At 59.5% G+C, this 229,540-nt stretch carries 199 protein-coding genes, 4 tRNA genes and 3 pseudogenes (2 of these 206 cut by a window edge); 99 read left to right on the top strand and 107 right to left on the bottom strand.

The window, feature by feature from the left end; all coding sequences use genetic code 11:
* The 6 genes in view from glgX to glgA are tightly spaced (at most 23 nt apart) and all read right to left on the bottom strand, a layout consistent with a single transcriptional unit that may run on beyond the window.
* A protein-coding gene (gene glgX / locus RTH74_RS10560) for a glycogen debranching protein GlgX (protein ID WP_316914607.1) crosses the window boundary here: on the bottom strand, nt 1–1,633 show its 5' portion. The gene continues 482 nt to the left of window position 1, outside the view; 1,633 of the gene's 2,115 nt are visible here — the first part of the coding sequence; its start codon is at nt 1,631–1,633; its stop codon lies beyond the left edge, outside the window.
* 10 nt (nt 1,634–1,643) lie between these two features.
* Nucleotides 1,644–1,895 carry a DUF2934 domain-containing protein gene (locus RTH74_RS10555; RefSeq protein ID WP_079783734.1) on the bottom strand — a complete coding sequence of 84 codons (252 nt, stop codon included), beginning with the start codon at nt 1,893–1,895 and terminating at the stop codon, nt 1,644–1,646.
* A 16-nt stretch (nt 1,896–1,911) separates the two neighbouring features.
* Nucleotides 1,912–4,656 (bottom strand): malto-oligosyltrehalose synthase, encoded by a 2,745-nt coding sequence (locus tag RTH74_RS10550; protein WP_316914606.1) that lies wholly within the window; start codon nt 4,654–4,656, stop codon nt 1,912–1,914.
* Nucleotides 4,649–6,703 (bottom strand): 4-alpha-glucanotransferase, encoded by a 2,055-nt coding sequence (gene malQ, locus RTH74_RS10545; protein WP_316914605.1) that lies wholly within the window; start codon nt 6,701–6,703, stop codon nt 4,649–4,651. The genes RTH74_RS10550 and malQ overlap by 8 nt, the downstream gene beginning before the upstream one ends.
* Nucleotides 6,700–8,430, bottom strand: a complete 1,731-nt coding sequence (gene treZ / locus RTH74_RS10540) for a malto-oligosyltrehalose trehalohydrolase (protein ID WP_316914820.1) — start codon at nt 8,428–8,430, stop codon at nt 6,700–6,702. The genes malQ and treZ overlap by 4 nt, the downstream gene beginning before the upstream one ends.
* A 23-nt stretch (nt 8,431–8,453) precedes the next feature.
* On the bottom strand, nt 8,454–9,989 hold the full coding sequence (glgA, locus tag RTH74_RS10535) for a glycogen synthase GlgA (RefSeq protein ID WP_316914604.1): 1,536 nt from the start codon (nt 9,987–9,989) through the stop codon (nt 8,454–8,456).
* 224 nt (nt 9,990–10,213) lie between these two features.
* Between glgA and RTH74_RS10530 the strand changes: the two genes are divergently transcribed.
* Nucleotides 10,214–10,696 (top strand): CinA family protein, encoded by a 483-nt coding sequence (locus tag RTH74_RS10530; protein WP_179544860.1) that lies wholly within the window; start codon nt 10,214–10,216, stop codon nt 10,694–10,696.
* A gap of 47 nt (nt 10,697–10,743) precedes the next feature.
* Here RTH74_RS10530 and RTH74_RS10525 read toward each other — a convergent pair whose 3' ends face one another.
* Entirely contained in the window at nt 10,744–11,268 is a 525-nt protein-coding gene (locus RTH74_RS10525) for a DUF4142 domain-containing protein (RefSeq protein WP_316914603.1), read from the bottom strand.
* 234 nt (nt 11,269–11,502) lie between these two features.
* Between RTH74_RS10525 and katE the strand changes: the two genes are divergently transcribed.
* Nucleotides 11,503–13,641, top strand: coding sequence for a catalase HPII (katE, locus tag RTH74_RS10520; protein WP_316914602.1), 2,139 nt, complete (start codon nt 11,503–11,505; stop codon nt 13,639–13,641).
* A gap of 13 nt (nt 13,642–13,654) precedes the next feature.
* Here katE and RTH74_RS10515 read toward each other — a convergent pair whose 3' ends face one another.
* The 8 genes from RTH74_RS10515 to coxB form a co-directional block, all read right to left on the bottom strand.
* Nucleotides 13,655–13,828, bottom strand: coding sequence for a hypothetical protein (locus RTH74_RS10515; protein ID WP_316914601.1), 174 nt, complete (start codon nt 13,826–13,828; stop codon nt 13,655–13,657).
* Entirely contained in the window at nt 13,825–14,154 is a 330-nt protein-coding gene (locus tag RTH74_RS10510) for a four-helix bundle copper-binding protein (protein WP_316914600.1), read from the bottom strand. Before RTH74_RS10510 ends, RTH74_RS10515 begins: the two co-directional genes overlap by 4 nt.
* A 122-nt stretch (nt 14,155–14,276) precedes the next feature.
* Nucleotides 14,277–14,501, bottom strand: a complete 225-nt coding sequence (locus RTH74_RS10505; protein ID WP_316914599.1) for a PLD nuclease N-terminal domain-containing protein — start codon at nt 14,499–14,501, stop codon at nt 14,277–14,279.
* Nucleotides 14,502–14,630: 129 nt separating this feature from the next.
* Nucleotides 14,631–15,095 (bottom strand): hypothetical protein, encoded by a 465-nt coding sequence (locus RTH74_RS10500; RefSeq protein WP_316914598.1) that lies wholly within the window; start codon nt 15,093–15,095, stop codon nt 14,631–14,633.
* Nucleotides 15,096–15,101: 6 nt separating this feature from the next.
* Nucleotides 15,102–15,419, bottom strand: coding sequence for a hypothetical protein (locus RTH74_RS10495; protein ID WP_316914597.1), 318 nt, complete (start codon nt 15,417–15,419; stop codon nt 15,102–15,104).
* Nucleotides 15,420–15,829: 410 nt separating this feature from the next.
* The gene (locus RTH74_RS10490; protein WP_316914596.1) at nt 15,830–16,183 is read right to left on the bottom strand and encodes a hypothetical protein; all 354 of its coding nucleotides are present in this window, start codon (nt 16,181–16,183) and stop codon (nt 15,830–15,832) included.
* Nucleotides 16,183–18,714, bottom strand: coding sequence for a cytochrome c oxidase subunit I (ctaD, locus tag RTH74_RS10485; RefSeq protein WP_316914595.1), 2,532 nt, complete (start codon nt 18,712–18,714; stop codon nt 16,183–16,185). Before ctaD ends, RTH74_RS10490 begins: the two co-directional genes overlap by 1 nt.
* Nucleotides 18,711–19,601 (bottom strand): cytochrome c oxidase subunit II, encoded by an 891-nt coding sequence (coxB, locus tag RTH74_RS10480; protein WP_316914819.1) that lies wholly within the window; start codon nt 19,599–19,601, stop codon nt 18,711–18,713. The genes ctaD and coxB overlap by 4 nt, the downstream gene beginning before the upstream one ends.
* 135 nt (nt 19,602–19,736) lie before the next feature.
* Here coxB and RTH74_RS10475 point away from each other — a divergent pair, with 135 nt between their 5' ends.
* Nucleotides 19,737–20,195 carry a DUF2231 domain-containing protein gene (locus RTH74_RS10475; protein WP_106732306.1) on the top strand — a complete coding sequence of 153 codons (459 nt, stop codon included), beginning with the start codon at nt 19,737–19,739 and terminating at the stop codon, nt 20,193–20,195.
* Nucleotides 20,196–20,274: 79 nt separating this feature from the next.
* Here RTH74_RS10475 and RTH74_RS10470 read toward each other — a convergent pair whose 3' ends face one another.
* On the bottom strand, nt 20,275–20,688 hold the full coding sequence (locus RTH74_RS10470) for a CopD family protein (RefSeq protein WP_099524133.1): 414 nt from the start codon (nt 20,686–20,688) through the stop codon (nt 20,275–20,277).
* Nucleotides 20,689–21,239: 551 nt separating this feature from the next.
* On the opposite strand from RTH74_RS10470, the gene RTH74_RS10465 reads away from it, so the two are divergent.
* The 8 genes from RTH74_RS10465 (at nt 21,240) to RTH74_RS10430 (ending at nt 32,667) form a co-directional block, all read left to right on the top strand.
* Nucleotides 21,240–21,704 (top strand): ferritin-like domain-containing protein, encoded by a 465-nt coding sequence (locus tag RTH74_RS10465; RefSeq protein WP_099524131.1) that lies wholly within the window; start codon nt 21,240–21,242, stop codon nt 21,702–21,704.
* Nucleotides 21,705–21,786: 82 nt separating this feature from the next.
* Entirely contained in the window at nt 21,787–22,221 is a 435-nt protein-coding gene (locus RTH74_RS10460; RefSeq protein WP_179544870.1) for a DUF2383 domain-containing protein, read from the top strand.
* A gap of 173 nt (nt 22,222–22,394) precedes the next feature.
* Nucleotides 22,395–23,306 (top strand): GNAT family N-acetyltransferase, encoded by a 912-nt coding sequence (locus RTH74_RS10455; RefSeq protein WP_316914594.1) that lies wholly within the window; start codon nt 22,395–22,397, stop codon nt 23,304–23,306.
* 414 nt (nt 23,307–23,720) lie between these two features.
* On the top strand, nt 23,721–27,107 hold the full coding sequence (locus tag RTH74_RS10450) for a P-loop NTPase fold protein (RefSeq protein ID WP_316914593.1): 3,387 nt from the start codon (nt 23,721–23,723) through the stop codon (nt 27,105–27,107).
* Between the two features lie 590 nt (nt 27,108–27,697).
* The gene (locus tag RTH74_RS10445) at nt 27,698–28,330 is read left to right on the top strand and encodes a hypothetical protein (protein ID WP_045736087.1); all 633 of its coding nucleotides are present in this window, start codon (nt 27,698–27,700) and stop codon (nt 28,328–28,330) included.
* Complete coding sequence (locus RTH74_RS10440; RefSeq protein ID WP_013715598.1) at nt 28,323–30,209, top strand: DDE-type integrase/transposase/recombinase; 1,887 nt, start codon at nt 28,323–28,325, stop codon at nt 30,207–30,209. The genes RTH74_RS10445 and RTH74_RS10440 overlap by 8 nt, the downstream gene beginning before the upstream one ends.
* 11 nt (nt 30,210–30,220) lie before the next feature.
* Nucleotides 30,221–31,207, top strand: a complete 987-nt coding sequence (locus RTH74_RS10435) for an ATP-binding protein (protein ID WP_316914592.1) — start codon at nt 30,221–30,223, stop codon at nt 31,205–31,207.
* A gap of 2 nt (nt 31,208–31,209) precedes the next feature.
* Nucleotides 31,210–32,667 carry a TniQ family protein gene (locus RTH74_RS10430; RefSeq protein ID WP_013715599.1) on the top strand — a complete coding sequence of 486 codons (1,458 nt, stop codon included), beginning with the start codon at nt 31,210–31,212 and terminating at the stop codon, nt 32,665–32,667.
* On the opposite strand, the gene RTH74_RS10425 is transcribed toward RTH74_RS10430, so the two are convergent.
* Together RTH74_RS10425 and RTH74_RS10420 are read right to left on the bottom strand one after the other, a co-directional pair.
* The gene (locus RTH74_RS10425) at nt 32,653–33,807 is read right to left on the bottom strand and encodes a hypothetical protein (protein WP_137006966.1); all 1,155 of its coding nucleotides are present in this window, start codon (nt 33,805–33,807) and stop codon (nt 32,653–32,655) included. The genes RTH74_RS10430 and RTH74_RS10425 overlap by 15 nt on opposite strands.
* Before the next feature lie 390 nt (nt 33,808–34,197).
* Entirely contained in the window at nt 34,198–35,235 is a 1,038-nt protein-coding gene (locus RTH74_RS10420) for a DNA-binding protein (RefSeq protein WP_268177575.1), read from the bottom strand.
* A 182-nt stretch (nt 35,236–35,417) separates the two neighbouring features.
* On the opposite strand from RTH74_RS10420, the gene RTH74_RS10415 reads away from it, so the two are divergent.
* Nucleotides 35,418–36,377: a site-specific integrase gene (locus RTH74_RS10415; RefSeq protein WP_316914591.1), complete on the top strand. Its 960-nt coding sequence runs from the start codon at nt 35,418–35,420 to the stop codon at nt 36,375–36,377.
* Between the two features lie 28 nt (nt 36,378–36,405).
* Here RTH74_RS10415 and RTH74_RS10410 read toward each other — a convergent pair whose 3' ends face one another.
* Nucleotides 36,406–37,302 (bottom strand): hypothetical protein, encoded by an 897-nt coding sequence (locus RTH74_RS10410; RefSeq protein ID WP_316914590.1) that lies wholly within the window; start codon nt 37,300–37,302, stop codon nt 36,406–36,408.
* 88 nt (nt 37,303–37,390) lie between these two features.
* Here RTH74_RS10410 and RTH74_RS10405 point away from each other — a divergent pair, with 88 nt between their 5' ends.
* Nucleotides 37,391–37,939: a 3'-5' exonuclease gene (locus tag RTH74_RS10405; RefSeq protein ID WP_046163592.1), complete on the top strand. Its 549-nt coding sequence runs from the start codon at nt 37,391–37,393 to the stop codon at nt 37,937–37,939.
* On the opposite strand, the gene RTH74_RS10400 is transcribed toward RTH74_RS10405, so the two are convergent.
* The 4 genes from RTH74_RS10400 to RTH74_RS10385 all read right to left on the bottom strand — a co-directional run bounded on the left by RTH74_RS10400 (nt 37,936) and on the right by RTH74_RS10385 (nt 42,785).
* Entirely contained in the window at nt 37,936–38,427 is a 492-nt protein-coding gene (locus tag RTH74_RS10400) for a Mov34/MPN/PAD-1 family protein (protein ID WP_316914589.1), read from the bottom strand. The genes RTH74_RS10405 and RTH74_RS10400 overlap by 4 nt on opposite strands.
* On the bottom strand, nt 38,424–39,899 hold the full coding sequence (locus tag RTH74_RS10395; RefSeq protein WP_413586550.1) for a HesA/MoeB/ThiF family protein: 1,476 nt from the start codon (nt 39,897–39,899) through the stop codon (nt 38,424–38,426). Before RTH74_RS10395 ends, RTH74_RS10400 begins: the two co-directional genes overlap by 4 nt.
* A gap of 292 nt (nt 39,900–40,191) precedes the next feature.
* Nucleotides 40,192–41,445: a nucleotidyltransferase gene (locus RTH74_RS10390; RefSeq protein ID WP_316914587.1), complete on the bottom strand. Its 1,254-nt coding sequence runs from the start codon at nt 41,443–41,445 to the stop codon at nt 40,192–40,194.
* Nucleotides 41,445–42,785 (bottom strand): SAVED domain-containing protein, encoded by a 1,341-nt coding sequence (locus tag RTH74_RS10385; protein WP_420713154.1) that lies wholly within the window; start codon nt 42,783–42,785, stop codon nt 41,445–41,447. Before RTH74_RS10385 ends, RTH74_RS10390 begins: the two co-directional genes overlap by 1 nt.
* A gap of 180 nt (nt 42,786–42,965) precedes the next feature.
* Here RTH74_RS10385 and RTH74_RS10380 point away from each other — a divergent pair, with 180 nt between their 5' ends.
* Genes RTH74_RS10380 through RTH74_RS10365 form a run of 4 tightly spaced genes read left to right on the top strand, consistent with a single transcriptional unit; the run spans nt 42,966 to nt 48,459 of the window.
* Entirely contained in the window at nt 42,966–44,255 is a 1,290-nt protein-coding gene (locus RTH74_RS10380) for a site-specific integrase (protein ID WP_025297805.1), read from the top strand.
* On the top strand, nt 44,248–45,978 hold the full coding sequence (locus RTH74_RS10375) for a site-specific integrase (RefSeq protein ID WP_034066273.1): 1,731 nt from the start codon (nt 44,248–44,250) through the stop codon (nt 45,976–45,978). Before RTH74_RS10380 ends, RTH74_RS10375 begins: the two co-directional genes overlap by 8 nt.
* Nucleotides 45,975–48,014: a hypothetical protein gene (locus RTH74_RS10370; protein ID WP_034066275.1), complete on the top strand. Its 2,040-nt coding sequence runs from the start codon at nt 45,975–45,977 to the stop codon at nt 48,012–48,014. The genes RTH74_RS10375 and RTH74_RS10370 overlap by 4 nt, the downstream gene beginning before the upstream one ends.
* The gene (locus RTH74_RS10365) at nt 47,995–48,459 is read left to right on the top strand and encodes a hypothetical protein (protein ID WP_075116600.1); all 465 of its coding nucleotides are present in this window, start codon (nt 47,995–47,997) and stop codon (nt 48,457–48,459) included. Before RTH74_RS10370 ends, RTH74_RS10365 begins: the two co-directional genes overlap by 20 nt.
* A 67-nt stretch (nt 48,460–48,526) precedes the next feature.
* Here the strand turns inward: RTH74_RS10365 and RTH74_RS10360 are convergent, their stop codons facing one another.
* Nucleotides 48,527–51,217 (bottom strand): AAA family ATPase, encoded by a 2,691-nt coding sequence (locus RTH74_RS10360; protein WP_034066276.1) that lies wholly within the window; start codon nt 51,215–51,217, stop codon nt 48,527–48,529.
* 589 nt (nt 51,218–51,806) lie between these two features.
* Here RTH74_RS10360 and RTH74_RS10355 point away from each other — a divergent pair.
* Together RTH74_RS10355 and chrA are read left to right on the top strand one after the other, a co-directional pair.
* Complete coding sequence (locus RTH74_RS10355) at nt 51,807–52,754, top strand: chromate resistance protein ChrB domain-containing protein (protein WP_124187307.1); 948 nt, start codon at nt 51,807–51,809, stop codon at nt 52,752–52,754.
* Nucleotides 52,747–54,108, top strand: coding sequence for a chromate efflux transporter (gene chrA / locus RTH74_RS10350; RefSeq protein ID WP_124187306.1), 1,362 nt, complete (start codon nt 52,747–52,749; stop codon nt 54,106–54,108). The genes RTH74_RS10355 and chrA overlap by 8 nt, the downstream gene beginning before the upstream one ends.
* 63 nt (nt 54,109–54,171) lie before the next feature.
* Here the strand turns inward: chrA and RTH74_RS10345 are convergent, their stop codons facing one another.
* The 4 genes from RTH74_RS10345 to RTH74_RS10330 all read right to left on the bottom strand — a co-directional run bounded on the left by RTH74_RS10345 (nt 54,172) and on the right by RTH74_RS10330 (nt 55,910).
* Nucleotides 54,172–54,306: a YHYH domain-containing protein gene (locus RTH74_RS10345; protein WP_124187305.1), complete on the bottom strand. Its 135-nt coding sequence runs from the start codon at nt 54,304–54,306 to the stop codon at nt 54,172–54,174.
* A gap of 104 nt (nt 54,307–54,410) precedes the next feature.
* Nucleotides 54,411–55,118: a TraX family protein gene (locus RTH74_RS10340; RefSeq protein ID WP_105446795.1), complete on the bottom strand. Its 708-nt coding sequence runs from the start codon at nt 55,116–55,118 to the stop codon at nt 54,411–54,413.
* On the bottom strand, nt 55,115–55,555 hold the full coding sequence (locus RTH74_RS10335; RefSeq protein WP_105446796.1) for a YqaA family protein: 441 nt from the start codon (nt 55,553–55,555) through the stop codon (nt 55,115–55,117). The genes RTH74_RS10340 and RTH74_RS10335 overlap by 4 nt, the downstream gene beginning before the upstream one ends.
* Nucleotides 55,556–55,622: 67 nt before the next feature.
* Nucleotides 55,623–55,910: a metal-sensing transcriptional repressor gene (locus RTH74_RS10330; protein ID WP_105446797.1), complete on the bottom strand. Its 288-nt coding sequence runs from the start codon at nt 55,908–55,910 to the stop codon at nt 55,623–55,625.
* Between the two features lie 127 nt (nt 55,911–56,037).
* Between RTH74_RS10330 and RTH74_RS10325 the strand changes: the two genes are divergently transcribed.
* The 4 genes from RTH74_RS10325 to RTH74_RS10310 all read left to right on the top strand — a co-directional run bounded on the left by RTH74_RS10325 (nt 56,038) and on the right by RTH74_RS10310 (nt 59,090).
* Nucleotides 56,038–56,367: a hypothetical protein gene (locus tag RTH74_RS10325; RefSeq protein WP_226033785.1), complete on the top strand. Its 330-nt coding sequence runs from the start codon at nt 56,038–56,040 to the stop codon at nt 56,365–56,367.
* Nucleotides 56,368–56,415: 48 nt separating this feature from the next.
* A complete protein-coding gene (locus tag RTH74_RS10320) occupies nt 56,416–57,153 on the top strand; it encodes a HupE/UreJ family protein (protein WP_105446799.1) in 738 nt (245 codons plus the stop codon).
* A gap of 12 nt (nt 57,154–57,165) precedes the next feature.
* Nucleotides 57,166–57,876, top strand: a complete 711-nt coding sequence (locus RTH74_RS10315) for a transmembrane anchor protein (RefSeq protein WP_105446800.1) — start codon at nt 57,166–57,168, stop codon at nt 57,874–57,876.
* 194 nt (nt 57,877–58,070) lie between these two features.
* Nucleotides 58,071–59,090, top strand: a complete 1,020-nt coding sequence (locus tag RTH74_RS10310) for an amidohydrolase family protein (protein WP_105446801.1) — start codon at nt 58,071–58,073, stop codon at nt 59,088–59,090.
* Between the two features lie 18 nt (nt 59,091–59,108).
* On the opposite strand, the gene RTH74_RS10305 is transcribed toward RTH74_RS10310, so the two are convergent.
* From RTH74_RS10305 to RTH74_RS10275, 7 genes are all read right to left on the bottom strand, one after another.
* Nucleotides 59,109–60,413: an MFS transporter gene (locus RTH74_RS10305; RefSeq protein ID WP_124187304.1), complete on the bottom strand. Its 1,305-nt coding sequence runs from the start codon at nt 60,411–60,413 to the stop codon at nt 59,109–59,111.
* 353 nt (nt 60,414–60,766) lie between these two features.
* Nucleotides 60,767–61,720 (bottom strand): zinc ABC transporter substrate-binding protein ZnuA, encoded by a 954-nt coding sequence (znuA, locus tag RTH74_RS10300; protein WP_124187303.1) that lies wholly within the window; start codon nt 61,718–61,720, stop codon nt 60,767–60,769.
* Between the two features lie 772 nt (nt 61,721–62,492).
* The gene (locus RTH74_RS10295) at nt 62,493–62,627 is read right to left on the bottom strand and encodes a YHYH domain-containing protein (RefSeq protein WP_316914585.1); all 135 of its coding nucleotides are present in this window, start codon (nt 62,625–62,627) and stop codon (nt 62,493–62,495) included.
* Nucleotides 62,628–62,726: 99 nt separating this feature from the next.
* Nucleotides 62,727–63,428: a TraX family protein gene (locus RTH74_RS10290; protein ID WP_316914584.1), complete on the bottom strand. Its 702-nt coding sequence runs from the start codon at nt 63,426–63,428 to the stop codon at nt 62,727–62,729.
* On the bottom strand, nt 63,428–63,868 hold the full coding sequence (locus RTH74_RS10285) for a YqaA family protein (protein ID WP_090432342.1): 441 nt from the start codon (nt 63,866–63,868) through the stop codon (nt 63,428–63,430). Before RTH74_RS10285 ends, RTH74_RS10290 begins: the two co-directional genes overlap by 1 nt.
* Nucleotides 63,869–64,990: a nickel/cobalt efflux transporter gene (locus RTH74_RS10280; protein ID WP_316914583.1), complete on the bottom strand. Its 1,122-nt coding sequence runs from the start codon at nt 64,988–64,990 to the stop codon at nt 63,869–63,871.
* An 8-nt stretch (nt 64,991–64,998) separates the two neighbouring features.
* A complete protein-coding gene (locus RTH74_RS10275) occupies nt 64,999–65,292 on the bottom strand; it encodes a metal-sensing transcriptional repressor (protein WP_003246772.1) in 294 nt (97 codons plus the stop codon).
* A 495-nt stretch (nt 65,293–65,787) separates the two neighbouring features.
* On the opposite strand from RTH74_RS10275, the gene RTH74_RS10270 reads away from it, so the two are divergent.
* A complete protein-coding gene (locus tag RTH74_RS10270) occupies nt 65,788–66,525 on the top strand; it encodes a HupE/UreJ family protein (RefSeq protein WP_316914582.1) in 738 nt (245 codons plus the stop codon).
* 11 nt (nt 66,526–66,536) lie between these two features.
* Nucleotides 66,537–67,217: a transmembrane anchor protein gene (locus RTH74_RS10265; RefSeq protein WP_316914581.1), complete on the top strand. Its 681-nt coding sequence runs from the start codon at nt 66,537–66,539 to the stop codon at nt 67,215–67,217.
* Nucleotides 67,218–67,692: 475 nt separating this feature from the next.
* On the opposite strand, the pseudogene RTH74_RS10260 reads toward RTH74_RS10265, so the two are convergent.
* A pseudogene (locus RTH74_RS10260) lies at nt 67,693–68,851 on the bottom strand (IS3 family transposase).
* Nucleotides 68,852–69,008: 157 nt separating this feature from the next.
* Between RTH74_RS10260 and RTH74_RS10250 the strand changes: the two are divergent.
* On the top strand, nt 69,009–69,251 hold the full coding sequence (locus tag RTH74_RS10250; RefSeq protein ID WP_041769455.1) for a BPSL0761 family protein: 243 nt from the start codon (nt 69,009–69,011) through the stop codon (nt 69,249–69,251).
* 136 nt (nt 69,252–69,387) lie between these two features.
* Here the strand turns inward: RTH74_RS10250 and RTH74_RS10245 are convergent, their stop codons facing one another.
* Both RTH74_RS10245 and RTH74_RS10240 read right to left on the bottom strand, forming a co-directional pair.
* A complete protein-coding gene (locus RTH74_RS10245) occupies nt 69,388–69,621 on the bottom strand; it encodes an AbrB/MazE/SpoVT family DNA-binding domain-containing protein (RefSeq protein WP_195882345.1) in 234 nt (77 codons plus the stop codon).
* Between the two features lie 10 nt (nt 69,622–69,631).
* The gene (locus RTH74_RS10240) at nt 69,632–69,922 is read right to left on the bottom strand and encodes a helix-turn-helix domain-containing protein (protein WP_013715607.1); all 291 of its coding nucleotides are present in this window, start codon (nt 69,920–69,922) and stop codon (nt 69,632–69,634) included.
* Nucleotides 69,923–70,004: 82 nt separating this feature from the next.
* Here RTH74_RS10240 and RTH74_RS10235 point away from each other — a divergent pair, with 82 nt between their 5' ends.
* Nucleotides 70,005–70,442, top strand: coding sequence for a hypothetical protein (locus tag RTH74_RS10235; protein WP_174237170.1), 438 nt, complete (start codon nt 70,005–70,007; stop codon nt 70,440–70,442).
* A gap of 58 nt (nt 70,443–70,500) precedes the next feature.
* Entirely contained in the window at nt 70,501–71,097 is a 597-nt protein-coding gene (locus RTH74_RS10230; RefSeq protein WP_080558749.1) for a DUF6088 family protein, read from the top strand.
* A 59-nt stretch (nt 71,098–71,156) separates the two neighbouring features.
* Here RTH74_RS10230 and RTH74_RS10225 read toward each other — a convergent pair whose 3' ends face one another.
* Together RTH74_RS10225 and RTH74_RS10220 are read right to left on the bottom strand one after the other, a co-directional pair.
* Nucleotides 71,157–72,533 carry a heavy metal sensor histidine kinase gene (locus RTH74_RS10225; protein WP_316914578.1) on the bottom strand — a complete coding sequence of 459 codons (1,377 nt, stop codon included), beginning with the start codon at nt 72,531–72,533 and terminating at the stop codon, nt 71,157–71,159.
* A 2-nt stretch (nt 72,534–72,535) separates the two neighbouring features.
* On the bottom strand, nt 72,536–73,213 hold the full coding sequence (locus RTH74_RS10220; protein WP_004374688.1) for a heavy metal response regulator transcription factor: 678 nt from the start codon (nt 73,211–73,213) through the stop codon (nt 72,536–72,538).
* A 206-nt stretch (nt 73,214–73,419) separates the two neighbouring features.
* Here RTH74_RS10220 and RTH74_RS10215 point away from each other — a divergent pair, with 206 nt between their 5' ends.
* From RTH74_RS10215 to RTH74_RS10180, 8 genes are all read left to right on the top strand, one after another.
* The gene (locus RTH74_RS10215; protein WP_316914577.1) at nt 73,420–73,779 is read left to right on the top strand and encodes a co-regulatory protein PtrA N-terminal domain-containing protein; all 360 of its coding nucleotides are present in this window, start codon (nt 73,420–73,422) and stop codon (nt 73,777–73,779) included.
* A 166-nt stretch (nt 73,780–73,945) separates the two neighbouring features.
* Nucleotides 73,946–74,503: a cupredoxin domain-containing protein gene (locus RTH74_RS10210; protein ID WP_043242880.1), complete on the top strand. Its 558-nt coding sequence runs from the start codon at nt 73,946–73,948 to the stop codon at nt 74,501–74,503.
* Nucleotides 74,504–74,650: 147 nt separating this feature from the next.
* Nucleotides 74,651–75,184, top strand: a complete 534-nt coding sequence (locus RTH74_RS10205; protein ID WP_003246762.1) for a cupredoxin domain-containing protein — start codon at nt 74,651–74,653, stop codon at nt 75,182–75,184.
* A 79-nt stretch (nt 75,185–75,263) separates the two neighbouring features.
* The gene (locus tag RTH74_RS10200) at nt 75,264–75,512 is read left to right on the top strand and encodes a DUF2933 domain-containing protein (protein WP_003246761.1); all 249 of its coding nucleotides are present in this window, start codon (nt 75,264–75,266) and stop codon (nt 75,510–75,512) included.
* 5 nt (nt 75,513–75,517) lie between these two features.
* The gene (locus RTH74_RS10195; RefSeq protein ID WP_197432172.1) at nt 75,518–77,881 is read left to right on the top strand and encodes a heavy metal translocating P-type ATPase; all 2,364 of its coding nucleotides are present in this window, start codon (nt 75,518–75,520) and stop codon (nt 77,879–77,881) included.
* Nucleotides 77,882–78,054: 173 nt separating this feature from the next.
* Entirely contained in the window at nt 78,055–79,782 is a 1,728-nt protein-coding gene (locus tag RTH74_RS10190) for an ATP-dependent nuclease (RefSeq protein ID WP_013715609.1), read from the top strand.
* On the top strand, nt 79,772–81,199 hold the full coding sequence (locus RTH74_RS10185) for a UvrD-helicase domain-containing protein (RefSeq protein WP_033725463.1): 1,428 nt from the start codon (nt 79,772–79,774) through the stop codon (nt 81,197–81,199). Before RTH74_RS10190 ends, RTH74_RS10185 begins: the two co-directional genes overlap by 11 nt.
* 97 nt (nt 81,200–81,296) lie before the next feature.
* Nucleotides 81,297–81,497, top strand: coding sequence for a heavy-metal-associated domain-containing protein (locus tag RTH74_RS10180; protein WP_003246756.1), 201 nt, complete (start codon nt 81,297–81,299; stop codon nt 81,495–81,497).
* 19 nt (nt 81,498–81,516) lie between these two features.
* On the opposite strand, the gene RTH74_RS10175 is transcribed toward RTH74_RS10180, so the two are convergent.
* Genes RTH74_RS10175 through RTH74_RS10160 form a run of 4 tightly spaced genes read right to left on the bottom strand, consistent with a single transcriptional unit; the run spans nt 81,517 to nt 83,814 of the window.
* Nucleotides 81,517–81,831, bottom strand: a complete 315-nt coding sequence (locus RTH74_RS10175; protein WP_316914576.1) for a hypothetical protein — start codon at nt 81,829–81,831, stop codon at nt 81,517–81,519.
* Between the two features lie 50 nt (nt 81,832–81,881).
* Complete coding sequence (locus RTH74_RS10170; protein WP_061239410.1) at nt 81,882–82,676, bottom strand: DNA-binding domain-containing protein; 795 nt, start codon at nt 82,674–82,676, stop codon at nt 81,882–81,884.
* Nucleotides 82,673–83,509: a DUF692 domain-containing protein gene (locus tag RTH74_RS10165; RefSeq protein WP_004374664.1), complete on the bottom strand. Its 837-nt coding sequence runs from the start codon at nt 83,507–83,509 to the stop codon at nt 82,673–82,675. Before RTH74_RS10165 ends, RTH74_RS10170 begins: the two co-directional genes overlap by 4 nt.
* Before the next feature lie 44 nt (nt 83,510–83,553).
* A complete protein-coding gene (locus RTH74_RS10160; RefSeq protein WP_003246752.1) occupies nt 83,554–83,814 on the bottom strand; it encodes a membrane protein in 261 nt (86 codons plus the stop codon).
* 283 nt (nt 83,815–84,097) lie between these two features.
* On the opposite strand from RTH74_RS10160, the gene RTH74_RS10155 reads away from it, so the two are divergent.
* From RTH74_RS10155 to RTH74_RS10130, 6 genes are all read left to right on the top strand, one after another.
* Complete coding sequence (locus RTH74_RS10155; RefSeq protein ID WP_003246751.1) at nt 84,098–84,304, top strand: co-regulatory protein PtrA N-terminal domain-containing protein; 207 nt, start codon at nt 84,098–84,100, stop codon at nt 84,302–84,304.
* Between the two features lie 188 nt (nt 84,305–84,492).
* Nucleotides 84,493–86,283, top strand: a complete 1,791-nt coding sequence (locus tag RTH74_RS10150; RefSeq protein WP_061239412.1) for a copper resistance system multicopper oxidase — start codon at nt 84,493–84,495, stop codon at nt 86,281–86,283.
* A 12-nt stretch (nt 86,284–86,295) separates the two neighbouring features.
* The gene (locus RTH74_RS10145; RefSeq protein ID WP_059392058.1) at nt 86,296–86,610 is read left to right on the top strand and encodes a hypothetical protein; all 315 of its coding nucleotides are present in this window, start codon (nt 86,296–86,298) and stop codon (nt 86,608–86,610) included.
* Nucleotides 86,600–87,691 carry a copper resistance protein B gene (locus tag RTH74_RS10140; RefSeq protein ID WP_059392059.1) on the top strand — a complete coding sequence of 364 codons (1,092 nt, stop codon included), beginning with the start codon at nt 86,600–86,602 and terminating at the stop codon, nt 87,689–87,691. The genes RTH74_RS10145 and RTH74_RS10140 overlap by 11 nt, the downstream gene beginning before the upstream one ends.
* A 9-nt stretch (nt 87,692–87,700) precedes the next feature.
* Nucleotides 87,701–88,543, top strand: a complete 843-nt coding sequence (locus RTH74_RS10135) for a c-type cytochrome (protein ID WP_059392060.1) — start codon at nt 87,701–87,703, stop codon at nt 88,541–88,543.
* A complete protein-coding gene (locus RTH74_RS10130) occupies nt 88,533–88,976 on the top strand; it encodes a DUF411 domain-containing protein (protein ID WP_059392061.1) in 444 nt (147 codons plus the stop codon). The genes RTH74_RS10135 and RTH74_RS10130 overlap by 11 nt, the downstream gene beginning before the upstream one ends.
* 171 nt (nt 88,977–89,147) lie before the next feature.
* Here RTH74_RS10130 and RTH74_RS10125 read toward each other — a convergent pair whose 3' ends face one another.
* The 7 genes from RTH74_RS10125 to RTH74_RS10095 all read right to left on the bottom strand — a co-directional run bounded on the left by RTH74_RS10125 (nt 89,148) and on the right by RTH74_RS10095 (nt 97,388).
* On the bottom strand, nt 89,148–90,473 hold the full coding sequence (locus RTH74_RS10125; protein ID WP_059392062.1) for an OprD family porin: 1,326 nt from the start codon (nt 90,471–90,473) through the stop codon (nt 89,148–89,150).
* A 157-nt stretch (nt 90,474–90,630) separates the two neighbouring features.
* Complete coding sequence (locus tag RTH74_RS10120; RefSeq protein ID WP_017675718.1) at nt 90,631–90,963, bottom strand: DUF2790 domain-containing protein; 333 nt, start codon at nt 90,961–90,963, stop codon at nt 90,631–90,633.
* A gap of 341 nt (nt 90,964–91,304) precedes the next feature.
* Nucleotides 91,305–92,594, bottom strand: a complete 1,290-nt coding sequence (locus RTH74_RS10115; protein WP_059392063.1) for an OprD family porin — start codon at nt 92,592–92,594, stop codon at nt 91,305–91,307.
* Between the two features lie 216 nt (nt 92,595–92,810).
* Nucleotides 92,811–93,710 (bottom strand): LysR family transcriptional regulator, encoded by a 900-nt coding sequence (locus tag RTH74_RS10110; protein WP_017679356.1) that lies wholly within the window; start codon nt 93,708–93,710, stop codon nt 92,811–92,813.
* A gap of 214 nt (nt 93,711–93,924) precedes the next feature.
* A complete protein-coding gene (locus RTH74_RS10105; RefSeq protein WP_059392064.1) occupies nt 93,925–95,184 on the bottom strand; it encodes an OprD family porin in 1,260 nt (419 codons plus the stop codon).
* A gap of 129 nt (nt 95,185–95,313) precedes the next feature.
* Nucleotides 95,314–96,717, bottom strand: coding sequence for a heavy metal sensor histidine kinase (locus RTH74_RS10100; RefSeq protein WP_045733424.1), 1,404 nt, complete (start codon nt 96,715–96,717; stop codon nt 95,314–95,316).
* Nucleotides 96,714–97,388, bottom strand: coding sequence for a heavy metal response regulator transcription factor (locus RTH74_RS10095; RefSeq protein WP_061239415.1), 675 nt, complete (start codon nt 97,386–97,388; stop codon nt 96,714–96,716). The genes RTH74_RS10100 and RTH74_RS10095 overlap by 4 nt, the downstream gene beginning before the upstream one ends.
* A 571-nt stretch (nt 97,389–97,959) precedes the next feature.
* Here RTH74_RS10095 and RTH74_RS10090 point away from each other — a divergent pair.
* The 4 genes from RTH74_RS10090 to RTH74_RS10075 all read left to right on the top strand — a co-directional run bounded on the left by RTH74_RS10090 (nt 97,960) and on the right by RTH74_RS10075 (nt 104,461).
* The gene (locus RTH74_RS10090) at nt 97,960–99,228 is read left to right on the top strand and encodes a TolC family protein (protein WP_045733423.1); all 1,269 of its coding nucleotides are present in this window, start codon (nt 97,960–97,962) and stop codon (nt 99,226–99,228) included.
* Nucleotides 99,229–99,381: 153 nt separating this feature from the next.
* Complete coding sequence (locus RTH74_RS10085) at nt 99,382–100,971, top strand: efflux RND transporter periplasmic adaptor subunit (protein ID WP_045733422.1); 1,590 nt, start codon at nt 99,382–99,384, stop codon at nt 100,969–100,971.
* A gap of 14 nt (nt 100,972–100,985) precedes the next feature.
* The gene (locus tag RTH74_RS10080; protein WP_045733421.1) at nt 100,986–101,327 is read left to right on the top strand and encodes a P-II family nitrogen regulator; all 342 of its coding nucleotides are present in this window, start codon (nt 100,986–100,988) and stop codon (nt 101,325–101,327) included.
* Between the two features lie 11 nt (nt 101,328–101,338).
* Nucleotides 101,339–104,461, top strand: coding sequence for an efflux RND transporter permease subunit (locus RTH74_RS10075; protein WP_045733420.1), 3,123 nt, complete (start codon nt 101,339–101,341; stop codon nt 104,459–104,461).
* Nucleotides 104,462–104,568: 107 nt separating this feature from the next.
* On the opposite strand, the gene RTH74_RS10070 is transcribed toward RTH74_RS10075, so the two are convergent.
* The 6 genes and pseudogenes from RTH74_RS10070 to RTH74_RS10045 all read right to left on the bottom strand — a co-directional run bounded on the left by RTH74_RS10070 (nt 104,569) and on the right by RTH74_RS10045 (nt 111,503).
* Entirely contained in the window at nt 104,569–105,537 is a 969-nt protein-coding gene (locus RTH74_RS10070) for an arsenic resistance protein (RefSeq protein ID WP_059392065.1), read from the bottom strand.
* Nucleotides 105,538–105,999: 462 nt separating this feature from the next.
* Nucleotides 106,000–106,278 (bottom strand): hypothetical protein, encoded by a 279-nt coding sequence (locus RTH74_RS10065; RefSeq protein WP_224490798.1) that lies wholly within the window; start codon nt 106,276–106,278, stop codon nt 106,000–106,002.
* 147 nt (nt 106,279–106,425) lie between these two features.
* On the bottom strand, nt 106,426–107,751 hold the full coding sequence (locus RTH74_RS10060; RefSeq protein WP_026088463.1) for an OprD family porin: 1,326 nt from the start codon (nt 107,749–107,751) through the stop codon (nt 106,426–106,428).
* A 605-nt stretch (nt 107,752–108,356) separates the two neighbouring features.
* Nucleotides 108,357–108,833, bottom strand: a complete 477-nt coding sequence (locus RTH74_RS10055; protein WP_059392066.1) for a hypothetical protein — start codon at nt 108,831–108,833, stop codon at nt 108,357–108,359.
* Nucleotides 108,834–108,859: 26 nt separating this feature from the next.
* Nucleotides 108,860–109,204 (bottom strand): annotated as a pseudogene (locus tag RTH74_RS10050) (DUF3703 domain-containing protein).
* 16 nt (nt 109,205–109,220) lie between these two features.
* Nucleotides 109,221–111,503, bottom strand: a complete 2,283-nt coding sequence (locus RTH74_RS10045) for a heavy metal translocating P-type ATPase (protein ID WP_017675703.1) — start codon at nt 111,501–111,503, stop codon at nt 109,221–109,223.
* 235 nt (nt 111,504–111,738) lie between these two features.
* On the opposite strand from RTH74_RS10045, the gene cadR reads away from it, so the two are divergent.
* Nucleotides 111,739–112,191, top strand: coding sequence for a Cd(II)/Pb(II)-responsive transcriptional regulator (cadR, locus tag RTH74_RS10040; protein ID WP_017675702.1), 453 nt, complete (start codon nt 111,739–111,741; stop codon nt 112,189–112,191).
* Between the two features lie 342 nt (nt 112,192–112,533).
* On the opposite strand, the gene RTH74_RS10035 is transcribed toward cadR, so the two are convergent.
* The 3 genes from RTH74_RS10035 to RTH74_RS10025 are packed head-to-tail and all read right to left on the bottom strand — an operon-like array spanning nt 112,534 to nt 118,399.
* A complete protein-coding gene (locus tag RTH74_RS10035; RefSeq protein ID WP_059392067.1) occupies nt 112,534–115,683 on the bottom strand; it encodes an efflux RND transporter permease subunit in 3,150 nt (1,049 codons plus the stop codon).
* The gene (locus RTH74_RS10030; RefSeq protein WP_061239417.1) at nt 115,680–117,140 is read right to left on the bottom strand and encodes an efflux RND transporter periplasmic adaptor subunit; all 1,461 of its coding nucleotides are present in this window, start codon (nt 117,138–117,140) and stop codon (nt 115,680–115,682) included. The genes RTH74_RS10035 and RTH74_RS10030 overlap by 4 nt, the downstream gene beginning before the upstream one ends.
* Complete coding sequence (locus RTH74_RS10025) at nt 117,137–118,399, bottom strand: TolC family protein (protein ID WP_003139513.1); 1,263 nt, start codon at nt 118,397–118,399, stop codon at nt 117,137–117,139. Before RTH74_RS10025 ends, RTH74_RS10030 begins: the two co-directional genes overlap by 4 nt.
* Before the next feature lie 1,733 nt (nt 118,400–120,132).
* On the opposite strand from RTH74_RS10025, the gene RTH74_RS10020 reads away from it, so the two are divergent.
* Genes RTH74_RS10020 through RTH74_RS10005 form a run of 4 tightly spaced genes read left to right on the top strand, consistent with a single transcriptional unit; the run spans nt 120,133 to nt 132,841 of the window.
* A complete protein-coding gene (locus RTH74_RS10020) occupies nt 120,133–128,247 on the top strand; it encodes an Ig-like domain-containing protein (protein ID WP_316914575.1) in 8,115 nt (2,704 codons plus the stop codon).
* The gene (locus tag RTH74_RS10015; protein WP_420713153.1) at nt 128,244–129,521 is read left to right on the top strand and encodes a TolC family protein; all 1,278 of its coding nucleotides are present in this window, start codon (nt 128,244–128,246) and stop codon (nt 129,519–129,521) included. Before RTH74_RS10020 ends, RTH74_RS10015 begins: the two co-directional genes overlap by 4 nt.
* Nucleotides 129,511–131,673 carry a type I secretion system permease/ATPase gene (locus RTH74_RS10010; RefSeq protein WP_316914573.1) on the top strand — a complete coding sequence of 721 codons (2,163 nt, stop codon included), beginning with the start codon at nt 129,511–129,513 and terminating at the stop codon, nt 131,671–131,673. Before RTH74_RS10015 ends, RTH74_RS10010 begins: the two co-directional genes overlap by 11 nt.
* The gene (locus RTH74_RS10005) at nt 131,663–132,841 is read left to right on the top strand and encodes an HlyD family efflux transporter periplasmic adaptor subunit (RefSeq protein WP_316914572.1); all 1,179 of its coding nucleotides are present in this window, start codon (nt 131,663–131,665) and stop codon (nt 132,839–132,841) included. The genes RTH74_RS10010 and RTH74_RS10005 overlap by 11 nt, the downstream gene beginning before the upstream one ends.
* 122 nt (nt 132,842–132,963) lie before the next feature.
* On the opposite strand, the gene RTH74_RS10000 is transcribed toward RTH74_RS10005, so the two are convergent.
* Nucleotides 132,964–133,278 (bottom strand): hypothetical protein, encoded by a 315-nt coding sequence (locus tag RTH74_RS10000; protein ID WP_316914571.1) that lies wholly within the window; start codon nt 133,276–133,278, stop codon nt 132,964–132,966.
* A gap of 213 nt (nt 133,279–133,491) precedes the next feature.
* Complete coding sequence (locus RTH74_RS09995) at nt 133,492–133,953, bottom strand: EexN family lipoprotein (protein ID WP_316914570.1); 462 nt, start codon at nt 133,951–133,953, stop codon at nt 133,492–133,494.
* 160 nt (nt 133,954–134,113) lie between these two features.
* Here RTH74_RS09995 and imuA point away from each other — a divergent pair, with 160 nt between their 5' ends.
* The 4 genes from imuA (at nt 134,114) to RTH74_RS09975 (ending at nt 140,814) form a co-directional block, all read left to right on the top strand.
* Nucleotides 134,114–134,731, top strand: coding sequence for a translesion DNA synthesis-associated protein ImuA (gene imuA / locus RTH74_RS09990; protein ID WP_316914569.1), 618 nt, complete (start codon nt 134,114–134,116; stop codon nt 134,729–134,731).
* 7 nt (nt 134,732–134,738) lie between these two features.
* Nucleotides 134,739–136,148, top strand: coding sequence for a DNA polymerase Y family protein (locus tag RTH74_RS09985; RefSeq protein WP_316914568.1), 1,410 nt, complete (start codon nt 134,739–134,741; stop codon nt 136,146–136,148).
* The gene (locus RTH74_RS09980) at nt 136,145–139,213 is read left to right on the top strand and encodes an error-prone DNA polymerase (RefSeq protein ID WP_316914567.1); all 3,069 of its coding nucleotides are present in this window, start codon (nt 136,145–136,147) and stop codon (nt 139,211–139,213) included. The genes RTH74_RS09985 and RTH74_RS09980 overlap by 4 nt, the downstream gene beginning before the upstream one ends.
* Before the next feature lie 347 nt (nt 139,214–139,560).
* The gene (locus RTH74_RS09975; RefSeq protein ID WP_316914566.1) at nt 139,561–140,814 is read left to right on the top strand and encodes an OprD family porin; all 1,254 of its coding nucleotides are present in this window, start codon (nt 139,561–139,563) and stop codon (nt 140,812–140,814) included.
* A gap of 33 nt (nt 140,815–140,847) precedes the next feature.
* On the opposite strand, the gene RTH74_RS09970 is transcribed toward RTH74_RS09975, so the two are convergent.
* Nucleotides 140,848–142,347 (bottom strand): PLP-dependent aminotransferase family protein, encoded by a 1,500-nt coding sequence (locus RTH74_RS09970; protein ID WP_316914565.1) that lies wholly within the window; start codon nt 142,345–142,347, stop codon nt 140,848–140,850.
* A 124-nt stretch (nt 142,348–142,471) separates the two neighbouring features.
* Between RTH74_RS09970 and RTH74_RS09965 the strand changes: the two genes are divergently transcribed.
* Entirely contained in the window at nt 142,472–143,677 is a 1,206-nt protein-coding gene (locus RTH74_RS09965) for an FAD-dependent oxidoreductase (protein ID WP_316914564.1), read from the top strand.
* Nucleotides 143,678–143,723: 46 nt separating this feature from the next.
* On the opposite strand, the gene RTH74_RS09960 is transcribed toward RTH74_RS09965, so the two are convergent.
* The 4 genes from RTH74_RS09960 to RTH74_RS09945 form a co-directional block, all read right to left on the bottom strand.
* Nucleotides 143,724–144,587 (bottom strand): helix-turn-helix transcriptional regulator, encoded by an 864-nt coding sequence (locus RTH74_RS09960; RefSeq protein ID WP_125879138.1) that lies wholly within the window; start codon nt 144,585–144,587, stop codon nt 143,724–143,726.
* Nucleotides 144,588–144,792: 205 nt separating this feature from the next.
* Nucleotides 144,793–145,296, bottom strand: a complete 504-nt coding sequence (locus RTH74_RS09955; RefSeq protein ID WP_316914563.1) for a hypothetical protein — start codon at nt 145,294–145,296, stop codon at nt 144,793–144,795.
* 164 nt (nt 145,297–145,460) lie between these two features.
* Nucleotides 145,461–146,354, bottom strand: a complete 894-nt coding sequence (locus RTH74_RS09950) for a chemotaxis protein CheV (protein WP_099524109.1) — start codon at nt 146,352–146,354, stop codon at nt 145,461–145,463.
* A gap of 60 nt (nt 146,355–146,414) precedes the next feature.
* Nucleotides 146,415–147,437, bottom strand: a complete 1,023-nt coding sequence (locus tag RTH74_RS09945; RefSeq protein ID WP_125879140.1) for a zinc-dependent alcohol dehydrogenase family protein — start codon at nt 147,435–147,437, stop codon at nt 146,415–146,417.
* Between the two features lie 218 nt (nt 147,438–147,655).
* Here RTH74_RS09945 and RTH74_RS09940 point away from each other — a divergent pair, with 218 nt between their 5' ends.
* From RTH74_RS09940 to RTH74_RS09920, 5 genes are all read left to right on the top strand, one after another.
* The gene (locus RTH74_RS09940; RefSeq protein ID WP_099524103.1) at nt 147,656–148,570 is read left to right on the top strand and encodes a LysR family transcriptional regulator; all 915 of its coding nucleotides are present in this window, start codon (nt 147,656–147,658) and stop codon (nt 148,568–148,570) included.
* 186 nt (nt 148,571–148,756) lie between these two features.
* The gene (mexE, locus tag RTH74_RS09935) at nt 148,757–149,995 is read left to right on the top strand and encodes a multidrug efflux RND transporter periplasmic adaptor subunit MexE (RefSeq protein WP_316914562.1); all 1,239 of its coding nucleotides are present in this window, start codon (nt 148,757–148,759) and stop codon (nt 149,993–149,995) included.
* Nucleotides 149,996–150,024: 29 nt separating this feature from the next.
* Nucleotides 150,025–153,204, top strand: a complete 3,180-nt coding sequence (locus tag RTH74_RS09930; RefSeq protein ID WP_316914561.1) for an efflux RND transporter permease subunit — start codon at nt 150,025–150,027, stop codon at nt 153,202–153,204.
* Nucleotides 153,201–154,589, top strand: coding sequence for a TolC family protein (locus RTH74_RS09925; protein WP_316914560.1), 1,389 nt, complete (start codon nt 153,201–153,203; stop codon nt 154,587–154,589). Before RTH74_RS09930 ends, RTH74_RS09925 begins: the two co-directional genes overlap by 4 nt.
* Nucleotides 154,590–155,035: 446 nt before the next feature.
* Nucleotides 155,036–156,361: a sigma-54 dependent transcriptional regulator gene (locus RTH74_RS09920; RefSeq protein WP_316914559.1), complete on the top strand. Its 1,326-nt coding sequence runs from the start codon at nt 155,036–155,038 to the stop codon at nt 156,359–156,361.
* A gap of 9 nt (nt 156,362–156,370) precedes the next feature.
* On the opposite strand, the gene RTH74_RS09915 is transcribed toward RTH74_RS09920, so the two are convergent.
* The 7 genes from RTH74_RS09915 to RTH74_RS09885 form a co-directional block, all read right to left on the bottom strand.
* The gene (locus RTH74_RS09915; RefSeq protein ID WP_179546219.1) at nt 156,371–157,585 is read right to left on the bottom strand and encodes a hypothetical protein; all 1,215 of its coding nucleotides are present in this window, start codon (nt 157,583–157,585) and stop codon (nt 156,371–156,373) included.
* A gap of 67 nt (nt 157,586–157,652) precedes the next feature.
* Entirely contained in the window at nt 157,653–158,381 is a 729-nt protein-coding gene (locus tag RTH74_RS09910) for a hypothetical protein (protein WP_316914558.1), read from the bottom strand.
* Nucleotides 158,382–158,413: 32 nt separating this feature from the next.
* Nucleotides 158,414–159,109 carry a C39 family peptidase gene (locus RTH74_RS09905; protein WP_316914557.1) on the bottom strand — a complete coding sequence of 232 codons (696 nt, stop codon included), beginning with the start codon at nt 159,107–159,109 and terminating at the stop codon, nt 158,414–158,416.
* A gap of 59 nt (nt 159,110–159,168) precedes the next feature.
* Nucleotides 159,169–159,981 (bottom strand): hypothetical protein, encoded by an 813-nt coding sequence (locus tag RTH74_RS09900; protein WP_074937860.1) that lies wholly within the window; start codon nt 159,979–159,981, stop codon nt 159,169–159,171.
* A gap of 47 nt (nt 159,982–160,028) precedes the next feature.
* The gene (locus RTH74_RS09895; RefSeq protein WP_179527713.1) at nt 160,029–160,601 is read right to left on the bottom strand and encodes an adhesin; all 573 of its coding nucleotides are present in this window, start codon (nt 160,599–160,601) and stop codon (nt 160,029–160,031) included.
* Nucleotide 160,602: 1 nt separating this feature from the next.
* On the bottom strand, nt 160,603–161,010 hold the full coding sequence (locus RTH74_RS09890; RefSeq protein WP_316914556.1) for a hypothetical protein: 408 nt from the start codon (nt 161,008–161,010) through the stop codon (nt 160,603–160,605).
* 366 nt (nt 161,011–161,376) lie between these two features.
* Nucleotides 161,377–163,224 carry a diguanylate cyclase gene (locus RTH74_RS09885; RefSeq protein ID WP_316914555.1) on the bottom strand — a complete coding sequence of 616 codons (1,848 nt, stop codon included), beginning with the start codon at nt 163,222–163,224 and terminating at the stop codon, nt 161,377–161,379.
* A 222-nt stretch (nt 163,225–163,446) separates the two neighbouring features.
* Here RTH74_RS09885 and RTH74_RS09880 point away from each other — a divergent pair, with 222 nt between their 5' ends.
* On the top strand, nt 163,447–163,800 hold the full coding sequence (locus RTH74_RS09880) for an MmcQ/YjbR family DNA-binding protein (protein WP_316914554.1): 354 nt from the start codon (nt 163,447–163,449) through the stop codon (nt 163,798–163,800).
* On the opposite strand, the gene RTH74_RS09875 is transcribed toward RTH74_RS09880, so the two are convergent.
* Entirely contained in the window at nt 163,786–164,508 is a 723-nt protein-coding gene (locus RTH74_RS09875) for a cold shock and DUF1294 domain-containing protein (RefSeq protein ID WP_316914553.1), read from the bottom strand. The genes RTH74_RS09880 and RTH74_RS09875 overlap by 15 nt on opposite strands.
* On the bottom strand, nt 164,505–165,335 hold the full coding sequence (locus tag RTH74_RS09870) for an undecaprenyl-diphosphate phosphatase (RefSeq protein WP_316914552.1): 831 nt from the start codon (nt 165,333–165,335) through the stop codon (nt 164,505–164,507). The genes RTH74_RS09875 and RTH74_RS09870 overlap by 4 nt, the downstream gene beginning before the upstream one ends.
* Before the next feature lie 249 nt (nt 165,336–165,584).
* Between RTH74_RS09870 and RTH74_RS09865 the strand changes: the two genes are divergently transcribed.
* From RTH74_RS09865 to RTH74_RS09850, 4 genes are read left to right on the top strand one after another with little or no spacing between them, the layout of a single operon-like run.
* Nucleotides 165,585–167,219, top strand: a complete 1,635-nt coding sequence (locus RTH74_RS09865) for a methyl-accepting chemotaxis protein (RefSeq protein WP_316914551.1) — start codon at nt 165,585–165,587, stop codon at nt 167,217–167,219.
* Between the two features lie 7 nt (nt 167,220–167,226).
* A complete protein-coding gene (locus RTH74_RS09860) occupies nt 167,227–167,841 on the top strand; it encodes a hypothetical protein (RefSeq protein WP_125835090.1) in 615 nt (204 codons plus the stop codon).
* Nucleotides 167,842–167,891: 50 nt separating this feature from the next.
* Nucleotides 167,892–168,461: a nicotinamide riboside transporter PnuC gene (gene pnuC / locus RTH74_RS09855; RefSeq protein WP_316914550.1), complete on the top strand. Its 570-nt coding sequence runs from the start codon at nt 167,892–167,894 to the stop codon at nt 168,459–168,461.
* Nucleotides 168,458–169,009 (top strand): AAA family ATPase, encoded by a 552-nt coding sequence (locus tag RTH74_RS09850; RefSeq protein WP_316914549.1) that lies wholly within the window; start codon nt 168,458–168,460, stop codon nt 169,007–169,009. Before pnuC ends, RTH74_RS09850 begins: the two co-directional genes overlap by 4 nt.
* On the opposite strand, the gene RTH74_RS09845 is transcribed toward RTH74_RS09850, so the two are convergent.
* Both RTH74_RS09845 and RTH74_RS09840 read right to left on the bottom strand, forming a co-directional pair.
* Nucleotides 168,977–169,444 carry a DUF3429 domain-containing protein gene (locus RTH74_RS09845; RefSeq protein ID WP_106732483.1) on the bottom strand — a complete coding sequence of 156 codons (468 nt, stop codon included), beginning with the start codon at nt 169,442–169,444 and terminating at the stop codon, nt 168,977–168,979. The genes RTH74_RS09850 and RTH74_RS09845 overlap by 33 nt on opposite strands.
* Before the next feature lie 69 nt (nt 169,445–169,513).
* Entirely contained in the window at nt 169,514–170,725 is a 1,212-nt protein-coding gene (locus tag RTH74_RS09840) for a sigma 54-interacting transcriptional regulator (protein WP_316914548.1), read from the bottom strand.
* 227 nt (nt 170,726–170,952) lie between these two features.
* Between RTH74_RS09840 and RTH74_RS09835 the strand changes: the two genes are divergently transcribed.
* The 4 genes from RTH74_RS09835 (at nt 170,953) to RTH74_RS09820 (ending at nt 174,830) form a co-directional block, all read left to right on the top strand.
* Nucleotides 170,953–172,827: a di-heme-cytochrome C peroxidase gene (locus RTH74_RS09835; RefSeq protein WP_316914547.1), complete on the top strand. Its 1,875-nt coding sequence runs from the start codon at nt 170,953–170,955 to the stop codon at nt 172,825–172,827.
* 33 nt (nt 172,828–172,860) lie between these two features.
* Nucleotides 172,861–174,054, top strand: coding sequence for a catalase family protein (locus RTH74_RS09830; RefSeq protein ID WP_106732260.1), 1,194 nt, complete (start codon nt 172,861–172,863; stop codon nt 174,052–174,054).
* Nucleotides 174,055–174,235: 181 nt separating this feature from the next.
* Entirely contained in the window at nt 174,236–174,502 is a 267-nt protein-coding gene (locus tag RTH74_RS09825) for a hypothetical protein (protein ID WP_099524068.1), read from the top strand.
* Between the two features lie 100 nt (nt 174,503–174,602).
* Nucleotides 174,603–174,830 (top strand): DUF1272 domain-containing protein, encoded by a 228-nt coding sequence (locus RTH74_RS09820; protein ID WP_316914546.1) that lies wholly within the window; start codon nt 174,603–174,605, stop codon nt 174,828–174,830.
* A gap of 50 nt (nt 174,831–174,880) precedes the next feature.
* Here the strand turns inward: RTH74_RS09820 and nfuA are convergent, their stop codons facing one another.
* The 3 genes from nfuA to RTH74_RS09805 form a co-directional block, all read right to left on the bottom strand.
* A complete protein-coding gene (nfuA, locus tag RTH74_RS09815; RefSeq protein ID WP_099524064.1) occupies nt 174,881–175,465 on the bottom strand; it encodes a Fe-S biogenesis protein NfuA in 585 nt (194 codons plus the stop codon).
* A gap of 70 nt (nt 175,466–175,535) precedes the next feature.
* The gene (locus tag RTH74_RS09810) at nt 175,536–176,555 is read right to left on the bottom strand and encodes an acyltransferase (protein ID WP_316914545.1); all 1,020 of its coding nucleotides are present in this window, start codon (nt 176,553–176,555) and stop codon (nt 175,536–175,538) included.
* Nucleotides 176,556–176,735: 180 nt separating this feature from the next.
* Entirely contained in the window at nt 176,736–179,012 is a 2,277-nt protein-coding gene (locus tag RTH74_RS09805; protein WP_316914544.1) for a fatty acid cis/trans isomerase, read from the bottom strand.
* Between the two features lie 152 nt (nt 179,013–179,164).
* Here RTH74_RS09805 and metH point away from each other — a divergent pair, with 152 nt between their 5' ends.
* Nucleotides 179,165–182,875 carry a methionine synthase gene (gene metH / locus RTH74_RS09800; RefSeq protein ID WP_316914543.1) on the top strand — a complete coding sequence of 1,237 codons (3,711 nt, stop codon included), beginning with the start codon at nt 179,165–179,167 and terminating at the stop codon, nt 182,873–182,875.
* Nucleotides 182,876–183,027: 152 nt separating this feature from the next.
* Entirely contained in the window at nt 183,028–183,363 is a 336-nt protein-coding gene (osmE, locus tag RTH74_RS09795; RefSeq protein WP_099524055.1) for an osmotically-inducible lipoprotein OsmE, read from the top strand.
* Between the two features lie 232 nt (nt 183,364–183,595).
* Here osmE and RTH74_RS09790 read toward each other — a convergent pair whose 3' ends face one another.
* Entirely contained in the window at nt 183,596–183,889 is a 294-nt protein-coding gene (locus RTH74_RS09790; protein ID WP_074914993.1) for a DUF1883 domain-containing protein, read from the bottom strand.
* A gap of 139 nt (nt 183,890–184,028) precedes the next feature.
* Between RTH74_RS09790 and RTH74_RS09785 the strand changes: the two genes are divergently transcribed.
* The 4 genes and pseudogenes from RTH74_RS09785 to RTH74_RS24215 all read left to right on the top strand — a co-directional run bounded on the left by RTH74_RS09785 (nt 184,029) and on the right by RTH74_RS24215 (nt 188,129).
* Nucleotides 184,029–185,054 (top strand): DUF5924 family protein, encoded by a 1,026-nt coding sequence (locus RTH74_RS09785; RefSeq protein ID WP_316914542.1) that lies wholly within the window; start codon nt 184,029–184,031, stop codon nt 185,052–185,054.
* A 15-nt stretch (nt 185,055–185,069) separates the two neighbouring features.
* Nucleotides 185,070–186,119 (top strand): RNA methyltransferase, encoded by a 1,050-nt coding sequence (locus RTH74_RS09780; RefSeq protein ID WP_316914541.1) that lies wholly within the window; start codon nt 185,070–185,072, stop codon nt 186,117–186,119.
* Between the two features lie 126 nt (nt 186,120–186,245).
* Nucleotides 186,246–187,271 (top strand): annotated as a pseudogene (locus RTH74_RS24220) (cache domain-containing protein); the annotation flags it as partial.
* 30 nt (nt 187,272–187,301) lie between these two features.
* Complete coding sequence (locus RTH74_RS24215) at nt 187,302–188,129, top strand: methyl-accepting chemotaxis protein (protein ID WP_370605062.1); 828 nt, start codon at nt 187,302–187,304, stop codon at nt 188,127–188,129.
* 182 nt (nt 188,130–188,311) lie between these two features.
* Here RTH74_RS24215 and RTH74_RS09770 read toward each other — a convergent pair whose 3' ends face one another.
* From RTH74_RS09770 to RTH74_RS09755, 4 genes are read right to left on the bottom strand one after another with little or no spacing between them, the layout of a single operon-like run.
* The gene (locus RTH74_RS09770; protein WP_316914539.1) at nt 188,312–189,388 is read right to left on the bottom strand and encodes a polyamine ABC transporter substrate-binding protein; all 1,077 of its coding nucleotides are present in this window, start codon (nt 189,386–189,388) and stop codon (nt 188,312–188,314) included.
* Nucleotides 189,389–189,437: 49 nt separating this feature from the next.
* Complete coding sequence (locus RTH74_RS09765; protein ID WP_316914538.1) at nt 189,438–189,779, bottom strand: cupin domain-containing protein; 342 nt, start codon at nt 189,777–189,779, stop codon at nt 189,438–189,440.
* A gap of 34 nt (nt 189,780–189,813) precedes the next feature.
* Nucleotides 189,814–191,220 carry an FAD-binding oxidoreductase gene (locus RTH74_RS09760; protein WP_316914537.1) on the bottom strand — a complete coding sequence of 469 codons (1,407 nt, stop codon included), beginning with the start codon at nt 191,218–191,220 and terminating at the stop codon, nt 189,814–189,816.
* A gap of 45 nt (nt 191,221–191,265) precedes the next feature.
* Nucleotides 191,266–192,087 (bottom strand): nuclear transport factor 2 family protein, encoded by an 822-nt coding sequence (locus RTH74_RS09755; RefSeq protein ID WP_316914536.1) that lies wholly within the window; start codon nt 192,085–192,087, stop codon nt 191,266–191,268.
* A 118-nt stretch (nt 192,088–192,205) separates the two neighbouring features.
* On the opposite strand from RTH74_RS09755, the gene RTH74_RS09750 reads away from it, so the two are divergent.
* The gene (locus RTH74_RS09750; RefSeq protein WP_099524039.1) at nt 192,206–192,433 is read left to right on the top strand and encodes a DUF2970 domain-containing protein; all 228 of its coding nucleotides are present in this window, start codon (nt 192,206–192,208) and stop codon (nt 192,431–192,433) included.
* On the opposite strand, the gene RTH74_RS09745 is transcribed toward RTH74_RS09750, so the two are convergent.
* Nucleotides 192,434–193,447, bottom strand: a complete 1,014-nt coding sequence (locus tag RTH74_RS09745; protein WP_420713152.1) for an ABC transporter substrate-binding protein — start codon at nt 193,445–193,447, stop codon at nt 192,434–192,436.
* 479 nt (nt 193,448–193,926) lie between these two features.
* On the opposite strand from RTH74_RS09745, the gene RTH74_RS09740 reads away from it, so the two are divergent.
* The 3 genes from RTH74_RS09740 to RTH74_RS09730 all read left to right on the top strand — a co-directional run bounded on the left by RTH74_RS09740 (nt 193,927) and on the right by RTH74_RS09730 (nt 196,611).
* The gene (locus RTH74_RS09740) at nt 193,927–195,585 is read left to right on the top strand and encodes a nitrite/sulfite reductase (protein WP_316914535.1); all 1,659 of its coding nucleotides are present in this window, start codon (nt 193,927–193,929) and stop codon (nt 195,583–195,585) included.
* Nucleotides 195,569–196,066 (top strand): DUF934 domain-containing protein, encoded by a 498-nt coding sequence (locus RTH74_RS09735; RefSeq protein ID WP_125835074.1) that lies wholly within the window; start codon nt 195,569–195,571, stop codon nt 196,064–196,066. The genes RTH74_RS09740 and RTH74_RS09735 overlap by 17 nt, the downstream gene beginning before the upstream one ends.
* 143 nt (nt 196,067–196,209) lie before the next feature.
* Nucleotides 196,210–196,611 (top strand): transcriptional regulator, encoded by a 402-nt coding sequence (locus RTH74_RS09730; protein WP_125835073.1) that lies wholly within the window; start codon nt 196,210–196,212, stop codon nt 196,609–196,611.
* An 86-nt stretch (nt 196,612–196,697) separates the two neighbouring features.
* Here RTH74_RS09730 and RTH74_RS09725 read toward each other — a convergent pair whose 3' ends face one another.
* The gene (locus RTH74_RS09725) at nt 196,698–198,380 is read right to left on the bottom strand and encodes a DEAD/DEAH box helicase (RefSeq protein WP_125835072.1); all 1,683 of its coding nucleotides are present in this window, start codon (nt 198,378–198,380) and stop codon (nt 196,698–196,700) included.
* 496 nt (nt 198,381–198,876) lie between these two features.
* The gene (locus RTH74_RS09720; RefSeq protein WP_280085531.1) at nt 198,877–199,656 is read right to left on the bottom strand and encodes a spermidine synthase; all 780 of its coding nucleotides are present in this window, start codon (nt 199,654–199,656) and stop codon (nt 198,877–198,879) included.
* Between the two features lie 134 nt (nt 199,657–199,790).
* Between RTH74_RS09720 and RTH74_RS09715 the strand changes: the two genes are divergently transcribed.
* The 8 genes from RTH74_RS09715 to RTH74_RS09680 all read left to right on the top strand — a co-directional run bounded on the left by RTH74_RS09715 (nt 199,791) and on the right by RTH74_RS09680 (nt 208,146).
* A complete protein-coding gene (locus RTH74_RS09715; RefSeq protein WP_316914534.1) occupies nt 199,791–201,119 on the top strand; it encodes an NAD(P)-binding domain-containing protein in 1,329 nt (442 codons plus the stop codon).
* A complete protein-coding gene (locus RTH74_RS09710) occupies nt 201,116–202,054 on the top strand; it encodes a bile acid:sodium symporter family protein (RefSeq protein WP_420713151.1) in 939 nt (312 codons plus the stop codon). Before RTH74_RS09715 ends, RTH74_RS09710 begins: the two co-directional genes overlap by 4 nt.
* Entirely contained in the window at nt 202,054–202,836 is a 783-nt protein-coding gene (locus tag RTH74_RS09705; RefSeq protein WP_316914532.1) for an SDR family NAD(P)-dependent oxidoreductase, read from the top strand. Before RTH74_RS09710 ends, RTH74_RS09705 begins: the two co-directional genes overlap by 1 nt.
* Nucleotides 202,836–203,576: a sulfite exporter TauE/SafE family protein gene (locus RTH74_RS09700; protein ID WP_316914531.1), complete on the top strand. Its 741-nt coding sequence runs from the start codon at nt 202,836–202,838 to the stop codon at nt 203,574–203,576. The genes RTH74_RS09705 and RTH74_RS09700 overlap by 1 nt, the downstream gene beginning before the upstream one ends.
* A complete protein-coding gene (locus tag RTH74_RS09695; RefSeq protein WP_316914530.1) occupies nt 203,573–205,366 on the top strand; it encodes an amidohydrolase family protein in 1,794 nt (597 codons plus the stop codon). The genes RTH74_RS09700 and RTH74_RS09695 overlap by 4 nt, the downstream gene beginning before the upstream one ends.
* A gap of 74 nt (nt 205,367–205,440) precedes the next feature.
* Nucleotides 205,441–206,787 (top strand): class II 3-deoxy-7-phosphoheptulonate synthase, encoded by a 1,347-nt coding sequence (locus RTH74_RS09690; RefSeq protein ID WP_316914528.1) that lies wholly within the window; start codon nt 205,441–205,443, stop codon nt 206,785–206,787.
* A gap of 162 nt (nt 206,788–206,949) precedes the next feature.
* Nucleotides 206,950–207,705, top strand: coding sequence for a M48 family metalloprotease (locus RTH74_RS09685; protein ID WP_316914527.1), 756 nt, complete (start codon nt 206,950–206,952; stop codon nt 207,703–207,705).
* 51 nt (nt 207,706–207,756) lie between these two features.
* The gene (locus RTH74_RS09680) at nt 207,757–208,146 is read left to right on the top strand and encodes a lysozyme inhibitor LprI family protein (RefSeq protein WP_316914526.1); all 390 of its coding nucleotides are present in this window, start codon (nt 207,757–207,759) and stop codon (nt 208,144–208,146) included.
* Here RTH74_RS09680 and RTH74_RS09675 read toward each other — a convergent pair.
* The 4 genes from RTH74_RS09675 to RTH74_RS09660 are packed head-to-tail and all read right to left on the bottom strand — an operon-like array spanning nt 208,143 to nt 211,008.
* A complete protein-coding gene (locus tag RTH74_RS09675) occupies nt 208,143–209,336 on the bottom strand; it encodes a DNA glycosylase AlkZ-like family protein (protein ID WP_316914525.1) in 1,194 nt (397 codons plus the stop codon). The genes RTH74_RS09680 and RTH74_RS09675 overlap by 4 nt on opposite strands.
* Nucleotides 209,337–209,350: 14 nt before the next feature.
* Complete coding sequence (locus RTH74_RS09670) at nt 209,351–209,797, bottom strand: DUF3291 domain-containing protein (RefSeq protein WP_316914524.1); 447 nt, start codon at nt 209,795–209,797, stop codon at nt 209,351–209,353.
* A gap of 17 nt (nt 209,798–209,814) precedes the next feature.
* Nucleotides 209,815–210,759, bottom strand: coding sequence for a DMT family transporter (locus tag RTH74_RS09665; RefSeq protein WP_316914523.1), 945 nt, complete (start codon nt 210,757–210,759; stop codon nt 209,815–209,817).
* Between the two features lie 24 nt (nt 210,760–210,783).
* Complete coding sequence (locus RTH74_RS09660; protein WP_099524006.1) at nt 210,784–211,008, bottom strand: DUF1127 domain-containing protein; 225 nt, start codon at nt 211,006–211,008, stop codon at nt 210,784–210,786.
* A 97-nt stretch (nt 211,009–211,105) separates the two neighbouring features.
* Between RTH74_RS09660 and RTH74_RS09655 the strand changes: the two genes are divergently transcribed.
* A complete protein-coding gene (locus RTH74_RS09655; RefSeq protein ID WP_316914522.1) occupies nt 211,106–211,960 on the top strand; it encodes a LysR family transcriptional regulator in 855 nt (284 codons plus the stop codon).
* On the opposite strand, the gene RTH74_RS09650 is transcribed toward RTH74_RS09655, so the two are convergent.
* Nucleotides 211,955–212,722: a sulfite exporter TauE/SafE family protein gene (locus RTH74_RS09650; protein ID WP_316914521.1), complete on the bottom strand. Its 768-nt coding sequence runs from the start codon at nt 212,720–212,722 to the stop codon at nt 211,955–211,957. The two genes, RTH74_RS09655 and RTH74_RS09650, sit on opposite strands and share 6 nt — an antisense overlap.
* A 100-nt stretch (nt 212,723–212,822) precedes the next feature.
* On the opposite strand from RTH74_RS09650, the gene RTH74_RS09645 reads away from it, so the two are divergent.
* On the top strand, nt 212,823–213,785 hold the full coding sequence (locus RTH74_RS09645) for a LysR family transcriptional regulator (RefSeq protein ID WP_316914520.1): 963 nt from the start codon (nt 212,823–212,825) through the stop codon (nt 213,783–213,785).
* A 94-nt stretch (nt 213,786–213,879) separates the two neighbouring features.
* On the opposite strand, the gene efp is transcribed toward RTH74_RS09645, so the two are convergent.
* The 3 genes from efp to RTH74_RS09630 form a co-directional block, all read right to left on the bottom strand.
* Nucleotides 213,880–214,452, bottom strand: a complete 573-nt coding sequence (gene efp, locus RTH74_RS09640) for an elongation factor P (RefSeq protein ID WP_003460252.1) — start codon at nt 214,450–214,452, stop codon at nt 213,880–213,882.
* A 34-nt stretch (nt 214,453–214,486) separates the two neighbouring features.
* The gene (earP, locus tag RTH74_RS09635) at nt 214,487–215,629 is read right to left on the bottom strand and encodes an elongation factor P maturation arginine rhamnosyltransferase EarP (protein ID WP_316914519.1); all 1,143 of its coding nucleotides are present in this window, start codon (nt 215,627–215,629) and stop codon (nt 214,487–214,489) included.
* A gap of 108 nt (nt 215,630–215,737) precedes the next feature.
* Entirely contained in the window at nt 215,738–215,944 is a 207-nt protein-coding gene (locus RTH74_RS09630; RefSeq protein WP_099523996.1) for a hypothetical protein, read from the bottom strand.
* Between the two features lie 254 nt (nt 215,945–216,198).
* Between RTH74_RS09630 and RTH74_RS09625 the strand changes: the two genes are divergently transcribed.
* Nucleotides 216,199–217,524 carry a HipA domain-containing protein gene (locus RTH74_RS09625; protein ID WP_316914518.1) on the top strand — a complete coding sequence of 442 codons (1,326 nt, stop codon included), beginning with the start codon at nt 216,199–216,201 and terminating at the stop codon, nt 217,522–217,524.
* A complete protein-coding gene (locus RTH74_RS09620; RefSeq protein ID WP_316914517.1) occupies nt 217,525–217,791 on the top strand; it encodes a helix-turn-helix domain-containing protein in 267 nt (88 codons plus the stop codon).
* 360 nt (nt 217,792–218,151) lie between these two features.
* Here RTH74_RS09620 and RTH74_RS09615 read toward each other — a convergent pair.
* From RTH74_RS09615 to RTH74_RS09585, 7 genes are all read right to left on the bottom strand, one after another.
* A tRNA-Leu gene (locus RTH74_RS09615) sits at nt 218,152–218,238 on the bottom strand.
* Nucleotides 218,239–218,360: 122 nt separating this feature from the next.
* Nucleotides 218,361–218,434, bottom strand: a tRNA-Cys gene (locus RTH74_RS09610).
* Nucleotides 218,435–218,472: 38 nt separating this feature from the next.
* Nucleotides 218,473–218,548 (bottom strand) — tRNA-Gly (locus RTH74_RS09605).
* A gap of 67 nt (nt 218,549–218,615) precedes the next feature.
* Nucleotides 218,616–219,176 carry a CDP-diacylglycerol--glycerol-3-phosphate 3-phosphatidyltransferase gene (gene pgsA / locus RTH74_RS09600; protein ID WP_099523990.1) on the bottom strand — a complete coding sequence of 187 codons (561 nt, stop codon included), beginning with the start codon at nt 219,174–219,176 and terminating at the stop codon, nt 218,616–218,618.
* Between the two features lie 33 nt (nt 219,177–219,209).
* Nucleotides 219,210–221,033, bottom strand: coding sequence for an excinuclease ABC subunit UvrC (uvrC, locus tag RTH74_RS09595; protein WP_179576633.1), 1,824 nt, complete (start codon nt 221,031–221,033; stop codon nt 219,210–219,212).
* 2 nt (nt 221,034–221,035) lie between these two features.
* Nucleotides 221,036–221,680, bottom strand: coding sequence for a UvrY/SirA/GacA family response regulator transcription factor (gene uvrY / locus RTH74_RS09590; RefSeq protein WP_099523985.1), 645 nt, complete (start codon nt 221,678–221,680; stop codon nt 221,036–221,038).
* Nucleotides 221,681–221,843: 163 nt separating this feature from the next.
* Nucleotides 221,844–221,931 (bottom strand) — tRNA-Ser (locus RTH74_RS09585).
* 164 nt (nt 221,932–222,095) lie between these two features.
* Here RTH74_RS09585 and RTH74_RS09580 point away from each other — a divergent pair.
* From RTH74_RS09580 to RTH74_RS09550, 7 genes are all read left to right on the top strand, one after another.
* A complete protein-coding gene (locus RTH74_RS09580; protein ID WP_106732229.1) occupies nt 222,096–222,764 on the top strand; it encodes a Bax inhibitor-1/YccA family protein in 669 nt (222 codons plus the stop codon).
* 124 nt (nt 222,765–222,888) lie between these two features.
* A complete protein-coding gene (gene tusD / locus RTH74_RS09575) occupies nt 222,889–223,281 on the top strand; it encodes a sulfurtransferase complex subunit TusD (protein ID WP_316914516.1) in 393 nt (130 codons plus the stop codon).
* Entirely contained in the window at nt 223,282–223,641 is a 360-nt protein-coding gene (gene tusC / locus RTH74_RS09570; protein WP_316914515.1) for a sulfurtransferase complex subunit TusC, read from the top strand.
* On the top strand, nt 223,641–223,940 hold the full coding sequence (tusB, locus tag RTH74_RS09565; RefSeq protein ID WP_316914514.1) for a sulfurtransferase complex subunit TusB: 300 nt from the start codon (nt 223,641–223,643) through the stop codon (nt 223,938–223,940). Before tusC ends, tusB begins: the two co-directional genes overlap by 1 nt.
* Nucleotides 223,937–224,272, top strand: a complete 336-nt coding sequence (locus RTH74_RS09560; protein ID WP_273257730.1) for a TusE/DsrC/DsvC family sulfur relay protein — start codon at nt 223,937–223,939, stop codon at nt 224,270–224,272. The genes tusB and RTH74_RS09560 overlap by 4 nt, the downstream gene beginning before the upstream one ends.
* Complete coding sequence (locus RTH74_RS09555; protein ID WP_316914513.1) at nt 224,269–225,264, top strand: glycosyl transferase family protein; 996 nt, start codon at nt 224,269–224,271, stop codon at nt 225,262–225,264. The genes RTH74_RS09560 and RTH74_RS09555 overlap by 4 nt, the downstream gene beginning before the upstream one ends.
* Before the next feature lie 73 nt (nt 225,265–225,337).
* Nucleotides 225,338–226,336 carry a glutathione S-transferase family protein gene (locus RTH74_RS09550; RefSeq protein ID WP_316914512.1) on the top strand — a complete coding sequence of 333 codons (999 nt, stop codon included), beginning with the start codon at nt 225,338–225,340 and terminating at the stop codon, nt 226,334–226,336.
* Nucleotides 226,337–226,390: 54 nt separating this feature from the next.
* Here the strand turns inward: RTH74_RS09550 and cysG are convergent, their stop codons facing one another.
* The 3 genes from cysG to crcB all read right to left on the bottom strand — a co-directional run.
* Complete coding sequence (gene cysG / locus RTH74_RS09545; RefSeq protein ID WP_316914511.1) at nt 226,391–227,779, bottom strand: siroheme synthase CysG; 1,389 nt, start codon at nt 227,777–227,779, stop codon at nt 226,391–226,393.
* A gap of 145 nt (nt 227,780–227,924) precedes the next feature.
* On the bottom strand, nt 227,925–229,205 hold the full coding sequence (gene serS / locus RTH74_RS09540) for a serine--tRNA ligase (protein WP_296234504.1): 1,281 nt from the start codon (nt 229,203–229,205) through the stop codon (nt 227,925–227,927).
* 80 nt (nt 229,206–229,285) lie between these two features.
* On the bottom strand, nt 229,286–229,540 hold the 3' portion of the coding sequence (gene crcB, locus RTH74_RS09535) for a fluoride efflux transporter CrcB (protein ID WP_316914510.1). 126 nt of this gene lie beyond the right edge of the window; only the last 255 of its 381 coding nucleotides appear in the window; its start codon lies beyond the right edge, outside the window; it ends in the stop codon at nt 229,286–229,288.

Below are 229,540 nucleotides of genomic sequence, written 5' to 3'. Positions count from 1 at the left end.
AGTAGGCGTTGTTGTTGCCGTGCTGGGTGCGGCCGAACTCATCGCCGGCCAGCAGCATCGGTGTGCCCTGGGCGAACAGCAGGGTGGCCAGCAGGTTGCGCATCTGCTGCACGCGCAGGCTGCGAATCGATGGGTCGTCGGTGGCGCCCTCGCTGCCGTGGTTCCAGGAGAGGTTGCGGTCTGTGCCGTCCTGGTTGTTCTCGTCGTTGGCCTCGTTGTGCTTGTGGTCGTAGGACACCACGTCGCGCAGGGTGAAGCCGTCATGCGCGGTGATGAAATTGACCGAGGCGAAGGGCCGGCGCCCGCGCTGGTTGTACAGATCGCCGGAGGCGGTGAGGCGCCTTGCCAGTTCACCGAGCTCGCCGCGGTCGCCCTTCCAGTAGGCGCGCACGTTGTCGCGGAATTTGTCGTTCCATTCGGCCCAACCCGGCGCAAAACCACCGACTTGATAGCCGCCGGGGCCGCAGTCCCAGGGCTCGGCAATCAGCTTGACCTTGCTCAGTACCGGGTCCTGACGGCAGGCGACGAGAAAGCTGTGGCGCTCGTTGAAACCGTCGGCATAGCGCCCAAGAATGGTTGCGAGGTCGAAGCGAAAGCCATCCACGCGCATTTCGGTCGCCCAGTAGCGCAGCGAGTCGGTGACCATCTGCAGCACGCAGGGGTGGCTCAGGTCCAGCGTGTTGCCGGTACCGGAGTCGTTGATGTAGTAGCGGCGTTCGTCCGGCAGCAGGCGGTAATAGCTGGCATTGTCGATGCCGCGCATGGACAGCGTCGGGCCGCGCTCATTGCCTTCGGCGGTGTGGTTGTAGACCACATCGAGAATCAGCTCCAGGCCGGCCTTGTGCAGGTGCGCGACCATTTCCTTGAATTCACTGATGCGGCCGCTGGAGAGATAGGCCGGGTGCGGGGCGAAGAAACCGATGCTGTTGTAGCCCCAGTAGTTGTTCATGCCCTTTTCCAGCAGATGCTGGTCGTTGACGAAGGCATGCACCGGCAGCAGCTCGACGCTGGACACGCCCAGCTCGCGGATATGCCGCAGCAGTTCGGGGTTGGTCAGCCCGGCGCAGGTACCGCGCTGCGGCTCGGGCACCGCCGGATGACGCATGCTGATGCCGCGCAGATGCGTTTCGTAGATCACCGTGCGATCCCAGGGCGTGCGCAGGCTGGGTTGCTCGCCCCAGGTGAAGGCCGGGTCGATGACCTTGCACTTGGGCACGAACGGCGCGCTGTCGCGCTCATCGAAGCTCAGGTCTCCGGCCGGGTCGCCGATGGTGTAACCGAACAGCGCTTCAGACCACTGCAGCTTGCCCACCAGTTGTTTGGCGTAAGGGTCGATCAGCAGTTTGTTGGGGTTGAAGCGGTGCCCGGCTTCGGGCTCGTAGGGACCGTATACGCGGTAGCCGTAAACCTGGCCGGGACGGGCGTCAGGCAGGTAGCCGTGCCAGATTTCGTCGGTGTACTCCGGCAGTTCGATGCGTTCGATCTCCGTCTCACCGCGCTCGTCGAACAGGCACAGTTCGACCCGCGTGGCGTGCGCCGAGAACAGGGCGAAGTTGACCCCGAGGCCATCCCAACTGGCGCCCAGCGGGAACGGCGTGCCTTCGGTAACGCGTGAGCGCTGGTGATTGGACATGATGGCGACCTCAGGCTTTCGGCGTCTTGGGTGTGCGCGGGGCACGGGGTTTCTTCAGCAGCGCGGGCTGTTCGGCCTCGCTCAGCGGCACAGTCTTGGGTTTGCTGACACGCCGGGGCTTGGCCGTGGGTTGGGCTTGCGCCTCGGCTTCGGCCAACTTGCTGGCCATTTTCCAGTGCCGCTCATGCTGGCCATGGGGGCGGCCTTCGGACTCCCAGATCTGAAAGGCAAACTCGCGTATGCGCTGCTCATCGACATTCATGGCGTAACTCCTGTGATCAAGGGGTAAGGCGAAGCAGATTGACCGGCAGCTCGGCCAGCGCGTCGGCAAGTGGCACCGCTTCGTGCGCTGCGACCTTGCAAGGAGTGAGCAGGCCGGTGACATGGCAGTGGTTGAATTCGCCCGGTAACACCACGGCGGTGTCGTCCCAACGCTGTGCGGGCACATGCGGCAGGTCGTGCTCTGCGAGCAGGCCGGCGGCCAGGCGCGGCACGATCACCAGCAGGTGCTCGTCACCGTGACTACGCAGGAAGGCGAGCACCTGGGCGGCGTGTCTGCCCGTGACAGCCAGGGGCTGGTAACTGCCCTGGCCGAACAGCGACGGATGCGTCGCACGAATCGCCAGCACCTGCTGGATCAGCCATTGCTTGATGCGCCCGTCCTGCCAGCTGGCCAGCATTGCCGTTGGCTCATCATTGGCCTGTAATGCGTTTTGTCGCGCGGCGAAGTCCACCGGGCGACGGTTATCCGGGTCGACCAGGCTGAAATCCCAGAACTCGCAGCCCTGGTACAGATCGGGCACGCCAGGCGTGGTCATGCGCAACAGGCATTGCACCAGGCTGTTCAGGGCGCCGGCAGGAGCTATTGCCGCAACGCTATCAGCCAGCTCGGTGCGCAAGGCCAATCCGGCTGGCTCGCACAACAGGCGCCGCAGGAAATCGGCACAGGCAGCTTCGTGTTCGTCGTTCGGCGCACTCCAGGCGCTGTTGAGCTTGGCCTCACGCAGTGCCTTGCGCTGCCAACCGAGCAGGCGCTGCAGGTAGGCGTCCAGGCCGACGTCATCGTCCGCTTGCAGCCCCAGCGGCCAACTGCCGATCAGTGCCTGGTAGAGAATCGCCTCTTCGCCACCATCCGGCGCCTGCTGCTGATGACGGCTACGCAGCGGTTGCGCAAGGCGCTGCCAGCGTTTGACGCGTTCGGCGTACCAGGCGGCGTGTTCGCTGAGCACTGCCAGACGCGCACGGCAGTCTTCGCCGCGCTTGTGGTCATGGGTGGCGGTCGCCAGCAAGTTCAGCGGGTGGTGGTCTGCACGTTCGACGCAGGCCTGGTGAAAATGCTCGACGCTGGCGCTGAAGTGCTCGGCATCGAAGCCCACGTCATAGCGCGACAACAGCATGCCGGCGCGATACAGCGCGGTGTCTTCGACGGCCTTGGCAGCCACTGGCGAGGTCAGTTGCTGGAAGCGCGTCAGCGCCTGAGCGCGCAAACGCCGCGCACGGCCGGGCGGCAGTGCACGAAGGAAGGCGCCGCCGAGCCAGTCGTCGAGATGTGGCAGCAAGGGCCAGTCGGCCTCGGCCAGGGTTTGCCGCGCGCCGTCCAATGCCTGCTGAAAGAAGCGCCGATCCTGCTGTGAACGGCCGCAGGCCTGGGCGTAAGTGCGATACACCGGGAAGTGCACGATCAGCTCACGCAGCGCTCGGCGAATGGCGCCGAGGGTCAGGTCGCGGGTGGCGATGTCATGTCGGGCGACGTGCAGCAGGCGCTGGGCGACTTCCTCCAGATCACCGGCCAGCGAGCCCTCCAGCACCAGACGTCGCGCCTGCAGGATTTCTTCCTCGAACGCTGCCGGCCTGCCGCTAAGCGTTTGCCACAGCTGGCTGAGCGGCAGTTCGCCATGCGGGTCGTGCTGCAGCAGCGACAGCTGGTTCATGAACTCGTAGCCGGTAGTACCGTCCACCGGCCACTCCTGCGGCAGCTGTTCGCCAGCGCCGAGAATCTTCTCCACGAAGATAGGGAAGGGCGCATCGCCGCGCAGTTGCCGGACGCGCCGGCGCAGCCGGCTGCAATAGGCACGCGGGTTGGCCAGGCCGTCGATGTGATCGATGCGCAGGCCGTCGATCAGGCCGCGCTCGATAAGCTCGAAGACCTTGGCGTGCGTCTGCTCGAATACCTGGCGATGCTCGACGCGCAACGCACCCAGTTCATTGATATCGAAAAACCGTCGCCAGTTGATGTCGTCCGCTGCGGTACGCCAGCTGGCGACGCGGTAATGCTGACGTTCGAGCAGTGCGTGCAGACGCTGCTGCGCCGCTTCGTCATGGCCTTGAAAGCTGGTCAGCAGGGGCGCCACCTGGAGCGCCTTAGAGGTCAGTTCGATGCACAACTGATCGGCCTGTGCACGGCTGGCGTCATCATTGCCCAGGCGGGCGAAACGCTGACCCAATTCGCGCAGGGCTTCATCCTCGCTGCGGCGCAGGATGCTGGCGTAGCTGGCTGGCGTCAGCGGCAGGCGATGCTCGAAGTGCTGGGCGTGAAAGCGCCCGCGCTTGGCGTCGAACACCAGTTCAAGCGTGCCGTCACGCAGCGCCTCGCCGTAGTCGCTGCGCAGAAAAGGCACCAGTAACTGGCCGCTGAGCAAAGGGTCGTGGGATTGCCACTGGATATCGAAAAACTCGGCGTAAGGGCTGCCTTGCCCCCATTCCAGCACGTCCAGCCACCAGGGGTTACCGTCGCCACCGACGGCCATGTGGTTGGGCACGATATCCAGGATCAACCCCATGTCATGGGCACGCAGGGTGTCCACCAACTGCACCAGCGCGGCTTCGCCGCCCAGTTCGGGGTTTATCCGGCTCGGGTCGATCACGTCGTAGCCGTGTTGCGAGCCGGGGCGGGCGGTGAGAATCGGCGAGGCATACAGGTGGCTGATACCCAGCTGCGCCAGGTAGGGCACCTGAGCTGCCGCGTCGCGCAGGGTGAAATCCTTGTGCAGCTGCAGGCGCTGCGTGGCGCGTAATTCAGTCATTGCCAGCCTCCCGGCGTGCGCCATCGAGGCTGGCCAGACGCTCACTGGTGGCTGGCTGTTCCAGCAGTTCGTTGACCTTTAGCGGGTAGCGGCGCCGCCAGTTTGGGTGGACATCGCCCGGGCCGGGCAGGTTGGGCTGCTGCTCCAGGCCGCAGGCGTCCTCCAGCGGCAACAGGGTCAGTGGCGCCGGCGTGCGGCCGATATGCTCGATACAGGCTTGCAGGCAGGCATCGTCATCGCTGCCGGGCGCCATACCCTGACGTTCGAACAGCTGGCGCAGCGCCACGCGCTCACCGGCACGCCCGGCGTGGTCGCCCTCCAGCAGCTCGGCGTCGCGTTGGCCGGCGCGCACCCGCCATTCCAGATCGCGGCCGGCGAGCCAGCCCTTGATCGTCGGCAGGTCATGGGTGGTGGTGGTCGCCAGGGCATTGCCGGGCCAGCGCTCGGCCGGGACGAAACCCAGGTCGTCCTGCTCGAACAGCAGCACGCGGGTGCCGAGGATATTGCGCGCGGCGAGCTTGTCGCGCAGGCCCTCGGGCACAGTGCCGAGGTCTTCGCCGATCACCAGGGCACGATGACGGTGCGATTCCAGGGCCAGCAGGCGCAGCAGGTCATCAAGCGGGTAGCGCAGGTAGGCGCCGTGCTGCGACTCCGCGCCCTGGGGGATCACCCACAGCCGCTGCAGCCCCATTACATGGTCGATACGAATGCCGCCGGCATGCGCCAGGTTGGCCTGGAGCATTTCGATATAGGCGCGAAAGCCGTGCTGGCGCAGACCCTGCGGTGAGAAAGCGGCAACGCCCCAGCTTTGCCCCTGACGATTGAGCACGTCTGGTGGCGCCCCCACAGTGACCCGTGGCAGCAGTTCGTCCTGGCGCGACCAGGCCTGGCTGCCGGCGCAATCGGCGCCCACCGCCAGGTCGGCAATCAGACCGATGCCCATGCCGGCGCCGCTGGCTGTCGCCTGCGCGGTTTCCAGACCATGGGCGATCAGCCATTGGCAGAAGGCGTGAAAGCGCAGTTCATCGGCATGTTCGATGGCAAAACGGGTCACGGCGCCTTGATGCGGGCTGCGCAGGGCCTCCGGCCAGGTGCGCCAGTCACCGCTGGCGCCTTCGCGCAGGCGCTGCGCATGGATGGCCTCGAAGCAGCAATGCTGCTGCAGCGCATCGCCGCCGGCTGTGCGAAAGGCGTCGAAGCGTTGCTGTAACTGGCCGGGGCGTTGGCAGAAATCCGCATACAACTGGCGCAACAGGCGCTGCCGAGTGGCGGCCACGGCCGGCCAGTCGATCAACTGCAGCGCCTCCAGACGCGTCATTTCACTGTGCAGCCCGGCAGCCTGAATGGCGCGCTTGACCCGTTCCTCGCCGAGCAAGGTGACGGGCGCGGCATACAGGGTATTGAAGAACAGCCGGCTGGACGGTGAGTAGGGGCCGTAGCTGCGCAAGTCGGCGCTGAACTGGGCGTGCACCGGGCTCAGGCCGATGGCATCGGCGCCGTGATTGGCGGCATGCCGGGCCAGATCCGCCACAGCCAAGGTATCGCCCAGGCCGCCGTCGCCGGCGCGGCGCAGGCCGTAGATTTGTGCGGTCAGGCCCCAGATGCGCGTCTTGCCACACAGTTCTTGCACCGACATGCAGGCGGCAGGCGCGACGGCGAGCGTATGCTGGGTATCGCGAATCTGCAGCTGGTAATAACCAGGCTGCTGTTGCCTTGGCAAATGGCCGTCGTGGTCGAGCCGACCCTCGCTGACATTGCCGTGCTCATCGGTCAGCCGATAGGGGCTCTCGGCCGGGTAGAGGGTCAAAGCCAGCGGGTGATGCTGGTCCTGAAGCATCAGAGCCGAATCTTCCGGTACATGCTGGCGGTGCACCAATGAGGTCAGGCTTTCGCGTATTTGTTCGGGACTTTGCGCCGGATAACCGAGCGCCTCCAGCAGGTTGCGCTGCGCTTCTGCCGATACGCGCTGTGGCTGGCCGTAGGCATCGACCCAGTCAATGCTAAGATCCGCGGCCTGCGCCAGTTCGGCCAATAGTTGATCACTCATCGGGCCGGCTCCAGGGTGACCAGGGCACTGCGCGGCGGCAATTGCGCCTGGCGCAGGTCGGCATCATCGATACGCAGGGTGTACAGGCGCTCGCCATGCATGGCCTCTGCAGGCAGGGACACGGCGCCAGTACCCAGGTTGATGGCAATGCCCAGTGCCGGCCCATTGCCGAGCCGCCAGCGCGCCAGTACGGCGCCGTCACCCAGCACTTGCGCACCGAGGCTGCGAGCCTCCTGCAAGCCGCCCAGCAAACGACTGTGGCGCACTTGTAAAAGACCGCGATAGAAAGCCAGCCACTCGCGCTGCTGGGGTTCCAGCGCCGGTGCCAAGTCCGGCTGCGAGCGCTGGAAGCTGGCCTCGGCATTGGGGTCGGCGATGGCCTCGCGGTCGTGTGCCGAATTGAATTGGGAGAAATCCGCGAACTCGTTGCGCCGACCCTCGCGCACGGCGTTGGCCAGTTCGTCGTGGTAATCGGTGAAGAACAGAAAAGGCCGTTTGCAGCCCCATTCCTCACCCATGAACAGCAGTGGCACCATCGGGCACAGCAGCAGAAGCACGGTGGCGGCCTGCAGCGCGTCAACGTCGGCGAGCAGCGTCAGACGTTCGCCGAAAGCGCGGTTGCCCACCTGATCATGGTTCTGCAGAAACAGCACGAAGGCGTGCGGCGGCAGGTCGGCGCTGGGTTCGCCGCGTGGTTGGCCATGGCGGTTGGCCTGCCCTTGGTAAACGAAGCCCTGCTCCAGGCAGGTGGCCAACTTGCGCGTCGGCGCCTGGGCGTAATCGGCGTAGTAGCTTTCGTTCTCGAAGGTGAGCAGGGCGTGCAGGGTGTTATGGCCATCGTCGTTCCACTGCGCATCGAAGCCATCACGCAGCAGGTGCGCGGCGTTATGCTCGTTCTCCAGCACCAGATGCACATAACGTTGCTGCGGCAGCGCCGAGCGCACGCGCGCTGCCAGCTCCTTGAGAAAGTCGTCGTCCTCGATGGCGTGCACGGCGTCCAGACGCAAACCGTCGACGCGATAGTCCAGCAACCACATCAGGACGTTTTCGCAGAAGAAGTCGCGCACCTGTGGGCGGCTGAAATCAATGGCCGCGCCCCAGGGCGTGATGCGTTCTTCATGGAAGAACTGCCGTGCGTACACGCCCAGATAATTGCCGTCCGGGCCGAAGTGGTTGTAGACCACATCGACGAATACCATCAGGCCGTAGGCATGGGCGCTGTCGATCAGTTGCTTGAGTTCATCGGGCGTGCCGTAGGCGTTGGCCGGGGCAAACGGCAGCACGCCGTCATAGCCCCAGTTGCGCGTGCCGGAAAAGGCATTGAGCGGCATCAGCTGCAAGGCGGTGATGCCCAGATCGGCCAGGTGCGGCAGGTGCTCGACGACCTGCTGGAAACCACCGAACAGGCCGACATGCAGCTCGTACAGCACCGTCTCGTGCCAGGGCCGGCCATTCCAGTCGCGGTGATGCCAGATATAGGCCGAGTGATCGACGACCTGGCTGAAACCATGCACGTCCTCGAGCTGGCGGCGCGAGGCCGGGTCCGGCACGGGCCACTGTCCGTCGATACGGTAGCGATAGGCGGTGTCGGCCGGGCATTCGATCAGCGCCACGAACCAACCATCGTCCTGCGCCTGCATGGGCTGCAGCCCGCCATCTCGCAGTTCTAGCTCCACCTGTTGGCAACTGGGCGCCCACAGGGCGAAGCGCACGCGGCCGTCGGCCATTGGCCGGGTACCATGGCTGAACATCAGCGCGGCGCCCGTTGAGCACTGGTCTGGCTCAGCAGACGTTGAAAAAGGCGGTCATATGGCTGCACCGACTGGCGCCAGTAGAGCGGGGCGCTCATGGCCTGGCAGCGCATGGCTTCCAGCAGCTCGGGATGGTCGAAGACCTGCAGCGCGCGGTCGATGGCCTGGCGATAGGCATCGGCCTGAGGCGCGTCGAAGAGAAAGCCGCTGACGCCATCCTCGATGGTGTCGGCCAGGCCGCCGGTGCAGCGGGCAATGGGCAGCGAGGCGTAGCGCTGGGCGTACATCTGGCTGAGACCACAGGGCTCGAAACGCGAAGGCATGAGCAGAAAGTCGCTGCCAGCGTACAGACGCCGCGCATCGCTTTCGTCAAAACCGATATGCACGCCGATACGCCCCGGATGGCGTCGTCCCAGCTCCGCCATGGCGGCTTCCAGTGCCGGCTCACCCTGGCCGATCACGCCGATACGGCCACCGCGCGCGACGATGTGTTCGGCCACTTCCAGGGTCAGATCTATGCCTTTCTGATGCACCAGGCGCGATACCACGGCGAACAGCGGCCCGTCGTCATCGAGCCCCAGCCATTGCTGGACATACTCGGCGTTGGCTCGCTTGCCCGCCCAGTCGCCAGCGCTGAAACCTTCCAGCAAGTGTGGGTCGCTCTCGGGGTGCCAGCTTTCGTCGATGCCGTTGGCGATGCCGCTAAGCTGGTTGTTCTGCACCTTGGCCCGCAGCAGGCCATCGAGACCACAGCCCTGTTCCGCCGAAGTGATTTCGCGGGCGTAGCGGCGGCTCACGGTGGTGACATGCTGCGAGTAAGCAATGCCAGCCTTGAGGAATGACAGCTGGCCATAGAATTCCAGGCCTTCAACGCCGCAGGCCGTACTGGGTATTGCCAGTTCACTGGCGCAACGCATGTCACACAGGCCCTGATAAGCGAGGTTGTGAATGGTCAGCAAAGCGGGTGTATTGGCCTGGCGCCAGGCCATGTAGGCCGGCGCCATCGCTGCAGGCCAGTCGTTGGCATGGACCAACTCCGGGCGCCACTGGATGCCGGCATCGCCGGTGGCGATCTCTGCGGCGGCCAGGCCGAGGCGGGCGAAACGGATGTGGTTGTCGGCCCAGTCGCGGCCATGCCCATCGACGTAAGGCGAGCCATCGCGTTCGTACAGCGCATGGTTGAGCAGTACATAGACGATAAGTCCATCGGCCAGGTCCATACGGCCGATCTGGCAAGGAGGCAACGCCGACAGGCCTGGCAACTGCCCGACGATACGGATCGGTCGGCCGCTTTCCACCACTTGCCGGTAGCCGGGGATCAGCAGGCGAATATCGTGTTGCGGCGACAGCGCACGGGGCAATGCAGCGGAAACATCGCCGAGCCCGCCGCACTTGATCAGATCAGCGAACTCCGAGGTGACGAACAGTACGCGCTTGCGCTGCGGATGCTCGCTGTGCATCTGCAAGGGAGGCTTGGCTGCGGCGCTAAGGGTGGGCGTGGCTTGGATGTGTGCGGAGGCTGCAGCGCTTGCCATGTCTCTCTCCATCGAGTTGTACCTGAGGACGACTCGCCTTGTGGGCGAGGGCCGTGGAGGAGTGCAATGAACGGTGCGCGATCTCCCCCTTACCCTTGAGCTGACGGGGCGATACGAACAAAGGTTCGACCTTTTTTTGCAGAGCGAGCGCCCTGTAAACAGGTTGAACTTTGCCGATCCTGGCCGCTTCACAGAGCAACCTGGCAGCTAACAGGAGCAGGCAGATGCAAAGCGTCGAACAGGTTGTGAAATTTCTCGGCAAGTACAAGCTGCGTTTGGCCACTGCTGAATCCTGCACAGCGGGGCTTATCAGCTCACTGGTGGCCGATGTGCCTGGCAGCGGCCAGGTACTTGATTGCGCGTTCGTCACCTATTCGCCGCAGGCCAAGCAGCGTTGCCTGGGCGTCAATGCCGACACCATCGAGCGTTTCGGTCTCACCAGCGAAGAGGTAGCGCAGGAGATGGCGCTGGGCGCATTGCTACGCAGCGATGCCGATATCGTCCTGGCCAATACCGGCCTGGCGCAGGCAGAGGGAGAAATGGACGGCGTGCAATGCATCGCCTGTGCTATTCGCCTCGAACAGCACCAGGGCATCGTCAGTGAAACGCTGAAGTTCAGCGGAGGTCGCAACCAGGTGCGTGAGCAAACGGCGCGCTATGCCCTGTTACAGTTGCCTTATTACTACGAACGTCTGCGTCAAGGCTGATTGGCCTGGCGAGGCCGGGCTGCACCAGCAGCCCGGCAGGCAAGTGATCACTCTTGCGGTAACTGGCCGTTCAATTGCTCAGCTCGCTGCAAATGCTGCTCCAGCTTGGGCAGCGTCTCACGAGCAAACATAGCGAGCTCCTGGTCATCGACATTTACCGCACGGCGGAACAGCTCGATGGTTTCGCGGTGAGCGACCACCTGATTGTTCATGTAGGCCTTGTCGAAGCTTTCCTCGCTGCGCAGTTTGAGCACCAGAGCCTTGGCCTGGTTGATCAGTTCGGCATCGTCGGAGACTTCCAGGTCCTTGCTCTTGGCCAGTTCGGCCAACTGCTGATTCGCCCGACGGTGGTCATCGATCATCATCTGCGCAAAGCCCTTGACCGCCTCGTTCTGCGATTTTTCCAGGGCCAGTTTGGACGTTTCGATCTCTGCGATGCCTTTCGCCGATGCCTCTTCGACGAATTCCTCGCTGCTGATCGATTCCGACTTGTTGGCAGCCTGCAGGCTGGTGACGGCGCAGATGGCGAAGGCGGCAGCGGCCAGTAAGGCCAGTGGTTTCAACGGGTGCATATTCGATCCTCCTGGGATGTGCGTTCACAGGGGTAGAAGGTGCAGGTCGCGACGAAGTTCAGGACAAATTCGCCGCGCTAGGCCAAGCGCAACGGCCCGCCATCACTGGCCTCGCGGAAAAATTCAAGTCGAACGGAACTGCCGCACTGCGCCTCAAAAAGTACCCGGAGCGACTTCCCGTCGCTTGCGTGGCCACCATGCATGACATGGCCACTGAATAACCAGGAGTAGCCAATGAGCAAGCAACCGAACAGCGCCGATAACAGCCAGATGGCTGGCAGCGACACGCTCGACCGCAGCAACAGCAACACCAAGCTCGAACAACTCGAACGTTTCCGCGAGGACGCGACAGGGCAGGCGCTGACCACCAACACCGGGACGCGCATCGCCGACAATCAGAACAGCCTGCGCGGCGGTGAACGCGGGCCGACGCTGATGGAAGATTTCATCATGCGCGAGAAGATCACCCACTTCGACCACGAGCGCATTCCCGAGCGTGTGGTGCATGCACGCGGGGCTGGGGCACATGGCTATTTCGAGGTAACCGATCCGATCAGCGACCTGAGTTGCGCCGCGTTCCTCGGCGAAGCCGGCAAACGCACCCCGGTGTTCGTGCGGTTTTCCACCGTGCAGGGGCCGCGCGGCTCGGCCGATACGGTGCGCGACGTGCGCGGCTTTGCGGTGAAGTTCTACACCGAGGAGGGCAACTTCGATCTGGTGGGCAACAACATGCCGGTGTTCTTCATTCAGGATGCGATCAAGTTTCCCGACTTCGTCCATGCGGTCAAACCCGAGCCGCACAACGAGATCCCGACCGGCGCGTCGGCCCACGACACCTTCTGGGACTTCGTCTCGCTAACCCCGGAGTCGGCGCACATGGTGCTCTGGACCATGTCCGATCGCGCCATTCCCATCGCCTATCGCTCGATGCAGGGCTTTGGCGTGCACAGCTTTCGCCTGGTCAATGCCGAGGGCCAGAGCAAGCTGGTGAAGTTTCATTGGAGACCCAAGGCCGGGGTCTGTTCGCTGGTATGGGACGAGGCGCAGAAACTCGCGGGCAAGGACCCGGACTTTCACCGTCGTGGCCTGTGGGAGGACATCGAGCGCGGCCTCTACCCGGAATGGGAACTGGGCCTGCAAGTGATGGACGAGGAGGACGCGCTGAGCTTTGGCTTCGACCTGCTCGACCCGACCAAACTGGTACCCGAAGAGCTGGTGCCGGTGCGCGTGGTCGGGCGCATGGTGCTCAATCGCAACCCGGACAACTTCTTCGCCGAAACCGAACAGGCGGCGTTTCACATTGGACACGTGGTGCCTGGCATCGACTTCAGCAACGATCCGCTGTTGCAGGGCCGGCTGTTCTCGTACACCGATACGCAGCTGCTACGTCTGGGCGGACCCAACTTCAACGAAATCCCGATCAATCGGCCGCTATGCCCGTTCCACAACAATCAGCGTGACGCACCGCACCGCCAGCAGATCAATCGCGGCCGCGCTTCCTACGAGCCCAACTCGATCGACGGCAACTGGCCGCGTGAAACTCCACCAGCGCCCAGCGGGGGTGGCTACAGCTCCTATCCCGAGCCACTGCAAGGGCACAAGGTACGGGTGCGCTCGCCCAGCTTTGGCGATCACTTCTCTCAGGCAACGCTGTTCTGGCGCAGCATGAGTGAGACTGAGCAGCAGCACATCGTCGACGCCTACAGCTTCGAGCTGTCGAAGGTCGAACGTCTGTACATTCGCGAGCGTCAGGTGAAAGACATTCTCGCCCACATTGATCCGCTGCTGGCGTTGCGCGTAGCAGAGAACCTGGGAATCGATCTGGACAGTACCTCGACGCCAAAAATGGATGACAAGGCTGAGGTCTCTCCCGCACTGAGTCAGATGAATCTGCTTCCGGGGGACATTCTCGGACGCCGTGTGGCTATCCTGCTTACCCCGGGCTGCAAGGCTGACGAGGTCGGCAGTCTGAAGAAGATGCTCGAAGCAGCCGGTGCCGTGGCCAAGCTCCTGGCGCCTTCTGCAGCGGCGCTGAAAGATTCTGACGGCCAACCGATGCAGCCCGATGGCAGCTTCGCGTCGGAGCCGTCGATTACCGTCGATGCGGTGTTCGTGCCAGGAGGTGAGTACGTGCTCAAGACCCTGCAGGACGATGGCGTTGCCAAGCACTACCTGCTGGAAGCCTACAAGCACCTCAAACCCCTGGCGCTCAGCGGTGATGCTGCTCAGCTTACGGCGCTGCTGGGCTTGGAGGAGGATGACGGCATGCTCTGCGGCGATAGCTTCGATCCGCTGTACATGCGCTTCGAAACAGCGCTGAAGCAGCATCGCATCTGGGCGCGGGAGATGCGCGCCAAGAGCATTCCAGCCTGAACCGACGCCCGGCCTAGCGCGGATTCTCGTCGCTTGGTCGGGGTTTTCTCTTACGCTGCGTCTTGGTCGATGGGCGCAGCGGCACTGGCGCATCGAGCTGCGAGCCGGGGTCTTCGTTACCGGGATCGTCCAGTAACGCCTCGTTGGAACGCGCCACTGGCGTTCTCGTGGTTTTGTCCGATTTCATGCTGGCTCCAGTAACGGCTCTTCTGCACACACCTGGCAGGTTCGCGCGCACTCCTGACATTGCGTGCTGACGTGCTGCACACATTCCTCGGCGCAGGCCAGGCAGGCAATCCTGCATAGCTGGCTGGCCACCGCGACGTAGGGGCTATTGCGCAGCATCAGCGTTGCCGTCACGCGGCACAGGTCGGCGCAATCACGGCATAGCTCTACGCAGCGATAATGCTCGGCATTGCCCTCGCTCAGGCAGAGCGAGGCACAGTGCTCGCAGGCGTTGGCACAACTGCTGTAAGCGGTAATGTGATCGAGATAGTTATACGCTTCTGACATGTTTATGCCTCGCTGTATAAGTGGTGTAGAAATAATCATAAACGCCAACAAATAGTTGTTTTACTTTGCCGGCACTCGCACGCCGAGTAACTTCCTATGGGCATTAAAAAATATTATATCGATCACTTGCTGTGCTCTGGAGAAGTTGGGCCTTCACCATGACCACGTGGACCGGCAATACCCCAGACAATTAGCCCAAGAACTGGGAATATCCAGATAAGCAGAGCCCAAAGTGTTTTGGTTCCGACGCTCTTGTCGCTGCGAAACACACTGATTACCGCCCACAGATGTACCAGGACGAGAATTGCAGCTATGGAAATGGAAAAGTAAATGACTGAATCCGGCATGACATGTCTCCTTCAACAAGGTCCATACATGTCGACAGCCACTCCGATAATTCGCTCAGGAAATCGGAATGCGGAAACAGTGAGGGCAGGATAAAGGCCGGAAATACCAGCCGAGGGCGTCAAGTGCAGCTAGAAAGAGTGATTTGGCTTGATCACTTCGATCATCATGTTTTTAGGGCTGTGCGTGCCGCTGTCGTGCAGCGAATCACGGTGTATGTCTCTGCAGGTCAGAATCGAGCGGGTAAACTCGAACTCTGCGTCAGGCTGCGCAGCAGCGGCAGTGTCCTTGTCACAGTCTTCGCAGTGTGGGGCGTTCAGGGCTTCGCTGTGAACCTGATAGCAGTTTGAGTCGATCTCCTGCAAAGAACGCTGCATCATCTGCGTTTCGGGTTGAGGCTGGGACAGCATCACCGCCAATGCGGACGGTTGAAAAGGCTGCCAGATCAGTAACACTACCAGGCATGTGGAGCCAGCCATGTAAGGCCACTCGTACATCAACTGATGCCGATAGGGCATATGCCGTCTGATTCGTCCCAGCAGATCTTCCGGCTTGTTTAGAGCCGTCCTCGAATCGTTGTATCTGGGCACGAGCATATCTCCTCATTTCTTTTCGAGCTTTCTCATGGCCCATAAGCGAGAGGCGCGTGTACGGAAAAGCGGCTCGCGCGAGTAGGTAGGTAATTGTGTGGCGCTGCAGTGCTTGACTGCCTCATTGACTGAATCCGCATCTTCATCCAGAGCCATGTCGAAATGAATCAGGCGAATAACTTCTTGCGTCGAACAGCTTCCATCAAGAACTCGGACTAGCTGACGCTCTGCATTGGCAACGGTAAGCACAACGCTGCCGTCCGGCCTGGGTGTCATCTCAACCTGGTAACTGGATAACGCCGATCTGATGTTTTCCAAATCATGTTTCATGAGTTTCTCCTTAATAGCACTCATCAAACATAACGGCGTATTTGATGCATACCAACAGTTGGGACGATTGGTATTAAAAAAAATCAAAATGACATCATCTACCAAAGTTATACAGGTTTGCAGTGGGGAAGTTGATTGTCGGTGCCTATCCATGCCTCGATTATCGCATTCAAGACTTTATTGTTTGAACACAGCACCTTGCCTCCAGCAATAAGTGAACTGCTTCGCAGCGACAGAAAAATACGCTGAAGCAAATCCGTCCCACGCTTTTCAGCGAGCGCCGACCGCTGGCAAAAAACCTGGATAGAAGTTGTACAAGAGGTTGGTGCGCCTGAAGTCTGCGCTCCACCGAATACCGCTCGTCATTGCGGCAGCGGCAGTACCAGATGGAAGGAGGAGGGCGAGGGGAATCAGAGGCATGGCGGCAGGCTCAAGGTAGGCAGGGCGACGAAGACGGTGGCGATAGCGCCGATCAGGTTCACGCCTGCCGCGAGGCGAGCCACGAAGCGTGCAGACTGACCTTCACGCTCGTTTCTGGCGGCGCGCTGAAACAGCCAGGCCAAACCCAGCAGGGCCGCCATGGTGAACAGGCTGAACAGAGTGAGCAGACCGTTCAGCCAGGTCCATTGCCCCTGAGCAGGATCAGGCGGAGCCAGGGCGCAACCAACCGATAATCCGCCATAGAGCGCGACGAACCAGATACTCCAGAGCACCAGCCCGAGGGGAATGTGGATCGGGTTGTAGGGGGAGCGTAACGGCTGCATCACACACCTCCGAAGGTGGGCGGGAACAGCACCACGCTGCAGTAGGTGATCCACATCACGGCCAGACTGTATTGCCAGAATTGCTCGACCACCAAAGGCTCGTAGGGCGTGCGCTTGCATACATAGCCGTAATGCACACGCAGGGCCTGCAAGGCGCTGAGAATGGTCGCCAGCGCCCCGTGCGCGAGGCTGTAGACGAGCATCACTACGATCACTGCATCATGCGCGGTGGCGCGCGGTGCCAGGTCTCCAGCCAGGATCGCCCAGAGCAGCAGCCCAGCGTGCAACGCGCCGAGCAGCGCGGTGCCGACAAAACAGGTGATCAACGCAGCAGGTTCACCCTGGCCCTGACGCAGACGGCGCAATACCGGGCGCTGCCAAAGCACGGCGACGCTCAGCAATACGGCGCTGGCCAGCAGCAAGCGCTGATCGATTACCGGGTCGTCCGGCACCAGCCAGTTCGGCGATACCGTCCATAGATAGAACCAGCCGAACAGCAGCGCCAGATACAAGGCACCGTTGGCCAGCAGGGTCACGCCCATGCCCCACAAGCCAGGGCCATCACAGGTGCGTGAGTGCAGCGGCGGCTCGCCAGGCTGTACCCGCGCGTCCGGCGCCGCCAGCGGGTGCGCGCCGTTCTCCCAGCTCCAGCGCAGCAGCACCAGCACGGCAACGATGCTGGCCACCAGCGCGACCCAGTAGAACTTGCTCAGCAGCCCCAGGCAGGTGAAGGCGATGAACAGCGAAGCGACGAAAGGCCACCAGCTATTGCCAGGCAGGTGGATGATCTCGCGCACCTTGCCGGTCAGCGGCTCTACGCCCCAGGTTTCACGCCGGCCGTGGTCGATCACGGTCAAGGCGAACTCGCCACGGTCGATACGTTCTTCCAGATCAGGCAGCTCCCACATCGGGTGGCGCGTACGCACCGGTGGCAGGCTGACGAAGTTGTAGGGGCTGGGCGGCAGATGCGTACTCCACTCCAGGGTGTCTGCGTTCCAGGGATTCTTCGTGGCCTTCTGGCCGAAACGAAAGTGCAGGACGATATCCAGCAGCACCGTGGCGATGCCGATGGCCATGATGAAGCTGCCGATCGAGGAAATCAGGTTGGGCAGGTCCCAGCCCAGACCGGACTGATAGGTGTAGATCCGCCGCGGCATGCCCATCAGGCCGGTCCAGTGCATGATCAGGAAGGTCAGGTTGAAGCCGATGAACACCAGCCAGAAGCCCCACTTGCCAAGGCGTACCGACGGCATGCGCCCGGAAAAGTGCGGCAGCCAGTAATAGATGCCGGCCAGTAGCGGGAAGAACATGCCACCCACCAGCACGTAGTGCATGTGCGCCACCACGAAGTGGGTGTCGTGCACCTGCCAGTCGAATGGCACCAGGGCCAGCATCACACCGGTCAGCCCGCCGCAGACGAATATCACCAGAAAACCCACCAGCCACAGCATCGGCACGTGGTACAGCGGCCTCCCGACCCACAGCGTGGCGATCCAGGCGAACACCTGGATGCCGGTCGGGATCGCCACCAGCATGCTCGCGGCGGAAAAGAACGCCTGCGCCAGTTGTGGGATGCCCACGGTGAACATGTGGTGCACCCAAAGGCCGAAGCTGATGAAGCCGGTGGTGAGGATCGCCAGCACCACCCAGCGGTAGCCCACCAGCGGGCGTTGGCAGAACACCGGCAGCAGGGTCGAAACGATACCGGCCGCCGGCAGGAAGATGATGTACACCTCGGGATGGCCGAACAGCCAGAACAGGTGCTGCCAGAGAATCGGGTCACCGCCGCGCGCCACTTCGAAGAACGGCAGGCCAACCGCGCGCTCCAGTTCCAGCAGAATGCTGCCGAGGATCAACGGCGGAAAACCGACCACGATCATCATGGCCATCACCAGGATGTACCAGGCATAGATCGGCATCTTGTTCAGTGACATGCCTTCGGCGCGGGTGCGCAGGATCGACACGACCAGCTCGACACCGGCCGACACCGCCGAGATTTCCACGAAGGTGATGCCGATCAGCCAGAAATCCGAGTTCGGCCCGGGCGTATGCACCGCGCTGGACAGCGGCGTGTACATGAACCAGCCAGCCTTTGGCGCGATGCCCAGCAGCAGACTGGCACAGAGAATCAGCCCACCGAACAGGTAGCACCAGTAGCCCAGCGCCGACAGCCGTGGGAACACCAGGTCACGCGCGCCGAGCATCTTCGGAATCAGGTAGACCGCCAGACCTTCCATCATCGGTACGGCGAAGAGAAACATCATCACCGTGCCATGCATGGTGAAGACCTGGTTGTAAACGTCCGGCTCGAGAAAGTCGTAGCCCGGTATGGCCAGCTGCGTGCGCACCAGCATCGCCAGCAGGCCACCGAACAGGAAGAACCCGAGCCCGGTGAGCATGAAACGAATGCCGACGGTGGTGTGATTGACGATGGTCAGCGACTTCCAGCCGCGCGGGTTGCCCCATACGTCGTTGAACTGATCGTGCAGTTGTTCCTGGGCGGCAACCTGTTCGTTGCTTGGCGTACTCACGGGCGCAGGGTCTCCAGCCAGTCGGCGATGGCGCTGAGGTGGTCGGGGTCGAGATCGTCATGCAGCGGCATGGCGTTACCGGGTTTGAGCCGCTGGTGCTCGTGCAGCCAGCGCAACAGTGAGCCTGGTTCATTGCTCAGCACGCCGGCGCCGAGCATCGATCGCGCACCGACATCGCTGAGATCCGGCGCGCGATTCCCTTCGCTCACGCCTGCCACGCGATGACACTGACCGCAACGCGCGGCGAACACCTCACCAGCCGGACCGGGCAGGGCGCTGACCTGTTGTTCGCGGCGCGCCTGCAGCCAGTTGGCGAAGTCTTCTTCGTCGTGAGCCTGCACATCGAGAATCATGTGGGTGTGCTGCGTGCCGCAGAACTCTGAGCACTGGCCACGAAAGGTGCCGGCCTGATCGGCCTGCAGGCGGATGCGGTTGTCCCTGCCGGGGATCATGTCGATCTTGCCGCCCAGGCGCGGTACCCAGAAGGAATGAATGACATCGGCACTAGTGACGTCGAGGTCCACCGGCCTGCCGACCGGCAGGTGCAGCTGATTGGCGGTGACCACCCCACTGTCCGGGTAGCGTACCTCCCACCACCATTGATGGCCGATCACCTCGATGCGCATCGGCTGTTCACCGGCCAAGGGCAAAGGCAGCATGCGGTGGCCAATGGGAATGCCGAACAGCAGCAAGAGCAGCACGCTCAGGGTTGGTAACAGCAGTCCGCCGCCGACCAGCCAGCGCAACGTCAGCTGGCGTGCACGGGCGGCATCCATTTGCGGCCGTTCGCGGCGCATGGCGTGCACCCACAGCGCGGTCACCACGATCAGCACCAGGGTGGCGAAGGCGCACATCGCCCACCACAGGATCGCCACCTCGCGCGCCATCGGCCCGGCCGGGTCGAGCGCCGATTGCGGCCCCTCGCAGGCAACGAGAAACGGAACTGCTAGCGTCAGCGTGGTCAACTTGAAACAGGGCGTCAGCCAATGGCGCTTACGTTTGACCTGCTCAAGGAGGCCGGGATGGCCGAAATAAAGGAAGTTATCGTCAGTCGCGCCGCCATCGCCGGACATCCGCTGCACCCGATGATGATCCACTTTCCCGTGGCCGCGCTGCTGGGTCTGGTGGCGACCGACATCGCCTATCTGCTGTTGGCCGATCCGTTCTGGGCGCGCGCAAGTCTCTGGCTGGCTGGCGTCGGCGCCTTCGGTGGCTGGGTGGCGAGCATGGCGGGGTTGGTCGATCTGCTTACGGTTGGCAGCATCCGGCGCAAGATCACCGCCTGGTGCCACGCCATCATCGCCGTGATGATGCTGTCGCTGGCATCGCTCAACTGGTTGTTGCGTTACGCCGGGCCGGAGCAGGGCATGGAACGCTGGGCACTGTATCTGTCGCTGCTGACCGCCGCGCTGATCGCTCTGGCGGCTTACCTGGGCGGGCGCCTGGTGTACGAACACGGCGTGGGCGTCGATACACGCTGAGCGAATCGGCTTCGGCTTGCCAGCTACTGGACGGTAGAGAGAGCGGGGCAGGCCGGGCATATTCTCGGGTACTCCGTGATCAGAAAGGTTTGGCCAACACCAGCCACAGCGTGGCGCCGATCAGGGCGCTCAGCAGTAGGCCAATCAGCAGGCAGTTGCGCCGCAGTGCAGGTTCGGCGGCACGTTCGATGCGCAGAATCAGTACGCCGCACAGGGCGTGACAGAGCACCATCCCGGCGACAGTGGTGAGCTTGAGGATCAACCAGGGGTCAAAAATCGCTTCACGTAGAAACAACGCGGTGCCCGAGCCGATGGCCAGCAAGGCAGCTGGCGTGGCGAGCAGGTTGAAGACAGTGCGTGTGAGGTGGGCATGGTCGCGATAGAACAGTTCATCGCTGCTGCGGGTGCCGGCTGCGATCATCGCAGGCAGGTACAGCAGCGCGCCGCACCAGCAGATCAGCGCCATGAAATGCAGCAGTTTGAGCAGTGGCATCGATGCTCTCCCATGCGTCCGTTCGTTGTGAGCACGTGGCCCTGGAGGGCAGGCCACGACGTTGTGACTGCCTGATGGTGTTTGAGTTCGGCCACTCTCCAGAGCGAGCCGGGATCGTCTCCGGTAAAAAGAAGGAACCGCCGCAAGGAGAAGGAGGAGACGCTGCGGCGGCCCTGGGGAAGCAAGATGCTCGTTCGATTTGGCGCAATCGCGCCGGTCAGGTCACGAAACGGCCCCTGACAGAACTCCCCTGAAGTAGACAGAGTTGCACTGGTGGCATGCGTTCAAGCTTTTTGCCGGGCCTGTGATGATCAGCACAGCCATCGAAACGCAAAAAATTGAAACCCAGCGCTAAGGGTTCATGACCGCGAAGACGCCCTCGGCATGCGGGTCGAGGTATCAACAGATGCGTGCATACCTGAAGCCGGCTCAACTTGCCGCTTGGAATATTCCCTGAACGATCAGCGCAGCCTGCACGTCGGAATCCATGTAGGCCCCAAGACGGGACATACCACCAAGCAATGGCCGTTTAGCCGGCCCGGAGACGACACATGGATCTCACCGACGACCGTAAAGACCTGGTACGCACCCTCAACAAGCTGATCGAAACCAGCAAGGACGGCGAGGCCGGCTTCAAGGTCTGCGCCGAAGACGTCAAACGCCCCGACATGAAGCAACTGTTCTCGCAGCGCTCGCGGCAATGCGCCGAAGCGGCGGAAGAGCTGCAACGAACCGTCCTGGAACTGGGTGGCGAACCCGAGGATAGCACCAGCGTGAGTGCAGACCTGCACCGCCGTTGGGTCGACCTGAAATCACTGGTCACCGGCAAGGATGAAGAGGCCATTCTCAACGAAGCCGAACGCGGCGAAGACGTGGCCAAGGAGCGTTACAGCGAAGCGCTGACCAAGAATCTGCCACCGCAAATCCGCAGCCTGGTCGAGCGTCAGTACCAGGGCGTGCTGCGCAATCACGATGAAGTGCGCGCGCTGCGCAACGTCGAACGCGCAAGAAGCTGATTGCTCCAGCTTGCCGGGCGTGCGCATTGCGCGCACCCGGCGTCAGTTCTTTGCATTCGAGCACGCAGGGGAGGAGTAGTGCATGCCGACGTTGGACAAGACCATCGCCCAGCTCAACCACCTTCTGCTGACGTGCCACGACGCCAGCTTGAGCTATCGACGTCTTGCAGGCAGCACGAGTAAATCCGAACAGCAGCGGCTATTCGCTGAGCGCGAACAGCAATGCTTGGTCTTGATGGACTGCCTGCGCAATCAGATCGTTACCTATGGCGGCCGACCGACACAGCATCCCAGCCTGTTCGGCGTACTTCGCCATGCGTGGAACAGTTTGAGCGCCTCGCTGTTGCCTGAGCGCGGCCGCGCCCGTTTACGCGCGGCACTGCACACCGAAAAACAAATTCGCCATGGTTTCGAGCAAGTGCTCGCGGAGCAGCTGTCACCACAGTTCCGTCAGCAGCTGCAGGAGCACAGCAGCCGCAGTGTGGAATTCGAAAGAGTCATACGCACGCAGTTGTAGCGGCAACTGCAGGAGAGGGCGGCTCAGCCCGTTGTTCAGGCTGTCGAAGAGAAAAGTGCGCAGACGGTTCGGCGTTACTCGCGTTATGGCTTAAAGTAACCGGTCGCCGAAAGAACCGTCATGGCCATAGCCATGAAGGGCTTTCATTCTTTACATATAAGTGTGTGGTGAAGATGAACAAGCCTTTCATTTCGCTGTGCCCTGAAATTACTCGGGCACACGCGCTGACGCTGATGGAGTGGTTGCAGGATGAGCGCGTAACCTGCTATCTGAGCGACTCGCGTCATGTTTCCCGTTCCATCGCGGAAGTCATCGATCGGACGCAGTTGCCGATCCTGACCCATCTGTTCAACCGGGGCGGCCGTTTCTTCATGGCCTATGACCGACATGACGAACCGGTGGGCTTTGTCCGTCTGGTCAAGACCGGCCGGGAGTGCGAGATCGTCCTGGTCATCGGAGACAGTAACAAATGGGGCCGAAACCTCGGCGCCCGTACGATCCGCGAAGGCATGAAACTGGCTTTTCTCGACATGCGCGCCGAGAAGCTCATCGCCAAGATCCACCCGGACAACGTGCGCTCGCTGAAAGCTTTTGTGCGCAGCGGTTTTATGCTCGAGAACGAAACGCCGACATTGAAATCGTTTTCCATGACGGCGGGATGTTATCGCCAGTTCCTACGCGAAAGTGCCGGTACCGACGTTACAGGAATCCAAATCACTGAAATCGACAAGGCCAGGCTCGAGAACCTGATCGCACTCGAGGAGGGGCCGGCCATTGTCGAGCTCGAACATGAACTCGAGCGTGCTGTTGTCGTCAAGCCAGAGGAAGTGGCACACAATGTCGTCACGATGAACTCCAGGGCCTTGCTGCAACTGGACGACGAAGAGATCGAAGTGGCCTTGGTCTATCCCGAAGACGCCGACAGCCGCGCCGGCAAATATTCGGTGTGTTCCGATATCGGCGCGGCCATTCTCGGCTACCAGGAGGGAGACGCCATCGACTGGCGGATTTCCGATCGGACTCTCCGGATCGAGATCAGTAAAGTGCTTTATCAACCGGAAGCTGCGGGCGATTACCATCTGTAATCGCTCCTTTGACTCATCGTTACTTCATCAGGCGCCTCGTTATGAGGCCGGGAAGTGTCTACCGGAGCGGGGGTAGCCCAAGCTGGTTCAGACTTTTGGGTCTGATCGCTCTTCCTGTCTACGTGCATCAGGTGTGCACTTGCGCCGGTCTCTACCTGCATGGGTGTTGTTGGCCGCAAAACCATACAGTCAAAGGCGCTCTCTGAGTCGCTGTAGACTTGTTTTATGGCAGCTTGCCATCTATGTAATATGTCACTATTTTGTGGTTCTTGGCAGACTCATCGCTACATATGGTGTTATTCAGAGCTGGCGTCATCAGTGATGAAATTGCTTGATTAGGGGCAATCGGGCGCCAGCAACATTCTCCGCACACGGGGATGACATGACGCGCCGGGATGGCATAAAAGGACTTCTATGCGGCCGATCAATTTCCATACTGAACACCCTGCAACTCAGGACGTTTTCCCCGGCGGTAGCCATGACAAGGTGGCGAACGCAATCCACGGTCATTTGCTGGGTGACGGCCCTTCAAAGGTTGTGGGTCTAGATGGTGAGTTTGGCTCCGGTAAGAGCTCCATTCTGAGTATGTTGAAGACAAAGCTGGTGACTGCTGACTCTGATTTCAGGGTCTGGTTCTTCGACTGCGAGCAGAACTACCAAGGATCTACGAAGAGCAATTTCATCGAGCTTTTCACCGATGAGGTACTTAAAGAAGTACCTCATTTCAGCAGGGATGCGGAGGCCCTGAAGGCCTCTCGCGATCGAGCTCTCGGGCGCTTGTTCGAGTACAACAAACGAACAACAAGTCGGATCAGTGCCTGGGCGTTGGCACTGGTCGCCAGCCTGTTTTTCGCTGCGACCTCATTCCGGGAGCTTTTTGCACTTTCGCGCAGCACTCATGCGGCCATCACAGGGACTTCGCCCGAAGCCGCAGCGCTTACCAACACCTTGCAAGACCCGTTTTGGTGGCTAATTGCGGTGCACCTTTTTTCCCTTTTGAGCCCTGTCCTGATCCTTGGCGCTGCAAAATTTTTCCATAGGAAGGTGCGGGTCGGCGCCCAAAAATGGAGCCTTCTGAGCCTATTTAAAGGCTCTAGTGACGATCATATTGAGGAGAAGATTGAGGTTGGCAAAGAGGTGACGCCCCTTGATCTCAAAAAGACGCTTCTCGAACAGCTAAAAGTGGTTGAAAGCAAGCGTTTTGTCATCATCTTGGACAACCTTGATCGCCTGCCAAAGGACAGCCTACGGTCAGTTTGGAGCGACCTGGAGATCTTTATTGAGGTTGCAACCAAGGCTGCGAATCTGACGGTGATCGTTCCGTTTTGCTCAAACAAGGTGGCGGATTACCTGAAGGCAGACGGTGATCGTCGGTACGATGCTAGGGACTTCATAGCGAAAAAATTTCCGGTGGTTTTCCGTTCTCCACCTGTCATAACCTCGGGATGGAAAGATGGCTTCCGTCAGTTGTGGAGCCATAGCTTCCCGGATGTTGACGGGAACGTCATCGAGCAGTGCGCACAACTGCTGCAGCGCCACAGCCCCATGGTCAACAACCTGGTCACGCCCCGGCTGCAAAAGAAGTTCATCAACGACATCGCCACGACAGCATTGGTGGTGGGAGAGGAGATCAGCCTCCTTGCTATCGCCAGTCATCTTCTGCTCTGCAAATATGCCGACCTTTCGTTGGTGGAGGTACTGCGCACGGATGGTTTCTCGGAAACTTATCAGAAAGAAATTGGCGAGGAACAAACTGGGCTGGTCAAGGAGACTAAAACCTTGCTGAGTGCCACCCTTGGCGATTCCATGGATACCGGGTGGCAGATCCAGTTCTTGCAGATTCATTATCTGACTACGGGTGATATCGCGATCGCCGAGCTTTTGGACACGCCATTGGCAGAAGCCTTTGCCAACGAGGATCAGGAGGAGTTGGGCAGGCTTACTTCACTGTTCGGCTTCTCTGACGCTATGAAGCGACTCCTATCCCAGCGTCCACCGCTGGCTTCTCTGCTGCCAACCATTTCCGAGGCACATCAGGAACGAGAAGGAGACTGGATTGAGCCTCTCTTGGAACTGCTCAATAGCGCGCACCTGGAGTTGTTCGGCGAATCTAAGGTAGGGTCTGAGGGATTCTACAAAGCAGTAGGTTATTGCATAGGCCATGGGTTGAAGGGGCAGTTGCTGAGTGCTCATGGCGGCCAGCTGAAAGCCAGCCTGCTGAAAACACTGAACTCTGCGTTCGATCCTGAGCAGCTGAAACCGGCCTGGAGCTTCATGGAGGAATACGACCATTATTTACAAGCGTTAGGGCTGGAGTTTGAAGAAGTCGTAGTTAAACGTTCCGAATACGTTATGCACTTGCTGCCTGATATTGCCCATCTCAAAGTGATCAAGGCCAGTGGGTTTACCTTTGCGAGCGCGGGTCTGGCAGATGCACACGCGCAACTGGTCAGCTGTGATGATCACCAGATAGGTATATCTGTTTTGCCGGCCGATCACGTCGTGCCTGCGCTCGAATGGTTGTACGGCGAACGTAATTTTGGAGGCGGTATTGCCGGTGGTATCTCGGCTGATGACGTGGCCATCTTGGCGCAATTCACAGGTGCTGCCGGCGAAGTTGATAGCGCGGTGCTGGGACTTGGGTTGGCCGCGAAAGTCGACCACGTCATCAACACCGCGATTACAACGTTGCTGGGGAATAGTGTCAGTCCGCTGATCAAGGCGGTGGCGGCGGTGACATACATTCGGCAAAACGACGCTGATTCACTCGCCAAACTCGATAATCTGGATGGTGTTTTCGAGTCGTCAGCCTTCCGGGCTCTGGCGAACGCCTCGCTTACCACAGCCGCTTTGTTCCAACTGGTTGACGACCCCCAAGTGGGTGAATCGGTTGCTACCTACCTGGCTTACCTGATTCAAGAGCAGCGTATTGGGGCCCTGAGCTGCGACAAGGTTACTGCCAAATTTAGTGTGATTACCAAGGCGCTTTCGAAGGCTGGCCTTGCTGAAGCCGATGTCGCGGCTTGGCTCAAACCTTGGGACGCTCGTATTGCCGAAGTCTCCAAGGATGCTCTGAAAGCGGATGTCCGATTGATCACTGTCGTCATGGAAGCGGATGAAAATGTGCTACCGAAAACGCGTGCGGGTCTACTTGAGCAGCTCGCGAGTGAGAAGAGGAATCGTGATGAGTGGGTACAGATCATCTCGGCAGGGACCAAACAACACCAGGCAATCCTGAATGGGATAGTGAGTAATGACGTACCCATTCAGTCGATGGCGGCTGTCAGCGATGCTTTGATCAACGTGCTTACCTCTCTCGCGAACGGTACCGTGACTTCGCCGTGGGGAGCGGCCCAGTACGACATGATGGATTCGCTGCTCAAGTTGCTTGATGCCCAGCAGCGTGACGTCATCGGTATCCGATTGAGAACGATGCTCTTTGCGGAGTCAGTGGAACCTGACGATTTCGCAGTCCCGCTTTCGAAATATGGCCATCTGATTCCGGATGCTCAACCGTCTAATCCGCAAGAGGTTCAACGAATCGTCCTGTACCTGGCATACCTGAGCCGCAACCCCGACAGTCTTCCAGACTTGGCCAAATTCTTCGATGCAAAGGCGGAGCAGATCGCGGCGTTCAGGTACTCGACAGAACTTAGGAATACGATGGGGGAGGCTGTTGCCAAGCTGTCTGAAATCACCCCTGTCCTCTACAAAAAGTTTGCTCAAACCAAAGGCTTCAAGCGCTTGATCCAGTCGCTCAAGAGGACCGCGCGTGATCCGGAACCTGAGCAAGACGCGTGACGGACTGTCCCGGTTTAGAACCGGGCATTGGAGATGGCGGAGCAGCATGAACTTCTAGACACGATGAATGCTGTGTCGCTGGGCAAACGTCCCATGCCTGCGGAGCAGATATCTGGGTCATCACGATACTTGGGCAATATCCTCTTCGAGCTCCCGAACAGCCTTTTGATCCACAAGACGAATCGATTCGGACCCGCCCGGCGGCGTAGGCTTGAGATAGCGAAAAGCGAAGTGAATCTCCAAAGGGGGGGGGGGAGAAATCCCGTAATTTGGATCATTAGTGCGCAGAGATTTGGGAATTCACTTCAGGGTACTAGTAGACTTGCGACTCCGTAATAGTGAAAACAAATTAATTTGAAACTTTTCCCCCAGTCGCTAAAAGCGACTTTGACTGAATAGCCTTTGGCGATTTTCAATTCAATTAATTATTACCAATCTGCTTCTTATCTCCAAAGATTCTGAGTTGCGCAGAATTTCCCACCATAATTCTTGAGAATTTGAAACTTTAACGCTCGCTCTGCAAATATGAAACTTTTGTAAGCTGCTAATTTGCCAGGGAATTATAGTGCACAAGCTGAGAGGCCATACAAATGGCAGCCTTTATTACATTGGAAGCAAGGGGTAGGCCGGCGGGCGCGCCTGAGTTTCTGGCATACAGCCCTAAGCAGAATACCCAGGTAAGGCTTTACTGTCGACCGAGCTTCTGGCGCTGGGCTGGGCTAGAGTTTAATCCCTTTGCCACAGAAGTGCTTGTAAATCAGGCTACTTTAAATTTGGAGAGCAAAAAAGTATCAGTTGCAATTCAGTACGAAATGCATGGCGTTTTACATTTTATCTTTTCCAGGCGTGAAGTCACCGAAAATACTGAAGCTGAGATAATCGAGTATTGCGATAGCTGCGATATCAAAGCTGAATTCTTAGGGGCTAAATGCCTGAGTGAAGAGCAGACGTACGCAGAAAATTTGCTTTGCATGTTGTCGTATATTAACAAATATAGAGAGATCTTCACTGAGAAGAATCTTGAATTTGCATTTCATTCGATTGATCGAAGCAAGGGAGCAATAAGCAACTCAGTTAATGACTTGCAGGCTAGATATGGCGAAGGCGCAGCGGCGCTGCTGTTTGAGCTTGTCAGGCGGGGCAGGGTAGGGCTATTTGATGTTCGATGCAAAAGAATCAGTGGATTAACTCAGCTAGATGTCATCCGGGTGAGACATGAATGACTCCACTCGCTTTTCTCGCCGTGAGTTCCTTGCTGCTGGGAATTCATGTGATGCGTGGAGGTGTATAGATGTTGATCTTATTGCCGAGGATATAAGAGAGGCAACAGATAACAGAATTAAAGCAATTAGAGCTTATCTAAAGAATGGAGCCACCCTGCGCGAGATAGAAGATGCGTATGGTCTTTCGCGAGCAACACTGTACAGATCCATTAATAGATGTCTTGCATTGGATACGGATGGAGTGGTTATTGGCTTCAAAGGAGCCATACCATATAGGCGCATTGGCGAGAAAAAATATAATCGTGAGAAAGATCTAGGCTATTCGAATGATGGAGTGACTCAAGGAGATGCCGGGGCATTTAGCAAACTAATAGCTGATCATCCTGAAATAAAGTCCTGGCTGGAAAAAATCGCTCGAAATTATAAGCCAAGGAGCCAAGGTGGCGTTAGCTTCGACGTTATACATAATGCATTCTTAGTGCATTGCACATCATTGTCGATCAGTAATGATCAATATCCATTCAACCGAAAGACACTCGCCCGCTCAGCCTTGAGAGAACATCTAAGGTCGAAGAGCAAAGAGTTGAAGGCGCTAGATGAAAAAGAAAGGAATGCCTCTGACATAAATTACAATGTGCCTCCTACCGATATTCTGCAGCAGGTAGAGACTGACGGCCACATGCTCGACATCCGATTGGTCATTGAAGAATTAGACAGTTTCGGACAGCCAATCAGATACGAAATCTTAAGAGTTTGGCTAATACTACTCATTGATGTCTTTTCGCGCTGTGTACTGGGATACTCCATTGCTTTAGGCCATACGTACGACCAGATTGATCTTTTAAAAGCTATATTCAACAGCTTAACACCTCATCAAAAGCAGCCCCTGATCACGCCAAATGTTCATTATTCGACCGCAGGAGGGTTCCCAAGTGAGCACGGCTACGCTTGGGAAACTTGGTCAACTCTCAAGCTTGATAATGCTTGGGCCCATAAGGCCACGAATGTTGTCCGAGTTCTTCATGATCGAGTAGGGTGTGTTGCTGAGTTTGGCCGCCCTCATACACCTAATGATCGAGCCATTATTGAGCGATTCTTTTTGTTTGTTGTGCAGCATTATTCGCATAGGATTATTGGCACGACCGGCAGTGATAGTCGAGATAAAATAATTGAACGCTTATCTCCCAAGTCGAAGAACCCGCTGAAGCTACTGCTTACACTAGAAGAGCTAAAAAGTACCATTGATATTTTGATCTCTGACTACAATGGTCGGCCCCACTCGTCGTTGCAAGGTCATTCACCACTGGGGGTGTTCTGTCTTTGTGGCGCTCAGAACTCTCTTCCACCCAACACATTGCCTGACGCTCTCAGGGATCCGACCTTATTTTCAATGGCTCGGGAATCGGTGGTCGTTCGAACCTCATCAAAATACGGTGGTGCTTACGTTAACTTTGCATATCTAAAGTATAAAAACCCTGACGTCCTTAGAAGTGACTCCGTTGGCAGGCACATGTTTGTAGAGTATTCACGTGAAGACGTTTCATTTCTTCGGCTATTAGATGAAGACGGCACCTTTGTGGGAGTTCTAAGAGCCCCCCACCCTTGGTACTTACAACCGCACAGTCTCAAAGTTCGAAGCGAGTTATGGAAGGCTACGAAGCAGGGGCAATTTCAATTTGCACGTAATGAAACACCAACTGAGGCTTTTCGGCGTTTAAAATTGGCTACTGGTGACACTTCGCGAAGAGTCGCCACCACCTTATACAAGGAAACGGGGCGTGTTAGTGAAGATCCATCTTCAGTTAAGGGCCGTGACGGTGATACGCCAGAGAGACTTAATCATCAGCGTGTCAAGTTGACCAAGGTCTTCACGCTCTGAGAGGATGGAGTATGGATATCAAAGATATACGGCCAATCCGAATTGAAGAACATCCAGTAAGTAGTAAGACTTATTTAATTCCTACTTATTCCATCGGTGAAACCTATGCGATGGTACTGAAAGCCATTAAGCGACTCGACTCAGGGTTGGTTATTTATGGGCGCGTCCGCTACGGTAAAACGCGAGCAATGCTGTACTGCAGGCAATGTTTAAGTATTGATTTTCCAAGTATTCCAGTGGCTATATTCTTCGCTGAGCGCGATCTGTCGCCCAGTAAGGGCGGCTTCTATACCTCTTTGCTGGAGGTCGTTGGGCATGCCAAATGGGAAGATCATTGCAGCATTAGCATCAAAAAATCCAGATTAAAGAATTTTATTATTGATGCAGCGTTTAATGATCCCCGTAGGGTTTTTATTTTATTCATTGATGAAGCATCAAGATTGCTGTCGATTCACTATGACTGGATCAAAGATCTATACAATGCCCTAATGGAGAAAAGTGTTACGTTGTTGCCTATCTTGGTGGGGCAGAGTCAGTTGCTAGGCCATAAAGAAACTTTGCTAAAAGCTGGTGAAGAGGGGGAGGCCATAGTTAATCGGTTCCTTCTGTATGAACACTCATTTCGGGGAATTCGTGACAAAGAGGATTTCGTAGAGTGCCTTGGCTATTATGATAGCGCCGTCTTTCCGGAAGGAAGTAATTGGCCCTATACGCGCTTCTTCTTCCCTGAAGCGTTTGCCGCCGGACTTCGACTGCAAGATTATGGAGATATGCTCTGGGATGCATTCAAAGAGTCCTACAAGGGGCTAGGGATCAAGGCTGACATGGAGATTCCGATGAAGTATTTTACGAAAACCATTGAAATCCTCCTGACTGAATACTGCGAGAGTGATAGCGCGAGTTTCTCGCTTTCTCCGGCGGTCTGTATGTCGCTCATTGAAGAGTCCTGGTTCGCGGTTGCCACCCGCAACTCTAAAATAGCAAATACGTTAGCCTAGACATGATCATTACTCTGCGTGACGAGCTGTTGCGTTCTAAACAGAGATACAGCGGGATAAGGCCGCGATATATTCCATACGAGTCAGTTTATTCAATTCTTTCCAGGTTTGGATTGTTCAACGTTGTTGCTGGCGGGGCTCTGATTGAAATCATCAAACAACATTGTAACCCTCAAATATCCGGCAATAGACATTGCAGGCATTTAGCTTATGTTGAGTCTTTGGGAGTGACTGGCCTACAAGGCTTATTTGGCCTGAGCCTGACGCAGGCCAAGTCTTTATTTCTTTCGCCAACTTTTATTGACCCTGAAAGACATGTGGCTTCTGAGCTTCGATATTGCCCCATTTGTTTGTCGCAAGGCCGGCATTACACGCTATTTCAATATCAGCTCATTGAGGCATGCCCAGTACACTCTGTTGACTTGCTTAATCATTGCCCGCACTGCGCTGCACTTGTGAGTTACAAGTTTAATGCTGCCTTATTCAAGCATCCCTATGGCTGTTGGCGCTGCGGTCGCCAGCTTGGATGTGGGCGTGATCCTCAATCGTTACGGTTCATCAGCGCTCATGGTATGCAGCGCTTGCGGCAGTTCCATAGGATGCTGGGTGGCGAGAACAAGCACCTTGTGTTCGATATCGTCGGCCCAGCAGATCTTCATTGCGATAATGTATTGCAGCTGTCGCATTCCGTTCAGCAGTTTACGCGAGTGGAGGCAGACCTATTTTCTAATCTGCAAGTAATGGCCTGTGATCATTCATTCCAATCTGCGCTGCGCCAGTACCCTACATTCTCGCGCTTCTCTAGGGCAAATCAAGAGGAAGTAGGGGTGGAGAGTGAAATCCTAATCAATGAGTTGGTTAGTATTTCGAAGTCGATTTTCAGAAATATCAAGAAAAACCATTTGGCTGAAATTCGTTTAACTGACAAATCTTTAGAGCTATTGTGGCGTGACGTTCAGGGGGTTTTACTGCCTGCTAACTATTATACTGTGCTCGCTTACATTGATTGGTTATGCTATTGGCGCCAGGCTAAAGTGCCATGTGAATTACTGCGTTCGGCGCATAGCAGCAGGGTGAAAATGGCTGCATGGATAGCGGAGAAGAAAAGGCATAGCCTGTTCCGGCAGACAAGTCCTGAAGCCGAGCGCTGGTTGCTTCGACAAATGCTGGGCTGTGAAGTTGTCACTCTACTCAAACGGCAGATGGAGCAGAGACAGTTGTTGACCCAAGGCGTAGATGCGCCGGACTGCACCGATGTTCCATATCGACGAATTTTGCACCCCGTATGTTGGGCTGTAGTTTTCAGTGAACAGAGTGGTCGTCCACCGAGCATGACATTTATATCGGCTCATTCATGGAATACGGATCGTAATGAAAGTCACTCAGGATTACCATCTGCCGAGGCAAGGTCTCTTCATGGCCAGAGTTTGCAAAAGGTTTTCCGTCTAATCAACGCTTGAACTTTTATTCTTGATGACCGTATCCCAATCAACTTGCTCGTCATTCACCGGTGGTCCTTCGTCCGCTGAGCTTCGCTGTAGTGATATTTTTCGGACGGCTGCATCCCAGTCATCATCTTCATCCTCCTCTTCAGTCGAATTCTGACCAGCAAACAGGTCCTTGGTGAACCTTTTTAACGCCTTGGTAAATGCCGCTTCCTCTTGGGGCAAGAGGTCGGGTGTTGATGGCCCTTCGGGGACGTAGTAATGCTCAAATCCATATAAACCGCCCGCATATCGATAATGGCGCTCCAGGATTATCTCAACCTCATTTTCGGTTAGGGCACGCCAGTGCGCCCCATCCCTGCGATTCATAAGCCAGTGGGATTGTAAATCCATCAAGTCAGCATTTTCGCAAAGGAGGGTAAAGGTGCTTACAGCTGTCATATGATCCAGCTTCACTTTGCCGTTGGCGCGGTGATACATCCACTCTAGAGGTCTGCGATTTATTTGAATGCTATCAAAGCTCAACTGGACAAGCTCGGATGGGCTAAAGTCATATCCCCAGGTCAGTAAGATTAAGGCAAGGTCGCGCTCGGCTTGAGGGCTTTGCGCCAAATGGCGCCGGAAGACGTTTAGAACTCTTGCAGACTCTTGTGCCGATTTATAAGTGAACACTTTGTTGCGCGTCACCCATCGGAACTGTCGGTAAAAAGGGAGCAACTCGTGCAGTAGTTTGTGAGCATCTATTGCTTTGTATCGATGGTGTTGCCACCGGATGACGGATAAAACCATCGAGGCTACTTGCTGACAACTAAGCTCATCAGCATTTAGTAACCCTGACCCAAGCAATTTATTCTCCAGGTTCGCTGATAGTAAACGCCCTGGCATCGCCGGGCATGGATAAAGCGCGACGTGGCTGAGAAAGAAGTCTTTGTAGATAAAGGCTAAAGGGATTGGCCTATCGATCGTGATTTCGTAGGTTGCTTGCAACCAAAGATCAAAGTGCTTCAGGTCGCGTCGGATTTTCACCGACTTTCGGTAAGGAAAGTCCAAAGCGAAATGTTCCGCATCACTTGCCCTTGGTATATCTTCGGCTGGCTGGCTCATTATTGGATCGCTCGCTGTTGTGAAAGCGGCATGACCTCGCAGCGCACGCATGCTCGTATCTGAGTTTAGCTCTGACTGCGTCGATTGTAGGTGCGATCCTCGGCTGCACCTGGCCCACGGCCCAGACCGGTATGCGCGTCCATTATTGCTGTCTTACGGTCACAGAACACCCTCAGCCTCAGCGGCACCACACGCATGCCCCATGGCTGCCAACTCGGCTTTGATTCGGCGATGGCCATAGATCCCATTCAACTCATGGTGGATGGTGCGGTTCCCCTTGCTCAGACGCCGATTCGCCATCTCTCTCGCCAAAGGTGGACGCTGCCAGGCATAAAGAACTACCTCACCGCCGGCGTGCTGAAATTCCCTTGCCTGGCCCGCGAGCATCTCTCGCAATTTGTCTTTCGTTGGCATTCATGTCCTGTTACGGGCCAATAGTTGTCACTTAGCCGAGGACTGATTAGGGCAGTCGCCTGTACTAACTCTTTTAAACGCCGGCTCTTGGACTGGCGGTGGCAAATGTCCAAGCGCCTTCAATTGGGCAGTAGCTTTGGCTAGCTGTTGCTCCAGGGTCTGTACTTGCTCTGTTTGCACCGTGCGGGCCTCATCGAGTTGAGCCACCTCTCCCTGCAGGGCCTGACATCGCTGCTCCAGCGTTTCATTCGTACGCCCCATACTGGTTAGAGCGCTCTGAGTGCTCACCAAAGCCTGATCCCTCTGCGAGAGGAGCTGCTCCAGTGCATGCTGATCCTTCTGATGCTGCCGCGCCTCGGTGACCATTCGTGCATTGTCACGGTTCAGCTGAGTCAACTCGTCCTGCTTGATCATCAGCGTTTGTTGCAGCTGGCGTACCTCGGCCTGAAGCTGGCTGATCTGAGCGTCGTGGCGGCGCTGCTCCTGTTCTCGCTGTTCCTTGCTGGCTTGGCGGTAATGCTCCATGCCGTCACGAGCGTGCTGATGCATGTCCTCAAGCGACTGAATGCGCTCATCGCGCTCTTTGACGCGCACCTCCAGATCCCGAAGGGATTGAACCATTCGAGCGTTGTCGATTTCGATAACTTGCCGCTGTTGCTGTTCTCGAAGAGCCAGCTCCTGAGCTGCTTGTAGCTGCTGCGCCAGGCTCGAACTCTGTGATTCGAGGTCTCGCATTCGGGCCTCGAATACGGCCGACTGCTGCTGTACCGCCGAGCGTTCGCGCCTCAGCGTTTCGTGGGCTTCGACCACGGACTGCTGCGCCTCTTGTTTCAGTTGGTCCAGCAACTGTCCCATCAAATTTGTCAGCGGTCCACTCAGCGAATCCCCCGACAAGGTCGGCTCGCTCTCGGCCTCGAGCTCCTTCAGATAGCGGTGGATCGTGCTCTTGGAGCCGGTGTTACCCAGTTCGATGCGAACCGCATCGATGCTGGGGTAAATGCCGCGAGCTAGGAGGTCATTCCTGGCTTTCTGCACGACAGCTTTGTTGACGCCACCGCGGGCCATAAGTGGGCCTCCTGACAATTTCGTTCTGTGGTATGTACTATGTAGATACATGGCACTTTATCAAGAATTTTATTTTTGTTCTGCTTCTATTCTAGAATTGGGTAATCACGAATTATCCAAGGTGAAGCGGCTTTTTCGTCGTTTGCCAGTCGCTCACCGGTACACCAGGGGGATAGGCCCAGATGAGCCAGGACATCGAGCGGTACCTGCAGGCCGGCACTCGCGCCAACACGCGGCGCAGCTACCAGCAAGCGCTCGAGCACTTCGAGGTGACCTGGGGCGGCTTTCTGCCGGCGACCAGCGATGCCATCGTGCGTTACCTGGTCGATCACGCCGCCACGCTGTCCAGCAACACGCTCAAGCTGCGTCTGGCAGCGTTGGCGCAGTGGCATGTCAGCCAAGGTTTCCCCGATCCAACCAAGACCCCGCTGGTCCGCCAGATCCTCAAGGGCATTCGGACGCTGCACCCACGGCAGGAGAAGCAGGCCGAACCCTTGCAGCTCCTCCAACTTGAGCAGTGCGTGTTGTGGTTGGAGCGGACTGGCGATCAGGCCCGTGCCGAGGACGACTGGCCGCGGATGCTGCGCTGTTGGCGTGACCGCGCGTTGATCCTGATCGGCTTCTGGCGGGCGTTCCGCAGTGATGAGTTGTGCCGCCTACGAGTCGAGCACATCCAGGTAAGGCCTGGGGAGGGCATGCAACTGTTCCTACCCTGGAGCAAAGGTGACCGGGACAACCAAGGCCAGACCTTTAGCGCGCCGGCGCTGGCCAGGCTGTGCCCGGTACAGGCCTACGTCGACTGGATCAGCCTGGCGGGCATTGCGCGCGGGCCGGTCTTCCGTGGAGTTGATCGCTGGGGGCACTTAGGTGAGCAGGGTTTGCACCCAAATAGCGTTGTCCCACTCATGCGCGCCGTCCTGCAGGCGGCAGGGCTGCCTGCGGAGCTGTACAGTAGCCACTCGCTGCGCCGCGGTTTTGCCACCTGGGCTACCCGCAGCGGCTGGGATCTCAAAGCACTGATGCAGTACGTTGGCTGGAGCGATGGTCAATCCGCATTGCGCTATGTCGAGAGCACAGGAGTGTTCCCTGGGCAGCTGAGTGCGCTACAACATATCTCAAACTGGCCCGAGGGACTGCCATAAGACCGCCTTCGGCGGCCCCGATCCGCACCTAGCCGCGCACTGGGAACACCAGCTCGTCATGTGCGGTGCAAATGAGTCGATGGTCCAGCACATGGAAAAATGCAGGGTTCTTGGCATCCTGGGCACCCACAAAGAAGAGATAACTGCGGGATGCCTGCTTATCTTTTTTGGCTTTCATGTTCTCTTGGCGGGCTATTTCCAGCTCATTTTTCAGTCGCCCGCGGGCAGCTGCTGACCACTCTCTCCAAAGGACGACCGCCTGGTAAGGCGTTAGTTTTTTCTCTTCCCATTCGCCCGCGTTGAGTGAAATGGTCAAGTGTTCGGGCGATTCAGCGGCTGGCGTCCAGGCCAGCTCTCCATAGAAAACGCGCGCATTAGGACATGGCTCCAACCCTTTCGACCGAAGTTTCTTGAAGGCGGTTTGATAGGTCGCTGGGGCAATACCCGGGATAGCTAAAGAAAGATGCCTATCGAAGGGGAAGCGCAAAAAAGCACGGCAGATAGGACGAATACTGTTTGCTGCGCGTCGTCCCTCTCGGCGCACCAGGCCAGTGGCTCCATCCGACCGCCTGACGCTCTGTGTCTGAGACTCGGTGTGAGGAAGCGCAGGATCGACGATTGTACGGTCGTCAATTAGCTGCAGCCGGGCGGGCGATAAACCTGGCGAGGTCTCCAACTCCTGCTGAACACTGCCGCGCTTGCCCTGCGCTATAACTTTGGTTTCGCCCTCCACCTCACAACCTGAGACGTGAGGGTCACGCAGTTGAAAGTGAGCCCGAACCAAGTTCTCCGGGCGGTAGGAGCGCGGGAAGGCCTGAGTTTGGCAGCCAGGGCATTGGTAGCCATAGGTATCCACTGCCGCCAGCAGTTTAAGGTCTTCGGCCTCAACAATTTCCTGGGTAATACGATCACGAGCGTTGTCCATGACGCTGACGTCTCCATGGGGGTGGGTGTTCGGCTTATGCAGCTCACCGCATACTGTCCGAATGGGTCGGACTAAATAAAGGGGTGAAATGGTGAGCGATGAGCTTTATGTTTCCGTCGACGTAGAAACTTCCGGGCCGGTACCGGGCATCTATAGCCTGCTTTCCATCGGCGCTTGCGTCGTCTCAGAACCCGCTCAGTCAATCTATCTCGAGCTCCAGCCAGACGGCCTACAGCACGATCCGGAGGCTGTCGCCGTAACTGGCCTTGACCTCACCAAGCTCGAAAACGAAGGGCTAGCCCCACAGACGGCGATGCTCAAGCTAGAACAATGGTTGAACCAGCTATGTTCGGCAGATCAGAAAGTCGTTTTTGTGGGGCTGAATGCCCCGTTCGACTGGTCGTTCATCAACTACTACTTCCATAAGTATTCTGGGGCGAACCCCTTTGGGTTCACCGCACTCGACATGAAGGCGTATTACATGGGGGTTACCGGATGCCGCTGGAAGGAAACTAAATCCTCGCAAATGACAGCTCGGCTCAACCCCCAAAGCGCACCCAACCATAACGCGTTGGACGATGCACGATTTCAAGCGGAGCTCTTTGCGCTAATGCTGGCAGAAGGGTGTAACCGCTAACCTGGCCAGCTACCCCATGCAGCTTCAACATAACGCCCCTCCCTGAAGGACCAAGCCTTTATGCCTTCAGGGCTGCTGGAGTTGCCCACGATGATTGCCAGCGGATGCGGCAGATCTTGCGTGTAGCGCGCTGCAAACCTGGAAAAACTCCCGACATCAGTGGGGGAGATCATAGGAATGCTTTGCGGGTGAGTATGCCAGTACCCCACCAGTCGGAGCCCGGCAGCATTGGCTCGTTCAATTTCATCTCGGCAGCGATGGGCATTCAACTCCAGCCAAGCTCTTCCAGCCCGATCATCTCGATGGGGGGGAGTCGCCAAGGCAAGTACCAGTCCGGCAGCGCTTGCGGGGTCGACAAATAGCTGTCCCCCACGCTCCACATCGAAGCGCCTCTGCCGATAGCGCTCCAACAGATTCGCAACGTCCTGCGATACCAACAGATGCGTGTCCACCCCGGGCCAGCTCCATTGCCAGGCGATTGCCGTCATCGAGCTGTCTCCAACTGCTCCGGCCAATCACGCTCCAACTGAGCCTGCTGCATGCCAGCAGGTAGTTCAGGACCAAGATACTGTCCTCCCAGCGTCGCCACGTCGTGGGGGCCATTGATGCTGCTGACCCAGATCGGGGCTCCGGTGTCGCCGCTCAATGCTCGTAATGCGGCCTGAGAGACCATTGAAGCAATGTTCACCATTCCCAGAGAACCACCTGGGATGAAACTCTCTCCGCAGGCGGGAAGGGCGACAACGCCACCTTCCGGCCACTCGGTGAACTTGTGCCTAAATTCACCGTTTTCTGTGAATAGGCCTCGAGCATCAAATGCACCCGATGGTGCAAGGAGCACATGCCCCACCTGCGTATGAGGTTCGCTCCAGGCCTGGAGTAGCCCCCAGGATGTGCCATTCGACTTGGAGCTCCACAGAGCCACCTCTGACTGCCAATCCGCAGTGGTGACTACGACCAGATCCGCTTTATCAAATACCTCGGGATTCTGGTACATCACCACTTCAGCGAAGTCAGCGAACGCAGCGACCTCCGTGGTAGGTAGGTCTTTGCGAATTCGCTCCTGAAGCGCTTCGGCCTTGGCCAGGCCTAGGTCATCGGCCCCGAGTACATGCCTGCCGAGATTCGCCGACACCAAGTAATCCGGGTCAATGAGTGTCAGATGCCCAACACCCGAGCGCGCCAACTGTAGAGCAACCGTGCTACCCAACGAGCCCACTCCAACACAAACTACACGAGCCGCTTCCAGATTCTGCGCCACACCGCTGAGGTCACGGGACAGAATCTCTGTCCGATCCAGCACATCCAGGGTCGTTGCTCGGATCAGCACTGGGGGATGGCTGACTGCTACTGCTGGCCGGCGCCGAGCTGAACGCAGGTAGAACTTTGATCCTCGATCCAACTGCGGGCCGTACGCGCGAACGTTAAGGCAGTAGATCGGAGCACCGGCATCTCCCGGAAGCTCCAAAGCGATCCAGCGGTTAGGTAGCGAGCCACGCTCATTGAACCAAGCCAGCAGCTGCATGCTGTCGCCAGGAGCAAGGTGTGGAATGAGCCATGTGAGCAGTAACTCCGGGGCCGGAATGCGCAGGTCCGGATAACTCTGAAGCTTTGCGTAGAAGCCTGGGGTCTCGGGAGCACGCATCCTGGGGGATCTGCCAATCGTGCGTCTGCAGTGCCTTTTCAGCGATGACAGATCTGTTGCGAGCCAGACTGTTTCCTGGCCGGACGGCAACGCTTGTCGAGGATCGCTTAGGGCAAACAGCTTCGAGGCAGCTTGGGGGCGATCCAGAAGAATAAGGTTCTGTAGAGACAGCCCCTGCTGCCTCGACCAGTAGGATGTGATTTCGCGCCGAAACTCGGCATCCCGGGCAGCCACGCATGACCCCATTTGGGACAAGCTCACGATCTTGCGTAACCGAGCTAGGCTATCCGACACCACGTATTCAGGGGTGCCCATCACTGGGCGCTCCTGGAAGCCATGCAGACAGAGCCCGACTTCCATGGCGTGGGGCCATATAAGCCATGGCGAAGGTTCGACAGTAAGCCTTAATCCGCCGCGGGGGAAACTCCTCGGAAAGCTGATACGTAGCCGCCGCTCCGTGCCCGTATAGTCGACGGGCAAAGGAAAGTAATAACTCGCAGCTTCGTCTGCTCGTGTGGTTGCAGGCTGAAGCAGTGCAAGTGCGGCATCTTCGCCAAGAGCGCTTTGCAGCGCGGTTATGCCCCGCTGCAGAGGAGTCTCCATCTGATCAACCAAGACGCCCAACTGGCTTCACATCCTCTTGTGAGTTCGCTGTTCCGCTGACACCGCCAAACAATGCGCCCATCGACGCGGAGTTTCGGGTGGTTCCGTCCGGGCGGCCTGGCATCGTCCAGTTGGACGGAATCTCGCCATTCACTGCCGAGATGAAGGCAGGGCCGATGCCAAAGTTTTCCTGAACTGCCTTGGCAAAGGCCTCTGCGGACTCGAAGCTCTCAAGCCCCATTGACACGGATACGCTGGCATTCGAGTGCCAGTCTTGGAACGCCCGGCGGTAGCGATGTCCTTCACTCGGTCTATTCCATTTCTCCGCGAAGTTTTCACCGTTGTCGGCGGGGTTGCAGACCAAGCATTCGTTCCCGCGGTGTTTGACGTGATCCGGCATCCTCCGGACGATTTCGAGGATCGCGTCCAGCGGCCTTAGCGGTCTCGACTGAGACTCTTTCGCCACGTCCAGGTAGGCATGAGTGGCGAGTGTAGTGATGACTGCTGAAATAGGCCGGAAGCTCTCATTCTTGGTCCGAATGGCCCACTCATCCCGATGCCGCTTCAGCAGCTTGATCGTCGCCCGAAGTGGGTCTTGATCGAGGTACTCCTCATATTGAGGCAACGGATCCTGAGTGGCGGCATCAAAGGCACGCTGACTTTTCGCGACAGCCAGGTGCTCCTCGAAGGAGATCGTCTGGGTAGAAGCGACCTGCAGCCAGTTCGAGTAGGGGATGGGGCTGCTCGCCTTCCATCCTGTCTCCCGATCTGGCACTTCCAGCTTACCTTCGCCATTGCCCTGAGAGTTCCCATTGATGGCACGCGCTGGCGTGACATCAATATGGAAGCCGGGGTTTTCGTCGGCATAGACGATCCGGATGCCGCGACGCAGCGGTTTGATTTCTTCCTGAACGCGGCTGCCGGCTCTGAATCGCTCTTCGATAGCCTCCAGAATTGCTTGAGCGCCCGCCCCCTGGGCATGGGGAAGCCAAATGATGGCGTCCGCATCGATGGTGTCCAGATCCTCGGGAGCACCAGAAACGGGTTTGATCGTCGTCTTCAGGCGCATGGAGCCCTGAGGAAAAATATGTGCTCCTGCCAGTAGCGGATCGCTGGATGCATTAAGGATCTTCTGCAGCTGGGAGTATCGATCGCTGATCTTCTCGTACTGTGCTTCCGACAGCGAGATCTCCCGTGCTGCGCGGAGCAGAAAGTGTTCCCAGCTCCCGCGCTTGGTCTGTTCATTGCTCATGGACATCAGCGGACCTCCTGGGCCTGGTGGCCCAACTGTAGTGTTGGCGTGAACCTGTTTTGGTTGTCTTTGTCTCGATCAAAAATCAGGTAAGGGTGCCTGTGTTGCGTGGTAAGCAAGGCACCGAATTCAATTGCCAACGCGGCTGGGATAGCCGCAAACACATGAATTGTGTCCGCCGTCGCGGCCTCAAGTCGGCTCAAGTGCATTTGTAGGGCGTCGCGAAAAGCGTGAATCACGCGACGGTTCTGAACCATCGCGTAACTCGGTTCTGGAATGCTTAACTCTGCGATACGTGCGCCAGGCAATGCCTCTTCGACGTCGCGAAGCGGGACCTGAGCGGAAATAGACAGCACCAGTGCAAGCGGGCCATCCCCATCCGCTGGGGGAGTGAACAAAAACTCCGGCGGTTCAGCTGACTGGTCAGGCCAGCGCAGCTGATGCTCGCGGTGGAATGAAAAGAGCAGGCGCTTGGAGCGATCGCCCAAGGATTGTCCCAGCATCATCAGCGCCGGAATATCTGCCAATCCCACCACGGCCAGGGTCGGGGCATCACCATAGGCTCCACCACGACGCCTTAGCTGCTGCTCTAACTCGTGCTGAACGCTGTCCTGGATGCTCTGCCAGTAGTGGGCATCCCTGCCACGATGACTCGGGGCAGGAAAAGTGATCTTGATGGCATGATCGAATGCAGTTAGTCCCTCTGCGGACATTGCACCCAGCAGATCACGAACAGGGATGTCGTTGATCGTCGCGAAATGCTGACTTTGCACTATCAGCGGAATGGCTCTGCCGCCGTCAGGCGTGGTTGCGGCCAGCCGGATTCGCTCCAAATACGCCTGGTGCAGGCCGCTCAGATCGCTTTCTGGGTAGCCATCAGCATCGCGATCGATCTTTTCATGGCAGCCAGGGCAGAGCAGCATGAGGTTAGCGGTATCGTTGGTGAGCGACTCGGCCTTAGTTTCATCATGATCATCGCGCCCCCTTGGCCCCTTCGGGCTGGCTGGCAGGATGTGGGCTACCTCGCCCCATTTCATTGGCTTTCCTGCACGATAATCGTACGTGAGGTCAGTACCGCAGAGCTCGCAATGTCCAGCTGATTGGATCCAGACGATGCGTTTCGTCTCAATATCGGTATCGTAACGCCCGTTGGCAGGCTTAGACTTTTCTTGTTTTTCCACTTGCCCTCCTTGGACACCTGGATCACGGATGCGTACTGGCTCTTTAAGAGCAAATGAGGTCATCACGCCAGAATTCAAGGGGCTGAAGCGAAGCAGCTCAAATGATGTTGCTTCGCAAAAGAACTGCAGCCTGCGAGCAGTTTGCGCGCACGAATGAGCCTGCATCTGCAGCGCTAGGACGGTCCATAAATTAACCAGTGAGTATTCGGATTGGTTCCGAAGCTGATTTGAATGCCTATCCACCCGCTGAGCCACAGAGGACTAATAAGAGTAAGTTGTATAGTGCGGACGCCTAAGCTATTGAGTTCTATCTATGGACATTGTTAAGCGTCCCAGGGGCGTTGAATGGCGACGCTAGAGCGCATTCATTTCGTGCCCCATTACCTCGTGCGCAGAGAGAACGCCGTCGCATACTCCCCCAGTAGCAGCCGGCCATCCATTGAGGGCTTGCCCCAAATCTTTTGGGCAGACTATGCACCTTGGAGGGAGGCAAACCTGTGGGCAGTGGAGCGAGCAACGACTGGTGACGCTTCTCTTAAGACCGTTGCCAGTAACATGAATGGCCTTCTCAATTACGCTAAATTTCTTGAATCTCGTGATTTGCAGTGGTTCGAGTTTCCCGCTCGCAAAGCTGACCGCTGCCTGGTGCTATACCGAGGGGCGTTGATCAAGATGCGCGATGCCGGCCAGATCAGCCCATCCACGGCGTCTGAGTACATGCGCAATTGCATCATGTTCTATCGGTGGGTAAGGCATAGGGAGCTTCTTTCTCCACACGTCCAGCTGTGGCGGGAAAAGCCCTACGTCGTTAAATACTTCGACCGGGTGGGGTTCGAGCGAACGATCAGCGGAACCACCACCGACCTCAGCATCCCGAACCGTAAGCGCCCAGGCCAAACGCTTGAAGATGGGCTGTTGCCAGTCTCGGAGACCGATCGCGATGCAATTCTGGATTTCGCCGCAGAGAACGCCACGCCCGAGCTCTACCTCATGTTGGCCCTTGGATTTTTTACCGGGATGCGGCTCGGCAGCATCTGTGATCTCAAGATTCAGTCTCTGGAGCGCGCCGCCCCCGACCCTTCCGCTGAAGGGCTTCTACGCCTTGCAGTTGGTCCAGGCGCAGCTCCGCCAGTGCACACGAAATTCGGTGTGACTGGCCAGGTCTGGATACCCGAAGCGTTGCGTGATGAATTGCTGGAATATGCCAAAGGCTGGCGGAGGATGGAACGAGAGGCGAAAGCCTCGCCCGAGAATCGTGACTTGCTGTTCTTGACCCGCTTTGGTAACGCCTATGGCAGGCGCGGCACCGATCAGTCATCTGCTGTGAATGTTGAGATGTCCGAGTTTCGAAAACGGGGCGTCAAAGCAGAACTACAGGTGCTCCGTAAATTCCGCTTCCATCAGTCGCGCTGCACCTTCGGTACCGAATTGGCACGTCTGGCGCTATCGGCTTGTGCCGATGTCGCTATTGTAATTGCGACGGTCAGCGACGCGTTGCTCCACGGGCCTAACTCTGAAGCCACCACCTTCAAATACATCCGATTCGTACAGGCACTGCCGATCAAACAAGCCCTCTCAAATAGCTTCATGGCGGCATTTAGCGGGATCGGCGCTGGGGCGCGGTACGATGGATAGTTCCGAATTCGACCTCACTTTCCCGATGCTTGAGTATGGGGCCACTGAAACGCCCTGGGACCTCCGGCCACTGCTGTTTCGCGGAGGTGCAGCAGCAAAGGTGAAGCATGTGGGCCGCCAGATCGCGCAGAGCGAACTCGGCAGTCCCTTGCCGGAACGTTTCGAGCTGGTGACGCGGCTGCATGAGCACATGACTGACGACCTTGCTGGTGGCGGAAGTCGCTTCTCGGTGCAGAACAAGATCAGTGCATTACGTCGATTCTTTGCCTGGATCGATTCAGAAAACGTGAATCTCAGTCTCGAGACGGCGGCCGACACGTTCATTCGTTGGACCGATCACTTGCTCCAGCGTCATCGAGTCGAACGTAATTTCAGCGAAGGGTCCCTGTACGATCTCACCAGGCTCACGGCGACGATGCTGGACCGAGCATTGGACCGCCAAGCAAGCCTGAGCAAGAGCACACGTATTCGCAAGCCGCGCGGCAAAGGCAAGGTACATACGAGCAAAGCGGACAAGCAGAGTCTGCAAAACACCTTCGCATTCGGACACCTTCTAGCTGACGTATGCGAGGCATTGACCTGGAGGGGGACAATGGCCCCCCTCCCAGTGTGTATTTCGTTACGCACCGGCCAAGTGCTGGAACTATGGTCGGGATTGCAGAGCCCCGAGAAAGTAGCGGCCCGCCGTACCAGGCCGCAAAACCAAGCGCAAATCGAAGCATCCCTGGCGGCGCGTGCCGCCCACGATGCAGATCGGACACTGCGGACCCGTTTCCCCATCGTCAATTTACGGATCGAGAGTGAATTGCTGATGTTCATCGCCCAGACCGGTATGAACCTCCAGCAAGCACATACCCTGCGGGTTGAGCAGTTTCATTACACCAGCCACTTAGACGGCTACCAGGTACGTACCTACAAAAAACGACGGGAAGGAGAAGTGCTATTCGAGATTTTTGCCAGTTATCGAGAGTGGTTCGAGCGCTATCTCGAATGGCGTTCCGAATGGTTTCCCAATGAGCCGGATGGTTTGCTCTTTCCGCTTATACGTAGCGGGGGACGAATCCTAGAAGAGGCGACGCAGTTCACGAACGTTACGCGCATCTGCCGCGAGCTTGGCATACCGATAGTGAGACCGCGAAAACTGCGCGGGACGCGCATCAACTGGTTGCTTCGGGAGTCCCAGAATCCCCAACAGGTTGCGGAGTTGGCCCAGCATACGGTGCAAACGCTGATACGCGTATATGCCGACCCCCATCCGCAGATCGCTATGGTGGAAATTACGCGCTTCCATCAGCAAACCGATCCGTCCCTTTCACCTCCTGCTCCTGGTAGATGTGTATCGGCCACACCTGAACCAGTGGGCACGATGCCGAAGAATGGTCCGCGACCCGACTGCATCAATGCTGCCGGTTGCCTGTTCTGTACCCAGCACCGGGATATCGAAAGTGAGGATCATGTGTGGTCTCTCGGTAGCTTGCGCCACCTCAAATCGCTTGAACTGGCACGCTACCGCCCACCCAGTTCGGGTAAGCACCTGACGACAGAGCATCCGGCCCTGCTAGTGATCGATCGGCTGACGGCCAAACTGCGCTTCTTCGAAGAAAGTAGCGAGGTCCGCAGGCTTTGGGTCGAAGAAGCCAGAGCGCGCATAAGTGAAGGTGACTACCACCCGGCCTGGGATGGCTTCATCCAATTGGCAGAACTGCGACAAAGATCAGCATGACGAAAAATATTCTTTCCGAACTTGGCCTCGGCATCGACTCGCCCCTAGCGATTCCTGATGCGCCGAACTACCGTCCGCCGTGCTGGCCACCGCAGCGTGATTGGCCGGTCATCATAGATGCCGCTGGCCAGGTGGTGAGCCGTTGGGGCGATGCCATTTGGCGGCTCGACGCGTGGGCGGGAAAACGGCTCACTCTCAATTTCGGCGATGGCCCAGCTAAGAAATATGTCGCCGCGATCGATCCTGCGAACGCCGATTTATTGCGGACCGTAATCGGCTGGTGGCTATACGGCCCCAATGGAGCCCGTGGATACCGAGGCCTGAAAACGCGCTTCGACCAGATGCGTCGGCTGTTCGTCTTGTGCACTCAAGAAGGCATTCTCGCATCCGAACTGAGTCATTTTCCGCGCGTTGCCGACCTTCTCCCGGAGGTGCTCCAGGCTTCCCGGTCCGGTGAGTTTTTGGCATTGCTGCACGAACTGTACGAGCGGCGGGATGCGCTGGGGTTCACCTTGTTGGATCGCGCAGGGTTGGCACGCCTCGCAGCGGCCATGCCCGACCACCAGAAGCTCCAGACCCCCTATATCCCGCCCCGCATTTGGCACTATCAAATCACACGCTTGCGTGAATGCCTGGATGACTTTTTGGCGCATCGAGGCCAAGTCGAGGAGTGCTTCCGCTTCTGTCTGGCTGCCTATCGGCACAACTCTGCCAGTCTCCAAGGACAACGCAGGCCACAATCGTTCTATCCGTTTCAGTGGCCGTCGGATGGATCAAACGGAAAGTGGACTGGGCGGCAGTACTACGGCCCATTCATCGACACAGCGCATCGGTTTGGCATGGTGGAACTATTTCGTCGCTGGCTGGGAGTGAGCGACGACGAAATTCGCATTCAAACTCTGAGTCGCTACCTCAACCTCGTGAGCCGATCTGGACTGTGCTATCTGCTGAATTTCAGCCTCATGCGAGTCGAAGAGGCTTGGAACCTGCGCGCCGATTGCTTGCACATAGAACGTGATCCGCAGTTTGGCGACATCCATGTATTGCGCGGACGAACGACCAAGACGATGTCGGATTCTGAGGCACTTTGGGTGACGTCCCCGTCAGCTCAGGTGGCAGTTGAAGCCATGCGTGTGGTCGCAGACCTCCGCGCAGAATGCGATTCTCCCCCCGGCGAGGCCTCGGTGCCGGATGATCCGGCCAAGCGCTATCTGCTTGATTATTGCCTTGAACCGTGGGGAACGAAGTTCACCAAGATCAACCGCACGATTCGGCCATCGATTCCGAGCTATGCCCATGTGCTTCAGTGGTTCGACAAGCTGTTCGACCCTGAGCAATTGCGCATTACGCCGGAAGATTTCGCATTGGCTCGGTTGGTGACGCCGACGCTGACCGACGAGTTTGCGGTCGGCAAAATCTGGCCATTGGCCTGGCATCAACTCCGACGAACCGGCGCAGTGAATATGCAGGCATCCGGGCTGGTCAGCGACGCTTCATTGCAGTTTCAGCTAAAGCACGTCGCCAGAGCGATGAGTCTCTACTACGGGCAAAACCATTCCAGGGTACGGCTGGAAGAGAAGGCCCACACCTACTACGTCCGCACCATGTACGAAACTTTGGGTAGGCAGCTGCAACAGCTGACGAGCAACCGATTCGTCAGCCCCCACGGCGAGAAGCGAAAATCTGAGATTGTCCGCCTGATCTCAGCCTCTGATGCTAAGAAAGCGATCAATCTGGCTAAGAAGGGGACAGTCACTCATCGACCGATTTTGCTGGGCATCTGCACGAGCCGTACCCCCTGTCCCTATGGGGGCATCGACAATATCGCTCGCTGCGGAGGGGGCGATTCCCCCGGAGAAACCAAACCATGTGCGGACGTTCTCTATGACCCCGAGCAACTCGACGAAGTCGAAGTGTTGGAGGCAGTATTGGATGAGCGCCTGGCCGCTGCCGAGGTAGATAGTCCGCTAAGGTCTTCGTTGGAAGCCCAGAAACGTAGTGTGGAGAATTATCGCCATGTCATCCGGCAAACCTGAATCCGCTGACCCGGCTAAGCGAATGGGTGCCGGCGAGCAGTATCGCGCAGCGTTCGAGCGGCTGAAGAGCAACAAGCCCGAACGACTGCCGAAGGGGACGCCCGTAAGTCAGAACAACGTTGCCAAGGAAGCCGGCAGCGACCCCTCTGCACTGAAAAAAGCTCGTTTCCCCCTACTGATCGCTGAGATCCAAAAGTACGTGGAAGGACACGCTGAGCAACGTCCGCCATCAGTGCGCCAAGTCAGCTTATTAGCCCGCAGAAAAAATCGTGGACTTCGAGAACGGATCGAGGAAATCACGCAGCAGCGTGACCACCTAGCCAGCCTACTCGGTGAGGCCGACGCCACCATTCTTGAGCTGTACGACCGTATTGCGGACTTGGAGCGCCAACTGCCGGCCTCCAATGTGCTTCCTCTTAATCCGCGAGGCCACAAAAAACTTTGAAACGGAGAGCTCGCAATATTCGAAAGAAACACAGCCATGCCCGACCAGCCCGGCATGAAACGTCGGGCTAGCCGCCGAAGAGCTTCTTGCGTTGCGCGGTTCGCTCCCGGCGTAGATTCTCGTAGGCAGTTCGGCGTTTAGTCGCGTTTTTGATTAATTCCAGGACCTGGGCGATATCGCCGAGCAACTCCTCGCGCGCGGGAAGCGGTAGTTGGCGCTCGCCTGGGGTGTCGTGGGCCTCGGTAGCTTCGCAGGCCCGCGCATACACTGCCAGCAACTGCTCCCACTCCTCTGCGGGGTGGCCAATGACAGCACCAAATGCTTCTACGCTCACCACATCACTGAACGGCTGGACGGTATTGTTCAAAAAAACCTCGCGGATGGCGCGCTCGACAGTGCCTCGGAGGCTTGAGTATCCCGATGCAATTTGCCGCTCAAGCTCATCATCCGGGTCGCTGCCGACCGGAACGTTCAGCGCTTTCGCACGACTTTCGAGATCGGCCAGGCGGGCCTTGGTGTCCATCGTCGCCCACGTCAGCCCCTCGCTCACTAGTCCCGGCGACTCGTCCCAACCGATGGTCTTGTAGCTGGCCGAGCGATCAGCACGCTGAAGCGCCATCGCGAGCTCGGTCAGGAACACCGCATCATGGGTGAACACCAGCACTTGGCGGGTCTCAGCCAGCGCTACCAAACGCCGAGCTATGGCCCGACGATATACGTGATCCAGCGACGTAGACGGATCGTCGAAAATAACGGTCGAAGTATGTGGCAGGGATTCGAGCTCGGCGAGGAACATAGCCATCCCCAACGCGCGCTGCTCGCCCTCTGACAGCACCTTGGAGGCTTTCGCCGTGATTTCCTGCAGGCGCAGTGTGACCTTGGTCACCCCCAGCTCTGTGCGCCCGCTCAGGTCGGGTTGCACCCGTCGCTTATAGCCCAGGGCTTTCAACTCAGCATTCATGGAAGCGGCCAGAGCCTCGGTCACATGCGTCGCCGCCAGGGACGTCAGTTTGCGTGACACGGCCGCTGGGTTGAGGGCGGCATGGCAGCGGCTCAATGTGGCATGGGCCTGACTGTCCTGAACAAAGCGCTCCACCGCGCCAAGCTGGTTGGCGAGGCGTTGTCGGGCTTCTAGCTCTGCCAGTTCTTGGGTCAGCGCCAAGCGTACAGCGGGATCGGCAGAGGTCCGCAGGGTATTGGCGTCGACTCGGAGCGAAGCAGCTTTGGCGGCGAAGAGACTATCGAGGTTTGCTTCGATAGGAAGCGGTTCTGACTCGGGGGACCAGTTTCCAGTTTGCAGGGCTTGGCTAACCCAAGTATGCCGGGCGGTCCAGACCGATGCCGCTGCGGTGATGGCAGCGTGTAGGTCGGGCAGTCGCTCCTCCACGTCAGCCCGTGTTGGCACATCCAGAACGTTTAGATCGACAGCCTGCACCTTCCCTAGAGCGTTCATGCGCGCAAGCGTGGCGGCTTGCGCATCCGCCGTGGCGCTGTCGGCGACAAATGCCGCGAAACGCCGCATGCGCTCCGAGGCATCCGTTGAATAAGGTTGCTGGCAGAGTACGCAGTAAGCGTCCGGTTCCAGGTGCGGGAAGGGATGTTCAGGGTATGCCGTCTGCTGAGAGAAAGCCTCAGCGGCTCGGTACATCGTTTGCCAGAGTTCAGCTCCTGTGCCTTCCAGCAGCGTGGCGGTGGGTGAGGACGTTACCGGCAACTCCATGGCGTTCAGTGTGTCTCGATCCTGAAGACGCGCTTGCGCCAGTTGCATGGCGAGATGCGCGGTTTTTTCCGTTGTAATCAGTTCCTTTGCCCGTGCTATGGCACGATCATTCACCCAGCGCTGGACTTCCTCGGCTCGACGCTGCGCCTGGTCCAAGCGTGTCGCCAAACGTTCCAAGGCCAGCGCCTGCGGCACAGGATCGCTTTCCAGTAATGTCCGCTTCAGAAACTCCAGTCGCCGGAGTTCATCGTCACCGACCGTCCCTAATCGAGCAAGCACGGCGCGGTCCGAGTCCCCACCTAATTTGGCGATGTAGCGGCCGACTTCGGTGTCACCCTTCAGCGGTTCGAATTGCCGGGTATCCAGAGCCAAGGCATTGCGTTCGGTCCCAATCCGTGCCTGTAAATCACGCTGAAGTAGGACCAGGCGCGTCAGATGAGTGAGTCCGTAGGGCTGAAATGCAGGGGTCCCTTCCGCGTCGATGTAGTCATTGGCACAGGCCGCGTCGTAGACCGAGACCGAACTCAAATGCAAATGGGCCGGCCCGTTCTGGACCCAACGTGCGGTTTCCGGAGTGCCATCCACCAAAATGGCGAAATCTGCTGATGGCGGTCTAGCTGGGGTTGCCGCCCCAAAAGCGTCGGGCAGGACCTCCACCCGATGCCGAGCGTTGCAGGCATTCTTGAAGACGCGGGCGTAGCCGGATTTGCCGGCGCCGTTATGACCAAAGAAAATGGTCATGCCCTCCGGTGCGAGGTCAAAGGCACGACCGGACGGGAAGCCGTTTACCTGGTCTAGCCCCGAGACACCCACCAACCGCACGGTTGCGCCACTTCCGGCGCCTGGTACGTCGTCCAGCGTGAATGGCCGTGCTCCCCCCGTGGTTGCGTCTTCCCGTTCTTGCTCGCGAACCATTCGCAGAATGGTCTCGATGTCATCTTGGGTTAGTTCGGCCCGGGCAAATATCCGGCGCAGTGCTTCCTGCTGCCAGGGTCTGAGTCCGCCGGCCCACCCAATAATCTCGTCCAACAATGGCATATCCGTCTCCTTTCCAGATCCGCCGATTAAAGGCCGCGCCCAGTTGGATGGCAAGTGGCCAGCGCCTTCGAGGTGCTTCGCCGTGTTCCGTTTGCCTGCCTTCCTGACCGCCACCCTAGTGGCTTGTCCGGTCGTGACGCTACACGGGCAGAATTTCTGCATGCTGGCCAGTATCAAGCCGCTCTAAAGTCCGCTACCGGAAAGCGCTGTTTAGCGGTGAGAGACGGGGAAAGTGCGGAAGCTACTACCGACGCAAGCGATGTGGTGAGCAGTCCTCAGGTATGTGCGAAATTGCACTCCTCTTGACCACCAATTTGGGTTGGCGTTGACCACGGATTGCGTTCAACTTGACCAGGGCGTGTCACTGTCACGACCGTCAGAGAACGGCCAGAAGGCGACGTTGACTACACGCTCATTAGGAGTGGTAGTAGATACCGCCTAGCTCAGTGCCCTAGATTGCTCAGATAACCAATCCTGACCCCATACGTTCTTTAGTCCCCGCCTGCTTGGAAATCAACGCAGGGGGCTTCTCAGCTATCGCAACAAAGTTTAATGTAGATATAACATCAATTTATGTTTCACTCTCTACATGAAAAATCACTGGCTAGCGCTCGTTATCGGACTTCCTACGGCAAACGCCACAGCTCGTATGCGGGCGTGGCGTGCGCTGAAGGCCAGCGGCGCCGCCGTCCTTCGCGACGGCGTATACCTTCTGCCGAACAATGAAGAGTGCCTAGAAGCCTTGTCTGCTGTTGAGCGCGATATTCTCTCTATCAACGGCACGGCCTTTCTGCTTCCTATCGATGATCCGCAGGGCTCTCGGTTTGTTGAGCTGTTCGACCGTAACGAGGATTACGCCAAGTTGCGAATCGAGATCGAGGCGTGCCAAGCGCAACTCACACCGGACAACGCCCTTGCCAGTACCAAGCAGGTACGCAAGCTGCGTAAGGCGTTTGCTCAGATTACCGCCATCGACTTCTTTCCCACGGCGGTTCGACAGCACACCGACGCTGCGCTGCAAGCGCTGGAACTCGCCATTAGCCGAGCGCTGTCGCAGGACGAACCGAGCAGCCATGACCATCCCATCGAGCAGCTTGAGCGACACAGCTATCAAGGACGAGTTTGGGCGACCCGCAGGAGACCCTGGGTAGATCGCCTGGCCAGCGCCTGGCTGATACGGCGCTTCATCGACCCGAAAGCCACGATCCTCTGGTTGGAGTCCCCAGGTGATTGCCCGCCTGATGCGCTAGGTTTCGACTTCGATGGTGCGGCCTTCAGTCATGTCGGGCCGCTCGTCACATTCGAGACCCTGCAAGCCAGCTTTGCCCTGAATGAGCCGGGCCTGGATCGCGTTTCAGCCTTGGTGCACTACCTGGATGTAGGGGGCTCGCAGCCGCCCGAGGCCTCGGGGATCGAGCGAGTATTGGCTGGACTGCGGGAAACCATTACCAACGACGACCACTTGCTGACAGCAGCTTGCGCCATCTTCGATGGGCTACTGGCGGCCTTCGAGAAAGAAGAGAAAGGCGATGAGTGAAGTCACCACGAGCAGTACCCAGGATCCGGAACGCGTCGAATCCGTCAGTCTGATTCAGGCTGTGCTGTTCTGGCTCAAGATTGGCTTCATCAGCTTCGGGGGGCCCGCCGGGCAGATTTCGATTCTGCACCAGGAGTTGGTCGAGCGCCGACGCTGGATATCCGAACGCCGGTTCCTGCATGCCCTCAACTACTGCATGCTCCTACCTGGGCCAGAGGCGCAGCAGCTGGCGACTTACATAGGTTGGCTGCTGCATCGAACCTGGGGTGGGGTGATCGCCGGCGTACTATTCGTGCTGCCCTCGCTGTTCATCCTGATCGGGCTGTCGTGGGTATACATCGCCTATGGTGACGTTCCATTGGTGGCCGGGATCTTCTATGGCATCAAGCCAGCGGTAACCGCCATCGTCGTGCAAGCAGCCCATCGGATCGGTTCCCGGGCGCTGCAGAACAATTGGCTGTGGGCTATTGCCGCGGCTTCCTTCGTCGCCATCTTCGCGCTCAACGTACCGTTCCCATTGATTGTGCTGGGTGCGGCGATCCTCGGCTTCGTAGGCGGCAAACTGGCCCCGGAGAAGTTTCGCGTAGGTGGCGGACACGCTGCCGGTAAGAAGAGCTTTGGCCCGGCGTTGATCGACGATGACACCCCCACGCCCGAGCACGCACGTTTTCGATGGTCGCGTCTGGCAATGTTACTGGTGGCAGGTGCGGCGCTCTGGGTGCTGCCGATGGGGTTGCTGATCATCTCCTTCGGCTGGGACGGCACCCTGACCCAAATGGGCTGGTTCTTCACCAAGGCCGCGCTGCTCACGTTCGGGGGTGCCTACGCGGTATTGCCCTACGTGTACCAGGGCGCTATCGGCCACTACGGCTGGCTGACGCCTACACAGATGATCGACGGCCTGGCCCTTGGGGAAAGTACGCCTGGCCCACTGATCATGGTGGTGGCGTTCGTTGCTTTCGTGGGGGCATACGTTCAGCAGGTCTTTGGGGCGGATCAGGCTTTTCTCGCCGGAGCGGTGGCCGCGACACTGGTCACCTGGTTTACCTTCCTGCCGTCATTCCTGTTCATCCTTGCCGGCGGCCCTCTAGTGGAATCCACCCACAATGAGCTTAAGTTCACTGCGCCGCTGACCGGTATCACGGCCGCTGTCGTGGGGGTGATCCTCAACCTTGCCTTGTTCTTCGGCTACCACGTCCTCTGGCCTCAGGGCTTCGGTGGGCAATTCGACTGGCCTTCTGCGTTGATTGCGCTGGGCGCCGCTGTCGCTCTGTTCCGCTACAAGCGCAGCGTCATTCAAGTACTGATCGGATGTGCCCTGACAGGGCTACTGACGTATTGGCTGCTCTATTAAGAAAGAAGTTAATCGTTTAAAGAGCCAAGCCGCCAATCATTGGCGGTTTGGCCTGTACCTAACTCAATGGCAGTGGTAGTCGCCAGTCTTATGGTTACGATGGCATCCCTTTGAGTCAGTACCACCGCTGTGGGCGAGTGCCGTTACAGAGGTCAGGGCAATTAGGGCGGCGATAAGTGCAGCAGAAAGCTTTTTCATCTGGAACTCCTATTCCTTGATGCTCTCACTCACAGCATCAGGCCATGAAGTCGCAGTATGGCAAAAGGCCTTCATAGCGCAAGACGCGCCAGGAACAATAGTTTTTACACCACTGACCGAAGGCCTGAGAGCATGAGCAAATGAGCGGGATAGAAGAAGTATCCCCACCGCCTCACCGGCCAGATACGCCACATGATGGGCGCACGCAGTAGCCATAAACCGATCAGAGGGGCCGTGAACTCCGCGACAATACTGGCCTCCGCAGATTCGAGCCCCCAGCCTTCAGCCCAGCGATTACGGCTGTTGGCCAAGACACAGAGCACTGCTGGAAGAAGCCAGGCTGGGCCCGGGCGCTGTATGGCCACAACCAATGCGGCAGGAAGCAGTACTCCAAAAGAGCCATACATGAGCCGGTCATGCAGCATGAATGCGACAGCTAGGCTCACAACACCGATAAGCAAGCCGTCTCGTCCTTGATGATGGACGCTCCAAGCTATCAACAAGCCCAGCATGAGCGTAGGCATGATGTTCATCGAACTGCTTTCGGTGGAAAGCATGTGATAAGGCAGCTCAGATACAACCGAGAAAACCCCCAGCCATATCAGGTATCGAGCATTACCTGTGGTGTACAACTGCCCTGGGCGTGAACGGGATACGTTGGCAGCAATACCCAGGCAGAACAGCGGAAAGGCCAGCCGGCCAATAAAAAACAACCACCCTTCTGCTTGTGGCCACAGGTAGCGTAGGTGGTCGATGACCATCGTCAGCATGGCCAGCCACTTAATGAGATCTAGGCCTGCGTCACGCCTCATCCCGCGATACCCAGAGTCAGTGCTGCAAGTACCATGTAGCGAGTAGCTTTGGCGACCAAGACGATCAACAGGAAGCTCCAGAGTGGCTCGCGCATTACCCCAGCGATCATGGTTAGCGGATCACCAATGACTGGCACCCAGCTCAACAGTAACGACCAGCGCCCGTATCGGTGATAGGCACGTTGTGCACGGCCTAGCTTTTCTTCACTGAGCGGAAACCAACGTCTACTCCGGTATCGCTCGATATAGCGACCGAGTACCCAGTTGACTGCTGAGCCTAGGACGTTGCCGGCAGTGGCCACCAGCAACAGTGCAGTAATGGAGTAATCGCTTGTCAGCAGCAGGCCAACCAGCACCGCCTCTGACTGCAGAGGCAGAAGGGTCGCAGCGCCGAAGGCTGCGATGAACAGGCCGAGGTAGGCCGGCAAGTCCCACACATAGACTCCCTAGGTGACTAAGCCAGTCCTGCCATGATCGAGAAGATGTGAGTCGCCATGGTGGGCTCTACAGGTACTTGGTTATCTGCTTGAACTCTTCCAGTGGTGCGCGTTCACCGCTGTTTAAGGCGCCGACGGTGTGCTCCAGGCAGTGATCAATGTGATCCTGAATCAGAGTGCGCTTGGCCTGGCAGACCGCTTTTTCAACCGCATACAGCTGTTGGGCGATGTCCACACAGGCGCGACCGTCTTCGATCATGGTGACGATGCTGCGCATGTGTCCTTCAGCGCGCTTCAACCTTTTGATGATGTCCTTATGACTTTGGTGCTGGTGTCCGTGTTCGTGCTTGCTCATCGATGAGGTCCGTGCAACCATACTGGCCGCGGCATCCTATCCCCCAGGGGGGATGCGGTCAAATCAACCGTTTCGCCTTGTCGCGCTCTGGTAGCTCGGAATGCTAAGTAGGACCGTCACAACCCGTGTGGTATTTGCACTGCTCCTGACCATGTTCATGGGATGGGTAGGGCATGCCTCGGCTTTGTTGATGCCTGCCAACCAGCAGACGGTGATAAGCGACGGGCATCCTCACTCCCACGACGAGCCGGAGATAATCGCCTGCCAGGCATGCTCCGACCATTTTCATGCGCCTTTTACCGCAGACCATGTGCATGAAACGCCTCATCTGAATGCGCTGCTCGACCTGGCTTCCTTGCCAGATCGTCGCATTCTCGACGTGCCACAGATTTCCGTCCGCCCTACCGGCCCGGTGTTTCTCATCGAACGCCCACCCCGCTCCAGGTTCGTGCTCTGAAACCAGCCGCTTTGCGGCTCCAGATCATTAGTTCCAGGAATACATCTCATGCATTCGTTCCCGCTGAGCGGTGCAGGCGCATTCTTCGCACGCCTGCGCCGACCGCTCTACTTGCCTCTGCTCGCCATCATTTTGTTGCTGGTGTCGGTTCCAGAAGCGCTCGCACATGGTGTCCCCGAAGGTGACAAAGGCTTCATCCAGGAGAGCACCGGTGTCCTGTTGATGCCCTTCATCTACATGGGCGCCAAACACATGATTACCGGCTATGACCACCTGCTGTTTCTGTTCGGGGTGATCTTCTTCCTCTACCGCATGAAGGACGTCGGGCTGTACGTCACTCTCTTTGCGGCGGGCCATTCGGTCACGTTGCTGTTTGGGGTATTGAGCGACATCAGCATCAGTTCCTATGTGATTGACGCCATCATCGGTTTCTCCGTGGTCTACAAGGCTCTCGACAACCTCGGAGCCTTCCAGCGCTGGTTCGGTTACCAGCCCGACACACGCGCTGCCACGCTGATCTTTGGCCTCCTACATGGCTTCGGTCTTGCGACCAAGATCCAGGAGTTCGAGATATCCCCGGACGGCCTGATAACCAATCTGATTGCTTTCAACGTCGGTGTCGAAATAGGCCAGCTCCTGGCCCTCGGAGGCATCCTCATCCTGATGGGCTACTGGCGACGTACCGCCAGTTTCTGGCGCCACGCATACAGCGCCAACGTCGCCATGATGAGCGCAGGCTTCCTGCTAATGGGCTACCAGCTCACCGGTCTTATCGTCTCCCAGTAAGGAATTCTCAGCATGTTCAATACCAAACTCCCGACGCTCAACGAACTCCCATCCTCGGCCCAACTGCTGCGCTCCACCGTGATCGCCCTGATCGCTGCTGGCGTGCTGCTCGTGACTGTTGTGATGCCATCGGAGTACGCAATCGATCCCACCGGTGTAGGCGGTGCCCTTGGGCTGACCCAGATGGGTGAGATCAAACTGCAACTCGCTGAAGAAGCGGCTGCTGACGAGGCGGCTGCCCAGGCGATCGCTACGCCGTCGGCCCCAGCGGTGGCTGCTGCACCGACTCCACCAGTTGCAGCTCCTGCTCCGATGCCAGCCCCCGCCCCCGCAGTAGCTCCCCAGGTTCAAGCCCCGGCGCAAACTCAGCCGGCTGCGCCGGAACCACAGGTGGCAGGTCAGCAACATGAAATGAGCATCACGCTGGAACCGAGCCAAGGCGCTGAAGTGAAGCTGGAAATGAAGGAAGGTGCCAAGGTGAACTATCTGTGGACTGCCAACGGCAGCGTCGTGAACTACGACACCCACGGTGACCCCTACAACGCTCCGCGCGACTTCTACCACGGCTATGGCAAAGGCCGTGCTACCCCAGAGGATTCTGGCGTTCTGGAAGCGGCATTCGACGGCAAGCATGGTTGGTTCTGGCGTAACCGCACCAACAAGCCAGTCACTGTCACCCTGCGTACGCAGGGCGACTACATCAGCATCAAGCGTGTGATCTGAAGCGAGGCGCCCCTTTCCCATTATCGGGAAAGGGGCGCTGTCATACCCCTGAATCCTTCCCGCCGCCCCGGTGCGGGCGATACGGGAAAGTCATGCCTGCGTAAATCTGCACCTGCAGAAACCGACTTTCACTTATTAGCCACTCGACCCGCCGCTGGAGATTGAGCATAAACGCCATCTCCAAGGGGAAACCTATGCCTGTAAAAACCATTCTTCCGAGCCTGATTGCCGGCCTTCTGGCGATCAATGCTCAAGCCGACAACTTCCGCTATAGCGACACGCACCTGCATTACGTCGACTTCTTCCAGAGCACGGCAGGGACAGCGTCACTGCTCAAGGAAATGACGGCTGCCAGGATTGATCACGCCATGCTTACTGGTATCTCGGTCGCCAAGGAGTGGGATGAAAACGAGCCCACTCGACCCCGCTACTACGCAGGTGACGATGCCAGAGCCTACTGGTACAGCGCGACCGACACATTGATTGCCCACGCGTACAAACAGTTGCCCGAGGATGAGCGAAGGCGCTTTCACCCATTCATCTCCGGATTCAATCCGAACGACATGAATGCCGATGTTCAAGTGCGACGTTTATTGGAGCTCGATCCTGGCCTATGGCAAGGAATCGGAGAGGTCTTTACCCGTCACGACTACCTGACAGCCTTGGTCTACGGCAAGGCACCGCGGGCAAACAGCAAGGCGCTTGCGAGAGTCTATCGGGTCGCTGCCGAATTCGACCTGCCGGTTCTGATGCACTCCAACATCACCTCCAAGCGAGAACGCTATCCGCTCTACCTGGAAGAGTTTGAAGCGGCATTACGCGACAACCCGGACGTGCGCTTCATCTGGGCCCATGCAGGAACGAGCATGGAAATCCATCGCACACAGGGCAAGATGGACTTCCTTCTTCCAGCCCTGGCGCAGTTGCTTGCCCGGTACCCGAACCTCTACATCGATCTGTCCTGGACGGTGCTGACCCCTTATCTGCTGGATGAGCAAGGTGACCCAGATCCAGCCTGGATACAGCTGGTTAGCCGCTACCCGACTCGCTTCATGCTGGGCTCCGATGTCGTGGGTACTTTTGGCAGCCTGAAAAAGTACATGTTCAGCTTCGCCCCCTTCCTGAATGCACTCCCACACCAGGTGGCACACCAGGTCGCTCTGTCGAACTTCCTCGCTATCTTGCCGGCAGAGCGACGCAGGTCGATTCAGTGAGCCCCGATCACACCGTCCTCAGTCCTTTGGCCAGCGTTGGTGCTCATCGTCGATGACGAAGGTATGAGCATGGGTTTTGCCACTGGCAACATGGGGATGGCTTTCCGGCAGATCCTCATGGCGATGTTCAACCACATCACGGTCATGCTCTGGCTGCCAGATTCGCAGGCTGACAAGGAGAGCGGCCAGAGCCAGCAGGCTCAGTCCAACGAAGGATGCGGTCATTCCCCAATTCGCCCCGACCCACCCGGCCAGCGGATAAGTGATCAACCAGCAGGCGTGGGACAGGGCGAACTGTGCAGCAAACAGCGCCGGCCGATCCTGAGTACTCGATGAGCGCCTCAACACCCGACCGGATGGGGTCTGAGCCAGTGAGTAGCCTGCGCCGAGCAGCAGCCATAGCACCAAGAGGCTCGGGTAACTGGGCAGGAGTATCCCCAGGAAGAGGCCTGCAACCAGAATACCGCCGCCGGCCAGCATGACCTTGCGATCATCAAGCCGATCCAGCAAGCGCGGCAGAATCAGGGCCACCAGCATGGAGCCAGCCCCAAAGGCCATCAGGGCTGTGGCTGTCGAACTTTGCGGCAAGCCAAATCGGGATTGCACGAGTACCACGGTATTGACGATGACCATGGCGCTGGCTGCAGCAATAGCCAGATTGAGTGCCAGAAGCCCGCGCAGGCGCGGTGTCGCCAGAAATATCCGCATCCCCCTGGTGGTGCGCTCGTAGATACTCCTCTTGGGCCCGGCAAGCACAGCCGGCAAGGTAACGCTTGCAACCATTGCTGCCGAAATCAGGAAGCCTACGACGGTTCCGCCGAACAGGCTGTGGAAGCTGACCACGGTGAGTAGCAGCGCCGCCGCCATGGGGCTGATGACACTCTCCAGGTCATAGGCCAGCCGCGAAAGAGAGAGCGCCCGCGTGTACTCTCGTTCGTCAGGAAGGATGTCTGGAATGGTCGCCTGGAACGTTGGCGTAAAGGCCGCGGACGCAGACTGCAGAACGAAGATGAGCACGTAGACCTGCCAGATCTCCGTGACGAACGGCAGCACGACTGCCACAGATGCTCGAATCAGATCCAGGGTGATCAACATGCCCTTTCTTGGCAGGCGCTCGGCAAAGGCTGCCGCAACGGGAGCCACGCCAATGTATGCGAGCATCTTGATGGCCAGCGCTGTACCCAATACGGCACCGGCCTGCGCCCCGGCAAGATCGAAGGCCAACAATCCGAGAGCAACAGTCGCCAGGCCTGTACCGACTAACGCGATTACCTGGGCAAAGAACAAATGCCGGTAAGTGCGATTGGCCAAAACGGAAAGCATGTGAACCTCCAATACCAAGTCACCGCAGGGCAGAACTGATGTTCAGCGGCGCGGCATAGGTTCCGGGTAGACGAAATAGCCCTTCGGATGACCAGAGGTGCAGAGTTACTGATCTTCGCCATGGCCGGCGCCCAGAAGAGAGCGCTGGCCAAATCCTATCCCCCCCAGGGGGATATGGTCAACGAAGGGAGGAGGAATGTGATTCGCTTCAGGCTCACGCCAAAGCAATGATGAAACGAAGCTCCATACCCTGGTGCGGTATCAGCACCAGGACATGGACGGGATGTGAAAGGTTATCGATAGAGCAGGACGATCATGCTTCGTTACCGCGGCTGCCCATGCTCACCCGGTTGTTACAGCTGCTCAAGGCACTCCGCCAGATCACTGCCAAGCGATGACAGTAAGCGCTCATACCCAACTGCACTCACTTCGATGTCATAGCCAAGCGCATCCAGCACCGCCATTCGCACCGGCAAGCCTTCACTCAAGGTTTGGGCCAGACGAAGCTGTACTGGCGGTTCACTAAACACGCAACTGGGGCCAGCAGAAACCAAGCGGTTACGCATATTGGCCACCTTCCTGGCGCCGGGGGGCACATCAGCGCTGACTGCAAACACTCCCGCGTGCTTCAGAGCGTAGGCTTCTTCGAAATAGTCGAACGCCTCATGAAAGACAAAGAACGGCTTGCCTGCGAGCGGCTTGAGCCGGGCTTTCAACTGACCATCCTGATTCGAAAGACGCTCGTTGAATGCAGCGAGGTTGGCGTCATATCGACGTGCATTGCTTGGGTCAGAAGCCGATAAATCGTCTGCCATGCGCTTGGCAATCAGTCGTGCGTTGTCAGGTGCCAGCCAGAGGTGGGCATCCAGAGTTCCAGGTCGGTGGAGCTCATCATGCGCGCCCTCCGCATCCCCATCAGCCTGTGACTCATTTGCATGCTCGTCTGCGTGGTCGTCGTGCCGATGTTCGTCGCCAAAGCGACGCAGGTGAAGACCATCGATGTGCTGTACCGCCAAGCTGGGTGCATTTCGCCCTTCCAGAACCTTTGGCATAAACGTCTCGAGATCAGGGCCAATCCAATAGAACAAATCGGCCTCCCGCACCTTGCGGATGTCGGAAGGCCGCAGGGTGAAATGATGGGGAGATGCGCCTGGCGGGAGTAGTACCTCAGGCGTGCCAACGCCATCCTGTACCGCTGCTGCAATGAGTTGTAAGGGCTTGATGCTGGCTACGATACGTACCTCTGCTAGTGCAGAGGTTGTGGTTAGGTATGCAATTGTGGAGAAGATGAAAAAGAGGCAGCGCATGGGTAACCCGCAGGGGAGATTATGTTACTACATAACATAACAGTGGCATTAAGTATCAGGAAGATTTGCCCATGACCGCCCGACGAACAGTGAATTCAGTATCAAAATGACTAGAGGCTTTTCACTCCGCCCCTGAAACAGGGCTCCCTTTCCATCTCACGATCCTTCTTGCAAACGTCCGCTTTTGGCCGGTTTCTGCCTGTTGCGTCTCTGCTGCCCACTGGCCAAGTCGGATGCACGCGGTGGTCAGTACCAATGCAATTGACTGGTCAAATGGGTGCAATTGCGCAGGTATGGACTTCAAGCCCCAATTTCCTGGAAAAGAGGTTCTTTCTATGGACATCCGACATCAGAGATTGAGTAGCGGAATGTCTGAGCTGAAGTCATGTCCATGGCTGTTCTTCTTTCCTTTAGATCGATGAGACGTTCGCGAGCTGGCTGAGTGGCAGGCTGCAGATCGCTGCTTCGAGCTACTTGATGTGCACCGAGATATCGTTCGCAACGCTGACGGAGCACAGATCGCAGGCGAAAGACCCCGACAGCTTTTCTCTTGGAAGGATCAGGTGCCACGGGATCGACCAGTGATTCTTTACTGTGCTCGTGGGCATGAATCAGCCAGCGGTGTACCGCATACCCTATGGGCAATGGCGCTGGATGTGCGGTATCTCGTCGACGGCTTTGCAGGGCGGTGTGAAGCCAAGCAGCCGGTATGCGATTTGGTCTAGCCATCTGGTACTGGCCGCCTCATGAGAGGCGACCAGCGCTGCCTAAATCAATGGCAGTGGTACTCGCCTGTGGAGTGGTTGGTATGGCAGCCCTTGGAGTCGGTACCGCCACTATGGGCAATGGCAGCGGCGGAGGACAGGGCAATCACGGTGGCGATCAGGGCGGCAGAAAGCTTCTTCATGTTCAAACTCCGTTTCGATTGGCTCTTATATGTGATCTAGGTCACGCTCCGGATTATGGCAAAAGGCCTGCATTGAGCAAGGGAATTTTGATCGATCGGTCAGAGAGCCACACGAAGCAACGCCAGCACCGCTAGATGGCCGGGGTAGAAGTAGTAACCCCAGCGCCCCACTGGCCATATGTGTTGGGTGATTTTCTGCCGCAATAGCCACAGGCCAACCATCGGAGCCGCAAAGGTCGTGGCCATGGCCCACCAGGTGCCAAAGGGACCAGCTCCGATCCAACCGTCACGGCTATTGGCCAACACGCTGAAGACTGCAGGTATGAGCCAGATAATCCAGGGGCGCTGCACTGCCAGCACCATGGTCGCCGGCAGTAGGACACCAAACGCGCCGTACATCAGCCGATCATGCAGCGCTATCGAAACGGTCAGCGTGAATAGCCCCAGCACCAAGCCTGTACGATCGCTGTGATGGACGCTCCAAGCAACTATGAGCCCCAACATCAGTGTCGGCATCACATTCAGCGTATTGCTCATCTCGGACAGCGCCCGATACGGCATCTCGGATATGAGGCTGAAGGCCAGAAGCCAACTCAAGTAGCGAAAGTTATTTTCGCTGTACAGATCTCCTGGGCGGGAACGCGACACGTTGGCGGCGATGCCAAGGCAGAACAGCGGGAAGGCGAAGCGTCCAACCACGAACAGCCAGGTTGTCGCTTCAGGCCATAGATAGCGCAGGTGGTCTATCACCATCGTCAGCATGGCGAGCCATTTGACGAGATCCAGGCTGGTCGAGCGCATTACCCCATGATCCCGAGGGTCACCACGGTGAGCACCAGGTATCGAGCAGCCTTGGCCAGCAGCACGATCAAAAAGAAGCTCCAGAAGGGTTCGCGCATGACGCCGGCAATCAGGGTCAGCGGGTCGCCAATGATCGGTACCCAGCTCAGCAGCAGTGACCAACGGCCGTAGCGGTGGTAGGCCCGCTGCGCGCGGGCCAGCTTGTTGTCACTGACCGGGAACCAGCGTTTGTGCCGGTAACGCTCGATGTAAAGACCAAGCAGCCAGTTGACCGCTGAACCCAGAACATTTCCTGCCGTAGCCACTACCAACAACATGACCACCGAGTAGTTGCCACTTATCAGCAGGCCGGTAAGCACCGCCTCGGACTGCGCAGGGATCAACGTTGCGGCACTGAAGGCCGCGAGAAATAGGCCCAGGTAGCCTGATAGCTCCCACATCTACGCGGTCAGACCGATCCAGCCATGAACACCGACGTAGATACCGACCCCAATAATGAGCATGCTCGAGAGGTAGGGCGCGCGACGCGCGACCGCTCCCAGCCATGGCCACCGGTTGGAGGCCTGGCGAGCGCCCACCGCAGCAGCTGCGCCGACGGATACCAGCGTCAACGCCAGGCCGACACTAAAGCACAGCACTAGAACAGCCCCGAGTGCGACTTCCTTCACCTGCAGGCATAGCAACAGCACCGTAATCGCGGCAGGACAGGGAATCAGTCCTCCGGTCAGGCCGAACAGGATGATCTGGCCAGTGGTGACGTTGCGGTTATTGAAGCGGTTGCGGATGTCGTTGGCGTGGGCTCGCTCATGGGCATCCTGGTATCCCTCCAGCGACAGCTCCAGGCCCTGCAGATCGGAATGGTCGTGGCCGTGGTCGTGCTCATGGAAATCGAGGTCATAGTCGTGCGAATGGCCCGCGTGGCCAAGGCTCAGACGCGCGGTGAACTGATGAGGCTCTGGAATTTCCGCGACCGATTCCAGGTATTCGCCGCGATGCACAAAGCGGAACAGCTGAGCTGTCCCATCAGGACGCGTCGTCGACAGATTCACGTCTTCTGCTGGCCAAGAGTGACCAGTCAGAGTGCGCAGACGCCAGCGCGGGGGAACCCCTTCCTCGAAGATCGAGAGTTCGATTCGCCCGTGCCCGGTATCGATTCGGCGAAGCTCGTCATGGTGGTGATCATGCGCATGATCACCTTCTTCGAAACGCCACATCTGTTCGCCACGCCAGGTTCGCCACAGCATCCAGAGCGCGATGGTGATGATGATCGCGGCGGACGCGAGCTGGAAATAAGGTTCCGTCGTCTCGGCATTCAGGTTCTGGCCCAGATACATGCCGCCCATGGCCACCAGCCAGACAACTGCGGTGTGCGAAATGGTTGCCGCCAGCCCCAGCAAGACCGCCTGCTTCACGGTGCCGCGGATGGCTACGATGAAGGCCGCCATCATGGTCTTCGAGTGGCCTGGCTCCAGGCCATGCAATGCCCCTAGGAGGATGGCGCTGGGGAAGTACAGCCAGGCGTGAGACGCACCCTGCTGCAGCAATTCGGCAAAACTCGACATGGGGATACCTACAGGTACTTCGTGATCTGCTTGAAGTCTTCAAGGGAGGTGCGCTCGCCAGTAGCGAGGGCGTCCATCGTGTGCTCCAGGCAGTGATCGATGTGATCTTGAATCAGGGTGCGCTTGGCCTGGCATACAGCCTTCTCCACGGCATGCAGCTGCTGCGCGATATCCACGCACTCACGGCCATCCTCGATCATGGTGATGATGCTGCGCAGATGGCCCTCGGCGCGCTTCAGGCGCTTCATGACATCGCTGTGGCTTTGGTGTCGGTGGCCATGGCTGTGTTCGTGATCGCTCATGCCTTGAGTCCTATGCCTCGATGATTTACGCTCGCATCCTATCCCCCTGGGGGGGATGCGGTCAAACGACCCTTTTAGCCCTTTGCAAGCTGCAAGACATAGGAAAATGGCTCGCCGTAGTGCCTCGAAGAAACCCGTTATCGCATTGATACTGGCCTTGCTGTTGGCCTGGGTAGGGCATTCGCTGGCCGCCATCAAAGCACCGCTGATACCGGGGGATTACTCTGGCGCTGTGTCCCATGGTCATTCCCATGACGTGGACGCGTCGGCGTTCCCGAGCCACAAACATGCGGCTGACCATAGCCATGAGATCCCTTATCTCGGGTCGGCGCTGACACTGCTGTCACGCCCCGAGCGGGAAACCCCTCCCAGCTCGTTGCGGGCAACTGTCCCTGAAGTGCCGATCTACCTACTCGAACGGCCACCACGCTCTGGGTTCGTGCTCTGAAACCGGCCGCCTCGCGGCCCCAGACCACTACAACCTAGGAAATCGTTATGAATTCGCTTCCTCTAAGCAGGGCAACGGCGCTGATCGCACGCCTGCGTCGACCGCTTTTTCTGCCCCTGCTTGCCATCGCTCTACTGATGGCAGTCATGCCTGAGGCGCTGGCCCACGGTGTGCCCGAAGGAGACAAGGGCTTCATCCAGGAAAGTACCGGCGTGATGTTGGTGCCCTTCATCTACATGGGTGCCAAACACATGATCACCGGCTACGACCATCTGCTGTTCCTGTTCGGCGTGATCTTCTTTCTCTACCGTCTGAAGGACGTAGGGCTGTACGTCACGCTGTTCGCAGTTGGCCATTCGATCACTCTGCTCTTTGGAGTGCTCAGCAACATCAGCATCAGCTCGTATGTGATCGACGCGATCATCGGCTTTTCGGTCGTGTACAAGGCCCTGGATAACCTCGGCGCCTTCCAGCGCTGGTTTGGGTACCAGCCCGATACCCGCACAGCAACGCTGATCTTCGGCCTGCTTCATGGTTTCGGTCTGGCCACCAAGATCCAGGAGTTCGAGATTTCTCCTGATGGCCTGATCGCCAACCTGATTGCCTTCAACGTAGGTGTCGAGATCGGCCAGCTACTGGCCCTCGGCGGCATTCTCATTCTGATGGGCTATTGGCGACGTACTGCCAGCTTCTGGCGCCATGCCTACACCGCCAACGTTGCCATGATGAGTGCCGGCTTCTTGCTCATGGGCTACCAGATCACCGGCCTGATTGTCTCTCAGTAAGGAATTCTCCAATGTTCAATACCAAGCTTCCGACCCTCAATGAACTCCCCTCGACAGCACGGCTACTGCGCTCCACGGTCATCGCGGCAATCATTGCCTGCGTGCTTCTGGTTACCGTGGTGATGCCTTCGGAGTATGCGATCGACCCCACTGGCGCGGGCCGAGCACTGGGACTCACTCAGATGGGTGAGGTGAAGATCCAGCTGGCTGAGGAGGCTAGAGCCGATGAGGCCGCAGCTCAGGCGCCCACTCCGCAGCCAACTGAAGCTATCGCCGCAGTACCCGCAGCCCCGACAACTACCCCGGCCGCTCCTGCCGAGGTCATTCCCGCTCCGGAGCAATCGACTGCACCTGAGCCAGTACCTGGTCTTCAGCATGAAATGAGCATCACCCTGAGCCCGAATCAAGGCGCCGAGGTGAAACTGGAAATGAAGCAAGGTGCCAAGGTGAAGTACCTCTGGACTGCCAACGGCGGCGTCGTTAACTACGACACCCATGGCGATCCTTACAACGCACCGCGCGACTTCTACCACGGCTATGGGAAGGGACGCTCGACCCCAGAAGATTCAGGTGTACTGGAGGCCGCATTCGATGGCAAGCACGGTTGGTTCTGGCGTAATCGCACTAGCGAGCCAGTGACCGTCACCCTGCGCACCCAGGGCGACTACATCAGCATCAAGCGGGTCATCTGACCCCTTACCAGGCAGCCCCGATGGGGCTGCCACTAGGCCCTGCGCCGGCGGATGTCGCGAAACAGAGGGGGTGGACGGCCTCAATCGCCCGTAGGAGTGCGTTACAGGACGCTGCTGGCCGGCCATATGTGAGTTTGCAGGCGCGTTGCGGCAGCATTGGTCATGCAAACGCTGCATCCTGATGTCTTTGAAGGCTTGCGTGGTAGGACCCTCTGGCAGAAAACAGCCATTCACCTCGCTTCTTCTAGCCCGGATAGCTACGATTGTATTGGTTGGGGCCATGCGCCAGTGCAAGGAATTTATCGGCTTCGCGATGAAGCATCCTGGGTTGCTTAGGCTGCTCTAGGATGGGGTTTATAGGTTTTTATAGTCAATTATAGAGCGATTATAGAATTCGTTCTGGACGTCTGATTTGCGCTGTCCGCTTACGGCGGTAGCAGTCAACTGGTCTGCCCCGGAACTGGTGGACAGGTAGTTAAGAGCTACTGCTCGCATTTCGCCGCTCAAATTCCATCGGACTGAGATAGCCCAACGTCGAGTGGCGCCGGCGGTGATTGTAAAAGCGGATGTAGTCGAACAGGTCGGTTTTTTTGCCTCCTGGTAGCTGGCGTAGCGCGTCAGGTACACCCGCTCGGCCTTCAGCGAACGGAAAAAGCTCTCCATCGCGGCGTTATCCCAGCAGTTCCCCGGACGTGAATGGCTGGGCACGATGCGATGGCGCCGAAGCAAGGCCTGGTAGTCGTACGCGCAGTATTGGCTGCCACGATCCGAGTGCAGCAGCACCTCTTCTTTCGGCTGTCGGCGTGCCACGGCCATCTCCAGCGCGGCGTGCACCAAGGCCTGCTGCATCCGGTGGTGCATCGCCCAACCGACGACGGCGCGTGAATAGAGATCGAGCACGACGGCCAGATACAGCCAGCCTTGGGCCGTTCGCACGTAGGTCATGTCCGAGACCCAGTGCCGATTGGCGCGATCCGAGGCGAACTGGCGATCCAGGTGGTTCGGGGCAATCGGCAGAGCATGACGACTGCTGGAAACCAGCCGCCAGCGCTTGCGCGAGCGAACGCGCAGACCGGCTTCGCGCATCAGTCGAGCAACCCGGTGTCGACCACACGCATGCCCCATGGCCGCCAACTCGGCCTTGATGCGGCGATGGCCATAGATCCCATTCACCTCATGGTGGATGGTGCGGATCTCCTTGCTCAGACGCCGATTCGCCATCTCTCTCGCCGAAGGTGGCCGTTGCTGCCAGGCATAGAAGCCGCTGCGGGATACCCGCAGCAGCCGGCACATCGGCGCTACGGGATAGCGACCGGCCAACGCCTCGATGGCGCGGAACTTCACTTCGTGGGCTGCGAGAAGATGGCGAGCGCCTTTTTTAAAACATCGCGCTCCATGGTGACCTGAGCCAGTTGCTGGCGTAGCCGACGCAGCTCCGCACTCTCACCGCGCTGCTTGCCATTGCCCGGAAAGGCATCGTCACCTTGCTGTTCGTACTGGCGCTTCCATTTGCCCAGCAGGCTTTCAGCGATACTGAGCGTCTCAGCGACATGACGAAGCGGTGTACCGGCAAGCACCTGGTCTACCGCCTCGCGTTTGAAGGATTCGGGAAAACGTCGTCTGGTCTGGGTCATGAATACTCCTTGCGGTGGGCATTACCCACCTTAAGTCAGTGTCCACTCAGCCCGGGACAGACCACACCTCTGGCACCACAGGCGTGAGTTTGAAGATGCTCAGGTTAACTTCGGCGAGTTCTTGCTCCTGTATGCTGCCAGAGGAGTCCTGGTATTCATGGAGACGGAAATGACAATGCCGAATGAGCGCTCTCGCGCTGTGATAAAGACGCGAGATTTTCTCGTTGAACTGTCCCGAGATAGCAGCCTGCCTGAAAAGGTACGGCGAGATGCCAAGTTCCTTTTGCGGCACTTCCCTACGCAGGACGATGTGTTCCTGGCGGGGCGAATAGAAGAGCAGTCGGAGACCTTGCCACTGGGCGCAATGGGGCCAGTTTTCAGCTCCTCAATTACAGACTAGGTTCTCATCCCGCAGAAATGATAAAGGCGGCCTCAGGGGCCGCCTCGAACCAAGTTTCATCACCGGTACAGCGCCCGGGAGAGGAAGCTCTTGGGCTGCACACACAGAATAGCTGCAGGGGGATTGCGAAACCAGATTATTTTGAAGAGGGCTTTGGAGCGGAGGCTTCCCAGGTGCTCACCAGCTCATCAACCCTATCAGGGATCTGTGGCGATTTACTGAGCACAAGACAGCGGGCGGTACCGACATACTCTTCAATGAGGTAAAGGCTGTCCCCGACGTCGCCCCCCAGCTCTTGGAGCACCTCGTCGGGAATGCGAATAGCTCCGTCACCATCCCAGTCTTCGATTACCACCTGCATCGATTTCATCTGCACATACCTACTCAGGTGACAGGCTGCTCTGAAGACTCATGATTTCTCGCTGGATCTTTTTCAGCAGCTCATCTGGCTTCAGTCCAGGCGTCTGCCGTTGGTACGCCAGAACCAGCAGCGTCAAAGGATGAATGCCGACAACCTCGGCAATCTGCTCAACCTTTTCAATCGATGGCTTCCACTTGCCGCGCTCGATTGCACTGATATAGCTCTGGCTGGGGCCCAGCCCTTCCTGGGGGAGATCCTTCAAATTTCTCAGATTCTTGATCACCAGACCAAGCGCTTCATTGAGTTCCATTTGCTGTCTCGCAAAAGGAACGATGAAGCCTTTTTAGCGTCTCTTGGGCTATGCTATATATAGCTTAAAAAGGGGTGTGCTGATGTTTCTCACGTACAAGCGCGCTGAAATCGCGTATCCGCCGTTGTTTGGAGATGACTTCCAAATGTGGCGATTCGTCGAGCTCGAGGAGCATCGCCCTTGGTTTTACGTGGTGATCAATCGCCGCCGGAAGACCACCTCATGGCGGACGATGCTTCTGATTCCGACTGAAGAAGAGCTGGAGCACATGCTAGAAAAGCGCGCCGAGGGGACGCTAGTCGAGGCAGTCCAGGTTGTGCTGCCCGCAAGGATAAATGGGTCCAATGATTGGACAATGGAGAGGCTGACCGAGCTGGTAAGGGTCTATGATCCAGACGAACGAGTCTTGGGCTACGACTTCAAAACGGCATCAGGCCAGACCTACTCGCACAGGGACTGCCAGTACTCACAGGACGGAGCCAAGCGCCAGGTCTATTGTTCGATGATCTGTCCCGCATAAGATGGGCGCAGGCTCTCTCGGTTCTCGGTAGGGGCCACTCACTGCATTTGGCCGGCCAATGAAGGCTCTTCCCGAGAAAATCCTAGACATTATTCAACAACTTCCAGAAGGCGAAGTTCTGACACCTGGCAGATTCGTGCATCAGGGACCTCGCCATGCTGTGCAGCGAGGGCTCTCTCGCCTGGTCGAAGGTGGAAAGCTGTTTCGTGTTGCTCGGGGCTTTTATATTGCTGCAGTCGAAACTCGGTTCGGCGCGCGCAAACTGGCACCGGAGATGATCATCCGCTCATTGGCAAATGTGCAGAGTGAGCTGATAGTCGCCACTGGGGCTAGCGTCTCCAACAAATGGGGGCTGACAACACAGGTTCCTGTTCGGTATGTCTTCCTAACCACCGGACGTTCTAGGGTGCTTCAGGTTGGCAAGACCACCGTATCGATTCGGCATGCGCCTCGATGGCTGATGGCTCTTGGCGCTACTGGAGCGGGGGATGCCATTCGAGCATTGGATTGGCTGGGCAAGGCAAGCGTAGGTGATGCCGTTTCAAAGCTTCATAAACTACTACCCGAGAGCGAATGGCGGGCTCTAGTGTCAGCTCACCGCTCATTGCCTGCCTGGATGGCGAAAGCCATCTGCGCTCGGTCGAATTGCACCTGAGCTCGCTCTGTCAAGTTGGGCTAGCTGTCTGCTGTAGTCTACTTACCGGCAGACCGACATCAGCTGGGATGGGGGAGTTCAATGTGAAAGCCCGTGAGGCCAGCCGCTGAAGTACACCAAATGCGGCCTTTGTGAGCCTCGATTATGGAGCGGGTGATGGCAAGACCGAGCCCGGCATTGCTCGGGCTTCCCTCCCGCCGAGCGGGGTCAACCCGGTAAAAGCGGTCGAAGAGCTTCTCTAGATGCTCTGAGCTGATTGTGTCCCCTGGGTTCTCAATGCTGAAGGTTGTGGAGCCCGCTGTCTCGCGGATCAAAACCGAAATTGTATGTCCCGCCGGCGTGTAGCGCAGTGCATTGGACAGCAAGTTGGAGAGTGCACGATCAAGCATCAGCCGATCTCCCAGCACTTGGCCTGTGCCTGTGAGCGATAGTTCAATGCCATGTTCTTCGGCCAGAAGGTGGTAGTAGTCAAACAGCTTGAAGACTACGTCAGCCAGTTCGATCCTGGCCTGCTCGGGGATGATCAGGCCATTATCAGCCTTGGCCAGGAACAGCATGTCATCAATCATCCGAGACATGCGCTTCAAGTCCTCCAGGTTGGAGTAGAGATTCTCTTCATAGGCATTGATATCGCGTTTCTTGCTCAGCACGACCTCGGTGTGGGTCATCAGGTTGCTAACGGGCGTGCGTAGCTCGTGGGCAATGTCGGCCGAAAAATTGGAGAGCCTAACGAAGGCATCCTCTAGCCGAGCCAACATCGCATTGAAGGATAGAACCAGTTGCTGAAGTTCCCGCGGCACTGGTTCGAGAGGGATTCGTTCCTGTAACGAGCGAGCGGACATCCCGGAGGCCACATGAGTGACTTGCCGCAGAGGCCTAAGGCCGCTGCGAGCAACCACCCAGCCGAGCGCGGCACTGAACAGGGCACTGATGACCAATCCAATCCAGAACCATCGTTGCAGCGTGTCGAAAAAGTGTGTGTGATTGGTGACGTCAAGAATCAGCAAAGCTGTGAGCGGCTCAGCCTGATCGGCTACCGAGATTTGCGCCGTCATGCCGCGGTACATGTGTTGGCCGTTCTGCCACTCCCACATGCTCTGCTCATTTTCACGTCTGAAACGCTCAGGTACTTCGACTGCTCTGGGGTCGGAAAACAGTACAGAACCGTCACTGGCCAGGATAGTGGCGGCCAGATCCTGATGGGCTCCCAGCAAAGCTCGCAACTGCGGTAATTCTTCCGAAAGGCTCGCTTCACCGCGAGCATTGTTGAGGATATGTTTGGCGGATTCGAGTTTCTCCACCAGGGCCTGCCGATCCAGCATCTTGAAGTGGTGCTGGCTGAGCATATTGAAACTCAGCCCTGCTACCGTCAGGACTGCAATTACCGCGGACATGAACATCAGGCTCATGCGTGCGGTCAGCGAAAGGTGCTTCATATTCACTCCGGAGCATCCATCATGTATCCCATGCCGCGGGCGGTATGAATCAGCTTGAGATCGAAATCGTCATCGATTTTTGCGCGTAGCCGGCGTACCGCAACCTCAATGACATTGGTGTCGCTGTCGAAATTCATGTCCCAAACCTGAGAGGCAATCAGCGACTTCGGGAGCACCTCGCCGCGCCGGCGCAGTAGCAGTTCCAGCAGTGAAAACTCCTTCGCGGTCAGGTCAATTCTTTTCCCGCCACGGATCGCACGCCGCTTCATCAGATCGACTTCCAGATCGGCAATTTTCATGGTGGTCTGCGTCGGCGAACCATTACCTCTGCGCAACAGCGTTCTGACCCTGGCCAGAAGCTCTGAGAAAGCAAATGGCTTGATCAGGTAGTCGTCCGCACCCAGCTCCAACCCTTTTACGCGGTCTTCCACACCATCGCGTGCCGTCAAGAACAGTACGGGGACGTCTTTTCCTGCTGCGCGCAACATGCGCAGCACTTCCCAACCGTCCAGCCCAGGCATCATTACATCCAGAATTAGCAGGTCATAGGCTTCGCTAAGTGCATGCTGAAGGGCATCTGTACCGGTCATAACCCGGTCGACATTGAACCCAGCCTCGGTGAGACCTTGCTGGAGGTACGTACCGGTTTTGGGTTCGTCTTCAGCTACCAGTAGTTTCATGTGTGCAGACTCCAAAAGTCGGGTGGCCTGAGTTTGCAGGCAAACCGCGGCCCCAACCAGAAGCTTACGAAAATGTAATTCTGACTTCAGCTCACTGACAGGGTGGCTTGTCTAGGGTGCAAGCATGAGTACTAGGTTGTGCTCTCGGCCCTCGACAGACCAAAAGCAGAGGTGCCGGCCATAGTTTGCACTGATGGAGACTGCCCATGAAATCGCTGAAACCTTTGCTTCTGGTTGGTTCGCTACTGCTGTCTTCCATGGCTTGGGCCGAAGGGGGCAGCGACCGTGTATTCGAGCGCATCCAGCAGATGCGCGACAAAGCAGAAGCCGTGCTGATCCAGGCGGAGAAGGCCCCGGCCGGCGAGCGGCATGTGCACATGAAGGAGCATATGAACATGCTCGAAGACATCATGAGCCAGCTGCACAACGAACATCCCGCGCCAAACATGTCTGCCGAAGAGCATCTGGCCTGGATGGAAAAGCATGACAAGCTGGTAGACGACGTGCTGGCTCAAATGAGCCGCGAGCACAAGCTAATGATGGCCGACAAAGAGTGCCATCGATAAGGATTTTCCCATCTTCCAGGCCTTCCGTGATTGCTCCTTTGGCCTAGCGGCGCCTTTATGGCGCCGTGCTTTTTCCCAGCTGACGCAATTGTAGTTTTGGGGTCAGCGGCCTGGCAGCAAGCGGGGAATAGCATGAGATTTCCAGCACCCATCTCGAGGTCTCACCATGAAACGCTTACCCCTTAAACTGCTGATCAGCACTCTGTTCATCAGCACCACCTTTCCGGCATTTGCCGAGGTCGGCGGCAGTAGCAATGGCATTGGGCAGCAGGCCCAGGCGACGCCAGCGACTCGTACCATCTTGGTAAAGATGGACGACATCAACTACAGCCAGAAAACGATCGATGTGAAGCCAGGTGAAACCGTGCGCTTCGTTCTGAAGAACGAGGGCGCGTTGATGCACGAGTTCAACATCGGGCAGGCAGCGTCCCAGCTGGAGCACCAGCGCAAGATGGCGTCCTTGTTCAAGGACGGCACACTGACCCCGACCGGCATGGCCGAGCGCATTGTCTGGCATGAGCGTTATGGCACGGGAGACTCCAACCCTCCAGGCTATCCGGAAGTCATCAAAGCCAAGCATGACGACCCGAACGCGGTTCTCGTCGAGCCCGGCACAACCAAAGAGTTCGTGTGGACCTTCCCTAAGGCGGGCAGTTTGAGCTTCGCCTGTACATTGCCTGGGCATTACCAGGCGGGGATGGTCGGTGAGTTTGCTCTGCGTTAGTCCGGCATCGGTGCTACCCGTTGGCCGCGAGCTGGGTAGCACCGATCTGACGAACCTTACTGCGATGTAGTTTTCACGTCAGCGTACCGCCAGCTGCACCTCATTAGCATCGGGACTCATCCCTCCTCAACACCTCAGAGGCACACCATGAAACTCAGACCCGCTTTCATAATCACCACCCTTGGCTTGCTGCTCAGTGCTGCCAATGCGCTGGCCAGCCCGGGCCACAAGAAAGACAGTATTGGGCAACCGGGAGACGGTCAGGCAGTAGATCGCACCATCGAAGTCCGGATGGGGGACATCTTCTTCGAACCCAAAGCAATGGAGATCAAAGCAGGCGAGACAGTTCGCTTCGTCCTGAAAAATGACGGTGCACTGCTACACGAATTCAATCTTGGCAAAGCGGCATCCCATGCCGCGCACCAGAAAGAGATGGCCGCGATGTTTCAGAACGGCACGCTGTCCCCTACAGGTGCACATGACATGAGCAATATGGGCCATGCCATGGGCGGCATGAAGATGGTCGGTATGGAACACGATGACCCCAACAGTGTTCTTGTCGAACCTGGAGCACGCGAAGAGTTGATCTGGACCTTCTCCGCCGCCACCGAACTGGAGTTCGCCTGCAATATTCCAGGACATTATCAGTCGGGAATGGTCGGTAAGGTGACCGTACGCTGACGTTTATTGATACTCGCCAACTCCGTCCAGTCTGAGACACCTATTCTGATCCGGCCGCCATTGAAACGAGGCTATTGTCGTGGACCATACCCATCACACCAGTACCACTGAGCCGCCTTTTTGGAAGAGCAAGATTGGCATTGCGCTGATCATGCTGGCCGTAATAGGCATCTTCTATGTAGCGCGTGAGCATTACGGTCATCTTTCGCAGGCCCTGCCGTACCTCATCCTGCTGCTATGCCCGCTGATGCATCTGTTTGGCCACAATCACGGCGGGCACTCCCACTCCAGCAGCACCGCTGTTTCCAAGGACGAAGAAAGGACATAGATCGCATGCAAAAGACCTCCTGCCATCATGACCAGGATCATTCACATAACTCGCACGCCCACTCCGAGAGCCAGCGCGACCCGGTGTGTGGCATGGAGGTCAAACCTGATGGCCCTTATCGCGAGAGCTTTGAAGGGAAGGCCTATCATTTCTGCAGTGCGAAGTGCCTAGAGAAATTCCAAGCAGATCCTCATCAGTACATGAGCCATCAGTCTCATGGGGAGCATCACCAGCACGCGACTCCAGCACACACATCGACACCTGTAGGTGCTGAATACACCTGCCCGATGCATCCAGAAATCCGTCAACCGGCTCCCGGAAACTGCCCGATCTGCGGGATGACGCTGGAACCTGTCATCCCGGAGCTGGAAGAGGAGGAAAATCCAGAGCTGAAGGACTTCTCGCTGCGGTTCTGGTGGACCCTACCGTTGACCGTCATCGTGACCGTATTGGCGATGGCCGGCCATTCCTTGCAACTGTTTCATGGCACGACCCAGAACTGGGTCGAGCTGGCTCTGGCGACGCCCGTGACGCTATGGGGTGGCTGGGTATTCTTCACCCGCGGCATTGACTCCATCCGCCACCGCAGCCCCAACATGTGGACCCTGATCGGTTTGGGAACGGCCGCTGCCTACCTCTACAGCGTGGCCGCTACCTTGGTTCCGCAGTGGTTTCCGGCGGCTTTTGCCCAGGACGGACGTATCGGCGTCTATTTTGAAGCAGCCGCGGTGATTATCTCACTCACGCTGTTGGGCCAAATGCTCGAACTCAAGGCCCGCTCGCAGACTTCGGCAGCCATCAAGTCACTGCTGAGGCTGGCACCAAAGACTGCGCGTCGCATCAAGCCCGATGGCCAGGAAGAAGATATTCCGCTGACACATGTCCATCAGGGCGACCACCTACGTGTCCGGCCGGGAGAGAAAGTCCCGGTGGACGGTACGGTTCTAGAGGGGGAGAGCGCCGTCGACGAGTCGATGCTTACCGGAGAACCGTTACCCGTGACCAAGCGGGTAGGGGATGCCCTTATCGGTGCCACCCTGAACACCCACGGCAGCCTGGTGATGGAGGCGCAGAAGGTCGGTGCCGAGACCATGCTGTCGCAGATCGTTCAGATGGTGGCCAGAGCCCAACGTTCCAAGGCCCCCATGCAGCGTATGGCTGATGCGGTGGCAGGGTATTTCGTGGTCGGGGTGATCCTGATCGCGATTCTGACCTTCTTCGGCTGGGGGCTATTAGGGCCGGAATCAGGCTGGGTATTTGGCCTGATCAATGCGGTGGCGGTGCTAATCATTGCGTGTCCCTGCGCTCTGGGTCTGGCAACCCCGATGTCCGTCATGGTTGCGACTGGCAAGGCCGCTAGCAGCGGTGTGTTGTTCCGCGATGCCAGCGCCATCGAAAATCTATGCAAGATCGACATGCTCATCGTCGACAAGACTGGAACCCTGACTGAGGGGCGTCCCGTATTTCATAGTGCGGAAGGGACAGGCGGTTACGACTCCAATGAAGTGCTGCGCCTGGCTGCTAGTCTCGACCAGGGTAGTGAGCACCCGCTGGCTCATGCCATCGTCGATCATGCGCGCGGTCAGGGCATTGCACTGGTCAAACCGGACACTTTCGAATCTGGCTCGGGTATTGGTGTGCGCGGCCAGGTCGATGACCATCAGCTGCAGCTCGGCAACACCGCACTGATGGACGAGGCGGGCGTCGATATTACCCCGCTGCGCAATCGCGCCGAGCAACTGCGTCTGGAAGGCATCAGCATCATCTATTTGGCCGTTGATGGTCGCCTGGCGGGACTCCTGGCCGTTTCCGATCCGATCAAGCCTACTTCTCAACAGGCTGTCTCCAAGCTTCAAAGCGAAGACGTAAAGGTCATCATGGCCACTGGTGATGGCCTCACCACAGCAAGAGCCGTGGCGAAGCAGCTCGGAATCGAGGAAGTGCATGGTGAGGTCAAACCGCAGGATAAGGAGAAACTGGTCGCCGATTTGCAGGGCTATGGCCGTCGTGTCGCCATGGCGGGTGACGGCATCAACGATGCGCCCGCCCTGGCCAGGTCTGACGTAGGTATCGCCATGGGCACCGGTACCGATGTGGCGATGAACAGCGCCCAAGTGACGCTGGTCAAGGGAGATCTGATGGGCATCCTGCGAGCGCGCACCCTGTCAGTGGCAACCGTGAAAAACATGAGGCAGAACCTCGCCTTTGCGTTCCTCTACAACGCGATGGGAATCCCGCTAGCAGCGGGGCTGCTGTACCCGCTGACGGGGCATCTTCTGTCGCCCTTGATTGCTGCGCTGGCGATGAGTGTCAGCTCGGCGTCGGTGGTCTTCAATGCTCTGAGGTTGAAATCAACGGACATCGGATAGGCTTCCATACCACCGACCAGGTGATTATTCAGAAGCGCATCTGACCGGAAAATGCCGTACGGTAGTTTCCGGTCCGACCTATCTGTCGCAACACATAGTGACGAGGTGACGTTCGATGGACTGTTGCCGCTGCGGGTAGGAGACTGGTCGTCGTTAACCCATGAGGACTCTCCGTGGCCCGCATTCGCAGACTGATTATCAGCAACTTCCGATCTATCCAGGCGCTCGACTGGGTGCCGGCCCCAGGAATTAACTGCCTCATAGGTCCTGGCGATAGTGGAAAGTCCAGCATTCTAGATGCGATTGACCTTTGCGTCGGTGCCCGCCGGGGCGGCACGTTCGGCGACATGGACTTCTTCGCTCTGAACGTCGAAACACCCATCACCATCAGTGTGACGCTTGGCGATTTGCCGGTATCGCTGATGGATATCGATGTTTACGGCGAGTTCTTGCGTGGATTCAATCCAGGAACGGGAGAAGTCGAAGACGAACCGCGAGCGGGGCTGGAGACCGTTATCACCTTGCTCCTGCAAGTTGGTGCCGATTTGGAACCTACCTGGACACTTTTTTCTGAGCGTGCGGAGCAGCAGCAACTCGAACGCACTCTTCCCTGGAAGGAACGAGCGGCACTAGCACCCGCCCGTATCGGCAGCTTTGCGAGTTCGAACTTGTCGTGGAGTCGTGGCTCAGTGCTCAATCGACTTACCGATGAGCGCGCCGAGCTTGGTGCTGAACTGGCGCGCGCCGCTAGGCAAGCAAGAGCGAACTTTGGCAATCAAGCAGCCGAACATCTGACCCAGACGCTTGAGGTCGTGCAACGCACAGCACAGCATCTTGGCGTTTCGGTCGGGGCTATGCCTCAGGCGCTCCTTGACGCACATTCTGTGTCGATTGGCGAGGGGGCGATCGCGCTGCACAGTGAAACAGGTATTCCGCTGCGCTCCCTTGGCACGGGCTCGTCACGCTTGCTAGTGGCAGGGCTTCAAAGGGCTGCGGCCAGCGCCGCGCCAATTGCCCTGGTTGATGAGGTGGAATACGGGCTTGAACCTCATCGGCTCATGCGATTCCTGGACTCGCTGGGTGCAAAGGACGCTGCCGCTCCGTTGCAAGTGTTCATGACGACGCACTCGCCGGTCGCGCTGCGCGAGCTGTCCGGCAGCCAGTTATTCGTTGTTCGGTCAGCACCTCAGCGCCACAGTGTTATGCCAGCTGGGGAAGCCAACGAGGTACAAAGTACCCTTCGGAAGGACCCCGAAGCATTCCTCGCCAAATCCATCATCGTTTGCGAGGGGGCCAGCGAGGTTGGCTTCGCGCGTGGCCTTGACCAATGGTGGGTCAGTCTTGGCGCTACCTCATTCCTGGCCCATGGCGGCGCGTATGTGGACGCCGGCGGGGGAAGCCCCGATAACAGTCTTATCCGGGGAACAGCACTTCTGAACTTGGGTTACCGCGTGATGGTTTTTGTAGATGCCGACAAGCCTTCGACCGCGGGGCTCGCTGAAGCATTCTTGGCCGCCGGCGGGCAAATTCTTACATGGCGACCAGGCCTCACGTTGGAGGACGAGATCTTCCGCCATCTCAGTGAGCAAGCACTCGATGCACTTCTGGCGAAAGCCGAAACAATAGTGGGTGCAGAGCTGATGAACGCACACATTCAGACGAAGTCCCAAGGCCGCGTGACGCTGAACGATATCCGAGCCAAGCGACTCGTGGATGGGTACTCACCTGAGAGACGAGAGCTGCTGGGAACCGCATCCCGTATCCGCAACAGCGGCTGGTTCAAGTCGCTGACAACCTATCAGGAGGTTGCAAGGGACATCGTCGGTCCGTCTTTACAGAACGCCGAACCGGGCTTCATGGCAGTCACGAATCAGCTCTGGACGTTTACAAGTGCCCCCTGAGATTGATCTTTTCGCTATCGAGCGTGGCTCCATAACGGCCCCCGCAGGTTGTGGAAAAACGCAATTGATTGCCGAGACGCTCATCGCGCATACGCAGAGCAAACCCATCCTCGTCTTGACACATACGAACGCCGGCGTTGCGGCCTTACGGGCGCGCCTGAGACGAGCCGGTGTTCCTAACTCCGCATATCGAGTCTCCACCATTGACGGATTCTCGATGCGCCTGATCGCTAAGTTCCCAGCGCGAAGCGGCCATAACCCGCAGATCCTACAGCTGCATCAACCCAATACTGACTACCCGGCAATTCGGGAGGCCGCCATGCAGTTGTTGCAGGCCGGTCACCTCGCTCAGCCCCTTCGCGCCACCTATGCACGGTTGCTTGTCGACGAGTACCAAGACTGCAACGTCGTCCAGCACGCCATCGTGTCTGGTTTGGCCCAGGTGCTTCCGACCTGCGTGCTCGGTGACCCGATGCAAGCCATATTCAGCTTCCGTGGCAATCGACTGGTGCATTGGGCGAATGAGGTGCAACCCCTGTTTCCCGCAGCGGGAGAGTTGAGGATACCGTGGCGCTGGCGGCTGGCTGGAGCTGAGAACCTCGGGCAGTGGCTGCTCGCCATAAGGCAACAACTTCAAGCTGGTCAGCCGGTGGATCTGCGCACGGCTCCAGCAGAAGTGCGTTGGGTGCAGCTAAACGCCGGAACCGAAGTTCAGCAGCGACTGGTGGCCGCGAGAACCGAAGCTCCCAACGCTCAGGGTAGCGTCCTCATCATCGGGGACTCCATCAACGTGCAAGGTCGCCATCAGCTCACGAGCCAGACACCCGGTGCCATGGCCGTAGAAGCCGTCGACCTGAGAGATCTCGTCAACTTCGCCAGGAACTTTGACTTGCAGGGTGCCAATGCTCTGGCACAACTTGTGGAGTTTGCTTCCAGCGTAATGACGGGGGTAGGTGCAGCAAACCTGCGAACGCGCGTGGAGTCGCTGCGTGCAGGAAGGGCCCGAACGCCTCCGACCGCGGCCGAGGCTGCGGCGATCGATTTCGTAGCAGCGCCAACATTGGGGCAAGCGCTCCGTGTGATCGATACGCTCGCTGAGCAGCACGGGGCACGTGTATACCGACCGGAGGTTCTGTACTGCTGCCGGTCTGCAATGCAAGCGGTGGTGGGAGGTGCTGCCGACTTTCTGAGTGCAGCCATTCAAGCGCGAGAGCGCAATAGACACCTTGCCCGACCGATCGCAAGACGCTCTGTAGGCAGCACATTACTTCTCAAGGGGCTGGAGGCGGATGTCTCGGTTGTCCTGCATCCTGAGCTTATGACCCCCCAGAATCTATACGTCGCACTGACGAGGGGCGCAAGGCATGTCGTGGTGTGTTCACCAACCCCCATCCTTACGCCCGTGGTAAACGGCTGATCCTTTTGTAGCGCTTACGGGCTTGACCTTGCCATCGTGTCAAGGTCGATGCTGTCCGTGCGGTAACTTGAGCCGCGGACGAAATGAGGTGAAAGACATGTTTAGTCTGAGTGTTGCGGGGATGGGCTGTGGCAGTTGCGTGAGCAAAATCACGAAGGCCATTCAAGCTCTGGATCAGGATGCACGAGTAGAAGTGGATCGAGCGGCCGGCAAGGTCACCGTTGAGAGCACAGAAAGTGCCGAATCGATCCGCGAACTCATCCAGGAGCTTGGCTATTCGGCCCAGGTCAGCGCTTGAGCGCTGACCTGCTATCCCACTAAATCTCCAGTTCTGAGAGCTCTTTTAGCCCTGGGATACTGGTGACCTCGTTGGTCATACCTTCTGAACCATCTCGGCCGCGAAGCCAGTTTGAGTGATCGCCTGGCTCGCGCATTTCCAGCGTGTCATAGGAGTACCGCTTGCGCTTGAACAGGCTTTTCAATGCAGCGAACTCGTGGCTTTTTTCGTCTTCTATGCCGACGACTTCTCCTGCAAGCCGCTTCCAGTGACCAACGCCGTCGGCCAGCATTGCCTGATAGGTCTCCGGGTCAAGCAAGGCTTGCTGTTTGAAATGAATGATGCGGTGAGTCATAGAAGCGCTCGGAGTGGCCAAAGAGAGAGCGCTAGCCTAAAGGTTCCGGGTCATTCGTGTAATAGCTGGCCGCGCTTTAGCAAACCGTCGTTGACCCACAACTTCAACCAGGTCGCGGCTTGCAAGGGAGCTTGCTCGCCATGCGTGGCGCTCAACGACTCGCAGAGTTCAGCGAACGATCCGCCCTCGATGAGAAACTGCAATGCCGAAGCCTCCGCTGGCTCCAGGCTCCGGTACTGGCAGACGAGTTCATGACGCCAAACAAGACAGGCTAGGTTCGTTGGCAGGCGGGTAACATCAGGCAGCAAGCTGCCGGACTTGGCGGCTTTCCACAACTCCAGCGTGTTGTACTGCAGCTGCAACCACCGGGCAGATGCAGTCAGGGAAACCCTGAGTGAAATCCAGTCTTCAGCCGAAAAATCACTCATGGTCTCCAGCGAAAGCGCTTCGACATCCTGAGCGTCGAAGGCCAGTGTAAAGGCCCATTCCAGTTCCGCGAGTTCGCGCATCGGCGATAGTTGGGGTTCTTCGACGTAGCTGCTAATGAACTCGGGCAGCTTCTCGCCCAGCCAGCGAATGCTGAAATGTCGTGGTGGCCAGGCGGCCAAGTAGGCCAGTGCGAGCTGCTCGAATGATTCGTTGCCGATCCAGTGAAGCAGGGCAGGGAAGTCTTCTCGCAAGACCGCAAGCAGGCGCGAACGGTAAGCGTTGTGGTAGATCTGCAGGCCTTCGAGAGCACTCAGCGCTGTGCTACCTCGGATCTGCTCCAAAAGCTCGTTGGAGGGCAGGCCACTGTCACCTGTCAGGTAAGTTTCAAATGCAGTCTGTAGGGCGATCAGGCTCAAGGGGTGGCCCCCGATATCACAGATTTGGCGATAGCACGGGCATGTGCTAATTCGGACAACAGCTCTTCCAGCGGCGGAAACTGGTCATCCCGCTCGATCAAGGTCGATGTCGGGCCCAAGTAGCTCAAAGTCTTGCTGTAGAGAGACCAAACCGGATCAGCGATGGGCTGGTCATGGGTGTCGATGAGGTACTGCCCGTAATCGCTGTGCCCGGCCAGGTGAATTTGCCGAATCCGCTCGTGCGGCAATTCCATGATGAACTGCCAAGGGTCGAAACCCTGGTTGCGCGAACTGACGTAGACGTTGTTCACGTCGAGAAGCAGCTCGCACCCGGTCAGGTAACTGAGCTCCGAGAGGAACTGAGACTCGCTCATGCTGGATGTTGTCCACTGCACGTAGGAGGAAACGTTCTCCAGCACGATGGGACGTTCCAAAACATCCTGCACCAAGCGCACCCGGGCCGCGACATGCAGCAGGCTCTCCTGGGTAAACGGCAGCGGTAGCAGATCGTGAAGTTGATGGGCGTTGCCTCGACTCCAGCACAGGTGATCAGACACCCACTGAGGCTGCACCCGATCCGCCAGCTGCTTGAGCTGTCGTAGGTAGTCTATGTCCAAGGCATGTGAGCCGCCAATCGAAAGAGATACTCCGTGCATCACCAGGGGGTAGTGCTCGCCGATCGCATCAAGGAAGTAGAGAGCCTTGCCGCCCTCCACCAGGTAATTCTCGGAAATGATCTCGAACCAGTCGACCGCAGGCCGTTCCTCCAGGATCTGCCGGTAATACTCGTTGCGAAGGCCAAGACCGAAACCCAGAGTTTTGCGCTTACTCATTCGAGACTCCAGCAGGGGAGTGGCATGCACTCCCCTGAACCGCCTTATTCGCTGGTTTTGCCACCGGCTTCGTCACATTTGGCCTGGGTCATCAACTTGAACCCCTGGCCTTTGCATTCGCCTTGGCCTTTGCAGTCGTTTTTCGCGGTCATGCAGTCGTTCTGCCCTTTGCAACCATTGACCCCGAAGCATTTCACTTCTGCTGCTTTGGTGTCCTGGGCCGCCTGGACGGGCAGGGTGGAGAACAGGCTGGCGGCTACCAGAGCCAGGGCGGCACCGGTAGCTACGTTGGATTTGTTCGACATAGTGGCTATTTCTCTTGATTGTTTGATGGTCGCGATCCGTCGGTGCGAATGAGCGAGTTAGCTCAGGCATTGCTGCCGAGCAGGCCCATGGAATCCGCAAGGCTTCTCGGGCAAGAAGACAGTACCGAGCCTTCAGGAGGGCCTACAAGAAAGAAATAGCAACCTGACAGAACTGTAATGTTCAGATCAGGTTGCTGACAGGGCTTCGTGGTTAACGTAACAGCGAGCTTAAGGCTCGCCCCCACTAGTTACGGGGGCTTCTAAACTTACGAGGATTCACGAAATGAAATCGATCAAAACCCTGTTTGTAGTTGCTGCCCTGAGTGCTTCCACTCTGGCGATGGCCGAAGGCGGTGCCGATCGCACGTTTGCACGCATGGAGCAGGCCCGTCAGGTCTCGCTGGAAGCGTATCAGCTGGCCAAGCAGCAGAAGGATGGAGCTCCCGTCGCCGGCAGCCAAGCCAAACAGGCGGAACACGCCAACTGCTGAGCCCCTTCAACCTTACAGAAATGTAATCACCCGGATGGTTGAGATATGGCAGTTTTATACTGCTTGGTGTCGGGGGGGCTTGCGCAGCACGCAAGGCTTGAAGATCAAATCTCCCAATACTGGAGCAGTCAATGAACCCGAGACCGGATGCACATCACCGGCTCATCTGACGGATTGGACATAACGGCATGCAAAGCAAAACCACAAGACGTACTTTCGTCAAAGGCCTCGCCGCCGCCGGTATTCTCGGCGGCATGGGCATGTGGCGCACGCCGGTCTGGGCGGTAACCAGCCCAGGTCAGCCGAACGTGCTGAGCGGTAACGATTTCGACCTGTTTATCGGAGAGACTCCGGTAAACATCACCGGCGCAGCGCGTACCGCCATGACGATCAATGGCTCGCTGCCAGGCCCAATCCTGCGCTGGCGGGAGGGCGAGACCGTGACGTTGCGCGTACGCAACCGCCTCAAGGAGGACACGTCCATTCACTGGCACGGCATTATCCTGCCGGCGAACATGGATGGCGTTCCGGGCCTGAGCTTCCATGGCATCGCCCCCGACGGCATGTATGAGTACAAGTTCAAGGTCAACCAGAACGGCACCTACTGGTATCACAGCCACTCGGGGCTCCAGGAGCAAGTCGGCGTATACGGCGCGCTGGTCATCGACGCCAAGGAACCCGAGCCCTTCAGTTACGACCGTGATTATGTCGTGCTGCTGAGCGACTGGACCGATGAAAATCCAGCGCGGGTACTGGCCAAGCTCAAAAAGCAGTCGGACTACTACAACTACCACAAGCGCACCGTTGGTGATTTCATCAATGACGTGAGCGAGATGGGGTGGTCCGCTGCGGTAGCCGATCGCAAGATGTGGGCCGAGATGAAGATGAGCCCGACGGATCTCGCTGACGTCAGTGGCTACACCTACACCTACCTGATGAATGGCCAGGCACCTGATGGCAACTGGACCGGCATATTCAAACCGGGCGAAAAGATCCGCCTGCGCTTCATCAACGCCTCGGCGATGACCTATTTCGATGTGCGCATCCCGGGCCTGAAGATGACTGTGGTTGCGGCCGATGGTCTGCACGTCAAACCGGTCAGCGTCGACGAGTTCCGTATCGCCGTGGCCGAGACCTACGACGTGATCGTCGAACCAGACAGCGAACAGGCCTATACCGTGTTTGCCCAATCCATGGATCGCACTGGCTATGCGCGCGGCACCCTTGCTGTACAGGAGGGATTGAGTGCACCGGTACCCAGCCCCGACCCGCGTCCGCTGATTGCCATGGGCGACATGGGTATGGATCACGGCAGCATGGCCGGAATGGACCACGGCAGTATGGCGGGCATGGATCATGGGAGCATGCAGGGTGGCATGGCCGGCATGGATCACAGCCAGATGGCTGGAATGGATCATTCGGGCATGGCAGGCATGGCAGGCATGGCAGGTGCCATGCAGGCACACCCAGCCTCAGAGACCAACAACCCGCTGGTCGATATGCAGACCATGACACCGACGCACAAGTTGGACGACCCAGGTATTGGTTTGCGAGACAACGGCCGACGCGTCCTTACGTACTCTGACCTGCGCAGCACCTTCCTCGACCCGGATGGTCGCGAACCAAGTCGCACCATCGAGCTGCACCTTACCGGGCACATGGAGAAATTCTCCTGGTCCTTCGATGGCATCAAGTTCTCTGACGCCGAGCCTCTGCGCCTCAAGTACGGCGAGCGTGTTCGCATCACGCTGGTCAACGACACCATGATGACTCATCCGATCCATCTTCATGGCATGTGGAGCGACCTGGAGGATGCGAACGGCAATTTCTTGGTGCGAAAACACACCATCGACATGCCGCCAGGTTCCAAGCGCAGCTATCGAGTGACTGCCGATGCGTTGGGGCGATGGGCCTATCACTGCCACCTGCTGCTCCACATGGAAATGGGCATGTTCCGTGAAGTTCGTGTGGATGAGTAAAGGAGATTTCTGATGAGCACTTTTATGAAGCGAAATGCCCTGACTGGCAGCGCAGTCATGTTTAGCTTATTGGCTGCCCTGCACGCACCGGTTTCGTTGGCAGGTGAGGGGCACAGTGAGCACGAACAACATGCTGCCGAGTCGGCTGCGCCCAAGACCGCCAGTGGCAATCACGCAGATCAGTCGAAGGATAAGGCGACTGGCCAGCAGATGGATCATGGCGCCATGGATCACGGAGACATGAAGCATGACGGCATGAATCACGAAAACATGATGGATAAGCATGGCGGCACCGAAGCCGAAGCAGGTTCGAACCATGACCACTAAGTTTTCACGTCCATCTCTCTTGGCGCTGGCTGTGTCGCTGAGTGCGTTCAGCGGCGGCGTTACCTTGGCTGCGGAAGAAATGGATCATTCGGCAATGGGGCACGGCGCCATGTCGATGGACCATAGCCAGATGAACCACGGCGCTACCAAAGCGCCGATGGAGGGCATGGATCACAGCAAGATGGACCATGGTGCCATACAGGGTGCTTCGGGCAGCATGGATCATAGCCAAATGGGCCACAGCCAGAGCCAAGATAAGGCTCCAGTCATGGACCACAGCAAGATGAACCATGGCGCCATGCAAGGGCAGATGGAAGGCATGGATCATTCAAAGATGAACCATGGCTCCACTGAAGACCCAAGAACCACCAGCCGTACGCCGATTCCCGTTCTGACGGATGCTGATCGCCAAGCGGCTTTCCCGCCTCTACCTGGCCATAAGGTGCACGACAGCGCCATCAACAGCTTTTTCCTGCTCGATCAGCTCGAATACCAGGATGCAGATGAGGGCAGCACCCTGGCCTGGGATGCGTCGGGCTGGGTAGGCGGTGACATCAACCGGGTCTGGTTCCGCTCCGAAGGCGAGCGTACCAACGGCGTGACTGAGGATGCGGAGTTGCAGTTGCTGTACGGCCGCTCGATCGGCCCTTGGTGGGACGTCGTCGCGGGCGTTCGCCAGGACTTCAAACCCGAGTCGCCGCAGACTTGGGCCGCCTTCGGCGTTCAGGGCATGGCGCTTTACGCCTTCGAGGCCGAAGCCACCGCCTTCGTAGGTGAGAATGGCCAGACCGCTGCCCGACTGGAGGGCGAGTACGACATTCTGCTGACCAACCGACTGATACTCCAGCCAACTGCCGAAATGAACTTCTACGGCAAGAACGATCCTGAGCGTGGTGTCGGATCGGGGTTGGCCAATACTGAGCTCGGTTTGCGTCTGCGTTACGAGATTGTCAGGCAGTTTGCCCCCTATGTCGGGGTCTCCTGGAGCCGCTCCTATGGCAACACGGCAGACATGGTCCGCGACGAGGGCGGTGATGTAGACGAGGCGCGTTTTGTAGCCGGTATCCGGATGTGGTTTTGAGAACCTGACATGAAAAGAACAATTAAAACTTTGGTGGCGGCCGGCGTGGTCGGTAGCACAGCTGTCCTGGCCGGCGCCTATTTTGGCGTGGTCAATGTGGGGGCCGACGATCCCCATTTTCCTGCGGTGTATGCGTTTCTCACAATGGCCCGTGACCGCTCTATCGAGGTCCGTTCGCGGGACATCGAGGTTCCTAACCTGGATGATAAAGCTCTTATTCGCGCCGGTGCGGGCAACTACAACTCCATGTGCATCGGCTGCCACTTGGCGCCAGGTGTGGCGGAGACCGAGTTGAGCCAATCGCTTTATCCTGCTCCTCCCAACCTCGCCAAGATCGGTGTCGATGGCAATCCGTCAGCAGCGTTCTGGGTGATCAAGCATGGCATCAAGGCAACGGGTATGCCTGCGTGGGGCAAGAGCATGGGAGACGAGTACATCTGGGGCATGGTTGCCTTCCTCAACCAACTGCCGACGATGGATGCCAAGCAATACCAAACACTCGTCGCATCCAGTGGCGGCCATCAGCACGGTGGTGGGGAAACGCAGATGCATAACCATGAAGGACAGCACGGCGACAACAAGCCTGGCCATCATGACAATAGTGGCGGTGGCGATGACCATCATGGATCAGGTGATGCTGGAGAGCCTGGTCATCACGATGCCGCGGCTACGGATAGCGAGGGTGGCTCCGCACCTAAGGCAGGTCACCATTCGGATATGAGTGGCGATGACCACCATGCTGGAGATGAGGCGTCGTCCAACGGAGGTGATCATCACGCCGAGCAGGCTCCGAACGCCTCGCCCAAGACCCACACCCACGCCGATGGCAAAGAGCACGTACATGAAAGCTAAATATCTGGCCTTACTGGCCGCTCTCTCCGTCACGTCTGCGGTTCAAGCAGCTGATGCCCTGACGATTGATGTCCATCGTGATGCCAATTGCGGATGTTGCAAGAAGTGGATTTCACACCTCGAAGCGAATGGCTTCAAAGTCGTCGACCATGTTGAAAGCAACATGACAGCAGTGAAGCAAAGACTGGGCGTCGCGCCACGGTTAGCGTCTTGCCACACCGCGGTGATTGACGGCAAGTTCGTCGAAGGTCATGTGCCGGCGGCTCAGGTCATCGAACTCACCAAGCGCGATGATCTGCTGGGCATCGCTGTTCCCGGGATGCCGGCGGGCTCCCCCGGCATGGAAGTCGATGGCGTACAGCATGCCTACCAGGTCATTGGCTTGACCAAGACGGGTGCCGATCAGGTCGTTGCAGAATATCCCGCCGAGTAGCAGCCCATTCCACCGCGGCCGCTTGGGAACGAGTGGCCGATCTTCTTCACACTTCCCCTAAGTAAAAAAGGCGCCCGACGGGCGCCAAGGGCTGTCTCCAAACCAAAGGAGCACTAGAGGGGACAGCAGAGTCAAAATGCGAGCGGCATTCACACCGCTCGCGCACTGGCGTTAAAGCACTTCCAGTGGGTACTCGACGATGAAGCGGAACTCATCCAAATCCGACTCGAAGTCAGTGGCGCGAGTCGTGGCTTGTCGAATGCGGAAGGACATGTCCTTCAGTGATCCAGACTGCACAACGTACTTGGCCTCGATGTCACGTTCCCAGCGCTTCTGGTTGGTCAACGGATCGCCATTGTCATCTCGGCGCATATAGACTTCGTTTGCGTTGCTGTAGTCGGCATCCCAGCCCTGAGCATATCGAGTCATGAAGCTCAGTCCGGGCACACCGAAAGGCTCCATATCCAGGTCATAGCGCACCTGCCATGACTTCTCCTTGGGCGAGTTGAAGTCACTGTACTGAATGGAGTTGTCGAGGTAGATGGAGTCAGATTGGCGCAAGTAGTCGAAGTCGTCATCGCCGTTGTTGCGCTGGAGTCCAACCAGGACGGTGTGCGCGCCGAACTGGATGCCGACCTTACCGCTCCAGATGTTGTTATCGAAGCTCCCGAGGAGCTGCTTCCCTTCATCAACTGCCTTGTAGTAGTTCAACCCACCGATCAAGGTGACATCGTCCGCAAGCGGATAGCTCAGCGTGGTGCCCGCATAGTATTGATTCCAGGCATCCTTGAGCCGACTGGTGTAGAGACTGAAGCCCAGGTTGTCGTTGAGCGTGTAGTCACCGCCGAAATAGGCGATCCATGGAGAGTCGACTTCGCCCGCGTAGAAGGTGGCGAAGCCGTCACGCATGCTGCTGCTGTTGGGTTGGCTCATCGAATGAAGGCGACCGCCTTGAAGCGACAGTCCTTCCACACTGGTGTTGGCCACGGTGATGCCGCGGAAACTCTCCGGTAAAAGCCGCGCATCACCGTACTGGACGACCGGGCTGACAGGAAAGACATCGCCTGCCTTGATTTCGGTATCCATGAACCGTGTTTTTACTGCACCGCCCAGCTTGGAGTAGTTGTCCTCAGCCTGCCCGAGGCTGTTATACGGCATCACATCGACTGAGCCGCCTGCACCAGAGCGACCGTCGCCTGTATCCAGCTTGAGTCCCAGCATTGCAAAGGCATCGACACCAAAGCCTACGGTGCCTTCGGTGTAGCCAGACTCGAATCGGCCTATCACGCCATGCGCCCACTCTTCCGAATAGCCATTACCCGAGCTGCTGGACTGGCCTTTACGGAAATCGCGGTTGAAGTAGAGGTTTCGATTGAGAATGGTCAGGCTGCTGCCTTCGATAAATCCCTCGCCTTTCTCGCCGGCGGCCATTGCAGCTTGCCCGGTACTGACGCTCAGAGTGAGCAGAGAAAGTCCTAACAGGGTTCTGTTATTCATAAATGCTCCTGATGTTATTGGCAGTTGTCATTGTGTGGTCGCATATATGTGCCAAGCGCGCCGGGCATAGCCAGGCACGCCTTGGTCATATTTCCACATGCCAAATAACGTCAGGGTGACTTGGAAATTACATTTCAGTCAGCGCGATGTCATTTATCTAGTTTTGATTACGGCAACCTGTCCCGGCTGCCCGGTATTCAAGAATATTCAGATCGCCATTGGAGTCCTCGTAGGTCATCTGGGCCGGCATCACACCGCAGCTAGAGTCCGTCGGGGTAGTGGCCACGACCCTGGCGATATCGAGTTTCATGCCGTAGCGGTAATGAATAACTTCAGGCGGATTCTTTCCGTTAGCGGCAGCATACTCTTGCATGGCCTGCTCATTGGCCTGAATCATCCGACCATAGACACGATCAGCGCCGCCTTCTGCCAGAGCTGCAGAGGAAACAACCATAGCGGAAAGTGCAGCAATGACTTTGAGGTTTTTCATGTTTAATCACTCCTTCAAGGTGGTGATTAAAATATAAACGCAAGACCCTGTCACAAACGTGAAGCGAGAATTACATTCCTGTAATGGATCTAAACTCTTTGAGAGTAAAGGTTTTGATACGTCAGTTATGTTTGGCACTCGTCAGAGCAATTACAGGCGTCGGCTACCGAAGATAACAATTTCTACCCAGGTATCAGTGAGTGGGTCATTGGAAAGTCAGCTTTGGTGAGGCGATCGTTAGCGGTAGTAATGCACTCTTGGCGGCTCCCCATAGTCGCCGTCTGTGCATTTCGCTAAATGCGTGCGCTGCACAAACAGTGCAACGCACGGATTATTGCTAATTACAGCAGTGGAAGGGTGTAGCTCACGATCAGGCGGTTCTCATCAACGTCGTTGCCGAAGTTGGTTGAACGTAGTGTGGCGTTGCGCCATTTAACGCCCAGGTTTTTCAGCGCACCGTCCTGAAAGACATAGGCGATGTCAGTATTGCGCTCCCACTCCTTACCATCGGCACCGCCTGCGCCTAGATCAATATTGTCGCCGGTCAGGTAACGGGTCATGAACGTCAAGCCAGGGATGCCAACGCTGGCAAAGTTGAAGTCATAGCGGACCTGCCATGAGGTTTCGTCTTTGTTGGCGAAGTCACCGATTTGCACATAGTTGACCAGGAACGGATCGGTGCCGTTGATGTAGGCGTAGCCGGTGTCTCCGCTCATGCTCTGGTAACCAACACCGAGTGCGTGACCGCTAAATGCATAGGTGAACATCGCCCCGAATGCCTTGTTGTCGACGTTGCTGTTGCCCTCGTCGGTGGAGCGAGCGTAGCGCAGATCAGTTTTCAGCGATTGCTTGTCACCTAGCGGCAAGGTGTGCAGGACCGTGAAAATATGCTGCTTGTAGAAACCGTCTAGATTGCCGTAGTTGTAGCCGGTGGCTAGGTTGCTGTTCCACTTGTAGGTTGCTCCGGCGAAGTTGAATTCATCGCTATTCTGGGTTCCGCCGCCGCTGATAGCGCGGGCTGCGCCGCTGGTAATGCTGAGGTCTTCGCTATCGGATGAGTCGCGCTGGCTTACTTGTTTGAGCTGGCCGGCATCGAAGGTCAGGCCGGCAATCTCCAGCGAATTCAGGTGCCCGCCTTGAAAGGTCTGTGGCAGCAGGCGCGAATCGTTTGCTTGGACGGTTGGCAGTCGAGGTTGCAGCGTGCCCAGTTTCAGCACGCTGTTTGAAGCGCGCAGCTTCGCGGTTAAGCCCATCTCACCATATTCATCCTGCGCTGCACGAGGTGCTTCTTTGTTGCGTTTTAGAAGGCCCGTGCCTGAACGATCAGCGCTGGAGTCCAGCTTGAGACCCAGCATGCCGATGGCGTCGATACCCACGCCGACTGTCCCTTCAGTGAAGCCGGATTCGTAGCGCAGCAGGAAGCCCTGGGCCCATTCCTCCTGCTTTGACTGGCTAGCTGAGTCTTGGCGGAAATCACGATTGAAATAGAAGTTGCGCGCTTCCAGACCAGCTTTGCTATCTGCCAAAAAATCAGCTGCCGCTGGTTGACTGAGACCGAGTCCTCCAGCGCTCAGCAGGAGCCCGCACGTGACTCGGTTAAGCCATTGAGAGTTGGGGGTAGCAATGAGCATGTAATTATCCTCGTCGAAAACATGTGTGGTAGACGTGGGGCAGGCTCGGGTAGGCGTATTACACTTGCACATACTTTCGATGACATTTTTATTTCAATGATCGAGAGGGCGAATGAAAGCCTTACAGGGCGAGGGTTTCAATGCAGGAGTGGAAACTTTTGTTTGTTTCAGCGAGATGACTATTTGGTGAATTAGCTGCTTGTGGACTACTCAGGGCTACTGAGTGAACCAGTTGTGGCGATCTTCAAAGGCTTTGTAGATGAGCGATACCAGTGTCTGCACTTCTGATTGCTCTGCTGCCAGCGGGGACGTTGAAATCCAGACCACCCGTTCCAAGGCAGTCTCGAATAACTCGTCAAGGGGCAGCAGGTTACGGTCTACATGGGAGATGTAGCCAGGTAGCAGGCCAATGCAGGAGGAGTTACGCAGCAAGTCAACGACCCACTCTTGTGAATGCACTTGAATGACCGCGCTTTGGCGCTGACGGATCAGCTGATTCCATGGTTCGAAACTGTCAACCGTTGTGTTTCCCGCGAGCTGAACCAGCATGAAATCCTTGAGGTCGGCTACAGAACTCGGTAGGCGTTTACCCGCATAACGTTTGGCCATATGGGCACGATAGGGAATTCGTGCAAGCATCAATGGTGTTGTCATTGCAAAGCTTGGAGTCGGTCTTGGCGTGCCGGGATCGGTGATCCAAATCATGACCTCTGCCAGCCTCTCGGGCTCGCCCTCCTGTGGGATGATTTCTAGTCTCACGGCCGCGTCATTACGCAGCCAGGAGATCAAATCACGGGCCAGCAGGTCGGTGAGCAGTGCCGTCGGCACCGCAAGACGTACCAGAGCTCGCTGGACACTGACGTCCTCTGGATGCAGGTCACCGAATTTCTGGATCAGTAGTTGTTGTAATTCACGTCCTGTTGCGCTCAGGCTGAGCTCGCGTCCTTTATAAAGGAATAGCGGGGTACCTACAGTTGCCTCCAGCTTCCTGAGTTTTTTGCGCATCGGCACGATATGTAAGTTTAGGCTGCGTGCAGCCTGCCTAAAGCAGGCGCAGCGCGCGCTGGTCAAGAAAATCTGTGCTAGTTGGTGGTCGATGGTGAGAGGGTCGAACATGGGGGGCGATCAAAGCTCGTGCCAAGCAAAATGCATGTACTTTGAGCTTAACGAGACGAACCTAACGCCAGGATCGCAGCAGGATTACTTATTTGTAATCTGATGGAGGGAGGAGCTTTATGTTTGGAATTGAACTTCCGGCAGTATCACTTTATCAGCGCGGGCGGTTCTAAGCGCGGCACTCGACTACTAGTTCCGCGCTGAGGTTTGATGATTACAACAGCGGAAGTGTGTAGCTGACGATCAGGCGGTTCTCGTCAACATCGTTGCCGAAATTGGTTGAACGTAGTGTGGCGTTGCGCCATTTCACACCCAGGTTTTTCAGCGCACCGTCCTGGAAGACATATGCGATGTCAGTATTGCGCTCCCATTCCTTACCATCGGCGCTGCCTGCGCCTAGATCAATATTGTCACCAGTCAGGTAACGGGTCATGAACGTCAAGCCAGGGATGCCAACGCTGGCAAAGTTGAAGTCATAGCGGGCCTGCCATGAGGTTTCGTCTTTGTTGGCGAAGTCGCCGATCTGCACATAGTTGACCAGGAACGGATCGGTGCCGTTGATGTAGGCGTAGCCGGTGTCTCCGCTCATGCTCTGGTAGCCAACACCGAGGGCGTGGCCACCAAAGGCGTAGGTAAACATTGCTCCGAATGCCTTGTTGTCGACGTTGCTGTTGCCTTCATCGGTGGAGCGGGCGTAGCGAAGATCAGTTTTTAGCGACTGCTTGTCACCTAGCGGCAAGGTATGCAGGACAGTGAAAATATGCAGTTTGTAGAAGTCGTCCAGGTTGCCGTAGTTGTAGCCAGTGGTCAGGTTGCTGTTCCATTTGTAGGTCGCCCCGGCAAAGCTGAACTCATCGCTCGTCTGGGTTCCACCGCCACTGATAGCGCGGGCAGAGCCGCTGGTAATGCTGAGGTCTTCGCTATCGGAGGAGTCGCGCTGGCTTACTTGCTTGAGCTGGCCTGCATCAAAGGTAAGCCCGTCAATCTCCAGCGAGTTGAGATGTCCGCCCTGAAAGGTCTGTGGCTGTAGGCGCGAGTCGTTCGCTTGGACGGTTGGCAGCTTGGGTTGCAGCGTGCCTAATTTCAGCACGCTGTTCGAAGCACGTAGCTTCGCGGTTAAACCCATCTCGCCATATTCATCCTGCGCGGCACGAGGTGCTTCTTTATCGCGCTTGAGCAGGCCCGAGCCTGAGCGATCGGCGCTGGAGTCCAGCTTGAGGCCAAGCATGCCGATAGCGTCGATGCCCACGCCGACTGTCCCTTCGGTGAACCCGGATTCGTAGCGCAGCAGGAAGCCCTGGGCCCATTCCTCCTGCTTTGATTGGCTGGCTGAGTCTTGGCGGAAGTCGCGATTGAAATAGAAGTTACGCGCTTCCAGACCGGCTTTGCTGTCTGCAAAAAATTCAGCGGAGGCTGGCTGGCTAAGACTGAGTACCCCAGTACTCACCGCGACTGCCAAGAGGGTCTTCTTCATTGTTGTTTCTCCATGCTCAGGGGGTTGGCATATCGGGGAGCCGTCGCTGTATGCCGTGCTCTCCGAATAGGGGCGGGTTCCTCTGCAGCCAATCTTCGGCTGGTCGTTATGCCTGTACGCCTGCAGGGTCTAGGTCGAGGAACCATTGCGGACTTTGGGGAAGATCAAACGGAACACGGTGAAGCTGCCTGGCAGGCTGCTGACCTCGACCGTGCCCTGATGCAGGCTCATGATCGAGCGAACAATTGCCAGGCCAAGCCCTGTTCCACCTTCGGCACGAGAGCGGCTGGTATCGACACGGTAGAAGCGTTCGAACAAATGAGGGATGTGCTGTGCGGGAATGCCAATCCCGGGGTTTTCCACCGAGAACGATACGGTTTCGCTGTGCTTTTCGATCAGCAACGAAATGTTTGCGCCGATGGGGCTATGTCGAATCGCATTGGACAACAGGTTTGAAATCGCGCGCTGCACCATCAGCCGATCACCGAAGGTTAGGCCTGCTCCGACAATGCTCAGGCTGATCTGCTTCTCTTCCGCGGAGATGCTGAACAGATCCACAACGCGTCTTGCCTCATCTTCTAGGGCAATCTTCTCGAAGGGAACCAGGGACGCCGGGTGGCTGACTTGAGCGAGAAACAGCATGTCGGAAACAATCCGGGTGACGCGCTCAAGCTCTTCTGTACAGCACTCCAGTACGGCTTTGTATTCCTCTGGCGGACGCTCTCTGGAGAGAGTTACCTGGGCTTTGCCCATCAGGTTGGTGATGGGCGAACGCAACTCATGGGCCAAGTCATCAGAGAATTGCGATAGCTGCTGAACGCCGCCATCAAGTCGATGCAGCATGAAGTTGATGCCGTGGGCCAGCGCGCTGAGTTCTTGTGGAAGCTTATCCACGGAAATTCGGTGGGTCAGATCCTGTGTGGAGATCAGCGATGCAACCTGGCGAAATTGCCGGAGCGGAGAAAGGCCTCGCTGCACGATCCACCATGCGCCCATGCCAATCAGCGCGAGCAGAAGAGGGAGTGCGATCAGTGTTGACTTGAGGTAGGCACTGAGCAGTGCTTCGTCGGCAGATCGATCAATTGAGAGTAAGACCCTGACGTGGTCGCCGTCGTTGAGCAGCATCACCTTGGATGCGGTCAGGAAGTTGTTTCCCTCAGTATCCGACCAGCTTTGGTAACTAGGGGTATCGCCTGCTGGTATGTTGGCAAGAATGGGCTCCCTGGATTTCTCACCCAGATTCAGGAGTAATTTGGTGCCTGACTTTTTCCCGTAGATCGTCAGGTGCAGGTTGTCATGCCCCATGACCAGATCCAGCAACTCGTGAGGTTGCTGGGCAATTGCATGTGCACTCATGTCTTCGGCGAGATTGTGCTGAATCTGCTCCAGTTTGCCGTCAAGACTCTGCTTGGCCAACGAGTCCAGCTCATGGGTAAGCGCGAAGTAGGCGAGTGCCGCTAGCAGAACAACCAGTGCCGCCCCCATCACGCTGACCGACAGGCCAAGGCGCATGGATAGACTGGCCGGCTTCATGCCCGTTCCTCAAGCACGTACCCAACACCCCTGAGGGTGTGGATCAGTTTGTTATCGAACGGATCATCAATTTTGGCGCGTAGCCTGCGGATGGAGACTTCGACGACGTTTGTGTCGCAGTCAAAATTCATATCCCAGACCAGCGAAATGATCTGGGTGCGCGATAGCACTTCCCCAGAGCGGCGCATCAGTAGGTGCAGCAACGCAAACTCTTTAGTGGTCAGGTCGATGCGCTGCTCACCACGGAACGCGCGGTGCCTCGCCGGATCAAGCTCAAGGTCGGCTACCCGCAGCACTTCCGGTACTGGAATTTGCTCGCTTCGCCGTAGCAATGTACGAACTCGCGCAAGTAATTCAGGGAACTCGAACGGTTTGACTAAATAATCATCTGCCCCCAAATCCAGGCCTTTAATTTTATCCACTAAGCGCCCGCGTGCAGTCAGCATTATCACGCGTGTACTGCTGTTACTGCGTATATGCTCAAGCACGCCCCAGCCATCAATTTCAGGCAGGTTTACATCAAGCACTACCAAGTCGTAAGCGTGTTGCCTAACAAGGTGGAGACCGTCCACGCCAGTGGCTGCCTTATCAACTACATAGCCACTTTCGCTTAAACCTTGGTGTAAGTATTCGGCAGTCTTGGGCTCGTCCTCGACAATAAGGATTCGCATAAAAATTCACCTTAAAATGTGCAGCCAGTATTTTTTAGATATTCTTTTGTTGTGGCTGCGGAGTGGTTTTAATTCTTTCATCGGCGGTCACGGATATGACCTACGGCTTTTCAGGTTGCTCCAAGGCTAAAGCCTGAAGCGGCTTTAGGGTCAAGCTGTAATGCCTATTTCGCATGGCTCCAAGGTGTTAAGCGACAACGTGTCGCAGTACTTGCCCTTATCCAAAACCCCCAACTTTTGACTGGCAGGGCTGCCCGGGGCGCTACACGCGAGGCAACCGCTATTTAACTGTGTTTGTTTCTAGTTGTTGCTGGGCGCTAAATCGCCTGCTCTCTTGAGCGCTGCCAATACTAATACAGGCCTACTTGGAAAGGTGCTGGATAACGTATTTGTAATTTTCCAGTCACCTTGCTGATAGGCGTGGAGCACTACATTCTGCCGGGAATTGGCTTTCTACTTATTTTCCCAAGTAATGATCCTCGATATCCCTCGGGATTAATAAATATAAAGGCCTTCATTATATTCCAGCAGAGTTAGTTCTGCGGAGGACTTTTAAGTGCATGTAAAAACAATGGCCGGACATGGAGTTGGAGTAGGTAAGTTCTGTGTGTTATCAGGGCTACTGGCTGCATTGTTAATTGCTCCAGTTCCAACAACTGCTGCCGAATCAACAAGGCAGTCAATAACGATTGATGAGGCGTTGGCGCAAGCGCTCACTGAGAACCAGGAGTTCGCTGCAGCACAATGGAATACAGGTATTGCCGAAGGTGCTCGTACTCAAGCTGGGCTGATCCCGAATCCTGAGTTGTCCTGGAGCGTTGAGGACACGCGCAGTGAGTCGCGCGTTACCAGCATTCAGGTATCTCAGCCAATTGAGCTGGGCGGCAAGCGTAGCGCGCGTATTGATGTGTCTGAGCGTGATCAGGACGCGGTGGCGATTGATCTGGAGCGTAAGAAAAACATCTTGCGCGCTGAGGTCATCCAGGCCTTTTACTCAGCCCTGCGTGCCCAGGAAGGACTGCAGCTTTCCACTCAGTCGTTAGACCTTGCCCGTCGCGGACTTCAGGTGGTCGAAGGGCGCGTAAAGGCCGGCAAGGCTTCGCCAATCGAAATTTCGCGTGCTCAGGTGCAGCTTTCGGAAATTCAACTGGAGCTGAATCGCGCACGCCTCAATCAAAGCAATGCCTACAAGCAACTGGCGCTCATAACGGGTGCCGAGACACCGAACTTCGCGCATGTCGAGGGTGATCTTGAGCGCCTGCCGTACCTGCCGTCGCAGGCTGAGATGCTTGCACGCATAACAGATACAGCGGACCTACGGCTGGCCAGCACGCACATCCAGCGTGCCGAGTCTTCCTTGGAACTCGAAAAGTCGCAGCGCATTCCAGACCTCACCGTCAGTGTTGGCAGCCAATACGACGAAGGGCTTGGCGAGCGCGTCAATTTGCTCGGCTTGTCGATGCCTATTCCGTTGTTCAACCGTAACCAAGGCAATGTGCTGGCCGCTGCTCAAGGAGCTGACCAAGCGCGGGATTTGCGCAATGCCGCAGAACTCCGCCTGCGCGCGGAAGCCCAGCAGGCATTTGAGCAGTGGGAAAGCGCTAGAAGTGAAGTCGACTCGATCAGCGGCACACTGCTGCCGACCGCGCAGCAAGCAGTAGAGGGCGCAGTACGTGGATTCGAGATGGGCAAGTTTGCCTTTATCGATGTACTCGATGCTCAGCGCACCCTCGTAAGCATGCGCTCCCAGTACCTGAATACCCTGGATGAAGCTATCTCGGCCTGGGTGAGCTTGGAGAAGATTTACGGCTCCCAACTCAACATCGAATTCAAAAAATAAGCATCTCTGCGCACCTACATAACGCCTTAGACGGTCGCGTCATGCGACATGAAGCCTCGCCTGCTTTCCTGGCGGCTGCATGTTTATTGAGCGCGTTTAGTCGCCGCCTGGGCATGAATCAAATTCAATACTTTTGATAATTTGGAGTTACCAATGGCATCAACAACTCCCAGAAAGCAGTGGCTGATGATTGTGGCTGTTGTCGTCATCGGTTTAGCCGTGGCGGGCCTGATTCTAAGTGGTAGCCCTGGTAAGTCCGGGGAGGAAGGCCATGGCCATGATGAGAGTCATGAGGATGTATCGGCTCACGCAGATCCCGAGCACCACGGGGAGGCTTCGGCCGACGAGCATGAAGAGGCCGATGAGCATGCAGATAAAGAGCACCATGAAACTGTAGAACCCACCAAGGGCGAGCATGGCGGCAAGCTTTTCACCGAGGGTGATTATGCGCTTGAAGTGACGATTTTTGAGGAGGGCGTAGAGCCTCAGTTCAGGCTCTATACCTACCTGGACGGCAAGCTTCTAAATCCTGCTGAAAGCACGGTGCAAGTGACCTTGTTGCGTCTTGGCCAACCTGCGCAAATCATCAATTTCAGCAAAGAGAATAACTACCTACGTGGCGATGCCGCGGTTGTAGAGCCGCATTCATTCCAGGTTTCCATCAGCGCCACGCACAGTGGCAAGAGCTATTCGTTCGGTTACGAGCAGGTTGAGGGCCGCGTGACCATGACGGATGCGCAGCTTGAGCAGGGTGGCGTCACGCTCGCCACTGCTGGTCCCGCGAAAATCGCCTCCACGCTGCAAGTGCTCGGCGAGGTTCGTTACAACGGTGACCGCACGGTTCAGGTGACCCCGCAACTTGCCGGGCGCGTCGACTCGGTGGCGGTTAGTGCTGGCGATACGGTCAGCAAGGGTCAGGTATTGGCCAAAATCTCCAGCCAGGCGCTGGCCGAACTGCGTGGCGAGCTACTGGCCGCCCAGCAACGCTCTGCGCTTGCCCGCACGACCTATGCACGTGAAAAGCAATTGTGGGAAGAGAAGATTTCCGCCGAGCAGGACTTCCTGCAGGCGCAAGTTGCCATGCAGGAAGCTGCTATCGCAGTGCAGCGCGTCCAGCAACAAATCGCTTCGCTGGGCGGTGCACCGGCCAAAGGCCAGAATCTCACCGAATTCGAGATTCGTGCCCCTATCGATGGCGTGATAACCAGCAAAAGCATCTCTGTTGGTGAAGTACTCAAAGAGGATTCCGCAGTCTTTACCGTCTCGGATTTGTCGACCGTATGGGTGGACTCAACCGTCGCGGCGAAAGACTTGGGCGTAATCGCCGAAGGGCAAAACGTTGTCGTGAGCTCCAGCGCATTCGCCGCCACGGCTAAGGGCTCCATTTCCTATGTCAGCGCTCTGGTTGGGGCGCAAACCCGCTCAGCGACTGCTCGCATCGTGCTAGCTAACCCAGATCGGCTATGGCGGCCTGGTTTGCCAGTGACGGTCGAGGTGATTGCCGAGGAGAACAACGTTCCCGTTGCAGTAGCGGTCGAAGCGATCCAGACCGTTCGCGATTGGCAGGTAGTGTTCGGCCGCTTCGATAACCAGCTAGAAGCTCGGCCTCTTGAGCTGGGCAAATCCGACGGCCGCTTCGTCGAGGTTATCTCGGGTCTGAAGGCGGGCGATCGATACGCGCTGAAGAACAGCTTCCTGATCAAAGCTGAGCTTGGCAAAGCCGGCGCGAGCCATGACCACTAATTCGGAGTCGAGCTATGAAACAAGTTACAGCTATTTTTCGCCCGATCCGGCTTGAGGCCGTCGAGCAAGCTTTGCATGCACTGCCACACCTGCCTGGATTTACCATCCTGCCCGCCCATGGTCATCCACGTGGCCACGGCAAGGATCACAGCTACATCGCCGACGAGTGGAACCCCGACGCCCATCAGCATCTCGTGCTGCTGGCGTTCTGTTCAGAAGAAGTTGCCGATGAGATCGTCCATGCCATCGAGAAGGCCGCCCACACAGGTGTACCCGGTGATGGAATCGTCGCCGTGGCCCCTTTGACCGACGCATTGCGCATCCGTACTGGAGAGCGCGGTGATGCTGCGCTTTAGGGGAAATTGACATGTACGAACGATTAATTCGCTTCGCCATCGACCAGCGCTGGCTAGTCTTGCTGGCTGTGCTCGGCATGGCAGCGTTGGGTGTTTACAGCTACCAGAAGTTGCCGATTGATGCGGTTCCCGACATCACCAACGTGCAGGTGCAGATCAATACCGAGGCAAAGGGCTACTCGCCACTGGAAACCGAGCAACGCGTGACCTTTCCGATTGAATCGGTAATGGCTGGGCTGCCCAACTTACAGGAAACGCGTTCAATCTCACGTTACGGGTTGTCGCAGGTCACCGTCATTTTCGAAGACGGCACAGACATCTACTTCGCTCGTCAGTTGGTGAATGAGCGGATACAGGAAGCGCGTGGAAATCTACCCAGTGATCTGTCGCCGAGCATGGGGCCAATCGCTTCTGGTCTGGGCGAGATCTACATGTGGACCATCGAGGCGCAAGACGGTGCGAAGAAGCCGGATGGCAGCACCTATACACCGATGGATCTGCGTGAGATTCAGGACTGGATCGTCAAGCCGCAACTGCGAACCGTCAAAGGTGTTACCGAGATCAACACCATTGGCGGTTATGCCAAGGAGTTCCAGGTTTCACCCAAGCCGGAGCGCCTGGTCGCACATGGCCTCAGCCTGCAGGACATTGTGGTTGCGTTGGAGAGCAATAATGCCAACGTTGGTGCGGGCTACATCGAACGCAGCGGCGAGCAGTACCTGATCCGCGCTCCGGGACAAGTCGGCAATATCGCTGACATCGCCAACATCATCATCAAGAACACCGATGGTGTTCCTGTGCGCATCGGTGATGTGGCCGAGGTTGGCCTGGGTAAGGAGCTGCGCACCGGTGCCGCTACTGAGAACGGCCAGGAGGTGGTGCTCGGCACTGCCTTTATGTTGATTGGTGAGAACAGCCGCTATGTATCGCAGGCTGTCGACCAGCGCATAAAGGAGATCAATCGCAACCTGCCGAAAGGAGTCATAGCGAAGACGGTCTATGACCGCACTGTATTGGTCGATAAGGCCATCAATACGGTGAAGAAGAATCTGATCGAAGGCGCTCTGCTGGTTATCGCTATCCTGTTCCTGTTCCTGGGTAACATTCGGGCGGCCCTCATCACCGCAATGGTGATTCCGCTGTCGATGCTGTTCACCTTTACGGGCATGGTCAGCAACAAGGTCAGCGCGAACCTGATGAGCCTTGGCGCACTCGATTTCGGCATCATCATCGATGGTGCCGTGGTGATCGTAGAGAACTGCGTGCGTCGTTTGGCTCACGCCCAGGCCGCAGCAGGCCGAACGTTGACCCGTAATGAGCGCTTCCATGAGGTGTTCGCGGCGTCGAAGGAGGCGCGTCGTCCACTGCTGTTCGGCCAACTGATCATTATGGTGGTGTACCTGCCGATATTTGCGCTGACCGGCGTGGAAGGCAAGATGTTCCACCCAATGGCGTTCACCGTGGTGACAGCCCTGTTCGGAGCCATGATCCTCTCGGTGACATTCGTCCCGGCAGCTGTTGCACTGTTCCTCAATGGCAACGTCAGTGAAAAAGAAAATCGGCTAATGGCCTGGGTCAAGCAAGGCTACGCGCCGTTGCTAGATTGGGTCATGGTCAGCAAGCCGTTAGTGCTGACCATTGCGACAGTCATCATGGTGCTTTCTGGTTTAGCTGCTTCGCGGATGGGCAGTGAGTTCGTGCCGAGCCTGGATGAGGGCGATATCGCTTTGCATGCCCTGCGTATTCCTGGCACTAGCCTTTCGCAAGCAATTGAAATGCAGGTGCAACTCGAACAACGAATCAAATCCTTTGCCGAGGTTGATACGGTGTTCGCCAAGCTTGGAACCGCTGAAGTCGCAACCGATCCAATGCCGCCGAACGTGGCGGACAACTTTGTCATGCTAAAGCCGCGCGACCAGTGGCCCGATCCTGATCGCAGCAAAGCCGATTTGGTTGCGGCGATGCAGGAGGCGGTTGAACAGGTTTCCGGCAACAACTATGAGTTCACTCAGCCCATTCAGATGCGCTTCAACGAGCTGATCTCCGGCGTACGCAGTGACGTCGCAGTGAAAGTGTTTGGCGATGACATGGATGTGATGAACGAGACCGCCGAGCAAATCGCTGAGGTGCTGGAGGGTATTCCAGGAGCAGCTGATGTGAAGGTCGAACAGACCACCGGTCTGCCGATGCTCAGCGTACAAATCGACCGTGAGAAAGCCGCACGATTCGGTTTGAATGTCTCGGAGATTCAGGACGCCATTTCCACCGCCATCGGCGGGCGCGAGGCGGGTGCACTGTTTGAAGGTGACCGGCGTTTCGATATCCAAGTTCGCCTGGCGGACGAGTGGCGCAATGATGTCGACAAGATCCAGCAGCTGCCTATTCGTCTGGCCAATGGCGATGGGCTGGATGGCCCAGGGTTTGTGCGCCTGGCTGATGTGGCGAGCGTGGTGTCCGCACCGGGGCCGAACCAGATCAGCCGTGAAAGTGGCAAGCGTCGCGTGGTGGTCACCGCCAACGTTCGCGGCCGCGATATTGGCTCTTTTGTCGCCGAGGCCGAGAGCAAGATCGCCCTGGCGGTTAGCGTCCCTACAGGCTACTGGACGACCTGGGGCGGCACCTTCGAGCAGCTTCAGTCGGCAGCCAAGCGCCTGCAGATTGTCGTACCGGTCTCGTTGCTGCTGGTGTTCACGCTGCTCTTCATGATGTTCGGCAATGTCAAAGATGGCCTGCTGGTATTCACCGGCGTGCCCTTCGCGCTGACCGGCGGGATCATGGCCTTGTGGCTGCGTGATATTCCGCTCTCGATCTCTGCGGGGGTGGGTTTCATTGCGTTGTCGGGTGTCGCGGTACTCAACGGCCTGGTGATGATTTCCTTTATTCGCAGTTTGCGTGAGAACGGCATGGGGCTGGACGAGGCTATTCGTGAAGGCGCGTTGACTCGTTTGCGGCCGGTGCTGATGACTGCTTTGGTTGCGTCTCTGGGCTTTATTCCAATGGCCACTGCCATCGGTACGGGCGCAGAAGTTCAGCGCCCTCTGGCGACGGTGGTGATTGGCGGAATCCTGTCTTCAACCGTGCTGACGCTGCTGGTTTTGCCATTGCTCTACCGCTTGGCCCATCGTCTGCGCTAAGTTCACAGCGCTATTCGTGTGCAACTGAAAAGCCCCGCTCTTGAGCGGGGCTTTTTGCTTACCGTAAATACCGCTCAATGTGGGCGGTGACTGTGCCTGTGACGTCCTCAGCGGCTTTTTTTACGCCAAATAAGAATCGGAACTGCCCGGATGTAGACAAGCTCACCCACCAACTCAACCAGCGTCTGGGTGATGACCGCTGCGGCTGCAAGCCCCCGTATTTCTTCAGGCAATGCCAGGGCCAGCGGAAGAACCACCAACGAGTTACGTGTGGAGGTACTGAAAGTAACCGCTCTCGCCGTCGAGGCGGGCAGTTTATAAGCTCTTGAAGCCAGTGCGCCCACTACGGGGGCCAAAAGCATGAAACCGATGTACACCGGGATCACCGGTAAAAGCTGGTCGATATCACGAACCACCGGCGAGATTTGCGACCCAACCACCGCAATGAGAACTGCCGCCATCGCAGGGACTGGCATCCATGCCCATACGGTGTTCCAGCGACCTACGAACCGTGAGCGCTTAGCCAAGGCTGCTGTAGCAACCGCGAGCAATAAAGGCACGACAATCAGTGCGAGAAAGGCTTCAGCGAAAGGCGCTATCGAGATAACGACTCGGGATTGCTCCCCTAGCATGAAAGCCAAGTACACAGGCAACAGCACAAGCTGCAACAGCAAGAGGATGGGGGTTGCTGCAAGAATCGCACGCGAGTCGCCTTTGCCAATGTGAGTAAAGACCACCACGTAGTCGATACACGGGGTGAGCAAAACTAGAAGAGCGCCTATTAGGATTGCCGGGTGTTCTGCGAGCCCTCTGGTGAGTGCCCATACCAGCAGTGGAATCAGTACGAAATTGGCGATAAGCAAGGCTGACATGAAGCGTTTGTTGCTAAGACTTTTGCGGAGATCAAGAAAGGGAATTTGCAGAAACATCGCGTACATCAGCACGGCGATAGTCGGGGTCACTAATGCGTTCAGGCTCTGCGCCGCTGCAGTAGCTATTAACCCACCGATTGCCGCTGCAATGACCGCGACGAAATAGATCGGTATCTGGTTTTGTTCAAGTGCATCCCTACTCATAGCATCCTCAAGGATGAAAAACGTCAGCTTACATGAGGAAGCGAAAAGCGTGGCGATCCTCTTGGATGGCTTGAATCATGAAAGATTGAGATGGGCACGGCGTCTGGCTATTGAGTGGGTATCTGCTGACGGTGCAAGGGCGCGGTATTCAAATGACACCGTGTTCTAGCATCGGGGTGATAGCCGAGTGCCTTTGCAGATATCAGGCAGATCAATCTAAAGGCCTTCACCGGTATCATTTTGCCCTTCTTGCTACACGCTGACAGCGATGGCTTGTTGCAGATATGAATGACTTGCGGAAGAGAAGAGTTAGTTGTCTAGCTTGGAGGTTTAAACTCCCAGTGAATCTTTCTTATTATTAAAGATTAAATAAAAAAAGCGCCCCGAAGGGCGCTTAGGGTACACCTCTTTCCAAAGGAGCTCGGGAGCTTCTAGAGGTGAACATCGTTCGGAAGTGAGCGGTTAGTCAGCGTTGGTTTCTTTTTTAAGATCGGTATTGGTCCGATCTTGGTTGCTGGTCTTAACCTTTAGTTCGTCCGCCGGTTTGGCAGCAGGCTCAGTTCCGTGAATTCGTTTTTGATCTGCTCGAAATTTTGCCTGAGCTTTCATTGAGCGATCATAGCCATCTTCTGCATAAGACTGTGTGGAGCCGACAAGAAGTACTGATCCAATAACTAGGGCTTTCAACATCTTCATAAGGCAGGCCTCGTAAAATTCAATTATTAGCTTGTCGAGGTTCATGGACAAGTTCTGCAAGTTCGAGTGAATTTTACGGAGGTGAAGCTAACAGCAGCGTGAGCCCAACATTACATTCTTGAAATCTAATAACTGCCTATCTTGTTATGCATGAGCGGGCAGTGCTTTTAGAGCCCGCCCGCCCATCCATTTTTAGAGCACGCTCAGTGGGTACTCGACGATCAGACGAACCTCGTCCAGATCCGACTCGTAATCCGTTGCGCGGGTAGTCATCTGGCGAACACGGAAGGACATCTCTTTCAGTGAGCCCGTTTGGACGACGTACTTGGCTTCGATGTTGCGTTCCCAGCGCTTCTGGTCAGTCAGCGGGTTGCCATCGGCATCACGACGCATATACACACTGTTGGCGTCGGAATAGTCCGCATCTGTACCCAGCGCATAGCGCGTCATGAAGGTCAGTCCAGGAACGCCATAGCTGGCCATATCTAGGTCGTAGCGCAGCATCCAGGACTTCTCTTTCGGCGAGTTGAAGTCGCTGTACTGAATAGAGTTGTCGAGGAAGATGGAATCAGACTGGCGCAGGTAGTCGAAATCATCGTCGCCGTTGTTGCGCTGGTGCGACAGGGCAACGCTGTGTGCACCGAACTGCACACCCACTTTGCCGCTGTAAATGTCGTTATCGAACTCACCCAACAGCTGCTGGCCGTCATCAACAGCTTTGTAGTAGTTCAAGCCACCGAACAAGGAAACACTGTCGGTCAGCGGGTAGGTGAAGGACGTACCGGCATAGTGCTGCTTCCAAGCATCCTTGAGTTGGCTGCTATAGAGACTAAAGCTCAGGTTGTCATTTAGCGAATAGTCACCGCCGAAATAGGCAACCCATGGAGACGCGACAGAGCCCGCATAGAAGGTTGCGAACTCATCACGCATGGTGCTGACCTGCGGCTGGCTCATGGCATGCAGGCGGCCACCCTGAAGGGTCAAACCATCAAAGCTTGTGTTCTCAACCGTAACGCCGCGAAAGCTTTCCGGTAGCAGGCGGGAGTCACCGTAGTGAACCACCGGCGTCATGGGGAACACATCACCCACTTTGACAACGGTGTCGAATAGCCGGGCTTTTACTGCACCACCCACTTTGGAGTAGTTATCTTCGGCTTCACCATCACTATTTACCGGCAGCAGATTAACAGTACCACCTGGGCCATATCGACCATCCCCGGTATCCAGTTTAAGGCCGAGCATGGCGAAGGCATCAATACCAAAGCCTACGGTACCTTGGGTAAAGCCCGACTCGAACTGGCCAATGATCCCGTGTGCCCAAGCTTCAGTATAACCATTGTCAGTGTTGCTCGACTGACCTTTACGAAAGTCACGATTCATGTAGAAGTTACGGTTGAGAATATTGAAACTGCTACCTTCTACAAAACCTTCGGCTTGCTCTTCTGCGGCCGCCATGAGCGGAGCTGCACTGACAATCGCCGAAAATACTGCAAGGGATAGTTTGGTTTTATTAAGCATTTATTGCTCCTTTATAATTGGCAGTTATTAGTCTAGTTTTCGCCATGGCGTTCTTATAGGTATTGCACCCTCAAGCGCTCTGCGCCTTTGGGGAGCTGAGCCCTATCCTTGCAAGCTGAAGATAACTTGAAGATGATTGGAAAATTACAATTCTGTAATCTTCACAAGGCGGCAATGAAAGTTGTCTTAAAGCGACATTTGAATTCAGATTTTCAATAGAATCCGACGGGTAGGTCGAGAGAGCTCCAGCCTTGATCAGGCCGAATGTTCATGACTGCCAGCTCATAGGACGGTGCACTCAGATAGATCGATAGCGCCGGGCTGATGTGACAAGCCGGCTGGGGGTGACGCCGGTTGATCTTGTTTGGATGCTCGTAAGCGTCCACCCGAATCACCTTGCGTGATTCGGGCATGCTGCTCACTCCCGCCGTGTAAGCCAGCATTTCGCTGACGAGCTGGAGCTGGCAGGCGCACTGCGTATATTCCAGCTCATGGCAGTAATGGTGCATGAAACTGTGACCGCATGGGTGTGAATAGCCATGGGCTCAGCGCTTACCAGACGAAGAGTTGGTTGATGCGACCAAGAACCTAGCAAGGTGCGATTACTACAGCGGCTGAGAGTTTCCGTAGTTAAAGCCATTTGCCGCCAAGGTTGCCCAGCGGCGCTGACGGTGGGCGTAGAACAGGCGCGCAAATAGCCAGACGAACGGAGTGAGGACGCCCGCCTTGATGGTCACGCTATCTCGGTAAAGCGTTCCGCCGTTGACCTCTTGTGCCGTAATGAGGTGATCCCACTTGCTGATCAGCGGGCTGTAGCCGTTGTCTCTTAGCATGAAAATCTGAGCATTTTCCGTCTGCGGGTATGTAATCACAATCGCCTGACGGCCAATGGGAAGTACGCCGAATAACTTCAGCTTGACCCAGTAAGTGCCCTCGTTCCAGGTGCCAGGAAACTCAACGGGAGTCAGCGGGCTGAAACTCAGCAACGGTGATGCAACCTGATGCAGCAGACGTGGCGTGCGCACCTGGGCGATCACCTCTGCCAGTGAGCATGGCAGCTGGGTAGAGATATCAATTTGCATGGGCGCAATCACCGACCGGATTGAGTTTACTTGTCATCGGCAAGCAAGGTCTGTGGTTCTTCGGGAACCGGCATGGGCTTGAAAGCACTGACCCTGGAGCGGCCTGTATTGCCGATAGGCACCCAGATTTTGGAGAACAGCAGGGCCGCGAAAATACGTGGTAGTTGCCCCGCGACCTCGCGGTAATCGCCGGTCTGCCAGCCGAGCACAAGCATCAGTCAGTGTGACCCAGCATGCAGCACGGGTTGGCGTTGGGTCAGGATGTGCGCGCGCTCTAACCATTGAAAGGCATCTGCGCTGCGCTGTTCCTGCATGGCCTGCCGGGCCTGCTGAAAGGCTTGTTCAATTGCGAGTTGCAATGCTGCTTTCATCTTCAATCCTCCGATCCTACTTTTTAAGCAGGCGCAGGCCGTTGAACACCACCAGCAGGCTGACGCCCATGTCGGCAAAGACGGCCATCCACATCGTCGCCTGCCCCGTTAGGGTAATGGCGAGAAACAGGGCCTTGATCCCTAACGCCAGCACGATGTTCTGCTTGAGGATGACGGCGGTCTGTTGAGACAGGCGGATGAAGGCCGGGATCTTGCGCAGGTCGTCATCCATCAAGGCCACATCCGCAGTTTCGATGGCCGTGTCCGTGCCGGCGGCGGCCATGGCGAAACCGATTTCAGACTTCGCCAGCGCCGGCGCATCGTTGATGCCATCGCCGACCATCCCTACAACGTAGCCGCGCGCCTGCAATGCTTCAATGGCCTGCAATTTGTCGACTGGCAGTAGGTTGCCGCGTGCCTCGTCGATGCCTACCTGCTGTGCAATCGCATCTGCGGTGTGCGGGTTATCGCCGGTCAGCATTGTGGTCTTCACGCCAAGCGCATGAAGCTCCTCAATTGCCTGGCGGCTGGAGCCCTTGACGGTATCGGCAACGGCGAACAGGGCAATGGCACGCTGCGGATTGCACAGCACCACCACTGTTTTACCTTGGCGTTCGAGACGCTCCAGCGTCGCTTCCAGCTCGGGTGAGCAGAGGCCAAGCTCTTCCACCAGGCGGTGGTTACCCAGGTGGAAATCTATGCCTTCGATGGTGCCTCGAACACCTCGACCCAGTAGGGCTTCGAATCCTTCAACGGCGGTAAACGCCAGCCCATTCTTACTGGCATGCTTGGCTATCGCTTGCGATACCGGATGGTCAGACCGACTGGCGAGGCTGGCGGCATGTGTGCGGTAGACTTCTGAGTCCTGATCAACCAGCGGCATGTAATCGGTCTGCACCGGCTTGCCGTGAGTAATAGTGCCGGTCTTGTCGAGTGCCAGGAAGCCAAGCTTGCCGCCGGTTTCAAGGTAGACACCGCCTTTGATCAGAATGCCTTTGCGCGCAGCCGCAGCCAGGCCACTGACAATGGTGACGGGCGTTGAAATAACCAAGGCGCAAGGGCAAGCGACCACCAGCAGTACCAAGGCACGATAGATCCAGTCGTACCAGGGTTCGGCCATGAAGAGTGGCGGCACAATGGCGATAGCCAGGGCGAATAGGAATACGACAGGGGTGTATACCTTGGCGAATTGGTCGACAAAGCGCTGGGTCGGAGCACGTGAACCCTGTGCCTCTTCGACCGCGTGAATGATGCGTGCCAGCGTAGTGTTGGCAGCGGCTGCCACGACGCGGTATTCCAGCGAGCCTGCTTGATTGATGGTGCCAGCAAAAACCGGGTCTCCGACGGTTTTCTCTACGGGCAGGCTTTCCCCCGTGATCGGCGCTTGGTTGATGGTGGAGTTGCCGGAAGTCACCTCGCCATCGAGGCCGATTCGCTCGCCAGGCCGAACCCTGACCAATGCACCTAAGGCTATGGTTTTAACCTCAACTTCAAGCCATGAGCCGTCTGCTTGCTGCACCGTGGCGCGCTCTGGGGTCAGATCCATCAGGCCGCGGATGGCATTACGAGCCCGACCCAGCGATTTTGCCTCGATCAGCTCGGCCACAGAAAAGAGGAACATGACCATGGCGGCTTCCGGCCATTGCCCAATCAGCACCGCACCGGTAACCGCAATACTCATCAGTGCATTGATGTTCAGGTTGCGGTTCTTCAGCGCAATCCAACCCTTTTTATAGGTCGTCAGGCCGCACAGCAGAATGGCGAGCAGCGCCACACCGGCCACAACCCACTCAGGTGCAAGCTCGGCGAAGTGCAGCACTTCAGCCGATACGGCAGCCACACCGGATAGCGCCAAAGGCCACCAAGCCTTCTTGCGCGGCGCTGCTTGCGCTTCATCGTTTACTGTTGCTGCACCCTCAACCACTGGCGTGAAACCAAGGTCGCGAATCGCTGCCAGGGCTGCTGGCAATGCTTCTGCTGTGTGGCTAAACGTCAATACGCGCTGAAGCAAGTTGAACTCCAGCGCGCTGATGCCGGTCAGGGAGGAGAGCTTGTCGCGGATCAGCTTTTCTTCCGTTGGGCAGTCCATCTGTTCGATTGTGATGCGGGCTTGCCCCTCAGCAGAGAGCGGTTCTGCTTGCATACCTAGGGATGAGATCGCCGCTTCAATAAGAGCGGTCGACGGCAAGCTGTGCCATACCCCAAGAACGCGATTGATCAGATTGAAATCGAGCTTGTCTATGCCAGCCAGCTTGCTCAGTTTGTCTTGAATCAGCGTCTGTTCGGTGGGGCAGTCCATTTGTTCAATACGGAAACTGCTGAGCCTGGAGCGAACCATGGCATTTACCGTTGTAGTTGCCGTGGCCGAGCACTTAAACGCGCCGCTGGGGTCACAGCAGACATCCTTTGAAACCGCTTCAGGTTTTTGTTCATCACTGCAGCAACCAGCCATGGGGGTATCCTTATTGGTCAGTGCTGTAGAGTGAACACCCTGAAGCCACTACAGGGTCAAGAGTTTGTAGAAGGGGTATTTCATGAAAATTGGAGAGCTGGCCAAGCTTGCCGATTGCCAGGTTGAAACGGTTCGCTATTACGAGCGTGAAGGGCTGTTGCCGACACCGGCTCGCAGCGAGGGCAATTATCGTCTTTACAGCAGTGAGCATCTTGAGAGGCTTACGTTTATTCGTAATTGCCGAACACTGGACATGACCCTGGACGAGATCAGAAGCTTGTTGGCGCTGATGGATCGGCCAGAGGGGAACTGTGAGGGTGTGAATAGCTTAGTGGATGAGCACATCGAGCATGTGCAAGCGCGAGTGACCAGCCTCCTGGCACTGCAACAACAGCTGGTTGAGTTACGACACCGTTGCGCCTCTGAGCGGGGTGTAGACGAGTGTGGAATTCTCCAGCGCCTGAATACCACCGGCGGAGTCAGTGCACTTCCAGATGATGGCCATACCCACGTTGGGAAAAGCCATCGCCACTAAACAATGCGCCACCACCTGCAGTACTCGGCACGAGACATTGCAGGCGGTGGTGCGGGTTCGTTTGTTTACAGACTGCAAGCGCTTATTTGCTTTGTTCGATTTCAGCTTTAACCAGATCAATCAGTGGCTGTGCACCAAAGCTCAGGAGCGGTTTGCCATTCACAAAAAACGTGGTCGTCTGGCGCACGGCAGCAGCCTCCCAGGCTTTGAGCACCTGAGGGTCACTGTGCCATTGCCGTTGAGCTGAACCCAAGGGCGAGTACCTGAGTGTTAAACGCGTGATTTAAGGCAGATAAGCCCCTTTTCGTCATCTGGCGGAGGGGCTCTCCTGAACACTCAGAGCTATAGCTCCTGTGGTGAGTAACTCTTTCGTTTGCCCTGTCGACGCATCAGCCAGTACGCGGCCGGCAAAACCAACATGGACATCAGCGGCGCGGTAATCATGCCGCCGACCATGGGCGCGGCGATGCGCTTCATCACCTCAGATCCGGCACCTCCGCCCCAGAGGATTGGCAACAGGCCGGCGATGATCACGGCCACCGTCATCACCTTGGGCCGCACACGCAGCACCGCGCCTTCACGAATTGCCTCCAGTAGGGCCGGATCACCGCTGCGCCCGGTATCCACACGCGCATGCCAGGCGTTCTTCAGGTACAGCAGCATGATCACCCCGAACTCGGCCGAGACGCCGGCCAGGGCAATGAAGCCCACGCCGGTGGCCACCGACAGGTTGAAGCCGAACCAGTAGAGCAGCCAGATGCCGCCCGATAGGGCGAAGGGCAGGGTGGCCATGATCAGCAGGGCCTCGCCGAAGCGGCTGAAAGTCAGGTAGAGCAGCACGAAGATAATCAACAGAGTCGCCGGCACCACCCAGGCCAGCCGCGCATTGGCGCGCTCCAGAAACTCGAACTGACCGGAGTAGGAGACGGTCATGCCGGCGTCGAGTTGTACCCGCTCGGCGACGCGCTGCTGCAGCTCGCGCACGGTCGAGGCCAGGTCGCGCCCACGGACATCGACATAGACCCAGCCGGACAGTCGCCCGTTCTCGCTGCGCAGCATCGGCGGCCCTTCGGTCAGAGTTACCTGGGCGACGGTGCCCAAGGTGATCTGCTGGCCGGCTGGAGTGAGGATCGGCATACGCCGTAGTGCCTGCGGACTGTCTCGCCACTCCTTGGGATAGCGCAGGTTGATCGGGAAGCGGGCCAGTCCTTCAACCGTCTCGCCTATATTGCTGCCGCCGATGGCGCCCGATACCACCGTCTGCAGATCGGCGATGCTCAGGCCATAGCGCGCCGCGGCCAGCCGATCGATCTGGATATCCACATAGCGACCTCCGGTCAGGCGTTCTGCCAAGGCCGAACTCACCCCAGGCACCTCTTTGGCCACGGCCTCGATATCGCGCGTTATGCGCTCGATGTCGACCAAGGAGGTTCCGGAGACCTTCACCCCAATGGGGCTCTTGATCCCCGTCGCCAGCATGTCGATGCGGTTGCGGATGGGCGGCACCCAGATATTGGACAGCCCGGGGACCTTCACCGCGCGGTCCAGCTCCTCGATCAGCTTTTCCGGCGTCATGCCCGCACGCCATTGCTCGCGCGGCTTGAACTGCACCGTGGTCTCGAACATTTCCAGCGGCGCCGGGTCGGTGGCCGTCTCCGCTCGCCCGGCCTTGCCGAACACCCGCGCCACTTCCGGCACCGTGAGGATCATCCGGTTGGTCTGCTGCAGCAGTTGGGTCGCCTTGCTCGCCGGCAAGCCGGGCAGGGCCGAGGGCATGTACAACAGGTCGCCCTCGTCCATGGGCGGCAGAAACTCTCCTCCGAGTCTGCTGAGGGGCCAGAGGCTGGACAAAAAGACCAGCACGGCCAGCGCCAGGGTCACTTTTGGCCAAGCCAGCACCCACTCCAGTACCGGCCGGTATGCGCCGATCAGCCAGCGGTTCAAGGGGTTCTGTTGTTCGCTGGGGATATGCCCGCGAATCCAGTAGCCCATCAGCACCGGTACCAAGGTGACCGAGAGTCCGGCGGCAGCCGCCATGGCATAGGTCTTGGTGAAGGCCAGCGGGCCGAACAGGCGGCCTTCCTGGGCCTCCAGGGTGAAGACCGGGAGGAAGGACAGGGTGATGATCAGCAGGCTGAAGAACAGCGCCGGCCCGACCTCGACCGCGGCTTCGCCGATCACCCGCCAGTGCGCCTCGCCCTGTAGCTGCTCACCAGGGTGTCGAGCCTTCCAGGTTTCGATGTGCTTGTGCGCGTTCTCGATCATCACCACGGCGGCGTCGACCATGGCGCCGATGGCGATGGCGATCCCGCCGAGCGACATGATGTTGGCATTGACGCCCTGGTAGCGCATGACGATGAAGGCCATGAGGATGCCCAGGGGCAGGGTGATGATCGCGACCAGCGACGAGCGCAGGTGCCAGAGGAAGAGCAGGCAAACCAAGGCCACCACCACGAACTCTTCCAGCAGCTTGTAGCTGAGGTTATCGATGGCGCGGTCGATCAGTTGCGAGCGGTCATAGGTGGTGACCACCTCGACGCCGGCCGGCAGGCTGCCCTTCAGGCTGTCCAGCTTGGTCTTCACCGCAGCGATGGCATCGCGGGCATTCTTTCCGGAGCGTAGGATGACCACGCCGCCTACCACTTCACCCTGGCCATCCAGCTCGGCAATGCCACGCCGCATCTCTGGCCCCAGCTGAATGGTGGCCACCTGACCCAGCAGCACCGGAACTCCGCTGGCCGAAGCCCGCAGCGGCACATTGCGGAAATCCTCCAGGCTCTCTAGATAGCCTGAAGCCCGCACCATGTACTCGCGCTCCGCCAGCTCCAGGATGGCGCCGCCGGTTTCCTGATTGGCGCTCTTCAGCGCCGCTTCGACCTCCTGCTGAGTTACCCCATAAGCCACCAGCTTTTGCGGATCGAGCAGCACCTGATACTGCTTGACCATGCCCCCGAGGGTAGCCACTTCGGCCACGTTGGGTAGGCTCTTGAGCTCGTACTTGAGGAACCAGTCCTGCAGCGCCCGTAGCTGCGCAAGATCATGTTGGCCGCTGCGGTCGACCAAGGCGTACTGGTAGATCCAGCCCACGCCGGTGGCATCCGGCCCAAGGGTGGTGGTAACACCCTCGGGCAGGCGTTCCTGCGCCTGGTTGAGGTACTCCAGCACCCGCGAGCGCGCCCAGTAGAGGTCGGTGTCGTCCTCGAACAGCACGTAGACGAAGGAGTCGCCGAAGAACGAGTAGCCGCGCACCGTCTTCGCCCCCGGTACCGAGAGCATGGTTGTGGCCAGTGGGTAGGTCACCTGGTTCTCGACGATCTGCGGTGCCTGTCCGGGAAAGCTGGTTCTGATGATGACCTGGGTGTCAGATAGGTCCGGCAGTGCATCCAACGGCGTGTTGCGCAGCGACCAGAGGCCCAGGGCGGTGATGAACAGGGTGGCCAGCAGTACCAGGAAGCGGTTGCCGATCGACCAATGGATCAGGCGCGCGATCATGGCTGGTCTCCTTCCTTGCGGAGCTGCTCGATCAGCAGGCCGGAGTTTGTCTGACGTGCGGCGATGCGTACGTGATCTCCTGGCTTAAGTCCCACAGCTACTTCGGAGCTGACCAGAGGAAAAGCCATGGTCATACCTGGCATATTCAGGCTCTCGAAGGGGCCATGCTCCAGGGTGACTTGTTTCCCGTCCAGTGCGCGAATAACGCCGTGAGACACATGCAGCCCCTCCGTGCTGTCCTGTTCTGCATTGCCGGCCAGGATGCCCTGCAGGCTGGCTTCCGAATCGATGAGGAACTGGCCGGAGGTAACGACCGCCTGACCTTCCTCAAGACCGGAAAACACCTCCAGACGCCCATCGGCCTCGCGGCCCAAGGTGATTTCCTGGGGACGGTAGCGTCCGTCGCCTTCGGCCAGCATCACCAATGCACGCTTCCCGGTGCGAATCACGGCTTCACTCGGCACAAGAAGCGTGGATTGTTCGACGGCACTGTTCAGGCGTACGGCGGCGAACATGCCGGGGCGCAACTTACCGGCAGGGTTGGGTAGCTCGCTGCGTACCGTGAGCGTGCGCGTTTGCGGATCGGCACTCGGCAGCAAGGCTATGACGCGGCCCAGCAGCGGTCGATCAGGAAAGGCCGTCAGGTTGGCGCGGATCTCGTCCCCGACCTGGATACTTCCGGCCATGGCCTCGGGTATCGCCGCATCGAGCCAGACACTGGACAGCCCGTTGATCAACGCCAGATCCTGCCCGGCTTCAACGGTCATCCCGGCGCGTACCTGCAAGGCTTGGAGCTCGCCGCTGATAGGTGTGGTGAGGGTTTGCACTGCCCGCGGTTTGCCGCTGCGGCGAACCTGCTCTATCAACGCTTGTGGCATGCCGAGCAGGCGGAGGCGCTCTTGGGCCGCAGTGATCAAGCGGGCGTCACCGGTACGCAGTACCGCGAGGAACTCCAACTGCGCGGCGGACCACTCGGGAATCAGCAGGTCGACCAAGGGTGTTCCAGCTGGCAGTACATCGCCAGGGGCACGCCCGTAAACCCGCTCGACGAATCCGCCAGCGCGGGCCTGGAGGTTCGCTACCTCTCGCTGGTTATAGGCCAGGGAGCCGACCACCTCGATATCCGAGGGCAGTACACCGCGGATCACCTTCGAGGTCCGCATTCCGAGGTTCTGCACGGCTTGAGCGGGGACGCTCAGGACAGACGGATCTTGCTCGGATCCTGCGTATTTAGGGACAAGCTCCATATCCATGAAAGGTGACTTGCCCGGTTTATCGAAGCGCTGCTCAGGCTGCATCGGGTCGTACCAATAGAGCACTTTGCGCTCGTCCGTCGGTGCGGAGCTAGGCAGTAGCTCGTGTTTGGCTTGCCGCTGGGCCAGCCAGTAGCCACCGCCCGCCGCGCCAATGCCCACGGTCAGCACGGCGACCGCAAAACCAAATGTCGATATCTTCATTTCAGGCCCTCCACATAGGCGTAGTACAGGCTTGCGGAGAGCTGGCTCAACTTGCGCTGTTGTTCAATCTGCCGCAGTTGCGCATCAATCAGGTCGCGCTGGGCAGTAATAACGGATGTGAGCTGGCTGTTACCGGCTTGGTAGGCGGCCAGTTCGAGATCGGCACGTTTGCTTGCAAGCGGGATCAAGGTTTTTTCGGTGCGTGACAAGGTCCTGCGCAGTTGCTCAAGCTCGGCAATACCGCCTTCCAGCTCAGCCTGATGGGCGCGCAGTAATGCTTCCTGCTCGGCTTCCATCTGCGACACGCTTTGTTGTCTGGCGTTGATCTTGGGCCCCTGACGTGTGCCTACGAACAACGGCAGGTCGAAGGTAAATTGCACCATCACCATATCGCCGAACTGGTTGTCGCGATTGTTGTAGGCAAACTCAACACCCCAGTCGGGGGTCTTCTCGGCGATGGCCTCGTTCAGCTCGGCGCTAGCCTCGCCGACTCGGGCGGAGGCAGCGCGCAACTCAGGGTGTGAGGCAATGCGTTGCTGCAGGTGCGGTGCCACCAGGTTCAGACTGGGAACACCTCCTTGCAAAGGCTGGTCAGCCTCGTTGCCTATCCAGCGGCGCAGCTTGGCACGAGCTACTGCCACATCGCGATTCAGTTCATCTCGCCGATCTTGTAACGCCAAAGCTTCCTGGTCGGCCTGCAACAGCTCGCCAGGCTGAGCACTACCGCCGGCAATCAGCGATTGCACGGTCGAGCGGAGCATCTCGATCTGACGGTCCAGTTGATCGAAGAGGCCAACACTGCGTTCGGCGTAGTACACATCCAGCCAGCTCACTGCCGTCTGGCGCTTGATCTCCAACTGCATGGCACGCTGCTCGGCCTCGGCTCGGCCTACTGAAGCCTCGGCCAACTGGCGCCGAGCCTGACGCTTGTCACTGTTGGGGACTTCCTGCATGAACCCAATGCGGCGCATGGTCATGGAGTCACGATTAAGCGTGTAACGGTCAGGGCCTTCGATCGGCAGGTTGTCGATGCCTAGAATCAGCTTGGGATCGGGCAGGGCGTCTGCGGGCTCGACAGCCTGCTGTGCCGATGCCACCTGCGCCTGGCGCGCGAGGTTCTCAGGGGCACTCTGCTCGGCCAGAGCTTGGGCTCGTTCGAAAGTTAGGGGCTGCGCCTGCGCGGCAAGCCAGGGAGCTGCCCAGAATGCGGCAGCCAACACACCGAGAAAGCCACGGCGTGGAAAAAGGAAAGCGGACATGCTTTCGCCTCCAATGCGATTGATCGAAGTCGCGACTACGAAACGTGACCGCGACGATGCGCCTGACTGTAAGGCGCGGGATGATCACTGCATTAGACGAAACGAGGAGGGCGCCAGAGTCCTGCGGGCTCTCGCTTAATCACCGACTGGGTCAGCAATATCTCGGGGCGTGAGGGGAGAGGGGATATGCTCTTGATCACGGTGGTCTGGAGAAGTCCTCCGGTCTTGCATTCCTGGCCGGGTTTGCAAGGGGACTTCTTGGCCACCCCATCAGACTTGTCCATTTGCTCGCAGCACGGAGCATCGGCCATTGCATGGCCCTGATGATCGGCGCTCTGCATCGGGCAAGGTTGTGCCGGCATGCTGAAAGCCACACCGCCGAAGGTCGGCAGCACGAGGCTAGCAATCATTACCAGGATCAATCCAATTCGACGCACAGCAATTCACCAGGCGGGCGATAGGGCGACGATAGCAGATTGCCCCGAGGCATGAACGCTCCTTTTGGCAATAGTGTTGATTTGGATCAAATAGAGTGTCATGCAGGGTATCAATCGGGCTCAACTGGTAGCTCCGTTTAACCGGATTTCTCAAGCTCGTAGGGTTCGCACCACCCGCTAGGCGCGCTAGCACAAGACCGGCCTCGCTAGCCGTTCAGTCGAGCCCCAAGTAGGAATTGGGGGCCTGGTCAAACATACTGTTGCTTAGGCGAGATGCAGGGGCTGCCTGCTTCGAGTAGGCCCAATCAGGCACCAAAAGCGAATTCTATAATCGCTCTATAATCACTTTATAATCGACTATAAACCAGATTCTAGAGCGCCCGGCGCTGCCTAAAAAGCCGATCAGTTGCTGTATGCATGTGTCACTTAGATACTGCATACAAGGAGCCCGAAGGAGAGGTGTTTGATCGGGGAGAATGCGCTACCTAGCAAGCGCAACCCTGTACGATACGGACGTCGACTCAGGCTTCTCTACTTCAAGCCGTTACTATTCATAGAAGAGACCAGGAGCAAAGTTCCAAATTGACTTCCAACAAACAGGTGGAGCCCCACATTGCTTTCCAATGCTGTCAAAGAGCAGTTCGCATCCACGCGGCCCGTGTGTCATACCCTGAAGGTGTCTCCTTGGAGTCTCAAATTTGTCGATTCACAGAAGATGAAGTTTCAAATTTTGCTTCCAAACCGCTCACGAGAGAGGTGTTCAGGTGCTTTCTGTTTCAAATTCACCCGATCACAAGGTAGATTTGGACAGCTAGAGGCACATCTCATCCGACATCTAATTTAACATAATATACATTATGCGAACCAATGGCTTGACCTATTGGCGTTGAATGTCGGGCTCATACTCGGTTTGCGCTTCTAGCGCTATCCGAGAGTAATGCAGGCGCCAAGGATGCTATCGCTCATGACCCGTAATGCACGCTAGACTGCCATGGATAATTTTTCGAGATATAAGAATTAAGCTTATATGACTAAAAGGAATTTTGTTTTTTATCCGGCCTGAACTCGATTTCTTAGCGAAACGTCAGGAATCTCCGGTGGCTACTGGATTTCCTCGAAAACACCTCTAAATCATTCACTTCATGAGAGTCAGTGCTGAAAAAAAATGAGACATATTGCTCGTCGGCTACCTCCATGAAAATTATCGAAGTCCTGCTATATGTTCTCGTCATGGGTTCATGACAACGGAAGTAACGCCAGAGCCCTTCTGTCGAACAGATAGGGATATCACTGCCCATGACGATTTCAGCAAAGGTTTCCTCGCTAGCTCAACCTGTATCCCTCAGCACCGAACGCACCTTGGGTAGTACCCTGTCGCTGAGTGAGAGCAGTAATGTCGCACTGAATCTATCCCCCGACGCCATAGCCAGTTACTCCCGCGACGGCGGTGATCTGGTAATCCGCATGACGGATGGCGAGTCACTTCGCATCACCAACTTCTACGCCGAAGGTCAACCACCCAGCCGGCTTTATCTGGTCAACGCCGAAGATGAGCTGCTGCTGGTCGAACTTGGCCCGGTCTCACCGGAAGGCTTCATGGCTGCCAGCTACGCCTCGGAGGAAGTCGTAGCTGGCTTCGAGTCGCTGACTGCCGCCGGCGCAGCTGCGACAGGTGGGCTTGGCACCACAGGCATGCTTGTGGCGGGTGGCCTGGCTGTTGCCGGAGGTGCTGCAGCTGCCAGTAGCGGAGGTGGTGGCGGAGGTGGTGGTAGCAACGGAGATAACGGCAGTGGCAACCCACCAACCCAACCCGGCTCAGCTACATCACCGAGCAATGTGAGCCTGAGCAGTGATGGCCGAACCATCACCGGTCGTGCCGAACCTGGCAGTACTGTAGAACTTGATATAGACGGCGACGGAGTCGCCGATTACACCGTGCTCGTGGATGTGAACGGCCAGTTCGCTATCAACGTTCTGCAACCGTTGAACAATGGAGAACAGTTGCAGTTGCGGGTACGTCTGGCGAACGGGATCCTGAGCAGTCCGACCACCCTCTCCGCTCCTGACGATATCGCGCCTTTGCGCCCCAGCAACCTACAGGTGTCCACCGACGGTTCCCAGGTCAGCGGTAGTGCCGAACCCGGCAGCACGGTCAGCATCGATATCAATGGTGACGGTCAGCCCGATGCTTCGGTAGTCGTGGGCCCCAGTGGGCAGTTCGTAATTCCACTAAATCCACCGCTGAGCAATGGTGAGACCATCACCGTGGTAGCCAGGGATACAGCAGGCAACACCAGTCCCAGTGTCTCCCTTATCGCACCGGATACCACCCCGCCGCAGCCACCTGTACTGGATGCGAGCAACGGCAATATCGTCACGGGAACCGCCGAGGTCGGCGCTTCCGTGGTTATCGTAGTCGTCGGTAATGTTGCTGTTTCCGTCCCCGTGGATGCGAATGGCAACTGGTCCTACACACCGAACGCTCCGATTCCCGATGGCACCACCATTACCGCCACCGCTCGTGACCAGGCAGGCAACAGCAGCACAGCCGTTTCAGTCGATGTGACTAGCAACATTCCCAATCCGCCCGTTGTTATCGTTGCCAACAGCAATGAAATCAGTGGTACGGGGTTGCCTGGTGCCACGATCGAGATACGCAATGCCAATGATGTGCTGATTGCGCCGGTTGTTCAGGTCGGCGTGGACGGCAGGTGGTCGACGACGCCCACGGGTTTGTCTGCCGATACGCCGATCAAGGTCATGGCAATCGATCAGGGCGCGCCGAGCGCTCCCGCCAATCTGACCCTGGATGTCACACCGCCCAGCGTCAGCGTGATCAATCACACTGCGACCCAGTTGAGCGGAACAGCAGAGCCTGGCAGCAGCGTTCAGGTATCTGTAGGGGGTAGTTCGCTGGGTGTGGTAGTGGTTGATTTGCAAGGTAACTGGAACCTTCTCCTCTCTCCTGCCCAGCCTGATGGGGCACAACTGTCTATCACGGCACGTGATGCCGCTGGCAACGTCAGCGCCCCGCTCACCACGATAGTCGATGCACAACCGCCAGCCGCGCCGACCGTTGCATCGATCACCGCCACCAGCATCAGCGGTACTGCCGAGCCCGACAGTGTCGTGCGACTGGTGGATGACAATGGGCGGGTACTGGGCGAATTGAATGTCGGTCCGAGCGGTGCCTGGAGTTTCACTTCGAGCCCGCCACTCGCTGAAGGCACCGAAGTGACCGTGACCGCTCGCGACCCGGCGGGCAACACCAGCCCGTCCACTACTGTCCGTGTCGACACCACCGCACCAGACGCCGCCACGGTCGATCCCAGCAACGGCACAGTGTTCACCGGCACGGCCGAGCCTGGCAGCAGCGTGACCATCACCGGCCCGGGTGGTGCTCCGATCGGCCAGGTGACGGCCGACGTCAACGGTAACTGGAGTATCACGCCCTCCCCAGTCTTGGCTGATGGCACCCAGGTTTCAGTGGTGGTACGTGATCCGTCAGGCAATACCAGTCCCCCGGTCAGCGCCACTGTCGACCTTACCCCGCCGCCGCCGCCGGTTATCCAGCCCAGCAATGGTGACGAAATATCCGGTACTGCCGAGCCCGGCAGCACGGTGACGATCAATACTGGAGGCGCCCCGCTCTCCGCAGTTGCCGACAGCAACGGCAACTGGAGCGTGACAGTCGTTCCTCCGTTGGCCAATGGCACGGTGATCAACGCCACCGCCACAGACGCCGCTGGCAATGTCAGCGGCCCCTCGGCTAACACCACCACGGACAATACCCTGCCAGATCGACCAACCCTCAACCCAAGCAATGGCAACACCCTTACAGGCACTGCCGTCTTTGGCGAAAGCGTGATCCTCACCGATGGCAACGGTAATCCCATCGCGACCGTCACTGTGGACAGTGGCGGTAATTGGTCTTACACCCCTACCCCCGCTCTCGCTGATGGCACGCAGGTGATTGCCGTGGCGCGAGACGGCAGCGGTAACCTCAGCGCCCCGATCCAGATAGTGGTGGACGCTGTGCCGCCGCCCCCAGCGCAGATCGATGCCAGTAATGGCTCGCAACTGAGTGGAATGGCAGAAGCCAACAGCACCGTGCTGATCACAGGGCCGGGTATCAATGCTCAGGTGACGTCAGGTTCCGACGGCAAGTGGGTCTATAACGCCGGCCCGGGCCTGCCGATTGCCGATGGTGCAACAGTCAGCGTCACGGTGCGCGACGCCAGCGGGAACACCAGCTCGCCCAGCACCAGCGTGATCGATGCAGCCCCTCCTCCTGCGCCGGTGATCGCTGCGAGCAACGGCACACTCCTGAGCGGAACCGCCGAAGCGGGCACCCAGGTGATCCTCAGCACCGTGCCGGGCGGTCAACTGGCCATCGTCAACACCGATGCCAACGGCAGATGGTCGTACGCGCCGCAGCCGCCTCTGGCGGATGGCATCCAGGTGAGTGCTGTAGCTCAAGACGCAGTCGGCAACACCAGCATCAGTGGTAGCACCACCATTGATGCTCAACCTCCGGCAGCTCCGCAGATTTCGCCCAGCAATGGCAGCGAAGTTCGCGGTACCGGCGAGATTGGCGCCACCATCAGCTTGACCAATGCCAGTGGCGCAGTAATCGGGACCACGGTCGTCGATGGCAGCGGTAACTGGGCTCTGCCCCTCACCCCGTCGTTGGCCGATGGCACCGTGATCAGGGCTACGGCCACCGATGCGGCCGGCAACCTGGGACCGGCAGCCACGACGACAGTCGACAGCATTGCACCATCGGCACCGACCATCGACCCGAGTACCGGAGCAACCCTCAGTGGCACTGCCGAGCCGAACAGCACGGTGCGACTCGTCGATGGCAACAACAACCTGATCGGCAATGCCGTCACCGATGCATTCGGCAACTGGACCTTCAACGTCACACCGTCGGCACTGCCCAATGGCACGGTGGTCCACGCCGTGGCAATCGACGCTGCTGGCAACGCCAGCCAACCGACCAGCACCACCACCGACAACGTGGCGCCAAGTTTGCCCGGCATCACTGCAAGCAATGCGACCACTATCGCTGGTACTGCAGATGTCGACAGTACGGTACTGCTGACCCTACCCAACGGCAGCGTGGTGGAGGTACTGGTCGACGCCAGCGGTAACTGGAGCTATTCGCCCAACCCTCCTCTTGCCGACGGCGCGCAGGTCAGCGTATCTGCTCGCGACGAGGCAGGTAATCTGGCCGGGCCAGTGGCGGTGACCATTGATGCCCAACCTCCAGCCCCGCCCAGTGTCGAGCCCAGCAACGGAAGTTTGCTGGAGGGCACCACGGATGCCAACACGGTGATCCTGATCACCATAGGCAACGGTGCCCCCATCCTGGTCACGCCTGGTCCTGGCGGCGCCTGGTCCTATACGCCGAATCCGCCGCTGACCGAGGGCACACAGATCACCATCGTGGCCCGTGATGAAGCTGGCAACCTCAGTACGCCAGTCAATCCGGTCATTGATACCACACCGCCCTCGATCACGCTGGAACTCAGTGACGGCAGCATACTGACCGGGCTCACCGAGGCTGGTGCCAGCGTTGCCATTTCCGTGGGGGGCAGCCTGGTCGACACCGTTATTGCCGGACCGGATGGCCGCTGGACCTATACCCCCACTCCGGCGCTGGCCAACAATAGTGCTGTCAGCGTGGTGGCTAGCGATGCTGCCGGCAATACCGGTAGCCCGGCGACAGGCACAACCGACAATCAGGCACCGAACGTATCCATCGAGCCCACCAATGGCACGACGCTCACAGGCCTCACCGAAGCCTTTGCCAGTGTCACCATCAGCAGCGGCGGCGTTGTACTGGCGACGGTCACCGCAGACAACGCTGGTAACTGGAACTACACCCCAGCGACACCCCTGACAAACAACGCTCAGGTCAGCGTCACCGCGCAGGATGCCACCGGCAACACCAGCGTACCGGCAACCACCACTGTGGACAGCCAGCCCCCGGCGCCACCGACCATCAACCCCAGCAACGGCACCGAGATCGTCGGCAGTGCGGAGCCCAACAGCTCCATCAGTCTGACCTTCAGCACAGGTGCAACAGCCGGGCCGATAAGCGTCAACGGCAATGGTGATTGGAGCTATACCCCCCAACCTGCATTGCCTGATGGCACTACCATCACCGCAATCGCATCGGATGCCGTTAGCAACAACAGTCAGCCCACCAGCACGGTCGTCGATGCAGTGCCGCCACCGAGCCCGGTCGTCCTGCCGAGCAGCGGTACTTCCATCAATGGCACTGCTGAGGCCTACAGCACCATCACCTTGTCGATCGATGGCGTTCCTCTTCCGGGAACCGTCACAGTAGATGCCAATGGTTACTGGCACGTGGAAAACATTGGCCCGCTGGCCAACAACGCGCTCATCGAGGCCTGGGCTACGGATGCGGCGGGCAATATCAGTGTGTTGCCCGGCACGGCCACGGTGGATGCCGATCTGCCTGATCCACCTGTGATCAACCCCAGTCGGGGCAATATCATCACTGGCACTGCAGAGGCCAATACCACGGTCGAACTGACCATAAACGGACAGAGCGTTCTCGTGTCCGTTAATGGCATGGGCGCCTGGAATCACATACCGACTACGCCATTGGGTAATGGTGTACAGGTCACGGCGGTGGTGATCGATGCCTCCAACAACCGCAGCTCCCCCGCCACCCTGGTGATAGATGCAATGCCACCGGCCATTCCAGTGGCAGAGGCGGCCAATGCCACGACGGTCATCGGGACGGGCGAAATCGGCTCCACGGTAGTGGTCAGGCTTGGCGCCACGATCCTGGGTAGCGCCACGGTAGGCGCCGATGGCAAATGGACGATCACCATTGCGACCCAGAGCAACGGTACGCCGCTGGTTGTCGAAGCACGAGACAGTCTGGGCAATACCAGCAACTTCACCGTGGTTGTGGTCGATGCCGTCGCACCGGCCCTGCCTACCATACAGGCCACCAACGGTACCCTTCTCAGCGGCACGGCCGAAGCCAACAGCACGGTCATCATCAGCGTTGGCGGTGTTCAGGTCGGCACTGCCCAGGTCAATGGCTCCGGCAACTGGAGCTTTATCGCCAGTCCACCCTTGTCTGGGGGCAGCACTGTCGAGGTAGTGGCTCGAGACGCGAGCGGCAATATCGGTCCGGCGGCTTCGACCGTGGTGGACGCCACGCCACCACCGGCACCGGTGGTAAACCCGAGCAATGGGTTCACCCTGTCAGGCACTGCTGAAATCGGTAGCACGGTCATTCTGCTGGTCGGCGGCGTGCAGATCGGCAGCGTTCCGACCGATGGCGGCGGCAACTGGATCTTCTCGCCCTCCCCGCGCCTGGCCGATGGCGTGAAGGTGGACATCAAGGCCCAGGATGGCGTTGGCAATATCGGTGCCTCCGCCAGCGTGACGGTGGATGCCGTGGCACCCAATGCCCCGATCATCAATCCAAGCAACGGGAGCGTTATCAGCGGCACGGCCGAAGTGGGTAGCAGGGTCATCATTCGTGACCAGAGCAATCAGGTCATTGCCGACATCACGGTCAACGTCAACGGCAACTGGAGCTTTTCCCCGGTCGTTCCACTGACGCACGGCAGTCTTGTCTCCGTCACGGCAACTGATGCTTCCGGAAACGTCAGCACCGCTGGCAACGCGGTGGTGGATGCCCAAGCGCCCTTGACGCCAACGGGACAAATATCCGCCAACGGCACCTTGTTGACCGGTATCGCCGAGGCCAACAGCCAGGTCTCCATCCTGATAGGCGGTAGCGGCACTCCCATCGTGGTCACGGCCGGTAGCAACGGCGCCTTCACGGTACCGCTGTCACCTGCGCTGATAGCTGGCCAGAGCGTACAGATCAATGCCACCGATGCCGCAGGCAATACCAGCACGGCAGCCCTGGTTCAAGCGCCCAATCTGACGCCGCCAGCCATCGTGGTGACCGAGGCCGCTGACACGTACATCAACGCTGCCGAGATTGCCGATGGCATCCAGGTGCAGGTCGGCCTGCAACCCGGTATGCGCGTGGGCGATAGCATAACGCTCACGTTCCGCGGCCAGGGCGGCTTCACCTTCACCCAGACGCACGTGGTCACCGCCGCCGAAGTATTGGCTGGCAGTTTCTCCACCACGCTCACTCCGTCGGGCGGTATTGGGGCTTATCCGCAAGGCGCCGCCACGGTCACGACTCACGTGAACAATGGCGCGGACGGAGCGCCGGTGAACTTCGTCATCGACACCATTGCACCAGCGACTCCCGTGCTGTCGCTGGTTGGCAGTCTGTTGAGCATATCCGCCGATCCTGGCGTTGCCCTGACGATCACCGTCAATGTCGGAGGCGTGACCGCAACGCAGACGGTGACCGCCAATAACGCCGGCATCGCCTCGCTGAACCTGCTGACCGGTCTCAACATCGGCCTGACCTGGGATCAACTGATCAGTGCGCAGATAGGTGTCTCCGCTCGCGATCAGGCCGGTAACCCGAGCAACGTCGCGCAGATCGGTCTTGGGGCAGGAACCAACCTGCAACCGGTCACTGTCGGTAGTTTTGCCGTCGATGCCAGCCTTAATCCGCTCTCGCCCAAACTAGGCATCACGGGCACGACTGCAGCCAATGCCAGCTTGGTGATCGCCGTGATAACACCGGCGCTTGACGTGACGCTCACGCCAATCCTGGCCAACGCCAGCGGTCAGTTCTCGCTCAATCTGCTCAGCCCCAGTGTGTTAAGTCAATTGGGGCTTAGCATCACCGGCCTGCTCAACCTTGGGCCGGACCTGCAACTGCGGATCACCTCTACCTCGCAGGGTAAACAGAGCGCGACCTACCTCGTGGATCTCGACCCACTGGGTCTGCTCGGGCTGACCATCGGCGCGATCACCGTCACCGGGTCGGCACTGGATGACATTCTCTCCGGCACGGCCACCAGTGCCGAGCGGATCATTGCCGGCGCCGGCAACGACCTGATCCTCAACGTAGGTTCGGCTGATCGTGTGGAGGCAGGCGACGGCAACGACACCATTCAGATCACTGCCACCAACTTCGTCAGCATCGACGGAGGCACTGGTTTCGACACCCTGCTGTTCACCGGTGGCATCGACATCAACTTCAACAGCTTCGCGCTCGGAGCCATCACCAACATCGAGCGTATCGACCTGGGCGTCGGCGACGCTGGCAGCACCATCACACTCACCTCCGCCCAGGTAGACGCGATGACCGACGGTGGCAATACCCTGCAGATCACCGGTGAGGCCAACGACATCGTGCAGGTCAGCGGTGCGGTCTTCCAGAACAGCCAGCTCATCGACGGTATCCGCTATCAGGTTTACCAGTTCGGCAACACCACCCTGCAGATCGAGGAGAACACCGTCCAGGTCATCGTATGAATTCGAAAACCGCTTTCGCCTTTGGCATTGCGCCTGCCTTGCGAAGCACGGCGCTCGTCATGATGTTGGGATTGCATCCAGGGGCGGTTTTCGCCCAGGAACTGGTAGATGCAGTAAAGGCCGGGCTCGCCATTCACCCCGAAGTTCGCGCCATGATGGCGGACCGGGAGCGGGCCGGCACCGAAGTGGAAATGGCCAAGAGCGGCTACCACCCTGCCCTGAGCCTCTCGGCCGGCCCACAGGAGTTCAATTTCGGCGACGTGGTGTATGACGCCACGGTATCGCAGATGCTTTATGACTGGGGGCGGGTCAGAAGCAAGGTCGACCGTGCCACGGCCGCGCATCAGCAGTTATCGGAAAGCCTGCTGGTGACCCGTGACGATGCAGCGCTGGACATCATTGAGACTTACTTCGATGCCCTGCTCGCCGAGCGTCGTCTGGAGGCGGTGCGCCTGCATCTGAACGATCTCGATGACATTCTGCGCATGACCGAGGCCCGTGGCCAGGATGGCTATTCCGACCGTAGCGAGGTGGATCGCGCGCACCTGGAGATGACCCGCGCCCGCGAGCAGCTGGCGATGGAAAAGGGCAGCCTGCAGGAAGCCCGTAACCAGTACCGCGTACTGGTCGGCACCGACCCACAGGAACTCAGCGAGCCCAGGCCGATGTCGATGGCCCGTTATCTGGCAGCCAGCGACCTGTCGCGCATCATTACCCAGTCCCCGCTCTATCAGCGCAGCGTGCAGGACACGGCACAAGCCGAGGCCGAACTACGGGAAACCAAGGCTGCCCTGCTCCCGCAATTGAACCTGGAGGCAACCGCCCTGCGCCGGGAGATCGGCGGCCAACTTGAAAACGACTCCATGATTGCTTTGCGTCTGCGCATGGACACGCTGCAGGGGCTGTCCAACTTTCAGCGCCCGACCGCCGCCCAACAGCGCCTGGAATCGGCACAGTGGAGCCAGGACTCCATGCAGCGCGATATCAGTCGCAAGCTGCGCAACCTGTTCGACACCGAGGAAACCCTGCGCTGGCGTGAAGAATCGCTGCGCCAACAGGTCGGTGAGTCGGATCAGGTCAGCGCGCTCTACCGCGAGCAGTTCGAGGTAGGCCGGCGCGACATCATCGACCTGCTCAACGTCCAGCGTGAGCGTTTCGAAGCCGTGCGCCAGCTGGAAACCCTGCGCATCGAGCGCCTGCGTATCGAATACCGTGCAGCGGCCCAGATCGGCCTGCTGGGCGCTCTGCTGGAGAACCGCCTCAATGACGTCTGACGTTCGCTCGCCCCGGCAGAACAGGGATCATTTGCGCGATGGCCTGGTGTTGCTCTGTCGGGAGCTTGGCCATCCGCTCAGCGAGAACGAGCTGGTCGATGGCTTGCTCATGGAACAGGGGCGCCTGCCCTTGCGCCTGGCACCCCGCGCCCTACGCCGGGCGGACATCAATGCACGTGTCGAAACCGGCCAGCGACTGCACGAGCTGAAAGGCTACCTGCTGCCGGCCTTGCTGCTGCTCAACGATGGTCGCAGCGCCTTGCTGGTGAGCGTGCAGGACGAACAGGCCGACCTGCTTCTGCCGCAAAGTGGTGGTGGTCACGAACGCATCGCGCTGAACGTGCTGGAGCCGATGTTCAGCGGTGTCGTGGTATTCGCCAAACCCCGCTATCGCGACGACGGCAGGGCCGGCGACCTGGCTCAGGGGCAGCAAGAGCACTGGTTCTTCGGTGCGATCAAACAGATGCGCCGTTCCTACCTGGAGGTGGCCGTCGCTGCCATGGTTGCCAACCTGTTGGCCATCGCTTCGGCCTTGTTCGCCATGCAGGTCTACGACCGTGTGGTGCCCAACTCGGCCTTCGATACCCTGTGGATACTGGCCAGCGGCGTAGCTCTGGCCATCCTCCTGGAAAGCGTGCTGCGCGTACTGCGCGGCCATCTGCTCACCAGCATGGGCAAGCGCATCGACCTGCGCCTGTCGACCCTGCTTTTCGAGCGCGCCCTGCAGACCCGTCTGGCTGCCAAGCCGGCATCGGTTGGCGCCTTCAGCTCGCAGATTCGTGAATTCGAGTCGGTACGCGAGTTCTTCACAGCCTCCAGCGCGGCGGTGATCAGCGACCTGCCATTCGTGGTGATCTTCCTGCTGATCATCGCGGTAATCGGCGGCCATCTGGTCTGGGTGCCCGTCATCGCCGTGCTGCTGATGCTCCTCCCTGCCCTGTTCGCCCAGGGTCACCTCGCTCAGCTGTCGCGGCAGAACCTGCGTGAGGGCGCGGTGAAGAACGGCATCCTGCTGGAATCCATCGAACACTTGGAAACCGTCAAGGCTGCACGCGCCGAGGGGCGCTGCCTGAAACTCTGGGAAAACCTCACGGCCCAACTGGCGGGCAGCTCGGTAAAGACCCACAACCTGACCTCGGCGCTGAGCTATGGCGTCAGCCTGGTACAGCAGATGTGCTATGTCGGCGTGGTCGTGTTCGGGGTCTATCGCATCAGTGACGGCCTGCTCACCATCGGTGCCCTGATCGCCTGCTCGATCCTCTCCTCGCGCGCCATCGCGCCGTTGTCACAGAGCGCATCGTTGCTCGGTCGCTGGCAGCACACCAAAGTCGCTCTGGAAGGGCTCGACCAGATGATGAGTGGCCCTGTGGAACGCACGGCTGGCCGCAGTTATATCCGCAAACCCCGGCTAACTGGCGACTACAAGGCTCAGGCACTGACCCTGGCGCACGGCGAAGGCCCGACGGTCGTCGATGTTCAGGCATTGCACGTACGTGCGGGGGAGCGCATCGCACTGCTTGGCGGCAACGGCGCAGGGAAATCCAGTTTGTTGCGTCTTTTCGCCGGCCTTGTCGACTCGAGCTCCGGTCGACTGCTGCTCGATGACGTGGGTATCGAGCAGATCGACCCCAGCGACCGCAGGCAGAACATCGGCTACCTACCGCAGGACGTCGCGCTGCTCTATGGCACCCTGCGTGAGAACCTCAACCTGGAGAATGCCGACCTGAGCGATGACGAGCTGTTCGAGGCGCTCGACGGCGTAGGCCTCGGTGAATGGGTGCGTAACCATTCGCTGGGGCTGGACATGCCGATCCAGGGCAATGCCAGCCTCTCCGGTGGGCAGCGCCAGGCAATCGGTCTGGCCCGCGTGCTGCTGCAGGATCCGCCGATCGTGCTGCTCGACGAACCCACCGCGGCCTTCGACCAGACCAGTGAGAAACACGTGCTCGAGTACCTGCGCGAGTGGCTCAAAGGCAGAACCCTGGTACTGGTGACCCACAAGAAAAGCATGCTCGAACTGGTCGAACGAGCCATCGTCATGCGTCAGGGTCGGGTGATCATGGACGGTTCGCTGGATCAGGTGGTGCAGGACAATCGCGTGCAGTCGCCAGCGGATGCGGCTGACGCCAAGGAGGCCATCCATGGCATCTGACGAACGCCTGCGCCGCACACTGGAAGACCCGCTGCTCAGCGCCACCCACCCGGTGTTCCGTCCGCTGATGTGGACGATCCTGTTCACTGTCGGTGCCTTCATAGCCTGGGCGATCTGGGCTGAACTGGACGAGGTCACCCGTGGTGATGGCCGCGTAGTGCCATTCAGTCGTATCCAGAAGATCCAGAGCCTGGAAGGCGGCATCCTCGACCGCCTGCTGGTCGGCGAAGGTGACATGGTGCGTGCCGGTCAGCCGGTGGTGCGCCTGGACGAAACGCGTTTTCGCACCTCCTACCAGGAGACGGTCAACCAGGCCCAGGCCCTGCGCGCGACCATCGCTCGCCTGGATGCTGAAGTGCTCGACCATGACAGCATCGGCTTCCCGGCCGGCATCGCGGCAGACAGCGCCCTCGCCCGCTCGGAACAAGAGCTTTTTCGCTCACGCCGCGCCAAGCTCGAAGACAGTGTGCGCTCGCTCAATCAGCAGATCGGCCTGGCCCAGCGCCAGTTGAACCTGGTCGAGCCGCTGGTGGCCAAGCGTGCGGTGAGCCAGATGGAGGCGCTCAAACTCGGCCAGGAAATCGCCGGGCTACGCGGCAAGCTCACTGAAGTGAAAACCGCCTATTTTCAGGACGCCTATACCGAACGTGCCAACAAGCAGGCCGAACTCAGCGCTTTGGAGCCGATCATCCTGCAGCGCGAGGATCAGTTGCAGCGCACCGAGATACTCTCGCCGGTCAACGGCCGCGTGAATACCGTCCTGATCAATACCCGTGGCGGTGTGATCCAGCCTGGCGAGCCGATCATGGAGGTGATCCCGATGGAGGATCGCTTGCTGATCGAGGCCAAGATCAAACCACGGGACGTCGCCTTCCTGGTGCCAGGGATGTCAGCCAAGGTCAAGATCACAGCCTACGACTACAGCATCTACGGCTACCTCAACGGCACCCTGGAGCAGATCAGCGCCGATACCATCTCCGAGGATACGCTGCAGGGCAAGGAGTTCTATTACTCGGTACTGATCAAGACCGATGGTAGCCAGTTGATGCGCGGCGGCGAAGCGCTACCCATCATTCCCGGCATGGTCGCTGAGATAGACATCCTTTCCGGCAAGCGCAGCGTGATGAACTACCTGTTGCGACCTCTGGTGAAAGCTCAGTTGTACTGACTGGCGCACTTGCAGTCGTTGCTTGGGCTGGCTGCCAGGAACTCAGTCTTTGCGCTGGCCAGCGAAGAACGCCCGCACATTGGCGAAGGCTTCGCCAAAGTAGGCAGCATAGCTATGCCGTTCTACGTAACCCAGATGCGGCATACACAGCACGCGCGGGTGCCCTCGGCCACCGTCACGCGTGCTCGCGGCAGGCCTGCAGATCGATATGCGGCACTGCCCGTCCGGTCTGGCTGAGCAACTTCAGTTGGCGTTGCGTCGATACGGGTGCGCTCGCGTGTCAGCACCAGTACATTGGCATCGGTAAAGCGCTCGACGAGTACCTCCGGATCGCTGGCATGGTCGTGATACACCTGCACATCGAAGCCTTCGAGCAACTGGAAACGATCCAGTGACTGTTCGACCCGTTGGTAGTCTTCCGGTATCACGACACGCATCTAGGAACGCTCCTTTGCAATGGATCAGGCCAGGTGCCGTGCTCACCAGAAGGGCAACGTAATCATCACGCCAACCAAGGCCTGATATACATCAGGCGTGGCTATAGGCAGAGCAACACCGGCGAGACCTCTCCACGTTGCAATCTGCCTTTTACCGCCCCATGCAGGCTGAGACGCTTGCTAAGGTCCCGCAACGTGATCGCGTCATGCGAATCAACGGTAGTAAATCGTACCGCCTTCGATGAAGAGCTGACGTTCTGCCTGGATCGCCATCATGCATGAGTGCTGGTTCGCTTCACCCCAGCCTTCACTTTTTGCACGACAGCTCTCGAGTTTCTTCCTCAGCGCGTATTTGTACTGCTTGTACCAGGCAACCGTTCGCTGGGATTCCGGTGTCTGTGCTGCCGCTTCGCGGTCCCGCGCTTTCAGCGCCTGGACTCTGATCGTCGTGGCTTTCAGTTGAGCCGCTTTGGCATTGGCGCAGGCCTGCTCGGAAAGACGAAAAGGCTTGTGATGGCAGATATGCAGAGCTCTAGACAGCTCCCTTGGGTTGTTGACGTACCAGTCGACTTCGGGACTGGCGCGCTCACCGCAACCCGCGAGCAGGAGCAATATCGCGCCAAGCATTGTCGTGACCGGACGACCTGTGTCGGATAGCAGGCGATTTATCGGCATGGTGCGCTCGAAAATCGGCGACTGTACCTGTTCGGACAGTCCCTTGCACCGTGTGTGGTGTGCCAGGATTGCGGGCCAACACTATTCACCCTGCTTGCGCTTGACCTGAATAACGATCAGACATAATACTGTCTATATATACAGTATTCGGTCATTATCCATGCCATCCGTGGTCGCGCTTGACCGGTTGATCGACGCTCGTCGTGTGTGGCGAGGCCAGGTCGTTTCATCGCCATCGGGCGCCAATTTCTCAACTGGACATCATTTTCTCGACGCCGTACTGCCAGGTGGCGGCTGGCCTAAGGCTGCCCTCAGTGAAGTTCTCACGACTGCGCCTGGCATCGGCGAGCTGCGCTTGTTGTGGCCGACCCTTGCCAGCCTGACGGTTTCAGGCGAACGAGTGGTGCTGATCTCCCCTCCTCATCTGCCCTACCCTCAGGCCTGGATTGATGCCGGCGTCGATTTACGCCAACTGAGCATTATCCAGGCAGATGGCCGCGATGCCCTGTGGGCTGCCGAACAATGCTTGCGTTCGGGGAGTTGTGGCGCGGTGCTGAGCTGGTTGCGTCAGACCGATGATCGCTCGCTGAGGCGTCTGCAGGTGGCAGCTGCTACTGGGCAAACCCTGGCTTTCGCCTATCGGCCGCAGGCAGAAGCGGCCAATCCTTCACCGGCAGCACTACGGCTGGCGCTCGACGGCCAGCCAGCACAGCTGCGGGTGATCAAGTGTCGTGGTGGTTTGCCGCCGGCTCGACCGCTCGCGCTTGCCTGGCATTGAGCTCGCCATGCTCTGGGCTTGCATCCTGTTGCCACAGTTGGCCATGGACGGCGTACAGCGTCACCGAGCCAACCCCGACGAGCCGTTGGTGCTGCTCAACGGCTCGCCACAACGGCGTGTTCTACAGGCGGTCAACCCGGCAGCTCGAGCCCTGGGGCTGAAACCCGGCCAGTCACTGACTGCAGCACAGGCGCTGACACGCGGGTTTGCCACGGCAGAATACGATTGCGCGGCCATCGAGGGCTGGCAGCAGTTTCTGGCCGCCTGGGCCTATGGTTTCAGTGCCCAGGTCAGCCTGCACTATCCGCGCTGTCTGCTGTTGGAGGTGCAGTCCAGCCTGGGGCTGTTCGGCCCATGGCCGCGTTTCGAAGCGCGCTTGCGTGCCGAGCTTTCGGCGTTGGCCTTCCAGCATCGCATTGCTGTCGCGCCGAACCCCGCTGCGGCGCGGGTGCTGGTGAATGTCGGTGATGGGCTGATGGCCAGTGATGGTCAGGCGCTCATGCAGATGCTCGCCCCCTTGCCGGTGGATCGGCTCGGGCTTTCTCCTGCAGCAACCACGGCCTTCAATCGCATGGGGCTCAGGCAGTTTCGGCAGCTGTTGGCGCTGCCACGTGACAGCCTGGCCAAGCGTTTTCCTGCCGAAGTGCTACGTCATCTCGATACCTTGTCTGGCCAGCGTCCGCTAGCGCTGGACTTCTTCGTGCCTGTGGATGTTTTCGATACCCGTATCGAACTGAATTTCGAGGTGGAATCGCACCAGGCACTGCTGTTCCCGTTGCGCCGACTGACAGCCGATCTGGCGGCTTACCTGGCCTGCCGTGACAGCGGCGTGCAGCGTTTCAACCTGCATCTGGAACACCGCGCGGGTGCCGATACGCAGATACAGGTGGGCCTACTCAGCGCCGAGCGTGATCCCGGCATGCTGTTCGAGCTGACACGATGCCGTCTGGAGCATCAGCAGCTGCCAGCGCCGGTGCTGGCCGTACGGCTGGAGGCACGTGAATTGCCGGTCTTTGCGCCTCAGCACCAGCAACTGTTCGACGAGCGACCGCAGCAGAACCAGCCCTGGGAACAATTACGCGAGCGGCTAAGGGCCCGCCTCGGTGATGACGCCCTGCATGGCCTCGGTGCCAGAGCCGATCACCGTCCCGAGCGTGCCTGGATCAACGACTCGACCAGCCCCTTGCTGCCTCCTTGTGGCCCGCGGCCAGGCTGGCTGTTGAGCGAACCCCAGCCGCTGCGCGAGGCCTCACTGCACATCCTCTCCGGCCCGGAGCGCATCGAGTCCGGCTGGTGGGATGGCGAGGATGTGCGACGCGACTATTACGTGGTGCAGACCCGTGCTGGGCAGCGCGGCTGGGCGTATCGGCCAGTCGGCAGTGATGGGCCGTTGCTGCTGCACGGCTGGTTCGCATGAGCGATTACGCCGAGCTGCATTGCCTGTCGAACTTCAGCTTCCAGCGCGGTGCGTCCAGTGCGCAGGAGTTGTTCGAGCGTGCGGCAAGGCTGAACTATCGTGCCTTGGCGATCACCGATGAGTGCACCCTGGCTGGCATCGTGCGCGCTTGGGAGGCCTCGAAGAAAACCGGGGTAAAGCTGATCGTGGGCAGCGAAGTGCAGATCGAGCAAGGCCCAAAGCTGGTGCTACTGGTCGAGAACCTGACGGGCTATCAGGTGCTATGCGGCCTGATCACTCGGGCGCGGCGCAGAGCAGCAAAAGGCACCTACCGGTTGCTGCACGAGGATTTCGTGGTGCCGCCCGATGGCCTGCTGGCCATCTGGCTCAGCGAGGGTGAAGTCAGCGCCCTGCCCTGGCTTCGCGCGCTGTTTCCCGAGCGCCTATGGCTAGGCGTTGAGTTGCATCGCGGCCCTGACGATACCGCGCACCTGCAGCGCCTGCTCGAGCTGGCAGGGGATCACGACCTGCCGGCTGTGGCCTGTGGCGACGTGCACATGCATGCACGTGGCCGCCGCGCCCTGCAGGATTGCATGACTGCCATCCGTCATCATCTGCCCGTGGCCGAGGCTGGCGCCCATCTTTTCGCCAATGGCGAGCGGCATCTGCGCCGGTTTGATGAGTTGGCCGAGCTGTATCCGCCCGAGCTGCTCGCGCAATCGCTGTGCATCGCCGAACGCTGCCACTTCGATCTCGACCAGCTGGAGTATCACTACCCGCACGAGCTGGTGCCGGCCGGTCATGACCCCACCTCCTGGCTGCGTGTTCTGGTGGAACGTGGCGCCGCCGAGCGCTGGCACAAAGGCGTGCCGGCCGCCGCCCGCGCGCAGATCGAGCACGAGTTGGCACTGATCGCCGAGCTGGAATACGAAAGCTACTTTCTCACCGTGCACGACATCGTCCGCTTCGCCCGCGAGCAACATATTCTTTGCCAAGGTCGGGGATCGGCAGCCAACTCGAGTGTCTGTTTCGCTCTGGGCATCACCGAACTGGACCCGACGCACAGCCGGCTGTTGTTCGAGCGCTTTCTCTCCCGCGAACGTAACGAGCCGCCGGATATTGACGTCGATTTCGAGCACGAACGGCGCGAGGAAGTCATCCAGTACGTGTTTCGCCGTTACGGGCGAACGCGTGCAGCGCTCACGGCCGTGGTCAACACCTATCACGGCGCCGGGGCGATACGCGATGTCGCCAAGGCTCTTGGTTTGCCGCCTGATCAGGTCAACGCGCTGGCTGACTGCTGTGGCCGCTGGAGCAGCGGTCCTCCAGCGGCCGAGCGTCTGCTGGAGGCGGGTTTCGATCCGCAGAATCCACTGCTCAGGCGCGTGCTGATACTGACTGGCGAGTTGATCGGCTTCCCTCGCCATCTGTCGCAGCATCCGGGCGGTTTCGTCATTTCCGAGCACGCCCTCGACACACTGGTACCGGTGGAGAACGCGACCATGGCCGAGCGCACCGTCATTCAGTGGGACAAGGACGATCTGGATATGGTCGGCTTGCTCAAGGTCGACGTCCTGGCCCTGGGCATGCTCAGCGCACTGCGCCGTTGTTTCGGCCTGATCGAGCGCTACCGCGGCACGCAATGGACGCTGGCCACTTTGCCCAAGGAAGACCCGGCCACCTACGCCATGATCAGCCGCGCAGATACCATCGGCGCCTTCCAGATCGAGTCACGCGCGCAGATGGCAATGCTGCCGCGCCTGCGCCCGAAGGCGTTCTACGACCTGGTGATCCAGGTGGCCATCGTCCGTCCGGGGCCGATTCAGGGCGACATGGTGCACCCTTACCTGCGTCGGCGAAACGGCGAAGAACCGATCGACTATCCCTCGGATGAACTCAAGCCGGTCTTCGAGCGCACGCTCGGCGTGCCGCTGTTTCAGGAGCAGGTCATGGAGCTGGCCATCGTCGCCGCCGACTACACCCCCGGCGAGGCGGATGAACTACGCCGCAGCATGGCTGCCTGGAAACGTCATGGCGGGCTCGAACCACATCGTCAGCGACTCACCTCGCGCATGCTGGAAAAGGGTTACACGCAGGCGTTCACCGAGCGGATCTTCCGCCAGATCGAGGGCTTCGGTAGTTACGGTTTTCCCGAGTCGCATGCCGCCAGCTTCGCCCTGCTCGCCTACGCCAGTTGCTGGCTGAAGTGCCACGAGCCCGCTGCCTATGCCTGTGCCCTGGTCAACAGTTGGCCGATGGGCTTCTACAGCCCTGACCAGGTACTGCAGGACGCGCGGCGGCATGATATCGAGGTACGTACCGTGGACGTGCGCTACAGCGACTGGGATTGCAGCCTGGAGCCCGATGAACGTGGCGAGCCGGCCATCCGCCTGGGGCTGAGGATGATTCGTGGCATGCGCGAAGACGACGCGCGCCGTATCGAACAGGCGCGCCAGTCAGGTGCATTCCGTGATGTCGAAGACCTCAGCAGGCGTGCACATCTGGATGCCTCGGCGCGCGAGCGACTGGCCGATGCCGGCGCACTCGGTGGCCTGGTTGGCCACCGCTACCAGGCGCGCTGGGCGGTTGCTGGCGTCGAGGAGCAATTACCGCTGTTCGCCGGTGTCTCTACGCCGAATGAAGCCGCTCCAGGTCTACCAGCGCCCTCGCCAGGGGAAGATCTGTTGACTGATTATGCGACGCTCGGCACCACCCTCGGCCCGCATCCTCTGGCCATGCTGCGCCAAACACTACGGGCACGGCGCTGCCGAAGCTCGTGTGAGTTGCAGGCAGTCGAGCACGGCCGACCTGTCAGCATTGCCGGTCTGGTGATCGGCCGGCAAAGGCCGCAAACAGCCAGCGGGGTCATTTTCGTTACCCTCGAAGATGAGTTCGGTCTGGTCAATGTGGTGGTCTGGCACGACCTGGCCGAGCGGCAGCGCCGCGTTCTGGTGCAGTCGCAAATGCTGCAGATCGATGGCCACTTGGAGACCGTCGACGGCGTACGCCACGTGATCGCCGGGCGCCTGACGGATATGACGGCATTGCTGACAGGGCTGGATATACGCAGTCGGGACTTTCACTGACCCGTCACCTGAACCACCACTCACGCCAGGCCAACAAAGGCGAGCACAAAAAAAGGCCGCACTGGATCACCAGGCGGCCACAAGTCGTCTTAACCAAAGGAGATGAAGCGGAGCCAGAGCGACGGCTTCCGGGAGTGTTGCAAAAACCGCCGCCTATGGAATCTTCATCGGGGAGAAGCCTATCGCCGATCCTCCCGAATACCGCATCGAAGTCGTTGATAGTGATCATCGATCAGCTTGAATAGTGCATCTGCAGGCAGGGTGATAACTCTAAGCGCGCCCTCTGGGCCGGGCCTTACCTCGATGTGAGGCGCGTTGAAAACAGCACACCAACACCGGGAGCACTCATGCACAAGAAGCACTGTCTCGCGCTGGCTTGCAGCCTCGCGCTGGGCGGGCAGTTGGCTCATGCCAGCAGCCAGTCCGAAGCCAACGGTTTCGTCGAAGACGCCAGCCTCAATCTGTTGCTGCGCAACGCCTACTTCAACCGTGATTACAAAGACAACACCAACGACGCCAAGACCTGGGGCCAGGGTTTCATCGCCACCTTCGAGTCCGGTTTTACCCAAGGTACCGTCGGCTTCGGCGTCGATGCCTTCGGTCTGCTCGGGGTCAAGCTCGACAGCGGCCGCGGCCGCAACTATCGCGCCTTCTTCGACACCGATAGCGAAGGCCGTCCGGTGGACGACCTATCCCAGGCCGGCGGCGCGGTGAAACTGCGCGTCTCCAATACCGTGATCAAGTACGGCAACCAGTTCCCTTCCCTGCCGGTGCTGGCTCATGACGACAGCCGTCTGCTGCCACAGTCCTTCACCGGCACGCTGGTGACCAGCAACGAGATCGAAGGCCTGGAGCTGAACGCTGGCCGCTTCACCGCCGACAGCCCGATGGGCGACTCGGCGCGCGACCCCAATCGCCTCAAGAGCATCGACGTGCTCGGCGGCAGTTACGCCGTCAGCGATGACCTGAGCCTGGCGGTGTATCACGCCGACCTCGAGGACATGTACAAACGCTACTACGCCAACGTCAATTACAACCTGGCGCTGGCGGCCGATCAGGCGCTGAACTTCGACTTCAACATCTACCGCACCAAGTACGACACCGGCTCAGTGGCCGCAGTCGATCTCGGCGGTGACGGCCAGGGTGATCGCAATACCATCTGGAGTCTGGCGGCCAAGTACAGCATCGGCGCTCATGCCTTCATCGTCGCGCATCAGCGCAACAGCGGCGATGCCGGCTTCGCCTACGACTACGGTGATGGCGGCTCCAGCATCTACCTGGCCAACTCCTACTACTCGGACTTCAACCTGAAGGACGAGCGCTCCTGGCAGGCCAGCTACGAGCTGGATTTCGCCGAGTACGGCGTGCCGGGTCTGCGCTACAAGTTCGCCTATGTACGCGGTGACAACATCGATACCGGCAACGATAACAACGGCACCGAGCGCGAGATCTTCAACCAGATCGGCTACACCATCCAGAGTGGGGCCGCCAAGGATCTGCACCTGCGCTTGCGTAACTCCATCTACCGTTCCAGCACTGATGTAGGGCCAGATCTCAACGAGATTCGCGCCTTCGTCGAATATCCGCTGAGCATCCTCTGATGGTCGCTGCCCCGGCCTTGGCCGGGGCAGTTCTCAACCACGCAGAGCTTGCGCAACGGCCCTGGCGGCATCCTCGATGGCACGCTCTTCATAAGGCGCAAAGCCCATTACCAGTCCCGCCCCTCGCGGCTTGACGCAGTAACTTGCCAGTGGCAGCGCGTCGATACCGGCAGCCTGCAAACGCGCGAAAGCGTCTCGCTCGTTCTCAACCTGCAAACGGCAGGCGATATCCATACCCGCACGAATTTCCGGCACGTCGATCAGGCCTTGCCAATGCTTGTGCGCGGCGTCGGCGAAGGCATCGGCACGCGCTGCATAAATTTTGCGCATGCGCCGTACGTGACGGTCGAAATGCCCCTCGTGGATGAAGTCGGCCAGCACCGCCTGCGCCAGGCTGTTGGCGTGGCGTGACATCAGCGCCGACGCGCGAGTGAAGCTTTCCACCAGGTGCTCAGGCAGCACCAGATAGGCCAGGCGAATCGAGGGAAACAGCAGTTTGCTGAAGGTGCCAGCCATGATCACCGAGTGATCGGCGCCTGGCATCGAACGCAGTGCCGGAATGGGCTTGGCGATAAAACGATACTCGCTATCGTAGTCGTCCTCGAAGATGTAGCTGCCCTGCTCCGCTGCCCACTTGAGCAAGGCCAGGCGGCGTGCAGGCGACAGTTCACCGCCGAGCGGCGCCTGCCGTGAGGGGGTGACATACGCCAGCCGAGCGCTTGCTGCCAGGCGTATGCCCTCGTCCACCTTGAGGCCGGAGCTATCCACCGGCACGTCCACTCGTGTCACGCCAGAGATATCCATCAACTGCCGTGCACCGGGATAACCCGGATCTTCCATCCAGACCTGGGCGTCACCGGGCGCCAGCACACGCAGGCATATATCCAGCCCCTGTTGCACGCTGCCAAGTACCAGGATGCGCTGCGGTGAAACCTGTACCCCACGGGCGATGGCCAGGTAGCTGGCGATGGCCTCGCGCAACTCAGGCAACCCTGCCGGATCGGAGTCGAGCAGCATGCTCAGGCGCGAGCTACGCAGTTGCTGCGTGTGCAACTTGCGCCACAGATCGATGGGAAAGGCCTTGATATCACCACGGTGAGGAAAGAACGGACGCAGGCCGGTTGGCAACGTGCGCCGAGAGAAAATTGGCTCGATTTCGGTCAGGCGCTTCATCCAGGGCGTATCGGGCGCTGTGCGCTTTGCTTCCACCTCGGCCACGACCTTACGCCGGACGTATCCGGCATTCAGTGTCGGATCCGGTAATACCTCACTGACGCGCGTACCGCTGCCGGTGCGTGCTTGCAGATAACCTTCGGAAAGCAGCTGCTGATAAGCCGCCTGCACCGTACCGCGCGCCAGCTTGTAGTGCTCGGCCATGGCCCGCGTGCTGGGCAGTTTACTGCCTGCTGGTAGGCGCCCGCCCAGAATCGCACCGCGCAGCGACTCATACAGCCATCCCTGCAGGCTGGCTCCCTCCTCCGGCGCTCCCAGTGGCAGAAAGATAACTTGTGGTGGAGCTTTTTCGACTGGCATAAGGGCTCCAAAGTGGACCATTTATCTTTGTTGATATTGGATCAATACCTTGATCCAAAACAACCACACAATCGATCCCGTCGACAGCCAACAGCTTTCTCTCCAACTACGGGAATTTAACGATATGAAACAGCAGATCCTGATCATCGGCGCCGGTTTTGGCGGTATGTGGAGTGCGCTGAGCGCCGTTCGCCTGCTTGACCAGCACCAGCGCCTGGATGTCGCCGTCACCCTTCTCGCCCCTCAGGCCGAACTGCGCGTGCGTCCGCGCTTCTACGAAAGCGACCTGACCACTAGCGTTGCCCCGCTGGGGCCGTTGTTCGATGCGGTCGGTGTGCAATTCGTGCAAGGCAGCGCTACGCGTATCGATACCGCAGGCAAGCGAGTGATCTACCGCGATGCGAGCGGCGCCCAGGCCGAACTGAGTTTCGACCGGTTGATTCTGGCCTCCGGTAGCCAGGTCGCCCGACCGCCACTGGCCGGGATTGATCGCTTCGCCTTCGACGTCGACAGCCTGGAGTCGGCACAGCAACTCGAAAACCACCTGCAGAGCTTGCGCGACAAACCCGCAAGCCAGGCACGCAATACTGTCGTGGTAGTGGGCGGCGGTTTCACCGGTATCGAAACGGCCACGGAAATGCCGGCACGACTGCGCGCCATTCTGGGCAAGGAGGCCGATGTGCGGGTAATCGTCGTCGACATGGGTAAACAGGTCGGCAGCGTCATGGGTGAGCAGATCGCTTCGGTAATCGCCGAAGCCAGCGATACCCTGGGCGTGACCTGGAAGCTCGGCAGCCCGGTGTCTATGGTCGACGAGCATGGCGTGCAACTCGACAACGGCGAACGCATCGAAGCCAGCACCGTAGTCTGGACCGTCGGGGTTAAGGCCTCACCGCTGACGCAGCAGATCGATGGCGAGCGTGATGCTCTCGGACGCCTGCACGTCGACCGCAACCTGAAAGTGCTTGGTCAGGACGCCATCTACGCCACTGGCGATACTGCCTATGCCGCGGTGGATGATCGTGGCAATCATGCGCTGATGACCTGCCAGCACGCGATAGCTCTCGGCCGCTCTTCCGGCAATAACGCTGCCGCTGATCTACTGGGTGTCGAGCCGATTCCCTACAGCCAACCCAAGTACGTCACCTGTCTGGACCTGGGCGCCTGGGGTGCTGTGTTCACCGAAGGCTGGGAGCGCAAGGTAGTGCTGACCGGCAAGGAAGGCAAAGAGCTCAAGATGCAGATCAATACCCAGTGGATCTACCCGCCAGAAGCCAAGCGCGACATCGCCCTAGCTGCTGCGGACCCGTTGATTCCTGTGGTCGCCTGATCGCTGAGATATGCCCAGGGCACTGGCAGCCCTGGGCATACCATGCTCAGTCGCGGTAAATCTGCACCTGCAGCTTCGACGGCGGATCTTCCCCTTCAGCCTTTAACCATTCGCCTGGCGGTTGCCCGATTTGCTGGGCAAAGGTACGCGAGAACGACGCCTGCGATGCGTAGCCCACCGAGTCGGCGATCACCTTGATCGGCATTCCCTCACGCAGTAGATCCTGCGCCACCTTCATGCGCCAGGCCGTCACATAGGCCATGGGTGTCATGCTCATGACCTCGGAGAACAGCGCTGCAAACTTGGTACGCGACATCTTCGCCAACTCGGCCAGACGCTCGACGCTCCAAGCCAACTGGGGCTCCTGATGGATACAAATCAGCGCGGGCCCAAGCTTACTGTCCTGTAGCGCGTAAAGCAGACCGCTGGTAATGCGTCCTTCGCTCACCGCACGACGCACCAGCAGGACGAAGACGTATTCGAACAGCAGGTTCAGCGCCTTGCTCCGACCCGGTGCCGGCGTGCGGAATTCGTTGACCAACGAACCGATCACCGGCCCAAGCTGCTCCAAGGCGCTCAGCGGAAACACCAGGGTTTCCAGGAGGCCCAGCGGAAATGGTTGCTGACCTGAACGTCCGAACTGGAACGAGGCGCAAATCAGATCTACGCCGCCTGGCTGGTGCGCGCGCAGCTTGTAACAGCAGGTGCTGGGGCAGAACAGAACGCTAGGTTCACTGATCGCAATGCGCGGTTTGTCGGCATGCACCATATCCAGTGCACCGCGCTCGATCACGTGAATAAAGGCCATGCCAGGGGGCTTGTCCAGCACCAGAGTACCGTCCACCGGGCCGGCGAATAACAGTCGCCCTTGCAGGCTCGTGCGCTCGAAGAACTCGGAAAGAACATCCATATTGAGAACGACCTGATCAAGATTCTTTGCGTTGGTGAAAGCTCAACCGGAGGTAACTCATGGGTTGAACTGTCGTCGATTGATAGACAGTTCAACCCGTGAAAATTCCAATGACTTTTCACTCAAAAAAGAATCATCCGTGATTTATTTCGCGGATTTTTACAGACCAAACCCAAGGATATTCGTCCACCACGTCGCCCGCCGGTCAGATCAACCCATAAGAATGACCATCGTCTTCTGACTGGGCCTGCATCTTCGCTCGCTCCTCCATACGCTGGGCAATTTCTTCTTCGACTGCCTTCTGCTGCTCAGGTGGTAGTGCCTCGATCTCCTCTTCGGTCATGCCAATTTCCTTGAGGATGCTGTCGCGCATCTTTTCGGCCGGGGTCATCGCCATATAGGCCTTGAAGGCCTCCAGTGCGGCGTTACCGCCCTCGTCGCCCAGTGGTTTTTCCACCTGCCCCGAACTGACCGATGTCTCGACCTTGCCGTCAGACGCGTTCTGCAGCGCGACGCGCAAACGAGCGAAGCCCTCCTCCGTAGCCTGCCTGGCGCGGAACTCGCGTTCGGACTCGGCGTTAGCCGTGCGCGTAGTTTTCTCGACATTGCGCGCCAGCTGGGCCAACCCGTCCTGCTCCTCACCGGGTTTGTTGCGAAACCCCGTCAGCGATATGCCACCGTAACTGCCAATACCTCCAATCGTGCTCATGCCGTGCTCCTTGACTGAGTTGCAATTGCCAGGCGCACTGAATCAAAGCGCATGCCAATTTATTAGGCGCACTTAACCAATTGAAAATATTGAATATTTAGATGGACAAGGATGATGACGAGGCAAGCCCTTGCCGCTGGTGGCAAGGGCTTGCAGGGGCAGGCTTAGTGCTGACCGCTCATTTGCCGGAAGGCATCGAGCAGTGCCTGACTGAGATCGACCGAGGAGAACTTGGTCAGCACCGCGTTGGCACCGACCGAACGTGCTTTCTCGGTATTCATGGTGCTATCCAGCGAGGTGTGTAGTAGCACGTAGGTATCGGCGATATCGGGGCTGCGACGAATTTCCTGAACCAGGCTGTAGCCGTCCATCTCCGGCATCTCGATGTCCGAGACCAGCAGCTCGAATGGCATGCCGGCCTGATGGTATTCATGCAGTTGCTGTAGGGCAGCCTGGGCGCTGCGCACTGCGGTGCAGTCGAGCCCCAGTTGGCGCAGCACGTTAAGGGTCTGTTGCAGCGCAACTTGCGAGTCGTCGACCAATAGCACACGGCGGCCTTGTAACAGGCGTGCGTCCTGGCCATCGAGCAGTTGCCCAACGGGCGCCTCTTCCAGTGCTGGGGCGATATCGTGCAGCACCTTCTCGATATCGAGAATCTGCACGATGGCGCCATCGATCTGGGTCACGCCAGTGATGAAGGCCCGGTTACCGGCCCCGGCAGGTGGCGGACGCACGTCGCGGGTGGAGCACTGCACGATACGTTCGACACTTTTCACATGCAGGCCCTGACGCGAGCGACTCAGCTCGGTGACGATCAGACAGCCGTCGTCTTCGTCAGCCGCACCGCGTTCGCCGATGGCGCGCGCCAGGTCGATCACCGTCATCGCGGCGCCGCGCAAGGTGGCGATGCCGCGAACATTGGGGTGACGATTAGGCAGTTTGGTCAAGGCCGGACAGGGAATGATTTCGTTGACCTTGAGCAGGTTGATCCCCAGCAGGCGACCGCTATGCAAACGAAACAACAACAGCGATAGCGCGTCGCCGATAACCATACTCATGCAGCTTTCCTTGAACGAACGGTAACCCTACCGGGTATAGCGACCAGCTGGCTGCAGACTTTAATCCGCAGCCAGTTTCAGGGCCACCCGCCCACGGTTCGGGCAGGTCTCCATGTAGCGATGCGCTTCGACGAAGTCTTCGAAATCGAACACCTTGTCGATCACCGGCGTCAGCAGACGGTCCGCCGTCATCTGGTTGATGTGCGTGAGTGCGCGTTGCACAGCATCGTTGTTCGGCTCGATCCCCAGTTCCGGGCAGCCAGTGAAGTCCAGCACGCAGTGACGGAAGAACTGCAGATGCTTCTTGAAGGCTGCGCAGGCAGGAAATGCCGTGTCGTTACCGCCATTGATGCCGTACAGAATCAACTTGCCACGCGGTGCAGCGATATCACCTAGCAGCTTCATCTGCGGGCCGGCACACTGGTCGAGAATCACCTCGACGCCCTTGCCCTCGGTGTAGCGCTCGACCTCCAGGACCAGGTCCTGCTCTTCGGTCGCGATCACCTTGTCAGCACCCAGACCACGCAGGAACTCGCGATCCTCCGAGGAACTGGTGGAGACGATGACCTTGGCGCCCAGTGCCTTGGCCAGTTGCACGGTCTGCGGCGCCATGCAGTGGCTAGCCTCGGTGATCAGTACATGCTGGCCGGGCTTCAGATGCGCGAGGTCGATCAGCGCCAGATAGCCGAACAGCAGGCTGGTGTAATGCACGCTGGCCTCGACCGGGCTGAGCACGTCGGGATAACGGGTCAGGGCGTGGCTGGGCATCAGCACCAGATCGCCCCAGGTCGGATAACGGTTCGGCGTGCTGGCCGGGAAACCGGCAACAGCGGTGCCGACGTCGAAGTCGCTCACGCCATCACCCAGCGCGGCCACAGTGCCGGCCAGCTCAAAACCAGTGCCGGCCGGAAGCTTGGCCTGCTCGGCCGCCAGGTTCTGCCGCCACAGTACGTCTTTCCAGCCCAGGCCTACGGCCTGAACGCGCACCAAGACTTCGCCAGGGCCGGGCACAGGCGTCGGAACCTCTTCGTACTGGAGCACATCGGCATCGCCGAACTTATGAAAACGGATCATGCGGGACATCGCTTACCTCGAGCTTGATCGCGGATTAACACTTCAATGACTGTGGACTCTATCCGCTGTGCGGCGGCGACACTATCAGACTCTATCGATAGTCTTCATGCCTGTCAGTGATTCAGCAGCTTTCAATCCGCTGCACACTGCCCGTACTATTGCCCGGGCAAAGGCTCTCATTTGCAGCGCCGTGCTGACAAGGCCCGTATCCCTCGAATGGTACCCGGATGAACCGCAACGACCTGCGTCGCCTCGATCTGAACCTGCTGATCGTCTTCGAGACCTTGATGCACGAGCGCAGTGTGACGCGGGCTGCAGAGAAGCTGTTTCTCGGCCAACCCGCCATCAGTGCTGCGCTGGCTCGTCTGCGTACCCTGTTCGATGACCCACTGTTCGTGCGTACCGGGCGCAGCATGGAACCGACACCGCGCGCGCAGGAGATCTTCGCCCTGCTCTCGCCGGCGCTGGACTCGATCTCCACCGCTGTCAGCCGCGCCTCAGACTTCGATCCTGCAACCAGCAAGGCGGTGTTTCGCATCGGCCTTTCCGATGACGTCGAGTTCGCCCTGCTACCCGCGCTCCTGCGCCGTATGCGCGCTGAAGCCCCAGGTGTGGTGCTGGTGATTCGCCGCACCAACTACCTGATGATGCCGGGGCTGCTGGCGTCGGGCGAAATTTCGGTGGGCGTTGCCTACACCGAGGAGCTGCCGGCCAACGCCAAGCGCAAGATTCTCCGCCGCAGCAAGGCCAAGCTGCTGCGTGCCGACACCGTACCCGGGGCACTGAGCCTCGACGATTATTGCGCGCGTCCGCATGCGCTGGTGTCATTCGCCGGAGACCTTACCGGCTTCATCGACGATGAACTGGCCAAGGTCGGGCGCGAGCGCCACATCGTACTGGCCGTGCCGCAGTTCAACGGCCTGGCGACCCTGCTGGCGGAAACCGATATCGTCGCCAGCGTGCCGGACTACACCGCCGCCGCCTTGACCGCAGCTGGTGGCCTGCGCGCCGAGGAGCTGCCGCTGGAAACGCAGACCTTCGAGCTGCACATGGCCTGGCGCGGCGCCCAGGACAATGACCCGGCCGAGCGCTGGCTACGTTCGCGCATTCAGATGTTCTGCGGCGACCCGGACAGCCTCTGATAAATATCTGGAAATGCACCATCCAAGTGCTTTCGGGAACCTTGGCGCACCCTCATAGATCGAAATTGATATAATTCCGTCTTTTATCATTCCCGCTGATATTGAAATTCATGGCATTCGATTCGTAGCCCTCCGAGACTCGTCGCAGACTCCGCCAATCCACAAATCCGACTGGCGGAGTCACCCATGGAACAGCAGCACAAAAACATCTGGATATTCCCCCTGGCCCTCGCCGGCGTCCTCGCACTCAGCGGCTGCGAACAGGCTGCGCAGACTCAGGCGCAAATGCCCGCACCCAAGGTCAGCGTTGCCGAAGTGATCGAGCAGCCGATCAACGAATGGGACGAGTTCACCGGGCGCCTCGAAGCACCGCAATCCGTCGAAATCCGCCCACGCGTCTCCGGTTACATCGACAAGGTCGCCTTCAACGAAGGCACGCTGGTGAAGAAAGGCGATCTGCTGTTCCAGATCGACCCACGTCCATTCCAGGCTGAAGTCAAACGTCTCGAAGCCCAGTTGCAACAAGCTCGCGCCAGCCAGGCCCGCGCCGCCAACGAAGCCCGCCGTGGCGAACGCCTGCGTCAGAGCAACGCCATTTCCGCTGAGCTGGCCGATGCCCGTGCCAGCGCCGCCACCGAAGCTCAGGCTCAGGTCGCTGCGATTGCCGCCGAACTGGAAAACGCTCGCCTCAACCTTGGCTTCACGCGCATCACCGCGCCCATCGATGGCCGGGTCAGCCGTGCAGAAATCACCGAAGGCAACCTGGTTGGTGCCGGCGAAAGCCTGCTGACCTCGGTGGTTTCCACCGACAAGGTCTACGCCTACTTCGATGCCGACGAACGCGCCTTCCTCAAGTACATCGAGCTGGCCCGTCAATCCGGCGCCGACGCCCGTGGTGCCAGCCCGGTGTATCTCGGCCTGTCCGATGAAACCGACCACCCGCACCTGGGCCAGTTGGACTTCCTCGACAACCAGGTCAACCCGCGCACCGGCACCATTCGTGGCCGCGCCGTGTTCGACAACCAGGATGGTCGCTTTACCCCGGGTCTGTACGCGCGCCTGAAACTGGTGGGCAGCAAGCCCTACGCCGCCACTCTGATCAAGGACGAAGCCGTCGGCACCGACCTGGGCAAGAAGTACGTGCTGGTGCTGGGCGACGACAACTCCGTGGCCTATCGCTCCATCGAGCTGGGGCCGAAGCTCGAAGGCTTGCGCATCGTGCGTAGCGGCCTGAGCAAGGGCGAGAAGATTGTCGTCAATGGCCTGCAGCGCGCGATGCCTGGCTCCACCGTCGATCCGCAACCCGTATCCATGGCCGATGACAGCACCCTCGAACAACTGGCCCGCATGCGCCAGGCCGTCGATGGCAGCCAGGCCCCGCGTGTTGCCGCTGAAAAAATCGAAGCTCGCTCGCCGCGCGGCTGATCAAGCCCGCGCGTCTAGAGGAAAGACCCATGAACTTCTCGCAATTCTTCATCCAGCGGCCGATCTTCGCCGCGGTGCTGTCACTGCTGATCCTGATCGGCGGCGCCATCTCGCTGTTCCAGCTACCGATCAGCGAATACCCGGAAGTGGTACCGCCTACCGTCGTCGTACGTGCCGACTTCCCCGGCGCCAACCCCAAGGTGATCGGTGAAACCGTCGCCTCGCCGCTGGAGCAGGCCATCGTCGGCGTCGAGGGCATGCTCTATATGTCGTCGCAGTCGACCATCGATGGCCGCCTGACCCTGACCGTGACCTTTGCCCTCGGCACCGACCTGGACAACGCCCAGGTGCAGGTGCAGAACCGTGTCACCCGTACCATGCCGACCCTGCCCACTGAAGTGCAGCGTCTTGGCGTGACCGTGGACAAGGCCTCCCCGGACCTGACCATGGTGGTGCACCTGACCTCGCCGGATCAGCGCTACGACATGCTTTATCTGTCCAACTACGCCGCGCTCAACGTCAAGGACGAGCTGGCACGCCTAGACGGTGTCGGCGACGTGCAGCTGTTCGGTATGGGCAACTATTCGCTGCGCGTGTGGCTCGACCCAAACAAGGTAGCCTCGCGCGGGCTAACCGCCACCGACGTGGTCACCGCCATTCGCGAACAGAACCGTCAGGTCGCCGCCGGTGCACTCGGCGCGCCGCCTTCCGATGCAGGCAACAGCTTCCAGCTGTCGATCAACGCCCAGGGCCGCCTGGTCAGCGAGGAAGAGTTCGAGAACATCATCATCCGCGTCGGTGACAACGGCGAGATTACTCGTCTGCGCGACATCGCCCGCGTCGAACTGGGTTCCAACCAGTACGCCCTGCGCTCGTTGCTGGACAACCAGCCGGCGGTCGCCATCCCGGTGTTCCAACGTCCCGGCTCCAATGCCATCGATATTTCCGACTCGGTGCGCGAGCGCATGGCCGAGCTGAAGAAGTCCTTCCCGCAAGGCATGGACTACGAAGTGGTGTATGACCCGACCATCTTCGTCCGCGGCTCCATCGAGGCAGTGGTGCACACCCTGCTCGAGGCTGTCGTGTTGGTGGTGCTGGTGGTCGTGCTGTTCCTGCAGACCTGGCGCGCCTCGATCATCCCCCTGGCTGCCGTACCGGTGTCCTTGATCGGCACCTTCGCGGTCATGCACATGTTCGGTTTCTCGCTCAACGCCCTGTCGCTGTTCGGCCTGGTGTTGGCCATCGGTATCGTGGTGGACGACGCCATCGTCGTGGTGGAGAACGTCGAACGTAACATCGCGCTGGGCAAATCGCCGGTCGAGGCCACTCGCCAGGCCATGAAAGAGGTAACCGGCCCTATTGTCGCCACCGCCCTGGTGCTGTGCGCCGTGTTCGTGCCGACGGCCTTTATCTCCGGACTTTCGGGCCAGTTCTATCAGCAGTTCGCACTGACCATCGCCATTTCCACGGTGATCTCGGCCATCAACTCGCTGACCCTGTCGCCGGCCCTCGCTGCCATCTTGCTCAAGGACCATCACGCGCCGAAAGACGCTTTCTCTCGTGGGCTCGACAAGCTGTTCGGTGGCTGGCTGTTCGCCCCGTTCAACCGCATGTTCGAGCGCGCCAGCAACCGCTACGTCGGTACCGTGCGGCGCGTACTGCGTGGCAGCAGTATCGCCATGCTGATCTACGGTGGCCTGCTGGTGCTCGGTTACCTGGGCTTCTCCAGCACGCCGGCCGGCTTCGTACCGCAGCAGGACAAGCAGTACCTGGTGGCCTTCGCCCAGTTGCCCGACGCGGCGACCCTCGATCGCACCGAAGTGGTGATCAAGCGCATGAGCGAAATCGCCAGCAAGCATCCGGGCGTGGAAAACACCGTGGCCTTCCCGGGCCTGTCGATCAACGGCTTCACCAACAGCCCCAACAGCGGCATCGTTTTCGTCACGCTCAAGGACTTCGGCCTGCGCAAGGACGAAAGCATGTCTGCCGGCGCCATTGCCGCCGAGCTCAACGGCCAGTTCAGCGAGATTCAGGAGGCCTACCTGGCCATATTCCCACCGCCGCCGGTACAGGGCCTGGGCACCATCGGTGGCTTCCGCCTGCAAATTCAGGACCGTGGCAACCTGGGCTATGAGGAGCTGTACACGCAGACCCAGAACATCCTCAACAAGGCTCGTCAGTTGCCGGAGCTGAGCCCCATGTCGGTGTTCACCAGCTATCAGGTCAACGTGCCGCAGGTCGATGCCGCTATCGACCGCGAAAAGGCCAAGACCCACGGCGTGGCCATCAGCGACATCTTCGACACCCTGCAGGTGTACCTGGGCTCGCTGTATGCCAACGACTTCAACCGCTTTGGCCGCACCTATCAGGTCAACGTCCAGGCCGACCAGCAGTTCCGCCTGGAGCCGGAGCAGATCGGCCAGCTCAAGGTGCGCAACAACCGTGGCGAGATGGTACCGCTGTCGACCTTCGTCAGGGTCGATGACAGCGCAGGTCCGGATCGGGTAATGCACTACAACGGCTTCCTCACTGCCGAGATCAACGGTGCCGCCGCGCCGGGTTACAGCTCGGGCCAGGCCGAAGCGGCGATCGCCAAACTGCTCAACGAGGAGCTGCCGATCGGTATGACCTTCGAGTGGACGGACCTGACCTACCAGCAGATCCTCGCCGGCAATACCGCGATCTTCATCTTCCCGCTCTGCGTGTTGCTGGCCTTCCTTGTGCTGGCCGCCCAGTACGAAAGCTGGAGCCTGCCGCTGGCGGTGATCCTGATCGTGCCGATCGTGCTCTTCACCGCCATCACCGGGGTGATCATCGCGGGCCTCGACAACAACATCTTCACCCAGATCGGCTTGATCGTACTGGTAGGCCTGGCCTGCAAGAACGCGATCCTGATCGTCGAGTTCGCCAAGGAGAAACAGGAAGAAGGGCTTGATCGTGTCGCTGCTGTGCTTGAGTCCTGCCGCCTGCGCCTGCGCCCGATCCTGATGACCTCAATCGCCTTCATCATGGCTGTGGTGCCGCTGGTGCTGTCCAGCGGTGCAGGTGCCGAGATGCGCCACTCCATGGGTGTAGCTGTGTTCTCCGGGATGATCGGTGTGACCTTCTTCGGTCTGCTGCTGACGCCTGTCTTCTATGTCCTGATCCGCGGCTCCGTCGAAAAACGCGAAGCCCGCAAAGCCGCCCGTCTGCAGGAGTCGCATGCATGAAAGCCTTTGCCCCCGCTCTCCTGACCCTGGCGCTGTCGGCCTGTGCCGTCGGCCCGGACTATCGAGCACCTGTGACCGACCCGGCGCGCATTGCCGCGCTGGAAGCGGCCGATTACGACCGTAGCCGGTTCGAAGCCGCTTGGTGGCAGCAATTCGACGACCCGACGCTGAACCAGTTGGTGCAGCGCTCGCTGCAGGACAACCGCGAGCTGCGCGTGGCCTTCAACCGCCTGCGTGCGGCGCGAGCGATTCGCGATGACGTGGCCAACGACCGCTTCCCCACCGTTACCAGCCGCGCCAGTGGTGAGTTCGGCAAGGCCCAGCAGCCTCCGACCACGGACGAACGTATTCGTCAGGAACGCTACGACCTGGGCCTGGACATGGCCTGGGAAGTGGACCTGTTCGGCCGTATCCAGCGCCAATTGGAAGCCAGCGAAGCACGCATCGAAGTGGCTGAAGCGGATTACTACCAGCTGCAGGTCAGCCTGATCGCCGAGCTGGTCGATGCCTACGGCACCCTGCGCGGCGCGCAACTGCGTGAAAGCATCGCCCGTGAAAACCTGAAGAATCAGCAGGATTCGCGCTCCATCACCGAGCAATTGCGCGATGCCGGCGTTGGCAACGAGCTGGACGTACTGCGTGCCGATGCACGCCTGGCCGCCACCGAAGCCAGCCTGCCGCAACTGCAGGCCCAACAGGTGCGGGCGCAAAACCGCATCGCCACCCTGCTTGGCCAACGCCCGGAGCAGTTGCAGATCGATCTGTCGCCCAAACCGCTACCGGTGATTGCCAAGGCGTTGCCAATCGGCAACCCGGGCGAACTGCTGCGCCGCCGCCCGGATATCCAGGCGGCCGAGCGTCAGTTGGCGGCCGCCACGGCAGAGGTCGGCGTAGCGACTGCCGACCTGTTTCCGCGGGTCAGCCTCTCCGGCTTTCTCGGATTTACCGCCGGACGCGGCTCACAGCTGGGCTCCTCAGCTGCCCGCGCCTGGGGCGTAGCACCGAGCATCAGCTGGGCGGCCTTCGATCTGGGTAGCGTGCGGGCGCGTCTGCGCGGCGCCGAAGCCGAGGCCGATGGTGCGCTATCGCAATACGAGCAGCAGGTGCTGCTGGCGCTGGAGGAGTCGGAAAACGCTTTCAGCGACTACGCCAAACGCCAGCAGCGCCTGGTTTCCCTGGTTCGCCAGGCCGAAGCCAGCCGTGCGGCGGCGGATCAAGCGGCGATTCGCTATCGCGAAGGCACGGTAGATTTCCTCGTGCTGCTGGACGCCGAGCGCGAGCGCCTGGCCGCCGAAGATGCCCAGGCCTCTGCGGAGGTCGAGCTGTACAGCGGTATCGTCGCGATCTACAAGGCGCTCGGTGGCGGCTGGCAGCCGCAGGCCTGACCCCTTCCCCCCTTCGCTTCGCGATTGTTTGCAATCGAGGGGGGTGTATATGACGTTGTCATATTTACTTCTTCTGATTATTTCTGACAGGCAGTCCTACTCAGGCACTCAGCATGCATCAAGGCTGCACCATAGCAATTTGCCTGCATCCAAATAAGTAACTCATCACAAGACATCAGCCATACATCGGATTGCTGGAATTTAGCTTGCCTTGCAGATGGCATCAGCTATAACACTTCAACCCTGTAAAAAATACAAAGCCAATAAACACTAAAATACTTTGCTTATAACTAGCAGATATTTTAAAGGCATGAATTCATGCACGTTCGTGCCAGTTTAAAGCGAGTTCATTAATTGCCTGTGATGGGTGAACTGCAAACGCATTCACTCTGCCTAGAAACTACCTGCGAGCGCTGTACCTGCCTTCCAAAGGCAAAGGAGTTCGTATGCTGGGTTCGCTTGATCGTCCCAGACGTCTGTTGATCGTTGAGCCTGTAAGCGATTGCGAGCGACTAATTCCCGAGCTGCAAGCAAATAAATGGTTAGTCGACCACGCCAATCTCAGCAGCAAGATTGATCCGATTTATGATGTGTGTGTCATTTGCCTACAAGCGCACCACCTCGACTACCTGGAGCGGATAAAACAACAGATTCGTGACAGCCAGACCGAGTGGATCGCGGTAATGAGTGACAGCCTGCGTCGTAATACGGGGCTTGCAAACTTCATATATGAATGGTTCTTCGATTTTCACACGCTTCCTTTTGACTTATCCCGCCTGCATTGCACACTGGGCCGCGCCTCAGGCATGGCCCGCCTGTATCGTCGTATCACCTCACCCCCGACACTAGCGGCTGGAGAGTTACTGATCGGTCAAAGTCAGTCGACTCAAGAGCTACGTCGCTTAATCGACAAGATTTCCCCAACTGATGCCTCTGTCCTGATAACGGGTGAAAGCGGCACAGGTAAAGAGCTGGTTGCGCGCCGTCTGCACAACCAGTCTCGGCGGGCCGCTGGCCCTTTCGTGGCGATCAACTGTGGTGCCATCTCCGAGCAGTTGATCCACTCCGAGCTGTTCGGTCACGAAAAGGGAGCATTCACCGGCGCCAGTCAACGCAAGATTGGTCGTATCGAGTCAGCGGAAGGCGGAACGTTATTTCTCGACGAGATAGGTGACCTGCCCCTGGAAATGCAGGCGAACCTGCTGCGCTTCCTCCAGGAAATGACCTACGAGAGGGTTGGCTCAAGCAAGAGCATGACGGCAAATGTACGTGTACTGGCAGCGACCCACATAGACCTCGAGGCGGCCATCTGTGCGGGGCGGTTTCGCGAGGATCTCTATTACCGCCTGAATGTGCTGCAGATACAGACGACCCCTCTGCGCCTGCGCAAGGAAGACATTGCCTTGTTCGTCGAGCATTTCTCTCGCCAGTACGCCAGCGAGATAGGCCGTCGTCCGCGCAAATTCAGTGACAGCGCAATGAACACGTTGATGAGCCACAACTGGCCCGGAAACGTGCGAGAACTGGCCAACCGTGTCAGGCGTGCTCAGGTTCTCGCCGAGGGCCGCCAGATAGAAGCACACGATATCGGCCTGGCCGTAACCGCCTCCATGCCTTGCCGCCCCCTAGATGACTACTTGCTCAACGCCGAACGCCAGGCACTCGAAGATGCCCTGATGCATTACTCGACCAACATGAGTAACGCCGCACGTTCGCTGGGTGTTTCACGACCGACCTTCTACCGATTGCTGCACAAACACCAACTGCGCTGACACGGCTGTTCAGAAGTAGTAGGGAAACTTGATGCTGAACGAGAAGTCCGGCGCGTCGGGTGTCAGTCCGATTGACAAGTTGGGCACGATGGTCAGCTTGTCGCTCGCCGCGAAGGTCATGCCTATGTTGAAGTAAGCGGCGTTGGCATCGCTGCCAGCGATGGTCTGCCAGCCCTGCCCTTCAGGCTTGATCTTACTCCGCTGACTGATCAGTTCACTGAACGACATCGACATGCTTGCACGTTCGTTGAGCGCGAACGCCACACCCAGGCCGAACTGAAACCAATTACCCAGATCCACCTTGCCCGGCACCTTGACCCCTCGCTGCGGGCTGATGTCGTCATAGCTTTCCTCAAGGTTGTAGGTGTATGAAAAATTGCCAAACACCACTGTGGGATCGAGAGTCTTGACCAGCGTGATACCGGGCGTGATGGACCACACGCCGTTGCCCGTCGGCAGATCTTCCGGGATGCTCAGGTTGTCATTCCCCGCCACACGGTCGAGTTTTATCCCGTAGGGTTCAACACCGGTCGGAGCCTTGACCCTCAAGCTCAGGACCACGTCCGGGCTGCCTTCGTCTTCATCCAGCAACTTGTAGGCAATGCCCATGTTGACGTCTCCGAGCCGGGCATCACCTGTCACGGTCGCCTCACTGACTGATGTACTGGAACCGCCAGCGCCTGCCGACTGATAGGTACTTTCGCGGTAGATCCATGGCGTGTTGATATCCAGCTGCCAACGTTGTGCCCAGTTGTAGCGGCCGGTCAGATCGAAAGTGAAGGTGTCGGCATTGATCTGATCCACGCCGATATTGCCCAGGAAGATCGCATCCAGGGCCAGAAAACCGTTGAGAAACAGCTGGCGTGAATCGTAGTGGCTGTAGGTGATTCCTGGTTCGATGCTGAACGTACCGCCGCCGAAGAAACCACTCGCCTCCTGATACAGGTTTTCCACGCTTGCGGGAGGCTCGGCGTTATCTTTCAAGGCAGTTCCATACCCGGCCGACGCTTCTGCACTGGCCATCTGAGGGCTGCGTGACAGAGGCGCAGCCCCGCTACCTGCCGCGGCCGCCCTGCCCTCGATCTGGCGCAGCCGCTGCTCAAGCACCATCAAGGCATTCTGCTGTGTCTGATAACTGGCCCGCAGCCCCTGCAATTCCTTCTGCAGGGCCTCGACCTGGGAATCGTCGGCCGCAAAAACCGCCAGACTGAAACAGACACTCATGCTGAACGTGACGAAGACGCCATATGCTGGGCGCATATACCGGATCCTTGTGCCGTGTGGACACATGTCAGAAGCCGTGAGGGCGCAAGGCCCGAATTTGCTCGATGCAGTTCTCGAGGTTGAGATTTCGCGGGTTGTCACGTAGCGCGACGTTCAGGGCCGCCAGGTTGCGGACGTTGTTCAGAGTGCCGGAGATATTGGCGTGCTGCGCCACGCCTCCACCGATTTGCTGGCTACTGGAACCCTGCCCCTGGCTGGCATTCAAGGCGATGCTGATACCGCCGGCGCGAGTGCTGACGTGAACCAGACCGGCTGCATTGCTGAAGTCCTGGCTGCCGTTCCAGGGCTGTGCATCGGGATCGACAGGTACGTCGCCATTGCCCGTTGTGATTCGTAGCCGCAGATCATTCAGGCCGGTATTGAGATCACCCGCCGTGCGCACGCTTTGCACGATGCCTTGCACGTTTTCCAGGCCAGCACCGCCAGTGATGGTGCCACTGCCTGCTGTAACGTTGCCGTTGCCGGGCGAACTGATCTGGCGTACGTAGAGCGACGGCTGGATCTGACCATTGGCCACGTTCAGGGCTACCTCAGCACCGATGACCTGGCCTGCACTGTTCTGCCAGGTAGACGTCATCACCACACCGAAACTGATGATGCGATCCGGCAACACATAACGACCCCGCAGTTGCGCCAGTTCCTGATCGCTGACCTCGACGGGCTGGAACAAGGTGCTGGCGCCAACCGGCAGACTGGCGGCGAGAATGCTCGCCGCTAGCCATAGTTTTTTGTGCATGACCAACCTCCTGGGCAATCGGCCCAAGTTGGTTAAAAGAAGTCACTCTGGATGAAACCGAACTCCATCAGTTCGGCGTCCCTGACGGGACTGAAGTGATCGATGCGGCGCTTCGCCGTCAGCGGTTCCGGTGGCGTCAGCAGGGCATTTTCGCGGTCGTAGCCAGGGCCGATCAGCGCGAAAACGATACCGTTCCATCCCTTGCTGAACTCGCTGACCCCCATCTTCTTGTGCCCCAGCACGGGGTCGCCGATATAGACGTAGCCGCGGTAGGTACGCTGCAGCACAACAAAGTGCTTGTAGCCACGGACATCGAGCAAAACAATGGCGGGAATCTTGATGCTGTCCAACTGCTGGGCATCAATGCGATAACCACGCGCCCTCAGTCCCAGGGTGGCGGCGTAGTTCTTCATGTCGAGCATGGAGAATCCTTGAGTGCGTACCAGATCGGCATCCGCACCGGCCAGCATGCCCCTGATCACATCCTCTTCGCGCAGCGCCAAGCCGTAAGCCTGGTTGAGAATCGTCGCCATGGCCGCTGCACCGCAGCTGAAATCAGTTTGCTGCTCGACCAGGTTGGAAAAACGCCGCTCACGGATGCTCTCCACCTGTATATGGGCCAAACCACCATTGGGCAGCACAGCAAGGCGTAGTTCTGCAGCACCGGCCAGCGAACAGAGAGCCAGGCAAAGGCAGCAGGTAAAAAATCGAGATATGGAGCCGAACATGGTGCCTCCAGCAGAAGGAGGCGGCGCTATCGATACAGAACGGCAGCGCCGCCATTTCCCTACTGAGCTACACAGGCGTTGCAGCCGGCGGCGATAGCCAGGCTGTTGCTTTGCTGATTACCACCACCGGCGGCAATGTTGACGCCCACGTTGCCCGAGGCATTGGCCAGCGAATCGCTCAGGCTGGCGTTATTGACCACCGGAGTCTGTGGAGTGCGCGGGTTATAGCCGCCACCGCCGAATCCGAAGCCGCTGGCTACAGTGGGCAGGGCTGCATCGACCTCGAACACGTCGCCAAGCTTGTTCTCCGTCTCGTTGCCGCTGGAGGTCTGGGTAATAGTCGACGCCGCAGTAGCGACCAGGGCGTTCTCCGACGCGGCGATCGACATGTCGTTTTTCTGTTGGTTGTAGTTGCCGGCTGCAACGTTGATCGCAACGTTGCCGGTCGCTTCGTTGGCACTGCCCAGCACGCTGGCATTGTTGGGGTTGCCGTAATTGGTCAGGGTGTTGTTATAAGCCTGCTGATCCACACCAATGCTGGCACTGGCACTGCTGGAGGCGAGACCTCCGAACACGAACGCGGCATCGGCGGTCGCAATGGCTGCGGCGTTGGCCTGCTGGTTGTTGTCACCGGCGGCCACGTTGACACCGACGTTACCCGCTGCACCATCCAGCGATCCATCAATGCTGGCCGTGTTCTTGGTCTCGTTGTTGATCACATCGTTGCTGTGGTTGATTTGCGTGTCGTCGACGCTCGCGTTGGCGCCATTGGGGTTACCGTAGCCACCTCCGAAGCCTTCGGCCTGGACAGTGGTTGCCAACATCGCGGCCAGAGCAAAAGCCAGAGGGCTTAGCAGTACTGAGTGTTTCATGGTGTTCTCCTTGCGGTTTTGGGTGTTGACCTTTGTTGCGGCAGGGCTCAATCCACCACCCTGATGCTGAGGTGATTGGCAGAACGGTTGCCAATACCCGCACTCTGGTTCAACTGCACCACGCCACGGCTACCGGCGAAGGCCTCGTTGCTCATGTCAACTCGACGCTCGCCACCCAGGGTGGATACGGTTGAAGCTGAATCGTTGGGGCGCGTTACGCTCTGAGCGAGAACGCTGTCATCCAGACTCTCCGGCGCGGCAATCAGCGCCACGCTTGCAGAATTGATCTGCTGGTTGGCGATGCCGGCGGCCTGGTTGATGCCGACAATGCCGCTGCCATTGCTGAAAGAATCGCCGGTGATGGAGGCTTGGGTATCAAGTGGCAATGTGCGCTGGAGGAGGTTTTCCTGCCGCTGCACCACGGTGTTCGTTGCCACGCCATCCACCCCCACAGCAAGGGTGCGAGTGTTTACCTGCTGCTGCAGATGGCCCGCAGCCTGGTTGACAGCCAGATTGCCTTGGTAAGCCTGGCCACTGGCGTCGATGCTGGCGCTCATGCTGTCGGCCTCCGCCGACAGGCTGAGCAGCAGCACAATGGAAAACAGCCAATGCTCGCGCATGTCAGCGCCCTCCTATGCTCTGCAAAGGGCGCAAACCTTGCTGCACGCTGCGATTGACCTGATCGGCAATGCCGTTGCTGCGTGCACCTCCCGCGTGGCCCGAGCCAAGAACGGGAATACCTTGGTGGGTAGCGGAAGGAATTGGTGTGCCGAGACTTCCCTGGAGCAATCGCTGCGGAAGTGCAAGGCCGCTGGAAACACCGGCGAAGTCGCTGTCACCGAGCTCGCCAGTGACCCTTGTGGCGATGCTGCCGGGATTGACCACGCGCGGATGTGGATCCGGGACTATTGGATTGACCGTTGCCACGCGCGTCTGCACGTCGCGGCTGATGATCACGTCGCCATCACCCGCCTGGGCTGCGCCCACCAGCATGGTTACCAAGACCAATATGCAGCAATCCCGCTTCATGCTCGGCATCCTCACAAGGGTGTTACTCAATGAACACACCACTCTTGAAGACAAGGCATGGCTCGAGCCAATATCTACTTATGTTTTTAGATCAATGACTTACGAAAACCTCTTAACCCACACGAGAGCGCTTTGTTAAGCACCTGAGACAGTCCAGACCGCACAAAACGTCTGATAAAAGCGTCGCGACCGCTCAAGCACGAGGATTTCTGCGAGAAAATTGGGGGTGTTAAGCGTCTGATGCAGATCAAGCCGGCACAGCACCATCCGCTGGCCGAGCGAATCGACCAGTAGGGCGAATAAACCCTGCTGCCGTTCGTTAATGGCGCATAAAACCGCTAGTTCGCGAACTGACAACACACCTGGCTAGCCGACCTCAACGCAGTTACGCCCCAGCGCCTTGGCGCGATAAAGCGCTGAATCAGCTCGCTGCAACAACGTCTGCAGGGGAAGTTTTGCATCGACCTGCATGGCGGTAACACCGATACTAATGCTGACATGCCCCAGGGGTGAGCGAAGGTGCGGCAAGGCCAGCGCCGCCACTGACTGCACCAGTTTCTCTGCCATGCCCTGTGCATTGGCCAGGCTGGTGGCCGGCGCCAGGAAGACGAACTCTTCGCCGCCATAGCGTGCCACCAGATCGCTGGAACGGCTGATGGCCGACGCCAGCGTCTGCGCGACCTGTTGCAGGCAGCTGTCGCCCGCGAGATGGCCATAGTGGTCGTTGTAGGCCTTGAACCAATCGACATCCACCACCGCCAGGGCTAGCGGCTCGCCCATTCGCTGGGCGCGTTTCCACTCCTTGGCCAGCACCTCGTCGAAGTGACGACGGTTGGCGATACCGGTGAGGGCATCGGTCAGGCTCAGGGTTTCCAATCGACTGTTGAGCACCTGCAATTCTTCGGTTCGCTGGACTACCCGCTGCTCCAACTCCCTCTCCGAACGCTGTAAGGTTTCCACCAGTTGCTCCTGCGTCTGCAGCAACCTGGCCTGAGCTTGCAGTTTTTCCTGACGCATCACGTTGATGCGGTCAGCCAGGGCGAAGGCCAGTAGCAGCATCTCCAGTGACGAGCCGATCTGCAGGCCGTCTTCCGTAAACGCGTTGGTCGGCAAGATGCCCAGGGCACGCAGGGTCGTGGTGGCCCCACCGAGAATCAGCAGGCCGAATGCAGCAAGGAAGAAGTAGGCGCTGCGCTGTCGCTTGAGGGCGCAGGCCAGCCCTACTCCCATCATCACGAAGGCGGTCAGTAAATAAACGAAGATAGCCACCCGTGAAACCTGTGGCAGGGCGACGGCGTAGATCAGCGGGGAAACCAGGTACAGGACCACCAACGCCAGCAAACCGCGGTCTACTTGCGGCAACAGGCGTGTGGTCTGCAGCATGCTGCGCATGAACAGCAACATCCCGCTCAGCGCCAGCGATGCGCCGGAGTAATACACCACGTTGGAGTTGAGCGGCAGGCCAAACAATGTCCAGTCGGGCGCCATGCCGTTCTTGATCGTCAAAGCGCAGACGGCGCACAACACGAAGGTCACATAGAGCAGGTAAATCCGCTCACGCAGGGCGATGAACAGCATCAGGTTGAACAGGATCATGGCAATGGCGATCCCCATGTATCCGGCACGCGCCATGTAGTCTTCGCGCTCGTAGGCATGGAACGCCTGCACCGACCAGAGCTGTAACGGCACCAGCAGGCCTATGCTCGACTCGACCCGCAGGTACACCAATTGCTGAGAGTGCGCAGCCAGGCGCAGCGGGAAGACGAAGTTGCGATTGTCGTAGGCTTTGCCGCCCTGCGGGCGGTCAGCCCCGGTGAACCAGGCGCGATAGCCACCCTGCCCGTCTGGCACGTAGGCATCCACCAGGGAAATGCGTGGATTGTCGACCACCAGCAGGCGTGTAACCGACCGGTCGCTGGAGTTGCCGACGTCAAGACGGAACCAGTAGGCCGAACGGGTGAAGCCCAGTGCGAAGGATGAGCTTTCGACGCGTTCATATCGGAAGCGCTCGCTCATTTCGCGCGAGCTTACGTCCTCCAGCGTCAGCCCTCGCGCGGCATCCTCCAGCATTCCGACATGTGTAGTCAGCGACAGCGGCTGCGTGCCCAGCTGCGCGACGTCGAGATAGCCAACATCGGCCCTTGTCGAGAGTGACAGCAGCAACAGGCTCAGTAGCAGCCAGGGATAGAACCGAAGACGGCAATGGGCTTTCATTTAAGATTTGACTGGGGCTCGGATGAGCTCCGGCTCACGTGTGATCACGGGGAGCAGAGTCTACAAGACTCCCCCGAGCGGCGCCAAAACGCCGGATGATCACAGCACTGCAACGCCAATAATCGTGGCCGGCATCCTCATGGACAGCACCAGAAAGCAGGGCTTACGCACTACCCTTCGGTGTCCGATAGACTACTTATCGGAATCGCCAGGGACATATCCATGACTGCAGACCAGATCGCCGCTTTCTGCCTCGCCCTACCCGGTGCCCGTGAAGACCTCAAATGGGGCAGCAACCGGGTGTTCTCGGTAGCGGGCAACAAGATGTTCGCCATCCTCGATTTTCTCGGCGAGGGCTTGGCCTTCAAGGTCGATAACGACCTGTTTCTCGGTCACGTAGACCGCCCGGGCATCCGCCCTGCCCCGTATCTGGCGCGCGCTCACTGGGTCAGCATGAGCGCTCGGCAATTGCCGTTGGGTGACGACGAGCTTCGCCAGTTACTGACGCGCTCGCATCAACTGGTGGTGCGCAAGCTGCCCAAACGCCTGCAACCCGGCCTGCTACTGGACGAATAAGGGGATATGACGGGCGATATAGGCGCCATCGAGCAACAGCAGATCAATCCAGAACAGCTGATGACCGGCGACGATCAGCCAGAAAACCGCCTGATAGGACACCTTGCGCGTTTTGTGCCGGAATGCCTGCTGAGCGATCAGCGCGCCTGGCCAACCACCGGCCAGCTCAACCAGGTGCAGGGTGTTTTCTGCCGTGCGCTGACCACCGCTCTGAGCGCTACGTTTATCCAGCCAGTACTGCATAAAACTCAACAGGCTGGCCAGCAGATAGAGCGGTAACACCCACCAGAGTCTCTTACCGAACAATGTCACGCAGCCGAGCAACGGCAAAACGCAGAACAACGCGAACACCACGACCTTGCCGGAGAAATTCTGGATAGTGCCCTGCGCCGCTGAACGCTGCGTGGGTTTAGTAACCGGCTTTCGTGTTGCTGGCGCGGCCTTACCAGGCGCTTTCGGTTTACGCCGGATCGCCTGGCGATCGAGGCTAAGCTCACCAGCCAGGCGCAAGTGTTCGGCACGTGGCCGCCCTCGCTCGTCACGCCCCGCGATGAACAACACCTCGTCGCCTGGCTGCGGGCGGCGATCACCGCGCATCACCGAGATATGCGCGAATACCTCGCTGCCTCCGTCCTGCGGCTGGATGAAGCCAAAGCCCTTGGCGTCGTCCCAGCTTTTCAGACGCCCCTTGCGCTCGTTACCGATCACGGTTGCGCCGTACTCCAGTCGATCAGGTGCAACTGCCAGGTGGCGAGAATCACCAGGCCGAAGGCGATGCGGTACCAGGCGAACACCGCGTAACTGTGGCTGGTGATGAACTTGAGCAAGGCGCGCACGGTGATCATCGCCACGATGAAAGTGCTGACGAAACCGATGGCGAAGATCGGCAAGTCACTCATCTGCAGGATATCGCGGTACTTGAACAGCGAATAGACCGTGGCCGCGACCATGGTCGGCATGGCCAGAAAGAACGAGAACTCGGTCGCGGCCTTGCGCGACAGGCCGAATACCAGGCCGCCGATGATGGTGGCGCCTGAGCGTGACGTGCCCGGAATCAGCGCCAGGCATTGCGCAAAACCAACCTTGAGCGCCAGTTTCCAGGTCATGTCGTCGACCGACTCGGCCTTGATCGCGTGCTCGCGCTTCTCCGCCCAGAGCATGATGACGCCCCCGATGATCAACGCCATGGCCACGGTGATCGGATTGAACAGCCAGTGCTCGATCAGATCGGCGAAGGCCAGGCCGAAGATCACCGCAGGGATGAACGCCAAAAGTAGATTGAAGGTGAAACGCTGGGCTTTCGGGTCACTGGGCAAGCCCACGACCACGTCGAGGACTTTCGCTCGAAATTCCCAGATAACGGCCAGAATGGCGCCGAGCTGGATGATGATCTTGAACGCCGTCGCGGTTTCGCCATTGAAGCCCAGCAGGTCACCGACCACGATCAGGTGTCCGGTACTGGAAATCGGCAGGAACTCGGTCAGGCCTTCCACTATGCCCAGAATCAGGGCCTGAAAGGCCATCCAGATATCCATCAAATCCCCCAAAGCGTGGCGACTACCTACGCGTAAATTTAAAACGTGGAGCTTGGCCCCGGCCGTGGGACACAAGTCAGTTGTGGAGGTTCCTGGCAGCGGTCTAACGCGGTGCTATTCAGGTTCTTTGCCGGGGTGCCGAAATGCTATCAGACAACTAGAGTGAATAATGCCTCGTTGTGCCAGTATTGCCCTGTGCCACTCGAAGCAACCCTGAAGCCGACAATTACAACAATCAGGAATTCGTCCATGAACAGCTTGCGTAGTCTTCCCATCAGCCGACGTCTTTGGCTGATCCTCGCGTTGGCCATCCTGACGCTGATTTTGCAGGGCGCCTATATGCTGCGCCAGATCCACACCGACCTTTATGCCGGCAAATCGGAAAAGACCGAGCATGTGGTGCAGAGCGCGGCCGGTATTCTCAAGCATTTCCATAGCCTGGAAAGCGCCGGCAGCCTGAGCCGCGAAGAGGCGCAGAAGCAAGCCATGGAGGTGGTGCGCGGTTTGCGCTATGACGGCCAGGAGTACTTCTGGATCAACGACCAGACCCCGGTCATGCTGATGCATCCGATGAATGCCAAGCTCGAAGGCCAGAATCTTGGTGGCTTCAAGGACCCGGACGGCAAAGAGCTGTTCAACGAGATGGTCGCTGTGACACGTAGCAAAGGCGCGGGTCAGGTCGATTATCGCTGGCCCAAACCCGGCGCCACTGACCCGGTACCGAAGATTTCCTATGTCGAGCTGTTCCAGCCCTGGGGCTGGATTATTGGCTCCGGCGTCTATGTCGATGATGTCCAGGTGGAGTTCCGGGCTCAGGCGATCAAAGCCATGAGCATCGGCTTGCTGATTGCTGTGCTGCTGGCGACGCTGGTCGTGCTGATCACGCGCAGCATCGTGCAGCCATTGCAAGCTGCAGTGGACGCCATGGCCAGCATTTCCAGCGGTGAAGGCGACCTGACCCGTAACCTCGACACCCACGGGCGTGACGAACTGACTGCCCTGGCAACCTACTTCAATGCCTTTACCGCAAAGCTGCGCCATGTGATCCGGCAGATGCTCGATTCAGCCGGTTCGCTCGATCAGGCCGCCCGCTCGCTTGGCGACATTTCCAGTGAGGCGCAGCGCCACAGCCAGCAACAGGCGCAGCAGATGGAGCTGGTCGCGACCGCCGTCAACGAGGTGACCTACGGTGTGCAGGACGTAGCGAAGAACGCCGAGCACGCCTCCAGCGAAATGCACACCGCCGAGGACCAGGCCAGACATGGCCAGCAGAACATCGAAGCGAGCCTGCGCCAGATTGATCAGTTGTCGGGCACCATCGACAAGGCCGTCGAGGTGATCCAATCACTGGCCAGCGAGAGCACGCAGATCGGCAGCGTGCTGGAGGTGATCCGCTCCATCGCCGAGCAAACCAACCTGCTCGCCCTCAACGCTGCCATCGAGGCGGCCCGCGCTGGTGAGCAGGGTCGCGGTTTCGCTGTGGTGGCCGACGAAGTGAGGCTGCTGGCGCAACGTACGCAGACCTCCACCGCAGAAATTCAGGGCATGATCGAGCGTCTTCAGGGCAACTCCGAGGCCGCGGTCAAGGTGATCAACGAAAGCAGTCGCGCCTCCCAGCTGACTGTGGAGCAAGCCAGCCAGGCCGGCGAAAGCCTCGCCCAGATCGCCCAGTCGCTACGCAACCTGACCGGTCTCAATGCCTCGATCGCCAGCGCCACCCTGCAGCAATCCCACGTGGTGGAGGACATCAATCAGAACGTCACGCAGACGGCAGCGCTGGCCCACAACACCGCCGAGGCTGCCGAGCAGTCGAGCGCTGCCAGCCAGCACCTGAAACAGCTGGCCGACCAGCTCAGTCGTCTGCTTGGGCAGTTCCGCGTATGAGTCGACCATGAGCAGCATGCAGCATCAGGAGGTCGATTTCAGTCGACCACAGAACCAGGACCTGATCTGGGACCTGGACAGCATGGCCCGCCGTGAGCTGGCCGAGCGTTTCATCAAACTGTTCGAGAACCGCTTGTGCGTCTATTCCGAGTCGGTGGGGCAGTTGTACACCAACTACAGCCTGCACTTCCCCTCCGATCTCGGGCGCAAGATGGTGGTGCTGCCCAATCCCTACGCCTTCCACGACACCCTGCACGGCATCGATAGCCAGGCCATCCGCAAGACGGGCCTGTGCGTGTTGCCGGGCAAGGTTCTGGGTAAACCGGGCCTGCTGCTCAGCACCCAGATCAGGGATGGCGGGCCGGCGCCCAAGACCATGCCCTTCAAACCGGCCCTGGCGCAGATCATCAGCAACCAGAAGAAAATCGGTGATCTGTTCCTGCCTGTGCTGATGAAGGGCGACCTACGCGAGTTCGACCAGCAGATGCCCTATATCCACCTGCATCGCCTGCAGCTGGCACGCCTGGAGCGACTGTCGAGCTTCGAGCGTGACGACATCCAGCAGACCATCACCCGCAAGCTGCTGATGCTCTATCGACAAGCCGACAGCCTGGTGTGCTGAACCGCCGGCATCAGTACAATCGCCACCCTTTCCTGATTTGAGGGCGCCAGATGTCCTGGCTCGAACTCGTTGCTGCCGGGCTCGGCATCGTCGCTGTCTGGCTGACGGTCAGACAGAACCCCTGGTGCTGGCCCATCGGCTTGATCATGGTGCTGCTCTACGCCTGGCTGTTCTATGACTGGCGGCTGTATTCCAACTTGCTCTTGCAACTGTTGTTCGCCGCGCTGCAGCTCTACGGTTGGTGGCAGTGGACCCGTGGTGGAGACCGCCACGATGGACGCAAGGTCAGCCGCCTGGGTGTGGTCGCCGTTCTGACTGGGTTGCTGATCGGCGCGCTCGGCGCCGGGTTGCTCGGCTACCTTATGGCCACTTACACCGATGCCAGCTCGCCCTGGCTGGATTCGGCACTGACCGCCTTCAGCCTGGTCGCGCAGCTGTGGATGGCGAAGAAACGCCTGCAGTGCTGGGCGCTCTGGGTAATGGTCGATATCTGCTACGTGGCCTTCTTCCTGTATAGCGAGCTGTACCTGACTGCAGGTCTCTACGCGGCCTTCACCGCCCTGGCCATAAATGGCTGGCTCACCTGGCGCCGCGATCCGGCGTTGCAGCACGCGTCGTGAAAGTCCTAGTGCTGACCGGCCCCGAGTCCAGCGGCAAGAGCTGGCTGGCAGCGCAAATACGGGCGCGCTTCGGTGGCGTGGTGGTGGGCGAGTACGTGCGCCACTTCATCGACGAACAACAGCGCGATACCTGCTATGCCGACATCGCCGAGATCGCGCGCGGCCAATTGGCCTGGGAGGATGCCGCGCGAGCAACCAGGCCGCCGCTGCTGATTCTCGACACGCACCTGCTGAGCAACATGCTCTGGAGCCAATTCCTGTTCGGCGATTGTCCGCACTGGTTGGAGGCCGAGTTGCAGGCGCGTCACTACGACCAGCATCTGTTACTCGACCCCGCAGGCGTACCCTGGGTCGAAGACGGCCAGCGTTGCCAGCCTCAGTTGGTCGAGCGCCAGGCCTTTCATCAGGCCTGCCGGGATTGGCTGCTGGGTAACGGGCAGCGTTTCTGCGAACTGTCAGGTGGCTGGGACGAGCGGCGCCAGGCTGCGCTGGCGCAGGTCGCGACGCTGCTCGGCTCAGCGAATCAACACGCTGGCCCAGGCCACTAACAGGCTCAGGCAGACCACCAGCGTCAACGGCGTACGCAGGGCCGGATACCATTGCGGCGCCAGCCCTACGCGTACTGCGTGCATGTCTGCCAGGTACAGGCCGATAAAGGCAAAAAGGAAAATCGGCAGGGACAAGCCAATCGGCAGTCCACCAGCCAATGCGGCCCAGCCCAGCAAGGGCGGAATCACCGACAGCCCCAGTTGCAGCTTGGCCTTCTCGTCGGTTTCCTCCGCGCGCATCGCCAACCCCCAGTGAATGGCGCCCATGAAGGCCAGAATCACCGCAGCAAAATCCAGCAACGCGTCCAGCACGAAAGGTCGCCAGCCCAGGGGAATCACCCAGATTCCCAATGCACCACCAACGAATGGCACCAGCCCGGCATATCCCAGTAATCCGGCCAATTGCGGCGGCTTCTCGGCGTCGAACGGGTGCATGACGATCTCCTTGACGATGGGGTTGCCGAGCACCTTAGCAGTGTTTCTCCAGCGTTACAGCCATGACCCTCAGCGCAGACGATGCTTGTGCAGCAAGCGATAGAAGGTTGGCCGCGAAATCCCGAGCGTGCGCGCGGCCTGGCTCATGTTGTTGGCGTAGCGGCCCAGCACGTCGTTAAGCGCCTGGCGTTCGGCCCGCCGTATGTAGTCTTCCAGCGTCACTGGAGCATCGATGCTCGCCTGTGCCGGGCGCAAACCAAGATCGGCTGCAAGAATCTGCCGACCTTGAGCCAACACCAGGGCGCGTACCACGTGATTGCGCAACTCACGCACATTGCCTGGCCAAGGATGGCTGATCATGGCATCCATCGCTTCCTCGCTGAAATGCCGATGATGCCGTCCGATCACCGCCCCGTGTTGTTTGGCGAAGTGCTCGGCCAGTAGCACCAGATCACCAGGATGTTCGCGCAGATTCGGCGTTTGCAACTGCTGCGCCGCTAATTGATGAAACAGATCCGGTCTGAAGCGCCCCTGCTGCAGGGCCTGTACCAGCTCGCCTCGGTCCAAGGTCAGTAGATGTGCTCGAGGATGGCACTGCAGGTAGTCCAACAACTTTTGCTGGTCGACCGCAGAGAGCCGAGATGCGTTTTCGAGCAGCACGTTGGTGAAGCTCGACGCTGCGAGAGACTCGGCGTCGAGAGACTCGTTGCAATCGATAGCGCGCATGGCCTGCGCAGCAAAAGATGAACGCTGGTGGAGCAAGCGCGCCAGCAGATGCTTGCCACTACCGCGCTCCCCACTGATAAACAGCGGACCATCGATACGGCTGAGGCGATCCAGCTGCCGTCGCAGGCTACGCGCTGCGGCACAGTTGCCGAGAAACTGCGGTGCCTGTCGTGCGCTTTTCAATCTGCGCAAGCGGGTGCCTGTCTGCGCCTGTTGCAAGGTTTCCAGTAACTGGGGCAATTCCACCGGCAATGTCAGCGCGGCGAAGCACCATTCGCCGACCAACTCTTCGCTATTGATCTGCTGCACTCGCTCGGCATCCATCAGCACGATGCAACCAAGCCCTGTCAGTTGCAGTTGCTTGAGCAGCGCATGACTGGGCTGCTGATCGAGGTAAAGCAGGAGTGCATCACCTGCATGGCCGTTGAGTGTTTGTGGCGTGCAGCGCTGCACGCTCCAGCCAGCAGCCTGCAATGGCTGAAATAGCGCTTCACACGCCTCGAATGGATCGAGCACCAGTAGTTGCCGGGGTGCGACGGAAACAGCCTCCAACATACTCCATCCTTGGCGCCATTATTTTGTAACCCCAATAAAAACAATAATTTGGCGCTCGCAAACGTAAAGCTAGCAAGAACTTTGACGCTCAATGGATCATTTCGCTATATGCGTCGTTCCTGCTGGTTATTGCAGAGTTTTCATAATCACCGCGATGGCATCTTGCCAACAGCCTGCAGTGTTGGCATAACAGGCCGATTAATAAGAACGCTACAAGGAAGTCTCTGATGCGTCTGCTCCGTCGCACCCTGAAACTCGTCATATTGCTGGCACTGATCGGTCTGGCGGTGGTGCTGTATTACATCGCCAACCCCAATCTTCCCACCTATCAGCAGCCCAGCGATTTGCACTACCTGGACCAGTGGAGCGAAGAGCAGCGCCAGACTTATTACTACACGCCGCAGGGCACGACGGTAAAAGGCCTGCGCTATGACTGGATCAGCGCGCTGGAGATGCCGTTCGGCACCGAGAAATTCGCCCGCCTCGATTATCTGGCCCGCTTCGGCTTTCTTACCGACCCCAAGCAGCAGCCAAGCGCTCTGAACCCGGCCAATCTGCCGGTTGGTTTTACCCGGCATCAGGACAGCGAAAGCGGCGAGCATTTTCTCGATATCAGTTGCGCCGCCTGCCATACCGGCGAACTGCGCTACAAAGGCCAGGCCGTGCGTATCGATGGCGGTGCCGCCCTGCACTCCCTCGCCTCTACCGTACCGACCCTGCGCGGTGGCGGCTTCGGCCAGGCGCTGGGCATGAGCATGGCCTTCACCTATTACAACCCGCTGAAATTCCGTCGCTTTGCCCAGGAGGTCCTTGGCGAGCAGTACCCGCAAGGTCGCGACCAACTGCGCGAGGATTTCAAGCAAGTGCTCGACCGGCTGTTGGCGACTGCCTTCAACGACTGGCACCGCGGCCTGTATCCGACGGAAGAAGGCTTTGGCCGTACCGATGCATTCGGTCGTATCGCCAATACTGTATTCGGCGATGTTCTCGATGAGGCCAACTATCGCGTTGCCAATGCCCCGGTCAGCTACCCGCAACTCTGGGACATCTGGAAATTCGACTGGGTGCAATGGAATGGCTCGGCCATGCAGCCGATGGCACGCAACGTTGGCGAAGCCCTTGGCGTCGGCGCCAGCCTGCATCTGCTCGACGAACACGGCAAAGGCGTCGCCGAGGCTGATCGCTACGCCTCCAGCGTGCGCTTGCATGATCTCTACACCCTCGAGGAAACCCTGAAACAACTGCAGCCACCCAAGTGGCCAGAAGCCGTATTCGGCAAGGTGGACCTGCCCCTGGCAAGCCGTGGCAAAGCGCTCTACACCGAGAATTGCGCCTATTGCCATGCCCCCGATCCCAAGCCGCGTGATCAGCGCCTGGCGCCGTCGCGCGATCCTGAATGGAAGATGCGCGTGGTACCGATCAGCATCGTCGGCACCGACCCAACCACCGCCGACAATATCGCTGACCACCGTTTCGACATCAGTCGCCTGGGCTGGACCAAGGCCGAGCTATCCAAGCTGGACGTGCGTCTGTACGGTGCCAGCCTCGATGAGGTCGATTTCAAGAGTATCTCCAGCGCCAAGGGCCTGGCCTACATCACCGCCTACGTGGAAAACCGCGCCTATCAGGACGCCGGCATAGGCCCGCGCCAGCGCAAGGAAATGGACGGTTATGGCCTGCCCATCGGCGTTCAGGAAAAGCGCGGCTACAAGGCCCGCCCTCTCGACGGCATCTGGGCTACTCCGCCCTTCCTGCACAACGGTTCGGTGCCCAACCTGTTCGAGTTGCTCTCTCCCGTATACGAGCGGCAGGCCCAGTTCTGGGTCGGTAACTTCGAATTCGATCCGGAACGCGTGGGTTATCGCAGCGACAAGTTCCCAGGCGGCTTCCTGCTCGATACCCGTGTGACCGGCAACGGCAATGGCGGTCATGAGTTCCGCGATGGTTGCCGCCAGGAGGGCGTCATAGGCCGTGCCCTGTCGCCGGACGAGCGCCTGGCACTGATCGAATACCTGAAAGTGCTGGGTAACGCTGATCTGGAAACCCAGCTCACTGACGTGCCAGTACGAGCCTGGACGCCCGGTCCGAACTGCGAAGGCTGATTTCAACCGATATCTAGAACAAGGATTGCAACGATGTTGAAACGCTTCTGGCTCTGGCTCGGTCGCCTGCTCGGCAAACTGCTGCTCACCGTCGCCCTCGTAGGCCTAGTTGGCTGGGGCCTGGGCGAAGCCTATTACGCCTGGAAATTCTCCGGCCCGGTCTCTACGCAAGAACAGATCGAGCCGGATGAGGCCGCGCTCACCAGGCTGATCATCGAAGACGCTGTACGCATCGTCGAGCAACACCGAGATAACACCCGCGTACTGCGTGACGCCCACGCCAAGGCCCATGGCTGCGTGAAAGCCGAGGTACAGGTGCTGGATACGCTGGATGAGTCACTGCGCCATGGCGTCTTCAGCGAACCCGGGCATACCTGGCAGGCCTGGATGCGCCTGTCCAACGGCAATGCCTACCCGCAGTTCGACCGTGCCCGCGATGCACGTGGTATGGCCATAAAGCTGCTCGACGTACCGGGCGAGAAACTCATGAAGAGCCCTGCGCATGCTGGCGAGCAGGACTTCGTGATGTTCAACCATCCGGCTTTCTTCGTTCGCGACGTGGCCGAGTACCGCACCAATTTCGCTGCTCAGGCAGATGGCAAGAAGGTCCAGGCCTTCTTCCCCAGCTTGGACCCGCGCACCTGGGAGGTGCGTCATCTGGTCATCGCCCTGAAAACGCTGGCTCCAGCACCAGAAAGCCCCGTGGCCACCACCTACAACTCCATTGCACCGTTCAAGCTCGGCGAGTCGAACATCAAATACCGCGTGGTACCGGCACCGCAGAATTGCCCGCCCTACGAATTGCCTGAACAAAACAACGCCCTACCCAACTTCCTGCGCAATGCGCTTTACCAGCAACTGTCACTGGACCGTGCGCCGGCGTGCTTTGAATTGCAGGTACAAAAACAGAACGCGCAGTACTACATGCCCATCGAAGATCCGAGTGTCGAGTGGAGCGAAAAGATATCGCCCTTCGAAAGCGTTGCCCGTATTACCGTGCAGCCTCAGGACTTCGATAGCCGGGAACAAAACCTGTTCTGCGACAATTTGTCCTTCAACCCCTGGCATGCACTTCCCGAACACCGCCCTATCGGCGGCATAAACCGTTTGCGCAAGTCGGTATATGAGGCAGTAAGTGCCTATCGCCATCAGCGAAACGCTCCAGCCCCCGCTAGCGTTGCGCCGCAGCCGACCCAGCAGGAAACAGAGGTGGAACTTTCGCAGTAGAAAGTTGTTGTCGGCGAGACGCCAGAAGTTTTCATCAGGGCACACTGCGCCAGTAATAAAACTTTTTTCAGCCATGTGTGACTTATGGATCTACTGAGTTCATCAACACTATTGAAAGGCCAACACCAATAACCTGTTGGCCGCAATTAATTGTTGGGATCAACTCGGAGAAACCGACCCCATGAACACACCGCTGCGTTTCAACGAAGCCCTGCTGATTGCCGATCGCGCCTTCCGCCCGTTCCAGTGCGTAGCCTGGGCTCCGCAGGACGGCACCGGCGTCGTCAGCATCAGCGTTATCGACCGCACCAACACTCGCCTGCTCGGCCGCCAGCTTTCCAGCGCCACCTACAGCGACCCGCAACAACTGGAAGACGCGCTGCAGCGTTCCCGTGATGAGCTGAGCAGCCAGGGTTTCGACCTGGCCCCGTGGAGCATGCCGGAGTAAATCCTGTCGGGGCGCATTGCGCGCCCCTGGATGTGCCCGTTGCGCCTGGCCTGCGGCGACTGCAGACTACTGCGATCCTCACTGAACCGAGCCTAGCGCCATGCTTGAACTGCGCCCTAATTGCGAGAACTGCGACTGCGACCTGCCTGCAGCCAGTAGCGACGCCTTGATCTGCTCCTTCGAGTGCACCTTCTGCCGGTCCTGCGCCGAGTCCGTGCTGGCACTGCGCTGTCCGAACTGTGGCGGCGAACTGGTGAAGCGGCCTATTCGCCCCACTGAGAAGCTTGAGCGCTTCCCCGCCTCCACTAAGCGCGTACTGAAAGCCTGAAATGAAAACGGGGCGACCTAGTCGCCCCGTTTTCCTATGCACTGCGCCTGTCAGTAGTAGGCGTTCTCGCGATTGCTGTGGTCAGTCACGTCGCGCACACCCTTGAGCTCTGGAATGCGCTCGAGCAGGGTTTTCTCGATGCCTTCCTTGAGGGTGTAGTCGGCTTGACCACAACCCTGGCAGCCGCCACCGAACTGCAGAACAGCGATGCCCTCTTCGACCACGTCGATCAGTGTCACCTGACCGCCGTGGCTGGCCAGACCGGGATTGATCTCGGTCTGCAGGTAGTAATTGATGCGCTCGTTCAGCGGGCTGTCTTCGTTGACCATCGGCACCTTGGCGTTCGGTGCCTTGATGGTCAGCTGGCCACCCATACGATCAGTGGCGTAGTCGACGACAGCGTCATCCAGGAAAGGCTCGCTGACGCCATCGATCCAGGCGGTGAAGCTGGCCAGGCCAACGGCGGTGTCTTCAGGTTTTTGCTCACCCGGTTTGCAGTAGGCAATGCAGGTTTCCGCATAAGGCGTACCTGGCTGGGTAATGAAAACGCGAATGCCAATACCCGGTGTGTCCTGCTTGCTCAGCAGCTCGGCCAGGTAGTCTTCGGCAGCTTGAGTAATGATGATGGCGCTCATGGCAACTCCTCACGGTCATGCGGCGAATTGTACGCCAAGTGACGGCCTGAATATAGTCCTACTAATTTACTCAGGATAACGACTGCAGCTTTCCCGAGTCGGTTCGCTGACCTACCCAGAGCTTGGCGCGCAGGAAAAAACGCTTTTCGATCAACTCGTAGCTGCCCCAGGCGGCCAACGCGATCACCGGTATGCAGGCAGCGATGACCAGGGCCGGGGCAAGCTCCAGACGGGCCTGCAGGTACCAGCCAAGCGACAGCACGATCACGTGCAGCAGATACACCGAATAGGAGCAATCGCCCATATGACTGAGCAGGCGATTGCCCCGGAAACAGGGCTCCATCGCAATGCAGGCAGCTACGATCAGCGCACTCGGCACGCCCCAGTGCAGCAGGCGCATGGAGTTGTCGAAGTGGTAGATGGTCAGCAGCGACGCGGCGATGACCAACAGTGGCAACCAGAAGCCCTGACGAATCCAGCCACGCGTGTAGATCACGCCCAGTCCCATGCCGAAGACGAACTCATAGACGATGCTGTTGCGGTAGAAGTCGCTCATCCATGGCTGCGTGGCCAGCAGGCCGAACACCGCCAGACTGAGGACGATGAACACCAGGCGCAAGCGCTCGGTGAAGATGAACGTCAGGGCGAACAGCAGGTAGAAGAACATCTCGTAATTCAACGTCCAGCCGACATTGAGCGTGGGATAGAGACCGAACCCACCCGGGTTCTCGGCGGGAATGAAGAACAGCGAGAGCAGCAGATGATGCAGGTCGAATTCCTGCACCGGCATCACCGGGTTGGCAAAGGCGATGATCAGCGCTGCCATCAGCGAGTAGAGCCAATAGGCCGGGACGATACGCAGTGCGCGATTGAGCATGAAGCGCCAGGGCGTGATGCGCTTGCCTTGAGTGGAGAGATAGATCACCAGGCCGCTGATGACGAAGAAGATGTCGACACCAACGGCGCCCCGCTCGGCAAACAGACGACCGACGAAGCTGTCGGCCTGAAAATCGAAGAACACCTGCATGACATGATGAAAAACCACAACCCAGGCTGCCAGCGCCCGTAAAGCCTGTACTGAAACCAGCATGGAACCGCTATTCCCCCCTGTCGCCAAGATCGAAACCGAGCGGCCTGGAATCAGGCAGCCTCAGCGTCCGACCGCAGCGGTAGGCGAAAGATCGATGGCACCTAACCGGGATCGACGGACGGGCCCCAAGCAGCGCCGCAGAGACATCAATCCCTGCGGCGCCTGGCTTTCGGGGCGCGGCTAGAAGTTCTGGTAGCGATTCATGTCCAGCACCCCGGCCTCCAACGGCTGGGTTTCGCGGATGTGCTCGGCCAGGTCATGGAAATAGCGCCAGAACTCCGGATGGCTACGCCGCACACCCCAGCGCTCGACGATACGCTCGAAGGATTTTGCGTCGCTGACACCTTCCATCTGCTTGACGAAGGCATCCACTTCACTCGCTTTGACCGTGAACAGGAAATTCGGGTAGCTGCTGAGCACTTCCGGGTAGATGGTCAGGGTGTCGAGGCGCGGTTGATAGCGCAGCTCCTCTCCCAACATGAACGCCACGTTGCTGTGCGCACGGTTGCGCAGCAGGCTGTAGATCTCTCGCGAGCCGTCGCTCAGTTCCACCCGCAGCATGGTCGCTTCCGGCAGTTGATCGATCACCCGCAAGCCGCCCGCCGGGCGACTGGCCAAGCGCGCCAGCGTCTGCTCGACATCTTGCAGCTCCTTGGGCAAACCGTCGCGATAACAATGTGCACCTGTACAGCGGTTGATTGGGTCAGGGCGTGCATTGAGCTTCGCGTAGCGCTGCAGTAGCTGCTCGGCGAACTGCTTCTTCGGATCATCACCGGTCAGGCCAATGGCGCTCGGCGAACGATGGTCGACCGAGGTGTAGTCCAGCAGCATCTTCAACTTGCCGCTGTTCTGATACCAGTCGTCCAGATAAGCCTCACGCGAGCGCGCCGGCAGCAGACGCAGGAAGTTCACTTCGGCGCCATTGCGGATCAGATCGAAATACAACCGTGTCTGCGCCTGGTGCGAGACGTTGCCGAACACGTCGAAATTGACCACCAACTGGTAGTAGGTGCGCTCGAGCAGCGGATAGTCCAGCCACCAGAGGGTTTGCGGAATCTCGCCGAGCAGGCCTTTGCGTACCGAAGCGCTGTCGTGTTGACGGAAGATCGACAGCAACGCGTTGTCGTTGCCGCTCCAGATATGCGCCCAATCGGCAGCAGGAGCGTCGCCGTAGGCATCCTTGCGCAAGTCCTCGTAATCATTGCGCTTGTTGCGGTAGTCGCGCCACAGGCCCAGCAGATCGCCGACATCATCGAACTGACCCGGCATGGCCAATAGCGGCGTGGCCTCGCGCTGGTACTCGGCATCGGTGATGTAGAGATCGTGCTCCGGCGCCTGGAACACGGCCCAGAAGTTGTCGCGAATCACGTCAGTGGCGATCTGCCCGCGGCACACCGGACCACGGATGAAGGTGCGCACGAAGTACTCGGCGTTATCCAGCATGAACTGATAGCGCGCGCGCGCCGGAATCGCGGCGAAGGTTTCGAAGGGGTTGGCGCGGCGTTGTGCGCCATAACCGGGGACAGCATCCAGCGTCCAGTCCTCACCGAAGAACATCTCCTTCACCCGCGCCAGCTTGGCGTCGCCCAGCGGATAGGTGATGTGCGTCTTGTGCACGATCACACCCTGGATCGGCCATAGGCGGTAATAGAACTCGGTGCCCGGATCATCATTGGGACGGCGCGTTGCGATGGGGTCGATGGGTTTGCCGCTAGAGGTACGAGAACGCACCATCTGGAAGAAATGCCCCGGCTCACCGCCCTCGAAATGCAGGTGGGCGAGGAACAGGTGCTCGTACAGCCAGCGCGAAACCAGATCTTCTCGCGCCCCGGGAGCGTTGAGGAAGTTCTCCCACTGCTCGACCTGGCGCAACTCGATGGCGCTGGGCTTCAGGGGCTGCTCGGCGACCGGTGCACCCTGCGCCAGCCACTGTTCAAGGGTGGCGTATTCAGCATCGTCCAGGCCCGTCACAGCGAACGGCATGCCGCCATGGGGATTCTTTTGCGCATAGGCGGCGAACTCACCCGGCAATGGGCAGCTGTTGCTGCGGGTGATGGCGATATCGAGCGTGTCTGGGAGCTTGGCATTGGGCTCCAATGGCTGACTGCGGCCCAGCTCCAGCATGCGCTTGATCAGTGCTGCCTGGCCGTTCTCGTCATCGAGCACCGAATGAAAGTCGCGCTTACGCCAGGCCGCCTCGCCCTGTGCGTCCAGATAAAGTCGGGTAGTCGCTTGCGCCTGGCTGCGCGTGCCATCGTAGACCGGCTGTTTGCTGGCACCGCGCAGGATGCCTTCACCACTGCCGAGATTGAGCTGGCAGGGTGCGTCGTAGCATGTATGGCAGGCTACGCACTTGTGGGTGAGGATCGGCTGAACATCGTCGATATAGGAAATCGCTTCCGCGCGGGCCAGGCCGGCTGCGAAAGAAAGGAGAAACAGAGCAGCAGGCTTGAGCATGGCCACGTCCTTGATTGCAATGCTGGCAATTCTAACGAGACGGCGAGCCTAGCAACATGAATGAAATTCATGGAAAGCCCGCTGACGCTCCAAAACCCTGCAGCTTTGCTATCATCGCGCACCTTTGTTTCCGCTTTGCTCAGGTAGTTCTCATGTCCGATCGCAGCGCCCGCCTCCAAGCCCTCCAGCAAGCCCTGAAGGAGCGCATCCTGATCCTCGACGGCGGCATGGGCACCATGATCCAGAGCTACAAGCTGGAAGAGGCCGACTACCGTGGCGAGCGCTTCGCTGACTGGCCGAGCGACGTCAAAGGCAACAACGACCTGCTGCTGCTCAGTCAGCCGCAGATCATTGCCGCCATCGAGAAGGCTTATCTGGATGCCGGCGCCGACATTCTGGAAACCAATACCTTCAACGCCACCCAGGTATCCCAGGCCGATTACGGCATGGAGTCGCTGGCCTATGAGCTGAACCTGGCCGGTGCCCGCGTGGCCCGTGAAGTGGCCGACGCCAAGACCCTGGAAACCCCGGATCGTCCTCGCTTCGTCGCCGGCGTCCTGGGCCCGACCAGCCGCACCTGCTCGATCTCCCCGGACGTCAACGACCCCGGCTACCGCAACGTCACCTTCGATGAACTGGTGGAAAACTACACCGAGGCCACTCGCGGTCTGATCGCTGGCGGCGCCGACCTGATCCTGATCGAAACCATCTTCGACACCCTCAACGCCAAGGCAGCGATCTTCGCCGTGCAGCAGGTGTTCGATGAAGACGCCGTCGAGTTGCCGATCATGATTTCCGGCACCATCACCGATGCCTCCGGCCGCACCCTGTCTGGCCAGACCACCGAGGCGTTCTGGAACTCGGTGCGCCACGCCAACCCTATCTCCGTCGGCCTGAACTGCGCCCTTGGCGCCAAAGACCTGCGCCCGTACCTGGAAGAGTTGTCGAACAAGGCCGACACCCATGTGTCCGCCCACCCCAACGCCGGCCTGCCCAACGCTTTCGGTGAATACGACGAGAGCCCGGCCGAAATGGCCGCAGTGGTCGAAGAGTTCGCCGCCAGCGGCTTTCTCAACATCATCGGCGGTTGCTGCGGCACTACCCCGGCGCATATCCAGGCGATTGCCGAAGCCGTGGCCAAGTACCAGCCCCGCGCCATTCCAGAGATTCCCAAGGCCTGCCGTCTGTCGGGCCTGGAGCCGTTCACCATCGACCGCAAGTCGCTGTTCGTGAACGTCGGTGAACGCACCAACATCACCGGCTCGGCCAAATTCGCCCGCCTGATCCGCGAGGAGAACTACACCGAGGCCCTTGAAGTCGCCCTGCAGCAGGTGGAAGCCGGCGCCCAGGTGATCGACATCAACATGGACGAAGGGATGCTCGACTCCAAGGCCGCCATGGTCAGGTTCCTCAACCTGATCGCCGGCGAGCCGGACATTTCCCGGGTGCCGATCATGATCGACTCCTCCAAGTGGGAAGTGATCGAGGCGGGCCTCAAGTGCATCCAGGGCAAGGGCATCGTCAACTCGATTTCCATGAAGGAAGGCGTCGAGCAGTTCAAGCACCACGCCAAGCTGTGCAAGCGCTACGGCGCCGCCGTGGTGGTGATGGCCTTCGACGAAGTCGGCCAGGCCGACACTGCGGCGCGCAAGAAGGAAATCTGCCAGCGCAGCTACGACATTCTGGTCAACGAAGTGGGCTTCCCGCCGGAAGACATCATCTTCGACCCGAACATCTTCGCCGTGGCCACCGGCATCGAGGAACACAACAACTATGCCGTGGACTTCATCGAAGCCTGCGCCTTCATTCGCGACAACCTGCCCTACGCCTTGAGCTCGGGCGGCGTGTCCAACGTGTCGTTCTCGTTCCGTGGCAACAACCCGGTGCGCGAGGCGATCCACTCTGTGTTCCTCTATTACGCCATCCAGAACGGCCTGACCATGGGCATCGTCAACGCCGGCCAGCTGGAAATCTACGACGAGATTCCCAAGGAGCTGCGCGACCGCGTCGAGGATGTGGTACTCAATCGCACGCCAGGCGGTACCGACGCCCTGCTGGCCATCGCCGACAATTACCGTGGCGGCGGCGCGACCAAGGAAGTCGAGAACGAAGAGTGGCGCTCGCTGCCGGTCGACAAGCGCCTGGAGCACGCGCTGGTAAAAGGCATCACCGCCTTTATCGTCGAAGACACCGAGGAGTGCCGCCAGCAGTGCGCGCGGCCCATCGAGGTTATCGAAGGCCCGCTGATGAGCGGCATGAACGTGGTCGGCGACCTGTTCGGCTCGGGCAAGATGTTCCTGCCCCAGGTGGTCAAATCTGCGCGGGTGATGAAGCAAGCAGTGGCGCACCTGATCCCGTTCATCGAAGCCGAAAAAGGCGACAAGCCGGAAGCCAAGGGCAAGATCCTCATGGCCACCGTGAAAGGCGACGTGCACGACATCGGCAAGAACATTGTTGGCGTGGTGCTGGGGTGTAACGGCTACGACATCGTCGACCTCGGCGTGATGGTGCCGGCGGAAAAAATCCTGCAGACCGCCATCGCCGAAAAGTGCGACATCATCGGCCTGTCCGGCCTGATCACCCCGTCGCTGGACGAGATGGTTCACGTCGCCAAGGAAATGCAGCGCCAGGGCTTCAACCTGCCCTTGATGATCGGCGGTGCGACCACCTCCAAGGCCCACACCGCGGTGAAGATCGACCCTCAGTACAGCAACGATGCCGTGGTCTACGTCACCGACGCCTCGCGCGCCGTGGGCGTGGCCACCCAGCTGCTGTCAAAGGAGCTCAAGGCCGACTTCGTGCAGAAGACCCGCGACGAGTACGTGGTGGTTCGCGAGCGCACCGCCGCCCGCGCGACCCGCACCGAGCGCTTGAGCTACGACAACGCCGTCGCCAACAAGCCGACGTTCGACTGGACCGGTTATAGCGCACCGAAACCGAGCTTCACCGGTGTCAAGGTGCTCGACGATATCGACCTCAATGTACTGGCCGAATACATCGACTGGACGCCGTTCTTCATCTCCTGGGATCTCGCTGGCAAATACCCGCGCATTCTCACCGACGAAGTGGTCGGCGAAGCAGCCACCACCTTGTTTGCCGATGCCCAGGAACTGCTGAAGAAACTGATCGACGAGAAGCTGATCAAGGCCCGCGCGGTGCTTGGCTTCTGGCCTGCCAATCAGGTGCGTGACGACGATATCGAGGTGTACGGCGATAACGGCGAACAGCTCGCCACCCTGCACCACCTGCGTCAGCAGACCATCAAGCCGGACGGCAAGCCGAACCTGTCCCTGGCCGACTTCGTTGCGCCAAAAAACAGCGGCGTGACGGACTACGTGGGCGGCTTTATCACCACCGCTGGCATCGGCGCCGAGGAAGTTGCCAAGGCCTACGAGGCCAAGGGCGACGATTACAACGCGATCATGGTCAAGGCCCTGGCCGACCGCCTCGCCGAAGCCTGCGCCGAATGGCTGCACGAACAGGTGCGTAAAGAGCACTGGGGCTATCAGCCGGACGAGCACCTGAGTAACGAGGAGCTGATCAAGGAAGCCTACAAGGGCATCCGCCCTGCCCCTGGCTACCCGGCCTGCCCGGATCACACCGAGAAGGCCACGCTGTTCAAGCTGCTCGACCCCGAAGCGGACTACAACAAGGCCGGCAAGAGCGGCGTGTTCCTCACCGAGCACTACGCCATGTTCCCGGCAGCAGCGGTCAGCGGCTGGTACTTCGCCCACCCCGAGGCGCAGTACTTCGCTGTCGGCAAGGTCGACAAGGATCAGATCGAAAGCTACAGCGAGCGCAAGGCGCAGGACATCAGCGTCAGCGAACGCTGGTTGATGCCCAACCTGGGCTACGACGACTGACGCAAAAGAGCCCGCAATCGCGGGCTCTTTTCATTCATACGGCAGCGAACGCGAGTCGACTCGCGCCGATTGTCAAAAAACACGAACTCCCAAGCCTGATCAATGCTCCAAGACTTACCGAGCCACTTCGGCTCGTTCGACGGAGCGATGACATGTACAAGCACAGCCTTGCAGTACTGGCAGTGGCAGCCGTGATGAGCGGTTGCTCGACTATCGAGAACCCAGCCGATTACGTGACCTTTCGCAATGAGCCACTGGTCAAGCAGGTCGACCACGGCATGACTCAGGAGCAGGTACGCACCCTCGGCGGGCCACCCTCTTCGGACGTGCGCAATAGCGTCACAGGCGGCACCTGCAACAACTATGTGCTGAATGTAGATGGCCTGGAGCAGCCGTATTACGTGGACTTCGACGTCAACGGCCGGGTCGACAGCAAGGGCTTCATGACCTGCGAACAGCACCAGGGCAACCTGCGCAAGCGGCTCTGAATGCGTTCAGCCCCGCTGCGCGCAGCGGGGCTGACAACTGCCTAGAAGATCAGTGAGAGCAATCCCACCACCACGATCAGGCCGATGATGAAAATGATACCGATGGTGCCTCCGAGAAACTTCAGCATGCTGACTCTCCTTCTTGTGGGTTCATCAGCTCTGACCTCTTCCGGCGTGGCCGCGTTTAGTCTTTTTCTTCAGCGTCTCGCCTGACATGAGGTTCGCATCGGAATCAGGCGCCCGGGCGACGAACGATCTTGATGCTGTATTCCATCTGCGGCTTGCGCGTCACGCTCACCGCACGACGGCTGACGGTATCCAGCGTGATGTTCCAGAAACCACCGGAGGGCACGCGGATCTTCGCTGGGAACTTGATAAAGGCGCCGCCGTGATAACTGTGACGACCACGGTTTCTGAAGGCGCGAAAGTTGGCATCGTTCATCAGGCGGATGTTGCAGGGTTGCGAACACTGGATGACCACCAGATCGCCCTCTTCCAGATGCTCACGTTGATGGATGAATTTCATCGTTTTCGGACTCGGTGGTGAAACGGGGGCGCAATAGTGCCGCAAGCAGCCCGGCACCGCCAGCGCAGCTGACGACTCGCTTGCAGCCAAGGCTCGGGCTACCTAGGATGCGCGCCCAATACTGCCATTTGCTGCTGCCATGAAAGTCGTACTCGACCGCATCCCCACGCTGATCGCCCTGCTGCGCCGTTACCCAGGCCTGGTTGCCCTGTTCGGCTTCTGCTCGGGCGTGGCCAGTTTTCTTCTGGTCGACCGCCAGGCGCATCTGGCCAAGGTGCTCGGCGTGGTATTGCTGGTCAGTTGGGTCTGGCTGATTCTCGAGAACCTGCTGCGCGAACGCATTGCCCGGCGCTTCGGCTTCGAGCTGCCGTTGCCGCTGCTGCGCTACGGCACGCAGATGATCCACCAGGAAAGTCTGTTCTTCGTCTTGCCGTTCTTCTTCATCACCACCACCTGGAACAGCGGGCAGTTACTGTTCAGCGGCCTGCTGGCGGTCGCCGCACTGGCCTCGATCACCGACCCGATCTATTACCGCTGGCTGGCGCCGCGGCGCTGGCTGCTGCTGATCCTTCACAGCCTGGCGCTGTTCGCGGTGCTGCTTACCGCGCTGCCGATCATCTTTCACCTCAGCACACCGCAGAGCTACCGGATCGCCCTGGCGGTTGCCACGGTACTGGCGTTACCAAGCCTGCCCGGCTTGATCGGTTTCGCTGGTTGGCGGCGCATTGTATTGCTGGCTGCCCTGCCTCTGGCGATGGCCAGCGCCGGCTGGATGGCGCGAGTCTGGGTGCCGCCGGCAACGCTGTGGCTGACCGAGGTAGCGATCAGCGATCACTTCGATGGCGAGCAGCGCACGCCAGGCGAGAGCCTGCAGCAGATCAGCCCTGAGCAATTGCTCAATGACGGGCTCTACGCCTACACCTCGATCAATGCTCCACGCGGCCTCAACGAGCGCATCTACCACGTCTGGCAGCACAACGGTCAGGAAGTCGACCGCATTGCGTTGGACATCAACGGCGGGCGCAAGGAGGGCTATCGCGCCTGGACGCACAAACTCAACTTCCCCGCTTCGCCCGAAGGCCGCTGGCAGGTGCGGGTCGTCACCGAAGCCGGGCAGATGATCGGCGCACTGCGCTTCGAAGTGGTCGCCCCCACGGCCAAGTGATAGCATGCGCGCCCCATGCAGCTCACCGAACTCAACCAACGCCTCGCCGACCTTGGCGCCAAACCCCAGCATATCGGGCGGATTACCCGTGCCTGGCTGCAGGGCAAGCCGTTGGACACCGGCACCAAGCATCAGAAGACCGAGAACTTCCTGCCGCTGACGGTACGTGAAGGGCTGCCAGCTATCGCCAGCGAACTGGAGGCACTGGCGCGCCTGCGCTCCGAACACCCTGGTGCCGACGGCTCGGCCCGCTTGCTGGTGGAGCTGGCGGACAAACAGATGGTGGAAAGCGTACTGCTGCCGCGCGATGGTCTGTGCATCTCCAGCCAGGTCGGCTGCGCCGTGGCCTGTGTATTCTGCATGACGGGCAAGAGCGGCCTGCTGCGCCAGCTCAGCAGCGCCGAGATGGTCGCCCAGGTCGCCCTGGGTCGGCGCTTTCGTCCGGTGAAGAAAGTGGTATTCATGGGCATGGGCGAGCCGGCGCACAATCTCGACAACGTTCTTGAGGCCATCGATCTGCTTGGCACCGAGGGCGGTATCGGTCAGCGCAACCTGGTGTTTTCCACCGTAGGCGACCCGCGGGTATTCGAGCGCCTGCCCAAGCAACGCGTGCGCCCTGCCCTGGCGCTGTCTCTACACACCACTGACGCCGAACTGCGCCAGCGCCTGCTGCCCAAGGCGCCGCGCATCGATCCTGAAGAGCTGGTAGAACTGGGCGAAGCCTATGCCCGCACCATCGACTACCCGATTCAGTATCAGTGGACGCTGCTCAAAGGCATCAACGACAGCCAGGAAGAAGTGGATAACATCCTGCGCCTGTTCAAGGGCAAGTTCGCCGTACTCAACCTGATCCCCTACAACAGCCTGGAAGCCGACGACTACCAGCGCCCCGACGGCGAGCGCATCGTCGAGATGGTGCGCTACCTGCACAGCCGTGGCGTGCTGACCAAAGTGCGCAACTCGGCTGGCCAGGATGTCGACGGTGGCTGCGGTCAACTGCGCGCCCGCGCGGTGGATGTGATCAACACCAGCCGCCTGCACAGAAAGCTCAAGAACGGCACCTGAGCGCCGATACAGAAACGTACAGAGAGACCACACGTCCCGCTGGCGAAAAGCCGGCACTGTATTTGCCTGTAGACAACTGCCGTGCATGGATGCAGCCCCGTCGTCTTGGTGCCCAGGAGCCCATTCATGAAAATCGCCCACAAGGTCGGTATCGCGGCCGCTACCGTGCTGTTCCTTACCACCAGCCTGCTGTCGCTATCCCAGGTCAGCCAGGTTCGCGACACCTTGCGCAATCAGGTTGAGTCGAGCATTGCCGAATCGAGCAATGCGTTGGCCGGACAGATCGAAAACTGGCTCAACGCCAAGTTGCGCCTGATCGACCTGATGTCGCAAACCATCGACAGCAACTACAGCCCCGAAGAAAACCAGCGAGTATTCGATTCACCGCTGCTGAAAAGTGAATTCATCCTGGTCTTCGGCGCGCTGGAAGCCGACGGCAAGCCCATCAAGAACAGCGCCGACTGGAAGCCCAGCGCCGACTGGGACGGCCGCAAGCGCCCCTGGTATGCAACGGGCAAGGCTGGCAGCCAGGCAGTGCTGACCGAACCCTATGTCGACTCCACCACCAATGAAATTCTCATTTCTGCCGTGGCCCGGATCAGCGACGCAGGCCAGTTCCTCGGCGTGTTCGGTGGCGACATCCGCCTGCAATCGGTGGCCGATGCGGTCAACACCCTGGACTTCAATGGTGCAGGCTACGCCTTCCTGCTCAGCCGCTCGGGTAACATCATTTCCCACCCCAATGCCGAGTTCAACGGCAAGTCCTACAGCGCGTTGTTCGATGGCCAAAGCCCGGCGCTGGGCAAGGAGCTGCGCGAAGTAGATGCCGGCGACAAGAGCATGCTGGTTTCCTTCACCCCGCTGCCCAACCTGCGCGGCATGGACTGGTACATCGGTGTGGTGCTGGACGAGAGCGTGGTGATGGCCGAGGCCAACCGCCTGACCTGGCTGGCCGTGGTCGGCACCGTGGTCGGTGTGGCCATCAGCCTGGTGGTGCTGGGCCTGCTGATGAACAGCCTGCTCAAGCCGCTGAGCCTGCTGAGCACCTCGCTGCGTGAGATCAACAGCGGCGAAGGTGACCTGACGCGCCGCCTGGCGATCACCAGCAATGACGAAATCGGCGAGCTATCGCAAGAATTCAACCGCTTCCTGCAAACCCTGCAGACGTTGATCGGTGACGTCATGGGCAGCTCGCGCCAGGTCCGCGAAAGTACGGCCCTGACCTCGAACGAGTCGGAACAGGCCGCGCGCCGTCTGCAGGAACAGTTGCAAGAGCTGGATCAGTTGGCCACCGCCATGCAGGAAATGGCCTCCACTGCCGAGGAAGTGGCGCGCAACGCCCAGGCTGCCGCCCAGGCCGCCGTTGCCGCCAACGAAGAAACCGAGAATGGCGTGCGCGTGGTATCGCAATCCAGCGCAGCGATCCGCCATCTGGCCGACGAGATGGATGGCACCAGCCACGCTATCAACGAGCTGGCCAAGCTCAGCCACAACATCGAGTCGATCCTGCAGGTGATCACCAGCATCGCCGAACAGACCAACCTGCTGGCACTGAACGCTGCCATCGAGGCCGCGCGTGCCGGTGAATCGGGTCGTGGCTTCGCTGTGGTGGCCGATGAGGTGCGCTCACTGGCTTCGCGTACCCAGCAAGCCACTCAGGAAATCCGCCAGATGATCGACCAGCTGCAAGGCGGTGTGCGTCAGGCCGAAAGCCGCATGCAGCAGAGCCGCGATACAGCCAGCAAGACCGCAGAGGACGCTGGCGCGGCCAACGACATGCTCGGCCGCATCCGCGAGGCGATCACCCGCATCAACGACATGAACCTGCAGATCGCCACCGCAGCCGAGGAGCAGAGCGCGACCACCGAGGAGATCAACCGCAACACCACCAACATCCGCGACATCAGCCATGAACTGGCTGGCGGCGCCGAACAACAGGTGCGTCAGTGCGGCTCGATGGTGGAGCAGGTTGGCCAGCAGGATCGCCTGCTGGGCCGTTTCAAGGTCTGATGCCGGGATGATCTTGTCGTAGGAGCGAGGCCTGCGCTTTTTGTTCGCGAGCAGAGCTCGCTCCTACAGGAAAAGATAACGCCGCGAACCTGCAAAGGCTTGCGGCGTTTTTTTGTTTCAGAGCTGCATCAGGAGGTTCTGAAAAACTCACGGTCACTCCCGCGAAGGCGGGAGCCCAGCGCTCAGACGCCGCTCTTGACCTTGCTCCAGATGCGCGTGCGCACTCGATCGATCTTCAGCGGCATGGCCTCCAGGGTGTACAGCTTGTCCATCACCGCCTCCGGCGGGTACACGGTCGGGTCGGCTTTCAGCGCCGGGTCGACCAAACCATCGGCCTTGGCGTTGCCATTGGCGTACTTCACATGATTGCTGATGGCCGCCATCACCTCTGGCTGCAGCAGGTAGTTCATGTAGGCATAACCACCCTCTTCGTTGCTGGCATCGACAGGCATGGCCACCATGTCGAACCAGATCGGCGCGCCTTCCTTGGGAATCTCGTACTGGATATTCACCCCATTGCCCGCTTCAGCGGCGCGAGCGCCAGCCTGCATGATGTCGCCGGAGAAGCCGACCGCCATGCAGATCTCGCCGTTGGCCAGGTCACCCACGTACTTGGAGGAATGGAAGTAGCGCACGTTCTTGCGCATTTCCATCAGCAGCGCTTCGGCGCGCTTGTAGTCCTCGGGGTTCTTGCTGTGATGTGGCAAGCCCAGGTGATGCAGGGCGATCGGCAGCATCTCCGGGCCGTTGTCGAGGATGGCTACGCCGCACTCATTGAGCTTGGCCAGCTTGGCTGGGTCGAACAGTACGTCCCAGCTATCCATCTTCACGTCATCGCCCAGCACCGCACGCACCTTGTCGACGTTGTAGCCGATCCCGGTACTGCCCCAGAGATAAGGGAAGCCATGCTCGTTGCCCGGGTCGTTCACTTCCAGCGCCTTCATCAGCACCGGATTGAGATTGTTCCAGTTCGGCAGCTTGTTGCGGTCGAGTTTCTTCAGCGCACCGCCCTCGATCTGCCGGGCCATGAAATGGTTGGAGGGGAACACCACGTCGTAACCGGAGCGACCGGCCATGAGCTTGGCGTCCAGCGTCTCGTTGCTGTCGTAGACGTCGTAGTGGGTGCCGAGGCCGCTGCTCTTCTCGAACTGCTTGAGGGTGTCCGGGGCGATGTAATCGGTCCAGTTATAGATGCGCACGCTGTCAGCGGCATGGGCGGTGCCGGCCAGGATCAGGCACGGCAGAAGTTTCTTCAGCATGGGATACCTCGTGAGTTGTTGTTCTAGGCAGTACTGAAAAGGTGCTGATTCAGAAGATCAGCACGTAGGTCTTGCGCACCGTTTCTTGTATGTCCCAGGTGCCGAGGGTATTGGCCGGCATCATCAGCGCGTCACCGGCGCGAATCTCGATGGGCTCGCCGCCGTCCGGGGTGAAGGTGCAACGTCCGGCGACGAAGTGGCAGAACTCCTGCTGTACGATCTGCCGGCGCCAGCGCCCCGGCGTGCACTCCCAAATACCGGTTTCCACGCCATCACTGCGCTCGACACTGGTAGTCGACGTGATCGCCACCGGCTCGCTCAGGGGGACGGCGACCGGATTGGACTCGTCCAGAGCGACGTTGGGGGTGTTGCGAAAATGGGTGATGTTCATTGGTACTCCGGATAAAGGAACGTCTGGCATTCACTCAGCCCATCATGCTTTCCATACGGGCCGCCACCGCTTGCGCCAGACGCCGGCGCCAGGCCGGGCTGCGCGGGTTGGCGAGGACTTCGTCCTCATGCACGAAGCTGCGGATGATCGCGTTGTAACCGAGCCAGCGGCAGGGTTCGGGCTCCCAGCGTCTCAGGCTGGAAATCGGGCTGTCGCTCAATACCCAGGGCTGACGCAGCAATTCGCTGTCACGCCCGAGAATCAGGTCGGCCAAGGTGCGCCCGCCGAGGTTGGTGGCACCGACGCCCTCGCCGCCATAACCGCCGGACAGCGCGATGCGGCTGCGCGTGTCGCGCAGCATGTGCGGCTGGAAACGCCGCGCCATGCCCAGATTGCCGCCCCAGGAATGGGTGAAGCGCACATTGCGCAACTGCGGGAAGATTTCCCCCATCAGGTAGCGGCGCAGACCCAGCTCGTCTTCAGTGAGATTAAAATCGCCGCGCAGGCGCCCACCAAAGCGGTAACCACCGCGCGCCCCGAAGATCAGACGGTCGTCGAGGCTGCGCTGGCCATAGGTGACCTGACGGCTGAATTCGCTGAACGCTTGCCCCCGCTCCAGACCGATACCAGCCCAGACGTCCGCCGGCAGCGGCTCGGTGGCTACGATCAGGCTCTGCACCGGCAACTGGTGATTGCCCAACGGCGGCAAAGTGGCGGCATAGCCCTCGATGGCCGGCACCACCCAATCAGCCGTGACCTGGCCTTGAGCCGTGCGCACCAGGCCGGGCTGCCAGTCGATCACCGGGCTGCGCTCGTACAGCTCGACACCCAGACCCTCGACGCAGCGTGCCAGGCCCCGCACCAGCTTGGCCGGCTGGATCGTGGCGCAATGCGGGCTGTATAGCGCGCCGTAGGCATTGGCCACGCGCAACTGGGTGGCCAGTTCGCTCGGCGGCAGCCAGCGGTAGTCGTCCTCGCTCAGGCCCAGCGCACGCAATTCTTTGAGGTACTCCCGCAGGCGCACCTCCTGCTCGGGATAGCGCGCCGCGCAATACAGCACGCCGCCCTTGCGCAGGTCGCAGTCGATGCCCTCGCGGGCGACCACCGAGGCCACTTCATCGGGAATGCCGTGCAACAGGTCGAAGGTTGCCTTGCGCTCGGACGCTGGCAGGCTGGCCAACAAGCGATCCTCGCCGAGCAGGTTGCCCATCAACCAGCCACCATTGCGCCCAGACGCACCGAAACCGGCGGTCTCGGCTTCCAGAATCACCACACGCAGCTGCGGCGCCTGACGTTTGAGGTAATAGGCTGTCCATAGGCCGGTGTAACCCGCGCCGATGATCACCACGTCGGCCTGCAGCTCGGCTTGCAGGCTGGGCCGCGCCTGCAGCGGATCATCGAGCTGATCCATCCACAGACTGATGTTGCGCCAGGGATTCATCCACGCCTCCGTCATCAATCGATGACCCAAGGCTAGTCGTGGCGCTCAGTGGTTGTCTTGCGTGCGTGCCCGCGCGGAAATCTGCTTGAGGTAGGCCGTTGGCGACAGCCCGGTATGGCGCTTGAAGCAGCTGTAGAAGGCCGACAGCGAGTTGAAACCCGCCGCAAAAGCCAGCTCATCGATACGTTTGAGGTCGCTGCCCGCCTGCAAGCCATCGAGCAGGTACTGCAGGCGGGCGCGGTTGACGTAGCGGTAGAAGCTCTCGCCCAGCACCTGGTTGAGCAGGTGGGAGATCTGGTTACGGCTGTAACCCGTCGCAGCGGCCACCTGCTGCAGGTCCAGTTCAGGGTCGAGAAACGGCTGGCTGCGCTGGAAGTAGTCCTGCAGGTCCTGCGCCAGTTGGCCGAGCTGGCGGGTCGACAGCCCCAGGCGGCTGATGGCCGGGCGTGAACTGACAGCCTCGCCGGCGCCACGGGCCTCACGTACCAGCGTGGCGTATTCGTTGATGCGCCAGATCAACCCATCACGCACGGTGATGGCTTCACCGGTGCGGAACGACACCAGCCCTTCCCCGCCCTGCAGGCTGGTGCAGTACTGGATGAACGCGGTATGACCGTCGATGCGGATACGGTCGACATGCTCCAGCAGCTCGCCAGGGCGACGCGGCAGGTTGTTCTCGACGTACTCGCGCAGTTCGCCCAGGCGCATGCAGCGCTGCTGATAGAAGTCGTTGTACTCGATCTGCGGGTGATACAGCGCCATCACCGCGTCGAGGTCGCGGTGCTTCCAGCTCAGGTGGTAGCGCAGGATGGTTTCGCGGGTGCGCTCGGTCTGCGCGGCATCGTCAGCAAAGAGATCGTCAGGCATGGTCAAGATCGGTGGTCAGCGCTCGCGCAGATTGCCTGATTCGCCGCGGCCAGCCTAGTCCCTCGTGCTGGCGTGGCGGTTGCGGACTATGCTTGCAGGACCGACGGAGAGGTTGACCATGAGTGATCAGGACAAAGACCCCCAACAGGCCCCACTGACCCTGCGCGAGATGCTGCATAGCGTGCTGGCCGCTGCCCTTGGCGTACAGAGCGGTAAGAACCGTAGCCGCGACTTCAGTCGCGGCAAGCCCAGCCACTTCATCCTGCTCGGCGTGCTCTTCACCGCCTTGTTCGTGGTCGTATTGCTGGCAGCGGTGAAACTGATCCTGCACCTGGCGACCGGCTGATCACTCCAGCAGGGAGGCGATCGAGCAGTCGTAGCGCGACTGCTCCGGGTGCTTGAGCAGGCTGAACTGACCAAAGTCCAGGTCGATATCCGGCCGGGCGAGGCGTTTCAGCAGTTTCTCCGACTGTTCTTTGTCGACCACGCGCAGTAAAGATGCCACCTGGTTCTCGCCGCCGCGCGTGATGAAATCCAAATCACGGGCATGGTCACTGAGCATCACCATGGCACAGGCTCCGAGGATGAAGTGGCCGCTCGCCAGCACATCGATTCGCCCATCGATGTGCGCCTGCAGCACCCGAGTCGAGTTGTTCAGGGCGGCATAGCGCAGATCTCTACCCAGCTCATCTGCCGCACGCATCACGCCAAATGCCATTGCATCGTTCGCAGACCAGACCAGGTTCACACCTGGATAGCGCGGCAAAAGGCTTACCGCCTGCTCATAGGCGCGTTGCTCCTGCCATTCACCGTGCACGGCCTGCATCAACTTGATCTGCGGCGCCTCATTCAAGGCCCGCTGCAAGCCCGCCAGACGCAGGATGGAGGATGGCGTTTGCTTGACCCCGGAAAACGCCAGCAACTCGGCTGGCTGTCCCTCAGTGAGGGCGATCAGGTCACGCCCCATCAGGTACCCAGCCTCTTCATCATTGGGTACCAGACTTCCCAGCCAGTTGCGATGGCGCTCGCGACTCCCGCCGATCAGTGCCTGCTGTTCGTCAGTCAGGGTGCTATGAAGAGCAAACAGCTTGACCGCGCTGTTCTCGAACAAGCGCAACACCACTGGCCCCTGAAATTGCTCGTTGGTGAAGATCAGATAATCGGGATGCTCGCCATCGAGGACCTGCCGAGCATTGCTTAACATCCGCACAGGATCGCGCTCGCCATAGAGCACCTTGAGCTCCATGCCGAGATCGCCGGCGGCGTCCTGCATGTAGCGGGAGTAATCACTCCAGAATGGCTCGTCGGAATAGCCAGGATTGAGGAAGATCACTAACGGCGCACGAGGTTGTGCTGTCACCGATGTGCAGCACAGCAATAACCACAGGCCCAACACCCACCGGATCACGGCACCCCTCCCTAATCAACGGGGCGCAGTATAGGGCGCAAATGACAAAAGGCCGACCGCTAATGCGTGTCGGCCTTTATCCTCACTGTCCGCTGACCCAGAAGACCGCAGTACCTACCGCAAGAAGGATCAGGCAAAAGATCGCCCAGGCATCGGTGACGCTGTCGGAATTTTCCACTTCGGTGTGTTCGCTCATGGTTCCCCCTCTTTTTGTGCTTTTGGGTGGTGCACACTGCATTTAAGACCAGCCTGGGCCATCACTCAAACCTTCTGGTTATGCTCTGGAGCGGTCTTATTCCTTAAACTCAGGTTTATATATTCAAACATCACTTTTACGCATAAACCTGAGCTGGTATCGTGCCCCGGCTCCTCGGGGAGTGCGCGGCCGTGCGCGCTGATTGGCAGTAAGTAGCCTGAAAACAGGACCCTTCATGTACGTATATGACCAGTACGATCAACAGATCGTCGAGGATCGCGTCAAGCAGTTCCGCGATCAAACCCGCCGCTACCTCTCCGGAGAACTGAGCGGCGAGGAATTCCGTCCGCTGCGCCTGCAGAACGGTCTCTATATCCAGCGTTTCGCGCCCATGCTGCGCGTCGCCGTGCCTTACGGCCTGCTGTCGTCCGCCCAGGTTCGCGTGCTTGCGCGCATCGCTCGTGACTACGACAAAGGCTATGCCCACATCAGCACCCGGCAGAACGTCCAGTACAACTGGCCGGAGCTGGAAGACGTGCCGGAGATTCTCGCCGAGCTGGCCACCGTGCAGATGCACGCCATCCAGACCAGCGGCAACTGCATCCGCAACACCACCACCGACCAGTTCGCTGGTGTGGCCAAGGACGAGATCATCGATCCGCGTCCCTGGTGCGAAATCATCCGTCAGTGGTCGACCTTCCACCCCGAGTTCAGCCACCTGCCGCGCAAGTTCAAGATCGCCGTAAACGGCGCCGTGGGCGACCGTGCCGCCATCGAAGTGCATGACATCGGCCTGGAGGCGGTGAAGAACGCCGCCGGCGAGCTGGGCTTCCGTGTTTCCGTCGGTGGCGGCCTGGGCCGTACCCCGATCGTCGGCAGTTTCATCAACGAATTCCTGCCGTGGCAGCACCTGATCAGTTATCTCGACGCCATCCTGCGTGTGTACAACCGCTATGGCCGTCGCGACAACAAGTACAAGGCGCGCATCAAGATTCTGGTCAAGGCGCTGACCCCGGAAGTGTTCGCGCAGCGCGTGGACGCAGAATGGGCATACCTCAAGGACGGTCCGAGCACCCTGACCGAAGCCGAAGTCGCGCGCGTTGCCGCACACTTCGTCGACCCGGCCTATCTGGCCCTGCAGGACGAAGACGCCCTGCTCGCCCAGCAGAACGCAGAGCATCCGGGCTTCGCCCGTTGGCGCGAGCGCAATACCTTCGCTCACAAGAAGCCTGGCTACGTTGCCGTGACCCTGTCGCTTAAGCCCACTGGCGTGGCGCCGGGCGACGTCACCGACAAGCAGCTCGATGCCATCGCCGACCTGGCCGATCGCTACAGCTTCGGCGAAGTGCGCAACAGCCATAACCAGAACATCATCCTCGCCGACGTCGAGCAGCGTCAGCTGCTGACCCTGTGGGGCGAGCTGCGCGAGCAAGGCTTCGCCACGCCGAACGTCGGTCTGCTGACCGATATCATCTGCTGCCCGGGTGGCGACTTCTGCTCGCTGGCCAACGCCAAGTCGATCCCGATTGCCGAAGCCATTCAACGTCGCTTCGATGACCTCGACTACCTGTTCGACATCGGCAATATCGACCTGAACATCTCCGGCTGCATGAACGCCTGTGGTCACCACCACGTTGGCCATATCGGCATCCTCGGCGTGGACAAGAAAGGCCAGGAGTTCTATCAGGTCTCGCTCGGCGGCAGCGCTGGCCGTGACGCCAGCCTGGCGCAGATCCTCGGCCCATCCTTCGCCGAAGCGGACATGGCCGATGTGATCGACAAGATCATCAAGGTCTACGTCGAACAACGCACAGAAGAGGAAAGCTTCCTCGATACTTACCGCCGCGTCGGTATCGACCCGTTCAAGGAGCGCGTCTATGCAGCGAATCATTAAGAACGGTCAGGTGGTTGACGAAACCTGGCACCTGTTGCCCAAGGACGTGACCCTGGACGTCATCCCCAACTGCGACGACATCATCGTCCCGCTGGCCCTGTGGCGCGAGCATGCTCACGCCCTCAAGGCCCGCGACGGCGGCCTCGGCGTGTGGCTGGAAGCTGGCGACGAGATCGAGGAAATTGCCGATGATCTGGCGCACTTCCAGGTGATCGCCCTCGAGTTCCCGGCCTTCACCGACGGCCGCCACTCCTCCACCGCCTACCTGCTGCGCACTCGCTATGACTACAAAGGTGAAGTCCGCGCCATCGGCGACGTCCTGCGCGACCAGCTGTTCGCCCTGCGCCGCGTCGGCTTCGACGCCTTCGCCGTGCGTGCCGACAAGGACCCGTACGATGCGCTGAAGGCCTTCGAGGACTACAGCGAGGTGTACCAGGCTTCGGCCGATCAGCCGCAACCGCTGTTCCGTCGCCGCGCCTGATCGAGCGCAGCTGAAGCCCCCAAAACGCCCCGACTGGTTCGGGGCGTTTTGCTTTGTGCATCTGCGCTCGATCAATTCAGGTCGAACCGTGGCCCATCTCTGGAGTCGGACCCTATAAGTCCATCGCATAGGGAGAGACAGCCATGAAGCATGATTGGGACCTGATCGAACGCCTGCTGCATGAGGCGCAGAATTCCGCTGGCAAGCCATTCGCCCCGCGTCGCTACGCCGAAGACTTGGCTGCGGAACAAGAGAATGCGGGCGACCCCGTGCAGGACCTCGACCACCTGCGTGCGGAGGCCGCTCGCTACGAAGCACGCCTGCTGGAAAACGGCTTCATAGAGCCGCGCCCGGAAGATCAAGGCGGCAACGGCGAGAACTTCGTGCTGACCGCGCGAGGCGCGCAACTGCTGAGCATGCTCGACAGCAGCATCCCCGGCAGCGAGCACCCGCGTGAAGTGCTCGACGAAGCCGGCGAAGCGGCGTTGACGCCCGAGGTGTTCGACCGTCTGGCGCCCAAGGCCAATCTTAGTGAAACCAGCTAACCAGTCATCGCGCAAATAAAAACGCCGCGCCCCGTAAAGGGCGCGGCGTTTTGCTGATCCTGTGACAAGGCATCAAGCCTGGCGGATCAATCCTCGCGGTAGCGACGCAGTTTCAGCGCCTTGCCAGCAACGCGGGTGTCTTTCAGCTTGCCGAGCAGACGATCCAGACCGTCTTCCGGCAGCTCGACCAGGCTGAAGGTTTCGCGGATCTGGATACGACCGATCGCTTCGCGAGCCAGACCACCTTCGTTGAGGATGGCGCCGAGCAGGTTCTTCGCGGCGATACCGTCGCGAGTACCCAACGCAGTGCGGCAACGCACGCGACCTTCGGTCAGCGGTACTGGCGCACGGCGCTCGCGGTATTCGCCGCGCTCACCACCACGCTCGCCGTCACGTTCGCGACGCTCACGCGGGGCACCGCCAACGCCCGGCACCAGCGGCTGCTCGCGCTCGACGGTGGCCAGATCCAGCGCCTGACCATTGGTGGCCTTCTTCAGCAGCGCAGCGGCCAAAGCGCGCGGGCTGCAACCGATGTCGGCAGTCAGACGGTCGAGCAGATCGCCATGGCTGGCTTCGGCATCAGCCACCAGCGGCGCCAGGCTGCTGGTCAGTTTCTTGATACGCGCATCGAGCACTTGCTGGGCGTTCGGCAGCTTGACCTCACCGACCTTCTGCCCGGTGACACGTTCGATCACCTGCAGCATGCGACGCTCACGCGGGGTCACCAGCAGCAGCGCACGACCATCGCGACCAGCGCGGCCGGTACGGCCGATACGGTGTACGTAGGACTCCGGGTCGTACGGCATGTCGACGTTGAACACGTGGGTGATGCGCGGTACGTCGATACCACGAGCAGCAACGTCAGTCGCGACGACGATGTCCAGACGGCCATCCTTGAGCGACTCGATCACGCGCTCACGCTGGTTCTGGGCTATGTCGCCGTTCAGCGCAGCGGCCTTGAAGCCTTTGGCCTCCAGAGCGGCAGCCAGATCCAGAGTGGCCTGTTTGGTGCGTACGAAGGCGATCAGCGCGTCAAAATCCTCGACTTCCAGCAGACGCAACACGGCGTTGGTCTTCTGATCGGCGTGGATCATCAGGTGCGCCTGCTCGATACGCGAGACAGTCTGGGTCTTGGCAGCGATCTTGACGTGTTGCGGCTCGCGCAGGTGCTTTTCGGCGATGGCACGAATCGAATGCGGCAGCGTGGCGGAGAACAGCACGCTCTGGCGGCTTTCCGGCATGGCTTCGAAGATCACTTCGAGGTCATCCATGAAGCCCAGCTTGAGCATCTCGTCAGCTTCGTCGAGTACCAGATGCTGAATGGTAGACAGCACTTTCTCGTCACGACGCAGGTGGTCGACAAGACGACCCGGCGTGGCAACGATGACCTGAGCGCCCTGGCGAATGGCCTTGAGCTGCGGGCCCATGGGCGCGCCGCCGTATACGGCAACGACGTTCAGGCCAGGCATCTGCTTGGAGTAGGTTTCGAAGGCGGTGGCAACCTGCAGGGCCAGCTCACGAGTCGGCGCCAGAATCAGCACCTGCGGCTCGCGCTTGGCCGGGTCGATCTTCGACAGCAGTGGCAGCGCGAAGGCTGCAGTTTTACCGGTACCGGTCTGCGCCTGACCGATCATGTCGTGGCCGGCGAGAATCACCGGAATGGCCTGCGACTGGATCGGAGACGGCTCTTCGTAACCAACGGCGGTCAGAGCGGCGAGAATATTGGGGTGAAGTCCGAGCGCGGCGAAGCCGCCGATTTCCTGGGTCATGGGTCTGCCTCAAGTGCATCCGCAAAGACCCATGTTCCAAAGCTGCGCATGCCGTGTAAGACCTTTTGGGTCACCCTGGCAGCCTGGTCGGCGGGGATTTGCGAAAACGTGATGAAAGTGAATCGTCAAGGATAGTCCGCTGGGGACTGGCTGCCGGGTTTAATTTCCCGGGCGAGTTGCGCTACCTGAACGTGGCCAGAAAATTGGCCGGCGCGCATAATACCGGAAATTCCTGACCAAGGTGCTGTTTTTTATCCTTACATGTCACCCCGCAGGGGCTTTTCTAGAGCTTTGCGCAGTTTTTACGCCGGGCGGCGTATCAGGTAGCCGGGCGCAAGGCCGCAATCAACCTTGTAGGGTGGGCTTTAGCCCACGCTGACCGTCGGTGGTGGGCTGAAGCCCACCCTACGGGCCTTTGCCCCCCCAACACTTAACTCAGACATAGCCTTTAAATATCCGGAAGGCTGTTCGCCGCTGGTTTACGCCGGGCGGCGTATCAGGTGGCCGGGCGCAAGGCCGCGATCAGCGGCTGCAGCGAATAACCCAGACGGGGGGCCAGCTCGCCGGCGCGGGCCTGCAGACGCCCAAGATCCATGCGCTGATCGAGCTCCGCCGGGATCAACAGCACCACGTTGCCCTCCTTCACCGGGCACTCCCAATAGTGGCGATGGTAGAGACCACGCAGCAGTGCCGCGCCAAGCGGCTTGCCGTCGTTGCCTGCCCATTGGTTGATGATCAGCCAGCCACCCGGATTAAGCTTTTCGCGGCAGCGCTCGAGAAAGCGCCAGGCCAGATGCCCGGCGCCCGGCCCCTGGTCGGTGTACAGGTCGAGAAAGATCAGGTCGGCGGTTTCCGCGCTGTCGAGCAGCTCGGTGGCATCACCGATGCGAATGGTCAACCGTGGATCGTCGTCCAGGCCGAGAAACTCCATGGCCAGGCGCGGCACGTCCGGGCGCAATTCGATGGCCTCGACGTCCTCCAGCGGCAGGAATTTCAGGCAGGCCTGGGTCAGGTTGCCGGCGCCCAGCCCCAGGAACAGCGCGGTTTCCGGTTCGTCGTGACACAGCGCGCCCAGCAGCATGGCGCGGGTGTAGTCGTACTCCAGCCAGCTCGGATCACCCTGAAACACGCAGCTCTGCTCGATGGCATCGCCGAACTCGAGAAAGCGATAGGCGCCGATCTGCACCACACGGATCACCCCAAAGGCGTCGCGCACTTCGGCCAGCAGAACCTCGTCCTGCAGCTGCAACTCGTCGTCCGGCGGCAACCCTGGCATCGAAACCTCCCCACAGTGACATCCCGTACCACAACAACCGGGCTAAAGGCGCCGATTGTCATTGAAGCAGCCGCCCCCGGTCACGCAATAATTCCAACACTTGCGCTGCACTCATAACAATAACGAGGTTCGCCATGTACGCCATCATAGGTGCCGGCCCCATGGGCCTGTGCACGGCACGGCAATTGAAGAAGTACGGCATCGATTTCGTCGGCTTCGAGCTGCACAGCGACGTTGGCGGGCTGTGGGATATCGATAACCCGCACAGCAGCATGTACCAATCGGCGCACCTGATCTCCTCCAAGGGCACCACCGAATTTCGTGAATTCCCCATGCGCGCCGAGGTGGCGCCCTACCCGCACCACAGCGAAATGCGCCGCTACTTTCGCGACTACGCCAGGCAGTTTCGTCTCTACGAGCATTACCAGTTCGACACCCGTGTGCTGCAGGTGCAGCGCGAGCAGCATGGCTGGAAGCTGATCAGCGAGCGCAGCGGCGAGCAGCGCGAATTGCATTTCAAGGGCGTACTGATCGCCAATGGCACCCTGCATACGCCCAACCTGCCGCGCCTGCCCGGTGATTTCTCCGGTGAGTTGCTGCACTCCAATGCCTACAAGAGCGCGGATATCTTCGCCGGCAAACGGGTGCTGGTGGTTGGCTGCGGCAACTCGGCCTGCGATATCGCCGTCGATGCCTTGCATCGCGCCGCCTCGGTCGACCTTTCGGTGCGCCGTGGCTATCACTTCCTGCCCAAATTCATCCTCGGCAAGCCCACCGACACCTTCGGTGGCGCGATCAAGCTACCGCGCCGTCTCAAACAATTTGTCGACGGACTGCTGGTGCGCGCCCTGGTCGGCAAACCCTCGCAGTACGGCCTGCCCGACCCGGACTACCGCCTGTACGAATCCCACCCGGTGATGAACTCGCTGGTGCTGCACCATATCGGCCACGGCGATATCCACCCTCGGGGCGACATCCAGTCGGTGAGCGGGCAAGGCGTGACCTTCGCCAATGGCGAACAGGCCGACTACGACCTGATCCTCATGGCTACCGGCTACAAGCTCGACTACCCCTTCATCGACCGCAACGAGTTGAACTGGCCACAAGAGGCCGGTGCACCACAGCTGTATCTCAACGTATTCCACCCCGAGCACGACGACCTGTTCATGCTCGGCATGGTCGAAGCTTCCGGCCTGGGCTGGCAGGGGCGTGACGAGCAGGCAGAGCTGGTCGCGCTGTATATCCGTCAACTGCAGGCTGGCAGCGCCGCCGCTCAGGCCCTGCGCCAGACCATTCGCGCTCAATCCAGGCAGCGCCTGGATGGCGGCTATCGCTACCTGCAGCTGGAGCGCATGGCCTATTACGTGCACAAGGACAGCTATCGTAGACGCATAGCCGAACACAGCGCCGCCCTGCGCCGTGAGCTGGCCAACGACGGCGTACTCGCCGCGCAGGGAGCATGAGCATGGAACAGGTGAATATCGCCTTCGACCCCAGCAGCCTGGTGCTGATCAACCTGATCGTCGCGTTGATGATGTTCGGCGTCTCCCTGGACCTGCGCGCCGAAGACTTCCGCCGCATCGCCCGCGCGCCCAAGGCCCCGGTGATTGGCATGCTGGCGCAATTTTTGCTGCTGCCGGCGCTGACCTGCCTGGCGTGCTGGGCCCTGGCCATCGAGCCGCAACTGGCGCTGGGCATGACCCTGATCGCCGCCTGCCCAGGCGGCAGTTTCTCCAACATCATGACCTGGATGGCACGCGGCAACGTCGCGCTGTCGGTGAGCATGACCGCCGTTTCCAGCGTTGTCGCCAGCGTGCTGACACCGCTCAACTTCGCCCTTTACGCCTGGCTCAATCCACACACGCGGCCGTTGCTGACGCAGATCGAACTGGACCCGCTGAGCTTGCTGCTGCTCGTACTGCTGGTACTCGGCCTACCTCTGCTGGCAGGCATGTGGGTCGGCCGGCGCTTCCCGCAACTGACGCTTAAAGTGGAAAAGCCCCTGCGCCTGTTCGCCTTGCTGGTAATGCTCGGTTTCGTCGCACTGGCGTTCAGCCGCAACCTCGAGCAGTTCACTCGGCATTTCCATCTGTTCTTCTGGCTGGTGGTGGCGCACAACGCCCTGGCGCTGAGCATTGGCTATCTCAGCGCACGCCTGAGCGGGCTACCGGTGGCAGACCGCCGCGCACTGACGCTGGAAGTGGGCATCCAGAACTCGGCGCTGGGCCTGGTAATCATCTTCACCTTCTTCCCGCAGGCCAGCGGCATGTTGCTGATCGCTGCGTTCTGGGGTTGCTGGCATCTGGTGTCCGGCCTCAGCCTGGCCTGGCTCTGGTCACGCAGACCGCCTGAAACCAGCGCAGTGCTGACGCCTTTGTCCAGCACAGGAGAGCGATGATGCGCGTGGTCCTGATCACTGGCGCCGCCAGCGGCCTCGGCTGGCAACTGGCGCGCGCCTGTCACGCCCGTGGCGATGCCCTGCTGCTCACCGATATCGATGCCAGCGGTCTCGCGGCTCGCGCCGATGAACTGGGCAGTGAGCGCGTACTGGCCCTTGCTGGCGACATCACCGACCCCGAGTTACATGCACGCCTGCTCGACGGCTGCCAGCAGCGCTTCGGCCGGTTGGACGTGCTGATCAACAACGCCGGCATCACCCACCGTTCGCCCACGCTGCGCACTGATCCCGCGGTATTTCGCAAGGTCATGGCGGTGGACTACCACGCGCCGCTGGAACTGACCCTGGCCGCCCTGCCGCTGCTGCGTGAAAGCCGCGGCCAGGTGGCCTCCATCGGCTCCATGGCCGGCTGGATGCCGGTGCTCGGTCGCGCCGGTTACTGCGCCGCAAAAAGCGCCCTGGGCCAGGCCTTCGAGGTGCTGCGCGCCGAGATCGCCCGTGACGGCATCGGCCTGCTGATGGTCTATCCAAGCTTTCTCGATACCCCCATCGACCGCAACGCCCTGGGCGGCGACGGCAAACCGGCCGGCCATGCCCGCTCGACCATCGGCAGAATTCGCGGCGCCGACTGGATGGCAAGCCTGATTCTCGATGCACTGCAGCAGCGCCGCGAACGCCTGTTCCCTGATTGTGGCAGCTGGCTGGCGAGCCTGCTCTGGCGTCTGGCGCCGGCGCTGTACCACCGCAAGATGAGCCAGCGTTTCGCCGGGGAGATCAGCTGATGGCCATGGCGCCCTACGCCCTCGGCGGCTTCATTCTGCTGGCCTACACCCTGGAGGCCGTCACCGGCTTTGGCAGCGTAGTCATCGCGCTGTCGCTAGGTGCATTGCTGCTGCCCATCGATCAATTGCTACCGATCCTGGTGCCGTTGAACATCTGCATGACCGGCTACTTGGCGCATCGCCACTGGCAGCAGATCGACCGCCGCCTGCTGCTTGGTACCCTGTTGCCCGGCATGCTCATCGGCACGTTACTCGGCTATTGGCTGCTGCCTTATCTGGACACCCAGGCGCTGAAGATCGGCTTCGGCGCGCTAATTGTCTGGTTCGCCGGCCGCGAACTATGGCGCCTGCGCCGGGCGAGCGCACCAGCACAACGCCCGGCCTGGCTGACTCGCGTCATTTCCATCGCCGCCGGCCTCAGTCATGGCCTGTTCGCCTCCGGCGGTCCGCTGCTGGTTTACGGCCTGGCCGGCACTCAACTGGACAAAGCGCGGCTGCGCGCCACTCTGGTCACGGTCTGGTTCACCCTCAACAGCCTGCTTACCCTCGCCTTTCTGCTCGACGGCCGCCTGCTGCCGGCGCTGCCTCAGGTGCTCACCTACGCCCCGCTTCTGCTGCTCGGCGTGTGGCTGGGCGAACGCCTGCACCGGCGCTTCGACGAGCGTCATTTCCGCCTCGCCATCTACATCCTGCTGTTGGTCACCGGCATCCTGCTGCTGGCGCCCTGGAGACTGCCATGAGCTACGACATCATCATCAACAACGGCCTGTACTTCGACGGCACCGGCGCGCCGGGCGCAATCCGCCATATCGGTATCCGTGACGGCAAGGTCGAGGTACTCAGCCTCAGCCCACTGGACGAGGCCGGTTGCCCTGAGGTGATCGACGCCAAGGGCCAGTGGCTTACCCCCGGCTTCTTGGAGATCCACTCGCACTACGATGCCGAGGTGATCGCCGCCCCCGCACTGAAGGAGTCGGTGCGCCACGGCGTCACCAGCGTGACCATCGGCTCCTGCTCCATCAGCATGGTGCTGGCTGATGCCGAGGACTGCTCCGACCTGTTCACCCGCGTCGAGGCGGTGCCGCGCGAGTACGTGCTGCCGATCCTCAAGGAGAAGAAAACCTGGCGCGACGCCGCCGGCTATCGCGCCTTCTACGACCAGTTGCCGCTGGGGCCGAACGTCAATTCCTTCCTTGGCCATTCCGAGCTGCGTGTGGCGGTGATGGGCCTTGAGCGCGCCACCAGCCGGGTGAAGCCGAGCGAAGCCGAACTGGCGCGCATGGAGCAACTGCTCGAAGAGGCGCTGGATGCAGGCTGCATCGGCCTGTCGGTGATGACCACGCGGCTGGACAAGATGGACGGCGACCGCGCCTGGTCCAGCCCGCTGCCGTCGACCTTCGCCAGCTGGAAGGAGTTCTCCCGTCTGTTCGCCGTGCTGCGGCGGCGCGGCGCGGTGTTACAGGGCGCGCCGAACGCGGTGACCAAGGTCAACGTGTTCGCCTTCCTCTGGCAGGCCCATGGCTGGTTCAGGAAACCGCTGAAATGCACCATGCTCACAGCGCTCGATCTCAAGTCGCAGCCGCTGCTGCACCGCTTCACCCGCCTTTCTGGCTGGCTGGCGAACAGGGTGCTGCGCGGCCACTTCCGCTGGCAGACCCTGCCGGCGCCCTTCACCTTGCGCCTTGAAGGGCTCAACGTGAACGCCTTCGAGGAATTCGGTGCCGGCGAGATCCTGCGCAACATCAAGGACCCGGATGAGCTCTACGCCAAGGTCAAGGAGCCGGCGTTCCGCGCCCTGTTCAAGAAGCAGGTAAAGGCCGTGCTAACCAAGGGCCTGTGGCACCGCGATTTCTCCGATTGCTGGGTGACCGAATGCCCAGATGCCAGCCTGGTCGGCAAGAACTTCAAGCAACTGGGCCAGACTCGCGGCCTGGATGCGGTGGACGCCTACTTCGAACTGGCCTGCCAGTACCGCGAGGCGCTGAAGTGGACGACCTGCTACGGCAACCAACGCGAGGCGATCATGCGCAAGCTGCTGGCCAGCCCCTGGACACACCCCGGCTTCGCCGACTCCGGCGCGCACCTGCGTTCCATCGCCCAGTACAACTTCCCGCTACGTTTTCTCAAGTACGTGCGGGACGCCGAATTGGCCGGCGAGCCATTCATGGAGCTGGGCAAGGCGGTGCGCCGCTGCAGCGGCGAGCTGGCCGACTTCATTGGCGTCGATGCCGGCTACCTGCGCGTCGGTGATCGTGCCGACCTGGTGCTGATCGATCCCGCCGGGCTCGACGATACGCTGGATGAACTGCACGAGGCGCCGATGGAGGTGCTCGGTCTGGTGCGGGTGGTCAAACGTAACGATGCAGCGGTCGCGCTGACCCTGATCAACGGCCGCATCGCCTATCGTCGCGGCCTGGAATACCCGGATGACCTGGGCAAGGCGCAGCGCTACGGACGCTTCCTGCCGGCGCGCGATGTATCGCCGCGCACGCTGCCTGCTCGGGCATTCGAACCGGCCCCGGCGTCATGAGCCAATACACGTAGGGGCCGCGGGGCTTATCGGTTACCATGCGCCTCCGCCTGATCAACCGCTAGAGACGCAGCATGCCCAACGCCTGGAGCCCCGAAAGCTGGAGGGCCAAGCCCATCCAGCAGCAGCCTGAATACCCTGATGCCGCGCACCTGACCCGCGTCGAGCAAACCCTGGCCGGCTACCCGCCGCTGGTATTCGCCGGCGAGGCGCGCGAACTGCGTCGCCAGTTCGCCGAGGTCACCCAGGGCCGCGCATTCCTGCTGCAGGGCGGCGACTGCGCCGAGAGCTTCGCCGAGTTTTCCGCCGCGAAAATCCGCGACACCTTCAAGGTACTGCTGCAGATGGCCATCGTCATGACCTTCGCCGCCGGCTGTCCGGTGGTCAAGGTCGGGCGCATGGCCGGCCAGTTCGCCAAGCCGCGCTCGTCCGGCAGCGAAACCATCGATGGTGTCACCCTGCCCGCTTACCGTGGCGACATCGTCAACGGCATCGGTTTCGACGTCGCCAGTCGCGTACCCGATCCGGAACGCCTGATGCAGGCCTACCACCAGGCCACCGCCAGCCTCAACCTGCTGCGCGCCTTCGCCCAGGGCGGCTTCGCCGATCTGCACCAGGTGCACCAGTGGAACCTCGACTTCATCGCCAACTCTGCGCTGGCCGAGAAATACCACCAGCTCGCCGGTCGCATCGACGAAACCCTGGCCTTCATGCGCGCCGTGGGCATGGACAGCGCGCCGCAGCTGCGTGAAACCAGCTTCTTCACCGCCCACGAGGCGCTGCTGCTGAACTACGAAGAAGCATTCGTCCGTCGCGACAGCCTCACCGGTCGCTGGTACGACTGTTCGGCGCACATGCTTTGGATCGGTGATCGCACCCGCCAGCTGGACGGTGCACACATCGAATTCATGCGCGGCATCGAGAACCCCATCGGGGTCAAGGTCGGCCCGAGCATGGACCCGGACGAGCTGATCCGCCTGATCGACACCCTCAACCCGGACAACGATCCGGGTCGTCTCAACCTGATCGTGCGCATGGGCGCGGACAAGGTCGAAGCACACTTCCCGCGTCTGCTGCGCAAGGTCAAGGAAGAGGGTCGCCAGGTGCTGTGGAGCTCCGACCCCATGCACGGCAACACCATCAAGGCCAGCAGCGGTTACAAGACCCGCGATTTCGCGCAGATTCTCAGCGAAGTCCGGCAGTTCTTCGCCGTGCACCAGGCCGAAGGCACCTACGCCGGCGGCATCCATATCGAGATGACCGGGCAGAACGTCACCGAGTGCATCGGCGGTTCACGCCCGATCACCGAGGATGGCCTGTCCGACCGCTACCACACGCACTGTGACCCGCGCATGAATGCCGACCAGTCCCTGGAACTGGCCTTCATGATCGCCGAAACGCTGAAGCAGGTACGCCGCTGACCCGCAGCGCCCTGGCCACTGGCCAGGGCGCGAACCGGCTCGCACTTCTATTGTGCGCTATCCGGCATAATGCCGCCCCGACGCGAGCACCGTGCAGGTGCCAAAGATGCTACCCAGCCGGAAAGGACTCGCGGCCAACACCCCCCAACAAGGACGATGACCATGCAACTGCGTACCACCCTCTCCGCTTTCGCCCTGTCCAGCGCCGCTCTGCTGACTGGCTGCCAGAACATGTCTCCCGACGCCATGCTGCAATCCGGCCTGATGGCCGTGCAGGCCGCGACTCTCAGCGACGCCGAAGTACGCAGCATGTCCGACCAGGCCTGCGCCGAAATGGATGCCGAAGCCAATATCGCCGGCCCGAACAGCCCGTACAGCAAACGTCTGGACAAGATCGCCAACAACCTCGGTCATCAGATCAACGGCACGCCGATCACTTACAAGGTGTATCAGGCCGACGAGGTCAACGCCTGGGCCATGGCCAACGGTTGCGTACGCGTCTACAGCGGCCTGATGGACCTGATGACCGACAACGAAGTGGAAGGCGTACTCGGCCACGAGATCGGCCACGTCGCCCTTGGCCACAGCAAGAAGGCCATGCAGACCGCCTACGCCACCACCGCTGCACGCAATGCCGCAGCCGCTTCGGGCAATGCCTCCGTCGCCGCCCTGTCCGCCTCGCAGCTCGGCGCCCTGGGTGAGCAACTGGTCAACGCGCAGTTCTCGCAAAGCCAGGAAAACGCCGCCGACAACTTCTCCTTCGACCTGCTGACCCAGCGCAACATCCCGCGCGACGGCCTGGTCACCGCGTTCGAGAAGCTGGCCAAGCTGGGCGGCGGCGAAAGCAGCATGTTCTCCTCGCACCCAGGCTCCAGCGACCGCGCCGCCAACATGCGCACCCGCCTGGCGGCCAAGTAAGCATCAGGTTCAGGGGCTGTAGTGCAGCCCCTGTCTCATTGGGAGATTGCCATGTCGATACTGCGTAACGGCTTGCTACCGCTCACTCTGCTGCTGCCGCTCGGCGCCTGGGGTGATTACGACAAGCAGTACCAGGCCTGCCTGGACGCCAGCGGAATGATCAACAACGCCAGCGTCGCCGGCTGCGCCGAAGGCGTATCGGAAACGGTGAAGAAGGAGATGAACCGCATCTACCAGCAGCTGTTCCTCAAGCTGCAGGAAAGCCAGCCAGCGGACGCCGAACAGCTGGAAACGGCGCAGAAGGCCTGGTTGATCTACCGCAACGGCCAGTGCGACCTGCAGGGCAAGCACGTCGGCTCGCCGATGTACTACACCTGCCCGATGGAGCTGAATATCCAGCGCGTTGAGGAACTGAGGTTCCTGCTGGAAAACGGCGGCTAACCGAGCAAGCCCCGCAGATTAACGTTCGGCGCCAGCCACACCTCTTCCAGGCCCAGCCAATGGGCCAGCGCGCGCAGCGAATCGCCCAGCGCCAACCGCGCCTCCTCGCTCAACACCGCTTCCTCCAAATGCACAGCATGCACTGCCAGGCGCCCGGCCGCGCGCTCGCTGCGCAGATCCACCCGCGCCAACAGGCGTTCGTGGTGCAGAAACGGCAGCACGTAATAGCCGTACACGCGCTTGGCCTGCGGGGTGTAGATCTCCAGCCGATAGCGGAAGCCGAACAACCGCTCGATGCGCTCGCGTTCCCAGATCAGGGAATCGAACGGTGACAGCAAGGCGCTATGGCGAACACGCCGGGGAATGCGCGGCTCACCACGGCAATAGGCCACCTGCCGCCAGCCTTGCACCGCGACGGGCAACAACTCGCCCGCCTCCACCAATTCGGCGATACGGCGCTTGCTGTCACTGACGTCCAGCCGGTAGTAGTCGCGCAAATCGCGCTCGGTCGCGACGCCAAGGGCATCGGCAGAACGCAGCAACAGGCGGCGCTGCGCTTCGGCCTCATCCAGGTCCGGGTGGTTCAACACCTCCGCGGGAACGACCCGCTCTGGCAGGTCGTACAGCCGCTCGAAGCCACGCCGTCCGGCAACCGTCACCTCGCCTGCGGCGAACAGCCATTCCAGCGCCGTCTTTTCCGCGCTCCAGTCCCACCAGGGGCCGGCCTTCTCGGTACGCGAGGACAGGCTGCCGGCGCCCAGCGCACCGCGCTCGCGCACGGCCTGCAGTACGCTATCTAAAACGTCGCGCCGCTCGACACCGAACTTCGCCAACTCGCGATAGATGCCCTGCCCATCCGCCGCTCGGCGCATCCGCCAGCGCAGCAGCGGGTAAAGCTCCAGTGGCAACAAGGAGGCTTCGTGCCCCCAGTATTCGAACAGCCGCCGGCGCCGCGCGCGCCCCCAGGCCAGTTCATCTAGGTGCTCGGCCTGGTAATGACCGAGGCGGGAAAAAGCCGGTAAGTAGTGCGAGCGCACCAGGGCATTGACCGAGTCGATCTGCAGCACGCCCAAACGCTCGATCTGCGCCTGCAGGTGCTTGTGGCCAACGGCGCCGCGCGGCGTGCGGCCGAAACCCTGGGCAGCCAGGGCCAGACGGCGCGCTTCAGCGAGAGAAAGAGAAAGGGTCATGGCGACTCAGCCTATCAGGCTGGCGCCGCGAACGCATGACGGAAGGTAAAGGCCTGCGCCGTCGCGCCATGCTCGCGCAGATGAGCCAGGCGTTCGGCAGCCTCGGTCACGCTTGGTCGATGCCCCGCCGGCACCCACCACAGCACCTGATGCGCCTGCTCGACGCGCTCGAACCATTCGCGGCGCCGCTTGAGCATCTCGGTATGCGCGGATTTGTAGACGTAATCGCTGAGCGACTGCACATCCTGCCAAAGCGACATGTTGACCAACACCTCGTCACCAAACGGGCGGATCGCCGTAGCGTCGCCCGCCTCGTCCTGCAAACGCCAGACATAGCCGGGCGAACCTTCTGCCAGCGCATTGATACGCTCCAGATTGGCGACGAAGTCAGCCATCTCTGGTGACTCCAGTGGCGCCTTCATCCAGGCGATGTTCAGTTGAGCCAAGTGATAAGCGGGCAATTTTCAGCCTCCTTGCGTCAGGGTTGTTGCGTCAGGCCACGCCAAACGGCCAGGCGGCGACGCAACCAGGCCTCGCTGCTGACCAGGGTGATGCCCGACAGCACTAGCGCCGCGCCGATGATGAAGTTCAGGGTCAGCGGTTCGTCCAGCACCAGCACGCCAAAGGTGACGCCAAACAGCGGGGTCATGAAGGAGAACACTGCCATGTTCGAAGCCAGGTAGCGGCGCAGCAGCCAGAACCAGGTCAGGTATGTGAAGAACGACACCACCACGCCCTGCAGCAGAATGCTGGCGATGGCCACAGGCGTCCAATGCAGGTGGGACAGGTCCACCACCATCAGTGCATAGGCCAGCAGCAGCACGAACGCCACCGCCAACTGATAGAACAGGGTCAACCCGGCCGGCGCTTCGGACAGGCGCGAACCCCGCACGACGACCGTGGTCGCGCCCCAGGCCATACCAGCGCACAGCCCCAACGCGTCGCCCAGCAGCATACCGGCATCGACCTCGGCCCAGTTGCCACCGACGCCGAATGCCATCACCACCCCGCCGAAACACAGGGTGATACCCAGCCACTGCAGGCGTCGCAAGCGCTCGCTGGGCAATAGAAAGTGCAGCCCAAGCGCCGAGAAGATCGGCGCGGTGTAGAGAAATACCGCCATATGCGAAGCCGTGGTGTAGCGCAAGCCAAGGGCGATGAAGAAGAACTCCAGTGCGAACAACACGCCCGCCAGCAATCCAGCCAGCCACGTCGAGCTGACCCATTCGCGCCATCCGCGCTGCCACAGCAAGAGCAAGCCGACCAGCACGGCGGCGATGCCGGAGCGCAAGGCCACCTGCAGCATGGGCGCGATATCGTCCGCGGCCAGCTTGATCGCCACCTGCTGACTGCCCCAGATGGCGCATAACAACATCATCAGCTGGAACAGGAAAAAATCGGAGCCCTTGCGCACCGCGTTCATTCAACAACTCCTGTCATGTACTACTCACTTTTTCAGCGGGTCATCCCAGAACGGCCGCTCGGCCTCCTGCAACACATCAGCTCGGGACAGTCCCAGGTCCTTCAATGCAGCATCATTCAGTTGCGCCAGCTGTGCCCGCTCGCGAGCCAGTTGACGCCAGCGCCGCAGCATACGCCATACACCGCCCAGCGACGGCAACCGTTCGAAGTGGATGGCCTGAGCCAACGCATAACCTTTCTGACCTTTCATCTTTTCGCCCTCCCTGTGGGGTTGGCGTCAGTGTCGGGTCCAGCTTAAGATCAATCCAACGAATGTTTCTTATGGAATCCATCTCGAGGATTGATGAATGGCCTTCCACCCCAGTATTGATACCGAATTGCTGCGCAGCTTTGTTGCCATCGCCGACACCGGCGGTTTCACCCGCGCCGCAGAAACGGTCAATCGTACCCAGTCAGCCGTGAGCATGCAGATGAAGCGGCTGGAGGAAGACGTGGTGCAACGCCCGTTATTCGAACGCGATGGCCGCCAGGTGCGGCTGACGCCAGAGGGCCAGGTGCTGCTGGGTTATGCGCGGCGCATCCTCAAGCTGCACGGCGAGGTACTCAACACCCTGCGCGAACCGCATATGGTCGGTGCCGTGCGCATCGGTACGCCGGACGACTACGTGATGCGCTTTCTGCCGGAGATCCTCTCGCGCTTCGCCCAGGCCTATCCGCTGGTGCAAGTAGAGGTGCATTGCGAGCCGTCGGGACAACTGCTGCTGCGCCAGGATCTGGACCTCACCATCGTCACCCGCCAACCTGGCAAGGAGATCGGCCAACTGCTGCGCCAGGAGCGCTTCGCCTGGGCAGTGGCCCAGGGATTCTGCCCGCACGAGCAGAATCCCATGCCGCTGGCCATGTTCAACGCCGACTGTTTCTGCCGCGAATGGGCCTGCAACGCGCTGGACACGATGGGGCGCCCCTACCGCATCGCCTATACCAGCCCCAGCCTGTCGGCGATCTTCGCCGTGGTACGCGCGAGTCTGGCCGTCACTGCGCAGCTGCAAAGCCTGATCACCCCCGACCTGCGCATGCTCGGCGAAGCCGAAGGCCTGCCGCTGCTGCCGCTGACCAGCATCGTGCTGCTGCGTAATGAAAGTAGCCAGTCACCCGTGACCGAGTGCCTGGCCGATCACATCGTCGAAGGTTTTCGCTTATAGGCTGCCGCTCGATTCCAGCGCCAACATCAGCGCACAGAGCAGCAGGAAACCGCAGAACAGGGTGCGCAGCAGGCGCTCCGGCAGCGAATGCGCCAGGCGCACGCCCCAACTGATGCTGAGCAGGCCACCAACGGCCAGCGGCACGCCCATCCACCAGTTGACGTGACCGTGCACAGCGTAGGTAAACAGCGTCACCCCGGTGCTGGGCAGCGCCAACGACAGCGAAAGTCCCTGCGCCACCACCTGCGTGGTGCCGAACACGCTGGTCAGCACCGGCGTCGCCACCACGGCGCCGCCCACGCCAAACAACCCGCCCATTGCGCCGGACACCCCGCCCAGCACACCGAACCAGCCCCAGTGATGACGCAGCTCGCCGCTGGCCGGCGCCTGAGCCATCAGCATGCGCAGCAGGTTGTAGGCCGCCAGAGCCAGTAGAAAACCGACGAAGGCCCAGCGCATGGTGCGCGAATCCACCTCCACCGCATACAGGGAGGCCAGCCAGGCGCAGAAGAAGCTGGTAACGCCGAGTAGCAGGGCATAGCGCAGATCGATGCGATTGCGTTGATGGTAACGCCAGATCGCCAGCATCACGTTCGGCACCACCATGACCAGTGCAGTCCCCTGAGCAAGCTGCTGATCCAGCCCAAAGACAATGCCCAGCACCGGAATGGCGATCAACCCACCACCGATGCCGAACAAGCCACCCAATGTTCCCAGGCCCAGCCCAAGCAACAGATTCAGCAACAGGTCGAACAGATTCATGACACCTCCAGATAGAGGACGCATGTTAGCCAGTCACGGCTAGCGCGGAAACGCACAGCAACGCACAATGGCTTTGCTTAATGCGCACAAGCAGGCTGCCATGAACCCCGATACCCTGACCGACCAACTGGAACTCTTTCTCGACGTGCTGGAGACCGGCAGCTTCTCCGCAGCCGCCAGGCGCCACCCGCTCACACCCTCGGCGGTGGCACGGCGCATCGACGCCCTGGAGCGCGCCATGGGCAGCAGTCTGTTCAGCCGCACGACCCATGCAGTACGCGTCACCCCGGCGGGTCTGGCGTTCGCTGAGCGCGCTAGGCGCATCCTCGCCGAGTTGCACCTGGCGCGCGCCGAAGCGGTCTCCCTGAGCAGCGCACCCGAAGGCATGATCCGTATCGATGCCCCCTCGCCTTTCGGCAGACGCCACCTGGCCCCGGCGATTGCCGAGTTTCTGCGCGCCAATCCCGGCCTGGATGTACAGCTGCGGCTGATCGACAGCTTCATCGACCTACAGGGTGAGCACCTGGGCGAGGTAGATATCGTCGTGCGCATCGGCCCGCTACCGGACAGCCGACTGGTCGCCACGCCCCTGGCATCGATGACCCGCATCGTTTGCGCCAGCCCGGACTACCTGCGTCGACGCGGCATCCCACGCAGCCCACTGGAACTGGAGCAACACGACGGCCTCGACTGGGACAGCCTCGCCCCACCCTACGCCTGGCGCTTCGAAGTCGACGGTAAATTGCAGCTGTGCAAACCCAAGCGTTTGCGTCAGACCAGCAACAATGCCGAGACCTTGCTGTTCAGCGCCCTCGCTGGCCTTGGCGTGGCACACCTGCCTACCTGGATGAGTAGCGAGCATCTGCAGCGCGGCGAGCTGATCCCACTGTTCTGCGAACAAGGCTTGCCGACCGTCGAGCCGGTGAGCATCTATGCCTTGCGCCTGGAGCGCGAAGCTAGCCCACGGACACGGCTGCTGCTGAGCTTCCTGCAGCAGCGCTTTGGCTTTCCACCGCCCTGGGACCAGGCGCTGCAAACCAGTCTGGCCATCCCACAGCAGTAAGGCTTGCGTGGGAGCGGCTTCAGCCGCGACAGAGCCCTGAAAATCAGGCACAAAAAACCCGGCATCTAGGCCGGGTTTCTCGTGCAGCTTACGCTCAGGCCGGAGCCTGGGTGCGGCCCTTGTAGGAACCGTCACGGGTATCGATCTCGATCCAGTCGTCGATGTCGACGAACTCGGCAACCTTGATCTCGGTACCGTTGCGCAGCTTGGCAGGCTTCATCACCTTACCGGAGGTGTCGCCACGAGCAGCGTTCTCGGTGTAGACAACCTGACGCACGATGGTGGTCGGCAGGTCAACGGAGATCACTTTGCCTTCGAAGAACACGGCTTCGCAGACGTCGCTCATACCTTCTTCGATGAACGGCAGAACGCTTTCCAGATCTTCGGAACGCAGCTCGTAAGAGTTGTATTCCGGATCCATGAACACGTAGTCCTCACCGCTGATGTAGGACAGGTTCACTTCCTTGCGCTCGAGAATCACCGGCTCCATCTTGTCGTCGGCTTTGTAGACGGTCTCGGTCTTGGAACCGTTGAGCAGGTTCTTCAGCTTCATCTTGACGATGGCGCTGTTACGACCGGACTTGGTGAACTCGGCCTTCTGGATCAGCCACGGCTGGCCATCGATCAGGGCCACGCTGTTGACTCTCATTTCTTGTGCAGTTTTCATGCGGATATCCGAAATATGCGGGAGGTACAGAAATCTAGGCCGCGTATGATAGCCAATTTAAGTAAAACTGTTCCAGCGCCGTGGCAAGATCCGACCGAGCGGCCTGCTGATCGCACCACTGCTCGGCGTGTCGCTGCAGTGCCGGCCATGCCGCGAGAAGCGCAGGCCAGGCCGCTTCCATCCCCTCGCCGGCGTTCCACGCACGCCAGAATTCAGCCTGAGCGACGGCAATTTCTGGCACCAGATCAGCGCTGTAGATCGCCAGAAACGCCTCAAGTTTGTCCCAGTGCGCCCCCTCCTCTTGCGGGTAAATGTGCCAGAGCAGCGGTCGACCGGCCCATTGCGCGCGGATGAAGGAGTCCTCACCGCGCACCGCATTCAAATCGCAGCACCACAGCAGGCGGTCGTAGTCGTCCTGGGCCACGAAAGGCAGCACATGGATCACCAGGTTACCGCGCCTGCTGTGATCACTCGGCGCCAATGACCCTTCACCCAGCCAGTTCTGCAAATCGGCAAGAATCTTGCCCTGCGGCACCAGCAACTGCGTCGGCTGCGGATCGGCCGCCAATACATCCAGCCATCCCGCCAGGCCTGCGTTCTCATAGGCGAATAGAGAAATCAGCCGCGCCCCGGGCTCACGCACCACTCCGAGTGACTGCAGGAACGCCTGCTGCGCCTGCGCGTCAGCCTGAAAGGCACGCCGCCGCGTCAACAGATCGGCTTCGCGCAGCAAACCGCCCGTGCCCTCCACGAATCCAGGGAAGAAAAAGAACTTCTGCAAGCCTCCAGGCTGCGGCGATGGCAGGCCATGGCAGCCTGCGACCCAGTCCTCGGCACTGAGATACTCAAGATTCAGCCACAAACGGCGCGTACCGCTGAGAGTCATCGCCTCGATATAAGACGCAGGCAACTGGCAGGCGAAGGCCTCGATCACCACTTGCGCAGGCTCAACCACAGGGAACGGCTCCGCCCACTGGCGCACCTCGACACCACTCCAATGCTGACATTGGGCATCAAGGCTGGCCTCGGGGCACAAGCGCACGAACGCCCCCAGCTCGTCGACCCACAGACGCACCGCATGCCCCTGCTCGGCCGCCAGTTGCCGGGCCAGCCGCCAGGTCACGCCGATATCACCGTAGTTGTCCACCACGCTGCAGAAGATGTCCCACCTGGCCACACTGCGCCCCTTCGGAAAATGATCGCCATTCTAACCGGCGAACAAGAAAAAGCCCGCCAGAGGCGGGCCAAGGGGAGCGCTGGAGCGAGCGCGGGGTAAAACAGTGAATCAGGCCAGCAGCGAATCGCCCTCACGACGAATAGCGCTGCTGAGCATCCAGACCGCCTGGCAAGCCAGCGCAGCCTCGCGGGAAGCGAAGGGACCGGCTTTCGGCTGGCCGTCCACCATCACCAGCCAGCACGCCATATGACCGTCGGAGCGGAGCTCAGCCGGCACGGCACTACCAACCAGGGAAACCACATCGATACGGGACATCATGACCTCCAATCCAACTCAAACTCTGTTGGGCTTAACATTAGGCCGATGCAGCGCTAGACAGAAATCAGTGCTCTCGATAGTGACCATGGATGTTGCCAATGGCAGCAGCGCAGGCGCCGACACAAGCTGCGCCATGCGAAAATAGGTATTAAAGTGCCCTTAACCCCAGCTAAAAAGGTAATTTAAGGCATTTTATTGCCTTTATTCGTGCCAATCACTAATCTAAACGGCATTAAAGTGCCGGAGACTATATGCACTTCCTCACCCTGCAACTGTACAGTGGCTACGCTTGGCATGACGCCATGCATCTCAACTTCGAGCAGCCCGAGGCGGGCCTGGCGGGGGCGTGTTCTTTTGGCTATGAGCAGGCATATCTGCTTGAAACGCTGCAGCAAATTGGCAGCCGCCTTGAGCATGCAGTCAGCGCCACAGTGCCGCTGGACTGGGAATCCTATCGAGCAAGCGAAGCGCCTGCCTTCTTGCACGACATACTGCCCGCTGGAGCAGCAAGGCGCTTCCTGCTCCAGCGCCTGGGTGACCAAAAGCCCGAGAATCTTGGGCTGGATCTATTTTTGCTAAGTCGGTGCGCACCAGCACCGGTGGGCAGCCTGCGCATCAAGGAGGCAGCAGCGGCGCTTCAGGAAAGCCCGCGGTTAGGCTTCTCTCGTGAGGACATAATCAATCGCGATGCCCGTTTTCTCGAATACGCCTACGAGCAGGGTGCCGCTATCGGTGGCGCCACAGGCGCGGGTGGCGAAGCACCCAAACTGTTACTGACTGAAGACCGCGAGGGCGCCCTGCACCCGGATGCGGCCTTGCCAGATGAGTCTGCAACCCGCCACTGGTTTGTAAAGTTCGCGCGAAACCAGGCTAGGCAGACCGACCAAGACATTCTGCGTAGCGAGTTCAGCTACTACAGGGCCATTCAGCAGCTTGGTCTGGATACCGTACCCGCAGAAGGCCTGGCGCTAGAGGAAGGCCGCAAGCCTAGCCTGTGGATGCATCGTTTTGATCGTCACATTAGCGACGCAGGCGTAGAGCGCAGCGCCATGGAGTCCCTGTACTCACTCGCAGGAGTAACCGTGCCGGGCAGCTACCTACTGCACACCGACGCTCTGAACCACTTGATCAGGCTGTGGCAACAGGCGGGGCAAGGCGCGCAAGTTGGCGACATGATCCTTGAGTATCTACAGCGAGACTTGCTCAACCAGATCCTTGGCAACTCAGATAACCATGGCCGCAATACTTCAATCTTGCGCAACAGCACAGGTTTGAAACTCGCCCCTATCTACGACCTTGCCCCAATGGTGATGGATGATGAAGGCATCACTCGCACCACAAAATGGCCTCAACCTATAGAGGTTGCCGGCGAGGTCAACTGGCGCCAAGCCTGCGCCGCACTCGCGAAATGGACTGATACCGACATTCTTTATGAAAGACTCAGAGACGCAGCAAAAAAATTCCTAGCCCTTCCCGACCTACTGAGCGATCAGGGGTTACCAAACGCCACCATGAATCATCCGCGCATTGCGCTGCGGACCCTTCATCAAAGACTCAACCGATGGGAGCTCGTCTGAATGGATATTATCGAGCGCAACCGTATTCTGACCGAAATACAGACCCAACTGGCATCGGGCGAATTGACCATCGGCCAGGCTGTGCGCAAATTACGAAAGGAAATCACCGGATTGCAGCAGGCCCGTTTCGCACAGATGTGCAAACTATCCCTGCGCGCTCTTCGGCAACTGGAACATGATGAGTCGAATCCAACCGTGCAGACCCTGAATGGCGTGTTCAATCCATTTGGGATGCAAGTTGGCATTGTGCCGAAGAGTCGAATTTAATAGAGGCCGCCAGTCCTCGCCATGAGGATTTGCTTAGGCGAGTCGCCATGCTCAAGGCAAACGGCTGGCCGTGCGTTATCGCGGCCAACCTACTTCCAATTCCACGACCTGCGCGCCAAGGCCGGCACAGATTAGGCTGAATCGAGTGGGGATATTCTGAAAGCGCGAGATCAACTCGGGCACACAGTAGTCGTCATGGGTGCTGGAGACTGATTCCTGCGGACCTGATAGTCGAGAAGCATCCGGTCAAAGCAAGGTATCTTTGAACGAGATTCACACCGACGCGCAGAGTTGCGGACTGGAAAGATAATTGCGGACTGGCTAAGAACTGACGCAATCACTTGAAACCCGCATGGATAGTGGTGCCCGAAGCCGGACTCGAACCGGCACGCCCTTTCGAGCGAGAGATTTTAAGTCTCCTGCGTCTACCGATTTCGCCATTCGGGCGGTAGCGCTGTGCGAAGGACCGGACTATATACAGCCCTCCCTGTCCTCGCAAGGTATGCCAAAGCACATCAGGGATAATGAAAAAGGCCTCGTAAATCATTGATCTACGAGGCCTTTTAAATTGGAGGCTGAGGTCGGAATCGAACCGGCGTTCACGGATTTGCAATCCGGTGCATAACCACTCTGCAACTCAGCCATGAAGCAAACGAGCCGCCTTGGCGACTCGTGTAAAACTGGAGCGGGAAACGAGACTCGAACTCGCGACCCCGACCTTGGCAAGGTCGTGCTCTACCAACTGAGCTATTCCCGCTTGTCTTGTCGACGGGCGCCATTCTATAGAATCGAATCGCGCCGTCAACCCTTTGATTCAAAAATACTTATTTCTTTTCCGAGGTGGTGCTGAGGTGCGGCCAGGCGGCCAGTAGATACTGCACCATGGACCACAATGTCAGCACCGCTGCGACCACCAGCAGGATGTATCCAAGCACCACCCAGAAGGTAAATACCGGCGGATTACCCAGCAGGATGACCAGCGCCAGCATCTGTGCTGCAGTTTTCCACTTGCCCAGGTTGGACACAGCTACATGTGCCCGAGCGCCTATCTCGGCCATCCATTCACGCAAAGCGGATACGACGATTTCGCGACCGATGATGGTTGCCGCGGCCAGCGTCAGCCAGAGATTGGAGTGTTCAGCCGCCAGCAATACTAGCGCCACCGCCACCATCAGCTTGTCCGCCACCGGATCGAGGAAGGCTCCGAAGGGCGTGCCCTGCTCCCAGCGACGAGCCAGATAACCATCAAGCCAGTCGGTCACGGCAGCAATCGCGAAGACGCCGCTGGCAGCCCAATAGCTCCAGGAGAACGGTAGATAGAACAACAGGATGAAGACCGGGATCAGCGCGACCCGGAGCACGGTAAGCAAGTTGGGGATGTTCATCGGCACAACTAGGCTGCGAGGTGAGCGGGCATTCTACTCGCTGTGTAGAGTGTCATAAATCAACTCGGCGAGCTTTTTACTGATTCCGGGTGCTTTGGCGATTTCTTCTGCGCTGGCGCGGGACAATTCCTGCAGCCCGCCAAAGTGGTTGAGCAGCTCGCGCCGCCGCTTGGGGCCGATCCCTGCCACTTCCTCCAGGGTCGAGGTGCGTCGTGTTTTGCCACGCCGCGCACGGTGCCCGGTAATGGCGAAGCGGTGCGACTCGTCACGAATCTGCTGGATCAGGTGCAACGCCGGCGAATTGCCAGGCAAGGTGAACTCATGCTCGGCGTCGTTCAGGTAAAGCACTTCCAGACCAGGCTTGCGCGTCGTGCCCTTGGCCACGCCAAGCAGGATCAGATCCGGTACGGCCAGTTCCTGTAGCACCTCGCGCGCCATGGCCAACTGCCCCTTGCCACCGTCGACCAACAGCACATCGGGCAACTTGCCTTCGCCATCCTTGATCTTGCTGAAGCGCCGGGTCAGCGCCTGGTGCATCGCGGCGTAGTCGTCGCCTGCAGTGACGCCCTCGATATTGAAACGGCGATAGTCAGATTTCAGCGGGCCTTCAGGGCCGAATACCACGCAGGAGGCGACCGTCGCCTCACCACTGGAATGGCTGATATCGAAGCATTCCATGCGCTGCGGAGGTTCGTCCATTTCCAGCACGGTAGCCAGCGCCTCGAAGCGTTCGGCCAAATGCTGTCGGTTGGCTAGGCGGGCGGCCAGCGCCTGCTCAGCATTGGTCACAGCCAGTTGCTGCCAACGGGCTCGCGTGCCGCGCACACGCAAACTGATGCTGAGGCTGCGACCGCGCAGTGACTCGATGGCTTCGATCAGCGTGGCGAAATCCTCGTGCTGCACATTGACGATCAGCTCGCTGGGCAGGTCGCGCTCGGCATTGCCCAGATAATACTGGGCGAGGAAGGCCATCAGCACGTCGCCCCCCTCCTCTTCGATCGCCACCTGCGGGAAGAAATTCTTGCTGCCCAGAACGCGACCGCCACGCACGCTGATCAGGTGCACGCAGGCGCCGCCGGGGGTGAGCATCACTGCGACCACGTCGACGTCGCCAGTACCGCCTTCCATGCTTTGCTGGTCCTGCACGCGGCGCAGCATGGAAATCTGGTCACGCAGCTCGGCGGCGCGCTCGAACTCCAGGGCCATCGAAGCCTTTTCCATGCTGGCAGAGAGTTCTTCGCTCAGCGCATTGCTGCGGCCATCGAGAAACATCACTGAGTGGCGCACATCCTCGGCGTACTCCTCCGGGCTGACCAAGCCGACACAGGGGCCTTTGCAACGCTTGATCTGGTACTGCAGACAGGGGCGGGTGCGGTTCCTGTAGTAACTGTCCTCGCACTGGCGAACCAAGAAGGTCTTCTGCAGCAGGCTCAGGCTCTCGCGAATGGCCAATGCGCTGGGATAAGGGCCGAAATAGCGCCCTTTGGCCTTCTTCGCGCCGCGGTGGATGCCAAGGCGCGGAAAGTCGCCGTCGGAGAGAAATACGTAGGGATAGGATTTATCGTCGCGCAGCAGGATGTTGTACGGCGGCCGCCATTCCTTGATCAAGGTCTGCTCCAGCAGCAGCGCCTCGGTCTCGTTAGCGGTGATGGTGGTTTCGATCTGCGCGATACGCGCCACCAGAGCGGCGGTCTTGGGCGCCTGACCGGTCTTGCGGAAATAACTGGAGAGACGCTTCTTGAGGTTCTTCGCCTTGCCGACGTAAAGCAGGCGGGCCTCGCTATCGAACATGCGATAGACGCCGGGTCGCCCACTGCAGGTCGCCAGGAAGGCACTCGAATCGAACGGGACGGACATTATCAGCTGACGGCGTCGACCATGCCGTGGCGAACCGCGAGCAGAGCCAGCTCGACATCGCTGGTGATGGAGAGCTTTTCGAAGATGCGGTAACGGTAGGTGTTGACCGTCTTCGGCGACAAGCACAGCTTGTCCGAGATGTTCTGCACCTTGTGGCAGTTGGCGATCATCAGGGCGATCTGGATTTCGCGCTCGGACAGCAGATCGAATGGCGAGCCACTGTTTTGCGGCTGGAAGGACTTCAGCGCCAGTTGCTGGGCGATTTGCGGATCGATATAGCGCTGGCCGGCAAATACCAGGCGAATGGCCTGCACCATCTCATCCAGCGCCGCACCCTTGGTCAGGTATCCGGCAGCACCGGCCTGCAGCAAACGCGTCGGGAACGGATCTTCCTCGCACACGGTAACGGCGACCACCTTGATATCAGGATGGCTGCGCATCAGCTTGCGAGTGGCTTCCAGGCCGCCGATGCCGGGCATCTTGACATCCATCAGGACAACATCGGGCTTGAGTTCGCGAACCTTGAGCAGGGCTTCTTCGCCAGTGCAGGCTTGCCCTACCACTTGCAGTCCGTCGATATCGGCCAGCATGCGGGTGATGCCCGTGCGAACCAGATCGTGATCGTCGACAACCAGGACCCTAATCAATCGCCACCTCGTTGCACCTTGTCAGCCACCGTGCAACGACGGTGAGATTGAACTTGCCGGTCACCTTAGCAAAAAGCCAGGGCCTGACCTAGCTTGGCGCACGGATGTCAAAAAGCAAGCGCCAAATTAGGATCAGCAATTGCGTCGTAGCAATCTGGAGATTTGGCGGAAGCGGTGAGATTCGAACTCACGGATAGTTGCCCATCGACGGTTTTCAAGACCGTTGCCTTAAACCGCTCGGCCACGCTTCCGGATACTGAGTGCAGAGGTCAAGACTTTCACCTCCGCAGTAGTGCGGGCGGCAATCTTACCGGAACGCAACACACTGTCAAACTCTAAGTCTTGGCAGGCAACCCTGCTCTGTTATGATCCAGGGCATTCGTATTTGAAAGCCTCGTACAACAGGAGCGTCGCCATGCAAGAGCGAGATTACGCACTCAACCATTCTCAGGTTGAGCAACAGGAAGTCAGCAGCGTTCTGCGCAACACCTATGGTCTATTGGCTATCACCCTGGCCTTCAGCGGCCTGGTTGCCTTCATCTCGCAGCGCGCCAACGTTCCTTATCCGAACATTTTCGTCGTGCTGATTGGCTTCTACGGCCTGTTCTTCCTCACCGCCAAGCTGCGCAACTCTTCATGGGGCCTGCTTTCCACCCTCGCGCTGACCGGCTTCATGGGTTACACCCTGGGCCCTATCCTGAACCGCTACCTCGGTACGGCGAACGGCGCTGAAATCATCAGCTCGGCCTTTACCATGACTGCGCTGGTGTTCTTCGGTCTGTCTGCCTACGTGCTGACCACTCGCAAGGACATGAGCTTCCTCAGCGGCTTCATCACCGCAGGCTTCTTCGTTCTGCTAGGCGCCATTGTTGCCAGCTTCTTCTTCCAGATCAGCGGCCTGCAACTGGCGATCAGCGCTGGCTTCGTGCTGTTCTCCTCTGTATGCATCCTGTTCCAGACCAGCGCCATCATCCATGGCGGTGAGCGTAACTACATCATGGCCACCATCAGCCTGTACGTCTCGATCTACAACCTGTTCATCAGCCTGCTGCAGATCTTCGGCATCATGGGCGGCGACGACTGATAGCCTTGCGTCTCCCCGGAAGCCCGCTTCGGCGGGCTTTTTCTTGCGCGTCTGTTTCGTGATTCTTTGTTTGCCAGGCACCCTGGCCTTATCATTGGCACAGTTTTGCCTCGTCGGACGCCCCATGAAGTTTGCCATCGCCCTGTTCGCCGCCCCTCACCAGCCCGCGTCGCGTCGCGCATTGCGCTTCGCCCAGGCGACATTGGCCGGCGGCCACGAAATCGCTCGCCTGTTCTTCTATCAGGACGGCGTGCACAGCGCCGCCAGCAACGTGGTCAGCCCACAGGACGAGCTGGACCTGCCCAGGGAATGGCGCGAATTCGTTACCACCAACGGGCTCGACGCGGTGGTCTGCATCGCCGCTGCCCTGCGCCGTGGCGTACTCAACGCCGAAGAAGCGCAGCGCTACGCCAGGCCGGCTGCCAACCTGGAGGCACCATGGGAGCTGTCCGGCCTGGGCCAGCTGCATGAGGCCGCGCAACAGGCCGACCGCCTGGTCTGCTTCGGAGGTCAGTGAATGAGCAAGTCACTGTTGATCATCAGCCGCCAAGCTCCCTGGAGCGGCCCTGGTGCGCGTGAGGCACTGGATATCGCCCTGGCCGGCGGTGCCTTCGATTTGCCCATCGGCATGCTGTTTCTCGATGACGGCGTTTTTCAGCTCAGCGCTGGACAGCAACCCGGCCAGCTGCAACAGAAAGACCTCAGCGCCAACCTGCAGGCGCTGCCGATGTTCGGTGTCGAGGCGCTGTACGCTAGCCAGCGCAGCCTGAGCGAGCGCGGCCTTGGCGACCGCGAACTGAATCTGGCAGTACAGCGACTCGACGACAGCGCGCTGACCGCCCTTCTCGACCGCTACGATCAGGTGATCACCCTCTGATGGCCACCCTGCACATTCTCTCCCATTCGCCGTTCACCGATAGCCGCCTCGCCAGTTGCCTGCGCTTGCTGGGTGCAGGCGACGCCCTGCTACTCACTGGCGATGCGGTCTATGCACTGCAGCCCGGCACGACCAATCTGCAAGCGCTGCAGCTGATGCCTGCCAGTGTTGCGCTCTACGCCCTGAGCGAAGACCTGACCGCACGCGCGCTACAGGCGTCCGAACGCGCTCAGGCCGTCGACTATCCAGAATTCGTCGAACTATGCACCCGCTACGCCAAGGTCAATAGCTGGCTATGAGCACGCTTAACGTCGGCGGACGTGACATTGCCTTGGACAAGGACGGCTACCTGATCGACCTGCAGGATTGGTCACGCCCCGTAGCCGAGGCGCTAGCCGCAGCGGAAGAGTTGCAACTGAGTGACGATCACTGGGAGATTCTCGACCTGCTGCGCGCCTTCTACGCGGAGTTTCAGCTGTCGCCGGCCAACCGTCCGCTGATCAAGTACGCCGCTCTGAAGCTCGGTACGGACAAAGGCAACAGCCTGCACCTCAATCGCCTGTTCAAGGGCACCCCTGCCAAACTCGCCGCCAAGCTCGCTGGCCTGCCGAAACCGACCAATTGCCTATGAACCTGATCACTCCCGCCGAACATCCCTTCGCCCAGTTCGTGCGTATTCTCGGCAAGGGCAAGCGCGGTGCGCGCAGCCTGACGCGCGAGGAGGCCCGCGAAGCCATGGGCCTGCTGCTCGATGGCAAGGTCGAGGACACCCAGCTCGGCGCCTTCCTGATGCTGCTGCGGCACAAGGAAGAAAGCGCCGAAGAGCTCGCCGGCTTCACCGAAGCCATTCGCCCACGGCTCGCCGCCCCAAATATGCAGGTCGACCTGGACTGGCCCAGCTATGCCGGCAAGAAACGTCATCTGCCGTGGTATCTGCTGGCAGCCAAAGCTCTGTCCGCCAGTGGTGTGCGCATCTTCATGCATGGCGGTGGTGCGCATACCGCAGGGCGCATGTATACCGAACAACTGCTGGAACAACTGGACATCCCCTACTGCCAGGACTGGCAAGCAGTGGAGGCGGCGCTCGACCAACACAACCTGGCCTACAGCTACCTGGGCGACTGGATGCCGGCGCTCCAGCGCATGATCGATCTGCGCAACACCCTGGGCCTGCGCTCGCCTATCCATTCCCTGGCGCGAGTGATCAACCCGCTCGGTGCCTGCTGTGGACTGCAAAGCATCTTCCATCCCGGTTACCAGGCCGTGCATCGCGAGGCCAGTCGACTGCTGGGTGATCACGCCATAGTGATCAAGGGCGAAGGCGGCGAGATCGAGGTCAATCCAGACGGTGCCTGCCACCTGCATGGCACGCTCGATGGTGAAGACTGGGACGAAGAATGGCCGGCGCTGTCAGCGCAGCGCCATGTCAAACCCGAGCGACTCGACCCGGCCGTGCTGGGCGCCTTCTGGCGCGGCGAGCACGATGATGCTTACGGTCGCCTGGCGGTCATCGCCACCATGGCCGTCGCACTGCGCGGGCTGGGCCTGGATCGCGAAGCGGCGTTCCAGCAGGCCCAGCAGCGCTGGGATACACGCTTTCAATCTAATCAGTCGATTACTTAAGCCAGCTTTTTCCACCTTTCAATCGAGTTCATCACGCTAGACTCCAGATTCATTCAAAACGGAGGCACACGTTATGGGCTTGTTGATCGACGGCCGCTGGCATGACCAATGGTACGACACCGGCGACAGTGGCCGCTTCCAGCGCGAAAACGCACAACGCCGTAACTGGGTAACCGCCGACGGTAGCGCAGGGCAGAGCGGCAGCGGCGGTTTCAAGGCCGAGGCCGGGCGTTATCACCTCTATGTATCGCTGGCCTGCCCCTGGGCTCATCGCACCCTGATCCTGCGCAAGCTCAAAGGCCTCGAATCGCTGATCGATGTCTCCGTGGTGAGCTGGTTGATGCGCGAACAGGGCTGGACCTTCGACCGCGAGTTCGGCTCCAGCGGCGACCACCTCGATAACCTGGGCTACATGCATCAGCGCTACACCTCCGACGACAGTCATTACACCGGCCGCGTTACCGTACCCGTGCTGTGGGACAAGCAGACCGGCGGCATCGTCAGTAACGAGTCGGCTGAACTTATCCGCATGTTCAACAGCTCGTTCGACGGCCTGACCGGCAACGGCCTGGACTTCTACCCCGAACCGCTACGTGAGCGCATTGACCAGCTCAACGAGCGCATCTACCCGGCCGTGAACAACGGCGTTTACCGCGCAGGCTTCGCCACCACGCAGGAAGCCTACGAAGAGGCCTTCGACGAACTGTTCGCCATGCTCGACGAGCTGGAAGCGCTGCTGGGCAAAAACCGCTACCTGGCAGGCGAATACCTGACCGAGGCGGACATTCGCCTGTTCACCACGCTGATTCGCTTCGATGCTGTCTATCACGGGCATTTCAAGTGCAACCTGCGACGCATCGAGGACTACCCGAACCTGTCCAACTGGCTACGCGAGCTGTACCAGTGGCCAGGCATCGCCGAGACGGTGGACTTCACCCACATCAAGTCGCACTACTACGCCAGCCACGCCACCATCAATCCGACCGGCGTGATTCCCAAAGGGCCGCAGCAGGATTTCACTCGCACACATGATCGCCAGCGCCTGTCGGGCAAAGGTGTGTTCCAGCGTTAGAAACGCGATGGCTGCTGACTGAAGCCTCGACAACGAGGCTTCAGTCGCTGGGCGTCAGATGCTGTTCTGAGCGCCTTCGAACCAGGCCAGCTTGTCACGCAGGGTGACCACTTCCCCGACGATCACCAGCGTGGGGGCGTGTACTTCATGTTCGGCGACAAGCTCCGGCAGGGTTTCCAGCGTGCCAGTGAAGACTCGCTGATTCTGCGTGGTGCCCTGCTGCACCAATGCCGCAGGCGTGGCGCCCGAACGGCCGTGCGCAATCAGTTGCTCGCAGATACCCGGCAAGCCGACCAAGCCCATGTAGAACACCAGGGTTTGCCCCGGCGCGACCAGGTCCTGCCACGGCAAGTTGCTGCTGCCATCCTTGAGATGCCCGGTAACGAAACGCACTGACTGCGCATGGTCGCGATGGGTCAGCGGGATGCCGGCATAGGCCGCACAGCCCGAAGCCGCGGTGATGCCCGGGACGACCTGGAAGGGAATGTCCTCGGCAGCCAGTTGCTCGATCTCTTCACCGCCACGACCGAAGATGAACGGATCGCCGCCTTTCAGGCGCAGCACGCGCTTACCCTGGCGAGCCAGGTCGATCAGCAGTTGGTTGATCTGCTCCTGCGGCACCGCGTGATCGGCGCGGCGCTTGCCGACATAGATGCGCTCGGCATCACGCCGACACAACTCGATGATAGCGGGCGCCACCAGACGGTCGTACAGCACGACGTCGGCTTGCTGCATTAAACGCAGGGCACGGAAAGTCAGAAGATCCGGATCACCAGGCCCGGCGCCGACCAGATACACCTCGCCCAAAGCGCGCGGCGCAGCACCGGCCACGCGCGCCTCGAGCAGGCGCTCGGCCTCCTCCGGCTTGCCGGCAAACACGCTCTCGGCGATCTGCCCTTGAAACACGTCCTCCCAGAACACGCGGCGCTGTTGCACATCGGGGAACAGCTGCTTGACCTGCTCACGGAAGCGCTTGCCCAGGTTGGCCAACTGGCCGTAGGTGGCCGGAATCCAGGTCTCGATCTTGGCGCGGATCAGACGCGCCAGCACCGGCGCATCGCCGCCACTGCTGACCGCGACGATCAGCGGCGAGCGATCGACGATGGCGGGAAAGATCACGCTGCACAGCGCCGGCGCATCCACCACGTTGACGGGAATACCCAGTGCCTGGGCGTCGGCTGAAATCTGCGCATTTAGCGGCACGTCATCGGTGGCAGCGATGACCAGGGCAACGCCCTGCAGATCACTGCTCACATAGCCGCGCAGGAAGATGCCGTCAGCGCCGGCCAGCGCCTGCAACTCACTACGGATTTCCGGGGCAACCACACGCAGCCGAGCGCCGGCGTCGCTCAACAGGCGCGCCTTGCGCAGCGCAACCTCACCACCGCCGATCACCAGTACCGGGCGATCCTGCAGCTTGTGGAACAGCGGAAGGAATTGCATCAGATCAGCCTCATCAGAGGTCGGTCGTAGGGTGCGCTGCGCGCACCAAACTACGGTGTAAGGCTCTGGTGCGCATGGCGCACCCTACCTCCATTGAAACGGGGCAGTTGCTAACGCCCCGTTTTTTTTGCGTCGTGATGGCCTATCAGCCGATCACTTCGATGCCGCCCATATAGGGTTTCAGCACCTCGGGCACACGAATGCTGCCATCGGCCTGCTGATAATTCTCCAGCACTGCCACCAAGGTGCGACCGACCGCCAGGCCAGAGCCATTGAGCGTGTGCAGCAGCTCCGGCTTATTGGTTTCCGGGTTGCGGTAGCGCGCCTGCATGCGGCGCGCCTGGAAGTCGCCGCAGTTGGAGCAGGAAGAAATCTCGCGGTACTTGTCCTGGCTCGGCACCCAGACTTCCAGGTCGTAGGTTTTCACCGCGGAGAAGCCCATGTCACCCGTGCACAGGGCCAGCTTGCGATACGGCAGCTCAAGCAACTGCAGCACGCGCTCGGCATTGGCGGTCATGCCCTCCAGGGCCTCGAAGGACTTGGACGGCTCGACGATCTGCACCATCTCGACCTTGTCGAACTGATGCTGGCGAATCATGCCACGGGTATCACGCCCGGATGCGCCCGCCTCACTGCGGAAGCACGGCGTGTGGGCGACGAATTTCAGCGGCAGCTGTTTGGCATCGAGAATTTCGCCCGCGACGATATTGGTAAGCGACACTTCGGCAGTCGGGATCAGGTACAGGTCGGCCTGATCTTCACGGGCGATCTTGAACAGGTCTTCCTCGAACTTCGGCAGCTGACCAGTGCCCTGCAGCGCCGGAGCCTGCACCAGGTACGGTGTGTAAGCCTCTTCATAACCGTGCTCGCCGGTGTGCAGGTTGATCATGAACTGCGCCAGGGCGCGATGCAGGCGCGCGATGGGACCGCGCAGCAAGGCGAAACGCGCGCCGGAGAGCTTGGCAGCGGTCTCGAAGTCCAGCCAGCCGTGCTGCTCGCCGAGGGCGACGTGATCCTTGATCTCGAAATCGAAGCTACGCGGCGTACCCCAGCGTGCCACCTCGACGTTGCCGTCTTCATCGGCGCCCACCGGCACGGACTCGTGCGGCAGGTTGGGGATGTTCAGCAGCAGATTGTCCAGCTCGTTCTGGATAGCGTCCAGCTCACGCTTGCCGGCTTCCAGGTCGTTGCCCATCTGGTCGACTTCCGCCAGCAGCGGCGCGATATCTTCGCCGCGGGCCTTGGCCTGGCCGATGGACTTGGAACGGCTGTTGCGCTCGGCCTGCAGTTGCTCGGTGCGCACCTGCACCGACTTGCGCTGACTCTCCAGGGCCTCGAAGCGGGCGACGTCGAGAGCGAAGCCACGAGTGGCGAGGCGCTCGGCGATTTCGGTGAGTTGCGTGCGGACAAGTTTGGAATCGAGCATGTTCAGGTCTCAATACATCGACGAAAAAAGGTTGCGGCCACCAGCGTGACGCGGGTTGCCGAGTGTAAAGCTTTAGCGGGTCAGGATGCCAATCGAGCCAGGCTCAGACCGGCCCAGGCGGCCAGCAGACCGCCAATGATACTGAATGCCAGGTAACCGAAGGCCTCGGGCGCACGACCGCTCTCCATCAGTTTCATGATTTCCAGGCTGAAAGACGAAAAAGTGGTGAAGCCACCCAGAACGCCAGTAATCAGTCCGGTACGCAGCTCCAGCGGCAGATCGGTACGGGTCAGGAACAAGCCTGACAGCAGACCAATCAGCAGGCAGCCGACGAC

The sequence above is a fragment of the Pseudomonas sp. zfem001 genome, assembly GCF_032621725.1.
GTDB lineage: Bacteria > Pseudomonadota > Gammaproteobacteria > Pseudomonadales > Pseudomonadaceae > Aquipseudomonas > Aquipseudomonas sediminis.
This window is presented reverse-complemented; position numbering and strand designations above follow the sequence as displayed.

Excerpts from the sequence above, each read along its gene's own strand:
- RTH74_RS09945 (WP_125879140.1), bottom strand. The coding sequence starts at position 147,437 with ATGTCCCGCATGATCCGTTTTCATAAGTTCGGCGATGCCGATGTGCTC.
- RTH74_RS10220 (WP_004374688.1), bottom strand. The coding sequence starts at position 73,213 with ATGAAACTACTGGTAGCTGAAGACGAACCCAAAACCGGTACGTACCTC.
- RTH74_RS09740 (WP_316914535.1), top strand. The coding sequence starts at position 193,927 with ATGTACGTATATGACCAGTACGATCAACAGATCGTCGAGGATCGCGTC.
- RTH74_RS09645 (WP_316914520.1), top strand. The coding sequence starts at position 212,823 with ATGAACCCCGATACCCTGACCGACCAACTGGAACTCTTTCTCGACGTG.
- RTH74_RS10320 (WP_105446799.1), top strand. The coding sequence starts at position 56,416 with ATGCATTCGTTCCCGCTGAGCGGTGCAGGCGCATTCTTCGCACGCCTG.
- katE (WP_316914602.1), top strand. The coding sequence starts at position 11,503 with ATGAGCAAGCAACCGAACAGCGCCGATAACAGCCAGATGGCTGGCAGC.
- RTH74_RS09890 (WP_316914556.1), bottom strand. The coding sequence starts at position 161,010 with ATGAAGCGGGATTGCTGCATATTGGTCTTGGTAACCATGCTGGTGGGC.
- RTH74_RS10055 (WP_059392066.1), bottom strand. The coding sequence starts at position 108,833 with ATGCAAATTGATATCTCTACCCAGCTGCCATGCTCACTGGCAGAGGTG.
- RTH74_RS10210 (WP_043242880.1), top strand. The coding sequence starts at position 73,946 with ATGAAACGCTTACCCCTTAAACTGCTGATCAGCACTCTGTTCATCAGC.
- RTH74_RS10285 (WP_090432342.1), bottom strand. The coding sequence starts at position 63,868 with ATGTGGGAGCTATCAGGCTACCTGGGCCTATTTCTCGCGGCCTTCAGT.
- RTH74_RS10120 (WP_017675718.1), bottom strand. The coding sequence starts at position 90,963 with ATGAAAAACCTCAAAGTCATTGCTGCACTTTCCGCTATGGTTGTTTCC.
- RTH74_RS10280 (WP_316914583.1), bottom strand. The coding sequence starts at position 64,990 with ATGTCGAGTTTTGCCGAATTGCTGCAGCAGGGTGCGTCTCACGCCTGG.
- RTH74_RS10000 (WP_316914571.1), bottom strand. The coding sequence starts at position 133,278 with ATGCGTGTCGTGATACCGGAAGACTACCAACGGGTCGAACAGTCACTG.
- znuA (WP_124187303.1), bottom strand. The coding sequence starts at position 61,720 with ATGCGCTGCCTCTTTTTCATCTTCTCCACAATTGCATACCTAACCACA.
- RTH74_RS10195 (WP_197432172.1), top strand. The coding sequence starts at position 75,518 with ATGCAAAAGACCTCCTGCCATCATGACCAGGATCATTCACATAACTCG.
- RTH74_RS09925 (WP_316914560.1), top strand. The coding sequence starts at position 153,201 with ATGAAAGCCTTTGCCCCCGCTCTCCTGACCCTGGCGCTGTCGGCCTGT.
- RTH74_RS10165 (WP_004374664.1), bottom strand. The coding sequence starts at position 83,509 with ATGAGTAAGCGCAAAACTCTGGGTTTCGGTCTTGGCCTTCGCAACGAG.
- RTH74_RS09885 (WP_316914555.1), bottom strand. The coding sequence starts at position 163,224 with ATGAAAGCCCATTGCCGTCTTCGGTTCTATCCCTGGCTGCTACTGAGC.
- RTH74_RS10405 (WP_046163592.1), top strand. The coding sequence starts at position 37,391 with ATGGTGAGCGATGAGCTTTATGTTTCCGTCGACGTAGAAACTTCCGGG.
- RTH74_RS10095 (WP_061239415.1), bottom strand. The coding sequence starts at position 97,388 with ATGCGAATCCTTATTGTCGAGGACGAGCCCAAGACTGCCGAATACTTA.
- RTH74_RS10205 (WP_003246762.1), top strand. The coding sequence starts at position 74,651 with ATGAAACTCAGACCCGCTTTCATAATCACCACCCTTGGCTTGCTGCTC.
- RTH74_RS09620 (WP_316914517.1), top strand. The coding sequence starts at position 217,525 with ATGGATATTATCGAGCGCAACCGTATTCTGACCGAAATACAGACCCAA.
- RTH74_RS09715 (WP_316914534.1), top strand. The coding sequence starts at position 199,791 with ATGTACGCCATCATAGGTGCCGGCCCCATGGGCCTGTGCACGGCACGG.
- RTH74_RS10445 (WP_045736087.1), top strand. The coding sequence starts at position 27,698 with ATGGCAGCCTTTATTACATTGGAAGCAAGGGGTAGGCCGGCGGGCGCG.
- RTH74_RS10425 (WP_137006966.1), bottom strand. The coding sequence starts at position 33,807 with ATGCGTGCGCTGCGAGGTCATGCCGCTTTCACAACAGCGAGCGATCCA.
- RTH74_RS09985 (WP_316914568.1), top strand. The coding sequence starts at position 134,739 with ATGCTCTGGGCTTGCATCCTGTTGCCACAGTTGGCCATGGACGGCGTA.
- RTH74_RS10415 (WP_316914591.1), top strand. The coding sequence starts at position 35,418 with ATGAGCCAGGACATCGAGCGGTACCTGCAGGCCGGCACTCGCGCCAAC.
- tusB (WP_316914514.1), top strand. The coding sequence starts at position 223,641 with ATGGCCACCCTGCACATTCTCTCCCATTCGCCGTTCACCGATAGCCGC.
- treZ (WP_316914820.1), bottom strand. The coding sequence starts at position 8,430 with ATGGCCGACGGCCGCGTGCGCTTCGCCCTGTGGGCGCCCAGTTGCCAA.
- RTH74_RS10450 (WP_316914593.1), top strand. The coding sequence starts at position 23,721 with ATGCGGCCGATCAATTTCCATACTGAACACCCTGCAACTCAGGACGTT.
- RTH74_RS10410 (WP_316914590.1), bottom strand. The coding sequence starts at position 37,302 with ATGGACAACGCTCGTGATCGTATTACCCAGGAAATTGTTGAGGCCGAA.
- RTH74_RS10250 (WP_041769455.1), top strand. The coding sequence starts at position 69,009 with ATGGAGACGGAAATGACAATGCCGAATGAGCGCTCTCGCGCTGTGATA.
- RTH74_RS09820 (WP_316914546.1), top strand. The coding sequence starts at position 174,603 with ATGCTTGAACTGCGCCCTAATTGCGAGAACTGCGACTGCGACCTGCCT.
- RTH74_RS10145 (WP_059392058.1), top strand. The coding sequence starts at position 86,296 with ATGAGCACTTTTATGAAGCGAAATGCCCTGACTGGCAGCGCAGTCATG.
- RTH74_RS09750 (WP_099524039.1), top strand. The coding sequence starts at position 192,206 with ATGAGTGATCAGGACAAAGACCCCCAACAGGCCCCACTGACCCTGCGC.
- RTH74_RS09870 (WP_316914552.1), bottom strand. The coding sequence starts at position 165,335 with ATGGATATCTGGATGGCCTTTCAGGCCCTGATTCTGGGCATAGTGGAA.
- RTH74_RS10235 (WP_174237170.1), top strand. The coding sequence starts at position 70,005 with ATGTTTCTCACGTACAAGCGCGCTGAAATCGCGTATCCGCCGTTGTTT.
- RTH74_RS10400 (WP_316914589.1), bottom strand. The coding sequence starts at position 38,427 with ATGACGGCAATCGCCTGGCAATGGAGCTGGCCCGGGGTGGACACGCAT.
- RTH74_RS10155 (WP_003246751.1), top strand. The coding sequence starts at position 84,098 with ATGAAATCGATCAAAACCCTGTTTGTAGTTGCTGCCCTGAGTGCTTCC.
- RTH74_RS09780 (WP_316914541.1), top strand. The coding sequence starts at position 185,070 with ATGCAGCTCACCGAACTCAACCAACGCCTCGCCGACCTTGGCGCCAAA.
- RTH74_RS10060 (WP_026088463.1), bottom strand. The coding sequence starts at position 107,751 with ATGCTTAATAAAACCAAACTATCCCTTGCAGTATTTTCGGCGATTGTC.
- RTH74_RS09550 (WP_316914512.1), top strand. The coding sequence starts at position 225,338 with ATGGGCTTGTTGATCGACGGCCGCTGGCATGACCAATGGTACGACACC.
- RTH74_RS09970 (WP_316914565.1), bottom strand. The coding sequence starts at position 142,347 with ATGCCAGTCGAAAAAGCTCCACCACAAGTTATCTTTCTGCCACTGGGA.
- RTH74_RS09915 (WP_179546219.1), bottom strand. The coding sequence starts at position 157,585 with ATGAGTGTCTGTTTCAGTCTGGCGGTTTTTGCGGCCGACGATTCCCAG.
- RTH74_RS10515 (WP_316914601.1), bottom strand. The coding sequence starts at position 13,828 with ATGAAATCGGACAAAACCACGAGAACGCCAGTGGCGCGTTCCAACGAG.
- RTH74_RS10105 (WP_059392064.1), bottom strand. The coding sequence starts at position 95,184 with ATGAAGAAGACCCTCTTGGCAGTCGCGGTGAGTACTGGGGTACTCAGT.
- RTH74_RS10160 (WP_003246752.1), bottom strand. The coding sequence starts at position 83,814 with ATGTCGAACAAATCCAACGTAGCTACCGGTGCCGCCCTGGCTCTGGTA.
- RTH74_RS09965 (WP_316914564.1), top strand. The coding sequence starts at position 142,472 with ATGAAACAGCAGATCCTGATCATCGGCGCCGGTTTTGGCGGTATGTGG.
- RTH74_RS10135 (WP_059392060.1), top strand. The coding sequence starts at position 87,701 with ATGAAAAGAACAATTAAAACTTTGGTGGCGGCCGGCGTGGTCGGTAGC.
- RTH74_RS10275 (WP_003246772.1), bottom strand. The coding sequence starts at position 65,292 with ATGAGCGATCACGAACACAGCCATGGCCACCGACACCAAAGCCACAGC.
- RTH74_RS10125 (WP_059392062.1), bottom strand. The coding sequence starts at position 90,473 with ATGAATAACAGAACCCTGTTAGGACTTTCTCTGCTCACTCTGAGCGTC.
- RTH74_RS10365 (WP_075116600.1), top strand. The coding sequence starts at position 47,995 with ATGTCATCCGGCAAACCTGAATCCGCTGACCCGGCTAAGCGAATGGGT.
- RTH74_RS09825 (WP_099524068.1), top strand. The coding sequence starts at position 174,236 with ATGAACACACCGCTGCGTTTCAACGAAGCCCTGCTGATTGCCGATCGC.
- tusC (WP_316914515.1), top strand. The coding sequence starts at position 223,282 with ATGAGCAAGTCACTGTTGATCATCAGCCGCCAAGCTCCCTGGAGCGGC.
- tusD (WP_316914516.1), top strand. The coding sequence starts at position 222,889 with ATGAAGTTTGCCATCGCCCTGTTCGCCGCCCCTCACCAGCCCGCGTCG.
- RTH74_RS09835 (WP_316914547.1), top strand. The coding sequence starts at position 170,953 with ATGCGTCTGCTCCGTCGCACCCTGAAACTCGTCATATTGCTGGCACTG.
- RTH74_RS10130 (WP_059392061.1), top strand. The coding sequence starts at position 88,533 with ATGAAAGCTAAATATCTGGCCTTACTGGCCGCTCTCTCCGTCACGTCT.
- RTH74_RS10375 (WP_034066273.1), top strand. The coding sequence starts at position 44,248 with ATGGATAGTTCCGAATTCGACCTCACTTTCCCGATGCTTGAGTATGGG.
- RTH74_RS09710 (WP_420713151.1), top strand. The coding sequence starts at position 201,116 with ATGAGCATGGAACAGGTGAATATCGCCTTCGACCCCAGCAGCCTGGTG.
- nfuA (WP_099524064.1), bottom strand. The coding sequence starts at position 175,465 with ATGAGCGCCATCATCATTACTCAAGCTGCCGAAGACTACCTGGCCGAG.
- RTH74_RS09675 (WP_316914525.1), bottom strand. The coding sequence starts at position 209,336 with ATGACCCTTTCTCTTTCTCTCGCTGAAGCGCGCCGTCTGGCCCTGGCT.
- RTH74_RS10315 (WP_105446800.1), top strand. The coding sequence starts at position 57,166 with ATGTTCAATACCAAACTCCCGACGCTCAACGAACTCCCATCCTCGGCC.
- RTH74_RS10390 (WP_316914587.1), bottom strand. The coding sequence starts at position 41,445 with ATGTCCATGAGCAATGAACAGACCAAGCGCGGGAGCTGGGAACACTTT.
- RTH74_RS09755 (WP_316914536.1), bottom strand. The coding sequence starts at position 192,087 with ATGCCTGACGATCTCTTTGCTGACGATGCCGCGCAGACCGAGCGCACC.
- RTH74_RS10385 (WP_420713154.1), bottom strand. The coding sequence starts at position 42,785 with ATGCAGGCTCATTCGTGCGCGCAAACTGCTCGCAGGCTGCAGTTCTTT.
- RTH74_RS09950 (WP_099524109.1), bottom strand. The coding sequence starts at position 146,354 with ATGAGTATGGTTATCGGCGACGCGCTATCGCTGTTGTTGTTTCGTTTG.
- RTH74_RS10225 (WP_316914578.1), bottom strand. The coding sequence starts at position 72,533 with ATGAAGCACCTTTCGCTGACCGCACGCATGAGCCTGATGTTCATGTCC.
- RTH74_RS10430 (WP_013715599.1), top strand. The coding sequence starts at position 31,210 with ATGATCATTACTCTGCGTGACGAGCTGTTGCGTTCTAAACAGAGATAC.
- RTH74_RS10265 (WP_316914581.1), top strand. The coding sequence starts at position 66,537 with ATGTTCAATACCAAGCTTCCGACCCTCAATGAACTCCCCTCGACAGCA.
- RTH74_RS10550 (WP_316914606.1), bottom strand. The coding sequence starts at position 4,656 with ATGACTGAATTACGCGCCACGCAGCGCCTGCAGCTGCACAAGGATTTC.
- RTH74_RS09785 (WP_316914542.1), top strand. The coding sequence starts at position 184,029 with ATGAAAGTCGTACTCGACCGCATCCCCACGCTGATCGCCCTGCTGCGC.
- RTH74_RS09905 (WP_316914557.1), bottom strand. The coding sequence starts at position 159,109 with ATGTTCGGCTCCATATCTCGATTTTTTACCTGCTGCCTTTGCCTGGCT.
- RTH74_RS09695 (WP_316914530.1), top strand. The coding sequence starts at position 203,573 with ATGAGCTACGACATCATCATCAACAACGGCCTGTACTTCGACGGCACC.
- serS (WP_296234504.1), bottom strand. The coding sequence starts at position 229,205 with ATGCTCGATTCCAAACTTGTCCGCACGCAACTCACCGAAATCGCCGAG.
- imuA (WP_316914569.1), top strand. The coding sequence starts at position 134,114 with ATGCCATCCGTGGTCGCGCTTGACCGGTTGATCGACGCTCGTCGTGTG.
- RTH74_RS10015 (WP_420713153.1), top strand. The coding sequence starts at position 128,244 with ATGAATTCGAAAACCGCTTTCGCCTTTGGCATTGCGCCTGCCTTGCGA.
- RTH74_RS10475 (WP_106732306.1), top strand. The coding sequence starts at position 19,737 with ATGGCCGAAATAAAGGAAGTTATCGTCAGTCGCGCCGCCATCGCCGGA.
- RTH74_RS09940 (WP_099524103.1), top strand. The coding sequence starts at position 147,656 with ATGAACCGCAACGACCTGCGTCGCCTCGATCTGAACCTGCTGATCGTC.
- RTH74_RS10355 (WP_124187307.1), top strand. The coding sequence starts at position 51,807 with ATGAAAAATCACTGGCTAGCGCTCGTTATCGGACTTCCTACGGCAAAC.
- RTH74_RS10340 (WP_105446795.1), bottom strand. The coding sequence starts at position 55,118 with ATGAGGCGTGACGCAGGCCTAGATCTCATTAAGTGGCTGGCCATGCTG.
- RTH74_RS09910 (WP_316914558.1), bottom strand. The coding sequence starts at position 158,381 with ATGCACAAAAAACTATGGCTAGCGGCGAGCATTCTCGCCGCCAGTCTG.
- RTH74_RS10360 (WP_034066276.1), bottom strand. The coding sequence starts at position 51,217 with ATGCCATTGTTGGACGAGATTATTGGGTGGGCCGGCGGACTCAGACCC.
- RTH74_RS10500 (WP_316914598.1), bottom strand. The coding sequence starts at position 15,095 with ATGCTCGTGCCCAGATACAACGATTCGAGGACGGCTCTAAACAAGCCG.
- RTH74_RS10505 (WP_316914599.1), bottom strand. The coding sequence starts at position 14,501 with ATGCCGGATTCAGTCATTTACTTTTCCATTTCCATAGCTGCAATTCTC.
- RTH74_RS09920 (WP_316914559.1), top strand. The coding sequence starts at position 155,036 with ATGCTGGGTTCGCTTGATCGTCCCAGACGTCTGTTGATCGTTGAGCCT.
- glgA (WP_316914604.1), bottom strand. The coding sequence starts at position 9,989 with ATGGCAAGCGCTGCAGCCTCCGCACACATCCAAGCCACGCCCACCCTT.
- RTH74_RS09995 (WP_316914570.1), bottom strand. The coding sequence starts at position 133,953 with ATGCCGATAAATCGCCTGCTATCCGACACAGGTCGTCCGGTCACGACA.
- RTH74_RS10020 (WP_316914575.1), top strand. The coding sequence starts at position 120,133 with ATGACGATTTCAGCAAAGGTTTCCTCGCTAGCTCAACCTGTATCCCTC.
- RTH74_RS24215 (WP_370605062.1), top strand. The coding sequence starts at position 187,302 with ATGGGCAGCTCGCGCCAGGTCCGCGAAAGTACGGCCCTGACCTCGAAC.
- RTH74_RS10065 (WP_224490798.1), bottom strand. The coding sequence starts at position 106,278 with ATGAACCTCGACAAGCTAATAATTGAATTTTACGAGGCCTGCCTTATG.
- RTH74_RS09660 (WP_099524006.1), bottom strand. The coding sequence starts at position 211,008 with ATGAAAGGTCAGAAAGGTTATGCGTTGGCTCAGGCCATCCACTTCGAA.
- RTH74_RS10435 (WP_316914592.1), top strand. The coding sequence starts at position 30,221 with ATGGATATCAAAGATATACGGCCAATCCGAATTGAAGAACATCCAGTA.
- RTH74_RS10490 (WP_316914596.1), bottom strand. The coding sequence starts at position 16,183 with ATGCAGCCGTTACGCTCCCCCTACAACCCGATCCACATTCCCCTCGGG.
- RTH74_RS09625 (WP_316914518.1), top strand. The coding sequence starts at position 216,199 with ATGCACTTCCTCACCCTGCAACTGTACAGTGGCTACGCTTGGCATGAC.
- RTH74_RS09980 (WP_316914567.1), top strand. The coding sequence starts at position 136,145 with ATGAGCGATTACGCCGAGCTGCATTGCCTGTCGAACTTCAGCTTCCAG.
- RTH74_RS10555 (WP_079783734.1), bottom strand. The coding sequence starts at position 1,895 with ATGAATGTCGATGAGCAGCGCATACGCGAGTTTGCCTTTCAGATCTGG.
- RTH74_RS09555 (WP_316914513.1), top strand. The coding sequence starts at position 224,269 with ATGAACCTGATCACTCCCGCCGAACATCCCTTCGCCCAGTTCGTGCGT.
- RTH74_RS09955 (WP_316914563.1), bottom strand. The coding sequence starts at position 145,296 with ATGAGCACGATTGGAGGTATTGGCAGTTACGGTGGCATATCGCTGACG.
- RTH74_RS09960 (WP_125879138.1), bottom strand. The coding sequence starts at position 144,587 with ATGGATGTTCTTTCCGAGTTCTTCGAGCGCACGAGCCTGCAAGGGCGA.
- RTH74_RS09830 (WP_106732260.1), top strand. The coding sequence starts at position 172,861 with ATGTTGAAACGCTTCTGGCTCTGGCTCGGTCGCCTGCTCGGCAAACTG.
- RTH74_RS10245 (WP_195882345.1), bottom strand. The coding sequence starts at position 69,621 with ATGAAATCGATGCAGGTGGTAATCGAAGACTGGGATGGTGACGGAGCT.
- RTH74_RS10525 (WP_316914603.1), bottom strand. The coding sequence starts at position 11,268 with ATGCACCCGTTGAAACCACTGGCCTTACTGGCCGCTGCCGCCTTCGCC.
- RTH74_RS09730 (WP_125835073.1), top strand. The coding sequence starts at position 196,210 with ATGAAGCATGATTGGGACCTGATCGAACGCCTGCTGCATGAGGCGCAG.
- RTH74_RS09840 (WP_316914548.1), bottom strand. The coding sequence starts at position 170,725 with ATGTTGGAGGCTGTTTCCGTCGCACCCCGGCAACTACTGGTGCTCGAT.
- RTH74_RS10380 (WP_025297805.1), top strand. The coding sequence starts at position 42,966 with ATGGCGACGCTAGAGCGCATTCATTTCGTGCCCCATTACCTCGTGCGC.
- osmE (WP_099524055.1), top strand. The coding sequence starts at position 183,028 with ATGTACAAGCACAGCCTTGCAGTACTGGCAGTGGCAGCCGTGATGAGC.
- RTH74_RS09560 (WP_273257730.1), top strand. The coding sequence starts at position 223,937 with ATGAGCACGCTTAACGTCGGCGGACGTGACATTGCCTTGGACAAGGAC.
- RTH74_RS09760 (WP_316914537.1), bottom strand. The coding sequence starts at position 191,220 with ATGAATCCCTGGCGCAACATCAGTCTGTGGATGGATCAGCTCGATGAT.
- RTH74_RS10420 (WP_268177575.1), bottom strand. The coding sequence starts at position 35,235 with ATGGCCCGCGGTGGCGTCAACAAAGCTGTCGTGCAGAAAGCCAGGAAT.
- RTH74_RS09790 (WP_074914993.1), bottom strand. The coding sequence starts at position 183,889 with ATGAAATTCATCCATCAACGTGAGCATCTGGAAGAGGGCGATCTGGTG.
- RTH74_RS10345 (WP_124187305.1), bottom strand. The coding sequence starts at position 54,306 with ATGAAAAAGCTTTCTGCTGCACTTATCGCCGCCCTAATTGCCCTGACC.
- RTH74_RS10395 (WP_413586550.1), bottom strand. The coding sequence starts at position 39,899 with ATGGGCACCCCTGAATACGTGGTGTCGGATAGCCTAGCTCGGTTACGC.
- RTH74_RS10310 (WP_105446801.1), top strand. The coding sequence starts at position 58,071 with ATGCCTGTAAAAACCATTCTTCCGAGCCTGATTGCCGGCCTTCTGGCG.
- RTH74_RS10090 (WP_045733423.1), top strand. The coding sequence starts at position 97,960 with ATGGCCGGACATGGAGTTGGAGTAGGTAAGTTCTGTGTGTTATCAGGG.
- RTH74_RS10110 (WP_017679356.1), bottom strand. The coding sequence starts at position 93,710 with ATGTTCGACCCTCTCACCATCGACCACCAACTAGCACAGATTTTCTTG.
- RTH74_RS10295 (WP_316914585.1), bottom strand. The coding sequence starts at position 62,627 with ATGAAGAAGCTTTCTGCCGCCCTGATCGCCACCGTGATTGCCCTGTCC.
- RTH74_RS10330 (WP_105446797.1), bottom strand. The coding sequence starts at position 55,910 with ATGAGCAAGCACGAACACGGACACCAGCACCAAAGTCATAAGGACATC.
- RTH74_RS10115 (WP_059392063.1), bottom strand. The coding sequence starts at position 92,594 with ATGCTCATTGCTACCCCCAACTCTCAATGGCTTAACCGAGTCACGTGC.
- pnuC (WP_316914550.1), top strand. The coding sequence starts at position 167,892 with ATGTCCTGGCTCGAACTCGTTGCTGCCGGGCTCGGCATCGTCGCTGTC.
- RTH74_RS10075 (WP_045733420.1), top strand. The coding sequence starts at position 101,339 with ATGTACGAACGATTAATTCGCTTCGCCATCGACCAGCGCTGGCTAGTC.
- RTH74_RS10230 (WP_080558749.1), top strand. The coding sequence starts at position 70,501 with ATGAAGGCTCTTCCCGAGAAAATCCTAGACATTATTCAACAACTTCCA.
- RTH74_RS09725 (WP_125835072.1), bottom strand. The coding sequence starts at position 198,380 with ATGACCCAGGAAATCGGCGGCTTCGCCGCGCTCGGACTTCACCCCAAT.
- RTH74_RS09900 (WP_074937860.1), bottom strand. The coding sequence starts at position 159,981 with ATGAAACACTCAGTACTGCTAAGCCCTCTGGCTTTTGCTCTGGCCGCG.
- cadR (WP_017675702.1), top strand. The coding sequence starts at position 111,739 with ATGAAAATTGGAGAGCTGGCCAAGCTTGCCGATTGCCAGGTTGAAACG.
- RTH74_RS10100 (WP_045733424.1), bottom strand. The coding sequence starts at position 96,717 with ATGAAGCCGGCCAGTCTATCCATGCGCCTTGGCCTGTCGGTCAGCGTG.
- RTH74_RS09655 (WP_316914522.1), top strand. The coding sequence starts at position 211,106 with ATGGCCTTCCACCCCAGTATTGATACCGAATTGCTGCGCAGCTTTGTT.
- RTH74_RS10470 (WP_099524133.1), bottom strand. The coding sequence starts at position 20,688 with ATGCCACTGCTCAAACTGCTGCATTTCATGGCGCTGATCTGCTGGTGC.
- RTH74_RS10215 (WP_316914577.1), top strand. The coding sequence starts at position 73,420 with ATGAAATCGCTGAAACCTTTGCTTCTGGTTGGTTCGCTACTGCTGTCT.
- RTH74_RS09580 (WP_106732229.1), top strand. The coding sequence starts at position 222,096 with ATGCAAGAGCGAGATTACGCACTCAACCATTCTCAGGTTGAGCAACAG.
- RTH74_RS09720 (WP_280085531.1), bottom strand. The coding sequence starts at position 199,656 with ATGCCAGGGTTGCCGCCGGACGACGAGTTGCAGCTGCAGGACGAGGTT.
- RTH74_RS09865 (WP_316914551.1), top strand. The coding sequence starts at position 165,585 with ATGAACAGCTTGCGTAGTCTTCCCATCAGCCGACGTCTTTGGCTGATC.
- RTH74_RS10035 (WP_059392067.1), bottom strand. The coding sequence starts at position 115,683 with ATGATCGCGCGCCTGATCCATTGGTCGATCGGCAACCGCTTCCTGGTA.
- RTH74_RS09805 (WP_316914544.1), bottom strand. The coding sequence starts at position 179,012 with ATGCTCAAGCCTGCTGCTCTGTTTCTCCTTTCTTTCGCAGCCGGCCTG.
- RTH74_RS10180 (WP_003246756.1), top strand. The coding sequence starts at position 81,297 with ATGTTTAGTCTGAGTGTTGCGGGGATGGGCTGTGGCAGTTGCGTGAGC.
- RTH74_RS10460 (WP_179544870.1), top strand. The coding sequence starts at position 21,787 with ATGCCGACGTTGGACAAGACCATCGCCCAGCTCAACCACCTTCTGCTG.
- RTH74_RS09765 (WP_316914538.1), bottom strand. The coding sequence starts at position 189,779 with ATGAACATCACCCATTTTCGCAACACCCCCAACGTCGCTCTGGACGAG.
- RTH74_RS10005 (WP_316914572.1), top strand. The coding sequence starts at position 131,663 with ATGGCATCTGACGAACGCCTGCGCCGCACACTGGAAGACCCGCTGCTC.
- RTH74_RS10175 (WP_316914576.1), bottom strand. The coding sequence starts at position 81,831 with ATGACTCACCGCATCATTCATTTCAAACAGCAAGCCTTGCTTGACCCG.
- malQ (WP_316914605.1), bottom strand. The coding sequence starts at position 6,703 with ATGAGTGATCAACTATTGGCCGAACTGGCGCAGGCCGCGGATCTTAGC.
- RTH74_RS10495 (WP_316914597.1), bottom strand. The coding sequence starts at position 15,419 with ATGAAACATGATTTGGAAAACATCAGATCGGCGTTATCCAGTTACCAG.
- coxB (WP_316914819.1), bottom strand. The coding sequence starts at position 19,601 with ATGGCGCGCGAGGTGGCGATCCTGTGGTGGGCGATGTGCGCCTTCGCC.
- RTH74_RS09665 (WP_316914523.1), bottom strand. The coding sequence starts at position 210,759 with ATGAACGCGGTGCGCAAGGGCTCCGATTTTTTCCTGTTCCAGCTGATG.
- RTH74_RS10510 (WP_316914600.1), bottom strand. The coding sequence starts at position 14,154 with ATGTCAGAAGCGTATAACTATCTCGATCACATTACCGCTTACAGCAGT.
- RTH74_RS09680 (WP_316914526.1), top strand. The coding sequence starts at position 207,757 with ATGTCGATACTGCGTAACGGCTTGCTACCGCTCACTCTGCTGCTGCCG.
- mexE (WP_316914562.1), top strand. The coding sequence starts at position 148,757 with ATGGAACAGCAGCACAAAAACATCTGGATATTCCCCCTGGCCCTCGCC.
- RTH74_RS10150 (WP_061239412.1), top strand. The coding sequence starts at position 84,493 with ATGCAAAGCAAAACCACAAGACGTACTTTCGTCAAAGGCCTCGCCGCC.
- RTH74_RS10455 (WP_316914594.1), top strand. The coding sequence starts at position 22,395 with ATGAACAAGCCTTTCATTTCGCTGTGCCCTGAAATTACTCGGGCACAC.
- RTH74_RS10045 (WP_017675703.1), bottom strand. The coding sequence starts at position 111,503 with ATGGACTGCCCCACCGAACAGACGCTGATTCAAGACAAACTGAGCAAG.
- RTH74_RS09685 (WP_316914527.1), top strand. The coding sequence starts at position 206,950 with ATGCAACTGCGTACCACCCTCTCCGCTTTCGCCCTGTCCAGCGCCGCT.
- RTH74_RS09895 (WP_179527713.1), bottom strand. The coding sequence starts at position 160,601 with ATGCGCGAGCATTGGCTGTTTTCCATTGTGCTGCTGCTCAGCCTGTCG.
- metH (WP_316914543.1), top strand. The coding sequence starts at position 179,165 with ATGTCCGATCGCAGCGCCCGCCTCCAAGCCCTCCAGCAAGCCCTGAAG.
- pgsA (WP_099523990.1), bottom strand. The coding sequence starts at position 219,176 with ATGAACATCCCCAACTTGCTTACCGTGCTCCGGGTCGCGCTGATCCCG.
- RTH74_RS09735 (WP_125835074.1), top strand. The coding sequence starts at position 195,569 with ATGCAGCGAATCATTAAGAACGGTCAGGTGGTTGACGAAACCTGGCAC.
- cysG (WP_316914511.1), bottom strand. The coding sequence starts at position 227,779 with ATGCAATTCCTTCCGCTGTTCCACAAGCTGCAGGATCGCCCGGTACTG.
- RTH74_RS10030 (WP_061239417.1), bottom strand. The coding sequence starts at position 117,140 with ATGAAGATATCGACATTTGGTTTTGCGGTCGCCGTGCTGACCGTGGGC.
- RTH74_RS09810 (WP_316914545.1), bottom strand. The coding sequence starts at position 176,555 with ATGCTGGTTTCAGTACAGGCTTTACGGGCGCTGGCAGCCTGGGTTGTG.
- RTH74_RS09880 (WP_316914554.1), top strand. The coding sequence starts at position 163,447 with ATGACTGCAGACCAGATCGCCGCTTTCTGCCTCGCCCTACCCGGTGCC.
- RTH74_RS10305 (WP_124187304.1), bottom strand. The coding sequence starts at position 60,413 with ATGCTTTCCGTTTTGGCCAATCGCACTTACCGGCATTTGTTCTTTGCC.
- RTH74_RS10240 (WP_013715607.1), bottom strand. The coding sequence starts at position 69,922 with ATGGAACTCAATGAAGCGCTTGGTCTGGTGATCAAGAATCTGAGAAAT.
- RTH74_RS10070 (WP_059392065.1), bottom strand. The coding sequence starts at position 105,537 with ATGAGTAGGGATGCACTTGAACAAAACCAGATACCGATCTATTTCGTC.
- RTH74_RS09700 (WP_316914531.1), top strand. The coding sequence starts at position 202,836 with ATGGCCATGGCGCCCTACGCCCTCGGCGGCTTCATTCTGCTGGCCTAC.
- RTH74_RS09930 (WP_316914561.1), top strand. The coding sequence starts at position 150,025 with ATGAACTTCTCGCAATTCTTCATCCAGCGGCCGATCTTCGCCGCGGTG.
- efp (WP_003460252.1), bottom strand. The coding sequence starts at position 214,452 with ATGAAAACTGCACAAGAAATGAGAGTCAACAGCGTGGCCCTGATCGAT.
- RTH74_RS10440 (WP_013715598.1), top strand. The coding sequence starts at position 28,323 with ATGAATGACTCCACTCGCTTTTCTCGCCGTGAGTTCCTTGCTGCTGGG.
- uvrC (WP_179576633.1), bottom strand. The coding sequence starts at position 221,033 with ATGTCCGTCCCGTTCGATTCGAGTGCCTTCCTGGCGACCTGCAGTGGG.
- RTH74_RS10270 (WP_316914582.1), top strand. The coding sequence starts at position 65,788 with ATGAATTCGCTTCCTCTAAGCAGGGCAACGGCGCTGATCGCACGCCTG.
- RTH74_RS09845 (WP_106732483.1), bottom strand. The coding sequence starts at position 169,444 with ATGCACCCGTTCGACGCCGAGAAGCCGCCGCAATTGGCCGGATTACTG.
- chrA (WP_124187306.1), top strand. The coding sequence starts at position 52,747 with ATGAGTGAAGTCACCACGAGCAGTACCCAGGATCCGGAACGCGTCGAA.
- RTH74_RS09705 (WP_316914532.1), top strand. The coding sequence starts at position 202,054 with ATGCGCGTGGTCCTGATCACTGGCGCCGCCAGCGGCCTCGGCTGGCAA.
- RTH74_RS10530 (WP_179544860.1), top strand. The coding sequence starts at position 10,214 with ATGCAAAGCGTCGAACAGGTTGTGAAATTTCTCGGCAAGTACAAGCTG.
- RTH74_RS10025 (WP_003139513.1), bottom strand. The coding sequence starts at position 118,399 with ATGTCCGCTTTCCTTTTTCCACGCCGTGGCTTTCTCGGTGTGTTGGCT.
- RTH74_RS09690 (WP_316914528.1), top strand. The coding sequence starts at position 205,441 with ATGCCCAACGCCTGGAGCCCCGAAAGCTGGAGGGCCAAGCCCATCCAG.
- RTH74_RS09650 (WP_316914521.1), bottom strand. The coding sequence starts at position 212,722 with ATGAATCTGTTCGACCTGTTGCTGAATCTGTTGCTTGGGCTGGGCCTG.
- RTH74_RS10465 (WP_099524131.1), top strand. The coding sequence starts at position 21,240 with ATGGATCTCACCGACGACCGTAAAGACCTGGTACGCACCCTCAACAAG.
- RTH74_RS09630 (WP_099523996.1), bottom strand. The coding sequence starts at position 215,944 with ATGTCCCGTATCGATGTGGTTTCCCTGGTTGGTAGTGCCGTGCCGGCT.
- RTH74_RS10080 (WP_045733421.1), top strand. The coding sequence starts at position 100,986 with ATGAAACAAGTTACAGCTATTTTTCGCCCGATCCGGCTTGAGGCCGTC.
- RTH74_RS09860 (WP_125835090.1), top strand. The coding sequence starts at position 167,227 with ATGAGCAGCATGCAGCATCAGGAGGTCGATTTCAGTCGACCACAGAAC.
- RTH74_RS09770 (WP_316914539.1), bottom strand. The coding sequence starts at position 189,388 with ATGCTGAAGAAACTTCTGCCGTGCCTGATCCTGGCCGGCACCGCCCAT.
- RTH74_RS10290 (WP_316914584.1), bottom strand. The coding sequence starts at position 63,428 with ATGCGCTCGACCAGCCTGGATCTCGTCAAATGGCTCGCCATGCTGACG.
- RTH74_RS10370 (WP_034066275.1), top strand. The coding sequence starts at position 45,975 with ATGACGAAAAATATTCTTTCCGAACTTGGCCTCGGCATCGACTCGCCC.
- RTH74_RS10140 (WP_059392059.1), top strand. The coding sequence starts at position 86,600 with ATGACCACTAAGTTTTCACGTCCATCTCTCTTGGCGCTGGCTGTGTCG.
- RTH74_RS09975 (WP_316914566.1), top strand. The coding sequence starts at position 139,561 with ATGCACAAGAAGCACTGTCTCGCGCTGGCTTGCAGCCTCGCGCTGGGC.
- RTH74_RS10085 (WP_045733422.1), top strand. The coding sequence starts at position 99,382 with ATGGCATCAACAACTCCCAGAAAGCAGTGGCTGATGATTGTGGCTGTT.
- RTH74_RS10010 (WP_316914573.1), top strand. The coding sequence starts at position 129,511 with ATGACGTCTGACGTTCGCTCGCCCCGGCAGAACAGGGATCATTTGCGC.